This window comes from Candidatus Poriferisodalis sp. (genome assembly GCF_965203655.1).
Taxonomy (GTDB): Bacteria; Actinomycetota; Acidimicrobiia; order Acidimicrobiales; family Poriferisodalaceae; genus Poriferisodalis.
Genome location: NZ_CBDBDD010000005.1, coordinates 1 through 230,686, shown reverse-complemented (window position 1 = coordinate 230,686; position 230,686 = coordinate 1). Strand labels below are relative to the sequence as shown.

Sequence of the window (230,686 nt, the reverse complement as noted above, 5' to 3'; positions counted from 1 at the left end):
GCGCGACGAGGCCTGCAGTGATGATCGCTGCGCTTGGTGTCGCTGCCGCCACGACGCCACCAAGGAGCTCAAGCGCCTGTTCGGCTTCGACGCGTTTCGAGCCGAGCCCACGCTCCCCGAGACGGATCAGCCGATGCAGCAAGCGATCGTCCAAGCCGCCATGGGGGGCGAAGACGCATTGGCGATCCTGCCGACGGGCACCGGAAAGTCCCTGTGTTACCAGCTTCCGGCACTGTCCCGCTACGACAAGACGGGCGCGCTCACCGTGGTGCTCTCTCCGCTGGTGGCGCTCATGGCCGACCAGGTAGCAGGCCTCCAGAAGCTGGGGATCACCTCGTGTGTGACCGTCAACGGGCTGTTGTCGCTGCCCGAGCGCGTTGAAGCACTTGAGCGGGTGCGTCTTGGCGACGCAGCGATCTTGCTGATCTCCCCCGAGCAGCTGCGGAGCGTGTCGGTTCGTAATGCTCTGGCTCAGCGCGAGATCGGGGCCTGGGTGCTCGACGAGGCGCATTGCCTTTCGAAGTGGGGCCACGACTTTCGGCCTGACTACCGGTATGTGGGTCGTTTCATTCGCGAGCGAGCCGAGGATGAACGCACGCCTCCGGTGTTGTGCTTGACCGCGACCGCCAAGCCGGAGGTCAAGACCGAGATCTGTGAGTACTTCCGGGAGCAGCTGGGTGTCGACATGAAGGTGTTCGACGGTGGCAGCCGCCGCACGAACCTTGAGTTCATCGTGATGCCGACGTCAAGCCCCGCCAAGCGGCAAGACATCTTGGCGACGTTGCATCGTCACCTTCCGCAGCGCGCCGCAGGCGGGGCGATCGTGTACTGCGCGACCCGCAGACGAACCGAGGAGGTCGCCGATTTCCTCAAGGACCAAGGAGTCGCCGCCGATCGCTTCCACGCCGGTCTGCCGCCGGAAGAGAAGAAGACCGTTCAACAGCACTTCATCGAAGGCGAGCTTCGGGTCATCGCGGCCACGAACGCGTTCGGGATGGGCATCGACAAGCCCGACGTGCGATTGGTGATCCACGCGGACATCCCGTCGTCTCTGGAGAACTACCTGCAAGAAGCGGGCCGGGCCGGCCGGGACCAGCAAGAGGCCCACTGCGTGCTGCTCTACACCAAAGAAGATGTAGAGCGTCAATTCGGATTGTCGGCGAGGTCTCGACTCACCCGGCGGGAGATTCACGGCGTGCTGCGGGCGCTGCGTGCCTTGAATCGGCGTGGCGGCAAGCGCGGCGAGGTGGTTGCCACGCCGGGCGAGATCCTCATCGAAGACGAAGCGCAGGAGTTCCAGCGCGACTCGGCGACCGACGACACCCGCGTCCGCACAGCGGTTGCATGGCTGGAGGAAGCGGAATTGCTGGCCCGCGAAGAGAACCGAGTGATGGTGTTCCCATCGTCGCTGCGCGTCAGCACGGTGCAAGAAGCCAAGAGAATGCTCTCCGGTGCAGAACTCGACCCGGCCTACCGGCGAGCGCTCTTGTCGGTCGTCGGCAAGTTGATCGACGCGGATCCCGATGAGGGCATCTCCACCGACATGCTGATGGCGACGGCTGGGCTCGGCCCGGACCAGGTGTCGGTTGCACTTCACAACCTCGAACGGTACGGTCTCGCGACCAACGACACGGTCCTCACTGCCTTCGTTCATGTCGGAGTGCGCCGAGCTTCCCGCGGCCGCCTTACCGAAGCTGCAGGAATGGAGCGGCAGCTCATCGAGCAGACGCGCGAAATGGCGCCCGACATGGGGATCGGCGAATCGGCCCCGCTGAATCTGCGCGCCGCTTCCCAACACCTCCAAGATGCCGGGCTCACCGATGCGCGGCCTGAGCACGTGACCCGCATTTTGCAGGGTCTCGCCCGAGACGGGATCGGCCCGGGAGGCTCAGGCGGAAGTATCTCGCTGAGGAAGCACGGCCCCGAGAGTGTGTCAGTGACTCTCAGGCGAAGCTGGCATCAATTGGCTGGCATCGCGGGGCGTCGAAGGACAGCTGCCAGCACGCTGCTGGAACATCTCCTGGAAGAACTGCCTGCCGGAAGCCGGGGCAACGACCTACTCGTCGAGACGACATTGTGCAAGCTGCAGCACGCCATCGACGCAGCACTTCGAGCCGACCCCAGTCTCCAAGTCGGGTCCAAAGACGCCGACCGCAGGCTCATGGAGCGGGCCTCGCTCTGGCTGCACGAGCAGGAGGTGGTCAGGCTCAATCGAGGCTTGACAGTGTTCCGCTCGGCGATGACCATCACGCTCGAACCCGAGACACGTGGATTCTGGCAGTCGGACTTCGCCGAGCTGGCGCACCACTACGGCCGCTCCGTCCGACAGATCCACGTGATGGCCGAATATGCCGAGCAGGGCCTCGCCCGTATGGCCGACGCGGTGCGACTAGCGCTTGACTACTTCAGCTACGGCGACGACGAGTTCGTGAGTCGCTGGCTGTCTGGCCGGCGCGGCGAGATCGACCAGCAGACAACCTCGGAATCGTGGCAGGCGATCGTCGAGAGCCTGTCCAACCCACGGCAGCGGGCGCTGGTGGCAGACAACCGTGAAGCCACGAACGTGCTGGTACTCGCCGGCCCGGGCTCGGGCAAGACCAGAGTTCTGGTGCACCGCATCGCGTACTTGGTTCGAGCAAGGCGCGAGAATCCGCGGGGCATCTTGGCGCTTGCCTACAACCGGCACGCCGCTGCGGACATCCGACGACGCCTGCATGAGCTGATCGGCGACGACGCCAATGGCGTAATGGTGCTGACGTGTCATGCCCTTGCCATGCGACTGGTCGGCACCAGCTTCTCGGGCGCCGCTGCACAGTCCAGCAACAGCAGCTTCGACGAGCTCCTGAGCGAAGTGATGAGGAAGGCCATCGCGTTGCTGCGAGGCGACGAACTTGAACCGGACGAAGCGGAGGACTCACGTGTACGCCTGCTGGCCGGCTTTCGGTGGATTCTTGTGGATGAATACCAGGACATCGGTCACAACGAATACGAGCTGATCTCGGCACTGGCCGGACGGACAGCTCCCGACGCTGACACCCGCCTCACCATCTTCGGTGTCGGCGATGACGATCAGAACATCTACGCGTTCAATGGCACCTCGCCCGAGTTCATCCGCCGTTTCGAGGAGGACTACAGCGCGAGGCCCGCCTACCTGGTCGACAATTATCGCTCCAGCGGCCACATAATCAACGCCTCCAATGCGGTCATCGCACCAGCGGCATTGAGGATGAAGGCCGGTCACGCGATCCGCATCAACCGTGCCCGTCGAGGGGACCCGCCAGGCGGTCACTGGGAATCGCTCGACCCGATCGCGAACGGCAGGGTCCAGGTACTGCACCCGAGTGAGGACTCTTTCACCCAGGCGCAGGCCGCGATAGTCGAGCTGCGGCGCTTGGCAGGGTTGGCACCGGACTGGGACTGGACTCGCTGCGCCGTGATCGCTCGCGAGTGGAGTCACCTCGAGCCGGTCCGCAGCATCTGTGAGCAACTGGGCATCTCGGCGCAACTCGCCAACGAAGGCGATCTGAGTCTGTGGCACCTGCGCGAGACGCAAGCTCTAGTGCGGACGGTTCGGCAGCGCCGAGGCCTCGTCGACGGCTGCGATCTTCGCCGGTGGATCGCCAGCCAACAGAATGGGCCGTGGACCGACTTGCTGGCAGAAGCAATCTAGGAGCATGAGATCGAGACTGGCGGCGCCGACGTGCCAGCAGAGTCGTTCATCGAGTGGCTGGCTGAATGGTGCCGGGGCGCGAGGCGCCAGCAGCGAGGACTGTTGCTGCTGACGGCGCACCGAGCCAAAGGACTGGAATTCGATCACGTGGTCGTGCTCGACGGAGGGTGGAGCCGAATCAGCCAAGCCGAAGATGCCGACGCGCCACGGCGCTTGTACTACGTGGCCATGACCCGAGCCAAGCAAACGCTGACTCTGTGCCGCCTGCGTGGTGAGCGTGGATTCCTCGATGTGCTCGACGGCAGGTCATCCGTGCTGTGGCGCTCGCCGGTCGCACTGCCGCCGCCCACGCCGGAACTGGCCCGCCGATACCGCAGCCTCACACTCCGAGACGTCTACCTCAGCTTCGCTGGCCGCATGCCCGATGCTGACCGCGTGCATCACAGCATTGCGGCGCTGTCACCTGGAGACACCCTGCAGATGCGTCTCCGTAATGACCGATGGGAGATCCTCGACCGCCGCGGACTCGTCATCGGCGTGCTGGCCAGCAGTTTCGAAGCCCCGAGCGGCATGCGTTGCGTTGAAGCGAACGTCTCAGCCATCGCGACATGGGGCAAGGAGCAATCCGATCCGGAATATGCAAGTGAGCTGAAGTGCGACCGCTGGGAAGTCGTGATTCCCGATCTCGTCTTCGAGCCAGACGGCTGATCAGCGTGATCCCATGGCGGGGCGTTGGTGCTCCGGGGGTGGGGCTCGAACCCACGACAAACGGATTAACAGTCCGCTGCTCTGCCAACTGAGCTACCCCGGACCGAACGGGCAGACGAATGCTCGAACATGCCCGAACGTGCGGGGCAACGATACTGAGTGCGCCGGCCTGTCTGGGGTTGCTGTCGGCGTGTGTGGGCCGGGTGGGGATCGAACCCACGACCCAGCGATTATGAGTCGCCTGCTCTGACCACTGAGCTACCGGCCCGGCTGCACCGTACCGGCCCTGAGTACCCGTGCGGGGTAGGTCATCGGAGCGCTCAGGGGCTAGTAGTTTGCGCGCTAAGCGCCGCGGTGGCGCCATTGGGGAGGAGCATCCACGATGCACACAAGTCAATCGCGGCGCCATGCCGATCAACTCATGAGCAGGCGGCGCCGAGGGTCACGGCGCTCGGTCGGCATCAGGATCGGCGTCGTCCTCGCCGCATTCGCGCTCATCGCCGTCGCGTGCGGCGGTACGGATGACGGCGACGGCGACGGCGACGGCGCAGCGCCGGCGGAGCCGGACACCACTGAGGCCGCCGCGGAAGCGCCTTCCACCACGCTGTCCGAGCAGGAAGAAGAGGTCGTCGAGGCACGTGAGGCCGGCGAGGCCACGGGCGAGGACGTCCGCGAAACCGAGACTGGCCCAGTCCACGGCGGCAAGCTCGTGTATGGCATCGAGGCCGACTCGGCCAACCCGTTCGTCCACTACGCCACGTCGTGCGCCATCAGCTGCAGGATGATCTTCCGGGCCATTACCGACTCGCTGTACATCACCGATGCCGACGGCGAGATCGTGCCCTTGCTGGTGGAATCGGAGGAGCACAGCGACGACTACATGGTGTGGACGATCACGATCCGCGACGGCATCAAGTTCCACGACGGGACGCCGCTGACCGGTGAGGCCGTGGCCTACAACATCAACCTGTGCCGCCTCAGCCAGCTCACCGGCCCGGCGCTGCTGGGCATCGACGACGTCGTCGGCGAGGGCCAGACGGTGACCATAACGGCCAGCCCTGGCCAGCCGCTGGCAACTGGCATCGGCCCGGCAGGACGCGCCGAGGTCTGCGGCCAGATGTTCAGCCCAGCGTGGATGGAGACGCTGCCGAACAACCCGCTGTATGTCTCGCCGGCATCTCCGCTGCCTGAGGCAGCTCGCGAGGCGGCCCTCGCGAACGCCACCGGCGATCCCTCCGCTCCGGTCGGGCTGGGCGCCTTCAGGTTCGTGAGCTACACACCGGGCAACGGCAACAGCTTCATCGCCGAGCGCAACCCGGATTACTGGCGTGGCGAGAACGGCATCACGGGCGAGAACCTGCCGTACCTGGACGAGATCGAATTCGTCGTGGCCGTGGATATCCAGGGCCGTTCGAACGGCCTGAAAGCTGGCCAGTTCGACATCATCCACACGGCGAACGCCGATGAGATCGCCAAGTACGAGGGCGATGAAGACTTCGTGCTGCTGCAAGCCAACGACTTCGGCGAGACCAGCCACAACCTCATCAACGTCGCGTCGGGTGTGAACCCGGTGCTTACGTTCGTGAGGGGCGGCTACGACGCCGACGGTGACGGAGCGCCCGACGAGGGGCAGTTCATCCCGATGGACCCGCTGGGGATCAATACCCATCCGACCGATCCGCAGAAGTCCAACCCGCTGGTGCATCTGAGCTGCCGCAAGGCGATGGCCCATGCATTCGACGGCGAGCGCTTCGCCAACGAGCGGCACCAAGGCTTGGTGCAGGTGGCCAACGGTCCGTTCCCGCCGGGCAGCATCGGCTACCTGGAGGACACCGGCTTCCCGACCTACGACCTCGACGCCGCACGGGCAGAGTTCGAGCAGTGCAAGGCCGCCAGCGGCCAGAACCCGGTGACGTTCTCGTTCAACACCACCAACGACGCGTTCAACGTGGAGTCCAACGAGCTGATCGCGTCGATGTGGACCGACGCCTTTGGCGCCGAGCTGGCGGTGACGATCGCACCGATCGAGCAGGGCCAGTACATCGGGCTTGCACTGGCCGGCGTGTTCCAGATGCAAGGCTGGCGCAACCACGGCGGCGTGGACCCCTCCGAGCAGTGGTACTGGTGGAGTTCGGCGACGGCCAGTCCGGTCAACCCCGGAGTGCCCGAGCTTGCGCTGAATTTCGGCCGCTTCCAGGATCCCGAGATCGACGCTGCGTTCCAGGTGATCCGGCACAATCCTGACCCCGCGGCACGCAAAGCCGCGGCGGAGGCCGTCAACCGGGCATTCGGCAAGAACGTCTGGAACCTGTGGACCTACTGGACGCTGTGGGGCGTCATCGCCAACCCGCGGGTGCAGAACATCACCGACCTGCCGATCCCCGACAACGCTGAGGGCACCTTCCCGGTGATCTCGGGTAAGCACCACCTGGCGCAGATCTGGTGCACAGACGGGAACTGCCAAGGCTGAGCACCGCCGAGCAGCCCTCACAGGACCATTGTTGAGACGTGCGCGCACGGCAGCAGCCGTCGCGGCACCGACAGCCTTGGGCTCATTGCCCGATTGGTTGTCGGTGCCGCCGCGGCTGCGTTGCTCGCTGATCGGCACGCTGCAATGAGACTGGATCAGAGTGAAGCCCCCAACAGGGCGCGGCTGGCGTGATGCAGGCTGTCCGCGATCAGCTCGGTCGCATCGTCGCGGCGGCGCTGCTGGCCACGATCGTCTGGGCGTGGTTCTGGCGACCCCCCTTCAGCTGGACCTTCGGGGTGCTTGTGGTCATCGGCACGGTCGGGGCCGCCGTGGCCGACGGGCGCTACGCGCTGCGCCGCATCGCGAGCGTGGTCCCCGTGCTGGTCGGCGTCTCGTTCGTGGTGTTCGCGCTGATGGCCAGCCTGCCCGGCGATCCCGCCATCAACATCCTGGGACCCGCCGCCACCGCCGACCAGATCGCGATCGTCCGCACCGAGCTCGGCCTCGACGAGCCGTTCTTCAATCGCTACGGCACCTGGCTGGGCGGCGTGGTGACCGGCGACCTCGGAACCTCGATCGTGCTGCGCGAAGACATCGCCGACGGCATCTCACGCTCCATGACGCCGACGCTGCAGATCATGGCGTATTCGGTCGTCATCGCCCTGGCCATTGCCATCCCGCTGGGCATCTGGGCCGGCTACCGGCAGGGAACCAAGACCGACCGCTCCATCAACCAGGCGATGCTGGGTTTCCTGGCCACGCCGAACTATGTGCTGGCCGTCATGCTGGTGCTGTTCCTAGCCATCGGCGGTCTCAGCGTGGCCGGCAACGAGATCGGATTCCGAGCGCTGCCCGCAGCGCGCTATGTGCCCTTCGGCGAGAACGTCGTGCTGCACTTCAAGCACTTGCTGCTGCCGTCGCTGTCGCTGGCGATGGGCCAGGCGGCGGTGTTCATGCGCCTGCTCCGCTCGGACATGATCTCCACGCTGCGACTGCCGTTCATCGATCTGGCTCGCAGCAAGGGGCTTCCCACCCGGCGGATCCTGTGGCGGCACGCGCTGCGGCCGTCGAGCTTCACGCTGCTGACCGTGGTCGGGCTGACGGTGGGCCTGCTCATCGGCGGAGCGCTGATCGTGGAGTTCATCTTCACCATTCCCGGCGTGGGCGCCTACATCTTCCTGGGCGTGACCCAGCGCGACTTCATCGCCGTGCAGGGCGGCGTGCTGGTGATCTCGACGCTGTACATCGTGGTGCTCACCATGTCCGACTTCCTGTACCTGGCATTGGACCCGCGGCTGCGCGGCAGGGAGGCGGGCGCCCGTGCGTAAGCGGCTGGGGTTCGTGCTGTGGCCTGTCCGCATGATCGGGATGATGTTCCGGTGGATCGGCGACCTGCGTCGGCGCTTGGGCGTTTTCTTTCTGATAGCGGTGGCGTACCTGGCCGTGCTGGCGTTCGCGGCGGTCTTCGCCGACATCCTTCCCATCAAGGATCCTGCGGAGACCTTCGCCGGAACGTCCAAGCAGGGGCCCAGCCTGACGCACTGGTTCGGCAACGACGGCGTGGGCCGCGACGTATTCAGCCGGGTCATCTACGGAGCGCAGGTGAGCCTGGTGATCTCGACCGTCGGCACCGTGCTGGCGCTCGTGATCGGCGGCCTGCTGGGCATGGTGTCGGGCTACTACAGCGGCCGGGTGGATCGCTGGCTCACGGCCACGATGAACGCCTCGCTGGTGATCCCGCCGCTGATCCTCTTCTTGGCACTGGTGCTGTTCCTCGACGGCGAGGCCCGGCGGCGCATCTTCATCCTGGTGTTCACCTTCGTGCTGCTGTCGATCGCGCCCATCGCCCGGGTGGTGCGCGCCGCCACGCTGTCAGTGGCGAGTCAGGACTTCGTGCTGGCCGCCAAGACACTGGGAGCGCGCGACGGCCGCGTGCTGTTCCGCGAGGTGCTGCCCAACGTCGCCCCCTCGCTGGTCAGCTATTCGCTCATCATCATGGCGGGACTGATCGTGGTGGAGGGCTCGGTGGCGTTCTTGGGACTCAGCGTGCCTCCGCCAACGCCCACCTGGGGCGACATGATCAACAAGGGGCGAACCAACCTCGACGTGGCTGCCCACATCAGCCTGATGCCGGCCATCGTCATGTTCGTCACCGTGCTGGCGCTCAACTTCGTGGGCGACAAGCTCCAGCAGTACTTCGAGCCACGGGAGTCGGTCATATGAGGCTGTGTCGTGCGGACGGGGCTGCGAGGCTGCGGACGAGGGCGGCCCGCTGATGGCCGGCAGCGGCAACGCCCACCTGCGCCCGGACGCCCTGCTGACCGCACGCGACCTGGTGATGGAGTTCCCCGCAGCCGGCGGCCGCACGGTGTACGCCGTGTCGGGCGTGTCGCTCGATCTGGCAGAGGGCGAGACCCTCGGGCTGGTCGGCGAATCGGGCTGCGGCAAGAGCACCACGGGGCGGGCGATCCTGCAGCTGCCGACGCCCACCTCGGGTTCGGTGCAGCTCACCGGCCGGGAGCTGACTGAGCTCGACGAGGACGCCATGCGCGAGGTGCGTCCGCGGCTGCAGATGATCTACCAGGATCCGATCTCGTCGCTGAACCCCCGGCGTCGGGTGCGCGACATCATCGCCGAGCCGCTGTTCATTGCACTGGAGAACGTGGCGAGGCGCACCGCCATGGCGATGTGGCAGGACCGCATCGGCGAGCTGCTGCAGAACTTGCTGAGACGGGCGGCACCGCTGCGGATCGTGGGCCTGCTGGCCTCGGTGGCCTTCGTGCTGTGGATCCTCTCTGAGGCCGTCGAGGAGCGCGCTGCGGAGCCCTGGCTGGGGTGGACGCAGGTGCCCGCTGCGATCATCGGCTTCCCGACGCTTGCGGTGCTGCTGCTGGCCGCTGCGACCGCCCTGCTGCTGGGCCTGACGTGGGTGCTGCTGGCAGTGATGCTGCCCTTCGGCTTGATGTCGCGCCAGTTCGGCGACGTCTCGGGCGCCGTCGGGCTCGCCGGCGTGGCCGTCACCACGGGTGCCAGCGCGTTCATGCTCTGGCGCACCTGGTCGAGCTTCGGCGGCTGGGCCCAGTGGCTCAACTCGGGCGGGCTGAGCCTGCTCACCGTCGTGCTCGTCGTCTGGCTGATCGCATCGATCATGCAGCCGGCGCGCGCCGGCGCCAGCGGCGTCGCCACGACGCTCAGCGCCATGGTGGTCTTGCAGGTCTTCTACGTCGCCGGTCTCGACGACAACGCCAAGCTCATCGTGCTCGTCGCCTCCGTCGTGGTCGACACCCTGCTCCTGCGGTGGGTGCTGCGCCGTCACCGGGCGAACCGCCAAGTCGAGCGCGAGCAAGCCGAGCCACGAGTGCGAGAGGTGCTCAACTACGTCGGCATCAACCCCGACGACGCCTTGGACCGCCGCCCGTGGGAGTTCTCGGGCGGCCAGGCGCAGCGGCTCTCGATCGCCCGGGCACTCGTCAGCGTGCCGCAGGTGATCATCTGCGACGAGCCCGTCTCCTCGCTGGACGTCTCGGTGCAGGCGCAGATTCTCAACCTGCTCGAAGACCTCAAGAAGCAGATGGGCCTGACGCTCGTCTTCATCGCGCACGATCTCGCCGTGGTCAAGAATGTGAGCGACCGGGTGGCGGTGATGTACCTCGGCAAGCTCTGCGAGGTCAGCGAGCCGGACGCGATGTTCTCCCAGCCGGCGCATCCCTATACCGAAGTGCTGCTGGCAGCGATACCTCATCCCGATCCCGAGGCCGAACTCGGCACCGAGCGCATCGGCGGCGAGCTGCCCTCGCCGATGGATCCGCCGTCGGGCTGCCGTTTCCGCACACGCTGCCCGCTCGCGGCCGAGCGCTGCGCTGCCGAGGAGCCCGAGATGCGCGAGATCGCGCCCGGCCGGTTCGTGGCGTGCCACACGCCGCTCTTCGGCGAGGAGGCACCCGTGCGTGTCGATCTGGCGGCGGTCGCCCGGGGCGAGTCATGAGCGAGACCGCCGCGCAGGGCACCTCGCCGTCAGGCGAGCCGTCGCTGCTCGACGTGAGCGAGCTGCGCACCACATTCCACACAGCCGCGGGACCGTTGGTGGCGGTCGACGGGGTCGAGTGGTCGCTGCACCGGGGGGCGCGCCTGGGCGTGGTGGGGGAGTCCGGCTCGGGCAAGTCGGTCATGTCGAGGTCGATCATGCGGCTGCTGCCCAAGTCGCGGGTGACCTCGACCGGCAACGTCACCTTCGACGGCATCGACATGATGTCGCTGGGCCGACGGGACCTGCTCGAGATGTGGGGGCCGCAGCTCGCGATGGTCTTCCAGGACCCGCTCGGCTCGCTCAATCCGGTGATGAAGATCGGCAAGCAGGTGGGCGAGGGCCTGCGGGTGCACCGCGACCTGTCGGCGCGTGCTGCGCGCAGCGCTGCGCTCGATCTGCTCGAAGAGGTGGGCATTCCCGAGCCGCACCGGCGTATCGACGAGTACCCCCACCAGCTCTCGGGCGGCATGCGCCAGCGCATCGTGATCGCCATCGCACTGGCCTGCAGCCCTCGCCTGCTCATCGCGGATGAGCCCACCACGGCGCTGGACGTCACCGTGCAGGCGCAGATCCTGGACCTGCTGGAGGCCGAACGGGCCGAGCGGAACATGTCACTGGTGCTCATCACGCACGACCTCGGCATCGTGGCCGGCCGCACCGATGAGATCATCGTGATGTACGCGGGGCGCATCGTGGAGCGCGCTTCGACCAAGACGCTCTTCGGTGAGATGAAGATGCCCTACACCGAGGCGCTGTTCCGGTCGATTCCCAAGGTCAGCGACGACAGCCATGCCCGCCTCGAGATCATCGGCGGCCAGCCGCCGACCATGACCAGCCTCGATCCGGGCTGCAAGTTCGCCCCGCGCTGCAAGTACGCGCAGGATCTGTGCTTCGCCGAGGAGCCGGCGCTCATCGAGGTGCCTGCCCCGACCCGGTCCCGGTCAGCCGTCACCGGCGGCGGCAGCGATGGCGGCAACGGCGGCGAGCCCGACGTTGCTCACACGTACCGCTGCTTCTACCCGGTGGGCACTGACGATGCCGCCGAGGCGCTCGAGCGCAACATCGCCTCGGGTCGGGTGAGCGAGGCCGGCGTCGTCATCCGCGCCGACTGATCCGACCGCGCCGGCTGGCCGGTCTCAGCGCCTAGGACGGCACCTCGTCGTACCAGTCCTGCGCGTGGTGCAGGAGGTAGTCACAGATCTTGGTGCAGAGGTCGAACGGTTCGCACATGTCGTCCTCGCCCCGCAGCAGCGCTTGGAGCGACAGCTCCCTGCGGGCGACGATCATGAGCGTCCGCTTGGCCGGATCCGTCACCGAGGACAGCGAGTCGATCGCTGACACCTCGACCGGCAATGCCGTGCCGCCCAATCCGGCGAGGTCGGTCGCCAGCACCAGCATGTCGGGACTGTGGTCGAGCGGCGGCAGGGCCCAGGTGAACAGCAGCGGCAGCCAGAATTCGTCGGGCGGGAGATCGTCTTCTGGCGTCGCCCACAGCACATCCTCGAAAGACAGCATCGTCCGCGGATCGACCTCCAGGGTGAGATGCAGATCGAGCGGACCCCCGCAGGCCTCGGCGGGGTGCAGATCGACTTCCCAGGTCTGACGCAGGCTGTATGTCTCGATGAACTGCCGTTCGTCGTGAATGTGAAACCCGTGCGCGTGCGCATGGTCCTTCAGGCTTGTCACGTAACCGGCTATGTCGATCGCTGCCATCAGGACGCTCCCCACGCGGCGCCGAAACGATGCGCGGAGGTTATAGCGCCGGGTGGCAGCATTCGACGAATGAATTCCGAGAGCGATGACTGGATCGAGCTGCTGCGGCGCACTGCCGACTCGGTCGAAGCGGCGCTGGCCGCCTTCGACCGTTGGCGCGACGGCGGCGAGCGCCCCGATCAGTACGCGCTCGATCAGGTCGCAGACGATGCGGCGCTCGGCGTACTGGAGGCCAGCAGCGTCGGCGTGCTGAGCGAGGAATCCGGGCGGCGCGCCGGATCGGGCAGCGAGACCGTCATCGTCGACCCGGTCGACGGTTCCACCAACGCCTCACGCGGCATCCCGCACTACTGCATCAGCCTGTGCGCAGTCGACGGGCTGGTGCCGGTCGCAGGCTTGGTGCGTCACCTTGTCTCGGGTGAGGAGTTCACGGCCGTAGCCGGCGGGGGAGCACAGCGCAACGGGACGCCGATCGGGCCCAGCGGGCAGACGAGTGGTGAGCGGGCTGTGATCGGCGTGTCGGGCCGTCCCGGCGCTGACCTGCCGGTCTGGCAGGTGCGGGTGCTGGGCTCTGCGGCGCTTGACCTGTGTGCGGTCGCTTGCGGTCGGCTCGATGCGTACATCGACCTCAACTCGAACCACGGCGTCTGGGACTACGCCGCCGGCATCCTGATCTGCAACGAGGCAGGCGCGTGGACCGGCGAGACCAGCGGCAGGGAGCTCTTTCACCTCAGCCACGGCGAGCGCCGGGGGCCCATCGCTGCCAGCACGCCCGAACTGGCGGCCCTGCTCAGAGGCTGAGCCGACACGCTCGGCAGCCAGGGTCTGGGTCAGGCGACGGCCGGTAGCCTGCCAATCCCGGCTGCGGGGGCGCTTAGCTCAGCTGGCGAGAGCACCTCCCTTACAAGGAGGGGGTCGCAGGTTCGAGTCCTGCAGCGCCCACCGACGTGCTCATGCTGGCGTGTCGGATTGGCCCGCGAACCGGCTCAGTAGATGCCGGGAACGATGCGGTACGGGACCCGCTCGCGGTACTCGGCCCATTTGGTGGGGCCGTACTTCTGCGCGCAGCGCTTGTCGTCGTCCATCTGCCGGTAGCTGAACAGCGCGAAGACATAGATCAGGTAGAGCCACGCCCACAGGTTGCCGAAGTGACCCCACGCCACGGCGAGGCCCAGCCCGTAGAACACTTCGCCCATGTAGTTGGGATGGCGGGATGCGCCCCAGAAACCGCTGCACAGAATCTTGCGCTCGCCGGCTTCGATGATCTGCGGCTTGATGCCCAGGAAGCTGCGCTCGGGCCAGCGCTTGAACGTGTACTTCTGCATGTTGGCGCCACGGCTGATGCACCAGCCCGCCAGGTACAGCGCCGGTGCGCCGATCAGCCAGAGCGTCCGCCAGCCCCCGCCATGGCCCGGATCGGGATGCGCTGCCATGCCCCACATCGGGATGATGAACATCCAGCCGTAGACGAACAGGCCGCCCCAGAACATCTTGAACCCGAGGCGCTCGTAGATGATGTCGAACGTGTAGAGCTGCACTCGCTCGAAGACGAAGTAGTCGAAGACGTAGAGGGTGAAGAACGCTGCGAAGAGGTACGCGCCCGGATTGGGGTTGTCGACGTTGTCGTAGTGCCAGACCGCGCCGGAGAAGGCATTGAGCGACAGCATCGTGCCGCCGACCACGTAGAAGTACATCTTGAGATCGATGCGGTCATTGAAGAACTGCATCTCCTGGGCGCGGCCGAACCAGCACGCCAGGAATTTGTTCTTGACGTCGCCTTCGGGCTGGCTGAACACGGCGATCAGCGTCATGATGACGGCCAGCACGGTGCCGCCCGCCACGGCGTACAGCGATGAGCGGTAGAACCAGTCGTGTGGCATGCCAGTGAGCTCGAACCACCACAGCACCTGGGCCACGACGAAGACGGCGAGGCCGTTGAGGCGGTAGCTGCGTGGCTGTCCCGTCTCGGTGTCGATGACGTAACCGGGGACGCGTTTTCCGGGAATCACCATCTGCAGCAGCAAGAACGCGGCCATCACGAACAGCGGTGTGAGAAATCCCAGCACCGCCTCGCCCGCTGTCAGCTCTGTCAGGTGACCGATGCCGAGCCGCTCGAACATCGGTGGCCTCCTTTCCGGTACCGGCGCAGCCGGTCGCCGCTAGAAGATGCCGGGGATGATCCGGTATGGAACACGGGCCTGGTATTCGGCCCACTTCTCTGCGCCGTACTTCTCGGCGCAGACCTTGTCGTCCTCGAACTGGCGGGGCACGAAGAAGGTCACGATGAGGATCAGGTAGCTCCAAGCCCACAGATTGGTGAAGTGCCCGAAGACCAGAGCGTTGGACAGCCCGTACAGGGCCTCGCCGGAGTAGCCGAAGTGCCTCGCCTTGCCCCAGAATCCGCTGCAGAGGATCTTGCGGTCGCCGGCCACGATGATCTCCGGCTTGATACCGAGAAAGCTGCGTTCGGGCCAGCGCTTGAACGTGTACTTCTGCATGTTGGAGCCGCGGGAGATCACCCAGCCCGCCACAAACAGCACTGCGCTGCCGATCAGCCAGAGATACAGCCAGCCGCCGGAGAAGCCTGGATCGGGGTGCTTCGCCAAGCCCCACAGCGGCAGCACGAACATCCAGCCCCACACGAACGGCCCGCCCCAGACGAGCTTGAATCCGACGTTCTCGTGGATGAGGTCGTAGGTGTAGAGCTGCACTCGCTCCCATACGAAGTAGTCGAAGACGTAGAAGGAGTTGATGACGACGTAGAGGATCAGGCCTGGGTTGACATCGTCGACAAAGTCGACGTGCCATGCCAACCCGGACCATGCGTTGAGCGACAGCATCGTGCCGCCCACGATGTAGAAGTACATCTTGAGGTCGAAGCGGTTGTTGAAGAACTGCAGCTCCTGCGCACGTCCGAGATAGAACGCAATCAAGGGGTTCTTCTGTTCGCCCTCGGGCTGGGTGAACACCACGAAGACGGTCGCGATGGCGGCGATGATCACGCCGCCTGCGATCGCGTACATGGTCGACCGGTAGAACCATTCCCGTGGCAGCCCGAAGAGCTCGAACGCCCACACGATGTGCGCGAGCGCGAACACCAAGATGCCGTTGAGCCGGTAGCTGCGGGGTTCGCCGGTCTCGCGGTCGGTGGCGTAGCCCGTCACGCGCCGGGCGGGCAGGATCATGTGCGCCACGAAGACAAAGGCGCAGACGAACAGCGGTGTGAGGAATCCCAGCACCGCCTCACCAGCAGTCAACTTGAACAGATGGCCGATGCCGAGCCAGTCGATCATGATGCACGCCCCCTCTCGCGCCCCTCAGCGCAGACTGCCAGTATTGCCGTCAGCGGCGAGGGGTCGTGGGACTCAACGACGCACTCGGCGGTAGCGTCCGCTGGCAGCGGCAGGAAGGCGCGTGAAGCGATGAAGCTCGACAGCGGGGATCGATTCCCCGAACTCACTCTGGCCGACCTTGAAGATCAGCAGGTCACGATCCCCGGCGTCTTCGGCGACGGCTGGGGCGTGGTGCTGGTGTACCGGGGCCACTGGTGACCGTACTGCCGTCAACAGTTGGTTGACTTCGACGGCGCTGGCTCGCTGCTCAAGACGCTCGGCGCCAGCGTCGTGGCGCTCTCCGTGGACGACAAGGAGACCACGCAGGGCCTCTCCGACGGCTTGCAGCTGCGCACGGTGAAGATGCTGCACAGCGCCGACATGGACGAGGTGTCGTCGCTGACCGGTGCCTACACCGAGGAGGGGCGGGGCATTCTGCATGCCACCGGGTTCATCCTGTCCCCGGGCGGCAAGGTCGCCCAAGCGTGCTATTCGACGGGCCCCATCGGGCGGTTCACCGCGCTCGACACGATGCGGATCATCCGCTTCGTGCAGCAGATGAGGCAGCGCCAGGGCTAGCCCATTTCCTCACCCGCCCACGATGAACCGCTGGTGGGTGCCTTGGGAGATCAGCGTGTCGCCGTGGGTGACCTTGATGTCGAACACCAGGCGCCGGCGGTCGATATCGCTGATCTCGCCCGCCACCACGACGTCTTCGCCTGCGGCGACAGCGGCCTCGTGGCTGACGCAGATGTGGATGCCCACGGTCGTCTGGTTCTCGTCGAGGTACGGCTGGACGCCGAACAGGCAGGTGCCCTCGATGAGACGGACCATGTCAGGGGTGGACAGCACCTTGTTGGGCAGGTGCGGCGGGGACATCTCGTCGGTGACCCGGTGCGTTTCGTGGACACCGAATCCGACCTCTAAGGCTGCTCTCATGGCCGCAGACCCTAGAGGCTTGACCGCGGAGAGCTCCCCACTAGGTTGCGGCTATGGCTGAGCTGCACCCGCACTGCGTGCCCCTCGCCCCGCTGCTGGGAACCTGGCAGGGCGGGGGCACGGGCCAGTACCCGACCATCGACGAATTCGCTTACATCGAGGAATTGACGTTCGGCCATGTGGGCAAGCCGTTCGTGTCCATGACCCAGCGCACTCGCAACGCAGTCACCGGCGAGCCGCTGCACTCCGAGGCGGGCTACCTGCGCGCCGTGGGTGACGGCCAGATCGAGCTCACCCTGGCACAACCATCCGGTGTCACCGAGATCTGTCTCGGAAGGGTGCGCACCACGTCCGACGGTTTGGCGATCGAGCTGGCGAGCAAGCATGTGGGCCTGACCCCGACCGCCAAGGAAGTTACCTTGGTGCGGCGGGAGCTGAGCATCGTCGGGACGGGCACCGCCGAGAACCCGACGCTGATCTCCGAGCTGTGGATGGCCGCCGTGGGCCAGGCCGATCTGCTGCACCACCTGCGCGGCGAGCTGACCAAACAGGCCTGACGCGGTTTGATCAGCCGGCACGCGGAAAGATCGCCAGTACGCAGCGGCCGCGGCACACCCGATCCTCTGCGGCGCCACGTCCTACGCTGGCCCTCGGGCCAACAGGGGGAGCGATGTCAGAGATGTCCAGAACCAATGCAGCAAACGGAGCCCATGCGGCCGACTACGGCGCCCCGACGGCCGCGGGTCGCCCCGATGTGGACGATGAGACGCTTGCCGCTGCGGTAGCGGTAGCGAACATCCCGACGCTGCTGATGGTGCTGGTGCAGATGACCGGCGAGCTGCATTGGCTCGACGACCCCTACCGGCCGAAACGCCAGCCGGGACTCGGCGACAACGACACCGGCGGCCTGGCGCCCGAGCATCAGCGGGAGGTTCGGGAGGCCGCGCTCGAGGCCATTGCCGCCTGGCGGGACGGCCGCCCGATGGCGATCGGCGAGCCCGACGACGCCCTCATCACCAGGATGCTCAGCACCGCCATGGGCGAGCACGTGCCCGACGAGTACGGCGCCTTCACCGCTGCCCAACTCGGCCTCGCCAAATTCCTCGACCACGACCCGATCAACGTGCCGCCAGGTTTCAAAGTACTGGTCATCGGCGCGGGAGCCTCGGGGCTGTGCGCTGCCATCAACTTGCAGCAGGCCGGCGTGCCCTACGAGGTGGTCGAGCGCAACGGCACGGTCGGCGGCGTGTGGTGGGAGAACCGCTACCCGGGTGCCGGCGTGGACACACCGAACCACCTGTACTCGTACTCGTTCGCCCCGCACGACTGGAAGATGTACTTCTGCCTGCGCGACGAGCTCCACGGCTACCTCGAGAAGGTGGCCGACGACTTCGACGTGCGGCGCAGCATCCGCTTCAACACCTCGGTGGAGCGCGTCAGCTACGACGCCGAGCGGCAGGTCTGGCAGGCCGAGGTGCGCCATGTGGCCGACAACGAGGGCCGCTGGGAGACCGGGCGGCTCGGCCTCAGCGCCACGCCCGACGAGACCGGCCTGCGGCGCCGCGACGACGGCGCGGCCACGGCGCCGGGTGCCAACGGCCACACTCAGGGAGTCGACGGCCCTGCCGAGATCATCGAGGCAAACGTCATCATCAGCGCTGCGGGCATCTTCAACCCGCCGATCCGCCCCAACATCGACGGCCTCGAGACCTGGAGCGGCGAGACGTGGCACACCGCTCGCTGGCCCGCCGATGCCGATGTCGCCGGCAAGCGCGTGGCAATCGTGGGCAACGGGGCGAGCTGCATGCAAACAGCTCCCGAGATCCAGCACGGAGTGGAGTCGCTGGCGATCTACCAGCGGTCCAACCATTGGGCCGCGCCGTTCGAGCAATTCCGCAAGCCGGTTCCCGACGCCATGCGGACCCTGTTCGAGGCCGTGCCGCTGTACCGGGCCTGGTACCGGGTACGGCTGGGCTGGACATTCAACGACCGGATCCACACTGCGCTGCAGAAGGACCCTGATTGGGAACACCCCGAACGGTCGCTCAATGCCCAGAACGACGCCCACCGCGCCTACTTAACGCGCTACGTCGTCGACGAGCTGGGCGACCGGGCAGACGAACTGCTCGACAAGGTGCTGCCCACGTACCCGCCATTCGGCAAGCGCATGCTGATGGACAACGGCTGGTACCGGATGCTGCGCAATCCGAATGTGGAGCTGGTCGACAATCCGATCGCAGAGATCTCAGGCCAGACCATCCGCACCGCCGACGGCACCGAGCGCGAAGCCGACGTGCTGGTGCTGGCCACGGGCTTCGACGTGCTGCGGTTCATCACCACCTACCAGGCAACCGGCCGCTCGGGTCGCAGCTTGCGGGAATCGTGGGGCGACGACGACGCCAGCGCCTACTTGGGAACGGTCACGCCCGACTTCCCCAACTTCTTCACGCTGTACGGGCCGAACCTGCAGCCCGGCCATGGCGGCAGCCTGATCTTCGTGGTGGAGATGCAGGTGCGCTACGTCATGGACATGATCGCCAAGATGTGCGCTGAGGGGCTCGGGTCGGTGGAGGTGCGGCGAGATGTCCACGACGAGTATCGCGACCGCGTCGACTATGCCCACGAGAACATGGTGTGGATGCATCCCGGCATGACCAGCTACTACCGCAACGAGGCTGGCCGCATCGTGGTCAACTCGCCATGGCGTAACGTCGACTACTTCGCCATGACCTCCGAAGCCAACCTCGACGACTACGTCTGCGAGCCCCGAGCAGCCGACCGGGAACTCATCGCCGACTGACCGGGCCGAAAATTGAAAGCCCGGGATTCGGGCTCCGCCTATAGTTGTGCGGGAGGCCAGCCTCAACCGAGTGTGGTCAGAGCAGGCTTGTTGTAGCCCGCACTCGGAGAGGCTGGTCCTGTTCGTGACCGTAGGTCTGGCATCGCATCCGCGCGAAGCGGATTTCAGGTCGCCAGTTCGGCGGCGATGGCCTCCAGGGCCGTGTCGACGTCGGCCTCGCTGACGTCGAGATGCAGCACCATGCGCGAGCGGCCGAAGCGGCCATGGCCCTGCCGACTGTCGCCGGGCGCGGATTCACGATTGGATCTTTCTTGGTAGGAGCGGGCGAAGCGCCAGTCGGCCCGCACACCCCGAGCCTCGACGCGCTTGCTGAGTGTCGGATCGTCGCGGTCGATGCGCGAGAACACCATGTTGGTGTTGCACCCGGTGACGGTGACGCCGTCGATGGCCGCGAGCCCGGCCGCCAGTCGTTGCGCGTTGGCGTGGTCGTCGGCCAGCCGGTCGATGTGGTGCTGCAGGGCGTACAGGCCGCCCGCGGCGACGACGCCGGCCTGACGCATGCCGCCACCGAGCACCTTGCGCCAGCGCCGAGCTGCCGATACCAGCTCTGAGGAGCCGCACAGCACCGAGCCCACCGGGGCTCCGAGGCCTTTGGACAAGCACACCGAAACAGTGTCGAATGGTGCGGCGACCTCAGCGGGGGACAGGCTCAGCGCTACGGCCGCATTCCACAGCCGGGCGCCGTCGAGGTGCAGTCCGAGGCCGTGATCATCTGCGAAGTCGCGCGCCGCTTGATGCTGGTCGGTCGTCAGCGCTTTGCCGTCGATGGTGTTCTCGAGGCATAGCAGCTTGGTGCGGGCGAAGTGGCTGTTGTTGGGCTTCACTGCCTCCTCGGCTGCCTTGAGGTCGAGCATGCCGGTTTCGTCGGTGGGCACTGGCTGGGGTTGGATGCTGCCCAGCACGGCAGCGCCGCCGCCCTCGTACATGTAGGTGTGGGCGTGATGGCCGACGATGTACTCGTCGCCCCGCTCGCAGTGGGCCAGCAGGCCGCACAGGTTCGACTGGGTGCCGCTGGGCACGTACAGCGCCGCCGCCTTGCCGAGCAGCTCGGCGGTGTAGCGCTCGAGCTCGTTCACCGTGGGATCGTCGCCCCACACGTCGTCTCCGACGTCGGCGGCTGCCATGGCCGCCCGCATTTCGGGCGTCGGCTTGGAAACGGTGTCGGAGCGAAGATCGATCACGGCAGCAAGCCTGCCATGCGGCTTGCGCTATGCAACGAGCGGGCCCGGGTCGGGCCGATCAGGCGGATCCGGTCAGCTCAGCCGCTCAGCCTTTGCCGTTGCGCAGCAGCTTGCCCGGCAGCGGGCCGTGCGGATCGACCGCGTCGGCGCCGTCGCGCCGGATGATCGTGCCGTTTACCACCACTGCGTCGATGCCCTTCGCGTCGGAGATCAGCCGATCAGCGCCGGCGGGCAGGTCGTACACCCGCCGCTTGCCCAAGTGGCCGACCTCGTCGGCGTCGAACACCACCACGTCGGCGGGCTTGCCCTCGGCAAGCGTGCCCCGGTCGGCGATGCCGAACACCTCGGCGGGACGCTGGGTCAGCATGTGGATGGCGGTCTCGAGATCGAAGCTCTGCCGGTCGCGCACGAACGTCTGCAGGAACTCCGTCGAGTACTTGGCGTCGCAGAGCTGGCTGGCGTGCGCTCCGGCGTCAGACAACCCGATCACGGTCGTGGGATCGTGCAGCAGCTCATCGATGTCGTCGGGATCGTGATTGATGACGTCCTGGACGATGCGCATCTCCAGGTCGGCTTCGAGGGCCACGTCGAGCACCCAGTCCACGGGGTCCTGACCGGCCTCGTCGGCCAGTTCTTGGATGTTGCCGCCCTCGAGTGCGGGGTTGTGCGGCAGGTAGCTCACCTCGGTACGAGCCCAGCGGTCGCCGATCTTGCCGCCATTGCCGGCCTTCTCCTTGAACTCGGCCCGCCAGTCGGGGTCGGCGTAGTAGCGCTTGCGGCCTTCCAGATCGCTCTGGGAGACCGGTGTGAAGCAGCGCAGCGCCTCATAGATGAAGGGCGCCTTCCAGCTCATCTCGAACTGGATCGGCTGCACGGCCACCTGGGGGAAGACCGGCAGGCCGCGGTTGGCGATCTCACGGGCCCGCTCCAGCTCGGCGCGGTGGCTGCCCGGGCCGCGTGCCGAGCCCAGCAGCGCCGTCCAGCTGACGTGCGCCCCGGTGGTCTCGGCGATGCGAGCGAACTCGTCGTGGCTGAGACCCCGGCCCACGGTGGCCTGCATCACGCCGCCGGCGTCGCCGAGCGCTTGGGCGATCTCGACGATCTCGTCGGTCGTGGCAGCGCGGCTCGGCACGGGCCGACCCTCGTAGCCGACGTGGGTGGGCGCCTTGGAGGTCGCGAAGCCCAGCGCGCCGGCTCGCAGCGCCTCGGCCACCAGGTCGCGCTGGGCGGCGATCTCTTCGGGGGTGCCTTCACGCTCCGTGGCTTCCTCGCCCATGACGTACATGCGGGCCGCTGTGTGGCCGATGAGCGCCGCCATGTTCACCGCGGCGCCGTTGGACTCAAGAGCATCGAGGTATTGCGGGAAGGTCTCGAAGCCCCAGTCGCCGAGGCCGGCTCGCAGCGCATCGACGCTCATGCCCTCGACGTTCTCAAGCGTGCGCATGATCAGATCGCGGTGCTCGGGCCGCGTGGGCGCTACCGAGAAGCCGCAGTTGCCCATCACGATCGTGGTGACGCCGTGCCACGGCGAACAGCTCACCAGCCGGTCCCACATGATCTGAGCGTCGTAGTGGGTGTGGATGTCCACGAATCCGGGGCACACGATGCGCCCGGTCGCGTCGATGGTCTCGGTGGCTTCCGCCGGGGCCGAACCGAGCGCCACCACCTTGCCGTCCGAGATGCCCACGTCGCCGACGTAGCCGGGCGATCCCGTCCCGTCGATGATCGTCCCGCCCGTGATCTTCAGGTCATACGCCATGTCGCCGTCCCCGCATTCGCCGCGTACGCGCTCGCTGCCTTCGGGCCGGTCAGCCCGAAGCCGTGGCGCCCACGCTAGCCGCGCGCTCTTCGCCAATCCCTGAGTCGAGCCTGCGCTCGTCGAGATGAATCGGTGCCTAGTGTGCTGCCATGACTGCTGCGGAGCTGACGGACGAGCTGGTCAATCGGGTGACGTGGAAGATCCCCAATGCGTTGGCGCTCGTGGGGTCACGATCCGGCGACGAGCGCAACGCGATGACCACGAGCTGGATCACACAGCTCTCGATGGAGCCGGTGATCATCGGCATCGGCGTGGAGAACACGGCCGTCACTCACCGGCTGATCACCGACGGCGGATCGTTCACGGTGAACCTGTGGGACGCCGCCAACACCCGGCCATTCGTGAAGTTCGCTAAGCCGGCGACCTACGAGGCTGCAGCCGGCGGGGATGGCCCGGGCACCGGGACGCTGAACGGCTGGGCGGTGTACGAAGCTGCCACCGGGGCGCCGGTGTTCGTCGATGCGGCCGCCTGGATGGACCTCGAAGTGCGCCACAGCGTCAACCTGGGCACCCACACGCTGTTCATGGGCGAATTGGCGGCGGCGGCCATCAACGACGACGAGGTGCAGATTGCCTCGATGTCGGACACCCGCATGAAGTACGGCGGCGTGAAGCGCCACTGACGGCGTCGCCAGGATCGGGTTTCCTGCCGGAGATGGGGCCCGTGGGCGGATTCAAACCCGCTGGGCTACCATGATGTGTCGCCCCTCACGGGGCCTGCATGTTCACCGCGGTGGGCACGCATGTTCTGCCCGCCGACCAGGGAAACCACGTGCCGAAAGTCAAAGACGACGCAATCTTGCTCGAAGGAAAGACCGTCGAAGCGCTCAAGGGCGGACATTTCCGTATTGAGCTCGACAACGGCCACGAGGTGCTGGGCCACCTGAGCGGCAAGATGCGCAAGCACCACATCCGGATCCTTCCCGGAGATCGGGTGCAAGTCGAAGTCTCGGCATACGACCTCAGTCGCGGTCGTATCACCTATCGCTACAAGTAGCCGTCGCCTTCAGGGCTGACGCAGCCCGGCATCGGAGCTAGCTCGCGCTCTACGCTCGGCGACGCGCCGCGGGCGCAATCGAGTTTGCAGAGGGGTTCATCATGAGCAGTCAGCCGCAGCCGTCGAATGGGACGGTCGACTACAGCGTCGAGCGGGATCCTGTAGGAGACGTGGCCACCGTCACCCTGAACCGCCCCGAGACGCTGAACTCCATGAACGACGAGTTCATGAACGACATCACCGAGGCGTTCGGCATGGTTGCTGCCGACGATGGCGTGCGAGCGGTGATCCTCACCGGCGAAGGCCGCGGTTTCTGCTCAGGCGCTGACCTGCGGAATGCGGCTGCCGGCGACGCCGAGGGATTCGACGCTGACGCTGCCGGCGAGGCCACCACCGACTCGATGGACAACGTGTTCCACCCAGCGATCCGGGCCGTGGCCGAGTGCCCGGTGCCGACAGTGGCTCGCATCAACGGCGTCACCGCAGGCGGCGGCATCGGTTTGGCGCTGTCGTGCGACGTGGCGATTGCGGCGCGCTCGGCGTTCTTCGTGGCCACGTTCGGACCCCGGCTGGGCATCGTTCCCGACTTGGGAACCACCTGGCAGCTGCCGATGCGGGTGGGCCGTGCCCGTGCGCTCGGCATGGCGCTGCTTGGTGAGCGGGTGACTGCCGATCAGGCCGAAGATTGGGGCCTGGTGTGGAAGACCGTGGATGACGAGGAGCTCGACTCGGCCGTCGGGCAGGTGGTGGACGTGCTGCGGCGCAGTTCGCCCGCCGCTATGAGCCGCATCCGGGAAACCGTGGACGGCGCCACGCAGCGTGATCTGACCGACCAACTCGACGTGGAGATGGGACACCAGGCGGTGCTGATCCCGCGGAACATGGCTGACGGAGCGGCGGCCTTCCTGGCCAAGAGCGACCCGTCATTCTCCGGCGACCGCTACTGACCCCGACGCCGCGCTGTACCTGATTATGGGCAGCGCTCGGCACTGCCCTGTGCTTGATGGTGGGCAGCGCTCGGCGCCGCCCACTGCTGGCAGACTGGCGCCATGACCGACACGCTTGACGCCCCGGCTGCCGACGCGGCCGTCGACCCCGCTGCTGCACGGGTTGATACTGCCATCGACGAGTTGCTGGCCTCGCACAACCCCAAGCAGCTCAGCTATGCCGAGTTTCGCGGTGCACAGTTCGACGCCGGCTTGGCGTGGGTGCATTTCGACGAGGGCCATGGGGGCCTGGGAGTGAGCCCGAAGCTGCAGCGACGGGTCGAGGAGCGGCTGCGGGCGGCGGGTGCCCGACCCATGAAGCCGGTGACCTTTTTCATGCACCTGGCCGGGCCGACCATTCACACCCATGGCAGCGAAGAGGTCAAGCAGCGCTTCCTGCGGCCGATGTTCACGGGCGAGGAGCTGTGGTGCCAGCTGTTCAGCGAGCCGGGTGCGGGCAGCGACTTCGCCGGGCTGGCGACCCGGGCGGTTGCCGATGGCGAAGAATGGGTGGTGAACGGCCAGAAGGTCTGGAACACCCTGGCTCATCTCGGTGATTACGGGATGTTGGTGACCCGCACCAATCCCGAGGTGCCCAAGCACCGGGGCCTGACCTACTTCGCACTTGATATGAAGTCGCCGGGCGTGGAGGTGCGCCCCCTGCGCCAGATCACCGGCGAGGCCGAGTTCAACGAGGTCTATATGACCGATGTGCGCGTGCCCGACGCCAGCCGCATCGGCGACGTGGGCGACGGCTGGCGGGTGTCGCTGACCACGCTGATGAACGAGCGCAACGCCATCGGTGCGGGCGGTGCCGGCCCTCCCAAGCGAGGCTCCGGGCCCATCTCGGTGCTGGTGAAGCTGTGGAACCAGCGTGACGATGCCGAGCGCGACGACGTCACCCGTGATCGGCTGACGAAACTGTGGACCCGTGCCGAAGTGCTGCGGCTGACCAACATGCGTGCAGGTGCCAACCGGCGCAAGGGCAACCCCGGGCCGGAGATGTCGATCGCCAAGCTGGCGTTCGCCGAGCTCAACCAGGCCCTCATGACCTGCGCCGTCGACATGATGGGCTCCGACGGCCTCGTCGGCTACGACTACACGTTCCGCCGCCCGGGGGATCTGTCGGTGGACGGTTCCGACGGCGGCGTCCAGCACGGCTTCCTGCGGGTGCGCGCCAACTCCATCGAGGGCGGCACCTCGGAGATCATGCGGAACATCCTGGGCGAGCAGGTGCTCGGCCTGCCGGGCGAGCCCCGCATTGACAAGGACGTGCCCTGGGTGGACGTGCCCCGCAACTGAGGCACGCCCACCCGGTCCGGCGCTCCTCAGCTCGGGCGTTTCTCAGCTTCGGGGCCCGAGGTACGTGAATTCGCGGTCGATGGTGGGTCTAGCGGCCCCGGATCGGCAGCGTCGTCAAGCGTCTCGTCGTCCGCGGGGCGCAGCAGGCCGACAGCGGTCTCCAAGCGAGCCAGCCGGTCGGTGTGATCCAACAGCGTCGCGTTCACCTCGCGGAACCCGGCTTGCATCTCCGCCCGCAGCTCGCCAGTCTTCGTGTCGATCTTGGTGTCGAGCTTGTCGTAAATCGTGTCGATCTTGGCGTCGAGCTTGTCGATGCCGTCTCCCAGCGAGCTCATCTGCCATGTCATGAGGCCGGTCATGGCCCCTAGCGATGTCACAAGCAATGTGCCGAGCAGCGCGATGATCGCGTTCGGCGACACCGACCTCGGCTCGCGTGACCGCGCACCTGCGAGCACCGCTTCGTGCGGGGCTTGGGTGCCAAGCATCGCTCCGGGTGCGGCCTCCGCGCTGGGCGGCGCCTCTGGCGGCGGCTGCGCCGACGGGCGTGGCTCGACGCCGGGGGATGGCGTGTCGTCACTGGTTGCCTGGTCGGTCATCACGGCGATCGATTCATCGGGAGCGGTCATCGGCCCTCGCTGCACGTCACGGCGCTGGAAAGCGCACGGATGGTTCAGAATCGGTCGCCGCTCAACCGGGCAACGATGGCACCCGCCAATCTAGCCCCACCCAGCTCAATGCCACCGACGTACGCAGCGGTGTCCTGCTTGGCCCTTCTGCGGTAGTGGATCCCGCCAAGCTGGCGCTGGGGCTGGCCTGCGCCGCCGAAGCGGCGGGGGTGGAGATCTACGAGCAAACACGCGTAACCGGTTTCGACGGCGGTGCAGTGCAGATTGCCGCAGAGGGCGCTCGTGGTTCGCCGATGAGTCGCGGCCGCCGTGAGGTGCGTGCACCGGTGATCGTGCGCGCCACCGAGGCGTACACGAGAGATCTGCAGGGCTTGCGGCGCGACATCTTGCCCGTCTATTCGCGGATGATCGTCACCGAGCCGCTGCCTGATGAAGTCTTCGACGACATCGGCCTCGCGAACCGGCCGAGCTTCGCCGACGATCGCCGCATGGTCACCTACGGACAGCGCACTGCCGACAACCGGATCGCTTTCGGCGCCACCGGGGAGCCGTACAGCTTCGGCTCCCGGATCGTGCCCGCTGCCGAGACGCATCTGGGTATGCACCGGCGAATCTGGCGGGCGCTTTCCGAGATGCTGCCGCAGGTCGCCGAGGCGCGTGTCACCCACCGCTGGGGCGGGGTGCTCGGCATCCCGCGCAACTGGCTGCTCGGTGTGCGGGCCAGCCGCGCTCTGCTCGGCGCAGCCGATCAGCGCGAGCAGCGTTCAGATCGTCCTGATCGGCTGATGTCAGGCATCGCCAGCTTGCTGCGAGGCGGCCACTGAGGAGCTGCGCGGACAGGCGACCATCACCGCGACCGCTGGCAACCACACTGACCCACCCATCGGCGCAGTCCCTCAGCGGTTCAGCCAATCGTCTCGCGTGTAGCCGGCCTGCTTGAGCAATCGCAGCAGAAAGGGGCCGGCTATCTCGTTGTCGCTGGGAATCACCTGCCGATGGGTCCCTTTGATCATGTACTCGTGATTGCCGCCCGGCCGCGGCCCGACCCAGCCGCGCTCGCTGAGGAACTTGATGACTTCACGGCGGGTGGCCGGGGAGACCCGGCGGCTCATGCAGGGGCAGCGACGATGCCGTCGTGAAATGAGGGGATCTGCTGATCGAGTTGCTGACCGAGTTCAACCCAGCCGATGAGCACCTGTCGAAGTTTGTCGCGGGCTTCGTCGGGTGTGGCACCGAAGGCGGATGCGCCCGTGCACTGCGGGTTCTCGGCCCACCAGCCGACGAGGACTCCGTCGTCGTCTCGGACCTCTTCGGTGGATGCCCCTGCAAGCGCGGCGTCCAACCAGCATTCAAGTGGAAGCTGTGCCGGAAGCTGTGCCATGTCCGTATCGTAGCGCCGGTACTCGATTCGTAGCCGCCCCGCGGGCCGTCGCAGCGTGCCTGACCCGCCTATCGGCGCAGTCTCCAAGGCTGCTGCTCACGGGCCGCTTGAGCGCCCGGGGCTGAGCCTCTGGGCCTCAGTCGCAGTCGAGACGGTAGGCGCCCTTGTGGGGAACCATGATGCCCGCGGTGGGTCCCCCGAAGTGGGTGCCGATTACCAGGGTCTCGCCGTCGGCCCAGTCGCCGAACGCAATGTGGCGGGTGCGGCGAGCCTCGTCAGGGTCGGTGTCGAACATGGAGCTGAGATCGGGGTCGGCGAGCTGCATCGGGGCGTGCGCCATGTCGCCGGTGATGACTGCCCGCTTGCCGCCGCTGTGGATCACCACCGAGAGGTGCCCCGGCGTGTGGCCCGGTGTCGACTGGAACGACACCTCCGAGCAGATGCTGTCGACAGCTTCGACCATGTTGGCGCGGTCCGCTGCGGCGATGGGTGCCACGGAGTCCTCGAACACGGCGTCGCCGAACAGGTCCTCGTGGTTGGCCCAGTAGTCGTATTCGGGCGCGCAGAACAGGTACTCGGCGTTGGGGAATGTGGGCACCCATTCGCCGTCGGCGCTCAGGCAGGTGTTCCAGCCCACATGGTCCACATGCAGGTGCGTGCACACCACATGGGTGATGGATTCAGGCGGGAAGCCCGCCGCGGTCATGTCGTCGAGGAACGGCCCTTGCTGGCGGTGCCACAGCGGGTTGGTGCGCTCTTTGTCATTGCCGACGCAGGTGTCCACGGCGATGCGGTGCTCGCCCGCCGAGATCACGCAGGTGTGGATGCGCTGCAGCAGGTAGCCGTCGTCGCTGACGAAATGTGGGCGCAGCCACGGCGCGGCTTCGGCGCGGGCCAGCACGCCGCCCTTGCTGACCCCGTCGTAGAGGAAGCGGGGCGACGTCGGCGTCGCCGACTCCGAGATGGACGTGATGGACACCTCGCCGATCTGCCAGCGCTGGGGCTCGGCGCGTTCGCTGCCGGCGTCGTCGTCGCCCGTGCTGTCGGCTGCCTGGGAGGACTCGCCTTCAGCGGCGGTGTTCACGGCTGGCGTCCGACGTAGCCGAGGTACCGGTGCGACATCGGCGCATCGTCGGGCACATCGACTGCGTCGGTGATCAGCCTCCACTTGCGGGGAATGTCGCCCAGTGCTTGCACCCGGGCGAGGCTGGCCTCGCACAGGTCGTCGGGCAGGTCGATGGGGTTGCCGCTGGCCTGGGCCAGGTCCCATGCATGGGTCAGCGGGTCCCACTGCACCATGCCCACGAAGTTCTCGAAGCTCATCGGCCCGAACCAGTACTTGTCCTCGGCGGACAGGTCGGCGCCGTCGATTGCGGCGAGCACGCCGTCGCGGGTGGCCTGCCACTGGGCGGCCGGATCGCCGGCATCGTCGGCCATCTGGGGCATGCCCACTTCGCCGGTGCGGGCGATGCCGGCGAGCGCGTCGAGCACGCCGCACTGGTGGCGCAGCAGCTCACTCGCATCCCAGTCGGCGCACGGCGTGTCGTTGTCCCAGGCATCGTCGGGCACGCCGGCCACCACCGAGTCGAAGAGCGCAACGGAGCGCTTGAATTGGTCAACGATCTCGCTCATCGGCAAGAACCTCCCTGTCGTGGCTGCAGCATGGCGGCGGCCTGCGGCTGATGGATGCGCAGCGTCAGCGACGTCGCGCGCTGCTGCGAGCGCCAAGCCCGCAGGCGCCCGATGCTAGGTGAGCATCGCTGCGGGGGTCGCGCGTTCATGGGGTGCTTGCGTGCATGAGCCGTTGTCCGTGGCTTGGTGGTGTGGTGTCGTGGGGTGCGGGTGTGCCCCTAGGATGCTTGGGCCGTGCTGAGCGTGCGGGTTGCTCTGTGGCCTGTGGACTGATGAGGTTTTGTTGATATGAAGCCGTCTCTTTTTTGGGATGGGTCTGGTTCGTTGCTAGTCCCCCCCCCCCCCCCGGTAATGCGCCGTCGGCGTGTGAAGCGGCTTCGGCGTGCGCACGGCTCGCGTCGGAGTCTGTCGCGGGCGCTGGCGGCGTTGTTGGTGCTGGGGGTGTTCGCTGCGCTGCTGGCGCCTGCTGAGCGCCCGGCGGCGGCTCAGTCGACTTCGACGCTGAGGTTTGCCGAGTCCACCGTCATCACCTCTGAGGGCACCGACGTAACGATCACTGTTGATATCAGCCCGGCGCTGGCCTCTGACAGCCGTGTGCTGATCACTCACAGCAGCGACCACGCCATCTCTCCTGAGGACTACACGGTGTCGGGGCTGGACGCCTCGGGCCATCTGGTGTTGCCGGCGGGGGCGGCCGAGGCCTCCTTCACGGTGCATGCGGTGGCGGACTTCGTCAATGACGACGGCGGCTTCGAGGGCCGCAATGAGACTGTCAGGTTCTCGATGACCGCGGTCGCGGGTGAGCCCTACACCGTGGACAGCGCGGCGTCGAGCCAGGATTTATTCATCCTGGACGACTCGATCCTGTGGGAGGCCACGCTGACGCCCAAGAGCATCGTGAACAACTTGGCTTTGGGCTGTGACACCGACGATGCGACTGCGGCCAACAAGTGCAGCGCCGCGGCGACGCTCGACGACAACAACTTCACGCTGGGCAGCACGACGCTGTCGATCACCTACATCGGGGTGCTGAACTCCACCAAGCTTCTGGAGGTCGAGTTCAGCGCCAGTATCCCCGACGCGCTCACGGGCTACACGCTGCACGTGGGCGGCGACAAGTTCCCCCTGGCCGGCGAATCCGGCACTAGCGTCCAGTGGAGCTCCAGCTTGAGTTGGACCGCGGGCACCGCGGTGCAGATGCGCCTGGAGCCCTCCGAGGCGCCCGACAAGCCCAAGGATGTGGGCGTGTCGGCGGGCGACCGGCGGCTCAACGCCTACTGGCAGCCGCCCGACGACCCGGGCGACTCGGAGGTCACCGGCTATGAGGTGCAGTACAAGGAGTCCTCCGCGCCCGACCGCGGGTCTGACGTGTTGTGGGACGCGACGCTGACCGTGGACCGCAGCGCGCAATTTTTCGGCTGCACTGACTTCAGCGTCCTCGATGCCTGTTCTGTCGCCCTCGACGATGCCGGCTTCAGCCTGGGCGGCGTCGAGTACACAGTCATTGAGCTCGATCTCAGTTCGTCGACCGGCGAGTTGGTGATGGGCTTCAGCACCGATATCGGTGCCCTCGCGGACTATTCGCTGGTCGTCGGCGGCTCCCGTTTCTCGCTGTCGCCCTTCCGGGACTTCAGCTCCACCAGCTGGACGAGCTCCGGCGTCACGTGGACCGACGGCCAGCAGGTCCGGCTGTCGCTCGTCACCAGCGACGGCACCCCAGCCGCCAGAGGCCCCGACGACGGCTGGGTGGACGTCCCGCACTCGGGCACGGGGATCCGCGCCGCGATCGGCGAGGCGGTGTGGTCTTCTACGTTGACGGCTGCTGTTGGAACTGCTGGCAGCGTTAACGGGGTTGGATGTGGTGGCGCTTCTGGCGGGGTGTGCAGCACCGGACTCTCGTCCAACAGCTTCGCTTTTGGCGGGACTACCTACAGTGTGAATGCTCTTCGCATCCTCTCTAGCGGCGGCAACCTTGAGTTTGATGTGACTGATGCTATGCCTGCCGAAGCCGATGGTTGGGTGTTGGTTATAGATGGCGAGGCGTTCAGTTTCGGTGATGCCACGTTTTACAACGCTCGAAACACAGTTGGCTGGTCTGGTCATGGTTTGTCGTGGTCGGCGGGCGATGTGCTGAAGATCGAGTTGCGGCGGGCCGCGCTGGTCAACTACCGGGATTATGACGTGCGGGTGCGGGCGGTGAGCTCGGTCGGTGCCGGGCGGTGGAGTTCGGTGGTGTCTGGGGCGCCGGCGCGTCAGCGTGAGGTGTGGTCGGCGACGTTGACTTCCAAGAGGATCACGGCGGGCGAGACGCGGGGCTGTGCTGCTTTGCCCGCGGCGCAGTGCGCGGCGGCGCTGACCGACTCCACGGTCGATGTGGAGGGGGGCTCGCCTGTCGGGGTGGACCTGGTGCATTTGGAGAATGACCTGTCGTGCGGGGACGACGGCATGTCGCCGTGTGACACGCACAACGCTCTGACTATGTCCCTCGCAGCTGATGGTTTCAGGTCCGATTACACGCTGGTGGTGGGCGATGTGCAGTTCTCGTTCGCGGAGGGCCTCGCATCCGCGGCCAGTGCGCAGTGGCTGTCGAGTGGTTTGGTGTGGAGCGAGTGGGCGGCGGGCCAGTCGGTGGAGCTGCGGATTCTGAAGTCGTTGGTGACGCCGGGCGTTCCGTCGGGTTTGGCGGTTGTGGCCGGGGACGGGATGTTGACGGCGTCGTGGTCGGCGCCGGGCGATGTGGGGGGTTCGGCGATCGTCTTCTATCAGGTGTCGTACAAGGAGCGCGCGGCGCCGGATCGGCTGGACAACCCGACCGGCGATCCTGCTGACGGGTGGGTGTCGGCGGGGCGCGTGGCCCCGGCGGGGTCGGGGCTGTCCCATGTGATCGCCGGTCTCGCCAATTTGACGCAGTATGAGGTGCGGGTGCTGGCGGCGAACACGCAGGGCGCGGGCGGCTGGTCTGATGCGGTGCGCGCGATTCCGCTGCCTGAGGGCACTCTGTGGGCGGCGAAGCTCGTGGTGGCCGACAGGGGCGCGGGGAACTTCGGCTGCGATTGGCCGGGCGGCCCGACGTCGCCGTTGTCGTGCCAGAACGTCGGCTCGCCGGTGATCGAGGACAACGACTTCGTGCTCGACGGCGCGACCTACGGCATCACGACGGTGGGGGTCAACGCGGGCACCCTCACTTTCGGGGTTGGCCAGGCCGGGCCGGCGCTTCCCGCCGGGCTGAGGGCCTATGTGCTGCAGGTGGGCGATGCGCAGTTCCCGTTCGCCAGTCCCGACGTCAACGACGACACCCATACCAAGCAGTGGAGCGGCGGCCCCGCGTGGGCGGAGGGGCAGGTGGTGCAGCTGCAGATCAAGCTGGGCACCGTCCCGACGGGGCTGACCTTGGAGACTTCTGAGACGGCTATTGATGTGTCGTGGACCGCGCCGAGCGACCCGGATTTCGCGGTGGTCGGTTATGACGTGGAGTACAGGCGCCACGATGCGCCCGACGAGGCGGCGACCACGGCGGGCGATGCGGCCACCGGCTGGGTGGACACCGGCCATTCGGGCACCGGCACCGCCGAGCGGATCGCCGGGCTGGACACCTATGGCCGCTATGTGGTGCGGGTGCGGGCGTCCGATGCGGAGGGGCCGAGTTTCTGGTCGTCGCCGGCGGCGGTGCGGGTGCTTCCCGCGGGCCAGCGGGTGGTGTGGGAGTCTGCGCTGACGGTGGGGGAGGTGTCGTTCGGGCTGGGCCACGGCCGGTCGGCGTCGGCGTTGGGGTGCGGCGCGCCCTCAGCCGACGTCCGCTCCGGGCCGGTGTGCTCGTCGGCGATGTCGGCGGGCAGGGTCGCCTTTCGGGGCTCGCCCGTGGGTGTGGCCTATGTGAATCTGGGCTCGGGCCATTACGTCCACTTGGGCTCGAGCACTCTGGCCCATCAGGACTCTGGTGCGGGGACGTTGAGCTTCGCGTTGGAGTCGGTGCTGGGCGAGTGGATGTTCCTGTCGCTGGTCGCCGACGGGAAGGTGTTCCCGCTGCTCACCGGCGAGAGCTACAACTACGAGGCCGTCTCGGGCCGCGCCCCCTACCTGTTCGCCTGGCCCGGCGCCGGGCTGGGCTGGTCCGCGGGCGACACGGCGGACCTGGCGTTGGTGTACACGCCGCTGTTGTGGATGGAGTCCACCACGAACCGGCCCGACCGGCTCGGGTCGTTCCCGATGCACGTGCGCGAGACCCCCCCTGCGGGTTCCATCGTGGACGTGCGCGGCAAGGATCCCGACGAGCCCGCCGGGGCCTACTACTCGCTGCCGATCTGGATCAGCGAGCCCGCCCCGCCGGGCGGGCTGCGGGTCAGCCTCGAGGTGGACCCGGCGAGCACGGCGACCGCGGGGGTGGATTATGAGTGGCTGAACTCCTATGACCCGTTCGTGCCGGCCGACCGGCAGGCCAAGGTCACCACGGCGCCGTATGTGTTCTTCGAGGAGGGCGAGACCGGCTACCACCGGGTGTTCCTGCGCATCATCGACGACGCGCACGAGGACAGCGGCGAGACCATCATCGTCAAGCCGACAGCGGAGGGGTTCGAGGGCCGCGGGATGGTCATCACCATCTTGAACCACGACACCGGCGCGCCGCCGGGCGCGGCCGAGGCCGCGCCGACCAGCCTCGCCGCGGAGAAGACCGCGGCGGAAAAGCGCGAGCGCGACAAGCCCAGGCGGCCGATACCGGGCAAGTCCGACAACGCCCGCCTCGCCGGGCTGTCTCTGCGCGACGGCTGGGTGCTGTCTCCCGCGTTCGACCCCGACACGACCGACTACCGGGTCCACCACACCGCCTCCCAGGCCTCCCACATCTCGGTGCTCGCCAAGATCCGCACGGAGCACCCCGAGGCGACGTTCGCCGCCCCCGGCCACGACACCGGCATCGGCTGGTGGTCGCTGGGCACCGGCTACACCTTCCATGAGCCCGTCGCCCTCACCGTGACAGTGACCGCCGCGGACGGCTACACCACCACCACCTACACGCTGACCACCACCACCGACCCCGTCCCATCTCCCGCGGTGACCGTCACACCGGCATCGCTGAGCATCACCGAGGGCGCGGCCGGGGCCTACACCGTCGTGCTGGACACGAAGCCCGCCCACGACGTGACCGTCACCCCCGCAAGCAGCGACCCCGACGCGGCGGGCATCTCGCCCGCGTCGGCGACGTTCACCCCCGCGGACTGGGACATCCCGCGGACCTTCACCGTCACCGGCACGGCCGACGGCGACACCGACGACGAGAATGTCACTGTCAGCCACCGGGCCGCGAGCAGCGACGCCCAATATGACGCCATCACCATCGACTCGGTGACGGTCGCGGTAACCGACACGACTGTGGAGCTGCCCGGGCCGGTCACCGCGCTGACGCTGGCCGCCAAGCCGCGCAACGTGACCGTGTCCTGGCAGGCTCCCGACACCGGCGGCGCTGCGGACCGCTACATCGTGCACATCAAGTGCGGCAGAAACGGCAAACACCGCACCGTCGACGCACCCAAGACGACCACTGTGTTCCGCAACCTCAAACCCGGCACGACCTGCAACATATGGGCACGCGCCCACAACGACGCCGGCAAAGGCCCCCGCACCCACACCACCACCACCCTGCCCCAACAGCAGCCACAACCCGACCAGGAGCCCGAACAGACGGACCCCGAGCAGACGGACCCCGAGCAGACGGACCCCGAGCAGACGGACCCCGAGCAGACGGACCCCGAGCAGACGGACCCCGAGCAGACGGATCCCGAGCAGTCCGAGCCGCAGCAGCCCCAGCATCCCGGCGACGGCAGGCTCGAGCCGTTCAACGTGCAGGTCGTGCCCGGCGATGGCACCCTCACCGTGACCTGGATCGTGTCGCCGCGCGCCGGCGAGGCCGACGACGACATCCACCACGCCCTGCGCTGGAGCCAGACCGCCGGAGTGTGGGCCAACCCCGCCGGACCCAGAGGCCACCACAACGACGGCATCGTCGTGTGGGGCGGCACCGCCACCTACACCATCACCGGCCTCACCAACGGCATCGCCACCGGCGTGTTCGTCCGCTCGTTCACCGGCACCAGAACCGGCGAGGACAGCCCCCACTCCAGCAAATGGATACGCATCAAAGGCGAGAACACCACCCCCAACCCCCCGAACGGCTGACCGGGGCGGCCCCGACCAGGCCCAGAGGCGACTAGCAGTGACAAGAGAAACGTCGGCTTTGTCATTTGTCGGGTACGGCGTATGGCTCCCTGGATGGCAATCGGCACCGTGATTCGTCCTAATTGGGATGTAAATGACAGTGGCAGAGGTACGGTAGCTGTATGGGATCTGCCGCCGAGCTGCTGGGGAATCTGAGGGGTATCCCTGGCACCGCCGCGCCCCCAGCGGACTTGGTGTCGGCGGTAAACCAGCTCTATGAGGCAAACGCCGAGGTTGCGACCCTTGACCAGATCGCTTCGTTCAGCGTCTCCCGAACCCCCCAACAGGCGGCCCGCGCCTTGAGAGAGCGGGGCTGGCTGTTTCCGTTGCCCGTCAACGGTGCATGGGGAGTCACCACCGGATTCCCGGCTCCTCACATGGGGGGGTTCCTTTCCCTGAGGGCGAGGCTTCAGGTCAAGTCCAGCACCCCCGCTTGCATCGGAGGCAGGTCGACCGCAGAGGTGCGAGGCTGGCTGCGCCGACCGACCTCGCCAGCCATCGGATTCCCCGGCGAGGCCCGGTTGCCCCGAAGCCTGGCCGAGTACTCTGTGCTGCGCTGGCAGCCCCGCATCCCGCTGGACGCACTCCACGGCTTGCCTGTGTGGAAGCCCGAGACGCTGCTCGCGTACATGGGTACCCGTCCGGGGCGGTTCCCTTGGACGGACATCGCCGAGTGGCTGTGGGAGGCATGCGAAAACGCCGATCCAGCGCTGGTCGCTGCTGAGCTTGAGGGCCGCCCTGCGGGCACATGGGCACGCACGGCCTACCTGATGCATCGTGGCGAGCAGCCCGATGCAGCCGCTGCCCTCTTGTCGCTGGGACCGCCCCTCGACAACGGCCCCTACTACTTCGGCCGCGGCATTCCGGGCCTGGATGATCCGATGCCCTGGCTGCCCGTCTGGTCCCCTGAATTCAACGTCGTGGACTATGCGCTGGAGCGGCACTGGGCATACGACTGGGACCTGTGAGCTAAATGCCAGAAGCGGCGATAAGACGGGAGGATGTCCTCAGGGCGTACCCAGCGGCCGCGAGATCAAGACAGGTACTGGAAGCCGCTGTTCTTGACGCTGCGTTCGACGTCCTTCTTTCGGAAATGCACAGGCAGAGGCTCTTTGAGGAGTTCCGCATCGTGTTCAAAGGGGGCACCGCCTTGCGGAAACTCCGTTTCGGGCACAAGAGCCGATTCTCGTTCGACCTGGACTTCGATGTCGAAGAAGGGGCTGACGAGATCATCGCTGAAGAGATCACCGGGCACTCGTCTTTGGGCTTCACTTTTGAAGTCAGCGAACGCAGGGGCCACAGCTATCTGCGGATCACTTCGGACCTTCTCCCCAGCGGCGCCTACGACGTGAAGGTGGACTTCTCCCACCGCGGCTGCTGGCTGCCCTCAGAGCAACTCAGGCCTCTTGCGTCGCCAGCCCTGCCCGCAGGCATCTGGCACGGAGGCGCCACGATCCCAACCATGAGACTTGAGGAGCAGATCGCAGAGAAGCTGAGCCGCTGGCAGACGAAGCGATTGGTACGCGATCTCCACGACATCGCAGCCGCTTACCACCTCATAACAGACGAAGCGCTGGTGGCGAGAATGTATGTCTTGAAGTCACACAAGAACTGGTCGGCGATGCTCTCCAGCCGCAGGCCGCAACAAGCGGCCATGCCTCTTGGAGAGGCAACAACAGCCACGCAACCAAATCATTTCGCATTGGACGACCTGGTTCACCCATCGACGCACTCAGAGGCAGACAAGCTCAAGAAGATAGAGGCCGATCTGGCAATCATGGCCTCAGCGTCCAGAGCCCTCGACCAGCACATAGCAGAGAGTCCGCTAGAAGAGATAGCCGCCGATACTGGCAGGCTGGGGTGGAGAGCAGATGCAGAGATCGAAGCCTTGAAGGGCCACTACGCAGGCAGCCCCGCAAGCCCTTCGGAGGTTCTGGGCGATTAGCCCCGAGCCGCAGCAGCCCCAGCATCCCGGCGACGGCAGGCTCGAGCCGTTCAGCGTCCAGGCCGTGCCCGGCGGCGGCACCCTGACGGTCACCTGGAGATAGCGGCGGTCAGTCGACGAGGTTGACCCGCAGGCCGGCGAGCGTCACCTGGCTGTCGTTCACGTAGCAGTCCCGCGCTCGTGCAGCAGCGAGCACGGCGTCACGGTCCACGGTGGTCACGTCGATGCCGCCGAGGCCTTCGCCGCGGCCGTCGGCTTCGGGCACGAAGCGCAGCATGGCATTGTCGATGGGGATGGTGGGGTGACCGTCGGCATCGGTCTCGAGGTCGATCTGCGCGATCTGGCTCCAGCGCTCCGCGAGCCGTTGCGGGTCGGGGCTTTGCAGCTCTGCAGCGGCGATGCCGCTCACCATCTCGGTGCGCACATACGGCTCCCAGTAGCCGCCCGCAGGCCACCACGGTCCGCCCACGGTACCGCCGTCGGGGCCGACCATCTGGTCCATCTCGAACATGGCGCCGCCGGTATCGACGGGGTGCATCTGCATGCCCCGGAAGCCCTCGTCGGGGTAGTCCATGTCGGTGATGATCCTGATGCCGAGCTCGTCGAGGTGCTCACGCCGGGTGGCGAAGTCGTCGATCTCGGTGATCACCATGTAGCCGGTGTCGCCGCCGCGGCGGGCCTGGTAGCGGCCCGCTGTGGTGTTGTCCTGGACAGGCGTGACGCATTCCAGGAATTGTGTGCCCACGGGCCACAGCACGTTCTTCAGGCCGAACACGCCCACGCCAGGATCTGTATGGCAGGGCTCAACACCGAGGACGCACTGGATGTCGGCTGAGGTCTGGGCCAAGTCGGCAGTAGTAACGGCTATCTGACGAAGACGAATCCACATGCGCGCCACCCTAGAGCCTGCCCGCCAAGTGGGTTCTGTGGATGCTCACGGGCGGTTCATGACCCGGTTGACGCTGCACCGCTGCACCGCCCGAATAGAGGCAGGGACGACGTGTCACGCGACTGAGTGCCCCGAGGCCACGATGGCCGTCAGGGGCCGAGTGTGCCGATAGGAGCGACGAACACGCCGTCGGGGCGGCGGTAGCCGTGGCCGGTTGCAGTGATGACGACCAGGTCCGAGGGCGGGCCGATCACGGAGGTGTCGACACGGTCGCGGAGCTTGAGCAGCGCCGCAGCAGCGTGATCGACAGCGGCGCGGGTGCCGAGTTTCACCTCGGCGGCGAGCCATCGGCCGTCGCTGAGTTCGCAGATGATGTCGGCTTCGAGGCCGGTGCTGTCGCGGTAGTGGAACAGCTCGCCGCCGTGGGCCTGGGTGTAGACGCGCAGGTCGCGCACGACAAGTGCTTCGAACAGCAGGCCGAGCAGGCGATGGTCGGCGTCGAGCCGCTCGGGGTTAGCTCGCAGAGCAGCAACCGCGAGTGACGGGTCGGCGAAGAGCCGCTTGGGGCTCTGGCGCAGCCGGGCGCGTGAGCGCAGATCGGCTGACCATGCCGGGAGTTCCTCGACGACGAACAGCCGCCGCAGCACGTCGAGGTAGCTCGACACTGTCGCGCGGTGCAGCGGCTGCTGGCCGCCGGTGTCCGTGGCCAAGGTTCGTTCGGAGGCTTCAGAGGCGACGTTGCGGGCGAGCGATCGCATGAGCCGCATGACTCGGGTCGGGTCGCGAGTCTCGCCGGTGAGTTGAGGAATGTCGGCGCGGCTGACCTCGTTGATGTATCCGAGGCAGTAGCGCTGCGCGGCGGACAGGCTCGCAGAGGTGCTGGCTGGCCATCCGCCGCGGCAGATCGCCTCGATGATGTCGCTGAGGCCGATATCGGTCGGCCCCGCAGACTTGAGGCGGCCCTCGAAGAGTTCGCCCGTGCCGACCTCGCCGCTGGACATTCCCGATTCGTAGAGCGACATCGGCCGCATCTGCACGCGTGTAATGCGCCCGGTGCCTGTGTGGCGCGTGACATCGTCGGCCGGTGAGGCCGAGCCGGTCAGGATGTAGCTGCCCGCCCGGGTGTTGTCATCGACCGCGGCGCGCACCTGGTTCCAGATGCTGGGCACTATCTGCCACTCGTCGAGCAGCCGCGGACGGGGGCCACGCAGAACACGGCGTGGATCCACCTCGGCTGCTGAGCGTGCTGTGGGATCGGCGCCGAACATCACTTCGCTGCGGGCATGGTGGCGCCCGGTGGTGGTCTTGCCGCAGGCACGCGGTCCCTCGATCAGCACAGCCGGCAGGCCCTCCATGCAGTCGGCGATCTCCGCATCGACGACCCTCCGCAAGTAGGCCGCCGTGCCGACGTGGTCGGAATGCTGTTCCACAGTTTCCATTATGCCAAAGAGATGACCGCTAACCAGCCAAAAGCACAATATCTAATGAGCCAAAAGTTAGTGTCTGAACCGACCATTTGCAGCCCCAGCCGCACCGGCGGGCGTTCGACCAAGAGCGGACTGTCGATGGGGCGCGCTTGTGAGGGGTATGGCGTTGCAGAAACCGGGAATAATGCATCTACAAATCTGGGGAGAAATAGGGTGCATCTTGACGGTGCCGGACGATCCGCCCGATGCGCGCGGCCGCTTGCTCGATACCTACGTCGCCGCCCAGCTGCGTGCCGAGGCAGAATCAGCGGACATTCCTGTGTACTTGCATCACCTTCGCAGTCAGCGAAGTGACCACGAAATCGATCTCATCGCCGAATTCGGGTCTCGTGTGGCTGCGTTTGAGATCAATTCCGCCAGTGCGCCATCTGCGAAGGACGCTCGGCATCTGATCTGGCTGCGCGACAGCTTGCCTGCGGAGCAGTTCGCCGGCGGCGTGGTGTTGCACACCGGCCGTCACCGCCGCTGGCTCGACCGAGACATAGAGGCAGTACCCATCGCAGCCCTCTGGGGCTGACGCGGCGGTGCAGTGGCCGAAGACTGCGTACCGGTTTGCACATCAGATAGTTGACAAGATCGACATCAGCTAGCTGGCGAAATGCACATCGGCGAGGCGTCGCACCGCACGTTTGCGCGACGTTCGACGCCATGAATCGGGGCTACCCCGTTGAGGGCTTGCGAGGGCGCCTCGCTGCGGAACGAACAGCCCGAGACGGGTCCGCCTGATCGGCCTCGATCTGCGCCACCAGGTCCGGGTTTCGCAGCAACGCCGCCTCATGCGCCGACATCACGACAGCGGGCGTGAAAGGCGGAGTTTCATCGGCCTCGTCATCCATAGGCCAGATGTTGCCACGCGAGCAGTGACCAAATGCCGCCTGCACATGTGGCGCAGACCCGGACGGCGTGTCGCACCCCCGCAGTAGGTTCGCCATCTATGAACGAGAGCGAATACTGGCTACAACGCCTTGAGGATTTCAAGGACTACGTGCGGGGCCGTTACCGAGAGAGTGGCGGCCAGCGCCAGTACCCGGCATTTGCCAAGCGGTGGATCGAGTTCTGCCTTCGGCGCGGACATGACCCTGCGACGTTCGACCAAGCACTGCTCGATCGGATGCTTGACGAGGGGCGCGACCCCAGCGAAAGCTCGAGGCGCAACTACGCCTCGTACTTGCGTGCCTGGACTCGGTGGGCGTCCGGCGACTCACTGACCCATGATGCACCCGCCGATGCTCAAGTTGAGACTGTTGGAATCGCCGCTTGGATGGCGCGGCTTGAAGCGTATGTGGACGAGGAGTTCCGTGGGCAGGCTGCGAGCACGATCGGCAACAAGCGTCCCAAGCTGGAGAAGTGGATCAAGTTCGCATGTTCGACGCACCGGAATCCGGCGGAATGGGACGAGTCTGCACTTGAAGAGGCGTTCGACAAATGGGAAACAACAGATACGTCGGAGCAACGCGAATTCATCAGTGGCCTGATTCGGGCGTGGTGCGACTACTGGCGGGGCCGTGGCGCTGCCGAGGTAACCAAGTGCTGGGTGGTGCGGGCCGGCCGGGAGGGTGAGGCTGTCGAGCACAACCTCCGCAACGACGTCGTGACCATCGCCTGGGCCGGGTGGGGCGATTGGAGTGGCGTCGAGGGTTGCGGGTCCCGTGATGCGCTCAGGGACTTCATCGACGAGCGGTTTGGGGCTCTGTCCAAGAATGACCGGCAGAGCGCCCTCAGTCAGATCTGGACGTTCGGCGGAAGAATTGCGGCAGGCGATCTCGTCGTGATGCCGATGAAGGGGACGGACGGAAACCCGATCGCTGTGGGCCGGATCAACGGCTCTTTCGAATACGACCCCGGCCAACCGGATCATCTGCAGAAGCGCCGAAGGGTCACTTGGCTAAGGACCGGAATCGAGCGGGATGCCATCGGGCAGGATCTTCTGTACTCGATGGACAGTTCGGGCACTGTTTTTGGCCTGCGCAAGCATGATGCGGCGTACCGAGTCCGTCATCTTGCAGAATACGGTGTCGACCCCGGCCCCAGACAAGCCCGAGTATCGGCCGATGACGATCGACCCGAGGCCGAAGCTGATTCGGCGCGTCGGAGTCTCGCAGTTGCGCTAGGGGAAGCGGCGGAAGACTTGCTGTGTGGCGCGGACTTCCTCTACGACATCGTCGAACTGCTAGATGACAAGGGGCAGGTAATCCTGTACGGACCGCCTGGAACCGGCAAGACCTACCTTGCCCAGCGGCTCGCGCGGGCGCTGGTCGGTAGCGGATCCGCTGCTGGGACCGTTGATGACGACTGGATGCGGCGCCTCGATACGTACTGCTCGCATCTCGAACAGGACCAGAAGGTGCAGTCGGGAACGCACCGCAGCATTGCGAAGCGATGGATCGAGTTCGCATTGGAGCGTGAGCTTGATCCATCGGCGTGGGACGAATCGCTCTACGCGCAGTTTGCTGACCTGAACCCCGACTGGCAGGACATCACTCGGAAGACCCATCGATACGACCTCTTGCGGTGGTGTAGCTGGGCCTCGGACGGCGATAGGTCGCATGAAAGTGGCACCGTCTCTCTCGTGCAGTTCCATCCGGCGTACTCGTACGAGGACTTCTTCGAGGGGTTCCGGCCCGCAGTCGACGATGCCGGAAACATGACCTACCGGTTGACGCCGGGTCCGCTAGTGCGGATCGCAGAGCGCGCGCGAGCCAATCCTGAGCAGCGTTATGTCATGGTGATCGACGAGATCAACCGGGCAAATCTGCCGCGCGTGTTGGGCGAGTTGCTGTTCTTGCTTGAGTACCGCAACCGGGCGGTTCATACCCAGTACCGGCCAGAAGTGCAGTTCTCGCTGCCCAAGAACCTGTGGTTCATCGGGACCATGAACACGGCCGACCGCTCCATTGCCCTGATCGATGCCGCTATGCGCCGTCGGTTTCACTTCGTGCCGTTCTTCCCGAATCATGGCCCGACGAAAGGCCTGCTGCATTGGTGGATGCAGCGGAACTCACAAGGTGACGAATGGGTCGCCCGCTTGGTGGATCGGGTGAACGACGAACTTGTCGAGCAGATGGGCAGCGACCACGCGCTCATCGGGCCGAGTCACTTCATGAAGACGGGTTTGGACAAGCGCGGCCTGCAGCGCATCTGGGAGTACAGCATCGAGCCTCTCATTGAGGATCAGTTCTTCGGCCGGCGGGAGGTGATCGACAGCTATCGGTTTGGCGAGGTCTGGAAGCGACATGGTCCCGGCGCGGCCGCGTCGGCTTCGGAAATGGGAACGTCGGACGAATTCGGTGAGGAAGCTGAGCCCGGTTCCGACCACGATGAGAGCGACGAGAACGACGGCGACCTGTAGATGTCAATCGTCGATGGTGCGGTGAGCCCAGACGCTTCCGAAATGGTCCGCGAGGCGGGCGAGGGTCAGCGGATCCTGCTCCATGAGTGGAGCACCGAGCGCTGGCAGCTTGACGACGAAACGGCTCGTCGCCTTGGGGAGACGCCTTGGGTGTCGGTGGCAACCGACCGGGAGGCCGGCTGGTGGAAGGTGTCGACCCGGCAGTGGGTAGGTGCGTTCTCGCTGGGTGACCTGCGGGTCATCGTTCGGCCGAAGATCAAGCCCGAGAACCTGTTCTTGCTGCTCGAAGTGGGGTTGTCGTCCGAGGCCTGGCAGGCCGAAGCCATCGACTACGCAACCAACGATGAGTTGCTGTCGGCGCTGGTGTCGTTCTTCGCGCGCACTGCAGAGACCACGCTGGCGCGAGGGCTGTTCCATCACTATCGGCACGAGGAGGACGACTTGCTCGCGCTGCGGGGGCGCATCGACTTCGTGCGGCAGTTCCGGCGAGGGGGCGTGCTGGTGCCGATGGCGTGTTCCTGGGACGACTTCACCGCCGATGTCGACGAGAACCGCTGCCTGACCGCGGCAATTCGACTGGCATTGCGTGTGCCTGACGTGCCTCACGACGATCGGCGGCGGCTTCGTCGACTGCTCGCGGCGCTCGACGGCGTGGCCGAACCGACAGCGTCAGTGGCGCTGGATCGCCTCGACCGCATCCAGTACACCCGGCTCAACGAGCACTACCGGCCCGCACTGCGGCTGGCTCGGCTGATCCTGGCCAACTGCACCCTGCAGGACCAGCACGGCGACACGGCTGCGTCGGCGTTCATGCTCGACATGAATCAGCTTTTCGAGGACTTTGTGACCGCACGGCTCCAGCGAGTTCTTCGCGGTCGGCTTGAGGTGCGAGCGCAGACGCGGCCACACCTCGACGACGAACGTCTCGTGCAGATCCAACCCGATCTCGTCTTCGAGTGTCAAGGCAGACGCGTGGGCGTGGCCGATCTCAAGTACAAGCTTGCTGACAGCAACACGGCCACAGCCGACACCGGCGGACCTCTCGCCCGGCACGGCGACTACTACCAACTGCTGGCCTACACCACCGCGCTGGGTCTGCCTGAGGGCACGCTCATCTATTGCGCTGACGTGAACGAGAACGAAGCCGTCGAGCAGGAGTTGCCGAAGGACTCGTTGGCCACGTCAACGATCACCGTTCGACACGCAGGCACCCGACTTCACGTCGTCGCCATCGACCTGTCTGGCAGCCCCAGCGACATTGATGCTCAGATCTCCGCTCTCGCGGGCCACCTAACGAGATCGAGGAAACGCTCAGTCGCCCCCTGAGTTAGCGCCGGGCGAGACGGTGGGGATGTCCAGAGCCGCAGCTGCCCCGAGTTGACGGAGGTCGTAGCTGACGAGGCCAGCGAGGTCGTCGCCGATCTCCAAGGCGGAGGCGAGATAGATGGCGTCGAGAGAACGCAGATGGCGATCAGGTATTCGGCCCGCGGCGTCGAGCACCGATGCCGTCAAGTCGACTAGGTGCGTCTCGGCGAGCAATCTTTCGCAGCGGTGTCGCGTCGCTGCGTCATCATGTGCAAAGGCCCGTCGTGCTTCGGTGCGTAACAACGCGCTTGACGCAAAGAGGCGCTGCTGAACCCAGCGGCGCAGTTCCGCGGACTCGGCTTCCGGCCTGATGAGCTTGACGAAGGCAGATGCGTCAAGAACCCAAAGCTCACCGTTCATCTTGACGCAGCTCAGCGAGTCGCTCGCTCCCTGTCAGCGTTCCTGGAGGGGCTGCGGGCAATGGCGGCAGTTCCTTCAGTGCCGCGGCCAGGCCCCGGGCACCTGGCTGCACGAGACCGCGCTCGACGAGACGCTCCAGCGGGTTGTCGTCATCCGGCAAGGGTCCGAGCAATGCGAGCGGCTTGCCATGACGCGTGACCTCAAATGACTCACCGGCACCCGCCCGGCGGAGCAGCTCTCTGCAATTGTGCCGCAACTGTGAAACGTTGATCCGCTCCATGTGTGCCACGGTAGCGACTGGCGCCTCGATGCTGTGCCCGGTTTTCGATGAACGCCGGCCGCGACGGAGCATGTAACGGTGAGTCATCCCCGCCATCGCAGGCACTGCCGCTGACAGTGCGGGCTCCTCTCGCCCGTCACATTACAGATGTCGGCCCGGCAGTTGACCGAGAGTCCGGTTAGCCTCCAGTCGGTATCGGCATTGTAATGCTGGAGCTAGAGCATCATGATGCTAGATTCTGGGCATGCGAACGACGGTGACGTTGGCGGCGGATGTCGCGGCGGCGGTCGAGGGGATGCGGCGGGCCGAGGGAATCGGGGTCAGCGAGGCGGTCAACCGGTTGGTTCGCGACGGTCTGGCCAAACCGGCGGCGGCAGCGCGCTATGAGCACACCTCGTACGAGTTGGACCAGCGGATCGATGTCACAGACATCGGTGAGGTGCTGAGCCTGCTCGACGGGGACTAGTGACGTGCTGCTCGACGCCAACCTGTTGCTGTACGCCACCGATAGATCCAGTCCTCATCATGAGCGGTCCGCCGCATGGCTCACGTCGGTTCTGCGCGGTGACCGGCGGGTCGGGATCCCCTGGCAGTCGCTCGGGGCATTCCTGCGCATCGGCACCAGCCCCCGTGTGTACGCGAACCCTCTGTCGGCTGAGCGGGCATGGGGATGCATCCGAGCTTGGTTGGACGCGGAGCCGACCTGGATACCTCCGGCGACCGAACGTACCGCTGCCATCCTCGGCGCACTCGTCACCGGTCATCACGTCACAGCCAATCTGGTCCCCGACGCCATGCTGGCGGCTCTCGCCGTTGAGCACGGCCTTACGGTGATGAGTGCCGACACCGACTTCGCCCGCTTCGGAGAGGTTCGCTGGGAAAATCCGCTCGCCGACAGCTAGTGGGCTGCCCGCTGACGCTCGCTGGGGTCGAACTTCCTGCCGGTACCCGGGTCTCATGCCGGAGCAGTGGTTCTTGGGTGAGTCACTCGGTTGAGGAGTGCGGGAGCGGGCGGTGGCGGTCGAGGAGGCTGTTGAGTTCGGCGCCGGCGAGGAGGCCCATGGCGAGCAGGTAGAGCCACAGCAGCAGGCTGAGCGCGCCGCCGAGCAGGCCGAAGACGGCGTTGACGCCGTTGGAGGCGAGCTGAAGGTAGGCACCGAATCCGCCAGATACGGCCAGCCACCACACGGTTGCCAGGAGGGCTCCCGGCACTTCTCGCCGCCAGGTGAGCTTGTGGCGCGGGGCGATGCGGTACACCGTTGCTGCCCACGCCACGACTGCCACGAAGACGACAGGCCAGCGGAGCCAGTCCCACGCCGTGCTGAACGAGCTTCCGGCGCCCAGACGGTCCGCCAGCTCGGAGCCTCCGCCGAACAGCGGCCCGACGACCACCATGGTCGCCACCACGACGGCGACCACCAATGTCAGGAATGTCAGGGCGAAGCCCACGAGACGGGTCGACAGCCAGCTGCGAGCGCCCTGATGGCCCCGTGTCACGTTCAAGGCACGCACCACGGCGATGAAGCCGCGGGACGACGCGTAGGCAGCCACGACGATGCCGACGGTCACCACCCGTGCATCGGAGCGGTCGAAGAGGTCGGCGACGGTGGCATCGAGCGTGTTCTGGTCTCCGAAGGTGTCGCTGATCCGCTGCAGCAGCCAGTCCTCGGTGCCCGATGCCGCGCTCTGGCCGATCAGCACATCGAGCGATCCCAGCAGCGCTGCGAACACGATGACAGCAGGGAAGAGCCCCAAGAGGGCGAAGAAAGCGATCTCTGCGGAGAGCCCGGCAATGCGGTGCTGAGCCCAGTCGTTCCGAGTCTCGTTCGCGAGCCGTGCAGCGCTGTGACACAGCTTGCGGAGCCTCGATGTCGGACTCGCTGGCCCAGGACGTTGCTCTGACGTGTGGGGTGGCGGGGCGTCCTCCGCTGCGCCATCCGCAGTGGTCTGCTCGCTGTTCAGGGGGAGTCAGCCTTCACCAGGTCAGCGGCCCGGGCGACCAGGCCGTTGCGGTCGATCTTCGCGGTCGAGGCCAGCGGGATCTCGTCCACGATCCAGACGTGGCGGGGATGCGCGTACGCGGGACCGTTGGCAAGCGCGTACTGCTTGACATCGTCGACAGTAAGCGTGCGGCCGGGTTCGGCACGCACGAAGGCTGCCGGCAGCTGGCCCTTCAGCTCGTCGGGCACCGGGACCACCACGGCCTGGTGCACCGCGGGGTGCTTTTCGAGCATCTGCTCGACGGCATCGGGGTAGATGTTCTCTCCGGCACAGACGAACATGTCGTCCACGCGGCCCACGAAGTAGAACCAGCCGTCCTCATCGCGAGTCATAAGGTCGCCCGTGTGGTACCAGCCGTCGGTAAGGCGCTCGGCAGTGACGTCGGGCAGGTTGTGGTAACCGGTCATGACACCAGGCGAGCGCACCCACAGCTCGCCGGCGTCGCCGTCCTGGCCCGTGTTGGGGTCGACCAGTCGCAGCTCCACCTTCGGGTGCTGGTGGCCGACGGAGATCTTGGGCCTGGGCTTGCCTTCGGGATGGGGGCCGAACTCGAGCACCGCTTCGGTGGTGCCGTACCCGTTGGAGACAACCGCGTGCGGCAGCAAACGCTGCACGTCGTCGTACAGGGCCTCCGTCAGCGGGGCCGAGCCGATGAAGGCCCGCTGCACCGATGACAGGTCTGGCATCTCTCCGCCGGACGCAACGCGGGAGGCGATCTCAGCAGTGACCAGGGCGAACATCGTGGGCACGCCCGAGCACATGGTGACCCGGTGGGACTCGATGGCCTCGATGTAGCCCGAAGCCGTGAAGCCCGGAAGGAGCACCACTGTGCCGCCATTTGCGAACGCCAGCTTGGACGACATCGAGGCGTTCTTGTGGTACAGCGGAGCCGAGACCAGCATCACCTCGCCCGGCATCGCTGCTCCGTACTCGAGCACGGTGAAGGTGATGTTGCGATGCGTCAGCAAGACGCCCTTGGGCCGCCCGGTAGAGCCCGAGGTGTAGATCTGCACGGCGATGTCGTTGTCGTCGACGGCGGCGGCTGCCCCCAGCGGCTCATGGGCCACTAGGGCATCCCATTCGGCAGTGCCGATGACAATGTGCGGCATGTCCGGCGGCACCAGCGGCGCGTGCTCGGCATCGGAGATCACCAGGCGCACGTCGGCGTCATCGAGGATGTACGCCTGCGTCTCGGCCGGAAGCCGGGTGTTGAGCGGCACGAACACCAGCCCCGCAGCGGGGGCCCCGAACATCACGTCGTAGTACTGGCCACAGTTGGCAGCGAGCAGACCGACGCGGGTGAACGGCGCCAGGCCTCGGCCAGCGAGGCCCGCGCCGCAGCGCAGAGCTCGTTCACGCAGCGCGGACGCAGTGATCTGCTCGGGCGGTGTGGCTGAGCGGTCGATCAGCACGACGGCGTCGTCGTGAGGGAAACGCTCGAGCAGTTGAGCGACGTTCATCGCCATCGCAGGCTACGAGGATGGACCGTTGGCTGTCTGCCGCTCATCGGGGGCAAGTTCCACCTCGACGAGGGTGTCATGGAACCCAGCCGAGCCGACGTCGGGATCGTCGCCGCCGACTGCCGCGTTGGTGAGCACGTTGACCGTGCGTGCGTCGGCGTCGCCCGCCCACCAGCCAAAGGGCATCGTCACCAGACCGGGCTGCAGGCGGTCGGAGATGACGGCGTTGGTGAACAGCTCGCCGCGGCCGTTGTAGACGCGCACCCGGTCGCCTCCGGTGATGCCACGCGCCTCGGCGTCGGCGGCACTGATGTCGAGGCGGGGATGGGGCGGGTCGGGCAGGTGGTGCTCGAAGCCCCCGTAATGGCTGTTGAGGAAGCGCTGGTGCTGCTTGAGCGACATCAGCGCCAGGGGATAGCGCTCGGCGAGATTGGCATCTCCGTCCGCCGACTCAGCAGCAGGCCGGTAGCGGATCGGGCCGAGCCGGAGCGGGCCAAGCGAGCGGGATCGCGCCACGGCACCGCTGCCGGCATCTTGCCCCGACGGCGGGGCCGGGCGGCCCGCGGGCGCAGACTCCAGATCACCAGCGTCCGTCTCGGTGCCCGAGCCTGGAGGGGAAGCGGGTGCCAGGGGAACCTCCCGATCGGTCAGCGCAGACCAGCCCGCTGGCACTGCCAGCCGCGCCCAGCCGTCGCGCTGGAGCCGTTCGTAGGTGATGCCGTCGAGCCAGGGGTGGCCGCTCGCGAGCAGGTCCCGCACCATCTGTTCGTCGCTGTCGGCGAGGCCGGATGCGTCGAGGGTCAGCGCGCTGGCCAGTCGCCGGAAGATCTCTGTGTTCGGCAGGCACTCGCCGAGCGGCTCGATGGCCGGCAGGTTCAGCGACACGTAGAGATGGCCCCACGCGTTCATCAGGTCGAGATGCTCGATCTGGGTGGTGGTGGGCAGCACGATGTCGGCATATCGAGCCGTATCAGTCATGAACTGTTCGATCACCACCGTGAACAGGTCGTCGCGCTCAAGGCCCGCCAGCACTCGGTTCTGGTCGGGCGTGATAGCAGCCGGATTGCAGCCGTAGTTCACAAGCACGGTGACCGGCGGTTGCAGGGTGGCATCTGTGAGCGCCGCACCGAGGGCTGACATGTTGACGGTCCGCTGCGGCCCCGGCGGCGGCACGATGTCGGCAAATGCCGTGTCGAAGTACACCTGCGTGGAGCGCATGTACTCCGAACCCGACACGACCGCCAAGGCGGCCACGGCGCGGTGAATATCCTGGCCGTGCTCACGATGTTCCATGCCGATGAGCGCACGCAGCACAGCGGGTTGCTGGTGTGAGATGCGATGAGCCAGCGAGATGATGTCGGCTTCGGCGAGACCGGTGATCGAGGCCGCACTGTCGAGGCTGAGCGCCCTGGCTTCGGCACGCAGTTCGGGCCAACCCGAAGCGGCAGCCCTCACACGCTCCTCGTCGATGAGACCGTCCCGGTCCAGCACGCCGATGATGCCCAGCACGAGCGCGACATCGGTGCCGGGGCGCGGCTGGACGTGCCAGTCGGAGCGTTGAGCGGTCATCGTGGAGACCGGGTCGACGACGATGACGCTGGCGCCGTTGCCATGAGCCTGCTCCACATACGGCCACAGGTGGCGGTTGGTGAGCAGCGTGTTGGTACCCCACAGTACGATGGTGCGGGCGCTCGCGATCTCGGTGGGATCTGCGCCGAGCGGCACGCCGAGCACGTCCGCAGCACCGTGCCAGGCGGTCACACCGCAGATGTGCCGGTTCAGCTGCGTGGCCCCGAGCGCTGCGAAGAACCGATCGGCCAGCACGCCTTTCTGCACGAGCCCTTGGGTGCCGTCGAGTGAGTACGGCAGCACCGTCTCGCCACCATGCTGCGCGACGGCGGTGCCGATCCGGTCGGCGATCTCGGTGATCGCGGCATCCCAGTCGACCGGCTCGAACCGGCCCTCGCCCTTGGGTCCGACGCGTCGTAGGGGCCGCAGCAGCCGATCCGGGTGATACACGCGATCGAGGAACGGGTTCACCTTGGGGCAGAGCTGGCCGTCAGTGAACGGCTGGCGGGGATCGCCGCGCAGGTTCACGGCCACGCCGTCGCGCACCGTGACTTCCCAAGCGCAGGTATCGGGACAGTCGTGATGGCACGCCCCGCGCACGACAGACGTCGCAGCGTTCATCGCAGCACTCATCGACTGGAAATTCCCCGCAGCGATTCAAGCATCGCCCCTAGCATGGCGCACCGGAACCCGCCCGCCCGCATCGAATTCCGGGCTCAGCGTCAACGAGGCCAGGGCCCCATGTCGCAGACGACGTTCACAGCGGCACCCGCCGCTCCGCCCCTTGGCGAGCCCACGCGCCTGTTCAGCGTTCCGTTCCTGATCCTGAACTTGAGCGCCTTCTGCTCGGCTGTCTCGTTCTCGACACTGCTGCCGCTGATCTCTCTGCTCGTAGTCGAACAGACCGGCGGCGGGGACGTGGCTGTCGGCTTTGCGATCAGCGTGTTCGCTGTCACTGCGATTGCCGCGCGGCCGACCATCGGCATCCTCGGCGACCAGAAGGGTCGACGGTTCCTGGTGGTGTCGGGCTGCCTGCTCACCGCCCTCACGACCTATGGCCACGTGTGGGCAGACACCTACGCCGTGATCTTGCTCATGCGCTTGCTGATCGGGGCATTCCAAGGCGCCTTCTTTGTCGGCAGCGCTGCGATGGTGAGCGACCTTGCACCGGAGCATCGGCGCGGCGAGGCCTTGAGCTGGTTCTCGGTCTCGATCTACGGCGGCATGGCGATCGGCCCAGGCGTCGGGGAGGCTGCGCGAGCGTGGGGCGACGCCTCCACAGCGCTCGACGGCTTCGATGTGGCGTTCGTCGTGTCGGGCACGCTGATGCTGGCTGCCACGGCCATCGGGATGCTGTTGCCCCGGGAGGAATCGCTGTTGATTCCGAGCCCGGCTCCAACTCCGGCGCCGAGCGGCCAGGCAATCTCGTCAGATTCCAGCGGGACGACCTTCGGTGCCCGTCAACTGCCGAGCATCGCTCAGCCCACGGTGTTCGAGGTGAGGAGTGCCGACGAGCCTCCGGGCCCAGCGAGCGTCGCCGCGTCCGGTGACCAGGGGGCCACCGTCATGAGCCGGTTGTTCTACCGGCACGCCGTCTGGCCCGGAGTGATCCTGGCGATGGGAATCATCATCTTCCCGGCGTTGCAGGGCTTCCTGCCGAAACTGGCGGTCGAGAAGGATCTCGGCGATTACGGGACGGTTTTCTTCCTGTACGGGATGCTCGTGCTGGTTCTGAGAGTCCTCGGCCGCAAGCTCCCGGACCGGCTCGGAACCACCAAGACTGCGACGGTGGCGCTGTTCGGGGCGGCGCTCGGCATGGTCATCATGGGCACCTTCGTGACGCCGTTCGGGCTGTATGCGGGAACCGTGGTGCTGGCATTGGGAGGATCACTGCTCTATCCGGCGCTCATGGTCGCCGCAGTAGACGGCGTGCCGCCCAACGAACGTGCGCGAGCCGTCAGCACGTTCACGATGTTCTTCGAGCTCTCTGCGGGAATCGGCGGGCCGATCCTGGGCGTCTCGGCGTGGCTCGTCGGTGCCACAGTCGGCGCCTTCTATGCGTCGGCGGCGTGCTCGCTCATCGGCATCGTGCTGCTGTGGATCTGGCAGCGCTGCACCTCGGGTGAGGGCAGATGAAACCCACCGGACTCGTCGAAGTCAGACGCGCACAGTCAATCAGTCATGCCCTCTCGCAGACCTGATGCATCGCCCGAAGAAAATACAGTGCCCTAGTCGTAGAACACTGAGTACTGTCAGGCGCATGGTGCAGCGCCGACACCCGAAAGGCTCCAAGCGGGGTGGTCAATTCGCCCCAGCTGCACCGCCGGCGCCGAATCCCGTTGCGAAGACTGCCGCCCAGCAAGCAGCTGCGGGCGAAGCTCATGCTGGCCACAGTGACGTCGAAACGGCGCTTGGCACGGAAGACGTGGACGAGAGGCATCCGCTCGAAGTACCGGACGAAGAGCGTCGAGCACTGCTCGCAAAGACCGAAGAGTACTTGGCCGAGTTGCGCTCCGAAGTCGGTGAGCCATCGGAGAAGCACCGGCGACGCTCCCGTGCTTTGGTGGACGGCATCAAGCGGGTCCGCGAAGCGAGCTCCCGCGAGTGAGCGTTCTCGTTCTTGATTCTGGGGCTGTGTCGCACATCGCCCATGGCCGTGAGCAGGCACTGGAGGACATCCAGGCACTTGTTGATAACCAACTCTGGCCGCCCATCGTCCCGACGATCGTGCTTGCCGAGAGTTTCTCGGGAAGGGAACGCAATGATGTGCCTGTCCATCGATTGCTGAATAACTGTGCAGTAGTCGAGGAGATTTCGCGGTCGCAAGCTCATCGGGCGGGAAAGCTGAGGACCGAAGCCGGCTGCGGATCGGCAATTGACGCGATGCTCGTCGCTCTCGCCGAGCCTGGCGGCACCGTGCTCACCGAGGATGTGAAGGATCTCGTGCCGCTGGCGCAGCGCGCTGATCGCGTATCGGTAATGACCGTGAAACCGCGCCGACGATCACGAATGTAGGGGCCGCAGCCTGCTAGCCGGTGCCGAGCAGGATCATGGTGGCGACGTAGATGCCCAGCAGCACGACGCCGTCGATGCGTCCGGCGCGTTTGCCCACCAGGGCGCCCAGGTAGGCCAGCACGACCACGGCCATCATCGCCCCGATGCCTAGGCCCGTCAGCGAGGGATCGTCGATGGCGCCGGCGCCCACGAGCCCCATTGCCCCGCCCACGGCGAGACTGTTGAAGACGTTGGAACCGAACAGGTTGCCCACGATCAGCTCGGTATGGCCCTTGCGAGCCGCCGCCACGACGGTGGCCACCTCCGGCAGGGACGTGCCGAGTGCCACGATCGAGAAGCCGATGAACCCGCCGCTCAGGTTCCAATGCTTGGCAAGGGCAATGGCGCCCTCCACAGCGAGTTGGGCACCGATGATCACCCCGCACAGGCCCAGGACCGCCCGCACCAGATTGCGCCACGCGGCCCCGGCATCGCGTGCCGTCGAGCCGGGAGCGCCATCCGCATCGGGCAGTCGCTCGTCGTCACGCGACGTGCGGATGAGCCACACCAGCGTGATCGCCATCAGCGCTGCCAGCAGCCCGCCTTCGAGCCGGCTGAGGTAGTCGTCCATCACGAGCACCGCGAAGATGGCGGCGGTCGCCACCGACCACGGGACGTCCCTTCGCAGCGCGGTGCGGGAGAACGGGATCGGCATCAGCAGCGCCGCCACGCCGAGGCCGAGACTCAGGTTCGCGACGTTCGAACCCACGATGTTGCCCACGCCCAACGCCGGGTTGTCGTTGATCGACGCCAGCGCCGACACGACCATCTCTGGGGCAGAGGTCCCGAATCCCAAGACCACTGCGCCGATCACGGCCGGTCGCATGCGCAGCGCCGTCGCCAGGCGTGATGCACCTGCCACGAAGTGGTCTCCGGCAACCACCAGCAGGACCAATCCCGCCAGCAGCGCCAGCAGTGCCCAGATCATCGCTGAGACCGTTCTGGCACGCCGGGTGTCGTCATCCGGCCGCTAGTGGTTGTGGCGCGGTGTGCCGTGCGTGCGCGAGGTGTCCCGGTACTTCACTGCCGGGCGCAGCACCATGCCTTCGTCGAACTGGCTGACGATCCCTCGTTGGATCTCCTGCCACGGGGTGTGCGACGGCGGCACCGGGTAACCGCCGGCGTCGTCCAACTCGGCGCGGCGCCGGGCCAGCTCGTCGTCATCCACCAGCATGTCGGCGCTGCCGCGCCGCAAGTCGATCCGGACGCGGTCGCCAGTGCGCAGCAGCGCCAGGCCGCCGCCGACGGCGGCTTCGGGCGCGGCGTTCAGGATCGACGGCGAGCCCGACGTGCCGGACTGGCGACCGTCGCCGATACACGGCAGCGAGTGGACGCCGCGTACCAGCAGCGCTGCCGGCGGCTGCATATTGACCACCTCGGCGCCGCCGGGGTAGCCGACCGGGCCGGTGCCGCGCACGAACAGCATGCAGTGCTCGTCGATCCCGAGTTCGGGATTGTCGATGTTGGCCCGGTAGTCCTCCGGCCCGTCGAACACGATGGCGCGGCCCTCGAAGGCGTCGGGATCGTCGGGGTTCGACAGGTAGCGCTGGCGGAACTCGTCGGAGATGACGCTGGTCTTCATGATGGCGCTGTCGAAGAGATTGCCCGACAGGTTGATGAAACCTGCGTCGGCAAGGAGCGGCTCTGCCGCAGCGCGGATCACATCGGTGTCCATGATCGCGGCGTCTGCGCAGTTCTCGCCGATGCTGCGACCGTTGGCGGTCAGCGCCTCGGGGTGAGGCAGCAGCCCGGCACGCATCAGCTCGCCGACTACCGCGGGCACACCGCCGGCGTGGTGATAGTCCTCGCCGAGGTACTCCCCGGCAGGCATGAGATTCACCAGCAGCGGCACTGCGAAGCCGTGTTTCTGCCAGTCGTCGTTGTCGAGCGGCACGCCGAGGTGAGCGGCGATCGCATTGAGGTGGATCGGGGCGTTGGTGGACCCGCCGATGGCGGAGTTCACCACGATGGCGTTCTCGAACGCTTCGCGGGTCATGATGTCCGCCGGTCGAAGGTCTTCGCGCACCATCTCGACGATGCGCAGACCAGTCCGGTACGCCATCTGCGCCCGCTCGCGATACGGGGCAGGGATCGCCGCGGAGCCCGGCAGCTGCATGCCCAGCGTCTCGGCGAGCGAGTTCATGGTGGTGGCGGTGCCCATCGTGGAGCAGTAGCCGACCGACGGCGCCGAGGACGCCACCAGATCGATGAACCCGGTGTCGTCGATCTCGCCGGCCGCGTAGAGCTCCCGCGCCTTCCACACGACCGTGCCCGAGCCGGTGCGGCGCCCCTCGTGCCAGCCGTTCAGCATCGGACCGACCGACAGTGCGATGGACGGCAGGTTCACGGTTGCGGCCGCCATCAAGCACGCCGGCGTGGTCTTGTCGCAGCCGATGGTGAGCACCACGCCGTCGAGCGGGTAGCCCTGCAGCACTTCGACGAGGCCGAGATATGCCAGGTTGCGGTCGAGCGAAGCGGTGGGCCGCTTGCCGGTCTCCTGGATGGGATGCACGCCGAACTCGAACGCGATGCCTCCCGCCTCGCGGATGCCCTCGCGCACCCGCTTGGCCAGCTCGAGGTGGTGCCGGTTGCACGGCGACAGGTCTGAGCCGGTCTGGGCGATGCCGATGATCGGCTTGCCCGACTGGAGTTCTTCGCGTGTCAATCCATAGTTGGCGTAGCGCTCGAGGTACAGCGCCGACATGAGCGGATCGCCCTCGATGTCGAACCAGGCTGCGGAGCGCAGGCCGCCGCGCCCGATGCCTGGATCGGGCCCGCTGGGATGAATCGAACGGGGTTCGGAAGTCGGAGATGCATCTGGTTCGGGAGCCACCGGGCCACACTACGCGTCGCCTGTGGCAGCGACGGAATCGCTGACTTCGCCGTGGCAAGAGAACGGCCGCGTGCGGCCGTGATCGGCGCACCGGCCCAGAACTAGTGTGAAGCGCGCTGGAGCCGTGCCACGAGGGGGTTCGCATGGATCCGAGTCCAGGGACATTGCTGGATCTGCACCGGCGCATGGTGCGGATCCGCCACTTCGAGGAAGCCGCCGGCCGGCTCGCGGAGCAGAACCGGCTGCCCGGGTTCCTGCACCTGTACGTGGGGGAGGAGGCCGTGGCCGCCGGGGTGTGCGCCAACCTCGACGATGACGACCAGATCAGCTCGACCCACCGAGGGCACGGGCACCTGGTGGCCAAGGGAGGCGACTACGGCGGGATGATGGCCGAGCTGATGGGCAAGGCCACCGGCTACTGCGGGGGCAAGGGCGGCTCCATGCACATCTGCGATCTCGACCTGGGCATGCTCGGTGCGAACGGCATCGTGGGCGGCGGCGTGCCGATCGCCGTAGGCGCCGGCTTCGCCAACAAGTACCGGGGAAGCGACCGGGTCTCGGTGGTGTTCTTCGGCGACGGCGCCTCGAACATCGGCGCATTCCATGAGGCCGCCAACATGGCGGCTGCGCTGTCGCTGCCGGTGCTGTTCGTGTGCGAGAACAACGAGTACGGCGAGTTCACGCCTCGTGACCGCACGATGGCCATCACCGATGTGGTGGACCGCGCCGCCGGCTACGGCATGCCCGGGGCGATCGTGGACGGCATGGACGTGGTCGCCGTGTGGGAAGCGGCCAATGAGGCGGTCGGCCGGGCTCGCCGGGGCGAGGGGCCCTCGTTCATCGAGGCCAAGACCTACCGCTTCTACAACCATCACGGAGTGCAGACCCTCGGCATGAAATACCGGTCCGACGACGAGCTCGAACAGTGGAAGCAGCGAGACCCGATCGAGCTGTTCGAGGATCGGCTGGCAACTGCCGGTGTGCTCGACGCCGACGGCGCCCAAGCAGTGCACGCCGCTGCAGAGGCAGATATCGAAGCTGCGATCGCCTTTGCCGAGGAGAGCCCGCTGCCCGATCCCGACAGCCTGCTGGTCGACGTCTATACACAGGCCGCGTACTCAGGAGCCACCGCATGACACCCCCAATCGACACCGAGGAGCGCCGCATCGCCTATGGAGCTGCCTTCACCGAGGGGCTGGCGCAGATGATGGACGCCGATCCGGACGTCTTCGTGGCGGGCGAGGACGTCGGCCGAGCCGGGGGAGTGTTCGGCTCGTTCCGAGGGCTGAACGAGCGCTTCGGCGACATGAGAGTCGTGGACACGCCGATCAGCGAGCAGGCCATCGTGGGCCTCGGCACTGGGGCGGCAGTGAGCGGCCTTCGCCCGGTCGTCGACGTGATGTTCATGGACTTCATGCTCGTGGCCATGGACCAGATCGTGAACCAGGCGGCAAAGCTGAAGTACATGTTCGGCGGCAAGGCCACGCTGCCGATGACGATCACGACGAGCGCCGGAGCCGGGCTGTCAGCGGCGGCCCAGCACAGCCAGAGCCTCGAGGCGATGCTGTGCCACATTCCGGGGCTCAAGGTGGTCATGCCGTCGAACCCGTACGACGCGAAGGGTCTGCTCATCTCGTGCATTCGCGACGACAACCCGACGGTATTCGTGAAGCACAAGCGCCTGCTGGGACTGAAAGGCGAGGTTCCCGAGGACCTGTATGAGATTCCCTTGGGCACGGCGGAAGTTGTGCGACCGGGCGACGACGTCACCGTGGTGACCTACGGCCGCATGGTGCACGAGGCGACATCGGCGGCAGATGCGCTGGCCGCAGAAGGCATCGAGTGCGATGTCATCGATCTGCGCACCCTCCAGCCGCTGGACATGGACACCGTGATCCAATCGGCGCAGCGAACCAGCCGGGTCGCCGTGGTGCATGAGGCGGTTCGGTTCGGCGGCCTCGGCGGCGAGATCGCTTCCCAGATCGCCGAGGAAGCCTTCGACTACCTGGATGCTCCGATCGAGCGCGTCGGCGCACCATTCAGCCCGGTGCCGTTCAGCCCCGTGCTCGAGAAGGAATGGGTTCCCAACGCCGAGATGATCGGCGAACGGATCCGGGCTCTCGCAGCCGCGTGAGCGACGCTGCCGACTCGGCGGTCGGCCCGGCAGTCGGAATCGTTGCCAACCCGCTGGCCGGCAAAGACATCAGGCGGTTGACCTCAGGGGCAACCCCGATTTCGGACGCCGTCAAGATCGGCGCGATACGGCGCGCCGTGGTGGGTGCGATCGAGGGCGGCGCCGAGCGTGTGCTGATCAGCGGTGACCGGGCACGGCTGGGGGAACGTGCGCTGGCGGGACTGGAAGTGCCCGGATCGGTGGAGGTGGCCGAACCGCACGGCTGGCACACCGGGCGTGACTCGCAGTTGGCAGCTGCACAGTTTCGTGACGAGGGCGTGGGGGCGATCGTTGCGCTCGGCGGCGACGGCACCCAGCGTGATGTCGCAACGGGCTGGCGAGCAGCCCCGCTGGTGCCGCTGGCAGTCGGCACCAACAACGTCTTCCCGTTCCAACTGGAGGCCACCGTCGCTGGCTTCGCCGCAGGCGCCGTGGCGAGCGGCCATGCCGATACGGCCGAGGTGACCACCCAGGCGAAGATCATCGACGTCACGGTGGAGGGGAGCCGCAGCGCCGAGGTCGCGCTGGTCGACGTGTGCCTGGTGCGTGGTGCGTTCGTGGGAGCACGCGCCATTTGGGATCAGGCATCGGTCAGCGAGATCGTGGCTGCCATCGCCGAGCCGGACTCGGTCGGACTCTCGGCCATCGCTGCGGCCGTCGCAGCGGTCGGCAGGAACGAAGCCGGTGGGGTGCATGTCCGCTTGGGGTGTGCGTCCTCGAATGCACGGTACGTACCGAGCGACAGACACATCCGAGCGGCTGTGATGCCCGGCAACTATGCCGACATCGACATTGCGCACTGCGAGCGATTTCGCTTCGGCCAGCCGGTCACGCTGTCGGGTCCGGGCGTGCTGACGCTGGACGGGGAACGCGAGATCGTGCTGGGCCGAGGCGAGCGAGCCGATGTCACTGTCAACCGGGATGGCCCGCACGTGATCGACGTGGGCGCTGCGGTTGCGGCAGCACAACGACGGCGCTACCCCTTCAGTCCTGCGGTTGCGGGTCGCTGAGCAAAGGGACGCCGATGGCCATCGAGTTTGCAATGCCGAAGCTGGGTCTGACGATGGAGTCGGGGACGATCCTGCGCTGGCTCGTGCCTGACGGCGCCGAGGTCACCGCAGGGCAGGCAGTGCTGCTGGTGGAGACCGACAAGGTCGAGACCGAGATCGAGGCCTCGGGCAGTGGTGTGCTTGCTCAGACCGGCGAGACCGGCGTGGAATACCCCTGCGGGGTGCGGATCGGCTGGTTTCTGGAAGCCGGCGAGGAACCTCCGGCGCCGGCCGACGCAGCGCCGGTAGCGGCGCAGGTGCAGGCGGCGGCCGTCCCGGCATCTCAGGCCTCCCCGCAACCTCTCGCTGCCGTGCCGGTGCGCGCACCCGGCGAGCGGATCCTGGCGTCGCCAGCGGCCAAGCGTCTGGCGCGCGAGTTGGGCGTTGAGCTGGCGGTGGTGGCCGGGACCGGGCCCAAGGGCCGCGTCACCGAGCGCGATGTGCGAGCGGCAAACGAAGCGCCTGGTTCTGAGTCGGCTGCGACCGGCCGCCCGGCCACTGCGGCCCCATCTGAGGCGACGCCAGGCGCGCCGACTGCTGCGGATGGGCCAGGGATCGATCCGGCGTCGGCCGGCAGCGCACCGGCAGGGTCTGTCTCGCGCCCGGCGACGCTTGCGGCGCGCCAACTTGCCGACCTGCTCGGCGTCGATCTCCGCCGCGTACCTGCCAGCGCGGGGGATGGGCGCATCTCGCGTGCCGATGTGGCTGCGTATGTCCGTACGTTGCTGGCTGGCCTCAGCTCGCGGTCTGCGGACGAAGGTCCAGCTTCGCCTGCCAGAGCACTACCGGCTCAAGCCGCTGCCGCTGCGACGGCTGCTGCTGCAGACGCATCGGCGAGGTCTCACACGGCAGCGCCGCCCCTGTTGCAAACCCCGACCGAGCAGATTCCCCTGCGGGGGATACGGGGCGTGATCGCCGAGCGCATGAGTGCGTCCCTCCGCTGGATGGCCCAGCTCACCCTCACGATGGATGTCGACATGAGCGCAGTTGTGGCGGAACGGGCAGCGCTCGTCGAGGCTGCTCGCAACGACGACGCTGGCGGCCGCGATACGGACTCAGACACCACCGAGACGGTCGTGCCGGGGTACACCGATTTTGTGATCGCTGCGGCGGCAGCTGCGCTCGGCGAGCACCCGCGGGTGAATTCGCAGGTCACCGACGATGCGGTTGCGCTCTTGGGTGACATTCACGTCGGGCTTGCGGTCGCGCTCGAGGACGGGTTGCTCGTTCCGGTTGTCCGCCACGCCGACCGCCTCAGTCTCGATGCGATCGCTGCGGAGACCACGCGCCTGGCTGCTGGGGCCCGCGACGGCACACTGGGCTACGACGACTACCAGGGCGCCACATTCGCCGTGACGGCGTTGGGCATGTTCGGAGTGGACGCCTTCACGCCGATCATCAACCCGCCCAACACGGCGATCCTGGGTGTGGGCCGCATCCGCGACGAAACCGTGTGGGCAGACGCCGGGCCTCAGCCTCGGCCCGTCCTGACCCTCTCGCTGACGTGGGATCACCGAGCCTTCGACGGCGCGCCGGCTGCGCGCTTCGCGGGTGCCGTACGAGACGGGCTCGAGTCCCGCTAGCCGGCACTGACTACCGCTCACCAGTCATTACACGCTTGCTCTATCGCGAGCCACCCGGACGGGTTGTGGCACGGGTCGCCGAAGTGAACATTGCAACCGCCGATGTCATGACCACCGGCGACGCAGTTCTCCCAGGTACCGCCTCTGGCCTGCCGCTCGGGCTCGGCCTCTCGGTACTCGCGCACGCGCCGCTCGAACGGCGTCTCACCCGGCGGGGGGTCCGCCTGCTGCGTCTGCGGGGGCGACTCGGGGACGGTCGGCGGCTGGTGCTCTTCGGGCTGCCGCGGATCGTCGGGCTCAGCGTCCGGCGTCGGGTCGTCAGCAGGCGGGTTCGGCGACGGCTCGGGTCCGGGCGGGGTCACCGGATCGGGGTCCGCGTCGGCGGGCGGGGGCGGCACGTAGGGCTGCTGTTCGGCAGCAGGCGGGTCAGCGGGAGCCGACTCCGGCTTGACCGGCTGTCCAGCGGACACCTGCACGCGTTCTCGATGCAGGTGCGGCGTGCCGCTGTCACCGTTCGGGCTGCGGCAGTCCATCGCTGATCCCCCGTCTGGTCCGTTGCTGCACGTGAACTTGACATCGATCTCGAATGTGTACGTCTTGCCGCCGTCCACCCACTCGAAGTGGCTGTCGTCGCCGGACCACACCCAACTCACGCCCGAGTGCGTCCGCCCACTGCCCGCTGCGATGGTGTCCGTGTGGATGCGGATGCCGTCGGACAGCACGACGTAGACCGTGTACGAGACTGTCTTGAATATTGGCCTGCCGTTGCGCGGGTTGATGCCGAGCTCTCGGCGACGCTCGTAGGCCGACTGCATGGCGTCGGTGAGATCGACGCGGGCGCACATGACCTCGTCGGCGTCGCGGTTCGCTCCCGGCTCGGGGTCGGCTCGGCCATCACGGACCGGGGGCCGCGAATACGGGGCGCCAGTCTGGCACTGATCGCCGGCCGCGGTGGTGGAGTGCTGCGTCGGCGGGCTGCCCACGCCCGGGTCCGTGCCCGCCCTCACCGGTTCACCCTCGTCAGCGCCTGCGAGATCACCGAACGCGATCACGCTTGCTGCGACAACGGCGGTCACCAGAACCGCACGAGCGGCAACGCGCAGCGCTCCGATGCCTCCGTGAGAGTGAGCACCTCGGGTCATTGGCACGCTCGCTCTATCGCGAGCCACCCGGACGGGTTGAAGCACGGGTCGTTGAATGGCGCCTTGCAGCCGCGTCTCTCCTCAGGGCCGCGGTTGATCACGACCGTGCCGCTGTCGTACCAGCCGGCAGAGAATTCCGCTACCCCCCCCCCCCCCGGGGGACGGTCTGCCATCGCCCTCCTCGACGAAGGCAGCGCTGCTGAATGCGGCACGCTGCGGGGCCGCGATCGACCCCCCGACGATAGCCTCTGCGATGAACCCCTGTGGCACCCCGAGGGGTGGAACTCATGGCGGGATGCTACCACACGCCCGGCAGAGCCTGCTTGATCTTCGGCGGCCAGCGTCTTCGGGCCTCAGCGCCCGGGCCGGCTCAGATGTCGACGTAGCTGCGCTTGGCGACTTCTTCGAGCATGACCTCAGTGGCGCCGCCGCCGATTGGCAGGAGGCGGGCGTCGCGGCACATCCGCTCGATGGTCGACTCACGCATGTAGCCGATGCCGCCATGGAACTGCATGCAGTCGTACATCACCTGATTCACGACCTCGGCACCGAACGCCTTGACCCCAGACATCTCTTTCGTCGCGTCGATGCCCTGCTCCTTGAGCCATGCAGCGTGATACATCGAAGCTCGCGCAGCGTCCACCTTGGCCTGATTCATCGCCATGCGCTGGCGGATGGCCCCGAGATCGTACAGCGTGCTGTCGAAGGCCTTGCGCTGCTGGGTGTACGCGTTGGTCAGATCGATGGCCACCTGCGCTGCGCCGATGCCCATCCCGACGATGACCATCCGCTCGTTTTGGAAGTTCTGCATGGCGGCGTAGAAGCCCCGGTGCACCTCGCCGAGCAGGTGATCGCTGCCCAGCCACACATCGTGCAGCACGAGTTCGGCAGTGTCAGAGCAGCGCCAGCCGTGCTTGTCGAGCTTGTTGGCCACCTCGAACCCGTCCGCGCTGGTCGGAACTAGGAACATGGAGATCCCGTAGCGGTCGTCGGGGTTCGTGCGCGCTGCCAGTGCGATCACATCGCCATACACGGCGCCGGTAATGAACGTCTTGGTGCCGTTGAGACGCCAGCCGTCGCCGTCGGGCACCGCGGTCGTGCGCAATCCCGCCACATCGGATCCCGCGTCAGGCTCGGTGACGCCGATGCACATCATGGTGTCGCCGGTCTGGATCGACGGCAGCCAGCGTTCGAGCTGCTCGTCGGTGCCTGCATTTAGCAGGTGCGGCAACGCCATGTCCGTGTGCACCAAGATGTTCGCCTCGAATCCTGCGTAGGTGGAGGTGCCGAGCGCTTCGGCGAACGTCGCTGAGGCAAGAGGGCCGAGGCCGAGCCCGCCCCACCGCTCGGGCACGCGCAGCGAGAACATCCCCAGCTCGCCCATGCGCTTGTAGATCTCGCGGGGCACCTGGCCGTCTTCTTCCCAGGCGTCACCGACCGGTGTGACCTCATTGGCGACGAAGGTGACCGTCTGGTCGTAGATCGCCTGCAGCTCGTCGGTCATGTAGACGTTGCGATGGACCGTTGTGCTCACCAGATGCCTCCGAGGGGTGTGCAACCTGAGCGGCCGCGAGGCTCGATCTCACGATACGGGAACGGCACACGAACATGCCCTCGGGGGGCACGCTCACATGCGCGTCGGGTGAATCAGCTCGCCGCTACCGGAGCGGACCCTTGCTTGACGAGCTCGGCCAGCGGGTCGCCGCGACGGAATCGCTTGAGCAGCAGATCGGGGTCGAACAGGATTCCGATCGGGTTCTCGGCGAACGTCGGACCCTGGATGAACTCGACGCACTCTTCCATCGTGGCGTAGTTCTCGATCTGGAATTCCACGCCATTGCCGTCGGGGTCGGCGTAGTACAACGACGTCGTCGGCCCGTGGTTGATGCTGCGCACCGGCAGGATGTCCTCGTCCTTCAGCCGCGCATACAGGTCCATGAGGTCGCCGAAGCTGCCCATGGAGTAGGCGATGTGGTCGAGATTCCCCTTGTGGGCGTCGAAGTCGCCGGGCTTGCCTCGCTGGACGAACGCGAGGCGGTGATGCTCGTCGTCGAATGAGATGAACGAGATGAAGCCACCGTCGTGGACGACCTTGGCCTCGAGGACGGTGCACCACCAGTCCTGAACCCGCTTGATGTCATCGGTGCGGAACACCGCGTGAGCCATCTTGATGGGCTTGGCCATGGCGGCCTCCTCGCGCCAGTCGTCCTGATGTGACCCTAGTTGCGATCCCTATGGCAACGTGCGCTGTCGGTCCAGCTCGACGCCGTCGAGTCGTCCCGTGGATCGTTGCCGGTCGAAGATGCAGAAGGCAAGTCTGCGCATGACAGAATCGGCGCTCGTGCAGAGGGTCATCGCATTGGACATGGAGGGCGTGCTGACGCCCGAAATCTGGATCGCGGTGGCCGAGCGCACCGGCATCGATGAACTCCGACGGACCACGCGGGATGAGCCGGACTACGACGCGTTGATGCAGTACCGGTTCGATGTGCTGAACGATCACGATGTGTCGCTCGACCAGATCAGGGAGGTGATCGCCGAGCTGCCGCTGCTGCCGGGTGCGCGTGAGTTCCTCGATGATCTGCGCCGGCGGTGGGTGGTCGTACTGCTGTCGGACACCTTCGAGCAGTTCGACGATCACTTCTTGGAGCTGATGGGCTACCCGCACCTGCTGTGTCACCGGCTCGATGTGGTCGATGGCCGCCTCGCGGGATGGCGTCGCAGGGTCGATGACGCCAAGCGGCGCGCCGTGGAGTCCTATCGGAGCCTCAACTATCACGTGACTGCTGTCGGGGATTCCTACAACGATCTGACAATGTTGCGTGCGGCAGACGCAGCGAGCCTGTTCCGGTGCCCCCCTGCGGTCGCCGAGACGAACCCCGATCTGCCGAGCACCGACGACTACGACGAGCTGCTGGGGTGGATACGCAGTGTCGGACCGCCCGTCGGGGAGCTGAGCCTGCACAACTAGGGAGGTCTGCCGTGGGCACCCCGATCCGCATGCGGCGGTGCCGGTACGCTTCGGGCCACTCTTCGCAAGAACGACCGATATGAACGGAGAAGCGAGATGGCGGTACAGGTTGGCGACCAGATTCCCGAGGTGACTTTGCGAGTGCTGGACGACGGCGGCATGCCGGCGCCGGTGCAGTCCAGCGAGATGCTTGGCAGCGGCAAGGTCGTGCTGTTCGGTGTGCCCGGTGCCTTTACCCCCGGCTGCAGCAATGTCCACCTGCCCGGATATGTCGAAGGTGCTTCCGAGCTTGCCGGCAAGGGCGTCGACAAGATCGTCTGCGTCTCGGTGAACGACGCATGGACGATGGGCGCGTGGGCGCAGGCGCAGGGCGCAGAGGGAATAGAGATGGCCGCCGACGGCAACGGCGAGTTCGCCGAGGCCATGGGTCTGGTCATGGATGGATCGGGCTTCGGGCTGGGTATGCGGTCGCGCCGCTACGCCGCAGTGATCGAGGACGGCACGGTGACGGCACTCGAGGTCGAGGAAGGCGGCGGCGTCGCCGTGTCCAGCTGCGCCTCGATCCTCGGCAAGCTGTAAGTCGCGGGGCCGCACCGTGGCCGGCGACCCACCTCCGAGGCGGGCGTCGCTCGGAACGAGGCGGCACATGTGAGGAGCACGTCGGGCGCCCCCTTGACGCGTCTCGGCTTCGATGTCGGTGGCACGAAGATCCTCGGCGTAGCCACCTCTGACGGCGACGCGGCGGCACAGACGCTGCGCGAAGTCACCCCTGCGGGTGCCGACAACCTGGTGGACACCTTGGTTGCGATGGCGCATGAGCTTGCGCCGGCAACGGAGCCGGTCACGATCGGCGTCGGCATGGCCGGGCTCATCTCCACCGCCGGCGTCGTGACAGTCTCGCCGAACCTCGTGGGGGTGGATGGAGCGACCATCGGAGCCGATCTGAGTGCGGCTCTGGGGATGCCAGTCAGCTTCGACAACGAGGTCAACTGTGCTGCCCGATGGGAGCTCCAGTTCGGCGCGGCGCAGGGCATCCGCCACGGCGTGATGGTGGCGGTCGGCACCGGTATCGGCGGGGCGTTCATGGTTGACGGCGAAGTCTTGCGCGGTGCCAGCGGGCTGGCCGGAGAGCCAGGGCACATGATCGTCGAGGCCGGCGGGCGTGTCTGCCCTTGCGGCAGACGGGGCTGCTGGGAGATGTATGCGTCTGGCTCAGCGCTGGATCGGCTGGCAGTCGAGCGCCTCGGTCCGGGGATCACAGGCCCCGATGTCACAGCGGCGGCTAGCGTGGGCGACGTCGGAGCGCAAGCGGTGTTGCACGAGTTCTCCCATTGGCTGGCGCTCGGCATCTCGAATCTCTGTGTCCTGACCGATCCGGAAATGGTGGTCATCGGCGGCGGTATCAGCGAGGATTGGGACCTGCTCGCCGGACCGGTCGACGAGCACTTGGGAGAGATGCTCATCGGCCGCACAGCCGAGTCGCGGCCGGCGGTTGTCCGATCGGAGGCTGGTGAGCTGTCGGCGGCGCTCGGCGCCGCCCTTGGCGGCGCGGAGGGGGACAGTGCCGCCTTTGGCAACCCTGCCGAGGTGGCGTGAGAGTCCTGCGTACGGCGCTACTGGTGCTGCTGACAGCAGCGGCTGGCTTGCTGCCCACGGTGGCAGCAGTTCGGATGAGCGGAGCCGCGGACGAGGCAGAGGCGCATGCGCTGTCGCTGCGAACGCCCGTGCTGCCTGCACCAAACGAACCCGCAGATGCAGTCGCCGTCGAAGCCGAAGCAGGAGTCGCGATGTTGCCGCTGCTGCGTGCGGAACGGGCACCGCAGGCGCTGTGGCGCGCAATGCAGCGTCACATCATCGGCAGGGAGATGACGGCATTCAGCTCGGATTGGCCTCAGCCGCACTGCCTGGCGATCTGGATCGACGGCGAGGAGGTCTTCTCCAGCGATGTCGAACCGGTGATCCCGGCGTCGGTACAGAAGCTCATCACTGCCGCCGCTGCACTTGCGGTCGCGGATCCCGACGAGCGGATGGTGACCCAGGTCCTCACCGACGCTGAGGTCGCCGACGGCGCGCTGGACGGCACAGTTTGGGTCATCGGCGGTGGCGACCCGCTGATCATGACGCAGTCATACGCGGACTCCCACCGGCGCCAACCGCAGTTGCGCACGCCGATGGAAGATCTCGCGGACCAGATCGTCGGGCTGGGGGTCGAGTCGCTCAGCGGGCGGCTCATTGCGGACGAATCGCGCTACGACACAACACGCTTTCCCGAGACGTGGCCCCAGCGGTACATCAGCCGGCTGCACAGTGGGCCGCTGTCGGCACTGAGCCTCAACGACGGCATCACCGGCTTCACCACTGCGCTCACCGCAGCCGAGCAGCCAGCACGCTGGTTTGTCTCGACGCTCGCTGATCTGCTGCGGGTGCGCGGTGTCGCTGTGGAAGCCGACCTGGTGGTGTCGACGGCCCCGAGCGGCATGACTGAGATTGCGCGCCTGACGTCGCCGCCGATGATCGAGATCATCCAGCAGATGCTGCGCGAGAGCGACAACACCACCGCCGAGCTAGTGCTGCGGGAGATCGGTTTGCGCAGCGCGGGGGAAGGATCGACGCCTGCGGGAGCCGCTGCAGCCGCCCGGATCGTGTCCGAAATGCTGCCTTCGGAGTTGTCGCCCACCGTCATGGACGGGTCGGGGCTGGATCGGGGAAACCTGGTGACCTGCAGCTTCCTGGCCGCCCTGATCGAACGGCTGGGAACCGATTCTGCCGTTCTGGCGGGACTGCCGATCGCAGCGCAAACGGGCACGCTGTCGCACCGATTCGCCGAGCACCCGGTGGCAGGCAGATTGCACGCCAAGACCGGTCTGCTGACCGGGGTCAATTCGTTGGCGGGCTACATCGAGACTGACAGTGGGACGGTCGTCTTCGCCCAGATCCTCAACAACGTGCCGGCTGATTCCCGCCTCGGTCTCGAACTTCAAGAGTCCTTGGCCGGTCAGCTGCTGCGTTACCCCGTCGGCGACCTCGATGCCCTGCGAGGATTGGCGCATGGTTCCTCCTGAGGGCTGTCCCGACCCTGAGCAGACGGCTCCCGGTGCTGCGCGGGAGGCTGAGATGGCCAGCCGCAACGTACGGCCGATGTTCCCGCTGGGTTCGCCGCTGCTGCCTGGGGCAGTGCTGCCGCTGCACATTTTCGAGCCTCGCTACCGTGCATTGGCCCGGCGCTGCACCGACAATGACGAGCCGTTCGGGGTCGTCATGATCGAACGCGGCAGCGAGGTCGGTGGAGGGGATGTGCGTTCCGACGTAGGTTGCCTCGCCACGATCTCCCAGTATCAAGAACTGCCTGACGGTCGCTGGGTGATGCTCGCCACAGGCGGCCAGCGAATCCAGATCCTCGAGTGGCTGCCGGACGATCCGTACCCCCAGGCGCTCGCCGCCGGGTGGCCTGATGAGCCTGCCGACATCGGCGAACCGGAGCGCCGGGTGCTCGTGGCACGGCTGCGACGGCTCCGAGCGCTGGCGTCAGAGATCGGCGCGCTCGGCGTCACGGCGGCCGAGTCGGCGGCGATCGATGATCGCCTTGCGCAGCTCGCGGAAGATGATGCCGATCCAACGGCTTGGTCCTTCCAACTCGCGGCACTGGTGCCGGCTGGGCCCTTCGACCGTCACGCCATGCTGTGCGCGCCCGATCCGGCACGGCGCGTTGAGGTCATGACGGGCGTGCTCGACGGCGTGGAAGAACTGATGGGCGGCCGGTAGCGTCGCCCCGCGGGCCAAGGCGGCCCGCTCGATCCCGGCGGACGGTGCCAGAGCGAACTGTGCCTCGACGAGACGTCGGCCTGAGAGCCGAGCTTTCCGAACTGGTCGCCATGTTGCGGGCGTACGTCGTGCAGGAGACGGTGGGCCCGCTGCGCGGGCTCGGCCGCTACCTGTTCTTCGGTCTGGCTGGAGCGATCGCCGTCAGCGTGTCCATCGTGCTGGCTGCGCTCGCCCTGATGCGAGCCTTGCAGAGCGAGACAAGCATCTTCGGGGCCAACTGGTCATTCGTGCCGCACCTGGCGGGTGCGGCCGTGCTCATTGTGGCGATCATCGTGCTGGCGCGGGCGATCAAGCCGACCCGAGACGCACAGGGCGCCAACGGGATTGCCGGCAGCGCAGCAGATGACGACAGCGAAGAGGGCGACGGTGGCTGACAACGACTTTGGGGAAGCCGAGGACCAGCGCATCACTCAGGCAGACATCACGGCCCGGGTGCGGCAGCTCGTCGGGGGTGCGGGCGACACTGCGGAACAGTTGTCGAGTGCCGCTGTTGCCGTTGCCGCAGCGGTCGGCACCAGTCTGGTGCTGGCGGCGTTCCTGTTCGGGCGTCGTCGCGGGCGCAAGCGAAGCACCATCGTCGAGGTTGTCCGGGCTTGAGAGGGTCAAGGCGGGGGTGAGCATGGCTTCGGTGGCTGGCTTAGGGCGTCTGCGGGATCGAGCCTTCGGGGCCGTGTGGAAGCGAGCACGTTCGGGCAGCGGGATCTGGCTCGGCGTGGCGATCGCCGCCAGCGGGCTGAAGCTGCTGGTGAGGCTGTCGCGACGTGAGCGCGAGGTGGTGTACCGCGGCGAGCTGGCACCCGGCGAGCGTCTCACCATTGAGCACCTACCGCGCGGGGGCGACGAGAAAGATCCGCCGGCGGATCACGTGTGAGCGGCACCGGCGAAGCCCCCCGGCACCCGTCCCTCGAGGCGGACGATGAGACTCCGGCGGGCGAGTTGCGGTCTGGCGAGACAGTGCTCATGATCGACAGTCGGCAACGTCGCTACTTGGTCGCGTTGCAACACGGCGGCGAATTCCACACTCATGCGGGCGTGGTCCGCCACGACGAGATCATCGGGTCCGGTGAGGGCTCGCAGTTCCGCAGTGGCTCAGGAGCACGGTTCGTGGTGGTGAGGCCGACGCTTGCCGATCAGGTGCTGAAGATGCCGCGGGGAGCGCAAGTCATCTACCCGAAAGACCTCGGCGCAATCTGGATGCTCGCTGACGTGCGTGCAGGGATGTCGGTATTCGAGACCGGCGTCGGCTCGGGTGCACTGTCAGCGACTTTGCTGCGCGGCGGCGCGGTGGTCACCGGCTACGAGCTACGACAGGACTTTGCTGAGCGGGCCCAGGCGAACGTGGCGGCTGCGGCGGGGAGCGAGGCGCTCAGTCGCTACGACGTCCAGCTGCGCGATGCGTATGACGCAGTGGATCCTCCCCGTCTCACTGCAGGCGCGGCAACGCCTACAGCGGCGACTGCACACAGTGCTTGCTACGACCGGGCTGTGCTGGACATCCCCGAGCCGTGGCGGGTGGTGGGGCACCTGGTCTCCACGATGCGACGTGGCGGGATCCTGGTTGCCTACAACCCGTCGGTGACCCAGGTACAGCAGCTGCGCAGGGCGCTCGACGACGGTCCATGGGCGCTGATCGAGACCATCGAGGTCCTGCACCGGAGCTGGCATGTGAAGGGGGCCTCGGTGCGGCCGGATCATCGCATGGTCGCCCACACCGGGTTCTTGACGCACGCCCGATTGATCGAGGCGTGAGACGGGCAGTCGCTGCCGTCATCGAGGCCCAGGCTCTGCGTGGGGCGCAATCGACTCGCTTCGTCGCAGTGCTGTGGACGCTGTGTGCAGTGCTGCTGTGCGCTGCGCTGGGAGCCTGTGCGTCGGATCGCGGCGAGGCTGAGCTTGCAGACGCACCGACCGAACCGGTATCACAGATCGAGAGCAGCGACGGTCCGCTGCTGCTGAGCGCGCCGCCGGCAGCGTCGACGATCGATGACGATGTGTTGGATTCCGCAGCGAGGGGAGTCGTCGCCGTGCGGGCGAGAGGCTGTGGTCCGGTGGCCAACGGCACAGCGTTCGCGGTCGCACCGGGGCTGCTGGTGGGAGCGGCTCATGTGGTGGCAGGCGCTCCGAGCGTCGAGATCGAGTGGTCTACCAGCGAATCGACTGAGCCGAGCCGTCACCTGGTTGATGTCGTGGGATATGAGGAAGACAGCGATCTCGCCCTGTTCCGGACCGAGTCTGGCGTGCCTCCCCTCAGCATCGATCAGGCGCAACTCGGAACAAACGGCGCAGTGCTCGGCTTCGAAAGGAGCTCGGAATTCGTCGTGTCACCGGCACGCATCGAGCACTACGTCAGCGCGAGCGGGTTATGGGGGCAGGAGACCACCCGCAGCGTGTATGTCTTGGCGGTGGACATCCGCAAAGGGCAGTCCGGCGGACCGCTGATCGATCAGGACGGCAGCGTTGTCGGCGTGGTGTTCGCTGCGATTCAAGGTCCCCAGGACATCGGCTTTGCGCTCAGCCGCGAAGAACTCGTGCGGTTCCTGATCTCGGCGGGCATCGATGCTCGTGTGAATGACCGCGGCGAGACGGTCATCGCGGCGCAGCCTGCGAGTCTTGAAGAGGTGCCTCACGGCGAGTGCCGCATCGGCTGAGTCGGCTTACGCCTCGATGCTGTGCTGGTCGCTTTATTGAGGCTCACGCCTCAATAAAGATGCACTCCCCGGGGCACTCTTCGGCGGACTCGATCACAGCGTCGAGCTGCGAGTCGGGAAACTCTGCGAGGCCTTCGACCCCACCCGGTTCGGAGAAGATCTTGTCGCCTTCCTTGACGTACGCCAGACCGTCGTCGAGCAGCGTGAAGACATCCGGAGCGATCTCTTCGCAGAGCCCGTCACCGGTGCACAGATCCTGATCGATCCAGACCTTCATCGTGTACCGAACCTTCCTGTGGGACAGCCCGAGGGGGGAAGCGAGCCAACTATGAAATCTACCGACTCGGCGCGCGTCCTGCACGGCACCCACTGCCAACGTACCGCGGACGGGCCCTGCGAGCGGCCGCGCGTCACGCTATCGCGCCAGTGTGCGGGTAGTGTCGGCCGCGCATGGACCAAGACGGCACCGAACCAGAGCGCAGCAGCGCAGCAGATGCGGGCGTGCTCCGCAGCCGCTTGCGCGCGCTCGAGGAAGAGGTCGCACTCTTGCGTCGCAAGCTGGCCGACACTCCGGCACGCGTCAGCACGCTCGAGGAACGTCTGCTCGAAGCCAAGGGGCAGCTCTCCGCGGCAGTGTCGCAGAACGAGAAGCTGACCTACACCCTGCGCGAGGCCCGTGAGCACATCGCGGCGCTGCGCGAAGAGGTCGACAAACTGACCCAGCCGCCGTCCGCGTACGGGACGTTCATAGCCCGCAATGACGACGGGACGGCGGACGTCCACGCCAGCGGGCGCAAGATGCGCGTTGCCTTGCATCCAGACCTGGCCGAGACCGAACTGGTCGAGGGCAGCGAAGTGGTGCTCAACGAGTCCTACAACATCGTGCTCGCGCGCGGACCCGAGACGTCCGGCGAGGTCGTGACGCTCAACGAGGTACTCGCCGACGGATTCCGCGCACTGGTCACCGGGCGGGCCGACGAGGAACGCATCGTCGAGCTGGCCGGCGATCTGCGCGGCGAGCCGCTGCGCTCAGGCGACAACCTGCTGCTCGACGTGCGCTCCAACATCGTGCTCGAGCGACTGCCCCGCCCCGAAGTCGACGATCTGCTGCTCGAGGAGGTGCCCGACGTCACCTACGACGACATCGGCGGCCTCGACACCCAGATCGAGTTGATCACCGATGCGGTCGAGCTGCCGTACCTGCACCAAGACCTCTTCCGCACCTACGACCTGCCTGCCCCCAAGGGCATCCTGCTGTACGGACCACCCGGCTGCGGCAAGACGCTGATCGCGAAGGCGGTGGCTAACTCGCTCGCTGCCAAAGTCGGGGAGGTGTCTGGCCAGCAAGGAGCGCGCAGCTTCTTCATCAACATCAAGGGCCCGGAACTGCTCAACAAGTACGTCGGCGAGACCGAGCGGCAGATCCGCCGCATCTTTGAGCGAGCTCGCGAGAAGGCGTCCGAGGGCTGGCCGGTGATCGTGTTCTTCGACGAGATGGAATCGCTGTTCCGCACACGCGGCAGCGGCATCAGCTCCGACATGGAATCCACCGTCGTGCCGCAGCTGCTCGCCGAGATCGACGGCGTGGAGGGCCTGCGCAACGTCATCGTGATCGGTGCCTCCAACCGTGAAGACCTCATCGACCCGGCGATCCTGCGGCCCGGGCGTCTCGACGTGAAGATCAAGATCAATCGTCCCGACGAGCAGGCGGCGCTGTCAATCTTCAGCACCTATCTCACGCCGAAGCTGCCGATCGACCCGATGGAAGTGACCGATATCGGCGGCGGCGATCCTCACAAGGCCGTGCGGATCATGATCGAGCGAACCGTCGACGAGATGTACCGGCCCGATGACCTCAACCGATTCCTTGAGGTCACCTACCAGAACGGCGACAAGGAAGTCATGTACTTCAAGGACTTCGCCTCTGGTGCAATGATCGAGAACATCGTGCGGCGGGCCAAGAAGAACGCCATCAAGCGCTCGTTGGCGACCGGCAGCAACGGCATCCGGCTGGACGATCTCATGGGTTCGATCCGGCAGGAGTTCCGCGAGCACGAGGATTTGCCGAATACGACGAACCCCGATGACTGGGCGAAGATTTCGGGCAAGAAGGGCGAGCGAATCGTCTTCATCCGCACCCTGGTCGACCCCGACGACAGCGATGCGCTGGGCGGCCGGGCGATCGAGCGGGTGCAGACCAGCCAGTACCTCTAAAGTCTCGCGCGGTGGCGGTTCACAAAGTCGTTGGCATCGAGACGGAGTTCGGCATTCTCCATCGCTGTGACGGCGACTCCAATCCGGTGGCGGCGTCGTCGATGATCATCAACGCCTACGTCAACGGTTTCCTGTGCCAGCGGGTCAGCTGGGACTTCGAGGACGAGCAGCCAGGTACCGATGCGCGGGGATTCAACGAGTTCGACGCGCTCGCTCCCGAGATCGAGACCCACCTTGTCAATGCGGTCTTGACCAACGGCGCCCGCTACTACGTCGACCACGCCCATCCCGAGCTGTCGACACCGGAGTGCTCCGATGCCCGCCAATGCGTGGTGTACGACCGGGCCGCCGAGGAGATCCTGATCCGCTCGATGGAAGCAGCGAACAACCTCCTGCCCGACGGCGAGGAGCTGGTGATCCACAAGAACAACAGCGACGGCAAGGGCAACAGCTACGGCTGTCACGAGAACTACCTGCTCGACCGGGACGTTCCTTTCAGCCGCATCGTGACCTACATCATGCCGTTCTTCGTGACGCGGCAGATCTTCTGCGGGGCAGGGAAGATCGGCATGGAGGTGCCGCTGACGGAACCTGAGCCTGCTGCCTTCTCCGACAGGCCGTTCCAGATCAGCCAGCGAGCCGACTTCTTCGAGGAAGAAGTCGGGCTCGAGACCACGCTGAAGCGTCCGATCGTCAACACCCGCGACGAGCCTCACGCCGATACGCGCAAGTACCGGCGCATGCACGTCATCATCGGCGACGCCAACATGAGCGAGCTTCAGACCTACCTCAAGCTGGGCACGACGTCGCTCGTGCTTGCGATGATCGACGACGACTTCGTGCCCGAGCCTCTGACACCGCTGGTGCCAGTCGCGGCCCTGCGCCAAGTCAGCTGCGACACGAGTCTGTCGACTCTCATCGAGCTCGCTGACGGCCGGCGGCTGCGAGCCACCGAGATCCAGTGGGAATACCTGGAGATGGCCCGCAAATACGCCCAGAGCCATGGGCTGGACGCCGTCGGCGGCGACGACATCGGCAATGACGTCCTGGACCGCTGGGAGGCTGTGCTGGCCGGGTTGGAAGCCGACCCGACGAGCTTGGCGTCGCAATTGGACTGGGTCGCCAAACTGCGCCTGTACGAGGGATTCGCGCAGCGCCACGGTCTTGACTGGGACGACCCCAAACTGGCGGCGCTGGACCTGCAATATCACGATCTGCGCCCGTCCAAGTCGCTCTCACGGCGCATGGGCCTCGAACGCATCACCACCGATGACGAGGTGAACGAAGCAGTCTCGGCGCCGCCGCCGACGACCCGTGCCTACTTCCGGGGCCGTTGCCTCGACAAGTTCGGCGACCAGATCGTGGCTGCCAACTGGGATTCCATGGTGTTCGACATCGGCACCGATCCTCTGCGGCGCGTGCCGATGCTGGAACCGCTGCGAGGAACCCAGACCCACGTGGGTAGCTTGTTGGACGAGTGCCATGACGCGGCCGACCTGCTGCGCCGGCTGGGCAACTAGACGGTCGCCCGCGAGCCAGCCCTGCGCACCGCAGGCGGCGATCGAATTCCACACACAGTCGAGACCCCCAATCCAGACCGGAGGAGGCCCCAGATGGCAGAACGCGAGCAAGTGCGACGGACGGCCCCTCGGGAGACCGAGAGTCCCGCGCCGGTGGGAGCGACAGGCGAGGGCGCGACGGAGCTGAAGGCGGAGTTGGATGACCTGCTCGATGAGATCGACGACGTGCTCGAGACCAACGCCGAGGAGTTCGTGAAGAACTACGTGCAGAAGGGCGGCGAGTGACCGCCATGCCGTTCTTCGCTCCGGGCGACGACCCTGGGGCGAGCTTTACCGAACTCCTGCGTCGCACCGGCAGCGAGCCATTCTCCGGGTTCGCCCAGGCACCGGTCTCACCGAGCAGCAGCGGACCACTCGACGGCTCTCACGCCACCACCGTGCTCGCGGTGCGCAGCGCTGACGGCGTCGTGGTGGCGGGCGATCGACGGGCCACCAGCGGGCACCTCATCAGTCACCGGGACATGCGCAAGGTATTCCCTGCCGACTCGTTTTCTGCGGTTGCCATTGCCGGGGCCGCGGGTCCCGCCGTGCAGATGGTGCGCATCTTCCAGCTGCAGCTCGAGTACTACGAGAAGATCGAAGGCAAGCCGCTCAGCCTGGAAGGCAAGGCCAACCAGCTCGCGGAGATGCTGCGAGCGCACCTGCCGCAGGCGATGATGGGCTTGGCCGTTGTGCCGATCTTCGCCGGGTTCGAGCCCAGCGACGGCCGTGGCCGGCTCTTCCAGTACGACGTGACCGGCGGCCGCTACGAAGAGCAGGACTACGCCACGGCCGGGTCGGGCAGCCTGCACGCGGGAACCGTGCTGAAGCTCGGCTTCCGTGACGATCTGAGCGAACCCGATGCGCTGGCACTGAGCGTTCAAGCACTGTGGCATGCCGCAGACGAGGACAGCGCGACCGGCGGTCCGGATCCGGTGCGGGGCATCTATCCGGTGCTCGCCGCGATCGGTTCGGACGGTTTCCGCCAGCTCAGCGATGCCGAATCGGGCGAGGTGTTCGCTGCGCTGCAAGCCAGCCTGGCGAGCGGTGGCAATGGCGGCACGGCGGCACGCATGGCTCCCCCGGAGGCGTCGCGATGAGCATGCCCGGGCTGTACGTCAGTCCAGAGCAGCTCATGCAGGATCGAGCGGACTACGCCCGCAAGGGCATCGCCCGCGGTCGCTCGTTGGTGACGCTGGAATACGACGGCGGCATCGCCTTGGTCGCTGAGAATGCCAGCGCAACGTTGCGCAAGGTGTCGGAGATCTACGACCGGATCGCTTTCGGCGGCGTCGGGCGCTATATCGAGTTCGACCAGCTGCGCATCGCCGGCGTGCGTCACGCCGAGCTGAAGGGCTACCAATACTCCCGGTCCGATGTGGAGGCGCGCAGCCTGGCCAACCAATACGCGCAGATGCTGGGCCAGTTCTTCACCCACGAGCTCAAGCCCCTCGAGGTGGAGATCGTGGTGGTGGAGGTGGGCATCGGCGGTGAAGCCAACCAGCTCTACCGGATTCAGTACGACGGCACGGTCATGGACGAGGAGGCCTACTGCTGCATCGGCGGCGACGCCGACGCAGTGCGCGAGCGGGTCTCGGACGGCTACGACCCAAGTCTCGACGTCGACGCCGCTATCCGGCTGGCTCGCAGAGCCCTCGCAGGCGACGAGCGCGAGATCTCTGCTGCGGACCTTGAGGTAGCGGTGCTGGAGGCGATCGTGCCGGATGCGTCTCATCGCCGACGCTGCTTCCGCCGTCTCGACGATGCCGAGGTGGAGATCGCCCTCGGCGACGATGCCGCCGCTGCAGCCGACGAAGAGGCCGATCAGGCCGATTCCTAGATCGGAACTACGGTGAGCGCCGTGCAGCGGCGCATCATGGGTCTGGAGAATGAGTACGGCGTCACCTGCACGCTGCGGGGACAGCGCCGGCTCAGTCCCGACGAGGTGGCTCGCTATCTGTTCCGCCGCGTTGTGTCGTGGGGGAGATCCAGCAACGTCTTTCTGGCCAACGGGGCGCGCTTGTACCTCGATGTCGGCAGCCACCCCGAGTACGCGACGCCCGAGTGCGATTCGGTCTACGACGTCGTATGCCACGACCGCGCAGGCGAGCGAATCCTCGAACAGCTCGTCTCCAGCGCGACCGACCGGCTGGCGGAAGAGGCCTTCAACGGCACGATCTTCCTGTTCAAGAACAACACCGACTCCGCGGGCAACAGCTATGGATGTCACGAGAACTACCTGACCAGCCGCGCCGACGACTTCTCGAACTATGCCGAGGTGCTCATTCCATTCCTTGTGACCCGTCAGATCTACGCCGGCGCAGGCAAGGTGCTCAACACAGCCAAGGGTGCCCGCTATTGCATCACCCAACGGGCCGAGCACATCTGGGAGAGCGTGTCGAGCGCCACCACGCGCAGCCGGCCGATCATCAACACCCGCGACGAGCCCCATGCCGACGCGGAGCGATTTCGCAGGCTGCACGTCATCGTGGGCGACTCGAACATGAGCGAATACACGTCATTCCTCAAGGTCGGTGCTGCGGCACTGATGCTGCGGATGCTCGAGGACCCCGCGGTGGTGCTGCGCGACATGACGCTGGAGAACCCGATCCGGGCGATCCGCGAGATCAGCCACGACATCACCTGCCGACGCAGGGTGCGGCTCGCGAACGGCCGGGAAGTCAGCGCGTTCGACATCCAGTCGGAGTACCTCGAGCGAGCGCTGCGCTTTGCCGAGACCAACGAGCTCACTGCTGAGGAATCGCGCGCTTTGCAGATGTGGGAGCACGTCATGACGGTCATCGGCGACGACCCGCTGAAGCTCCACCGCGAGGTGGACTGGGTCATCAAGCACAAGCTGCTCGCCGAGTACGGCGAGCGCAATGGTGTCGGCCTTGACGACCCCCACATCGCGCTGCTCGACCTGCAGTACCACCACGTGCATTCGACGCGAGGCGTGTTCTACCTGATGCAGAGGCGCGGCTTGGTGGAGCGGGTTCTCGATGACGCCGACGTCCGCCGAGCTACCGAAGAAGCCCCCCAGACCACTCGGGCTCGCCTGCGGGGGGCGTTCGTCCGTGAGGCCAAGGCCCGGCGGCGGGACTACACGGTCGACTGGGTGCACCTGAAGCTCAACGACCAGGCTCAGCGAACCGTCCTGTGCAAGGACCCGTTCCGCTCCCACGACGAGCGCGTGGACAAGCTGATCGAGTCGCTGTGATGGGTGCCGTCGCTCGCACGGACCCCCGAGACGCTGCCGGCTGAGGGCAACGGATGCCGCGCTACACGCGCATGCGGGCCGTTGAGGTGCATGACGTCAGGCCAGGCCTGCAGCGCATGACCCTGGATGACGGCAGCGAGGCGTTCGCACTGACCGATCTGTGCGGACCGGCCCAAGCCGGAGACGAACTGCTCGTGAATGTCTCGGCGGTGGAGCTGGGCCTGGGAACCGGGGGGGCTCACGTGGTGCACACCAACCTGAGCTCGCCGTCTGGGGGCGCTCGGGGCGAGGGACGCGTCATGAAGGCGCGCTACCTGGCAGAGCAGCTCCCGGTCGTCACGGCAGAGCAATCCGGCGAGCACGCAGATGGTTGCGTCGAGCCTGGGGAATTGCCGTCGCTGGCGGGCGTCCGGGTGTTACTGTGCGTGCTGCACAGCCATGCGCTGGCGCTGGCTGCAGCAGTGCACGATGCAACCGGCATGGCGCCGGGATATGTCATGACCGACGGGGGTGCGCTGCCATTTGTGCTCAGCGATCTCGCCGCGGAGTGCTTGGAACGCGGCGTGATCGCCACCGCCGTCAGCTCCGGGCAGGCCTTCGGTGCACCCATCGAGTCGGTCACCGTTGCCTCAGGTGTCGCTGCACTGGCATCGCGGCGCGTGACCCGCGTGATCGTGTCGCCCGGGCCCGGACATCTCGGCACTGCGAGCCCGCTGGGATTCTCGGCGCTGGACCTGGGCGGGCACGCTTGGACGCTGGACCGCCTTGGTGCTTCCACGGCGCTCGCGGTACGAGCGTCAGCGGATGATCAGCGAGCGCGCCATCACGGGGTGAGTCACCACACCCGGACGCTGGTCGAGGTGACTTCGCTGAGGACCGCGGTACCAGCACCTGCCGACGTGGCCACCGTGCCGAGCGAGGCCGCATGGATCACCTCGCTGGGCGATCGAGCGATCTCGTGTGAGCCGATCGACATCGCTGGCGTGCTGTCCCGCACCGGCCTGGCGGTCACGTCCATGGGGCGCCCGCTGGAAGCCGACGCCCACGCCTGCGGGTGGCTCGGCGCGGCAGCAGCTTGGCTGGCGGCGAGTTCGTGAACCTTCCCCACGAGCCTGCTGGGCCGGAGCCTGAGGAGCCCGCATGCGATTTCGACGAGCCCGTGAGGCCCGAATCCCGCTGCAGCCTGTCCGGCCGCGAGCGCCCGCCGCGCATCCGGCGGGCCATGAGCCGGCGCACGCGCACCTTGCTGTCGTGGTCGTGGGTGTTGATGGCTGCAGTGGTGCTCGCGCTGCTGATGCGGACGTTTCTCGTCGCGGCGTTCTTCATACCGTCCGAGTCGATGGAGCCGGAGCTTCAGATCGGCGACCGGCTGCTGGTCTCCAAGCTCAGCTACCGCATCGGTGACCCCAGCCCGGGAGACGTCGTCGTTTTCCGCACCCCCGATCAGCTGCGCGATCCGCAGACCGCCGAACTGGTCAAGCGAGTCGTGGCGGTCGGTGGCCAGAGTGTCGGGGCGGTGGACGGTCGGCTCATGATCGACGGAACGCCGGTCAACGAGGACTATCTCTCGACTGAGGTGTATACGAGCGACTTCGGGCCAGTCCCCGTACCCGCCGGCTACGTCTTCGTCATGGGTGACAACCGGTTCTCCAGCCAGGACAGCCGGTACTTCGGTCCGATCCCCGAGAGCGAGATCATCGGTCGGGCCTTCGCGCGCTTCTGGCCCCCAACGCGGCTCGGCGGTCTGTGACGCCGTTCGGCAGATGTGCCCTCGGCGAACACGACCTCCGCCGGGAGCTATCAGACGGACTGAGCCCCGCAGAGGTCGTCGTTGCTGTGGGGCGGGGGCGGATCGCCTCGGGAGGCGATGCCGGCCAGGAGACGGTCGACGTGGTCGCCGTAGAGACCGTCGAGGCCCATGGCGCGGAGTCCTGCCGCCAAGCGGGTGTGCTGGACATCCCACCCGAAGCAGAACCGCTTGAACCGGTGGAAGAGCGCCGCGAGCCCGCCCGTCCAGTCTTTCGCCGGGAGGTTGACCGCGTCGATTCCGCAGTCGGCCATGGCGGCGGCGCGGCGCTCGGGGCCTTCCTTCATGCGACGGACCCGGGTCGAGTCGACGATATGGGCGCTCGTGCGATTCCTCAGATCGGTCAGCAGGCCCCAATCCCGGTGGCAGATCCATAAGTGCTGCTCGGCGCCTGCGTCGCGAGCGGTTTCGATGACGACATCAGCGGCTGCTGGGTCCTTGAGGTCCACCGAGAGTTCGAAGTCGGCGCCGCACGCTTCGTACATGTCCGTCAGCGTGGGAATGCCGGCGCCAATTCGTTCGCGGCGCAGCGAGCTGAAGGCCCGGCGAACACCCCGATGCCAGGCGACCCCGTCGTGATCCAGCATCGGGTGCCCGTCGCTGCTGAGCCATACATCGGTCTCGAGACCGGTCGCGCCTAGCTCCAACGCCGTGGCGAATGTCTCGAGCGCATTGTCGGGGCCGTGGGCGCGCCCGCCTCGATGTGCGAAGGTGATCGGGGGCGTGCGCAGGGACGGCAGCGGCTGCGGGGGCACCCCCCTATCGTGCCAATTCGGGCGCCCTCCCAAGCGGCACGCATCCAGATCCGTTGAAGATCCACGGCAAGCGCCCGATATCTGGGCCGCATCTCGCGCTCTATCGTGAGTGCCGTGGGCCTGATCTGGCTGCTGCCGGCTGTTGCGTTTGCTGTGCTCGTGGTTGTGGCCACGTTGCAGATCCGCCGGCTCGCCGCCCAGATGCGAGCCACGGCCGCATCGCTGGACGTTGTTTCTCATGCGGTCACAACAGTGCGGGCCGATCTCGTGCGCGCTCGCGATGCCATCGACAGTCTCGACGTGCCGTCGCTCCGCCGCGTCGCGGGGGAGCGGGCGCTGGGGATCGTGCTTCGCTGGGCTGCTCGCAGGGTGCTGCCTCTTCGGCTGTGAGAACCGAATCGGCAGGCGCGGGTTCTACCATCGAGCCGTGAGCCTGCAGCCCAACGAGGTGCTGATCATCGTGCTCGTGGCACTGATCGTGCTGGGACCCAAGCGGCTGCCGGGTGCCATCCGGGGCATCGGCCGCGCCTTCCGGCAGGTACGCGACTTCTCCACGTCGGTCCGCCAGGAGATGGACGCCACGCTTGCAACGCCGATCATCGAGCCGGCCGACCCGCCGAAGAACCCGCCGAGCGAGACCGCAACACCAGGCGAGGCTGAGCCAGCAGCAGCGGGCTCATCTGAAGAACCCGCCGCCGACACCGGGGCGGATCGCCCGACGAGCGACGGACCTGCGTGAGGCTCTGGCCACGACGCCGTCAGCGGCCGTCGGTGATGGGTTTCTGGGACCACGTCTCGGAGCTGCGCAACCGGCTCATCTTCAGCATCGTCGCGATCGGCATCGGCATGGTCGTCGGCCTGATCGTCTACGACTGGCTCTTGGAGGCAGTCTTCTTGCCCCCGTACTGCCGGGTGCTGGAAGCCCGCGACGCTCCGGCGAGCGTGCTGGGGGATTCCTGCAGCCTGATCATCACCTCGCCGTTGGAAGGGTTCCGCACCCGCATCAAGGTCTCGATGTACCTAGGCGTCGTGCTGGCCATGCCGGTGCTGTTGTGGCACCTGTGGCGCTTCATCACCCCGGCCTTGGATCGGCGCGAGAAGCGCTGGGCGGTGCCTTTCGTGATCGTCGGATTCGGGCTGTTCGCGTCCGGTGTAGTACTCGCCTACTTCACCTTCGAGCGGGCGTTGGACTTTCTGATCTCCGTCAGCGGGGATGTCGTGGATCCGCTGCTGGGGCCGGGTGCCTACTTGGGCTTGGTGACGTTCATGATGCTGGCATTCGGCATCGGCTTCGAGTTCCCGATCCTGTTGGTGTTCGCACAGCTCGCTGAGATTGTGACCCCGCGGCAGCTCAATCGGGCCCGCCGCTATGCCATCGTCGGCATCGTCGCCGGTGCTGCGATCATCACGCCCTCGGGCGACCCGTTCACGCTCGCTGCGCTGTCGGTGCCGCTGTACGTGTTCTACGAGCTGTCGATCTTGGTCGGTTTCCTGATCCTGCGACGACGCGGCGGTGCCGGGCCGTTTCGCCTGCGTCGACGCCGCGGCCAGGAGCCCCCTGATGATCTCCGGGGCGAACCACAGGACGAGATCGCCAGCGTTGCGGACTCCGGTTCGTGAGCGAGACCCACACACAGAACCAGCCAGCGTTCAGCGTTGAAGGCGGCAACGGTGCCACGCTGCCGCCGCTGCTGGCGGACCATGTGGCGGCGCGGGGCATCACGCCCGACGGCTTCCAGGTCGAGGCGTTCGAGGCTCTCCAGCGCGGGAGTTCGGTGCTGGTCTCCGCGCCGACATCGGGAGGCAAGACGCTGGTGGCGGAGTACGCGATAGCGCGGGCCCTTGAGGCCGGCCAGCGAGCCGCCTACACGACTCCCACCAAAGCCCTGTCGAACCAGAAGCTGCGCGACCTGCGATCGTGGCTGGGCATTGATCGCGTGGGACTGCTCACCGGCGACAACGTCATCCGGCCCAACGCCGATGTGGTGGTCATGACCACCGAGGTGTTGCGCAACATGATGTACGCCTCGTCGCCTCATGTTGCCGAGTTCGGCATCGCAGTGCTGGACGAGATCCACTACCTGCAGGACCCCTACCGGGGGGCCGTCTGGGAAGAGGTCATCATCGGCACGCCGCCGCACATGCGCTTGGTGTGCTTGTCGGCGACAGTCAGCAATGCCGCTGAGCTGGCAGCGTGGATTGACGTGGCTGCCGGGCGTTGCGAAGCGGTCGTGTCAGCGGCGCGCCCGGTGCCGCTTGAGGATCGATTCCTGCTGTACGAGCGGCACAGCCGGCGCGTCATCGATCTTCCGACGCTGCAGGACGGCCGTGCGAACCCAGAGATTGAGCGGTGGGAAGAGCGGGCCCGCTCACGCTCGGGAGGTCACCGGCGCAAGCGTTCGGGGGGCACGCGGCCAGCGCGCCCGCGGCGTTCGGAGATCGTCGAGCATCTCGCAGCCGACGGCAAGCTGCCAGCGATCGTGTTCGTCTTTTCTCGCCAGGGCTGCGACGACGCCGCTCGGACGTTGGTGGCGGACGGAGCGGCATTCCTCGACGCCGCCGAGCAGCATCGGGTTTGCCAGATCGCTGCGGCACACACGGCCGCGTTGGGCAGCGGCGATCTGGATGCTCTGGGCTACGAGGACTGGCTGGATGGCCTGCAGGCGGGCGTTGCGGCCCATCATGCCGGTCTCGTGCCGGCATTCAAGGAGACGATCGAGGACTGCTTCACAGCAGGGCTGCTGGCCGTGGTCTTTGCGACCGAGACGCTGGCGCTGGGCATCAACATGCCGGCCCGCTCGGTGGTGATCAGCCAGCTCAGTCGCTTCCGCGGCGAAGGCTTCACGATGCTGACTCCCGGCGAGTACACACAGCTCACTGGCCGGGCGGGCCGTCGCGGCATCGACGATGTCGGCTACGCCTACACGCTGTGGCACCCGCACACGGCATTCGCAGAGACGGCACGCCTTGCCGCCAGTGACGACTACGAGCTCGAGTCGTCGTTCCGGCCGACCTACAACATGGTGGCCAACCTGATCGCCAGCCGAACCCACTCCGAGGCCATCGAGCTGGTGCGGAGCTCGTTCGCCCAATGGCGTGCCGACCGGCGCATCGACGAATGGCTTGCAGCTCTGGAGGTCGAGCGTCGGGCGCTGCGCGAAGCGCGGGCGCGGGTGCGATCGATGGGCGGCGGCCGATCCCCGAACCGACCGGGGAGCGGCCGGCACCGGGGACCCCCCCACGGAGGCCGGCGGCAACGCGGGCGTCCAGGAGACCGGCGCCCTGACCGGGCGCTCGCCGAGGCAGAGCAGCAGGCCGAGCGCGTCGGGGCCAGGGTCGGCCGGATGAAGGAACGCATCAAGATTGCCAAGGGAGGGTTGGCCCGCCAGCTCGACGCCACCAACCAGGTGCTGAACGAGTTCGGGTGCGCGGACGGCTGGTCTCTCACGCCGTCAGGCGAGTGCCTGCGCTCGGTCTTCCATGAAGCAGATCTGCTGACGGTGCTGGCGTTGCGAGATGGACTCTTCGACGGGCTGACGCCGGCCCAGATGGCCGGCCTGGTTTCGGTGCTGACCTACGAGCACCGCTCCAGCCAGCCGCCGCCCGCACCGCGCTTTCCCGACGATGAGTGCCGGGAACGCACCGGGCTGATCTTCGAACTGGCTGCTGAGATCTCCGAGGCTGAGCGCCGCCACAGTCTCGTGCTCTCTCGCCCGCCCGACGCAGCGTTCTTGGCGACAGCGCATGCTTGGGCTGCGGGTGCGACGTATGTGGAGCTGTGGCGGTCCGACCTCGCAGGCGGCGACGCGCCCGCGGGAGGTGACTTCGTGCGCCAGATGCGACAGCTGATCGACCTCGTGGACCGCATCGCGGATGTAGCGCCAACGGCCGGTACCCGCCGTGCAGCTGCAGCCGCACGCGCTGCGCTCGATCGCGACGTGGTGGCGGCCGCGGCGCGAGTGTCCGACGAACCGCCGGTTGGGCCGGTCGAGGTGCACACGGGCGGGGGATTCTCACCCACAGCGGTGACGACACGTATTCGCAGGCTGCGATGACGATCCGGCGCGGCGAGCCGTGGGGCAAGCCGGCATCGTTGCCGTCGGGGGCGCCGATTGCCTCCAGCAACAGCGAGCTGCGCAGGGAAATCACCTCCCAGCGTGCCGGAACTGGTGATCATGAACCGATTGGCGTCATCGGTGGCGACCTGTGGCAGGTGGTCGGGGCACCCAGCGGCGGCGCGCGACGCGTGCGCTCAGACCAGGCCCACACGGCACCTATCGATCTCATCGCTGTGACAGCCGACGGTGACAGCCTGTGGGCATGCGTCGGGGTGATCACACGCAATTCGTGGTGGCATGGATCCCTTGTCGCCGTCATGAATGCCGATCGCGCCGGAACGTGGCGGCTGGCACCGGCAGCCCATCCCAACGACGGGCGACTGCACGTGCTCGAAACCGGGATCAATGGGCCAAGCTTGGGCTTTGGGGATCGTTTGGCGGCTCGTAGACGCCTGCCTTCGGGGACTCACGTACCGCACCCGGCGATCTCGGTGCGCCGCGTGGCGAGCGCCGAGTTCCGGTTCGAACGGCCGATGGCGCTGTGGCTCGACGGGGAGCGGGTAGGCAGGTGCCGGGAGTTGTCCGTGGAGGTGGTTCCCGACGGCGCCGAAATCGTCTTCTGACATCGCGACCGCAGGCCGCCGATCCGCGGATGCACCCGATTGGGGCCATACCATCGGCGCGGTGCCGCCAAGCAACCTTCCCCGCCGGTGATCCACTACCACGCGGAAACCTTCACTCCTGCCGAACAGGACGTGCTGCGGCGTTATGTCACCAACCTGCGTGAACCGGTCTTTGCGCTCGTGAACCTCCCAGAGGTGGTCAAAGGGGCGCTGTTCGCCCGCTACTCCAGGACGCACAAGAGCCTGCGCCGGCTGCTGCTCGACGAATTCGTGGACGACCTCGACATCTCCGGTGACGAGACCATCGACGCCACCGTGGGCGTCGCACGGGCCGAGCAGCTCTACCAGCGGGTGTTCGTCGAGTACGGCGACGACTCGGTCGCACAGCTCGGGGCCGTGCACCTGGCGTGTGAGCAGGCGTCGAACCTGCTGACCAAGGTGCTCGAGCGTGGACGGCTGATGTCATACCTCGAGCAGTCAACCCGTTATCTCGCCTATGACGAGCGCTTCGGTGGCCGCTACCGGTACTACCGCCCCCCCTCGGTGATGAGCTCGCGTGCCGGGACGCGTTTCGTCGGCGACGTCGACCGCATGTTCGACGCCTACGGCGACATGGTCCGCCGGATGACCGAGTGGCTGACCGAGCATCCCGACGCGACGCCCGGCACGAGTGACCTTGCGCGCCGCCGAGCCATCCGTGCGCAGGCGTTCGACTCGGCACGCGGACTGCTGCCGGCCGCCAGCCTGTCCAATGTCGGCATCTTCGGCACGGGGCAGGCGTACGAGGCGCTGCTGCTGCGGATGCGGGCGCACCCGCTGCCAGAAGCCCGCAGCTACGCCCAGATGATGCTGACCGAGCTGCGCAAGGTCATCCCGTCGTTCCTGAGGCGGGTGGACCAGCCCGATCGGGGGGTGGTGTGGTCCGACTACCTCGAGGCCAACCGCAACTCGATGTCGGAGTTCGCAGCGGACCTGTTCGCGGACGAGGTCGCCGAGCCGGTAGCCGAGGTTGTGCTCACCGACTGGGATCCCGACGGCGAGACCAAGATGCTCGCTGCCATGCTGTACCCGTACACCTCGCTCCCGGAGTCGCAGATCGCGGCCCGCGTGGCCGACATGACCGAAGCCCAGCGCATGGAGCTGGTGCAGCGCTACTGCGGCGAGCGCACGAACCGCCGCCACCGGCCGGGCCGGGGGCTGGAGCGCCTCGACTATCGCTTCGACGTGCTCGGCGATTACGGCAGTTTCCGCGACCTGCAGCGTCACCGCCTGCTGACGATCGAATGGCAGCCGCTGGGACCCCAGCACGGGTATGCCGTTCCCGCACTGGTGGATGCAGCCGGTGGGGGGGAGGCCTACGACGATGTGATCGAGCTGTCGGCGGAGCTCTACGACACCGTGGCCGAGACTGTCGGCGCCTTGGAGGCGTCCTACGCCGTGGCCATGGCCTACCGCGTCCGCTACAGCATGCAGTTCAACGCCCGCGAGGCCATGCACATGATCGAGCTGCGGTCACAGCCCCAGGGACACACCGACTACCGGCGGATCGTGATCGAGATGTACCGGCAGATCTCCGAGGTGGCCGGTCACCACGCAGTCGCAGCGATGCTGTCGCACGTCGATGTGTCCGAGGGGATCCTGGGACGCTTGGGCGCCGAGGAAGCCACTGCTCGGCGGCGTTCTGCCGAACCTGCCTGAGGATTGCGCCGAATGGAGACCGGAATCTTGGGAATGGTCCGGTGGACATAGTTGCCCGCCCTGCCGGGCCCGAGCACTTGGGCGCGCTCGCGCAGATGGCCTCTGAGGCAGTGGTCGAACAGGAAGACGCCCGAGGGGGCTGGGTTTGGTCTCGCCGGGAGGTGCGGGGGCGTCCGTTCGAGGAGAGCCTGGCAGCCGATCTGGGCGATCCCGACTGCGCCGTGTGGATCGGCGTGATCGACGACGCTCCGGTGGGCTACGCCGTGGCGGCGGTCGAGACGCTGCAGACCGGCGAGACGCTGGGTCGCGTCACCGATCTGTATGTCACTCGGGGTGCCCGGGAGGTTGGCGTCGGCGAGGCACTGATCGGTGAAGCGCTGCTGTGGTGCGAGCAGCAGAACTGCGTCGGCGTGGACGCGCTCGCGCTACCCGGCAATCGTGCCACCAAGAACTTTTTTGAGACTTTCGGCTTCACTGCACGGCTGTTGGTGCTGCACCGATCGCTGCAGCCGGATGCTCCGACATCGCTTCGCACAAAATGAGCCGGCCGGTTCCCACGGTGTGCGTCGGCGGCATCGCCGTCCGGGAGCGTTCGGTGTTGCTGGTGCGTCGGGGCCGCCCGCCGGGCGAGGGTTTGTGGGCGTTTCCCGGCGGGCGTGTCGAGCCTGGGGAGCGCCTGAGCGACGCAGTCGAGCGTGAACTGGCTGAGGAAACCGGGCTCGTCGCGAGATGCGGCGAATTGGTCGGCGTGACCGAACACGTCAGCGAGAGCCTGCACTTCGTGATCTTGGATTACGCGGTGGAGTGCGACGCCGATGCCGAGCCGGTGGCCGGGGATGATGCGGCGGAAGCCCGGTTCGTGAGCTTCGCGGAGGTACGGGAGGGTGCTCTGCCACTCTCAGGCGGGATGCGTGAGTTCCTCGACCGCCACGTCCTCAGCGGCTGAGTCGCCGCCCGTCGCGTCGCTCTCGTTCGCTTGGGGCCGTTCGCCTCCAGCGTCGGCATCGTCGTCGTCGGCCTCTGCTGGCACCCTGTCATCGCTCTCGGCGTCGGACTCGTCTGCGGTCGCGGCGGCGGCGTCGACGGACTCGGACTCCTCGGCTTGCTCAGCCGCTTCGGGCTGTTCGGCCGTTTCGGCCTGCTCAGCCTGTTCAGTTGGCTCCGCCTGCTCCGCCTTCGGTCGGCGCCCGCGGCCGCGCCGTGGCTGGCTGCGCTGGCTGGCCTCGGCGGGGTCAATTCCGAGCGCGGTGGCCACTTCGGGCAGGCGAGTGGCGACCTTCCGAGCTACTCCGAGCAGCTCGGGGGTCGGCTCGGCTGGGATGGCGGGCAGAACGACATAGGGACGGACGGGCGAGAAGGCCACCGCTTCGAGCACCACCGCAATCCGGTGCTGTGAGGCGCCGGCTCCGAGTGCCGCATTGGCCTGCGACGTAAGTTCCTGGGCGATCTCGGGCGGCAACGGAGCACCGGCTTTGGGCGGCCGCGAGCTGAGTCGCAGCGCACGCACGACACGACCGTCGGCCAGCGTGGAGCGCAGCTCGTCGTGCCATTCACGCTGGCTCTGCTCGACGCGTTCGTTCAGACCAGCCCTGATCTGCTCGGCCAGTTCCCGAGCCTCGGAATCACGGGCGTAGTCCTCGGCGGCCACCAGAACTGAGCGCAAGTCGCGCAGGTCAGCTCGGTCGATCCCGGCGAGCGCTGCATCGGCACGGTCTCGCCATTCGGCGATCTGCAATGGTCTGACCAGCGATTCCGCCAGGGCAAGCACGCCCTCCGCTGGCACTTCGGGTGTGCCCTCTTCGGTTGCCTTGCGGTTCTGCGCCTCGATCTCGGTCCGCACGGCCGCGAGACCGCCGCGGGCGACCTGCTCAGCCACCACTTGCTGCTCGGCAGGCAGCGCAGCGATCAGCGCTTCACGGTGCTTGCGGCCGGGGCGAAGCTTGCGGGCCTTGGGGCGCGGGGGCCGTTCGGGAGCGGGGGCCTTCTGCTTATCGGATGCATCTTTGGGTGGGCGTCCCTTGGCGTCGCCGTCCCGGCGTTGGCTCCGATCGGGGTCCCGCCTTCGCCGTCGCTTGTCGCCGTCACGCCCGGATGCGGCGGGACGCTCGCCGTCGCGCTCCCGACGGCGTCCGCGCTCGCCACGGTCGCGGCGCTCGCCCGAGCGGCGCTTGGGGCGACCGCCCTCACCGTCCCGCTTGCGTCCCCCGCGGCCGCCGACCCGGGCAGTGGTCGTCCCAGCTCCGCGATCGGGTGGGCCGATCAATTCGATGCGCTCGGCGGGAGGCTTGCCGCTGCGGGCCTTGGGCGGGAGCACCTGGGTAACGAAGATGCCATCGACTTCGAAGTCGGCGTCGACGCGCAGCACATCGCCCTCGCCGGCGCCCGCTGGCAGCAAGTCGCCATTCAGCACGCCTTTCGGCTGCTTCGCGCCTGCAGCACGCCACGTCCACGAGCCGTCGTCACGCCGGCTGGTCAACTCGACCTCGAGGCGACGGCTCACAGCGCCTTCACCAACACCCGCGGCAGGCTAGTGGTGTGCCCCCCGGTGACGGCACGAGTGCCCTCTGTGCCGGATCTCAGAGCCGCGAGAAATAACCGCTACGGGATCGGGCATCAGTCGTACTCTCGGAAGCAGCCGCCGGATCGCCCCGCGCCACAGCGGTTCATTCCGGCGCTGAGGGCGTGTTCGCGCACGCCTGCAGTTCTGCGATACCTCCAGTCCCTGAAAGGGGCTTCGACGATGGCCGGACCGACCGCACCGACGACGATTGCACGCGAGATCCACGAGATCGATGTCGCTGACGAGATGCGTGACTCGTTCATGCCGTACGCGCTGTCGGTCACGACGGCGCGGGCGATTCCCGACGTCCGTGACGGCCTTAAGCCTGTGCAGCGCCGGATCCTGTATGTGATGGACGACTTGGGGTTGCGCCCCGGCACGCCGTTCCGCAAGTCAGCCGGCGTGGTGGGGGAGGTCATGGGCAAGTACCACCCCCACGGCGACGGCGCCATCTACGAGGCGATGGTCCGCATGGGTCAGAACTTCGCCATGTCGGTGCCGCTGGTAGAGCCAAAGGGCAACTTCGGCAGCCTCGACGACCCACCGGCCGCCTACCGCTACACCGAGGCTCGGCTGAGCCCGGCCGCCATGACGATGGTGACTGGTATCGACGAGAACACCGTCGATCTGGTGCCGAACTTCGACGGCGAACGGACCGAGCCGGCGTGCCTGCCGGCGTTGCTGCCGAACCTGCTCGTCAACGGAGCGAGCGGCATCGCAGTGGGCATGGCCACCAACATGGCGCCGCACAACCTGTCCGAGATCTGCTCCGTCCTGAGACTGGTACTGCGCCAGCGCCGTCCTAAGCCCACGATCGCCGAGCTCATGGCCCACGTACCCGGGCCCGACTTTCCTGCCGGTGGGGTCGTCATCGTCGATGATGGGCTCGCAGAGGCCTACGAGACCGGCCGCGGGACCGTTCGCATCCGGGCGAAGGCCCACATCGAGCCGCTGACTGCGCGCCGCGACGGCATCGTGGTGACCGAGCTGCCCTACATGGTCGGCCCCGAACGGGTGCAGGCCAAGATTCGCGAGCTGGTGGCCAGCGGGCGCCTCGAGGGCGTGGCCGCGGTGAACGATCTCTCGGATCGCAACCACGGGCTGCGGCTGCTGATCGAAACCAAGCCGGGCGTGAATGCGCATGCCGTGCTGGAGAGCCTGTGGAGCCTGACGCCAATCGAGGACACATTCGGCATCAACAACGTGGCCTTGGTGGACGGGGTGCCCCGACAGCTCGGTTTGCTGGCACTGTGCGAGCACTACATCGCGCACCGGCTGGATGTGATCGTCCGGCGCACCCAGTACCGGCTGGACCGGGCGACCGAGCGCGAGCACATCCTGGCGGGCCTGCTGGTTGCGCTCGACAACATCGATGCGGTCATCGCGATCATCCGGGGCGCGGAGAACGTGGCGGCTGCACGCGCCGAGCTCATGACGCGCTTGGACCTCACCGAGATCCAGGCCAACCACATCCTGGACATGCAGCTGCGGCGGCTGACGGCGCTCGAGACACAGCGCCTGCGCGATGAGCTGGCCGACGTTCGCGAGGCCATTGACGGCTACCGCAAGATCCTGGCGTCGGACGCTCGGCGGAGAACGATCGTCGAGCGTGAGTTGGACGAACTGGTTGAGCAATTCGCGGTGCCGCGTCGAACCCAGATCAGCCATCGCGATGAGATGGCGAGCTCTGCGCTGGCGGTGGGGGAGGGGAGCGCGGAAGGAACCCTCGACCTGGAGCGCGACATCAACGGTGACGAACGAACCAGCCTCGTGACGCTGTCGACGTCGGGGCTGCTGGGCCGCCGCCACGAGGAGGATCCCCTGAACGCCAAGCCAGGCCGCCACGACGTGCTCCTGGCGACGGCGACCGCCTCGGACTTCGATGTCGTACATCTGGTGACAGACCGGGGCAGGGTCCTGCGCACCGAGGTGCGTTCGGTTCCCGAGATGCTGCGGGGGAGTCGGGGTGCACCCGTGCGCGAGATGTTCTCGCTGGCGCGTGGCGAGCAGCCGGTGGCGCTCTTCGGCCACGCTGGCGCACCGATCGCCTTGGTGACGCGCACCGGGGTCGCGAAGCGCCTCGATGCTGGGTCGCTCGCCTCGGTACGCAGCGGAAACACGGTGATCTCGCTCGGTGACGGTGACCGTGTCGTTGCTGCCTTCGACGCTCCCGACGGTTCCGAGTTGGCACTCGTGTCCACGACGGGTCACGTGCTGCGGTTCGGGGCAGATGCGCTCACCGTGCGAGGTCACGGCGCAGCCGGTGTCGCCGGCATCAAGCTGCGAGCTGACAGCACTGTCGTGGCGGCTGGATCAGTCTCCTTCGGGGCCGTGGTGGTGCTGGTGACCGACGAAGGCGCAGTGAAGGTCACCGAGATCTCCGACATTCCCTCACGAGGACGGGGAACTGCCGGTTCGCCGACCGTGAAACTGGCCGGCTTCGAGACGCAGGTCGCCTACGGATGGGTGGGTCTCAACCGGCAGGTCGCCGCGATCGTGGCACCCCACGACGACATCGGGTCCCCCGACCCGGTGCCGCAGCGCCCCGATCTTTCGCCGACCCGGCGCAACGGGCCGGCCAAGCACATCGCCGAACGCATCCTCGCGCTGGGGGAGTACCGGTTCTGATGGCACCATCGTCACCATCGACCACCAGCGGGGTCCGCACACCGACCATGTCCGGGAAGATGCCCGATTACGACGCAAGCGCCATCGAGGTGCTCGAAGGACTCGAAGCGGTGCGCAAGCGCCCCGGCATGTACATCGGCGGCACCGGCTCGGGCGGCCTGACGCACCTGTTATGGGAGATGATCGACAATGCCGTCGACGAGGCGGCGGCAGGTCACGGCAAGCTGATCGAGATCACGCTGCATGACGGCGGCTCCTACGAGGTGGTCGACCGCGGCCGCGGCATCCCGATCGACGTCAAGCACGACAACATCACTGCCGTCGAGGTGGTGTTCACCGAGCTGCACGCAGGCGGCAAGTTCGGCAACGGGGCCTACGGAGCCTCCGGCGGGCTGCACGGTGTCGGCGCCTCGGTGGTGAATGCGCTGTCCAGCCGCATGGAAGTCGACGTGAACCGCAAGGGCGCCACCCACCGCCTGGAGTTCAAGGACCGCGTCGCCGGCCACACCGACAGCGCCGGTCGCTTCCGAGCGAGCCACAAGCTCAAGCGGGTCGGGCGGGTCTCGGCAGGGCGCACGGGAACCCGCGTGCGCTTCTGGCCCGACACGGGGATCTTCGACCCCGCCGCCACGGTGGACTTCGATGAGGTTCGCGAGCGCATCGAACAGGTCTGCTTCCTGGTGCCCAAGGTCAAGATCACCATTGCTGACCGCCGCCGGGACCCAGCCGTTGTCGAGGAGGTCGTGTCCAGCGGCGGCCTGGGTGACTTCGTCGACAAGCTGTCGGGTGACGAAGAGCCGGTGACCGGGCTGATCCGCCTGACCGGCTCGGAGTCGTTCACCGAGCGAGTTCCGGTGGACGGCAAGCTCACCGACGTCGAACGTCACTGCGATGTCGAGATCGCCATGCGCTGGACTCGCTCGTATCACACTCGCATCGTCGGTTTCGTGAACACGATCCCGACTCCCGAGGGCGGCACACACATCGCCGGGTTCGAGCGGGCGCTCACCGCATCGGTGAACACCGCGTTGACCGAGGCCGATCCTCGCAAGCTGCGACGCCTCAAGGACGATGCCCGGGCTCAGCGCGAAGATGCCCAAGAGGGCCTGGTCGCGGTAGTGCGGGCCACCTTTGCCGAGCCGCAGTTCCGCGGCCAGACCAAGCGGGAACTGGGCACCCCACAGGTGCAGCGGATCGTGGCCAACGTGGTGCGAGAGGGCTTGCGAGCCTGGTTCGACGGCAGCGCTCCCGGTTCGCGCAAGGTGCACGTGCGTGCGCTGATCGACAAGCTGGCAGACGCCGTGCTGAATCGGGTCGAGTCGCGACGGGCGCTCGACCAGCGACGCAAGGCAGCCGCACTGGGCAGCAACGGGATGCCGGACAAACTGGCCGACTGCCGGCTGCATCCCGAAGGGGAGCTGCTGATCGTGGAGGGGGACTCTGCGGCGGGGCCGGCGAAACGTGCCCGCGACAGCGCCTGGCAGGCGGTGCTGCCGCTGCGAGGCAAGGTGGTGAACGCCGGCAAGGGCACGTTGCGCGCCGTGCTCGACAACGCAGAGGCGACAGCGTTGTTCACCGCGCTGGGGGCCGGTTCGGGCCCGGACTTCGACGCAGATGGATGTCGCTACGAGCGTGTGGTGCTGCTGGCCGATGCAGACGTCGATGGCAGCCACATTCGCTGCCTGGTGCTCACCCTCATGTACCACTACATGCGCCCGCTGCTGGAGGCGGGTCGCGTGTACGCGGCCCAGCCGCCGACCCATGCCTTCACGATCGGCGCCGAGAAGCGCTTTGTGTACTCCGAGGCCGAACGGGAGGCACTCGTAGCCGAACTTGACGCCGCCGGCCGCCGCTACCGGCTCACCCGATTCAAGGGACTGGGCGAGATGGATGACGGCGAGCTGTACGAGACCACGCTGAACCCCGAGACACGAGTGCTGCGCAAGATCAGCCTCGGCGAGGCACGCGGATCCCAGGAACAGGCTCGCAAGGCGTTCTCGGTAATGATGGGCGCCGCAGTCGAGCCCCGCCGCGAGTTCATCGTGAAGCACAGTCGCGACTACGGCCAAGCACTCGACATCTAACGCGGCGTGAGCCATCGCTGGAGCTCTCGGGCTGGTTCTGGGCCGGATCGAATACGCCGATAATAGACATTATGTCAAGTTGTCGGAATTCTGCCGCAGAGAGCGCACGGCCCCGCCCACTAGGGGCAGACCGTCCCCCTACAGCGACTCTCCTGCGGCGCGGCAGGCAGGGGTGGCGCGCATCTCGTCGTTGAAGCACCAGGGTCGCCAGCCGTAACGCTCCCATAGTTCGTAGGCGGCAGTGACATTGACAGTGGGATCCAGCCAGGCGTCGCACGGCGACGAGGGCAGATCCCCGGTGTCGTACGCAGCTTCCTTGGCCCGGTAGCACCACTGGGCTGCGGGTGTCGAGAGTGTGCGACCGTCACATCGCAGATTCGCCGGGGCGACAGAATCGGGCAGGCTGTGTATCTCTGGCAATCCGTCGATGGCTGTGCCGGCCCAGCAAGTGGCATTGAGCTGCAGTAGTCCCCAATCGTTAGTGATCGAGACCAGTTGGGCGTCGCATCTTGACTCTCGCCAGGCCATAGCCAGCACGACATCGACATTCCAATCCCTGCCGTTTCCGATCAGCGCGCGAAATTCCTGACACTCGGCCTGCCCGCCCTCGGGTAGCTCGAGTGGCAGTGCGTGCACCGGCTCGACGACGTCGGTCTCGGTCTGGCTTGGCTCGGCGAGCACGTTTGGATGCTCCCCCACCGAATTGGTCGTGCTCCTGGGCTCGCGGTAACGACGTGTGATGACGGGAGGCGCCGGCGCCGGGGCGGCCTCCTCGAGCACACCGGCAACAGCGTCGGTGATCTCGACGGAGGATTCCGGCTGGTGCGGATGCTGGTCGAGACCGTCGATGTCGGCCGCGCCGCCCGCTACGAGGACGGCAACGCTGGCCGCTATGAGGCCCGCGAAGGTGAGCGCCGCAGAGGCGGCGAGGACGTGCTTGCGCTGTGCAGTGAGTTTCATTGCCTGAGAGGGTCGGCAAACGAGGCGGCAGCCTAGGTCTGTGCGGAGCTCACTACGCGGCAACGTCCCGGCAGCGTTCGAACCGGTTGGGTAGCGTGAAGGTTCGGTACTGGCGTGACACAGGCGCCGCCGGTACCGGCTCGGACCGATCGAAGCGAGCACACCGGGGGCATGCCATGAGCGCTGAGTTCGACATTCACATCAAGGGCGGGACAGTCGTCGACGGAACGCGGGTGCCTCGCTACAAGGGCGACGTCTGGATCCGCGACGGCAAAGTGGCCCAGCTCGGCGGCCGCCCGCAGGGCACCTCGAAGCGGGAGATCGACGCCACCGGCAAAATCGTGGCGCCCGGCTTTGTCGACCTGCACACCCACTACGACGCCCAGATCCGCTGGGATCCGTGGTGCACCATCTCGGGCTACCACGGCGTGACCTCGGTGGTGCTCGGCAACTGCGGGTTCGGTTTCGCACCGGTCAAGCCCGAGTTCCGCGACCGCTCCATGCTCACCATGACTCGTACTGAGGCGATCCCCTATGAGTCGATGCGGCTGGGCATGGATTGGGACTGGGAGACCATCCCCGAGTATCTCGACTCGCTGGACCGCGCCCCCAAGGGCGTCAACGTCATCCAGTACATGCCGACGGCGTCGCTCATGACCTACGTCATGGGCCTCGACAAGGCCAAGGCGGGCGAACCGGCATCCGAAGCCGAGCGCAAGGAAATGGCTCGCCTCCTGCACGAGGGCATGGACGCGGGCCTGTGCGGCTTCTCCATCCAGCGCCTCGGCCCAGACAGCGTGCAGGCCGACTTCGACGGCTCCCCCATGGTCACCGACATCATGTGCGACGAGGACATCCTGAACTTGGCGCGCGTGCTGGCCGAGCGCGACGAGGGCTTCATCCAGATCACCCAAGGCACCGGCGACATCCGCGCCGACATCAAGTTCCTCGAAGTGCTCGCTGCAGCAGCACGTCGACCCATCCTGCACAACGTCGTCGCACCGGCCCGCAAGGATCCCGAGGTGCACCGGCGGCCGCTGCGTTGGATCGACAAGTGCTGGAACCAGGAACTGCCGATCTATGCACAGTGCGGCACCGGGCGCGCTGGCTTCGCCTTCACGCTCGAACACTGGAACCTCTACGACGCCTCCCCCGCCTGGCGTGCGGTCACCACGGGCTCCAAGGAGGACAAGATCGAAAAGATGTCCGATCCGGAACTGCGCAAGGCGCTCGTGGACGAGGCCGAGGAAGCCGACCGCCGGCTGCAGGTCATCCAGGCCGGTGTGGGCGGCAACCCCAAGGGCCTGATCGTCCAGGGCGTCAATCGTCAGGCTGACATGCAGCAGTACGTCGGCCGCTCGGTCGGCGATCTCGCCGAAGAACAAGGCAAGCACCCCATCGAGGTCATGCTGGACCTGTCCCTGCAAGGCGATCTCAACGTGGAGTTCCTGGGCCCCGACAAGGGCTCGAACGCCGAATTCATGGGCGAGATGATGCAGTCGCCGTACGCCATCCCCGGCGTCTCCGACGGCGGCGCGCACACCAAGTTCTTCAGCGGCGGCTCCTACACCACCGACTTCTTGACGTGGCTGGTGCGCGACGAAGGCACCGTGACGCTGGAGGAAGCGCACTACCGGCTCTCGGCGTTGGCGGCCCACGCTGCGGGCTTCAAGGACCGCGGCACGCTGCGTGAAGGCGCCGCCGCGGACGTGGTGGTCTACGACATGGAAGAACTCGAGATCGATCCGCCGTGGATCGGCAACGTCGAGCACGACCTGCCGGGCGGCGAATGGCGCCGGGTCCAGCGGGCCAAGGGCTACGACCAGATCATCGTCAACGGCGAGGTCACCTTCGAATCCGGCGAATGCACCGGCGCAACACCTGGCCAGCTGCTGCGTCACGGCCGCGGTTGAGCGGCGCGCAAGACACAGCACGGCTGAATTGGAGACCCCCGCATGACCATCACTCCTGAGACTTACGACGGCCCCACCGAGGTCGACTTCCACTTCGACGTGATGTGCCCCTGGGCATACCAGACCTCCATCTGGATGCGCGACGTGCGCGACCAGTTGGGGCTGACCGTGAACTGGAAGTTCTTCAGCCTCGAAGAGGTGAACCTGCGCGAGGGCAAGAAGCATCCCTGGGAGCGCGACTGGAGCTACGGCTGGTCGATGATGCGCATCGGGGCGATCCTGCGGCGCGAATCGATGGACCTGCTCGACCAGTGGTACGCGGCGTCGGGCGAAGCTCTCCATGTCGACGGCAACCGTCCCCACAATCCCGACGTCGCCCGGCACTTGCTGGAACAGATCGGGGCCGATCCCGGCATTGTGGAGCTCTCCATCGACGACGAGAGCACCCACGACGAGATCAAGGCCGAGCACCAGCGGGTCATCGACTCGGGCGGCTTCGGCGTGCCCACGCTGTACTTCGGCGACACAGCGATCTTCGGACCGGTGCTGCTCGACCCGCCCACTGGCGAAGCGGCGCTGCGCATGTGGGACCTGGTGCTGGGCTGGCTGGAGTTCCCGCACTTGTATGAGATCCAGCACATGCCGCGTGACGAGAAGAAGATCTTCGACACCTTCAGGCCGTACCTCGAGGCACGCGACTGGGTGAGCATCAACCGCGGCAAGGAAGTCGGCTTCGAGCCTGCGGCAGCGGACTGATCCGATGGAACGTGCACGGCACAGCGATGTCGTGGTGCTGGGCGCCGGAGTGTCCGGCATCTACCAGATCAAGCGGCTCGTCGACCTCGGCATCGATGCTGTCGTCCTCGAGGGCGAAGATGATCTCGGCGGCACGTGGTACCGCAATCGCTACCCGGGTTGCCGGTTCGACTCCGAGAGCTACACGTACGGGTACTCCTTCTCGAAGGAGGTACTCGACGAGTGGCACTGGAAGGAGCGCTTCTCGTCCCAGCCGGAGAATCTGCGCTACCTGAACTTCGTGGTCGACAAGTTCGACCTTCGTCGCCATATGCGCTTCGGTTCCAGAGTCGGGCGGATGGCGTGGGACGACAGTGCACGGCACTGGCATCTGCGGCTCAGCGACGGCAGTTCGCATACGGCGCGCTTCGTCATCACCAGCCTCGGCCCCCTGTCGGCACCGACGTTGCCGAGCTATGACGGCATGGACGCATTCGAGGGCGAGGCATTTCACACCTTCTTCTGGCCTGCCGAGCCGGTTGCGCTGGAAGGGCGTCGGATCGGCGTCATCGGCACTGGGGCGACGGGGATCCAGGTGATCGCCGAGCTCGCCGACAAGGTCGGCGAGCTCAAGGTCTTCCAGCGCCGTCCCAACTGGAGCACGCCGCTCAACAACTCGCCGATTTCCGAAGCAGAGATGGGTGACATCCGCGACCGCTACGACGAGATCTTCGCCAACTGCGCAGCCTCGCCCGGCGGCTTCGAGCACGTGCCGCGGTGGGGGTTCTGGGACAAGACGGCGGCCGAGCGCCGCGCCTTTTGGGACGAGCTCTACTCGCAGTCCGGCTTCGCCATCCTGGCCGCGAACTTCGCGGAGATCTTCTTCGATGAGGCTGCCAACCGGGAATTGTCCGATTACATCGCGGATCGCATCCGCAGCCGGGTCGACGATCCTGCCGTGGCGGAGAAGCTGATCCCGACGGACCATGGTTTCGGGCTCCAGCGCCTGCCGCTGGAGACGCACTACTTCGAGGCCTACAACCGTCCCAATGTGGAGTTGGTCGACCTGCGGGAGACACCGATCGAGCACTTCACGCGGACTGGCATTCAGACCAGCGGCGCTCACTATGACCTCGATCTGATCGTCTACGCCACCGGGTTCGACGCCATCACCGGCGCGTACGACCGGGTGGAGATTCGCGGGGTCGACGGCACCTCGCTCGCCGAGCGCTGGCGGGATGGGCCGAGCACGTACCTCGGCGTGCTCTCGCACGGGTTCCCCAACCTGTTCATGGTGGCCGGACCCCAGAGCGTGTCGGGATCGACGAACTTTCCCCGGGCGATCGAAACCGGAGTGGATTGGGTCACCGACTTGGTGACCCATGCACTCGAGAACGGCTACAGCAGGGCCGAGGCCGAGCTCGGGGCCGAGCAGGAATGGGTGGACGAGGTGATCCGTGCCCATGAACGAATGCTGTTCCGTCGAAGCAAGGGCTGGTTCACCGGCTACAACTCCAACGTTGCCGGCCACCAAGAGGGCAGCGTCCGCTACCAGGCCTATTTCGGCGGAGCGCCCCGCTACCGGACCAAGGTCGACGAGATCGCAGCCGCCGGCTACTACGGCATCAAGCTGAGCTGAGCTGAGACGCGGGAAGTCAATCCGGCGCAGCTCAGGACGAGGTGAACGTCTCGTCGGATTCGTCGAGCAGGCTTCCGGCGGCAGCGAGCGCGCCTGCCATCGCGACGGCGCGCTGATACACGGCTTCGAAATAGTGCTCCGCAACCATTTCCCGCCCGACGAGCGGCGGTTTGCCGAGCGAGCGCACCGTAGAGGTCGGGTCGGGTGTCACTGAGATGCGAGGGGTCTCAGCGGACAGCTCGATGTCTGCCGATACCACGATGGCCTCAGCAGACGGTTCACCGCTATCGGCATCTGCAGATTGGCCTGTCTGCTCCCCCGCCGAGGGATCCGAGATGCCGCCATGCCAGAACTTGATGCTGGTCTCTGCGGCCTGCCGCTGCTGCGCTTCGGTGCCGCCCAGACGTCGGGTACGCGATGTCTTGCGGCGCCGGCGGGAGCTCATGACCCGCCTGCCCCTGCAACGCCGGCAGCCACGAGCTCGCCGACCTCAGGACTGTCGGCGTCCAGCCCGTCGAAGTCGTCAGCCAAGAGCGCATCGGGATTGATGCCCAGCGCATGGCGGAGTTGCTCAGCGTCGAGATCTCCAATAGAGCTCGACTTGGGAAGCACCATGTCGGCGATCCGTCGCTTGCCGGCAACCACTTCCTCCACGCGCTCGTCGACCGTGCCAGGGCACACCAAGCGGTGGCAGATGACGGTGCGGGTCTGCCCGATGCGCCACGCCCGGTCGCGCGCCTGGTCCTCGACAGCAGGGTTCCACCAACGGTCGTACAGCACGACGTGGCTGGCAGCGGTCAGGTTCAAGCCAGTGCCGCCCGCCTTGAGCGACAGCACCATTGCCCCGGGGCCCTCCTCGGTCTGGAAGCGCCGCACCATACGGTCGCGCGCAGCGCGCCCCAAACCGCCGTGATAGCAGTCGATGTGCAATCCGGTCCGCCTTGAGAGGTACCCGGCCAGCCGTTCGCCCCAAGTGGCGAAGTGGGTAAAGACCAGCGCCCGCTCCCCCGCCGCGAATACCGCTTCGAGGATCTGGTTGAGCCGGTCCAGCTTGCCGCTGCGACCCTCGATGCGATCGTCGATGTCGTCGGGCCGGTAGTTGAGCGGATGATTGCAGATCTGCTTGAGGGCAGTGATGGCGGCCAGCACTGCTCCCTTGCGTCGCTCCCCCGTCTGCTCGCTCTCAGCGGTGTCCACGATCAGCTGGTCCAGCACGGCCTGGTACAGGCCGATCTGCTCGGGCGTCATGGCGCAATGGGCCATCTCGTCGATCCGGTCAGGCAGCTCGGCTGCGATCTGGGGTTCTGCTTTGGTCCGACGGAACACGAGCACACCATTGAGGGCGTGCAGGGCCGACTCGGCCGCGCCTCGGGCATCACCGGGCCGCTGCAGCTGGGCGATGAACGGTGCCCGCGCGCCGACAAGGTCAGGATTGCAGAAGTCCATAATCGCCCAGAGGTCGCCTAGGCCGTTCTCGATCGGAGTGCCCGTGAGCGCCAGGCGGCTGCGCGCTGTCAATCGCCTGAGCTGTTTCGCCGTCTCGCTCGTGTGGTTCTTGATGACTTGGGCCTCGTCGACGACGATGCGGTCCCAGGTGATCTCCTCCAGCGCCTCGATGTCGCGTACAGCGGTGCCGTAGGTGGTGATCACCATGTCGATCCGGGTGTTTCCGTTTGAACCGGTGGTGTCACGCAGTGCGCTCACCAGCTCGTCAGGATCGCGCCGGGATGGTCCGTGATGGACGATCGCTCGCACGCCGGGCGTGAAGCGAGCTGCTTCGGCTGCCCAATTGCCGACGACTGCGGGCGGAGCGATGACCAGTGCAGGCGCATCTCGCCGATCAACCGCAACCTGCGCCAGGATCGTCGGCGTCTTGCCGAGGCCCATGTCAAGTGCCAGGCATCCGCCCAGCCCAGCGCCGTCCAAGAACTCCAGCCACGCCACTGCCTCGGCCTGGTAGGTGCGCAGCTCGCCGACGAAGCCGTCGGGCCTGCGCGAGGGTGCAGAGGGAATCTCCGCAGCAGCTCGCAGCAGGTCCGCCGCCCAGCCGCTGCCCGAGATGGTGACGCCGCCGCGGACCGACGGTCCTTCGAGCCCCAGCACCTGGCGCAGCATCTGGGAGCCCGTCAGCGAAGTGACATCTGCACGATCGGCGAGGGCCGCTGCTGCCTCGGCGAGGTCGGCATGGTCCAGCGCGATCCACTTGCCCCGGTCACGCACCAGCGGGCGAGCCTGAGAGGCCAGGTCATGGATCTCGTCCGCGGTGAGCTCGACGTCGCCGAAGACTGCGGTCCAACTGACTGCGGTGAGCCGCTGGGCACCGAGTGCGCTGTCCGTTTCCTCGGTGGCGGTGAGGCGCAACGACGGTGCAGGACGCTCGCGTGAGAGGTCCGGGACTTCCACCGCGAAGCCTGCCGACTGCAGGGCGGGACCGGTCACCGACATCAGCTCCCAGGCTTCGTCCTGGCTGAGGATGACCTCACCGCGCCGCTTGCCGCCCGGGCGCATCAGCACCGGCAGCAGCCGCTCCAGCCGGGCGAGCTGGTCTCTCACTTCCGTCCGGTGCGCGCTGACCCCGCTCACCATCGCCACTTCGACGGGCTCGGTCGCGCCCTCGGGGTTCAGCGCCAGAACCTCGAGGTGCCACGCTCCCGCATCATCTGGCTCGTCGAGTCGCACCACCAGCGACTGCTGGGCCGCTGTGGTCACGGGCCGCGACCACAGCTCGATACGCCGGGCGAGATCCGAGCCGTGCGTCGCTGATCCGACGAAACGGGTGCCGTCCAGGTAGGCCAGGAAAGCCTCGGCCATTTCCGCCTTGCTGCGCGGCTCGGGGGAAGCAGCCGGCACGTCGAGACGCTTCGCGGCGCTGGTCATGATCGCGTCGACCATGCCAACAAGCGCCGACTGGGTCACCGTGCGGGGCTCGGCCTTCGGTTCTGGGGCCGTGACGGCGCTGGGAAGGCTGTCGATGAGCGCAGCCAGACGCTGCGCCGGCATCGATGCCGGTTGCCATTGGACCGAGAATTCGGCGGTGTCAGGGCGCTTGCGGTTGCGGCGCTTGCGGGCGCGATGCAGACGAGGCACCGTGCGCCCGTCGGCTACTAGCTCGACAGCGGTGCGGGCCGCTGATCGCAGCCACATCGCACTGGCACCGATCAGCCGGTCGTCGCCCTCGCCGGCGGCCATATCGGTCTGGGTATTGCCGTGCAGCGACTCGTCAATTCCATTGCCGAGCCCATTCGTGGCCTCCGCCCCGTTGTGAGAGTCGCTGAGTGTGCCAGCCGCTGAATTGGGAGTGGCGAGGGTTCCGTCGAGGCCGACCAGCCAGCCCAGCACATCGTCGATGTCGGCCACGAGGGCTTCGGCGGAGCCGCCGGCAGGCAGCTTGACGTTCGTGTTCGGACGCCACACGCTCTCGGGTGCGCCGGTGGCGACGAGCCGATCCATGACGCGTTCGGTGGGCTCGGGCTCGGTGCCTGCTCCTGCAGCCCACGCGACGATCCGCCCCGGTTGCCACGACAGCTGCAGAGCGGGCGGTTCGGGCGCAGGCCCCGCTGCGGCATCGTCACCGTCGGCAGTGGCGCTCGGGCCATCGACGTCGGGCGGCGAAACGGTGGCGTCGATCCCCGTCAGGCGTTCGTAGGCAGCGGCAAGCTCGTTGAAGTCGGATTCGAAATCCCGGACCACCTGACGGCGAATCGGCCGCGGCAGCCGGCGCACTGAGGACAGGGACGCCTCGGTCTCCTCCAGCAGGTCGAGCAGAACTCGCTCCCAGCGCTGGGGATCGGTTCGGAGTGTCTCGATGTCAACCGAGCCCGCACTGCCGAGGGCTTCGGCCCACACAAGCCGAGCGATCTCGTTCCAGCTCTTGGCGGCGAGCGCCGAAGCGGTCTCCCCGTTGCCGGAGCTTGATCGTTCGACTAGGGCCAGACCGCCGCTCGAGGCACCGCTGTGCGTGGGCGCGGTCACGGACGGCGCTAGTGCGCCATGGTTCGGAACCCGTGTCCGTGCGTCTTCGTCGCTCATTGGGTCATAGGAAGGCATCAGCAGGTGAACCGCATCGTCCGTCCGGACCGCGCATTGCGCTCAATCCGAATCTTCGACACAGGACCCGCTGCGGGCAGAAGTGCCGCTGCCGGTACGAGGCCTCGTTCGTGAGGCTTCGGTGGGCGAGCCGAGACTGCACTACCGATGTGCTGACTCCGGCTACGTCCCGTGAGGGTACCGGACGGGCCTCGCATCGCAACGCCGCCGGAATCGGGCACATATTGGCAGCGGACCCGTGAGCGCCTGCACATAGCCTCTGTCGGGTGCGATGGTCCGATTCGTTCATCCCGACGCTGCGTGACGCGCCAGCTGAGGCCGAGGCTGCGAGCCACCGCCTGCTGGTGCGAGCTGGCTTCATCCGGCAGCTGCATTCGGGTCACTACAACCTGCTGCCGCTCGGCCTGCGGGTCCACAACAGGGTGGCCGACATCGTGCGCTCCGAGATGGACGCCATCGGTGCCCAGGAGTTCCTGCTGCCTGCCATGCACCCGGCGGATCTGTGGCGGCGCAGCGGCCGGTGGGACTTGGTCGGCGCGGAGATGTTCCGCCTGAAGGACCGCAACGATGCCGATGTCGTGCTGGGCATGACCCACGAAGAGGTATTCGCAGCACTTGCTGCGGAGATGAGCTCGTACCGCGATCTGCCGCAGATCTGGTACCAGATCCAGACCAAGTTCCGCGATGAACCGCGCCCGCGCAGCGGGCTGCTGCGAGTGCGGGAGTTCATGATGAAGGACTCCTACAGCTTCGATCTCGACGAAGCGGGACTCGATGCTGCGTTCGACGCCCACTGGGAGGCCTACCTGCGGATATTCGAGCGTCTGGATCTCGAGGTGATGGACGTGCAGGCCTCATCGGGTGCGATGGGCGGCGATGCGAGCGTCGAGTTCATGGTGGCGTCGCCGGTCGGCGAGGACGACGTGGCGCGCTGTGATGCCTGCGGCTACCGGGCCAACGTCGAACGGGCCCGCGCATCGGTGCCGCCGATCGACGACCCGCCGTCGCTGCCCGCTCCCGAGCGGTTTCCCACGCCCGGAGTTCGTACGATCGACGGACTGGCCGACTTCGAAGGCGGCGCACCTGCGGACCGCCAGATCAAGACAATGGTGATGGTGTTGGACGGCGAGCTCTCGCTCGCGATCCTGCGCGGCGATCATCAGCTCAATCTCCAGAAGCTGGCTGACGGCAGCGGCGCCGCCGAGATACGGCCGGCGACTGCCACCGAAACCATGGCGCAGCTCGGCGCCAAACCCGGCAGTCTCGGCGCAGTCGGCGTGAGCGACTTGCCGATCTTCGCCGATGAGGCATTGCGCGGGCGACGCTGCATGACCACCGGTGCCAACGAAGACGACTGGCACCTGCGCGGCGTCGACATCGAACGAGATATCAGCAATCCCCGTTGGATGGACCTGCGTGAGGTGGGTGCCGGCGAGCCCTGCATCGTGTGCGGCCAGCCGCTCGGGATCGTGAGATGCATCGAGGCAGGGCACATCTTCAAGCTCGGCCGGAAATACTCCGAGGCGATGGGCGTGTCGGTGCTGGACGCCGATGGCGAGGCCCGCACACCGATCATGGGCAGCTACGGCATCGGCATCGGTCGTGCCATGGCCGCCGTGGCCGAGACCCACCACGACGAAAAGGGCCTGTGCTGGCCCATCTCTGTTGCGCCGTTCGAGGCAGTCGTGGCGATTCTCGATCTTGCTGACGAGTCGCAGTCCCGCGCCGGCGAGGTGCTGTACCAGGAACTGTCCGACTTGGGCGTCGATTGCCTTTGCGACGACCGTGAGCTGCGCCCCGGGGTGAAGCTGGCCGACACCGAGCTGGTGGGCATCCCGTTTCGCATCACGGTCGGGGCACGCAGCCTGGCGCAGGGCAATGTTGAGCTGACTGAGCGCGCAACTGGTGAGACAGTCCTGCTGACTGTGGAGGAAGCCGCGGCGGCGATCGCAGGGAAGATCGCTGCGCAACGCAGCTGAGCGGCCTCGACGCGCATCGCTGCTGCACTCATCCGACTTCTCCGAAATCGGTCCAGAGCACGGCGTCGCATGTCGCTGTCGGAGCGACCTTCGTGGTACCGTACTGCTGTACCATTCTGCGGCACAGTTCCACTATGTGGAACAGGGGTAGGCAGGAGCCTCCCGCCGCAGGATGCCAAGGGCGGATCTGCGACAGGCGACCGGGCCGGGACGCCCGGTACACGTCATGACGATGGCGAGGGGGGCAGGGTATGGCCGACGCGGCAGCCGTCGAGACCGACGATGTCGATGAAGAAATCGACCTGTCTGCGCTCGACGATGACGATCTGATCGCCCAGATGCATGACGATCTCTACGACGGGCTCGGACCCGAAATCGTCGAGGGCACCGAGCTGCTGCTCGGGCGCGGCTGGGGTGCCGACAAAGTCCTCAACGAAGCGCTGGTCGAAGCGATGCGGATCGTCGGGATCGACTTCCGTGACGGGATCCTGTTTGTGCCCGAGGTGCTGCTCGCCGCGAATGCAATGAAGGCCGGCATGGAAGTGTTGAGACCGCTGCTGGCAGAGACCGGTGCCGAGCCCATCGGCAAGATCGTCATCGGCACCGTCAAGGGCGACATCCACGACATCGGCAAGAACCTGGTCGGGATGATGCTGGAGGGCGCCGGCTTCGAGGTCGTGGACTTGGGCATCAACACCGATGTGGACGAGTTCCTCGAAGCGCTCGACGCTCACCACCCCGACATCTTGGGAATGTCGGCGTTGCTGACCACGACGATGCCCTACATGAAGGTGGTCATCGACACGCTCATCGAGCAAGGCTTGCGAGAGGACTATCTCGTCATTGTGGGAGGCGCGCCGCTGAACCAGGAATTCGGCGAGGCCGTTGGTGCCGACGCCTATTGCCGCGACGCTGCCGTCGCGGCGGAGACAGCGACAGACCTCATCAGGGCCCGGCGCGCTGCCGTTGCGTGAGATGACAGCCACCTCCTCTCCGGAATCAACCGCTCGCCGGCGGCGGCGCTCGCGTGAGCGCCGGGTAGCCGAAGCCGCAGCGAAACCGGCGGCCGCGCGGCGCGCGCCGCGGCCGCCGGCCGCCTCAGCAGAAGGCCGATCGCGCCGCGTGCTGGTACTTGGCTGTGGTGCACTCGTCAACGAGCTGCAGGCGATTGTTGGCAGCGGAGGCCTCGAACACATCGATGTGGAGTGCCTGCCGGCGAAGCTGCATAACCGTCCTGCGCTCATTGCGCCGGAAGTGCGCGCACGGCTGGACCGGCTCGCACAGCAGGGGCGAACCTATGAACAGATTCTCCTCGGCTATGGCGACTGCGGCAGCGCTGGCGCGATCGACGACCTGTGCGCCGAGTTCGAGCGAGCTCATGCGGCGGGCGACGGACCCTCGATGACCCGGGTGCCCGGCGCGCACTGCTACGAGTTCTTCGCGACTGCGCCCCGCTTCGAGGAGCTCTCCGAAGCCGAGCCGGCCACCTTCTACCTCACCGACTACCTCGCTCGGCATTTCGAGTTGCTGGTGTGGAAGGGCCTCGGCATCGCCGACCACCCCGAGCTGGCCGAGATGTACTTCGGCAATTACGCGCGTGTCGTGCTGCTCACCCAGACTCCCGACGGTGAGGAACGGGCACGCATCGAGGCGTGTGCGCGTGCGGGAGCAGAGCGGCTCGGGCTGCCGCTGGAGATCGTCGAGACCGGCTACGGCGAGCTCGAGACTGCGGTGACTGCGATCGCCGCGCCGGGACGCAAGAGCGAAGACCGGGTGCTCGCGTGACCGACACCGTCATCAGTTCCGCCACCCGCGAAGTGGTGATCGGCTTCGAACGCCCCTTTGTCATGATCGGCGAACGCATCAATCCCACAGGCCGCAAGATGCTCGCCGAGGAGATGCGCTCGGGCGACTTCAGCCGGGTGGAGGCCGACGCGCTGGCCCAGGTTGCGGCCGGCGCCCACATGCTCGACGTCAACGCCGGAGTCCCGCTGGCCGATGAACCAGCCCTGCTGGCAACGGCGGTCAAGTTGGTCCAGTCGGTCACCGACGTGCCGCTCAGCATCGACTCGTCGGTGATCGAGGCGCTCGAGGCCGGTGTGGATGCCTACGTCGGCAAGCCGCTCATCAACTCGGTCACCGGCGAGCCCGAGGTGATGGAGCGCGTCCTGCCCCTGGTGGCCCGTGCAGGGGCGGCAGTCGTGGCGATCTCCAATGACGAGACCGGCATCAGCGAAGACCCCGATGTCCGCTTCGAGGTGGCCCGCCGCATCGTGAACGCTGCCGCCGATTTCGGCATTCCGAGCCACGATGTCGTCGTCGATCCGCTGGTGATGCCGATCGGCGCGATGAAGACAGCGGGTCGGCAGGTGTTCCAGCTCGTGCGGCGATTGCGCGACGAGCTGGGCGTGAACACCACCTGCGGTGCCTCCAATGTCAGTTTCGGGCTGCCCAACCGCAATTCGATCACCGGCACGTTCCTCTCGATGGCCATCGGGGCAGGGCTGACATCGGCCATCATGAATCCTCTCCACGCGGAGGTGAAGACCGCAGTCATGGCCGGCGATGTGCTGGCGGGCAACGACGAAAACTGTGCAGCGTGGATCTCTGAGCACCGTGATCGCGGCGCTCCAGGAGCGGTCGGGTTGCCAGCAGCCGCAGCAGGGACCGGAACCGGCGAACGTCCACGCCGACGGGGCGGCCGTCGCGCTCGCGTCGGCTAGCGGTTGCGCGATGCCGCCGGGCACGCTCCCGCCCGTCGAGGTGCCTGAGCTGCGCGTCGTGTTCACGCCCGCCGGCCGTACTGGCGCAGTCAGCGAGGGCACGACCGTGCTCGACGCAGCCCGCCAGCTCGGCGTCGATCTCGACAGTGTGTGCGGCGGGCGCGGCATCTGCGGTCGCTGCCAGGTGACCCCCTCGCTGGGCACATTTGACAAGTGGGCGATCACCGCAGGCACCGATGCCCTCAGCCCTCCGGGCGCGACAGAGGCTGCCTACAGCGGACGGCGCCCGCTGGACGCGGGATCCCGCCTCGGATGCCAAGCACGCATCCGCGCCGACGTCGTAGTGGACGTACCGCCCGACAGCCAGCTGCACGGACCGGTGGTGCGCAAGACGGTCGACGTAGGCGACATCGCTTTGGATCCGCTGGCGACGCTGCATGTCGTTACCGTGCCGCCGCCGACGCTGGACGAGCGCCGTGGGCTGGCCCAGGTGATCATCGACTGCGTCGCCGACGAATGGGATGTTCACCTGGCCGGCATCTTGCCGGAGGCCTTGGCCGGACTCCATGCGTCGGTAGCCGCTGGGTCCCCCGACGACGCCGACGGCCGGCTGGTGACGGTTGCGGTTCGCTGGAGCGGATCTGAGCCTCGCGAACGCACCGGAATGGTGACGGCGGTGTGGCCGGGAGTGGTGACAGCGGCGCTCGGTGTCGCGATCGACATCGGCTCGACCACGATTGCGGGCCACCTCACCGACCTGCACAGCGGCGACGTGCTGGCCTCCGCCGGCCGCATGAACCCCCAGATCCGCCTCGGCGAGGACCTGATGAGCCGGGTCTCCTACGTGATGATGAACTCCGGCGGCGCCCGGGAGCTCACTGCGCTCGTCCGAGACTGCCTCGCAACGCTGATCACCGAGTTGTGCTTCGACGCCGGAGCCGAGCCAGGCGCCGTGCTCGAAGTGATGCTCGTCGGCAACCCGATCATGATCCACATCGCCCTCGGCATCGACCCGACCCCGCTCGGGCAGGCACCGTTCACCTTGGCGACCGATGCTGCCATCGAGCTGGACGGGCCGAACATGGACCTGCCGTGCCCATCGGCCCGTGTCTACGTCGGGCCTGCGATCGCCGGTCATGTGGGAGCGGACACGGCGGCGGCCGTGCTTGCCGGAGGCCCCCATCGCGACGACGCCGTCACCCTCCTCGTGGACGTGGGCACCAATGCCGAGATCGTGCTGGGAAGCGCAGGGGGCCTGTGGGCAGCATCCAGCCCGACTGGGCCCGCATTTGAGGGCGCGCAGATCAGCTGCGGTCAGCGTGCGACGTCCGGTGCGATCGAGCGGGTGCGCATCGACCCGGTGACGTGGGCTCCTCGAGTCCGGGTCATCGGCTGCGACCTGTGGTCCGACGAACCTGGTTTCGCGGAGGCAGTCGAGCGACGAGTCGCCGCCGGCACTCGCAGTGCAGCCGCTGGCGTCACTGGAATCTGCGGCTCCGGAATCATCGAGGTGATCGCCGAGATGTACCTCGCCGGGGTGCTGTCGTCCGATGGTGTCATCGCAGCACCGCCGGGCGAGGGCGCGCGGGCGTCTCGCGTGATCTCCGACGGCCGGACCTGGTCATACGTGCTGTACGAGCCTCCCGAAGGCGCCGACGGACCGACCATCACCGTCACCCAGAACGATGTGCGAGCCATCCAGCTGGCGAAAGCGGCGCTGCGCGCCGGCATCGACCTGCTGCGTGAGCACGCCGGCATCGAAGCCCCCGATCGGGTGCAGCTCGCTGGCGCATTCGGAGCGCACATCGATCCGGTGCGAGCGATGGTGCTCGGACTCATCGGCGACTGCGAGCCCGATGAAGTTCGGTCAGTCGGCAACGCAGCAGGCACCGGAGCCGTTCGTGCGCTGCTCTCGGGCAGTCAGCGGGCCGAGATGGAGCAGGTGGTGCGCAGCATCCGCAAGATCGAGACTGCCACCGAGCCTCGCTTTCAGGAGCTGTTCGTGGCGGCCATGGCACTCCCCCATGCCACGGCTGCCAACCCGCTGCTCGCTGCAGTGGTGGACCTGCCCGAGCGAGACGGCATCGTGCCGACTGGCGTCGGTCCGGGCGAAATGCAGCCGCCGACCCGTCGGCGACGCGCCGGGAGGCGACGGTGAGCGAAACCCAGATGTGGCAGTCCGTCGCCCACCCGTTAGACCTTCGGGGCGAAATCGAGACTCCAGATGACAGCGACGACGAAGCGATGAGCAGGCAGCGATGAGCGAGCGACGACGGCGAGGAGGCGGACGGGCGGCCCGTCAAGCCCAGCGAGCGACAGCCGATGTGGCGTTCAAGACCCATGTACAGCGGAAGCTGCCCCCAGTGAACGTGCTGGACGACGAGGGCCTCGCCCAGATCGAGTCCAACGCCGAGACGATCCTGTCCGAAGTAGGCGTCGCCTTTCAGGATTTTCCCCGCGCACTTGATCTGTGGCGCGATGCCGGTGCTGACGTGGATGGCGAGATGGTGCGCTTCCCACGCGGCATGTGCCGTGAAATCGTCCAGGCAACCGCACCGGCGGCCTACATCCAGCACGCCCGCAACCCGGCGCGTTCGGTGCCGATCGGCGGCGACGCGACGGTGTTCGTGCCCAACTACGGGTCGCCGTTCGTCACTGATCTGGACGGCGGGCGACGTTACGCCACCCTCGAGGACTTCGAGCGGGTCGTCAAGCTGACCTGGATGCTCCCCCACCTGCACCACAGCGGCGGCACGGTGTGCGAGCCGGTGGATGTGCCGGTGAACAAGCGACACCTCGACATGGTGTACGCACACCTGCGCTACAGCGACAAGCCGCTGATGGGTTCGGTGACCGCGGCCAAGCGGGCTGGCGATTCGGTCGAGCTGTGCCGGATCGCCTTCGGTGGCGATCTGGGCAACCGCACGGTGCTCACGAGCCTTATCAACGCGTCGTCGCCGCTGCGCTGGGATGCCACCATGCTCGGCGCGGCCGAGGTGTACGCGCAGCACAACCAAGCATGCGTGATCTCGCCGTTCATCCTGGCGGGGGCCATGTCGCCCGTCACCGTGGCGGCGCTTGCGGCCCAGGCGCTGGCCGAGGCGCTGTCGGGCATGGCGTTCTGCCAGCTCGTGCGGCCTGGAGCGCCGGTGATCTTCGGTACCTTCGCGTCGTCGATGTCGATGGCGACGGGCGCGCCCACGTTCGGCACTCCCGAAGCCGGCCTGGCGATCTATGTCATGGCCGAGCTGGCCCGGCGCGTCGGGGTGCCGTTCCGCTCGGGCGGGCAGTTCACGTCATCCAAGGCGCCCGATGCGCAGGCGGCCTACGAGTCCGCGTCGACGCTGCTGCCCACGATGGCTGCCGGGGTGAACTTCGTGCTGCACGCGGCCGGCTGGCTCGAGGGCGGGCTGACTTTGAGCTACGAGAAACTGCTGATGGACGCCGACCAGCTCGGGATGATGGAGGTGTACGCCCGGGGCGTGGACATGTCCGACAACAGCCAGGCGGTCGAGGCGTTCACGACGAACCCCCACGGCGACCACTTCCTCGGACACCCGCACACCCTGGCCAATTTCGAGACTGCCTTCTACCAGTCGTCCATCGCCGACAACAACAGCTTCGAGCAGTGGTCCGATGAAGGCTCGCTCGATGCGGCCCAGCGAGCCAACCGGCTGATGAAGCAGATGCTGGCCGACTACGAACTACCGCCCATGGACGACGCAACCGATGCCGAGCTGCGCGACTACATCGCCCGCCGCAAAGCCGAAGAGCCCGACGCCATCGTCTGAGGGCGCCGACAGCCAGGGTGTGCGGTTCAGGTTGCGACGACTGCGGTGACGCCCGCTACGGCGGCAACGATGCCGATGCTCTGGCGTGTGTTGAGGGAGTCCTGGTAGGCGACTCTGCCGACGATGACACTCATCACCGGGAACATCGACGCGCCAACCACGGTTGCGGGTGGGTCGAACCAGATGCCGACGATGTAGAAGATCGTCGCCGCGGCACTGGCGACTCCGGTCAGCAGTGCGAAGCCCATCACGTCGGGCGGGGGCAGCGCGGGCAGGCCCCGGATTGCGACCACGGCAGCCATGAGCGCCACCGAGGTCAGCCGCTGGCCGAACCCTGGCCATGCCCCCGAACTCTCGGACAGGTCAACCAGAACGCTGAGCCCCACGCCGTAGGCCAGGCCCGACAGGGTCGCCCAGATGGTCCCTGCTGCCATGTGCTTGCCGCGCGTGCCGCCTGCGGTCACCAGCCCCAGCCCGCCGAATGCCACAGCGGCACCGATGATGCCGATAAGCGGTGGGTCGTGGCCTCGCACAGCGGTGTAGGCGAACGGGATGACTGCGGAGAGCGTGGCCACGATCGGTGCGGCGATTGCCGAGCCAGCCCGATCCAGCGACGTGTAGTACAGCGCCAAGCCAGCCCCGAGCCCGAGGCCCGACACCAGACCCCGGCTGAAGTCGTCGCCAGCGAACGTGCCGGGAATGAACGGCAGGATCCCGAGCGACACGAGCGCCGCGGCAGCCTGGAACACGATCATCGCTGAGAGCACGTGGCAGCGGGTCACCACCCGTCGCCCGAACAAGTCACTGGTACCGATGCTCACCGACGTAAGCAGTCCGAACAGCGCTCCCACAGTTCCCGACTCCCCGTCTGGCCTAGCGCCGCCTGCGAAGCAACGCTGCCACCGCGGTCGAGGCTCGGGCGGGAATCGGGTGGAACCGTCCCTGCTGGGACACCGTCGGCCCAGCCACCAGCAGCATCCGCCCGGCCACGAAGACAGCCACCGCCACGTGCGATGCCGCCATGACGAAGTAGAACGCGTTGAGGGTCAGCGACATCCCGATAGCGGCGCAGATCGGCCCCACCGTGGCGCCGACGCCGTTCATGCGCACCAGCACGGCGCTGGCACCTGCCCGCTGGGAATCGCGCAGCCAGTCATTGGTCTGGGCCACTGCCAGCGAGTAGACGGGATAGGCAAACGCACCCATCACGCCCATCACAGCGATGCCTGCGATACCCCGCTCGTCGAGTGCCAGCATTCCCAGGCAGGCGGCCGCTGCGACCGATGCGGCCAGGACCATGACGATGCGCCGGGGCACGCGGTCTGACAGTCGGCCGAGCGGGAGCTGCCCGAACAGGCTGCCGATCATCGGGGCAGCGACGAAGGCCGCGACCTGAACCGGCGAAAGGCCCCGCGCCGCCGCGTACACCGCTCCAATGCCCGAAATCGAGCCCAGTGCGCCGCCCACCAGAAACGCGACCACAACACCGGTCGGTGCAGTCTGCAGGAGCGTACGGAGCCCGACACGCTCGGGTACGACGACAGGGGGGTTGGCCGATGCAGACAGCGACATCGGCACCAGTGCGAGCGACACCAGCACCGACACGACAGCGAAGAGCGTGAAGCTGTTGGTGTCGGCGATGGCCACCATGAACTGGCCCGTAGCGATGGCACCCATCGTGATGACCATGTAGCGGGCCAGCATCCGGCCGCGATTCTCGTTGGTTGCCAGCTCGTTCAGCCAGGTCTCGGCCACCACGATCAACGCGGCGAAACACATGCCCCACAGGAACCGGCCAGTACCCCAGACCAGCGGGTTCACCCACACGGCCTGCACGAGCACCACGCTGCTGCCGGCAGATGCCAGCGCGGCGAAGACCCGGACATGACCGACCTGGCGCAGGAAGTGGGGTGCCATTGCCGATCCCGCCAGGAAGCCCACGAAGTTCATCGCCATGACCAGACCCGAGACCGTCGAGCCGAAGCCCTCCGATTCGGCCCGCACCCCCAGCAGCGTGTTCTGCAGGCCGTTGCCTGCCATGAGCAGCGCTATGCCGACGAAGAGCGCAGTGCTCCGAGCGGCCGTCGAGGCAAGCGCTGGACCGCCGACGAGGGGTTCCGGTGCTGGGGCTCGCGAGATGCGCGGCAGGCGTTCGGCTGCCATGTCGCGGGCGCGCCGCAGAGCGCGGTCCCGGCGAGTAGCTCGTGCCGTATCTGATGCACCGCCTGCGGCGGTCGAGTCTGATGCACCGCCTGCGGCGTTTGTTTCGGGCTCGCCCGCTGTCACCGGTGTCTAGGGCTCCGTGCTGTCTGGAACGGGCGTGTCAGTCGCAGGTGGCTCGAATGCCGGTGCATGCACGTACTGCCAGCCGAACCGACCCTTGATGCAGAGATGGCCGCTCGTCACCGAGTGATCCTCGGGAGAAGTCACTTTCACGATGCGCTCATCTTGCGTGTGGAGCTCGAGATTGCACCCCACACCGCAGTACGAGCACACCGTGCGAGTGACCGTCTGGTCATCGGGTCGCCACTCCCCCACTGCGCGCAGGTCGAACTCGGTGCGGAACTGCAAGGCACCGGTAGGGCACACCGCAACGCAGTTGCCGCAATAGACACAGGCACTCTCCGGCAGCTCGACGTCGTACTCGGTGCGGATACGGGCGTCGAAGCCTCGCCCCGCCACCGCGATGGCAAAGGTGTGCTGGGCGTCGTCGCCGCACGCTTCGACGCACTTGTAGCACAGCACGCAGCGGTCATACGCGCGGATGTAGAGGTCGTCCTGCACACGCACCGGGTCGTCCACCAGCTCGAGCTCTGCCTCGGACTCGTCGCCGAGCGCTGCGACGTAGCGCCCCGCGTCGGCGCCGTAGTGCCGCGACCAACCCGCGATCTCGTCGGCTTGGGACAGGTCGTTGGCAGAGCCCAAGAACTCGAGAACCATACGCCGGCTGTGGCGCACGCGCTCGGAGTCGGTGCTGATCTGCATGCCGTCTTCGGCGGGCCGCGAGCAGGCGGGCACAAGCGTGCGGGAGCCCTCCAGTTCCACCACGCAGACACGGCAGACGTTGACCGGCGTGAGGTTGGGCGCCCAGCAGATTGTGGGGGTCTCGACATCAGCTGCAGTGCACGCAGCCAAGATCGTCTGACCCTCTGGCACCGTCACCTCGCGGCCGTCGATGGTGACCGTGACGTGGGAGTCGACGCTGCCGTTGCCCGAAGTCATGATTGCTCTGCCCCCAGTAATCCCAACCGCATTCCCGAGAGCACCGCCGAGGCTGCCGTGTGGCCGAGACCGCAGATAGATGCATCGCCCATGGCGCCGGCGATGTCGTCGAGCAGGATGCGCTGGGAGCGAGTGGGAGCGTCCGCCCGGCGAATCTGGGCGACGATCTCATGCTGCCGCACCGTGCCGACGCGGCACGGCACGCATTGACCGCACGACTCGTCACGGAAGAACTTCGCCAGACGCTCGATCACCGAGCCCATATCAGCAGATTCGTTGAAGACCATCACCGGACCCGAGCCCAGCGTCGTGCCGGCGCTGCGAGTGTCTTCCAGCGACAGCGGCAGCTCGAGCGCATCGGGCCCGACAAAGCTGCCCGCAGCCCCGCCCAGCAGGACCGCCTGCAAGGCGCCCTGCACGCCGCCCGCCAATGACAGCAACTCGCCCAGCGGCGTCCCGAAGGGCGCCTCGTACAGTCCCGGCCGCCCGACGTGGCCCGACAGGCAGAACAGCTTGGTGCCCGGAGAGCCGTCGGTGCCCACGCTGCGGTACGCCGCTGGGCCGATGCGCAGGATCTCATTCACGTTGAGCAGCGTCTCGGGATTGTTGACCACGGTGGGGCGGCCGAAGAGCCCGTGCGTCGTGGGAAACGGCGGCTTGTTGCGGGGCTCGCCCCGGAAGCCCTCGAGCGAGTTGAACAGGGCGGTCTCTTCGCCGCAGATATAGGCACCGGCACCTCGGCGCAGATCGATGTCAAAGGGCTGACCGGACCCTGCGGCATCGTCGCCCAACCAGCCCTCGACACGGGCCTGGACGATCGCGTGCCGGAGGCGCTGGGTGGCTAGCGGGTACTCGCCACGGATGTAGATCCAGCCCTGGGTGGCGCCGACGACGAGCCCGGCCACGGCGATCGACTCGATGATCGCGAGCGGGTCCCGCTCGCAGAGCAGCCGGTCTTTGAAAGTGCCTGGCTCTGACTCGTCGATATTGGCCACGACGTGCTTGGGGCCATCGCCGTCCGCGACAGCCCGCCACTTGATGCCGGTGGGGAATGCTGCGCCGCCTCGGCCCGACAGCCCTGAACTGCTGATCTGCGAGATGACCTCGTCGGGTCCGAGGCGCAGGGCCGCTTCCAGCGCTGAGCCGCCCCCTCGAGCCTGGTATGCCTCCATCGAGGCAGCTTCGGCTGCGCCCGATGGCTCGACCATGTGACGCAGCAGGCTCGGCGCGTCGGGCGATTCGGCAGTGACGCTCACGAGCAGTGAATCGGGGCCGTGTTCGTCGTCAGGTACACGGTCGGGCTCGCGCCGGCCCTGGATGAACACTGCCGGCGCACGCTCGCACTGACCCAAGCACGGTCCCTCGTGGGTGGCATGCCCTTGGGAGCGAAGATTCTCTGCGAGCCGGGATGCGCCGGCGAGCGCGCAGATCGGGTCGACGCAGACGTGGCGCACGCTGAGTTCGTGCGCCGGGGCTTCGGTGCGGAACATCTCGTAGAACGTGGCAACGCCGTAGGCCTCTGCGGGCGGCACCCCCAAGGTGCGGCCGACAAAGTTCAGCCCGCCTGGCGAGATCCAGCCCGCCTCTCGCTGCAAGGCATGCAGGGCCGGCAGCAGCAGGTGTCGCATCTGCTTGCGGCGACGCGTGCCGCCACGCACCACCCGGGGGTGGTCGACGACGACAGCACCGGAGTCGGCGTCGCTGACGCTGAGCGCCGCCATGACAGCCCGTCGCTCCGATGCGGTCGGGGACGCATCGGAGAAGTGAAGGTCAGCCACCGGCACCACCGGCAGCGGCTGCAGCACTAGGTCGCCCTGTGCCGGATCCCATTGGGCCCGATCTCGCTGAGCTCGATCTCAGGGGATCGATGCGCACGGCTGCTGCTTTGAATTCGGCCGTTCCGCTGCGAGCGTCCCAAGCATCGTTGGTGAGCAGGTTGGTGTCGACCAGTTCCGGGAAATGGAAGGTGGTGAACACCAATCCGGCAGGCAGGCGGTCGGTGATGCTCACTTCCATGTTCACCGAGCCGCGCGGTGAGCTCACCTGCACAGCGTCTCCGTCGGTGATGCCGAGTGCTGCTGCATCGGAGGGGCTCACCTCGATGGCATCGCCGGATCGGATCGGCGAAGAGTAGCCAGCCGTCTGCGCTCCGGTGTTGTACGAGTCGAGAACCCTGCCTGTGGTGAGCCGGAGCGGAAACTGCTCGCTCAGTGCCTCGGCGGGCGGACGATGCACGTTGACCGTGAATGGTGCGGACGCGTGACCGTCGAGGTCATCGGCCCACAGCCACGAGTGCAGGAACTCGGTGCCCGGATGGTCGTCGTGCGGGCACGGCCACTGCAGGCCGCCGTTGTCCTCGAGACGTTCCCAGCTCATGCCGCCATGCAGCGGCGACAGCATCCGCAGCTCATCCCACAGTTCGTGGGCTGTCGCCGCGGTCCAGCTGGCACCCATGTGCTGTGCCAAATCGCCAATGATGCGCACGTCATCCCGGGCGTCGCCTTGGGGCGGCACCGCTGCCCGCACACGCTGCACGCGCCGTTCTGACGAAGTCACTGTTCCCTCGCTGGAGGACCAGCCCGCAGCTGCCGGCAGCACCACGTCGGCCATGCGGGCCGTGTGAGTGAGCGAGATGTCCTGCACGACGAGCAGGTCCAGTCCTTCCAGCAGCTTGCGGGCATGTGCCACATTGGCCTCGGAGTCGGCCGGGTTCTCTCCTATGACATACAGCGCCCGCAGCTCGCCTTCCTCCATGGCTTCGAACATCGCCGTGAGGTGCTTGCCGGGGACCGGATTCAGCTCGCAATCCCACACCTGCTCGAAACGAGCCCGGGCCTCCGCGTCGACGAGCGCCTGGAATCCGGGCAGACGATCGGGCAGCGCCCCCATGTCGCCACCGCCTTGCACGTTGTTCTGGCCTCGCAGCGGCACCAATCCCGAGCCGCGCCGCCCGACGTGGCCGGTGAGCAGCGCGAGGTTGCATAGCGACAGCACGTTCTCGACAGCGGTGTGGTGCTCGGTGATGCCCAGTGTCCACAGGATCTGAGCGGTTGAGGCGGTGGCATAGGTGCGCGCCATCTCCGCTATGGCGTCGGCAGGTACACCGGTCAGCCGCTCGCCCTCGTCCAGCGTGAACGGCTCGACCGAGGCCGCATAGTCCTCGAAGCCGGTGGTGGCACGCTGGATGAACGATTCGTTGTGCCATCCCTGGGCGATGATCTCGCGACCCACCGTGTTGGCAAGCGCGATGTCGGTGCCGACGTCGAGCCCCAGCCAGACGTCGGCGAACTCAGCAGATGAGGTGCGGCGGGGGTCCACCGCGTACATCACGGCGCCGCCCTCGAGCCCTCGCAGCAGGTGATGAAAGAAGATCGGGTGGGCCTCACGGGCGTTCGATCCCCACAGCAGGACCACGTCCGTTTCGGTGATCTCCCGGTAGGAGCACGTTCCGCCCCCGAGTCCGAACACTGTCGCCAGACCGACGACCGACGGAGCGTGTCAGGTGCGATTACAGGAGTCGATGTTGTTGGACTTCAGCACCGTGCGCATGAACTTCTGGGCCGCGTAGTTCATCTCGTTGGTGCTCTTCGAGCACGAGAACATGCCGACGCCGCCGGCGCCGTGTTGCTGGGTGGCCGCCTGCAGGCCTGTGGCTGCGCGGTCGAGAGCGTCGTCCCAGGTTGCGGGCCTCAGCACTCCGCCGTCGCGTACCAATGGAGTCTCGAGTCGCGCGAGGGGTGACTGACGCCCCCTCCTTCGTGCACCATTCCCCCGCGGCATCATCCCTCCAGATTCGCGTACTCGCTGAACGCCGTCGCCCCAAATTGTAACGCCGCTCTTGGTGTCACTACCGTGATTACAACAGTTTCACTCTGACTACAACCCGCACGGCACGCCGCAGCGGAACGCTGTTCCGCATTGCAGAACAGTTCCACAATACGGCACAATTCTGGCCCTGGTTGACGGCTCCGCCCGCGTTGCGGGGTACCGTGGAGCCGGTGCAATCGATCTCGCGTGCGTTCGCCGTCCTGCGGGCTCTGGCGGTGGGACCACAGGGCGTCACCGATGTCGCGGACCACGTCGGACTGCCCAAGAGCACCGTGGCGAGGCTGCTGACATCGCTTGAAGCAGTCGGTGCCGTCGCGCAGGATGATGCGGGAGGCGAGTACCGCATCGGGCAGGGGCTCATCGACATCATCGGAGCCGCAGGAGACGATCGCAGCCTGCTGGCTGCCGCCCGTCCCCATCTGCACAGCTTGGTCAACCAAGTCGGTGAGACCGCCGGCGTGAGCGTCCGGGCCGATCGCACCGTCTACTACCTCGACCAGGTTGAGCCGGAGTCCGAAGTGCAGGTGCGTTCTTGGACTGGCGAGTACTGCCCGCTGCACTTGGTGCCGTCGGGGCTGGTCTACTTGGCGCACCTCAGCCCCGATGACCTCGAGGACTATCTGGCCGGCGGACTCGAAGCCACCACGGCGAACAGCATGGTCGACGCCGAGGCTTTGCGGATCCGGCTGGCGCAGGTGCACAGCGCCGGATACGTCTGGGTGTATGAGGAGTTCGCGATCGGCATCAACTCCGTGGCAGCGCCGGTGCTGGGACCCGATGGCGACGTAGTCGCCGCGCTGCACGTGCATGGTCCGGCGTACAGGTTTCCCGACCCCAACCGCACGCACGACATTGGCCTGGTGCTCATCGAGGCAGCGTCGAATCTGGCCGACCACTTGGCCGGCCGAGCTCCGCTGTCGATCTGAGCCCGGCCGGCTAATTCGCTGGACGGTCCCTGCGACGTCGGATCTCGTCGGAGATAGCCGGCACCACCTCGTGCAGGTCGGCGATCACCGCGTATCCGGCCTTGGTCACCATGTTTGCCTCAGGATCGATGTTGATGGCGAGGATGTTCTTCGAACCCATCGCGCCCACCCAGTGCTGAATGGCTCCCGAGATGCCGCACGCGATGTAGATCTCGGGTGCGATGCGGGTGCCGGTCTGGCCCACCTGATCGGCGTGACTGCGCCAGCCGTTGTTGGTGACCGCACGGGAGCAGCCGACTCGACCGCCGAGCAGTTCTGCCAGCTCTTCGAGCGGCGCGAAGCCCTCCGCGGAGCCCACGCCGCGGCCGCCCGAGACCACCACGGGCGAGGTGGACAGCGTGATGCCCTCGGTAAGGGTCACCCGGTCGCGGACCAAGGTGCGTTCGGCTTCAGAGCCTAGATCCGGTGCGAAATCTGCAACCATCGCTTCGACGGGATCGTCTTCGCATGGCGCGGCCTCCACGGCATGCTGGGCGATGGTCAGCAGCGGCAGGGACGACGTGAGCGTCACGTCTTCGAGCAGCGATCCGCCCCACTGGATGCGGGTGATCTCCCATGGGTCGTTCGCGGGACTCACACTCACGCAGTTGGCCACGAGCGGCAGGTCAGTGCGGGCAGCCAGCTGAGCCATGGCCTCGGCGCCCCGGTCGGTGCCCGCAGCAACAACGGCAGCAGGGTGCACGGCCTCGATGAATGCTGCGAGCGCAGCTCCCCACGCGTCGGGTCCGTAATCGGCCAGCAGCGAGTGGCGGCCCCGATGCACGACGGCGGCACCGTAGGAAGCACAGGAGGCAACGAGACTCGCACCGTGCGTCTCGAACAGCTCACTGTCACCGAGAACGACGGCATCGAGGTCCGCGCCCAGGTCTGCAGCGAGCCTCCGGGCTGCGGTGAGCGCTTCGAGTGCCCCACCTGAGGGAACACCTCGGTCGTGATCGATGAGGACCGCGACGCTGCTCACAGCACTCCCAGCTCATCCAGCAGGTCCACTACGGCCGGTGCGGCGGCGGCACTGTCGCCGAGCATCACCGTCGTGCTGGCCCGCTCGGGTGGCCGGTGCAAGCGCTGGCGGGCCTGGCCGCCGGCGACTGCGTCCCCCGCACAGTCGAAAGCGGCGATCTGTGCCTTGCGTGAGGCCAGACGTCCCTTCATCGTCGGGTAGCGGGGCAGGTTGATGCCCTCCTTGACCCCGAGTGCGCACGGGGTCTCCAACTCGTACACCTCGTAGCCGGCATCGGTCTCGCGGCGGGCCACGATGCCACCCTCGGTGACATCGATGCCCTTGATACCGTTCACGATCGGGCGTCCGAGCGTGTATGCCACCCGGATGCCGACCTGGAAGTTGCCGCCGTCGGCCGACTCGTTGCCGAACAGGATGAGGTCGAACTCCCCGCCGTCCGATTCCAGCTCGCGCACCGCCTTGGCAATCGCCGTCGCCGTGCGCTGGGGGTCCCAGTCCAAGCCGCCCTCGGCGACCACCAGTGCCAGCTCGGTGCCGCCCACGCTGGCGGCGTAGCGCAGCTGCTCGGTGGACTCCTCCGGGCCGAGCGTCAACACCACCACGGTGTGATCGTCGCCGTCGAGCCGCTCGGCGATCTGGGCGGCTTCCTCGACGGCGCATTCCTCGTGCGGGCTGGTGGTGAAGCCCAGATGGGCAGTATCGACCTGCTGGCCGTCGGTGGTCACGTTGATGCGCGACCCCACGGCGGGGACCCGCTTCACGCAGACCAGGATGCGCACGCCCGCTGCCCTCAGGCCTTCATGCGGCTGTCGTCGGGGTCGAACAGCGCAAGGTTCGCACCCGTGGCTGCCACAGTGACCGGGTACATCTCGTTCTGGTACATCACAGCGAGTTCGGTACCCGTCGTGGCCAGCTCAGGCGGCAGGTACGCCATTGCCAGGTAGGCCTCGAGCGACGGGGCATTGCCTGCCGTCGTGAGGCGGCTGACCCTGCCGTGCGAGTCGGTGATCCGCTCGCCCGCGGGGGTCAGCACGGGTTCGTTGCCCGCGCCCATCGGGAAGCGGTCGTAGCCCTCCGCACAGCGCAGGCTGTCGAAGCGCAGCATGCAGAGCTGGGCGGCCAGCGGCGCTTCCCGGGCTGCCAGGTAGGCCTCCTTGCCGATGAAATCAGCCGCCTTGACACGCGGCCGGGCCAGGCCTGCCTCCACCGGGTTGTAGTCGCTCTCGAGCTCGGCGCCCATGAGCCGGTAGCCCTTCTCGAGCCGCCCGGTGGTGCCGTACACCCCGGCGCCGACCGGCCTCAGGTCGAAGTCTCGCCCCGCTTCGGCGATGGCGTCCCACAGAGCCAGCCCCGCGCTCGTGGGGCAGTAGATCTCGAAGCCCGCATCGCCGACGTAGGAGATGCGGAACATCTGGGTCGGGATCCCCGACAGCAGCGCGTCGCGCACTTGGCCGTAGCCGAAAGCCCCTTGGGACAGGTCGGTCTCGGTCAGCGTCTGCAGCAGCGCGATCGCATGGGGACCCCACACGCCGTAGGTGGCCAGTGCCTCGGTGCGGTTCTCGAAGTGCACGCCGTCGGCCGGGAGGTTGTGGCGGAACCAGTACTCGTCGCGCCCGCCGTCGAACGCGCCGGTGGCGATGCGGAAGCGATCCTCGGACAGGCGCACGATGGTGAGGTCCGAGCGGAAGCCGCCGTCGGCGGTGAGCACCGGCGTGTAAATCGAGCGACCGACCGGCAGATCGCACTTGTTGACCACCATCTTCTCGATGTAGGGCACGACGCCGGCGCCTGACACCTCGAACACCTGGAACGGCGAGATGTCCACCAGCCCGCACTGCTCGCGCAGATGCAGGTGCTCCGCATCGGTGATCGGGCTCCACCAGCGAGCGTCCCACTCGTGGGTGCGGCCCTCGATGCCGTAGCGCTCGACGAGGTCGGCATTCGATTCGTACCAGTGCGGCCGCTCCCAGCCGCCGGCCTCGAAGTAGTAGGCGCCGAGGTCATCGGTGCGGGCCTTGGCGGGGCCGCAGGTCAGGTTGCGGCGCGTCGCCCACTGCTCGCGGGGGTGCACGATGCCGTAGGTCTTGTTGAAGTGCTCGTCGGCCCGGGTCTCGATGTGGATGACGTTGCGGTCCTGGGGGTAGAAGCGTGTGACGTCCGAGCCGTGGGGATCGGTCATGCGGGGATAGCCGTAGGTCATCCACTCGGCCATCAACCGCCCTACACCAGGACCTTCCTTCACCCACACAGCCGCGACCGACCACAGGTTGTCGACCTCCGGTGTCGGACCCAGGACCGGGGCGGCATCGGGTGTCAGCGAGAGCAGGCCGTTGATGGCGTACTTGATCTCGCCGTCGCCCAGAAACTCCATCAGCTCGATGGCCTGCTCGAGCTGTTCGTCGAAGTCATCGGGCGTGAAGGGCATCTCGGTGGGGCTGAGCGCTGCCTCATCGTTGGAGGGGATGTCCTCCACCCGGTGCAGGATCGGCCGGTGGGCATAGCTGCCCACCTCCATCGATCCCGCCGACTGACGCTCGTAGCAGAACGTGTCCATGTCCCGCACGATCGGGTAGGCCAGCTCCTGGTTGGTCTCGACCAGCACGTCGAACGGGCCGACATCGACCATCTGGTGGACGGCGGGGGTCAGCGGGATGGTGGCCCCGGCCATCTGGGCAAGCTTCGGGCTCCATACGCCGCAGGCGATCGCGACTGTGTCGCACTCGATGCGCCCCCGGTCGGTCACCACGGCGGAGATGCGGGGGCGGTTGGCGCCCGGAGCGGTCTCGATGTCGAGCACCTCGGTGTTGGCGAAGGTCTGCAGGTGACCGGCTTCAGTTGCCCGACGGCGCATTTGGGTACCCGTTTCGAGCGAATCCACTGCCGACACGCCCGGTGTGTAGAAGCCGCCCAGGATGACGTCGGGATCGATGAACGGCACCAGCTCGATGACTTCGTCGACGCTGAGCAGCCGGGCCTCGATGCCCCAGCAGGTCGCCGAGGTCATGCGCCGGCGGAACTCTTCCATGCGCTCGGGCGAGCGGGCCACTTCGATGCCGCCACAGGTGTTCTGCAGGCCCAGCGCCTCGTACTGGCGTTGGCTGTCGACGGTCAGATCGACGATCTCCTTTGAGTGATCGACCGGGAAGATGAAGTTGGAGGCATGACCGGTGGAGCCGCCAGGGTTGGGCAGCGGCCCCTTGTCCAGCAGGACGATGTCGTTCCATCCGAGGTCGCTGAGATGGCCCACCAGGCAGTTGCCCACGATCCCCGCCCCGATGACGACACAATCTGCCCGCGCCGGAAAGTCGCTCATACCTGTCATCCCCCACTGTTGCCGGATCGCCGCTGTGCCGAATTGCTTCGTTGCTGTTCTGTATGATGGAACAGTTCCACTCAGCGGAACAGCATCTAGGGGAACAGTAGCCGAACGACTCAGCATTCGACGACCAGCACTCGTCGCCGGAACGCCGGTGGCACCGCCATGCGGTGAGGTTCTGGCAGGGTGTTGGGGGCTCTCACCGAGGAGGGTGTACGGCATGACGACGACAGGCGCGATACCCAGCGATCTCGAGATCGCTGCGGCTGCACAAATCCGGCCGCTGACAGACATCGCAGACGAGGCGGGCATCCCGCGCGAGTACTTGGAGCTGTATGGCTCGGGTGTCGCGAAGGTCCAGCTCGAGGCGGCCGAGGCCATGGCCGACCGGCCCCGGGGGCGTTATGTCGTGGTGACCGCTATCACCCCGACCCCGCTGGGCGAGGGCAAGACAACGACGACGGTCGGACTGGGCCAGGCATTCGCGCACATCGGCCGTACGGCGACGATCGCCATACGGCAGCCGTCGATGGGTCCCACGTTCGGCATCAAGGGCGGCGCTGCGGGCGGCGGCTACAGCCAGGTCGTGCCGATGGACCTATTCAACCTCCATCTCACCGGCGACATGCATGCCGTGACGGCCGCCCACAACTTGTGCGCCGCAATGCTGGACGCGCACCTGTACCACGGCAACGAATCGGGTCTCGACATCCACAACATCACCTGGCGGCGGGTGCTGGACGTCAATGACCGGGCGCTGCGCAACATCACCATCGGCCTTGGCGGGCGCCTCGACGGCATCCCCCGCGAGTCCGGCTTCGACATCACGGCCGCATCAGAGGTGATGGCGACGCTGGCGCTGTGCACGTCGATGTCGGACCTGCGTGCCCGGCTCGGCCGCATCGTGCTGGGCTACACCAAGGGCGGCGATCCGGTCACCGCGGAGGAAATCGGTGCTGCGGGTTCGATGGCCGTGCTGCTGCGCGAAGCCATCAAACCGAACCTGATGCAGACGCTGGAGGGCTCGCCTGCGCTGGTGCATACGGGTCCCTTCGGCAACATCGCCACCGGCAACTCCTCGATCGTGGCGGACCGCATCGGCATCGGGACGTCGGACTTCCTGCTGACCGAGGCCGGATTCGGCGCCGACATGGGCGCCGAGCGCTTCTTCAACATCAAGTGCAGGTACTCGGGCGTGGCACCCGATGCCGCGGTGATCGTGGCCACGGTGCGCGGGCTGAAGGCCCATTCGGGCAAGCACCGGATCGTGGCCGGGCGACCCTTGCCCCCGGCGCTGCTCGAGGCCAATCCCGACGAGGTGCACGCCGGCGGCGACAACCTGCGCAAGCAGCTCTCCAACGTGCGAATGCATGGCGTGTCGCCGGTCGTGGCCATCAACACCTTCCCGGGCGACAACGAAGAGGACCTGGCGGCAATCGCCGAGATCGCGTCCGAGTACGGCGCCTTGTCGGCCCGCTGCACCCATTTCGCGAACGGGGGCGCCGGCGCAGCCGAACTCGCCGAGGCGGTGGCCGAAGCGGCCGAAGAACCGACCGACTTCGCCGTGCTGTACCCCGACGACGTAGGGCTGCGCGACAAGATCCATGCAGTCGCCACCAAGGTGTACGGCGCAGACGATGTGAGCTACACCGCCCGCGCCAACCGCGAGATCGACGGCTACGAGCGCAACGGATTCGGCAACCTGCCGGTGTGCATCGCCAAGACGCATCTGTCCATCTCCTCCGACGCATCGCTCAAAGGCGCTCCGACCGGCTGGACGCTGCCAGTGCGCGAGGTGCGCGCGTCGGTGGGAGCCGGGTTCGTGTATCCGATCTGCGGCGACATGCGGACGATGCCAGGACTGGGCCGTGACCCCGCAGCACGCCATATCGACCTCGACGCCGACGGCGAGATCGTCGGCCTGAGCTGACGGAGTTGCAATTGCTCGCGTTCTTCTCGAATCCAAGGAGCAACCGGACACAGAGCTGGACATCTGTCTGGCGGCCGGACTCAGCGCGTCGCCGGTTGGCGAGCAGCCGCAGGCTGTCAGCCGATGACGCTCAGGTGCGTCGCAGGCTGCTGGCCGACGCCCAGTGGGAGCTGATCCCGTTGCGCAACCTGGCTGACCAGCTCCCGCACCTGCCGCCTGAATCGCCGGTCTCTGTCACGGCGTCGGCCTCCAAGACGCTCGAGGACACGCTGGACCTGACTGCTGAGCTGTGCGCTCTGGGGCACCGACCGGTCCCCCACATCGCCGCACGCATGGTGCGCAGCCGCGACCACATCGAAGAGTTGCTAGGACGCGTCAGCACACTTGGCCTCACTGAGATCTTCCTGGTGGGCGGCGACGTGACGTCTCCCGCAGGTCCTTTCGATAGCGCTCAACAACTGCTCGAAGCCCTTCGGGACCTCGAGCACACACTGACGCACATCGGGGTGACCTCGTATCCCGAAGGTCATGCGCTCATCAGCGATGCGGTGCTGCATGAGGCACTGCATGCCAAGCAGGCCCTACTGGCCGATGCGGGCATTGCGGGCCACGCAGCGACGCAGATGTGCTTCCACTCCCGTTCGATCATCGAGTGGCTCTCGTCCGAGCGTGACAGCGGGTTCACGCTTCCCGTGCACCTCGGCATCCCCGGCGCGGTCGACCCGGCGCGCCTGCTGCGCATCGGCACTCGCTTGGGCATCGGCGCCTCGCTGCGCTACCTGCACAAGAACACTGGAGCTGTGGCACGCATGCTGCGACCCGGCGGCTACGACCCCGGCGGCTTGGTGGACGCCCTCGCGCCTCACGCCGACCGGCTCGACATCGCCGGCCTGCACGTGTTCACGTTCAACTCCATCGCTGACACTGTCGCCTGGCGCGACGCCGCCGTGGCGGGCCGCCGGTAGCCCAGTACCGGCAAGCGAGAGGCGCGAGACATTGCCAGCGGGACTGTTGGCGGCGCTGAAGATCGCATTGCTCGCGATCTTGGGCATCGCGCATCGCGTGTACTGGCACGGGGGCATCGACATCACGTTCGTGGTCTTTGCCCTGTTCCTCTCGACCAATCTCGTGATCTGCTTCTGGGAGATCTGCCTCTTCTTCCGGCGGGACTACATCGAGTCTCGGTTTGCCCACTGGCAACAACATCGGCTGCGCACCGGCAGGAGCCCGGCACTCGCGTTCCTCACCACCAAGGTTCCGCTGCGCTCAGCGTTCTCTCCGACTGTCTGGGCCGACGTGTGGGCCGCCTATTCGGTGTACGACGGTTCGTATGCCGATCGCCGCACGTACGGGTTCAACGTGGACGTAGGCAATGGCTTCATCACGGCCATACCCACGCTGATCCTGTACGCAGCGTTCACCACGGAGTTCCTCTCGCCGCTTGCAGCAGGAATTCTCGGAATCATGTTCTTCTGGCAGTGGACCTATGCGACGTCCATCTACTTGGTGAGCTTCTTCATTGCGAAGCGTCACCGGGACATCAGCAGGGGCGAGGTGTACGGCATGATCCTGGCGTTGAACGCCACCTGGATCGTGGTCCCGCTGCTGGGGCTGTACGTCTCCATCCGCCTCGTCGTCGACAGCAGTTACAGCGTCTTAGGCGGCTGAAGACGGAGCTCTGCGTCGATGCTCCGGAAGGGCGGGTGCGGGCTCTTCGGAGATACTGAAGTGCAGCGCTGCGGCCGCTACGCCGAGTGCGGCAGCCACCCACCACCACAGGTCGTATGAACCGGTGAGCTCGCGGATTTCGCCGCCGCCCCAGGAACCGAGGAATGCGCCGACCTGGTGGGACAGGAAGACGAAGCCGAACAGCGTTCCGGCCCGACGCACGCCAAATTGGCCCAGCACGATGCCCGAGGTCAATGGCACGCTGGCGAGCCACACGATCCCCATCACGACGCCGAACCCGAGCGCTACGACGGGGGTCACCGGCAGCAGCACCAGGCCTGCGAAGGCGAGCGCCCGGGTGCTGTACATGATGCTCAGCAGCCGGCTCTTCGCGAACCGCATGCCCAGCGCCCCGGCGGCGAACGCTCCCACGATGTTGAACAGGCCAACGAGCGACCACGACATGTTGGCGACGGCGGTATCGAGGCCGGCATCGGTGAGTGTCTTGGGCAGGTGCACACCGATGAACGTGACGTGGAAGCCGCAGACGAAGAATGTGCAGTTCACCAGCAGGTAATCGCGATGGCGAGCCGCCCTCGCCAACGTCGTCAGTAGCGAATCGTCGTCGTCCGGCACCGTTTCGACGGCTTCGGCGGGCCCAGACTGAGTGCGCAGCGGCCGGACGAACAGCCCGATGGACACCGTCACGACTGCCAGGACGGTCAGCGCACTGCGCCAGCCGAATGCGCTGATGACAGCACCGGTCAGCGGTACCAGCACGAAGTGCCCGAGCGAGCCGCATGCCGTGGCCACGCCCAGTGCCATCGAGCGTCGTTGGGGGTCCACGAGCCGGCTCATCGACGACAGCACCACTGCAAACGACGCTGCAGACATGCCGAGCCCGACGATCACCCCGCCCCCGAGATGTAACCCAGCGGGTCCGTTGGCTGCGCCCATCACCAGCAGGCCGCCCGCATAGGCGACGGCGCCCACAACCAGCGTCCGTGCCGCGCCGAACCGGTCGGCGATGGCACCCGCGAGCGGTTGGCCCAGGCCCCACACGAGGTTCTGCAGGGCAACGGTCAGCCCGACCGTGCCGATGCCCACATCCAGCGCTTGGTCGATGGCGTCCGGGAACAGCCCCATCGTGGCCCGTACGCCCAGCGTCAGCGCAGTGATGATGCTGCCGGTGATCAGGATCGGCGCGATCGACGTCTTGCCGGTCCGGGGGCGCACCGGATCACCCTATGGCGGCAGTCGTGAGGGCGCTCAGCAGGCGTTGATCAACCGCAGACCGTGCACCGCTTCCATCTCGGTGAGTTCTGCCAGCACCTTGCGAGACGGTCGCCGGGACACCCGGATCGTGGCCACGGCAGCGTGATGCTTGGGACCTGCCACGATCTCGTTGCGCATCTGCAGCACATTGATTCCGCTGGCCCGCAGCGCCATGAGGATGCCGGCCAGCACGCCCACCTGGTCCCTGTGGCGGACAACGATGGTGCTCCGGCCCAGCGGCCGCTCGGCCCGGTTGACGCAGTTGAGCACCTCACCGGTCGCGAACGCTTCAAGCACTTCGACGATGCCGTCGGCGATGTCCTCGGACGCCTGCACGGTGGAGGCGCCGATGTGATGGGTGCCAGTGACGCTCGGATGCGACGCCAGCGGAGACTGCCACTCGGGGTCGGCTCCCGTCGGTTCTCCCTGGAACACGTCAAGACCTGCGCGCATGCTCCGCTCGTCGAGCGCCCGCAGCAGCGCGTCCTCGTCCACGATCTCGCCGCGTGAGGTATTGAGCAGGATGGCGCCGTCGGGCATCTTGGCGAGGAATTCGGCATCTACGAGGCCGCAGGTCTCGGCGTTGGCCGGCAGGTGCAGCGACACGATGTGGGCGTCGCGCAGCAGAGTGTCGTAGTCGGGTGCGACCTCGATCTCGAGCCGCCTCATGTCCGCTAGCAGCTCGCGGGAGCGGTCCGAGCGGTACAGCGCAGCTACTTCGATGCCGAATGCCGCGGCGCGGCGCGCCACCTCGATGCCGATCGCTCCCATGCCCACGATTGCCATACGGCGGCCCTTCAGGCCCGAGGCGCCCATGTAGCGGGACTTGTCCCAGCGGCCCGAGCGAAGGTCTGACGAGGCATCGACGATGTGGCGGTCGATTGCCAGCAGCAGCCCCATCGTCAGCTCGGCGACCGCCACGGCGTTACGCCCTGGAACGTTGCACACGTAGATGCCGTACTTGCTGGCGCCGTCACAGTCGATGGTGTCGGTGCCAGCCCCGGCGCGCAGCACCATGGCCAGCTCATCAGCGGCCTTGAACACCTTGCGGGTCACCTCAGTGCTGCGCACCACCAGCACCTCGACGCCCGCGATGTGCTCAGGCAGGTCATCGGCTTCCAATTCGGGCTTGACAACGCACTCGTGGCCCGCAGCTTCGAGCCAGCCCAAGCGGCCGGCGTCGATCTTGTCGGCGAAGAGGATGCGCATCGGACTCAGTGATGCGACCCGGGGCGGCGCCGCGCTGCTGCGAGGCGAGCCACCGGGAGAACTGTCTGCATGTTCAGCCAGTGTGCCAAACACGCGACCCTGCGCGGTGACACGCCGAGTCCCCCGCTCTTGTTCGCTCCGCTCACAGGCCGCTCGGGCCTCGGTCTCCCGCTCGCGTGCGCTCCGCTCAGCTTGGTGCGACGTCGTCTTCGAGGTAGGCGCGGATGATGGCGTCGTAGCTCTCGTCGGGCGTGAAACCCAGATCCAAAGCCCGCTGGGTGTCGAATCGCTCCGGCCATCCGGAGACGATGTGTGCAATCGTCGGGTCAGGCGATTCAACGATCAGCGCCGCCGCTTCGGGACCAGCGACACGAGCGAGGGCTTCGATCTGCTCGCCGACGGTCATCGACACGCCAGGCATGGTGAGGCTGCGCCGTGCTCCCAGCGCCGCACTGTTGAGTTCCGCGGCGTGGAGCATGTATCCGACTGCGGTTCGGGGGCTGGCATGGCTATGGCGCACTTCCCTCGGAACGGGCAGCACCGCCGGGGCACCGCCCAGCGGCTCGCGGATGATGCCGCTGAAGAATCCGGATGCGGCGGCATTGGGCGATCCCGGACGAACGCTGATAGTGGGAAGCCGGATGCCGATGCCATCGAAGAAGCCGCGGCGGCTGTAGTCGGCCAGCAGCGCCTCGGCCACCGTTTTCTCCATGCCATAGGAAGTGAGCGGCGTCAGGTGGAAGTCATCGGGGATCGGATCGGGAAACGGCGCACCGAAGACCGCGATGGATGACGTGAACACGACCCGTGGAATCCCCCCAGCGAGGCGCAGCGCATCGAACAGCGCCCGGGTGCCATCGACGTTGACCGCCATGCCCTTGTCAAAGTCGGCTTCAGCTTCACCGGAGACGACGCCAGCGAGGTGGAACACGACATCGGGCTCTGGCCTCAGCAGCTCGGCGGCGACGCCCGGCTCGCAGATGTCGGCGACGTGCGCGTAACAGATGCCGTCCTCGGTGGATGTCTCGACGATGTCGACGAGATCGATGCGGTCGATGGCGCTCCCATGCAGAGTGCCATCGTCCACCAGTCGCCTGGTCAGCTTCCGGCCCAGCATCCCTGCGGCCCCGGTGATCAGCACGTGCATCCGGCGAACCTCGCTTCGGGTGTGTCTGGGACGCTTCCGCCCGTACCGGATCGCGGCGTGCTACAGCAGCTGTCCGATGTCGAGCACGAGCAGGATCACCAGCAGCACGATGATTCCCGCGTTGAGCACGCTGACCGGCCACTTCCAGCGGTGATCAGAGCGCCAGTGCCGCTTGATGCTGGCGACGTTGGCCCACAGTGCAACCAATGCGATCGGGATTCCGACCGCGGGGCCCACGCCTGGCGCAAGGCGGATGATCGGTGCCGCGAACGGCAGGATCACGTAGGTCAGCGTGCAGCGAATGGCCGAGATCAGGATGGAGAACCGCAGCGTGCGGGCGGATGCTTCGTCGAGCTCCGGAGCTGCAGCGACAGTGTCCGTCACGATCGCCCATTCTCGCAGCCGCAGCTTGCTTTGGTGCACTGCCAAAGGCCCCATAGCGACTCCGGATGTGCTGCGGTTGTGCGGGGGCCTCGGCACTTGCTCAGTACCATCGTCACCGATTGCTGTGACACCACTTGACCAAGGGGAAACCATGGCTGGCGCACTTGATGGAGTACGAGTTCTGGATCTGTCCACGCTGGTACAGGGACCGCAAGCGGGAGCCATGCTGCACGATCTCGGCGCGGAAGTCATCAAGATCGAATTGCCGCAGGTCGGCGACGTCGGCCGGCATGTGGACGTGCTCGAGGATTACGGCCACTCGTCGGTGTACATCGCGTGCAACCGTGGCAAGCGCTCGGTCACGCTCGACTTGCGTGTCGACGCGGGCAAGGAGGCCTTTCTGAAACTGGTCGAGACCTCCGACGTGGTGCTGTCGAATTTCAAGCCCGGCACGCTCGACGAATGGGGCCTGGGCTACGACGATCTCGCGGCCGTGAACCCGGGCATCATCTGGGCGGCGGGCAGCTTCCTAGGTCCCTACGGTCCCGAGGCCGACCGTGAAGGCGCCGACATCGCCGGGCAAGCATCCGGCGGAGTCATCGCCTCGAGCGGATTCGACGGCGGGCCGCTGTCGACGTATGGCGCGCTGGTGGCCGATCATTGCGGCGCGCAGAACCTCCAGACCGCAATCTTGGCGGCGCTCTTCGCCCGCCAGCGCACCGGCAGGGGCCAACGGGTCGATGTGAGCCTGCTCGGCGGGCAGATCTGGCTGCAGGCATTCGAGTACACCCATCTGCTGATGACCGGCGAGGAGGCCGGACGCTCCAACGGCGGCCATCCGCTGGTACACGCGCTGTACGGCGTGTTCCCCACGTCTGACGGTGCGATCGCCATGGCGGGATGTCCCGAACACCTCTGGCCGGGCATGTGCCGGGCCATCGAGCGCCCCGATCTTGAGGATCATCCTGCGTGGAACGCCTACTTCGTGCCGCGCGAGGTGGCGCTCGAGATGCGCGCCTTCTTCCGGGAGGTGTTTGAAACTCGCAGTACCGAGGAGTGGTCCAAGCGGCTCGAGGTCGAAGAGCAGCGGTTCTGCCCGGTGCGCTCCCATTCGGAGGTCGTCGCCAACGAACAGGCCTACGTCAACGGATACCTGGTGCGAGCCAACCACGACGACTGGGGCGAGCAGACCTTCGTGGGCTGCCCGATCACGATGTCCGACACGCCGACTCGTGCCGGCACGACGGTGGCCGAGTTGGGCCAGCACACCGAGGAAGTGCTGCTGGAAGCTGGCGCAGAGTGGGAGCAGCTCGAAGCGTGGCGCGAGGCCGGCGCCTGGTAAGCGATTCCTGCCGCTTTTGCAACTCCGGCATATGAGGCTTGCGGCTTACGTGTTCAGTCCGCTGTTCACCACCACCGGATTCCCTGCCAGAACCGTGTGACGAACCCGGCCGGTCAGTGTGCGGCCGGCCCAGGGCGAGTTGAGGCTGCGCGACTGGAGGTCGGCGGCGCGCACCGTCCATGACTCGGTGGGGTCGAACACGGTGAGGTTGGCGGGCGATCCCGCTGCGATCAGCTGGCCGTGGTCGATGATGCCGGCGATGCGGGCGGGTGTGGTGGAGACCACCTCGACGAAACGCGCTGGTGTCATCTGGCCGGAGGCAACGAGCTCCGACCACACCACTGATGCCATCGTCTCCACACCGATCATTCCTGGAGGGGCATCGGCCAGTGGCCGGTCCTTGAGCGAGGGATGGTGGGGAGCGTGGTCGGTAGCGACGGCGTCGAGCGAGCCGTTGATGATGCCCTGGCGAAGCGCCGCCACGTCGTCGGCCAGCCGCAGCGGCGGGTTCATCTTGCCCGTCGTGCCCAGCCGTTCGACGTCGTCCTCGCTGAGCACCAAGTGTTGAGGCGTGACCTCTGCTGTCACCGCCACGCCATCTCGTTTGGCCTGGGCCACCAGATCCATGGCCGCGGCGACCGAGAGATGCAACACGTGGTAGCGACCTCCTGTCCGCCGGGCGAGCTCGATGTCCCGGCGGACCACCGAGACCTCTGCCTCGGCAGGCCGGCCGCGTAACCCAAGTCGCTCGGCCACAGCGCCGGCGTTGATGACTCCCCCGGCGACCATCGCAGGATCCTCCGCATGCTGGCTGATCACTGCGCCGGGCAGCCGCACGGTCGCGGCCAGGGCGGCTTCCATCACCGCGTCGTCAGCCACGCAGTCGCCGTCGTCGGTGAAGACGCGCACGCCTGCGTCATACAGTGCCGCCAGATCAGCGAGCCGCTCCCCCGCTCGTCCTGCGGTGATTGCAGCCGATGTCCGGATATCGCACGGCACACCGGCGGCCAGAGCGAGCATCTCGTTGACCATGTCGGGTGTGTCGATCGGCGGGTTGGTGTTGGGCATGATCACGCAGGCCGTTACGCCGCCCATCGCTGCACCTGCTGCACCCGAATCCATGTCTTCGCTGTCGGTGGCGCCCGGAGTGCGGAAGTGGACCTGGATGTCGACGAATCCGGGCATGACCCACGCATCCGACGCATCCAGCGTTCGCCGCGCCGCCGGGGCCTGCCCGGCAGGCACTACCGCAGCGATGCGACCGCCCTCGATGACGACATCGACGGGTTCGGCGGCATCAGCTGGAGCAACTAGCCGACCCCCGGCGATCACCAGCTCCACAGCCATCGCCTCACCCTAAGCAACCAGCCGTGACGGCGGGCGTTCCGCGGTCACGCGCTCAGCTCTGCACACAGAATGGCGAGCGGATCGCCCGGTACGGTTTGGGCATGACTCTTGCCGATGTTGCTCCGCCTGCCAGCGAATTCATCTCGGACAGTCAGCGTGCCAGCTACGAGGCGAACGGCTACCTGTGCCTGCCGGGCTTCGTCGGGCCGGAATGGCTCGACGAGCTGCGTGCTGTGACAGCAGAGTTCATCGACGCCAGTCGCACGGAAAGCACCTCAGGCAAGGTCTTCGATCTCGAACCCACGCACACGTCCGATGCGCCACGGCTGCGGCGGCTCATCTCGCCGGTCGATCAGCACCCGACCTATGCGCGGTTCACCTTTGAAGGCCCCCCAGCGCAGCTTGCCTCGGCCCTGCTCGGCGGCCCGGTGCGCTACCACCACTCCAAGCTCAACTTCAAGTGGTCGGGCGGTGGCGAAGAGGTGAAGTGGCACCAAGACATCCAGTTCTGGCCCCACACCGACTTCACCCCGCTCACGATCGGCGTCTATCTCGAAGACGTCGACCCTGAGATGTCCCCGATGGGCGTGCTGCCAGGCAGCCACCGGGGCCCGTTGTTCGACCAGTACGCGCCCGACGGGAGCTGGGCGGGGTCGATGGCCGATGCCGACGTGGCAACCCTGGATCTGGACCAGATGGTGTACCTCGGCGGGCCGGCCGGCTCGGTCACGGTTCACAACTGCTGCATGATCCACGGCTCGCTGCCCAACAATTCGCCGCGGCCCCGGCCGTTGCTGCTGCAGACCTACTCGGCGGTCGACTCCTACCCGATCAGCCATATCGGCGCGAACGGCGTGCTGGGTTCAAGCGGCGGCCGCATCTGTGGCGGCGAGGCGTCCCAGATGCTCACGATCGGCGGTCGCCAGATGCACGGTGCCCCCGACTGGTCCCGCAAGGGTCCGCCGACCATCTTCGGTTCTCAGCAGAAAGACGCTGACGGCTGAGCGGCGGAGTTTGCGCGGGCGAGATCACGAAGCTGGCAATCCGTGACGAATGGCGAGCAACAGCACCCGGTGCCTGAGTTCTACTCGGCGCTCGATACCGCAGTACGTCGGGAGATAGCTGATTGCGCCGGCCTGGTCGAGGCCGAACGGCTCAGTGGTGGGGCCAGCATGGAGACGTACCGGTTGCACTGCCGGCGTGCTTCGGACCCCCATGCGACGTTCGAGATCTGCTTGCGCCGGGGACCTGACGGCGAGGACCGCGAGGGAGACAACGTCACCGGAGTGGCCGCAGAGGCGCAGTGCATGACTGTCGCCCGCGCGGCCGGGGTGCCCGAGCCCGAGGTGCTGTACGTGCTGACGCCCGATGACGGCGTCGGCGCCGGCTTTCTGATGGAGTGGCTGGACGGCGTGACGCTCGGAGCGCGCATCGCCCGGCTGCCCGAATTGGAGAACGCCCGCTCGAAGCTGGCGTTCCAGTGCGGTCAGGAGATGGCGCGCATTCACCGCGTCGACGTGGACGCGGCGGGACTCGCCCCGGTGCTCCGCCGTTTCGATCCGGCCGACTACTTGGCCGAGACATGGGATCGCTGCAAAGAGATGCCCACGCCGCAGCCGATGATCGACTTCGCCGCTCGCTGGCTGTCCGAGCAGCTCGCAGAGCGCGGAGCCGTCGATTTGACCCTGGTGCACAACGACTTCCGCAACGGCAACATCATGGTGGATGCCGATGCCGGCCTGATCGCTGTGCTCGACTGGGAGACCGCTCACATCGGCGACCCCATGCGCGACCTGGGGTGGATGTGCACCAACTCGTGGCGCTTCGGCCAGCGGCACCTGCCGGTCGGCGGCTTCGGGCGCTACGAGGACCTGTTTGCCGGCTATGAGAGCGTGGCCGGCCACCCCGTCGATCGGGATCGTGTGCAGTACTGGGAGGTGTTCGGCTCGTTCTGGTGGGCGGTCGGCTGCTTGGGCATGGCTGATCGCTACCGGATGGGCTCCGACGCCACCGTCGAGCGACCAGGAATCGGTCGCCGCAGCTCGGAATGCCAGCTCGACTGCGTCAACCTGATCATCCCGGGGCCCGTGGAGTTCCAGCCGTCTGTGCATGAACTGGGTCTGTTGGATCCTGACTTCGGCCGGCGGCCTCAAGGACCGTCACCGCTCGGCGGCAGTTTCACCAGTGCACAGGCTCACACTGCGGCGGGTGACATGCCCCGCGTGGACGAATTGCTCGAAAGCGTGCGCGACTTTCTGCATGGCGAAGTCCGCCAGGCCACCGAGGGTCGCACGAACTTCCTGGCGCTCGTGGCAGGCAACTCCATCGACATCGCATTGCGTGAGCGCCTGATCGCGCCGCAACTGCACCGCTTCGAGCTGGAGCGACTCACTGCGCTGGTCGGCGACAGCGATTCGATAACCAGCGGCCGCGCCGCTCCGGATGCACAGATCGCCGAGCAGGTCACGGCGTTGCGGTGGCGTCTCGTGGACGCACTGCGCGACGGCTCCATGCCGCTCGGCGAGCCCGGGCTCGCCGACTACCTGCGCACCTCAGTCGCCCACCAGGTGGCGATCGACCAGCCCAAGTACTCAGCGTTCCGCCACGTCGCCAGTCTGTGACGGCAGAGCGCGACGCCGGCGCTCAGCGCCAGAGGCGACTCCGGTCGCTGCCGCAGTGCTATGACTCGGCGGTTGCCTTGATGGCCGCGAGCGTTGCGGCCATGCCCGCGCGCACGATGTCTGCCCTCGCCGCCAACTGTTCGGCACTCAGCGGCTGAAGCGTAGGCGGCAGGCTGAGGACATCCCAGATTTCAGTCAGTGACGTGCCGCCCGTGCCATTGGGTGCCATGCGGTAGGTCCAGCGCACGTAGGGGCCTTCAGGATCCTGTGGACGGGTCACCCACTCGAAACACTCCGACGGCTGGGCCACGGTGACCGTGCAGGGCACGCTCCAGGTGCGGTCGCCGATTCGGTTGTGCCCTTCGAACGTCGAGCCTTCTGCACCGGGTGTGTCACTCGTCCAGTCCGCGCCGGCATTCTCCGGGCTCCACTCCCCCATCCGGGGTACGTCGGACACCAAGGCATAGACGGCATCGGGTGTGGCCGCGATGTCAACGCTTGCTTCGTGCTGCATTCCATGAACAGTCATGGGCGAAACCGTAGTTTCGCCCATCTGCGCAGGCGCAGCCCCGGCTTCGGTGGCAACAGGCACTGCGGTGCAGCCTGCCGCGCCATACCATTGCGGCGACCGCGGCGGGCCGTGATGCCGCCCGCAGCCGCTGACCCCGAGAGCTACGGGAACGAGGAGCACAGATGGGCGAGATCCCCCGCACCGATGACCGTCGCAGCCCCATCCGCCGCCTGGGACGGACGGTCGAGCCGATTCACACCGTCGCGTACTACTCGCCCGAGATCTACGGCTTCAACGACGACGGGTTCAAGGGCTGGTGGCATGCGTACTTCGCGTACCGCTCGGCCCCCATGGGCAGGGTGAGCGCTGCGACCATCACGGCGGTGTTCTACAACTTCGCCCCACGCATGGTGGAACGGGCGGTGCCGGGCTGCTGGGACATCATGGACCCTGACGCCGTCCGTACCCGCCAGCTCGAGCTCACCACTGCGTCCATGCAACGGGCGCTTGGCGAGTATCCCGATGCCGGCGAGATCGCAGCGGCTGCGTCTGCGCTGCGCAGCTTCGCCGACGATCTGCCCATCGGCGCTCGACCGCTCTATGCAGGATGGGCATCGGAGCCGTGGCCGGGCGACAGCACAGGTGGCGGCGATGTCATGGACCTCTGGCACGGCTGCACGCTGCTGCGAGAGTTCCGTTTCGACGGCCACAACATCGCGCTCGCCGCCGGCGATCTGGATCCCGTTGAATGCCACGTGATGATGACCACCGGCGGCCATGGCAATGGCGCCACGATCCAGAAGATCCGGGGCTGGAGCGCCGACGAATGGGATGCCGCGTGTCAACGACTCATCGATCGGGGCTGGATCACTGCTGACGGTGAGCAGACACCCGAAGGAAATGCGGCACGCCGAGCCGTGGAGCACGACACGGACAGGCTGTCGTTGCCAGCGGCAGACGCACTGCCCGCAGCCGATCTTGAAGCCCTGCTGGGACGGCTCGAGCGCATCATGGGCTACCTCGTCGAAACCGGCATCGTGGCGGGCGTCTGGCCGCCTCCGCACGTCACCGTTGACGCCTGAGGATCTGTGACTGACCGAGTCGGGCCCTCCAGCTCAGCCGCCCCGACCGGCGAGTCCGCGAACGGCGGCAGTCGCGACTTCATTCGAGACCAAGTCGAGGCGGACTTGGGGTCGGAGCGTTTCGCAGGCAGGGTCCAGACCCGCTTCCCGCCGGAACCGAACGGGTATCTCCACGTTGGTCACGCCAAGGCGATCTGCTTGGACTTCACGGTGGCCTCCGAGTTCGGCGGCCGCTGCTTTCTGCGCTTCGACGATACGAATCCCGCAACCGAGAGTCCCGAGTACGTCGAGGCCATCGTCGACGACGTGAAGTGGCTGGGCTTCGAGCCCGACGAGGTTCGCTTTGCCTCGGACTACTTCGAACAGCTCTACGCATGGGCGGAATACCTGATCGAGCGAGGCCTGGCCTATGTCGACGACCAGGACGCGGAAACCATCTCGGCTGGGCGCGGGGGCTTCGGACAGCCAGGCATCGAGAGCCCCTACCGGGATCGGGAAGCCCCCGAGAACCTGCGCCTGTTCCGGGAGATGGCCGCCGGTCAGCATCCCGAAGGCAGCAGGGTGCTGCGAGCCCGTGTCGACATGCAGCACGAGAACATGCAGTTGCGTGACCCGGTGATGTACCGCATCCGCCACGAGCATCACTACCGCAGCGGCGACCGCTGGTGCATCTATCCCACCTACGACTGGGCACACGGCCAGAGTGATGCCATCGAAGGCGTCACACATTCGCTGTGCACGCTGGAATTCAGGGACAACCGGGCGCTGTACGACTGGTACTTGGAGCACCTGCCCCTCGTCGAGCTGGGTCATCGGGGCGACCGCCCGCATCAGACCGAATTCGCCCGCCTCGAGCTGACCCACACGATCACCTCCAAGCGAATCCTTCGCCGTCTCGTGGAAGACAGTCATGTGGACGGCTGGGACGATCCCCGGCTGCCCACGCTGCGGGCCCTGCGCAGGCGCGGCTATCCCCCCTCGGCTATCCGGGACTTCTGCGGCTTCATCGGTGTGGCGCGTACCAACAGCCGGCACGCACCCGAGCTGCTCGAATCATTCGTGCGCACCGAGCTGAACGCCACCGCGCCTCGGCGGATGGCCGTGCTGCGACCGCTGAAGCTGGTGATCACCAACTGGCCAAGCGACGATGACGGGGAGCCGCTCGTCGAGTACCGGGAAGCTGTCAACAATCCCGAGGATCCGCCGGCAGGAACCCGGCAGGTCCCATTCAGTGGGACATTGTGGATCGAGCAGGACGACTTCCGGTTGGAAGCGCCACCCAAGTACTTCCGGCTGACGCCGGGACGCGAGGTGAGGCTGCGCGCCGGCTACTTCGTTCGCTGTACCGACGCAGTCACCGACGCAGACGGGAATGTCATCGAGGTGCGCTGCACCTATGACCCCGAGACTTCCGGCGGGCAAGCCCCAGACGGTCGCAAGGTCAAGGCCACGATCCACTGGGTCAGCGCCGCGCACGCCGTGCCAATCGAAGCGGCGCTGTACGAGCGGCTCTTCGATGCCGAGCTGCCGGGCGAGCGCACCGGTGATCCACTCGACGACCTGCACCCGGACTCACTGGAACTGTGCAGCGGGGTCGCCGAGCCAGCCATCGCTGATATCGCCCCCGGGCAGGTGGTGCAGTTCGAGCGCCTCGGCTACTTCTGCGCCGACAGCTCAGGCTCGGACAGCCCCGGCTCACCGCTCTTCCACCGCACCGTCGGCCTGCGTGACGAGTGGGCGAACATCCAGAAGCGCCAGCAACAGCAAGGAACATGACGATGAACAAGGGCGTGGCAGTCATCACCGGCGGTGGCACGGGCATCGGCAAAGCGAGTGCGCTGGAGCTCTCAGCGGCCGGCTGGAAGGTGGCGGTGTGCGGCCGCCGCCGGGAGCTGCTCGACGAGGTGGTGGATCAGTGCGTCGCTGACGCGCTCGCTGTGACCGCAGATGTGTCGGATCCGTCTGACGTGGACGCCCTGTTCACCGCTGCCGTCGAGCAGTTCGGCCGCGTCGACCTCCTGTTCAACAATGCCGGCATGGGAACGCGCCCTGTGCCGGTCGATGAGTTGCCGATCGCTGACTGGATGGCCACGGTCGGGGTGAACCTCACCGGATCGTGGCTGTGCGCCCGCGCCGCTTTCGCGCAGATGAAGCGCCAGGACCCCTCCGGTGGACGCATCATCAACAACGGATCGGTGTCTGCGCAGACGCCACGGCCGAACTCGTCGCCGTACACCGCCACCAAGCACGCCATCACCGGGCTGACCAAAGCGCTCTCGCTTGAGGGCCGTGACCACGGCATCACCGTCGGCCAGATCGATGTCGGCAACGCCGAGTCACCGCTGACCGCGGCTATGTCGACGGGGGTGCCCCAGGCCGACGGAGCCGTGCGAACTGAGCCCGTGATGGATGTGTCCAACGTTGCGAAGGCGGTGCTGTACATGGCCGAGCTTCCGCCCGACGCCAACGTGCTCACCATGACCGTGATGGCCAACGGGATGCCACTGGTCGGCCGCGGGTGACCGCGGCGCATCAGACACGGCCGCGGGCAACTCCCAGTTCCTAGGCTGCGCGCCATGAAATTCGGGTATCTCACTGGCAATCACTACGGCGGCATCGATCCAGGCGACTTGGCCTGCGAGCTCGAAGAGCGCGGCTACTACTCGGTCTGGTATCCCGAGCACACCCACATCCCGACGTCTCGCGAGAGCCAGTACCCCAACGGCGGGCAGCTGCCCGGCACCTACTTCCACATGATGGACCCCTTCGTCTCGATGGGGGTCGCGGCGGCACGCACGTCGAAGATCAAGCTGGGCACCGGCATCTGCCTGATCCTGCAGCACGACCTCATCGACTTGGCCCAGACGGTGGCCTCGACTGATGTGCTGTCGGACGGGCGCGTCGTGCTCGGGATCGGTGTCGGCTGGAACCAGGAAGAGCTGGCCGATCACCGGCCGGACATGCCGTTCCGCCAGCGGTACGGCGCCATGCGAGAGCGTGTGGCAGCCATGCGGTCCATCTGGGCACATGACCCGGTGCCGGCGTTCGACGGCCGCTGGGACAGCCACAGCGAGTCATGGATCTACCCAAAGCCGGTGAACGGATCAGTGCCGATCTCGCTCGGGAACGCCGGCCCGCTCGGCATCCAACACGCCGCCGAGTACGCGGATGAATGGTGCCCCATTGATGTCGGCGTCATGAACACCACCGGCAAGCCGGACGTGGTCGGCGGCATCGAGCGATTCCGCCGCTTGGCAGCCGAAGCGGGTCGTGACGATGCCGATGACATCCCGATCACGCTCTACATCTGGGGTCGGCCGCGACTGGATCGCTTGGAGTCCTACGCCGAGGCGGGTGTGAGCCAGTTCGTATTCACACCGGTCAACTTCGATCTGCCGTCGGCAGACGAGACGCTGCGGTACCTCGACGAGCTGACCCCCACCCTTGAGGCGTTCAGTACCTGAGTTCGCCTACAGCGCGGAACGCTGGTGCTTGAGGGCCGCGTTCGGGCTACAGCCCGGAACGCTCCAGGATGTGCACGCCGCAGCTGGAGCCGAGGCCGATCACATGGGCGAGACCGACTTTGGCGTCGGGCACCTGGCGGTCGCCAGCTTCGCCGCGGACGTGGGTGGCAACCTCGAACAGGTTGGCCACGCCGGTGGCGCCGATGGGATGTCCCTTCGACAGCAGGCCGCCCGACACGTTGACTGGGATCTCCCCGTCGCGCCACGGACCGCCCTTGTCGATCCACTCGCCAGCGCCGCCGGGTTCGCACAGCCGCAGGTTGTCGTAGTGCCGCAGCTCGGCAGTTGCGAAGCAGTCGTGCAGCTCGACCAGATCGAGATCGGCGGGATCCACGCCCGAAACCTCGTATGCCGCGTCAGCGGCGTTGCGGGTCAGCGTGTTGACATCGGGCTGCACTTGACAGCCCTCGGTCCAAGGATCTGAGGTCAGTACCGAAGCCGAGACCTTGACAGCGCGCCGTTGCTGTTCACGCGGGAGCGTCTTGAGCTTCTCGTTGGAGACCAGCACCACTGCCGCCGAGCCATCGCCGGTCGGGCAGCACATCAGCAGCGTGTTCGGGTAGGCAATCACCTCCGAGCTCATGACCTCGTCGAGGGTGAATGCCTTGCGGTACTGCGCCAGCGGGTTCAGCGTGGAGTGCTCGTGGTTCTTCTGCGCCACCTTGGCGAACTGCTCGAAGCCGACACCGTCGTTCTCGTAGGCGTACTCCATCCCGGCCTGCGCAAAGACGCCGGGCATCATGTTGGTGCCGAGCCGTCCCTCGACGCCGACGACGGAGCCGAAGCGGCCCTTGCGCTCGAACACCTGCTTGTCAGAGCGGGCAGCCCGATCGGCACCGAGCATGCCCATCTTGCCCATCTGCTCGACGCCCACCGCCAGGCCCATCTGCGCTTCGCCGGCCTTGATCGCCATCATCACCGTGCGAACCGCGGTGGCGCCGGTGGCGCAGGCATTGGCCACGTTGTACACGGGAATGCCGGTCTGGCCGAGCTGCTTCTGCAGGCGCTGGCCGACGCCGCCGTTGGCCTCGTACAGGCACCCGGCGGCCAGCACGTCCATCTCTGCCATGGTGACGTCGCCGTCATCGAGTGCGCCGAGCGAGGCCTCTGCGGCCAGGTCGATGAGGTCTTTGTCGGCATAACGGCCGAACTTGGTCATGGAGGTGCCGAGAATCCACACCGGGTCTTGGTTGCTCATGGGTGCTCCCTATGCGTTAGGCAGATCTGTCGCTGATGCAGTTGCTAGTCGGTTCGCAGGGTCGGGCGGATGACGGGGCAGGCTTATGCTGCTTCGGGCTCGTAGCCGAAGGCGACGGCCTCGTTGCCGTCGTCATCGGTGGCGGTCACGTAGGTGGCGAGGCGCACTCGCATGCCGAGGCCGATGTTGGCCGGCGTGGGCTCGATGTTGATGATATTGCTCTTGACGCGGCCGCCCCCGTCCAGATCGACGACTGCGGAGACGTAGGGAGCGGGCACACCCCGCGCGGCACGATGGACGATCGTGAAGGTGCGTACCGCGCCGGTGTTGGCGAGCCGTTCGATGGAGAACTGGCGCGCACCGCATGCGGCACAGGCATTGCGCCGGTCGAAGTAGCTGGCACCGCATGCGTCACAGACATAGGCGACCAAGTGCGGGTCGTCCCCGAGCTTGAGGTATTCCACCATCGCCATCTGCTTCGGCCCGATCTCATCTGGCGCAGTCTCGTCACCCACGTCAGCGTTCCTCCCGGGTCGGGATGGGTGTGGGCCGATCCGTGTTCGGTGGCCGCCCCGCAGCAACTTACCAGCGGCTCACCGGCAGCCGCCTGCTCCTGGGGCTGAGCCGCACGGCGGGGCAGTGCCCCTCAGCGGCCGGTCCAGTGTCCCCAGTGCACCAACGGGCGGTCGGCAGCGGTCGCTGTTTCGCCCGGCCCGTCGGCGAACAGCGGGCGGCGGGGCCGGTCCTGGCTCGCTGCAGGTCCGCTGGACATCTCGGCGGCGCGATCGGGCCAGCCCAGCGCCACGACGCCGACAGGCTCGTGCCCCGGAGGGACACCGAGCGCCGCTGCCACGGCGGCAGCATGATCGAACATGCCGAAGAACAGCACCCCGAGGCCCTCGTCAAGCGCGGCGTACTGCAGTGCGAGCGACGCGAACGCCGCATCCACGGTCCAATACGGCGTTGACCAGGCCTCCGTGCCCGAGCCCAGTCCGGAGCGTTCCTTGTCGGTTTCGCCGTAGCGGTCGATGTACGCCTGCGGATCGGCCCACAATGTGACGAGGACCGGGCAGGCCAGCAACCCATCCCAGCGAAAGCTCTTGCGGCGGTCTGGGGGCAGGGTGGTGTCCCAGTAACGAGCCGTCTCGCTGGGGCCACGGAGCACAACGAAGTCGAAGCCCTGCGCATTGCCGGCCGACGGGACACGGCGGGCGGAGTCGAGGATTCGCTCGAGCAGGCTGTCGTCGACCCGATCCGGCAGGAAGTGCCGGGTCATCCTGCGACGGCGGGCGAGTTCGCTGAATCCGGAGGTCACCAGCGCATGCGCTCCCTGCACGAGCCCATGGGCTGCGAGCGTTACAGCAGCTTGGCGAGGTCTTCCCGGCTGGCCCAGCCGAATGCGATCATCGCATCGCCGTTGGCCGCGTCGTGGTCATCAAACAGCGCATTGAGCTCCGGGGAGGTTTTCTCAGGACGTGCGGCGGTGTGGTTCAGCACGAACGAGGGGCCACCGTCGCCGTACACCTTGAACTCTCGCGCCTTGTACTCGCCCTGCACGTCGAAACGCTTCGCGAGCCGGCGTCCCCAAGCCCGGTCCTCGCCATTGGGCTCGTAGCCGGGCCGCGGCACGACCCGGTCCAACGGTTTGAACGCCACGAATGCGGCGGCATCAGCCATCTGGCAGGCCACCAGTACGTCTTCGTCAGGAAATGCCAAGACCGCCCGGCGGAGCTGATCGGTCACCATCGCGCGCAGGGCGCTGTCACGTCGCGCCGAGCGGCGAGTGGCACCGGCACCCATCAGCACGGTCGGATCACCGCCGACGCGCTCGAGCGTGCAGAAGCCGTATGCGGCGAGCTTGGCGCCATCGCGTACATGTGTGATGAGCACCCAGGCGTCACGCTGCTTGGAGAGATGCCCGACGTCGAAGTGCACCTTCTCGCCGGTGACCAACTCGGCCATCTCGGAGATCTCGGCATCGCTCAGTGCCGTGCAGTCCTTGGTTTCAACCTCGAGGGCCATGTGATCTTCGCTCCCTGCAGTGCTCGCTGGCCGCTCCCCCGACGGCGCGGCCAGGCAGTTCCGTCAGTGCTCCTTCAATGCGCGCCCACGCCCGGGGCTAGGGCAACGCCCGACATGCGGCATCGGCCACCGGTCCACCTCGACCTGCTCACAGATAGACCCCACTCCTATCCGTCGTTCGCGGGGGGCCAGGTTGCGCGCCAGCTTCGAGGGCATTGCCCCGCATGCTGCGCAGCTGCCGCTCCGCCATCATCTGCTGTGCTGATACCGCCGCTTGGATGCCGTGGAAGAGCCCTTCGAGCCATCCCACGAGCTGGGCCTGAGCGATCCGTAGCTCGGGACCTGAAGGAACGTCCTCGTCAAAGGAGAACGCAAGCCGGTTCAGCTCCTCGGCCAGCGGTTCGGACACGGCCGTCGCCAACTCCTCGACCGACAGGTGGTACACATCACGCATTCGGTCGCGTCCCGCTTCGTCGAGTTCGGCATGGCGAACCTCTTCGAGCAGCTTGCGAACCATCCCGCCGATGCGCATCAGTTTCGCCGGCTCCGGAACGAATGATTCGTCGTCGGTGACGTCCTGCGCGTGAAGTCCGCCATCCAGCAGCTCGCCGTGTTCTGGCTGTTGTCCTGGATCGCCAACCATCACCGCGAGGCTATCTGGGAATCGTCGCGCCCCGTCCGGCCAGAAGCCCGCCGAACCCCTTGAACTCCGGGCGGATCAACTGCTACAGCACGAGAAAAGGCACCAGCATTTCTTCCGCCGTCAGCCCGCCATGCCGGCCGATCAGCGGGTGATGCGGCACGTCCTCGTCGGGCATCGTGAAGGCAGTGAGCCCCCGCGGCACGAGCACCACATCGCCAAGCCGACCCAGGGCGGGCGCGGTGACGTGGCGACCCAGCCATCGCTCATCCAGCACCCGGGAGAGCGGAGCGATCTCCGCGGTCGACTCGTAGCGTCCGCAGGCGTCCAGCAGTTCGTCAGCGGCACCGGGACGTGCGCTCAGCCACAGCATCCGGGCCTCGCCCGACCAGCCGCTGGTGAGCGCCACGATGTCAGCATCAACCATGATGGGTGGCTCGATCACCTCAACGAGGCCGTGATCGGCAGTGACAGCCAGCGGTACATCGGCGGGCAGCACGTCACGCAGTGCGCTGGCGAGTTGCTCCACTCCGGCCAGCACAGCTCGATACTCAGGACCGATTCCGAACTCGTGGGCGATCTTGTCGAGATTGTCGTAGTAAGAAAAGACAAGGGGGTAGCGCTGATCAACTGCATCACGCACCGACTCAGCCAAGCCATTGGCATCGTTCCATCCCCAAAACGTCCCACCGCGCAGGTGCGCCGCAGTGAATCCGCTGTGGCGGAACTCCGAGCGCGTCACCACCGCAGCCGCGCGGCCGCAAAACGGCACGACGGGCTGTAGATCCGATGCAGGCACGGCGACGCGGGCGTCCTGGCCGCCCGCTCGCCAGCGCAGCGTGTTCAGCAATCCGAGCCGGGTCGGCAGCCGGTAGCCGACCAGGCCGTGTTCGCCGGGCGTTGCTCCCGTCGTGAGTGATGTCAGTGCCGTCGCGGTGGTGCTCGGCGCGACCGTGGTGACCGGAGCGCTGATGTCGCTGGCCGCGGCGAGCGTCGGGGCCAGCGTGCGATGGCGTCGCAGCTGGTGCCAGCCGAGCCCGTCGACGACGAACACGACCACCGTCGGCGCGCTCGCCAGTTCATCGTCAATGAGAGCGGAATCCATGCCGGCCAGGATTCCGGGTATCACCTCGGTGATGCAGCGGCCGCCGTAGCTGGGCAGCGTGCGCTCGAGCGCGAGTGGCTCGCCCTTCATGGGACGGACCCTAGAGGCCACGTCGTCAGGCGAGGTCGTGGTCCCAGCTCGGCGTGAGCGGAGCGGGCGGGAGCCGGAAACGAGTTCACGAGCGATGCAGGGCTACGCTGCCACCGTGGCAGTCTCGACGCGGGGAGACTACGCGAGCCGGGCGCTGCTGTCTCTGGTCCTCAATGACAACGGCAGGCCGACGTCAGTGCGCGACATCGCAGAGCGCACGGGCCTGCCCCAGCCGTACCTGGAGCAAATCCTGCTGGCGCTCAAGGGCGCCGGGCTGGTCCGATCCAAGCGAGGCGTCGGGGGCGGCTACGTCATGGCTCGGGATCCCGCCGAAGTGACCATTGGGATGATCGTCAGTGCCGTCGATGGCCCGATCGCTCTCGGCGACTTCGGCCAACCGCACCAAGACGGAGCCTGCGATCACGAGGGGCAGTGCGTGCTGCTGGCGATCTGGGACTCGGTAGGCCGCCGCATGCGCGCCGAGCTCGATTCCTACAGCCTCGCCGCCGTGGCCGAAGTGGCTCGCGGGCGGGCGCCGTGGCCCGGATCGCCACCCGAGTGAACAAGCGACGAGCTCAGCTGGTGATGAGCACTTGGGGGTCGGAGCCGAAGGCGCGCAATGCCCCGGCAAAGTCCTCCGGGATCGGTGCCACGAAGCTCATCTCGGTGCCCTCGGATGGATGCCGAAACTCCAGCTCGTACGCGTGCAGCAGCGGTCGTCCGATGCCGAATGGATCCGCGACGCCGTAGGTGAGATCGCCGAGCAGTGGCAGGCCGATGCTGGCGAGATGCACTCGGATCTGATGGGTTCGCCCGGTCTCCAGCCGGCAGCGCAGCAACAACGTCTCCGTGGGGTGCGTGAACGCCTCGACGACGCGGTAGTGAGTCAGCGCCGGCCGGCCATCGGCCCGGATGGCCATCCTCGTTCGGTTGGCCGGGTCGCGGCCGATCGGAGCGTCAATCGTGCCGGTCGGCGAGGAGGCGACGCCACGAGCGAGGGCCGCATAGACCCGACGAACGAGACGCCTCGAAAGCTGGCTGGCAAGGCTCTCGTAGGCCTCCGCGCTGCGGGCGCAGACCAGGACACCGCTCGTTCCGCGATCAAGCCGGTGCACGATGCCGCCCCTTCCGGGTTCGCCTAGGTGGGCCATCTCGGGATAGCGGGACCAGAGTGCGTCGGCCAAGGTGCCATGCGGATGACCTGATCCCGGATGGGTCACGACGCCGGACGGCTTGTTCACCACCACGACCTCGCGGTCGACGTGGAGGACATCAAGAGAGACCTCGCCAGGCGCTCGAACAGCCTGCATCTGGGAGGCATGGCTTGCGACAAGTTCGATCACCGTTCCCGGATGCAGACGCTGCGAGCCAGCGAGGGCACGTTCGCCGTCGACGATCACACTCCCTTCCGACACCATGCGCGCCGTCACCGAACGGGACTCCCCCGTCAGCAACGACAGCGCCCGATCGAGCCGTTCGCCGCCGAGGGATTCCGGGGTCTCTATGCGGCGGTGCGGTTCTGTCACTCGGATGTTCCTTGCGCAGCCACCCGACCGCGTCGCTCGCTCAAGTACAGATGCACCAACACGACGGCAAGCCCCATGGTGATGGAGGCGTCAGCGAGGTTGAAGATCGGCCACCACTGCAGATCGACGAAATCAACGACGGCACCCCGTCCCCAGCCCGCACCGCGAAACACCCGGTCGGCAAGATTTCCCAGAGCGCCGCCGATGATTGCCCCAAGGCCGAGCGCACCCCAAACACCCCCGACGCGCCGCCGTGACGACCACAGGATTGCCACGATCACGATCGCCACCAATGCCAGCACGGGACCCAAGCCACGGCCCGCCGAGAACGCGAACCCCGTGTTGTGCGCGAGCCGCAGGCGCAGCGTCCACACCAGATCGATGATCCGATCGTCGAGAGCTGTGACAGCCCACGCCTTCGTTACTTGATCTGCAGCGAGAACCGTTGCGCAGATCGCGGCAATGCAGCGGCTGTGTGCCAAGCGTTTACGTGCTCCAGCAGATTGTTCAGCGGACACCCATGAACAAGCTAGGGCCGGCGCCATGCCGGTCCGCTGCTCTTCACCTCCACTCGCATGGACGCATGCGGGATGGCTTCGAGGCGCTCCTTCGGAATCGGCTTGCCCGAGACGACACAGATCCCGTAGGTGCCGTTGTCGATGCGGGCGAGAGCAGCATCGATCTCGGCAATTTCCTCTCGCTCGCGCGCCGAGATCTGCAACGCCCTCTCGCGCTCGACAGCGATGGAGTCCCCTTCCCCGGACTCCTCGTCGAACTGCACGTCGCCCGGTTCGCGCTCACTGACGAGCTGCTCGGCCTCGGCCTCATAGCGTTCGGCATGCTCGGTGTAGCGGCGACGTTCGGCGAGCAACGCCTGCCGCTGCTTGTCGAGGAATGCTTCGCCGAAGCGCTGCTTGGCACCGCGCTTGCGAGGCGCAGACTTCTTTGCCGGAGCCTTGCGGGATGCACCCGATTTCTTGGCGCTGGCACCGGACTTCTTTGCCGCGGCTGTGCGAGCCGACGATTTCTTCGCGACGGATTTGCGGGCGGAAGCCTTCTTTGGTGTCGCCATGGCCCCTCCCCCCGGTTCAGCGAAGCGGCAGTCTAGGTCTCCGCCTTCGCCGGATGCGCGGATGAGCGGGCCGCTTGAGCCCCGGGACACAGCCTGCGGGGTGCGGTCGGCAGAGTAGCGGCCCGTCGATGTCGGTGCCGTGGGGATACCCTCACCGGATCGTGAGCCGACCCGCACCGTCGGGAGGCATGAACGGGCCCTGCAGGAGGCGCGGGTGATGGAAGAGCCGAGCGACAGCGTGTACCCGCGCGTCCGGGCACAGGCGAACTTCCCCCAGATCGAAGAACGGGTTCTGGCGCGCTGGCACGACGAGGGGACCTTCGAGGCTTCGGTCGCGAACCGGCCCGCTGATGACGAATTCGTCTTCTATGACGGTCCGCCGTTCGCGAACGGCCTGCCCCACCACGGCCATCTGCTGACGGGATATGTCAAGGATGTCGTCCCCCGGTATCAAACGATGCGGGGCCATCGTGTCAACCGGAGATTCGGCTGGGATTGTCACGGATTGCCTGCTGAGATGGAGACCGAGCGTGAGCTCGGCGTCAGCGGAAGGGCGGCCATTACGGAGTACGGCATCGAGCGCTTCAACGCCCGATGTCGCGACTCGGTGCTGCGGTACACGGCGGAGTGGCGCAAGACCGTCACTCGCCAAGCTCGATGGGTCGACTTCGACAACGACTACAAGACGATGGATCTGCCCTACATGGAATCGGTCATGTGGGCGTTCAAGCAGCTGTGGGATCAGGATCTCGTCTACCAGGCGTTCCGGGTCATGCCCTACTCGTGGGGCGCAGAGACCCCGCTGTCCAACTTCGAGATCAGGCTCGACGATGCCACGAGACCGCGCCAGGATCCCGCGATCACGGTCTGGTTCGAACTTGCCGGCACAGATGAACCCCCCGGCTCCGGCGACGCTGCCAGCACAGCCAGATCAGACGGGCCGCTGCGGCTGCTCGCATGGACGACAACACCGTGGACGCTGCCGTCCAATCTCGCCATCGCCGTCGGTGAGGAGATCTCCTATGCAGTGGTGGAGTCCGACGCGCTCGGTGCTGGCCGTTACGTACTCGCATCAGACTGCCTCGAGCAGTACGAGTCGGATCTCGAGCCCTGCACCGTCATCGGCACGATGAGCGGCGCTGAGCTCGCAGGCCGCCGTTACCTGCCGATGTTCGATTTCTTCGGTCACCGCACCGAAGCGTTCAGGGTGCTCGCCGGTGATTTCGTGGACACATCTGAAGGCACCGGCGTGGTTCACCTGGCGCCCGGTTTCGGCGAGGAAGACCAGTCCCTCTGCGAAGCTCACGGCATCGAGATCGGCGATGCCGTGCCGGTTGACGACCGAGGTTGCTTCACCCAACCGGTAACGCCGTGGACCGACCTCAACGTATTCGAGGCAAACCCCGAGATCATCGCGGAGCTGAAGCAACGCAGCAGGGTGCTGCGCCACGACAGCTACGAGCACAACTACCCGCACTGCTGGCGCACCGACACGCCGATCATCTACAAGGCCATCAGCTCGTGGTACGTGAAGGTCACCGAGATCTCCGGTCTGTTGGCCGAGACCAACCAGCAGATCAACTGGGTGCCCAGCCATGTACGCGATGGCCGGTTCGGCCAATGGCTGGCAGGTGCCCGTGACTGGTCCATCAGTCGCAACCGATTCTGGGGTTCTCCCATCCCGATCTGGATGAGTGACGATCCTGACTACCCCCGGATCGATGTCTACGGCAGTCTCGATGAGCTCGAGGCGGACTTCGGAGTGCGCCCGACGGATCTGCACCGGCCGTTCATCGACGAGCTGACACGCCCCAACCCGGATGACCCCACGGGACGATCGACCATGCGGCGTGTGCCGGAGGTGCTCGACTGCTGGTTCGAGTCGGGATCCATGCCTTTCGCTCAGGTGCACTACCCGTTCGAGAACAAGGAGTGGTTCGAGAAGAACTTCCCGGCCGATTTCATCGTGGAGTACATCAACCAAACCCGCGGCTGGTTCTACACGCTCCACGTTCTGGCGGGGGCACTGTTCTCCCAGCCGGCGTTCCAGAACGTGATCTGCCATGGCGTTCTGCTTGCCGCCGACGGCAACAAGCTGTCCAAACGGCTCCGGAACTACACCGAGCCCACCGACATCTTCGCCAATCAGGGATCCGATGCACTGCGGTGGTACCTCATGGCGACGAACATCGTCCGGGGTGGCGATACGCGCATTTCCGACGACGGCATCGACGATGTCGCCAGGCAAGTGCTGATCCCCATCTGGAACGCGTACTCGTTCTTCACGCTGTACGCCAACGTAGACGGGTACCGGGCCCAGTTCCGCACGGATTCCGGCGATGTGCTCGACCGCTACCTGCTGGCCAAGACCCGGGTGACGCTGGAGTCTGTCACGGCAAGCCTCGACGCGTACGACCTGCCCGGCGCCGCCGCGGAACTTCACGCATTCATAGATGCCCTGAACAACTGGTACATCCGTCGTAGCCGGGAACGCTTCTGGGGGGATTCGAACACCGGCGCGCTTGGGGGGGGCCATCGGGGCGGTGAAGGCGACGCTTTCGACACGCTGTACACGGTGCTGCGAACATTCGTGGCGATGGCGGCACCGCTGCTGCCGATGATCGCCGAGGAGATCTACCGGGGGCTGACCGGCGGGGACAGCGTCCACCTGAGCGATTGGCCCGATCCCAGGCAACTGCCGGCCGATCCGGAGCTGGTTCGCAACATGGACGCCGTGCGAGCGGCGGCCTCCGCAGCCCTGAGAGTGCGCGAGGACGCCGGCTTGCGGGTTCGGCTGCCGTTGCGGCGAGTCACCGTGGCAGGCGCGGGTGCAGAACGGCTGGAGCCGTTCGCAGGCCTGCTGGCTTCCGAGATCAATGTCGCCGAGGTGGTGCTGAGCGACGAGCTCGGCGACGCCGCGACACATGTGCTGCGTCCGAACGGTTCGGTGCTGGGGCCGCGGCTCGGCTCGGCCGCGCAAGGAGTCTTCGCTGCGGCCCGGTCGGGTGACTGGCACGTCACCTCCGAGGGCGGCATCGTTGCAGGCGGCCACGAGCTGCACGAGGGCGACTACCAGCTCGCTCTGCAACCCGCCGATGCGAGCACGACGTCGGTGCTCGAGGCTCAACAACTCGTGGTGATACTGGACACCACGGTGACGCCGGAGTTGGAGGCCGAAGGTGCTGCCCGGGATCTGATCCGCAGCGTTCAGCAGAAGCGCAAAGACCGCGACCTCGATGTCACAGACCGCATCAGTCTGCGAGTGCGATGGAGCCCTGCCGACTTGGGAGCCGTCCGCCAGCATGAATCGCTCATTGCCGCAGCCGTGCTCGCGACGGAGGTCGAGTGGCTCGAAGGCGGCGAGGAGCCCCAGATTGAATTTGACGTGACTGCGGACTCGGTCGGGCGCTAAGCCGAGAGCGGTTCCTTGCGGACGAGTGCGTCCAAGAAGGGGTCGTCCAGCTCCTCCAGCGTGAGCGGGGGTGCGTCCGAGGAGATCTCAACCGCAGCATCGTCAGACTCATCTGCATCGAGATCACTGTCCTCATCGGTCCCGGTATCTCGGATGGCCTCGTAGGCGGAGTCGACTCGTTCAGCGGATCCTGAGGTCATGGGCGCAACGATGGCGGGCATGGCTGCAGATTCCGGGGCAGAACGCACCGGCACGGCAGCGGGTTCGGTGCCAGGCAGCGCGTCGTCGACGGATTCCGCGTCGGCCAGAGGCGCAGGAGCTTCGTTGACTGCCACGTCGTAGCCGGCGTCGGTCAACGTCCGGGAGATCTCAGAGGTGACGAGTTTCGAGAGCGATTCGATCAGATCGTCAGTTGCCGACTTGAACGCGTCGTCGAGGGCCTGACTGCCGGCCGCCTGCAGTGCCGCGAGCGCCTCGGCGATCTGAGCAACGGTGTCGGGTGAAAGCTGGACCTCGACAGGCTGATCGGCACTGCCTGCTTCCACGCTGGACATGCGCGTGTCGATCTCTGCAACGCGCGCGGCAAGGGCCGCAACCTGGTCTCCGAGGGTTTCGAGCAGCCCTGAGCCTTGCGGATCGGCTGATTCATCGTGGGGAGTTGGGCTCGCCATGGCGCGGAATGTACCAGCGGACCAGCTTCCCGGCAGGATCGCGTGCCCTAGCGCCCGCAGCCCAGCAAGTAACCCGCGACCAGTACCTGCAGGGCAATGATCAGCACGATCGGCGAGAGGTCAAGCGCGACCCGGCCCATTCGCACCGCAGGCAGCGCCCGCCGCAGCGGACCCATCACCGGCTCGGTGATCCGGACCAGCCATGTCCGCACCACCGTGACCGGGCTGTCAGGCGACAGTGGGATCCAACTGAAGAGAACCCGAGCGAAGACTGCAAAGGTGTAGATCGACGTGAGCGAGCACAGCAGGCTTCTCATGGCTCACCGCAACTACTCGTGCCGGGGCATTCGGGGAGCAAAGGTCTCAGTGGCCGTCACCCTGTGCAGGCATCGCCTCATGACCACTGCCGCTGACCACGACATTGGCAGGCACCAGCATGTACACAGCGTTCGCGACCTTGCGCATCTCGCCATCACGGGCGTAACACAGGCCGCTGGCAAAGTCCAGCAATCGCCGGGCCGTGTCTCGATCGAGCCCTTGCAGATTCAGGATGATCGGCTGGTCGCGCTTGAAACGATCCCCGATCTGCTGTGCGTCGTCGAACATCCGGGGCATGAGCACAAAGGGCTGCGCCGGTGTTGTCGCGACACGACGGACCGCCGTCGAAGGCGACTGGGGGGTCGCCGGTCTCGCCGTCGTCGTGGTCGGGCGTTCGACCACCGTGACTCCGCTCTGGCCGGCCGGGTCGCTCACCGCATCGGCGATCGGGAGTTCGCCTGGCATAGCGCGCTCGGCCGGTAGCGCGTAGCTGTCATCGGGCCCGAGGCCCAGATAACTCATCGCCTGTTTCATGAACGACGCCATGCCGATCCTCTGAAGGGGAACTCTCGGTTGCCAAGGGTACCGATACGCAAAGATAGGTTCAGTCACCCCGTGATGAGGTGATGCGGGGCGGACGCTCACCGAACAGGGCCGTCCCAAGGCGTACCATCGTCGATCCGGCCCGCACCGCGTGCTCGAGATCCGCGCTCATCCCAATGCAGCGATGCTCGAGATCGTGGCGGTCTGCGAAGCGGACCACCTCAGCGAATGCCGTCTCGATCTCGCCAGGAGAAGCCTGCGGGCCGATCGCCATACAGCCGCGTACCTCGAGGCCCATATCCCTGGCTTGCTCGATCAGGTCCGGTGCATCGTCCAGACCACAACCGCCTTGGGTCGATGCGCCGCTCACATCGAGTTGCACCAGGATCGCGGCGCCCGGAGTGTGGCGTGCGATCTCGCGCACGAGCCGCATCCGGTCCACGCTCTGCCAGAGGTCCACAAGACCCGCAAGCTGCCGGATCTTGTTCGATTGCAGGCGCCCGATGAAATGCACATCGAGACGATCCCGAACTTCCGGATGGAGTTGATCCAACTTGGCGCTCAGCTCTTGGGCGTAGTTCTCCCCGATCATCGTCAAGCCCGTCGTTGCGGCAGCTTCCAGCGCGGAGGCATCGAAGCCTTTGGTGACCGCCACAATGCCGATCCTCGCGGGATCGCCGCCGGCGTCGACGATCCGCTGACGTACTCGGTCCGCGCCGCGAACAACGACATCGGGGTCAATCACCGTCCCTGCCTGCGCTCTGATCATGTTCAAGGCAAACGAGCAGTGCCGTGCGACCCTGCTCGGCCCTGGCTCGGTGCGAGAAGTAACGAGTGTCCGAAGCCGTGCACCGTCCCAATTCGGTGTCGATGACCGCTCCGCCGCGGCGCAGCGCCAGCCGCATCCCTTCAGCGAGATCAAGCGAAGGCGTGTCCCACGCTGTCGTGGCCACGACGCTCGGGCCCCCCCACGTTTTGGCTCGGGCGAGGTCGACAGCTCCGAACTCATAGTGCGACGAGCAGATATGGGGACCGACAACTGCCCGAATGTGGCCTATGCCGTGATTTGCCAGCTCGGCAAGAGTTGCTTCGACGACACCGGCGAGCAAGCCTCGCCAGCCGGCGTGAACGGCTGCCACGGCACTGCGGCCGCTCGAGTCGTGCCCGTACAGCGCCACCGGCACGCAGTCGGCCGTGCGCACGGCGAGTGTGGCCCCGGCGGTTGTCGTCCACGCGGCATCGGCACAAGTGCCGGAGCGGTCTCCAGGTTGATCGACCCGTACGACGTCAGGACCGTGCACTTGGCGCAGCACTGTCATCGGTGCGCCGGAGCATCCGTCGACGGGCGCACAATCGCCGTCGCTGCGTTCGGAGAAGCTGACGCGTGCCGTGCGGCTCCCGGCGCGGCGACGCAACGTCAACATGGCAGCACTGCTGATGACGGTCCCAGCAGCGCAGCGTCGCGCTGTGCTCGTACAGGCTGATGAGTCGGCGCCGTCTGGGCGGATCGGCTCACGATGACCGATAAGCCGGCCGAAGCCTCACCGCAGGAAGCTGGGAACGTCGAATGACTCGTCGTCGTCAAGATCGCCGAACGGGTCGGATAGCTCGTCACCGTCGTCCGTACCGGCGAAGTCGCCGAGCGCTGCGCTGGCCGACGATCGCGGCGCCGTATACCGATCGAACCCCGCGGCGATGACCGTGACACGGATTTCTTCGCCCAGCGAGTCGTCGATCACTGTGCCGAAGATGATGTTGGCCTCGGCGTGCGCGACCTCCCGGATGACCTCTGCAGCCTCGTTGACTTCGAACAGCCCCAGCTCAGGTCCTGCCGCGATGTTCAGCAGGATGCCGCGTGCACCGTCGATGGATTCCTCGAGCAGCGAGGAAGACACGGCCTGCCGTGCCGCGTTCTTCGAACGGTTCTCGCCGTGCGCACGCCCGATGCCCATCAGTGCCGTGCCGGCATTGGACATGATTGCCTTCACATCTGCGAAGTCGGTGTTGATGAGGCCCGGCGTCGTGATCAGGCCGGAGATGCCGGAGACGCCTTCACGCAGCACGTCGTCGGCCATCCTGAACGCGTCGATGATCGACGTGTGCTCGCTCGCCACTGTCAGGAGCCGATCGTTGGGGATGACGATGAGCGTGTCGACGCGCTCCTTCAGCCGTTCGATGCCCTGCTCGGCCTGGATCTGCCGACGCTTGCCCTCGAACGCGAAGGGGCGGGTGACCACGCCGATGGTGAGCGCGCCGACCTCCTTGGAGATCTCAGCGACTACGGGCGCACCGCCAGTTCCCGTGCCACCGCCCTCGCCAGCGGTAATGAACACCATGTCTGCGCCCTGCAGTGCCTCGGCGATCTCGTCGCGGTGTTCCTCGGCCGCCCTCGTACCGATCTCGGGATCGCTCCCGGCTCCGAGCCCGCGGGTCAACTGACGTCCGATGTCCAGCTTGACGTCGGCATCGCTCAACAGCAGTGCCTGGGCGTCGGTGTTGACCGCGATGAACTCGACACCGCCAAGTCCGACATCGATCATCCGGTTGACGGCGTTCGAGCCGCCGCCGCCGACGCCTACCACCTTGATGACTGCCACGTAGTTCTGTGGTGAGGCCACGGGGCTCCTCGCGTTCGTCGACCGGCCACGTCTCGACAACGCCGCAGCCAGCACTTCCTAGGGAAATTAGCGCAAAGCACGACGGTACTGATGCCGCTGTGGTTCGGCAACACCGGACTCAGAACATGATGAGGGTTATCGATCTTCTGCGCGAACGACCGGCAGATGCGGAACAGACACGTCGAGAATTGCGCCCGAAGGTGCGAGGTCGCTGACCACCGCCGCAATTGCCGCCGTCTTCGCCCCGATCGCCGAGTCGTCACCGAGTGCCGCTTCAAACACGGCGCCGTCTGGCTGCCGGCTGATGCGTGCTCGCACGTCGCCTCTCCTGTCACGCCACACTGCGGCAACCGCGAAGCCCGGCTGTCCGTCGGCCGTATCGAGCACATCCAGCAATGCACCAGCTTCTGGGGCCAGGTAGCGGCCTGGCGCGGGCGCGGCAGAGATGCCGGACAAGCGTGGCAGTGACGGCGGGGATGCCAGCGCTGTGGTGAGCACACGTCCCTCAGAGTCGACAAGCACCCAGCTGTCGGGGGCAATGAGTGCAAGGGCCGCAGGGACGCGTTCGACGATGTCGATTTCCACGGTCCTCGGCCAGTGCCGCCCTATCTCAGCAGTACGGACCCAGGGCAGCTCGGAGAGAGCTTCCCGAGCGCCGTCGGCGTCGAGCGTTCCCATGAAGTCACCAGGCCTGATGCCTGCGGCGCGGTAGGCCTCGTCGTAGCTCACCCGGTGCAGACCGCCGAAGTCGACCCGCTCCACATCGAACGCGCCGGCGACGATAGCAATTACACCGCTCAGCAACAGCAGTACGACCGATACCGCCGAGATCACCCACTGATGCACGTGACCGCTCGACTGCGCTCGTGTATCGCCAGACTCCCTCGACACGGCCTCCACCGACACGGCTCAAGCCGGAGTCGGCGAGTCCTCGAAGCCCACCATGCGGACCTCGGGCTGCAGCACGACCCCGGAGTGCTCCGTGACGCGGCGACGGATTTCCTCCATCAGCGCGACCACATCGGCTGCGGTGCCTCCCGGGTCGGACACGATGAAGTTCGCGTGCACACGGGATACCTCGGCGCTGCCTATGCGCAATCCACGCAGTCCCGCCTGGTCAATCTGCGCGCCCGCAGACTCGGAGGGCGGGTTCATGAATACCGAGCCGGCGTTCTGCCCTCCTGGTTGATTCTCGCGGCGCCAGCGGACAATCTCCGCGATCCGGTCCATCGCGACGCGGGGGGAGGTGGGCTGTCCTTGCAGCCGGGCGCGCAGCACCACGTCGCTGTCGGTCAGACCGCTGCGGCGGTAGTCCAAGGCCAACGAATCAACCTGATGGCTGACGATACGGGGAGGCGCGTCCCAGCCGTTGAGATCCACTATGCCAGCATCCAGCAAGCATGACGCCATGTCGCTGCCGTGACCTCCTGCATTCATGCGCACGGCGCCGCCCACGGAGCCCGGCACGCCGACAGCCCACTCGAGCCCGCCGATGCCGGCGCTCGCGCACTGGCGTGCCAGCACAGGCAGCGCCACTGAGGCACCTGCAGTGACGGTGGCATCGGTTTGATCGATCTCGATCTCGCCGTGTGCCTCGCCGAGAAACAGCGCAATGCCCTCGAACCCGCGATCCGCGACCAGCAGGTTGGAGCCGCGTCCGATCACCATGACGCCCAGGCCCGATGCCTTCCTAGCCGTGCGAACGCGTTGCAGATCAGCCGGGCTGTTCGCTTCGAACGCCACTGCGGCGGGGCCACCCACCCGGGAGGTCGTCAGGGCGCCGAGCGGCGCGTCGATCCGCGCTCGAGGTCCCAGCACGGACGCAGCCGTTGAGACTGCCTCAGGATCGGACCATCGATCAGGAGACATGCAGGAGTTCGTCCGCCAGCGTCGTGAGATCGCCCGCTCCCAGCGTCAGGCAGACATCGCCCGATCGCAGGTGCCCGCGCAAGTACGACCGCAGCTCTGCTCGGCCCGGCAGGTAGGCCACTGAGGCGTATGGATGTGCATCGAGCACCGCTCCGAGCACGAGTTCCGTGGAGACCCCAGGACGGGGCACTTCGCCTGCCGGGTAGATGTCGGTCAGCACCAGCTGATCGGCGCCGGCAAACGAGTCCTCGAAGTCTTGCCACAGCGAAGCGAGGCGCGAGTAGCGATGCGGCTGGAATACCGCCACGATGCGTTGCCATCCTCCGCCACGGGCCGCGGCGATTGCGGCCGCCACCTCGGTCGGCAGGTGCGCATAGTCGTCGATGAACGAGATGCCGTCACGCTCGCCGCGGCGTTCGAACCTGCGTGCAACCCCGGCGAAGCGTCCCAGCGCTTCGATCATGGGCTGGGCTGCGGCACCGAGTTCGAGTGCCACGGCGAGCGCTCCGGCGGCGTTCGCCACATTGTGCAGGCCTGGCAGGGGCAGCTCGCATGTGCCGATCGAGGTGCTCCCCCGGATCAACTCGAATCCTGCGCCGGCACGTTCCGTGTGTGCACCGACTATTCGATAGTCCGCATGCGGCGAGATGCCATAGGTCACGCAGCCGCCGATACGGCCAGCCAAAGCGGCCGACTCGCGATCGTCGGCACACAGCACTCGCGGTCCGGTGGTGGCCGTGCAGAACTGCTCGAAAGCTCCGACGAGGGCATCGAAGTCGCCGTAGTGCTCGAGATGATCGGGCTCGACATTGGTGACCAGCACTGCGTCGGCACCCAATTCCAGAAATGTCCCGTCGGATTCGTCGGCTTCGACGACGAACCACTCTCCCGCGCTGTCCCAGACGGCTCCCGAGCCGATCTCGTTCAGCTCGCCGCCGACCAGGAACGAGGGATGCTCCCCGGCGGCGACGAGGCACAGCGACAGCATCGACGAGGTGGTCGTCTTGCCGTGGGTTCCCCCGACCGCCAGCGTTCGCTTGCGCCGGCAGATCAGGCTGAGCAGATCTGCCCGGCTCAGCACCGGTATTCCCTGGTCTCGGGCTTCGACCAGCTCGGGATTGCTGGGCGGCACCGCACTTGAATGCGCCACGATCTCTGCATCGCCGACGTTGGCTGGGTCATGGCCGATCGCGGTGCGTGCGCCCTGGGCGGCGAGGCGGGTCATTCCCGGCCCTGGCCGCAGGTCGCTGCCACTCAGGATGTGCCCCATCTCTGCGAGCACCAAGCCGATGGCGTTCATACCCGAGCCCCCGGCGCCGACGAGATGGATCCTGCGGGATTCGCCGAGGTCGGTCGCGGGATCCGTCATGTTGCACGCTCGGTGGGCCGCGCAACCCCTTCGGGAACGGCGGCGCTGTGCTGGATGACGAGACGGGCAACCCGTTGGGCTGAGTCAGCGCGACCGAAGGTCGCGCCGCTCCCGGTCGACGGGACTGTCCGGTCTGCCTGCATAGACATCGCGTCGATCTCAGCGAGCAGTCGCTCTGCGTCGAGATCGGCATCGGGTACCACGCGTGCCTGACCAGCCGATACCAGCGCTTCGGCATTGAGCCGCTGGTGATCGTCAGTGGCGATAGGCAGCGGCACGAGTACCGCCGGGGTGCCGAGCACCGACAGCTCTGCCACCGTCGAAGCACCGGCGCGGCAGATCACCAGGTCCGCTGCCGCCAGCGCCATCGGAAGGTGCTCGTCGAATGGAACCGCGCAGTACCAGTCGCGCACCTTCGCGGCGCTGTCTCTCCGAGCGGGCGCTAGCGGGCGGTCCTCCCAATCCCTGCGGCCGACGACGTGGTACACGAACACTCCGTCGCGCTCCTGCAGCGACGGAAGGGCCGACCACAGGGCGTTGTTGATGCGCCGCGAGCCAAGCGAACCGCCGAAGACCGCAACCGACGTCGCCTCAGCCGGCCAGCCAAGGCGTTCGCGCGCGTCGCTCGCTTCGCGCGCCGCCTGGGTGACCTCCGGCCGCACCGGATTGCCGGTCACCACCTCTCGCTGCAGTCCGGTGCCATGCGCCGGCACGGCAGCAGCGCGCGCGAATCGGCCGACCAGACGGTTGGTGGCTGAGGCGACGGCATTCTGTTCAGCGATCACCAGCGGCACTCGCCAGAACACCGCGCCCACTGTCGCCGGCAGAGCGGCGTAGCCGCCGAGCGACAGCACCGCTGCGGGACGTCGTTTGCGTACCAGCGCGATACCCCGCAGCGCCGCCCACGCCAGACTCACCGCTGCTGCTGCATTGGTGAGGTTGACCCTTCTCGCCGTGAGACCCCGTCCGCTGAGGGTGGTCAGGCCGAAGCCTGCAGCGGGAACCAACTGCGCGTCCATGCCACGCTTGCTGCCGACGAAGTGGATCTCCTCTGCCGGCCAGCCGTCCTCGGTGAGCGCGTCCGCTACAGCCAAGCCCGGAATGAGATGGCCGGCGGTCCCCCCACCGGCGATGAGGACGCTCGCCGCACCGGGCATTCGGGCTCGCGCCGCCACGACTCAGCCGGACCGCCGTGTCACGTTCAGGAGCAGTCCAGCGGCGGCGGATGTCACGACAAGCGAGGAGCCGCCAAAGGACAGGAACGGCAGGGGCACTCCGGTCACCGGTAGCAATCCAACCACACCGCCGACGTTGACCAGCGTCTGCAGCACAAACCAGATCGCAATCCCTGACGCCAGCAATGAGCCGAACAAGTCCGGTGCCTTCTGGGAGGTCCGGAAGCCACCGATGCCGACGACGCCAAGCAGCGTCAGGAGTCCCAGTGCACCGATCAGCCCCATCTCCTCCCCCACGATCACGAAGATAAAGTCGGTCGGTGCATTCGGCACCCATCCCCACTTGGCTTGGCCAGCGCCGAGCCCGGTGCCGCGCACCCCGCCCTGCGCCAAGCCCACCAGGCTCTGGAACGTCTGGTAACCGCTGTCCGCGCGCTCCGCGATCGGATCCAAGAAGCCGGTCAAGCGCTCGCGCCGGTACGGAGCCGCATACGCCAGCAAGGGAGCCGCAACGCCGACCATCAGCACGATCTTGGTGAGATCGCGGCCTGGCAGGCCTGCGACGAAGAGCATGCCTGCTCCTATGCCGGCGAGGATCAGCGTGGTGCCGAGGTCGGGCTGCAGCAGTACGAGCGAGCAGACGACCGTCAGCATCAGCATCGTTGGACGCAGGATCCGGTCCGGTCGGTGGATCTGGTCTTTGCGTGCGTCGAGGAACGAGGCCAGCGCGACGACCAGAGCGAGTTTGGCGATCTCTGAGGGCTGAAGGCCGAACGGTCCCAGTTCGAGCCATCGACGTGCCCCGCCCGAGCGAGTTCCGATGGCCAGCACGGCGATCAACAGGATGACACTGGCCGCCGCCAATCCCGGCGCGAACCGGCGCCAATGGCGGTAGTCGATGCCCAGAGTGATCAAGAGCACGCCGACGGCGACGCCGACTGACCACAGATGACGGGTGAAGTACCGCAGCGGATGCTCGGACGTATCGACCCCCGTCGCCGAGGTGGCGGACAGCACCAGCACGACGCCGGTGAGCAGCAGCAGAAACACTGCCGACAGGAGTGCGGCGTAACGCACCGAGGGGCCTGATTGAGCCCGTCCCGGCGGCGTGCGCGGAGTCTCCAGCTTGCTCATCGTCTGTCCGCAATCGCAAAACGTGAGCGCACGCGTTCGGCAAGATCGGCCACGGCGGTCGCGAAGTGCTCGCCCCGCTCGGCGTAGCTGGAGTACCAGTCGAACGAAGCGCACCCGGGCGACAGCACGACATCGCGGCCGGGCTGCGCCATCCGGTGGGCGGCCTCCACGGCTTCGCGCATCGAATCGGCACTCGCGAGTTCGATCCGGCCACATGCAGGCTGGCTGAAGCAGTCGACCACCTCGCCGGCGGTTTCGCCGATCGCCACGACACCATGAACATGTCCAGCAACGGCGGCAAGGTCCCCGAGATCGAGGCCTTTGTTGCGGCCGCCCGCGATCAGCACAGCATCGGAGAAGCCCCGCAGTGCTGCCACCGTCGCGTGCGGCGCCGTCGCCTTGCTGTCGTTGTAGAAGCTCACGTCGCCGACGCTCCCGGCGAACGCGAGCCGGTGAGGCAGGCCGTCGAACGAACGCAACTCTGTTGCCACCGCTTCGGCGGATGCACCCATCTCCAGCGCGACCGCTGTTGCAGCGGCAGCATTCGACAAATCATGGGGACGCCGCCGGGGCAAGTCCGCCACCGCCGCGATCCTGTCGCCATGTGCAACCAAGATGCCGCGCACATAGTGCACATCGCAAGGCGCGTTGAGCTGCTGAGGCGTCGCAAAAGTCACACGCCGTGAACGGATCCCGGATGTCCACGGCTCGATATCGGTGTCGCCAAACGGAACCACCGCGACATCGTCGGGACCCTGCGCCGCCCAGATCCGGGCTTTGGAAGCGGCGTAGTCACGCAGGTCGGCATGCCAGTCGAGATGATCGGGTGCCAGATTCAGCCACGCGGCAACTGCAGGAGCAAATCTGCGCGCCCGGTGCAGCCTGAACGACGATGACTCCACGACAAACGTGGAGACGTCCCTGTCGAGCGCGTCCACTAGGGCGATGTCGGTGTTGCCTGCGCCAATGGCAGTGATGCCGCTGCGGTTCAGCATGCGCTCCGTGAGCGTCGTCACGGTCGTTTTGCCGTTGGTGCCCGTAATCGCTGCGAGGGGTCGACTATCCCACTGCGCTGCGAGGTCCAGCTCGCTCACTACCGGGACGCCAGCCGCCGTTGCCAACGTGTAGCTGAGGTGCCGCGGCGGCACTCCCGGTGCTGGCACGACAGCCGCTGCGTCCGAGAGCAGGTTGCGGAGCAGGCCCGCGTCGGTGGAGTCGTGAATCTCGCCGAATTCAGCATCGGCTCCGGCGAGTCTGCGCACCGCATCGCCGGGTCGGTCGTCGGCCGCGATTACCTCGTGACCGCGCGCTGCGAGCGCGGCAGCCACTGCGCACCCTGTGACGCCCATGCCCACGACGACGACCGGCCCGTCGGTGGGCGTCACGTCACCGGATGTCCCCTCATGCGCGGCTAAAGCGCTCATAGCGAACCTGCCGGGATCTCGACGAGGTTCAAACTCAGAAAATCCGCGTAGTACATACCCAACGCCAGCGCGACGAGCAGGCTGTTCACCACCCAGAGTCGGATGAGCACAGTGGTCTCCGGCCACCCGCCCAGTTCGAAGTGATGGTGGACCGGGGCCATCCGGAACAGACGGCGACCGAAGAGCCGGAACGAGCCGACCTGGATGATTACCGACGCAGTCTCAATGACATACAGGCCGCCGATGACGGGGAGCAGGAGATCGACATGCAGCAGCATCGCGAGCCCGGCCATCGCGGTGCCGATCGCCAGCGAGCCGGTGTCGCCCATGAAGATCCGCGCCGGCGGTGCGTTCCACCACAGAAACCCCGCACAAGCGCCGGCCATGGCAGCGGCGACGATGGCGAGATCCAACGGGTGCTTGACGTCGTAGGAGATGGGGTGACGGAAGGCCCAGTAGCCGACCACGACGAATGCCGCGAATGCGACTGAGGCTGCGCCGGCGGCAAGGCCGTCGAGGCCGTCTGTCAGGTTCACCGCGTTGGACGTGCCGAGCACGATGATGACCGCCCACAGCATCCATACGACGGCGGGAATACGCAGCGAGTTGCCCCCGAGCCGGGTGAACCCGATTGCGGTATCGAGGTTCACCCACCACACCGACGCGGCAGCGAAACCGATGCCCACCGCAATCAGCCCGATCAGCTTGGCTCGCTTGTTGAGGCCGAGGTTGCGCTCGCGACTTACCTTGATCCAGTCGTCGGCCAAGCCGACGAGGCCTGCACCACATACGGCTGCGAGCAGAGCGACGCCCGACCGTGTGATGACGGTTTCGGCGCGCAGGTGACTGACGACGTACCCCACGACGGCCGCGGTGACCACCGCAACGCCACCCATCGTCGGCGTGCCCGCCTTGGTGATGTGACCTCGGGGACCGTCGAGGCGGATGGGCTGGCCGACACCGCGCGCTTGCAGCCAGGGAATGAGGTAGCGAGTCCCCATGAGCGACACGAACATCGCTGAACTGGCAGCGATGAGGAGCGCGATCATCGCTGTGCACTCCTGCGCCTGCGCAGGTGCCCCGCAGCGACGACGGCGTCATCGAACGGCACCGAATGCCCTGCGCTCACCTGCGCCGTCTCATGGCCCTTGCCGGCCACTACGACTACGTCACCGGCCTGAGCGTTCCCGACGGCGTATGAGATAGCGCTCGACCTGTCCAACTCGACGTGCAAGCTGTCGCCGGCATCGTGCCGGCCGGCCACGCCTGCGGCGATGTCGGCCGCTATCTGGGCGGGATCCTCGCTGCGAGGGTTATCGGAGGTGAGCACGAGCACATCGGCGTGGCGGTCTGCCGCAGCGCCCATGAGCGCCCGCTTCGACTGATCCCGGTCGCCGCCCGCGCCGAACACCGCCCAAAGACGGCCGTCTGCGGCGCCGAGCTCACGTGCGCTGGCCAGCGCGGCGCCGAGCGCGTCTGGTTTGTGGGCGTAGTCGACCAAGACCCTGATGTCGTCCTCGGGGCCGCTGACCGGCCACAGACGTCCTCGCACCGGTGGCACCGCCGCTATCGCTCCGGCAATCGCGTCATCGTCGTATCCGAGAGCGCTGGCCGTTGCTGCTGCTGCCGCCACGTTCGCGGCATTGAATCGGCCCAGCAGGTCGCAGTGCACTGGCCGGCCGCGCCATCGGCCGCTCAGCCCGTCTGGGGTCACGACGACATCGTCGAAGTCGGAGGGCTGCCATTCGGCTACATCGGCCGTTGTGCCGGCCGCCATCGATGCCAGTCGGCGACCCCACGCATCGGCAACGTTCAGCACCGCGATGTCGCTGCGGCCATCGAAGAGACGCGCTTTAGCGTTGAAATAGTCCTCCATGGTCCCGTGGTAGTCGAGATGCTCGTGGCCCAGGTTGGTGAACACACCAGCCGCAAATCTGGCGCCGTCGACCCTGCCTTGGGCGAGCGCGTGGGACGACACCTCCAGCAGCACTATCTCGACGCCGGCATCGGCAGCGTGGCTGAGACGCCGGCACAGGTCGGGTGCCTCGGGCGTGGTGTGCGTGCCGTCGAGCGTGCCCATGACCTCACAAGTGGTACCGCATGCACGTGCGATGGCAGCGATTGCGTGCGTCACCGTGGTCTTGCCCGCAGTGCCGGTGACCCCCACCACCCGGCAGCGGCGCCACGGATGGCTCCACACCGCAGCCGACGCCGGCCCCAGTGCCGCTCGAACGTCGGGCACCACGATCTGGGGCACATCGACATCGAGGATCTGCGACACCAGCAGCGCTGCAGCACCGCCGCTCAGCGCCTCGGCGGCGAAACGGTGGCCGTCGTGGCGCTGCCCGACGACGCAGCCGAACAGTGCCCCGGGTGTCACCGAGCGGCTGTCGTGGGCGATGCCGCGCACGGGCGTCGAGCGGCCCGCCGCTTGGTCGCCTTGCTGGCCCGAAGGCACTACGCAAGTACCGCCGACCGCCGCAGCCAATTTCTCCAGCGATATCGGCTTCGCCGGCGTGCTGCTGCGCTGCTCAGACATCTGGCGACACTTGGAGCATCCGCAGTGCGTATTCGGCGACTTCCGCGAATACCGGCGCGGCCACGATGGCGGCCCGGTACTCGTCGGGCTCGTCGAGCACGACCACCACGGTGAGCTCGGGACGGTCGGCGGGGAGGAAGCCGGCGAAGGAGCTGGTGTAGGCGTCGGCGGAATAGCCGCCGTCAGGACTGGGTTTCTGCGCAGTGCCGGTCTTGCCCGCCACCTGGTAGCCGTCGATGGCGGCTCGCTTGCCGGTGCCCGAGCGAACGACGTCGGCCAGGATTGCCTGCATCTGGTGAGCGGTCTGCTCAGACAGCACCCGGTGTGTCGGAACCGGGTCGGCAGGCCGCAGTGCGCCATTGCTGCCCACGCTGCCCAGAACGAGGCGAGGCGCGACGTACACGCCGTCATTGGCGATTGCGTTATAGGCAGCGGTGAGCTGGATCGCGGTCATGGCGATGCCTTGGCCGAACGCGATCGTGGCGAGGTCCGTGCCACGCCATTGGTTCGCAGCACGCAGAATGCCGCGGCTCTCACCGGGCAGTGCGGGGGCTTCGTCGGCGCCGGTCAGGCGGCCGAAGCCGAACGATCGCAGCGAGCGCTGCAGCTCGGAGGCACCGATCCGCTCGGCGAGCTTGATCGTGCCGATGTTCGAGGAATGAACGAGGATCTCCGAGGTAGTCATCTGGTCGCTGGGCTTGGAATAGGGCTCGATGAACTCCTTGTCGGCGAAGGTGTACCTGGCTGGCGTGGAGTGCATCTCGGACGGCGTGGTGAGCCCGGCTTCCAGTGCCGTGGCGATGGTGAAACTCTTCGCCACCGATCCCGGTTCGAAGGCGTCGGTGTACGCGGGGTTGTAGGCCACCGGCCTGACCTCCCCGGTTTCGGGGTCGCGCGCGACCGCCGCCAACGCCAGCACGTCGCCGGTGTCGGACTGCATCACCACCACCATGCCGCCCTTGGCGCTGGTGGCCCCAACCGCCTCGCTCACAGATCGCTCGGCAACCCACTGCATTTGAGTGTGCAGCGTCAGCACCACATCGTCGCCATGGCTGACAGGCTCGAACAGCTCAGTCCCCGTCGGCAGCGGCATGCCGCTCTGGGCGATCCGGGCCACCTCACGGCCGTCGGTGCCGCCGAGCACCTCGGCGAACTGCTTCTCGGCGCCGCCCAGCGGGTTCTGGTCGATGTCGGTGGCGCCGAGCAGGCCGCGGGCGAAGTCGTCGCCGTTGGGCCGCAGCCGCGACGACTCCCCGCGTACGCCTACACCGGCAAGCTGAAGCTCCTGCACCGCCAGTCCGTCTTCGGGGCTCACTTGGCGCGCCACGTACACAAAATGCCGGTCGCTCGCGAGCCGTTCGGCGATGACGTCGGAGTCAACATCCAGCACCGACGCCAATATGGCAGCCGTCTGGTACGGGTCGGTGACCTGACGGGGGTCGGCCCAGATCGTGGGCAGGTTGTCCGACACAGCGAGCAGGTTCAGGTTTCGGTCGAGGATCGCCCCGCGCACCGATTCGAGCTCCCACTGTGCCGTGCCCTGACGGTCGCCCAGGGCGGCGTAGGTCTCGCGGTCGAGTACCTGTACCTGCACCAGGCGAGCGCCGAGGGTGGCCAGTGCCACGGCCGACGCGATGATCAGCAGCGCCGCCCGCCGGCGCGGCGGCCCAGCGCGAGCCGTGCGCCGGCGAGGACTCCGCTCGGTCTGCTCTGCCGTGCCTTCTCGCTTGGACTCGCCACGTGACCCGTTCGCTCCCGCTGCGGGGTGCCAGCGGCGCGTGGCCGCCGGATCTGACCGCCAGGTCGCCGGCGCGCCCGTCGCCGAGGCCGAGTGCGCTGCCGGCCGACGCAGCCCCGGCGGAGCACCCCTCGAGGGGTGCCACGGCGTGGCCGTTGGGCTCAGCTTCCTGCGCTGCTCGGCGTGCTCAAGAACGTCGGTCATGCGCTGTGGACGCGTCGGTCAGCAGCGTCTTAATCGAGAGCCAGTCTCCGCCTTCATGGACGCTTCGCTGCGGCGGGTCGACGGCGGCGATATGACGCGGCTCGATCCGCACATCGATCGGGTCTGTCGCGTTCACCAGCCCGAGCGCTCCTACGCCCATCAATTCGATCTCCGCGGGACCGTGCAGGATCTGCAGCTCGTAGCGAAGGTCGATCAGCTGCTCCCGCTGCGTCGCGATCTCCGATTCGAGCTCCGACAGCCGGTACTGCCCCGCTGCGAGCACCGAATGGAACACCGCCAGCCCGGCCAGCACCGCGATGGCAGCCGCCGCCAGCAGAGCGGTGATGCCCACCAGGCGTAGCCCCGCAGCGCGGCGCGCTGGCGACTGCACCCCTCGGGGCACCGCTTCCGCGGCGGGGAAGTGGGCAGTTGCGAGGGCCATGGGACGATGCTCGGCCTTCTCGAGGGGGCCGGATCAGCGAAGGGCCGGCTCGAGGCGCTCCGCCGCGCGCATCACGGCGCTGGCGGCGCGCGGGTTTTGCTCGACCTCGGCGGCGCCGGGTCGCGTCACCTTGCGGCGCAGCAGGCGTACCGCAGGCGCAGCTCCGCAGATGCACGGCAGCGTCGATGGGCACTCGCACACGCCGTCAGCAGCTTCTCGCAGAATGATCTTCACAATGCTGTCTTCTCCTGAGTGATAGGCGAGCGTTGCCAGGCGCCCGCGTGGCCGCAGGCGCGCGAGCGCCGCTCGCATTGCTGGTTCGATGAGGTTCAGTTCGTCGTTCACTTCGATGCGGATCGCCGCGAACGTGCGCATCGCCGGATGGCGCCGGGCACGGCGAGCAGCGGCCGGCACAGCGGCCTTGACAGTGTCGGCCAGCTCGCGGGTGGTGTGCAGCGGCCGGGCCGCCACGATGGCGACGGCGATGCGGTGGGCGTAGCGCTCGCCGGCATGGCGCTTCAGCAGATCGCGCAGCTCGGCAAGCTCGTAGGTGTTCACCACGAAGCCCGCGTCGGGCCCCGAGCGGGCATCCATGCGCATGTCCAGCGGAGCGTCGTGGCGATGCGAGAAACCGCGCTCGCCGGAGTCAAGCTGACGGCTGCTGACGCCGAAGTCGAACAGCACGCCGGCAATCGGGCCCGCGCCGGCCGTGTCCACCAGCTCGCCGAGGAGGTCGAAGCGCTCGCAGCGAAACGTGACACGGTCGCCGAAGGGTGCCAGGCGTTCCTGTGCGGCGGCAATTGCCTCCGGGTCGCGGTCGATGCCGAGCAGGCGCCGCTCGGGATGCTGGCGCAGCAGCATCTCCGCATGGCCACCGCCCCCCAGGGTCGCGTCCACGAACCATCCCCCGCCGACGGGCGCGAACACCTCGGCGATCTCGTCGACCATGACGGGCTCGTGGAACGACCTCGCACCGGCAGTCACGGTCATGCCTGCTCCGGCGCTTCGTCGCCGCTCTCGGGTGCCGCCAGCAGCGATTCGCCTTGGGCGTTCATGTCCTGCCAGCGGCCGGCATCCCAGATCTCCACCTCGTCGATGGCGCCGATCACCACACACTCCCGTTGAAGGCCCGCGAACCGGCGCAGCTCCTCGGGAACCGCTATGCGGCCCTGCTTGTCGGGCATCACCCGGGCGGCGCCCGCTCCGAATGCGCGCTTGGCTGCACGCCCGGGCGGCCCGCCCGACTGCGACCGCTGCGACATCTGGCCCGCGATGTCGCCGAACCGCTCCGGCGTCATGAGCGCCAGGCAGCCCTCGCTGTGTTTGGTGAGGAAGCCGGATGGCTCGAAAGCGCTGCGGAAGCTCGCAGGGAGCACGATGCGGCCCTTGGCATCGAGCGCATGCTCGTGCTGGCCGACAAACAGACTCTCCACCGCAGGTCCCTCCGCAGCGATTGAACAGGCTCAGTGGGCAATCGTCCCGCTCTGAACCACTTCGTACCACTTTATGGGTTAATCACCCACAATGTCCACCCCCATGTGCCCGAACTCTCGAGTTCCAGCCACGGCAGGGCACACAACCGCCACCGTGGGGGCTGTGCGGTCGGGAGGGTCAGCTCCCAGGTGCCGTAATGAACTCCGTGACCAGCTCAGTCAGATCCGACGAACTCAGGCCCCCGCACAGCTCCCCCCAGCCAGTCGCGCGGTTCCGAACCTGGTCCGCTGTGCGATCGTCCAGCAGCGACACCAGCGGCCCGAGACTGAACCGCTCGTAGGTCAGGCACTGGAATCTGCTGCCCACGCGCGTACGGCGTTGCGAGATTCCGACGAGCTTGCGGCCTGCAACGGTGACTTCACCTGGTCCGCGTGATGCGAAGCACACCAAGCCGTCACCGGGACCTCCGTCATACGGGCCGCGGCACGTGCTCGCTCTCACGCCGAGGGATGCGAACGCGGCGCTCAGGCAGCTGCCGAGCCAGTCGAATGCCTCACCGATATCTGCCCGCCAGAGCGGATCGCCCGTCGGGACAAAGACGTCGATCCAAGTGCACAGGTCGGGATCAAGCCACACGGCTCCCCCGCCGCTGCGCCGTCGCACCACGTCAGAACGAGTTCCCTCGAAGGGATCAGGACCGGTCGATCCGAGGACCACTGCCGTCGCAGTCGGTCGAAGCCACGAGATCCGTCGACGGCCATCAAGCGGCATCGGACGGTCATGCAGAAGCCCGGCTGCGCCCCGCCATTGTTCACGCACCCACAGCGCCACCTGTCCACCATGGCAGACCGGACCTGCCGCTACTGGGCGGCGATGCAGACCGGGGCCCGGTGTCAGGCGGGCTGAGGGCGCAGTCGGGGCAAGTAGTCGGTCCACTCCATGGGAGCGTCGGGACGCATGGCGGCAACGATCGCCAGCGGCTCAGGGGCGTACGGCGTGCGATGCAGGCGGTAACGCCCTTCCGACAGCAGCGAGTCGCCCTTGCCCACGTTGCACGCCCGGCAGCAGGCGACCACGTTCTCCCACGTGTGCTCTCCGCCACGGCTGCGTGGGTGAACGTGGTCGATGCACTCGGCCCGGTTCCCGCAGTACTGGCAGCGATGAGCATCGCGCGCAAACACCGCTCGCCGGTGCAACGGCGCCCGGCGCCTGTATGGCGCCCGGGCGTGATAGGTCAGCCGGACGACTGAGGGCGCCGGCACCGACATGCGGGACGACCGTATGGCACCTGGGCGAGTGTGCACGACATCGGCCTTGCCGGACAGCACCAGCAGCAGGGCGCGCCGAACAGTCGTGATCGACAGCGGCTGGTAGGTGACATTGAGCACCAGGGTCCGTTCGGTCAGAATCGAAGGCGCCTGGGTCGTCGTTCCATCGACGTGCCCCCGGTGTCCGTTGAGGTGCACGTGCCCGTTGGTCCCCGCACCGGTCCGCCGAGGCGCGTAGGCAACAGCTCCGCGAACGGTCATGTCATCTTCACGCAGCAGTCGCGCGCGGCCAGCGTCGGCACCATTCCAACCATTGGATCAGATCATCGGGCTCCGCGGGCAGGCTGCCGTCGCCGCCGAGTGCTGTCACATGCCGGAATCGCACGTAGTCACGGTGCGGCACGGGCAGGAACGGTGGTCGCAGCCACCACCGTCGGGGCACCAAACGCCTCGCGGCCGAGACCGCTGTCGGCCACAGACGTGGACACGCCGCGAGCGCACGCAGCGAACGACCCGTACCGGCGATGCGGGACATCGGGCGTCGGCGATCTCGGCGCACCGTGCCACTCTAAAGCCCACCGTCATGGGCGGCAGTGACTCACGGAAGGCCATGAGTAGCCTCAGAGCCGCCGGAGACACGAGAGTTGAACGCAGTGCGCAACCACATGCCGCAACAAGTGCAGGCAGCCGACGCCGAGACATTCCGGCAGACGTTCGAACGGATTACCGAGAATGTGGAGCGTGTCATCCGAGGCAAGCCCGATGCGATCGGGCTCGCGCTGCTGTGCCTGATGTGCGATGGGCACCTGCTGATCGAAGACGTTCCCGGGGTCGGCAAGACGAGCTTGGCGAAGTCGCTCGCGGCCTCGATCGATGTGCCGTTCGGTCGCATCCAGTTCACGCCCGATGTCCTGCCCTCCGACGTGATCGGTGTGAATGTCTGGGACGAACGCGAGCGTGTCTTCGAGTTCCGGCCCGGTGCCCTGTTCTCGAACATCGTGCTCGTCGACGAGATCAATCGGGCATCGCCCAAAACACAGGCCGCCTTGCTCGAGGCGATGCAGGAACGACAGGTCACGACCGACCGCACCACGCGCCCCCTCAGCCAGCCGTTCATGGTGATCGCCACACAGAACCCGATTGAGCACGAGGGCACCTACCCGCTGCCCGAATCGCAGCTCGACCGGTTTCTGATGCGTATCGGCATCGGGTACCCCGACGCCGACTCAGCAGTCGAGGTCCTCGACCTGCATGACGGAACCACCGAGATCAATGTCGGGCCCGTCGCGGCGGCCGACGAAGTCAAATCGATGACCCGCACGGTCACCGAGGTTCACGTCGCTCCGGTCCTGCGCCGGTACATCGTGGCTGTGGCAGATGCATCCAGAAGGCGTGGCACCATCACCCTCGGCATCAGCCCGCGCGCCACGCTGGATCTCCAGCGTGTAGCACAAGCCCGCGCGCTCGCAGCCGGCAGGAACTACGTCGTGCCAGATGACGTGAAAGCCGTGGCCGAACCCGTGCTCGGTCACCGCATCCGGTTGAGCCCCGACGCACAGCTCCAAGGCCTGACACCCCAAACTGCGCTGCGGGAGGTCTTCGAGGCGGTTGCCGTCCCGACCAACGCCGGCTGAGGTCGCTGCCATGAACGCCCGGCTCGCATGCTGACGAGACGGGGCTGGATCGCCGGCATCGGCTCAATCCTCGCCGCCGGAGCCGGCCGATTCTTCGGCATCGGCGAGTTCTTGGTGCTGGCGGTTGCCGGGCTGCTGCTGATCGGCACCGCCGTCGTCTGGACCCGAACCCGACGAGTCCGCCTGCGGATCGAGCGATCAACGCAACCTGTACGCGTTCACGCTGGCGGAACGGCCCGCGTCACCCTGACCGTCACCAACCTCGGAGGTCCGGCGCCGGTGCTGCAATTGACCGACCCGGTGACGGGAACGCTCGGCGCCCGCCTGCGGATCGGACCGCTGCTGTCGGCAGAACGAGTGCAGGCGACATACCTGCTGCCGACCGAGCGCCGCGGGCGTCTTGACATCGGGCCGGCCGACATCGCAGTAGCTGACCCGCTGGGCTTGGCCCGAATGTCGATCGGCACCGGGCCCCGCACAACGCTCGTGGTGTACCCGGCTACCCAGACGCTGGTGCCACCGCGCTTAGCCCGAGGACCCGAGCCGCTCGGCGTGGCCGCCGACGTGCACACCTTGCAGCGAATCGGCGAGGACTTTTACGCCCTGCGCGACTACACCGTCGGCGACGATGTCCGGCGGATTCACTGGCCGTCCACAGCACGACTCGGTCGGCCAATGGTTCGTGAGGACGAGGTTCCGCGTCGTAGCCGGGTCACGGTGGTGCTCGACACGCGAAGCGCAACCCTCGACCCAGATCGATTCGAGCTCGCTGTGTCAGCGGCTGCCAGCGTCGTGCTGGCCTGCGCATCACGTCACGATCCCCTGAGGCTGTTGACGGTGGCCGGGGCCGACACCGGATTCGTCACCTCAGGCGAAGGCTTGGCCCAGGTGTTCGATCACCTGGCGGAAGTCTCCACGTCGGGAACGGGAACCCTGCGAGGAACGCTGGCCGCGGCCGCCTCCGCGTCCACTGGGGCTGTCGTGGTGGTGCTCGGCGGAGCCTCCCTCGAAGCGGCGCGGGACGCGGAGTCAATATCCGCAGCCGAGTCGCGGAGCTCCGCTCTGACGGTCATCCGCGTCCGAGCGCCCGACACCAGGCTCCCAGCGGGCGGACGGCGCTGGGTCGACATCACGCTCGCTGCCGACCTGACAGCCAGGTGGGCCGCCGCGCAGGCAGAAGCGGTGCCTGCATGACGCGCCGAACCTTGTGGCAGGTCGAGGCCTCCCTGTGGGCATTGACGCTTGTCTCGGTGCTCATGGCGCGCCGGCTGTTCGACTCCTGGGAGTATGTACCGCTGTGGCTAGTCCTGGCCGCCGGCGGTCACGCCACCGCGGCGGTGACCAGGCGACAGCGCTGGCCGCTGGCGCTGTCGATCACCGCGTCCATGGTGGTGTTGATCATCGTCCAAGGTGTCGCGCTGTACTCCGGGACGCTGTGGTTGGGACTGCTGCCCACTGCGGAGACCTTGCGGCAAGCAGCATCCGACATCGGATCGGCATGGAGCGCGTTCGGCATCGTGGAGGCACCGACGCCGGCCACCGCGGGGTTCCTGCTGGTCGGAGGCGCCGTCGTGTGGCTTGCGGCGTTCTGCGCGGATGCCGTCGCTCTGCGGGCAAGGATCGCCCCCGAGGCGCTGCTGCCCAGCTTTGGAGTGCTCGCCTTCGTCGGCGCTCTCGGCACTGACGATTGGCGCATCCGCAGCGCTGCAGCGATGGTGCTGCTCGCCGTCGTGTTTGTTGCCGCACATGGCATCCACCACACGGCGGACCGGGTGCCCCTCGGGGCGACGGACCGCCGGCGTGCGAACGTGCCCATGCGGACAGCTCTCCGATTCGGCACCGCTGCGGCAGTCATCGCAGCGCTGGCGGTACCGCTGCTGCCCGGCAGCGACGCTCCAGCGATCGTTTCGTGGAAAGACCTCGACGGCACCGCTCCCGCATCGCGAGTGACGGTCAGCCCGCTGGTCAATGCGCAAGGGCGCCTCGTGGGTACATCAGGCGCCGAGTTGTTCCGGGTGGAAGCCGATGCACCCGCGTACTGGCGCATGTCCGGATTGAGCCAGTTCGACGGTGAGTTCTGGGGTTCTGAGCAGATCTACGCCAACACGGCCCAGGTGCTCAGCGGTCCTGTCAGCCCCGATGTGTTCACCCAGACATTCACGATCAGCGCGCTCGACAGCATCTGGCTGCCCGCCGCATTCGAGCCGGTCACCTATGACGGCCCCGATGCGCTCTACGACGCGCAATCCGGCACACTCGTCACCACCCACAGCACCACGTTGGAGCCCGGATTCAGCTACACCGTGAGCTCGGAAACCGACATTCCCTCGCTCGCGGGCTTGGTGGCCGCCGATGGCGACGTACCGCCCGACATCGCCGAGAACTACCTGCTCTTGCCTGACAACTTCAACCCTCGGGTTGCCGGCCTCGCCGCCGACATCACTGCTGACGCATCTGGCCCATATGCCAAGGCACTGGTGCTGCAGAATTTCTTTCTCGAGAACTTTGTCTACTCGCTGCGAGTTCCGAGCGGTCACGACACTGAACGCATGGAGCAGTTCCTGTTCGAGGACCGCCGCGGATACTGCGAGCAGTTCGCAGGGACCTACGCCGCGATGGCCCGCTCCATCGGACTGCCCGCCCGGGTTGCCGTCGGCTTCACGCCAGGCGAGCTCGTCGACGGTGTGTACGTCGTCACCGGCTCGCATTACCACGCATGGCCGGAGGTTTGGATCGGCGGGCGCTGGGTGTATTTCGAGCCGACGCCGGGCCGGGGCGCTCCCGGCGCGGTCGTCTACACAGGTGTGCCCCCGCAACAAGTCGTGCCGGGCGATCCGGAGGCAGCGGGCGAAGCGGGCTCAGGGTTCATCGGTCAACTGGGCATCGAGGATCTGGAGGGTCTCTCGGACGATTTGGGGGGGTTCGTGGACGTCCTCGGCGCCGACGGCTCCGGAGAGGAAACCGGAGTCTGGTCCGAATGGCTCGTCGTGCCTTTCTACGCCGTTGTCGCCGTCGGCGTGCTGTGGCTCATCGCGATTCCCGCCGCGGTGAGACTCCGGCGAGTGCTGCACCACCGGCGCGCCCGCCACGATGCTCGCGCCGCAGTCGCGGCTGCCTGGGACGACGTGGCCGAGACGCTGTTCAGCCTCGGCATCGATCGCCGCCCCACCGAGACACACATCGAGTTCGCGAACCGCGTGCGCAGTCGACTGCGCATCGAGACGGGTGATCTGCAGACGCTTGCCGTCGCGGCACAAGAGGCCAGTTACGCCGCAGATCCGCCGTCGACGCAGACCGTGGCAGGGGCACGCTCGAGCGCTGAGCACCTTGAGACTCGCATCCGAGCGGCGCGCAGCCGCTGGGATCGGATCGGCACCGCGTGCCGGCCTACGGTGCTCGTATCCGGACCTCGATCGCGTCGCCGGGATCGGGAAAGCCGCAACGGCGTGCTGGTGCGCGACCGGTAGGCGTCGACGCGATCAGCTCGACCCCGGACTCAGCTGGGATCGTTGCGAAAGCGGCGTCGCATACGATCGCCGAACGAGTCGGCGCTGCGAGGCCGTGTGCGCTTCGCTATCGAATCCGACACCTTTTCGAGACCCAGCCGGCCCATCTTGCGAACGTTCCGCTCGATCACGACGGCACTTGCGAACACGACCAGAAATGCCACGAACGACAACGCGAAGTGCACCTGCAGACCGAGGCCGATGCCGACCAGGCCCAATACGCCGCCCAGCACTGCCCACCTGATATTGCGCAGGGCGTGCCTCGTCAGGGTGGTCTCCGACACCTCCCGGGCGAATTCGGGATCGTTGTCGTAGAAGTCCTTCTCGATCTCGAGCAGGATGCGTTGTTCGTCTTCCGAGAGCGGCACGCACAGGCTCCACATGCTGGATTGCCGATGTTGCTGCCAGTGTAGGACTGCGCCCGGCATCACTTCCACGCGCCATGGTGCGTGGTTCAGCCTCTTAGCGTCCCCAGCGGCGCTCGCCTGGCGCACCGTCACGCAGACCGGCTGCACCGTGACTGATGACGGCACGGCCAAAACGACCCCTGATGGAGTCCAGCGCATCGGCCAGCCTGCGGTCCAGCTCGGCATCGCCGGTCGGACCGGACTCGACATCCCGGGCTGAACCGGACGCTCCGTCGAGCGGCCGTCCGACGTCCAGCTCAAGCTGGAGCTGGCACTCAGGAACAGTCGCCGCCTCGACACTGGCTTCTGCAGGGCTGCGCCCCGACGGTGCGGATGTCTCGCTGATGTTCGTTACGGCCACACCCAGCAGCCGGATCCCGGAACCCAGGTCGAGTCTGGCAATGAGCTCATGCGCCACGTTGGCCAGCAACCGAGGCGTCTGGATCGGTTCGGCCAGGGTGCGCGCCCGCGTCCGCAGTGAGAAATCCGGATACTTGACCTTGACCATGACGGTCCGGCCCCCAAGGCCGTTCGCTCGCAGGCGCGACGCGACAGCGTCGGCCAGGCGCACGATCTCGCCTCGCAGTCGATCGGGGTCGCGAACATCGGTGTCGAAGGTTTCCTCGTGGCTGACCGAACGGGGGATGCCGCCCGGGTGTACCGGCCGGTCGTCGACTCCCCTGGCCAGCGCCGCGAGCTGGGTGCCGTGTGCGGTGCCGATGGTGGCGACCAGCCGTTCGATCGGCACCGCAGCCAAGTCGCCTACGGAGAAGACCCCGATGTCATTGAGCCGCCTGAGCGTGACAGGACCCACGCCCCACAGTGCCTCCACCCGATGAGCCCACAAGAAGGCGAGCTGTTCCGCGCGCTCGACCACCCGGACGCCCAGCCCCGGTTCTGGTCCCGAGGGCCCCACGGTCGGCTTCGCAGCGACGGAAGCGAGCTTGGCCAAGGTCTTGTTCGACGCGACGCCGACTGAACAGTCGAGATCGGTGGCCTGGCGTACAGCGCCTCGCAGATGCCACGCGATCTCAGGCGAAGAGCCGAAGAGACGGTGAGCGCCTGAGACATCCAGGAACGCCTCGTCGAGGGCGATCGGCTCGACGAGCGGCGTGACCGATTCGAAGACTTCGGCGATGGCCTCCGAGGCTTCTGCGTAGCCGGAGAAGTCCGATGTGACCACTACCGCAGCCGGGCACAATCGCCGAGCCCAAGCCGTCGGCATTGCGGCATGCACGCCTGCCGCTCGCGCCTCGTAGCTGGCAGACGCCACAACGCCTCGCCGTCCCGACCCGCCCACGATCACCGGTCGGCCGACTAGGGAGGGGTCGCGCTTGCGCTCGACTTCGACATAGAAGGCATCCATGTCGACATGCAGGATTGACAGCTCGTCGGGGTCCGCAATGGCGAGCTGGTCGTACTGATCGCCGGTCACAGGTCCTCAGCGTGCCGCAGGCTTCACCACCAGGCCAGTGCGATGGTCGCCAGTCACCGTGTAGCGGAACACATGGCCGCGGCCGGCATCGCCCCTGAGGTACGCCAGCAGCGGTTCAGCCATCCAGGCGTATTGGCCGGCAAGCAGGGCCTCCAGCTCTCCATTGGGTACCCACTTGGCGTCGAACACGATGCCGTCGGGATCGTCGACATCCAGTTCGCCCGTCCACGCCTCCGCCTCGTGTACCTCGACTCGCAAGAACCAGCCCGGTCCGTCGCTGCCGTCGGCCTCGACGGAGTAGAGCGGACCGTTCCAGGACGACACCATCAGACCGGTCTCTTCGGCGACTTCGCGCGTGAGCGCCCCGAGCACCGTTTCGCCCGGATCCACGACGCCGCCTGGTGTGCTCCAGTCGGTGGTGCCGTTGCGACGCAGGTTGTTGACCATGAGCACAGCGCAGTCACGTCGCAGAATGCCGCCCGCGACTGCCCATCGGTGCAACTGTTGGGGCACCCAGGCAGTCTGCCATGGGAGGTCGACGGCCGAACGAGCCGGGCTTGACCCCCAACTCGCTGGCTGGTCGTACCATGGCGCACGTGAGCGAGCGAGGCGACAGCGAGCAGCATGATCGCTTGCCCACATCGAGCGCTCCGGCGGGAATTGGAGGTGCCGTGCTCACCCCTGCGCCGACGGCGCTGCCGTCGGTAATCGCACGCGTCATCGCGTTCAGCGCCATCGTGGTCTCCGCTGTCTGCGGAGGCCTCGTGGGCTATGCGATCAGCGCACTCGAATGCAGCCGGGGCTGCGTCGGTCCATCGCTTGCAGGCGCAGCGATCGGTGCGCTCGCCGCTGCCGCCGGTGTCGCCGCAATCGCCGCGCTCGTCTTGCGATCCATGAGCGAGTGGGCTGATCAGGCCTCGGTGACGCGCCGGCGGCGGGACCGTCGTCGCCGACGCAGCCCAGCCGCCTCGTCGGGAGATGACCGGGCGGCACGGCAATGACCACCAACGTTCTCGCAGTCGAAGACGACGAGCGGATTCGCACGGCGCTGCGGCTGGCGCTCGAAGACGAGGGCTGGAACGTCAGCGAGGCTGAGTCGTGCGAGGAGGCGCTGGAGCGGTTCGCTCCCGACAGCACCGACGTGGTGCTGGTGGACATCATGCTGCCCGGACTCGATGGCTTCGAGCTGTGCCGATCCATCCGGCGGATCAGCCATGTGCCGATCATCATGGTGACGGCTCGTGACGACACCCATGACGTGGTTGCGGGGCTCGAAGCCGGAGCTGATGACTATCTCACCAAGCCGTTTGCCCCCAAAGAGCTCTCGGCACGGATCAGGGCGCTGCTGCGGCGGAGCCGAACCGTGGACGGCAGCGGGCTGCCGCGCACAATCGGCGATCTCGAGATCTATCCCGACGAGGGCGTGGTGCGCAAGAACGACGAAGAACTGCACCTCACCAAGACGGAGTTCCGCCTGCTCTGCGAGTTGTCCGACAACCCCGGCAAGGTGATGAGCCGCGAGCAACTCCTCGAACGGGTTTGGGGCTACGACTATTTCGGTGACGGCCGGCTCGTCGATGTGCATGTGCGCCGGCTGCGCCTCAAGATCGAGGATGATCCTGCCAACCCGCGTTACGTGGCGACGGCACGCGGCATGGGCTACAAGCTGCGAGCCTGAAGTGAACCTGCGCTGGCCGCGACCGTTGCGGCGGCTGCTGAGTCCGATGGCGGCAGCCGAGCGCAGGCTGAGACGATGAGGGTTCGCTGGCCGCGGCCGTTGCGGCGGCTGCCGCTACGCGCCCGAGTCGTGGGGGCCTTCACGCTCGGTGCGTGCCTGGCGGCATTCCTGCTTGTCGTGCTGACGTACAGCCTCTCGCGAGGCTCGATGCTGGGTTCGCGTCAGAATTCCTCCGAAGCCCAGTTCTTCGCCAATGCCACACAGGTACAGGGCTCTCTGCGCGCCGAGAGTCCCGACTTTGCGGTGCTGCTCGAGTCGCTGCCGAGCCTCAGCGGCAGCCGCTCCATCGTGCGAACCGGGCCGGATGTCTGGCGGTCGCCGTCGCTCGTTCCCAGCGACCTGCCCGACCAGCTGGTGGCTGCCATCGAGCAATCTGACCAAGCACACGCGATGCGTTACCGGCTGGACGGCGTTCCCCAACTTGCCCTCGGGCTGCGCCTGCGCCCCGCAGCGGTGTCCCAGCTCAGCGAAACGCTGTACTTCGAGGTCGTGCCGCTCGCGGAGATCGAGGCGACGCTGGCGAGCCTGCGGTTGATCCTGGGCGTCGGAGCTGCCCTCACCGTCTTGCTCGGCGTCGCAATCGGCGCGTGGGCCGGCGGGCGGCTGCTGCGGCCGCTGGCCACCGTCTCCGACGCCGCCAACTCGATCGCGCACGGCAGATTCGACACTCGTGTCGAGCGCAGCGACGATCCCGATCTCGCCGTCATCGTCGAGTCGTTCAACGACATGGCCGATGCCATGGAACGCCGGATTGCCCGAGACGCTCGCTTCGCGTCCGATGTCAGCCACGAACTGCGATCTCCCCTGCAAACCCTGCGGAGTTCCATCGACTACCTGAACGGCCACCGCGATGAGCTGTCGGCCCAGGGAGCTACCGCTCTCGACCTGCTGGCATCGGAAGCAGACCGGTTTCAGCAGCTCGTGCAAGACCTGCTCGAGATCTCCCGGCCCGACGCCGATGGATCTGTCTTCGAGCGGGGCCTGGTCAATGTGACGGAACTGGTGCAGCACCGGGTGCGGACGCTCGGCGACGGCGTGAACCTCGTGATCAGTCCAGCAGCCACCGATGCCGTGGTGATCGGCGACAAGCGCGGGCTGGCTCAAGTCTTCGACAACCTGCTGCGCAACGCCGACAAGCACGGCGGCGGCGTCACTCGCGTGCAGATCACACGGCCCGGCTACTCCGTCCGTGTCGCCGTGGAGGACAACGGTCCAGGCGTCGCCCCCTCCGAGCGAGATCTGGTGTTCGAGCGCTTTACGCGGGGGGCAGCGGCGCGCAAGCGGGGTGCGGGATCGGGTGCCGGCCTGGGCCTCGCGCTCGTGTACGAGCACACACGGCGCCATGGCGGCTCGGTGCGCGTCGAGTCCCGCACCGACGGCGAGCGCGGCGCACGGTTCGTGGTGGAGCTGCCGATCGCGGGACACCGATGAGCGCGAGTGCCAGATGGCTGAGCGTGCCGCTGGCATGCCTCTTGGCGCTGGCAGGGTGCGGCCTGCCGACTGACGAGACCCCGAGCGGCATCGACGTGCCCGCCGGCGTCTTCCCCGAGCGTGACGATCAGCCAGTCGTCGGCGTGGCGCCGGACACCCCGACGACGTCGTTGCACGCCGTCTACTTCCTGCGAGACGGCCTCCTCGTGGAGCTGCAGCGACCCTTGGCAGCGCCGGTCTTCCTCGATGCACCCCTCAACAACCTGCTGGCGGGTCCGACGCCTGCGGAAGCCGAGAACGGGCTCGAGTCCGCGATCCCGGCGGGCACCGAAGTGGTGGACGTGCAGCTCTTGCGCAACAACGTCGTGTCGATCCACCTCAATGAGGTGTTCTTCGAGGTGGAGGGCGCACAGCGAATCCGTGCCGTGGCCCAACTGGTGCTGACGGCGTCTGCGCTGGCACGGGACAGCCAGGGCGTGCTGTTCTACCTCGACGGGGTGGCGCAGTCGCTCCCTGACGGCGCCGGCACGATCGCCCAGGCCCAACCGGGTCAGCTTCCGCGGGCGCTGCGAGTGGACGACTTCGGCGAGCTGATGCCGCTCACGCCGCTGCGCTCGGTCTCCTGATCGGAGGCGTGAGCCGACGGCCGGCCGAGTCGAGCGGTCCGTCGCCTCCGGGGCTGCGCGGGCTGGCGCACAGAGCGCGAACGTGTGCCGGCTCGCACCGCCGCCACGAACATCAGCATCGTGGGAAACACCTCGAGCCGGCCGAACAGCATGAGCACCATCATCACCGGCCGCGATGCACGTTCGAATGCCAGTGCCGAGTTTGTCGGCCCCGCGTCGCCCAGCGCCGGGCCGACGGTGCCGATGGCCGAGACCGCGCCGGAGAAACCTGTTTCGAGATCGTTGCCCAGCGCGGTCATCAGCACCCCGCCCGCCAACGCGAGGCCCAGATACAGCAGCACGAAGCCCAGCGCCCGGGCCGCGACGTCCTCGGCCACGGTGGTGTCGCCGAGGCGCATCGGCAGCACAGCCCTGCGGTGGCGAGCACGGATGACCTCCCTGACCGCGTAGCGGGCCACGATCTGCAGCCGCAGCACTTTGATCCCGCCCGCTGTCGAACCCGTCATGCCGCCGATCACGAACAGCGCCAGCAGCACGAGCTGCGCGGAAGGCGTCCAGAGTTGCTCGTGCGCGTAATCGGTGAGGCCATAGCCGGTGTTGGAGCCCAGCGAAGCCGCATAAAACGCCGCCTCTCGGACGTTGTCGCCGAAACCGAGCTTGCCCGAATTCAGTACCAACAGGGCTACCGCGGCACCGCCGATGAGCCCCAGGTACCAGCGGAGCTCCGAGTAGCTCCGTCGTTGCGAGCGCGTGCGCGTGATCAGGTGCCAATGGATCGAGAAGCTCGCGCCGCACGTGATCATGCCTGCGATCAACACCAGCTCGACGGCTACCGAATCGAATTCGGCAATCGATCTCGAGTAGGTCGAGAAGCCCCCGGTTGCCACCGTCGTGAAGGCATGCGCCACCGCATCGAACAGGCTCGTTCCCGCAGCCAGCAGGGCCAGCGTCACCGCCAGCGTGAACGCCCCGTACAGCATCCACAACCGCCGCGCCGTGGCGGCGATACGCGGTGTGAAGCGATCAGCCGTCGGGCCGGGCGCCTCGTTGGCGATGAGTTCCAAGCCGCCCACCTTCAGCGCGGGCAGCACGCTCACCGCGAGCACGATCAAGCCCATGCCGCCGAACCATTGGGTCATGCTGCGGAAGAAGAGGATCCCGTGGGCTACTCCGTCGATGTCGGCCAGGATCGTGGCGCCCGTGCAGGTGAAGCCCGAGATGGACTCGAACAGCGCGTTGTCGGCCTCGCTCCAAGCGATCACGCCGCTGAACAGGTACGGCATTGTTCCGGCAATCGATACCGCCAGCCATGCCCATGCCACCGCGGCGAACGCCAGCGGGGAATCTGCCCGGTCCGACGCCGTCGTGCTTCGGTACATGGTGCTGCCCACGCCTGCGCTTATGGCTGCGGAGGCCCCCAGCGCGGCTGCACCTCCGCCGCCGTCGATGAGCGCTACGACAGCGGAGATCGCCATGCCGATCCCCACGAACATCAGTGCCACCCCGCTGATGTGCACCGGCGTGGACTCGTAGCGCCGTACTTCGGGCAGCGAGCGCAGGCCGACGGAATCGCTCATCGCACTCTCACTCCGTGAGGTCGGCGCCGACGCCACTGCCCGTGCCGGACTGCCGCCACCGCCGGATAGGCCGCAACGCTCAGCGCCACAGCCGCCGCTGTCACCGACATCCGCCCGCACATCATGAGCAGTCCGGCAGTGATGCGACCTAGCCAATTGGCCGCGTCGAGGTGGCCGGTCGAGCCCTCGACAGCCAAGTGCTCGGTCGAGTCCGCGGCGGCCATGGCAGGCCCGACGTTCGACAGCGTGGACACGGCGTAGGTCAGTGCGTCGACGATGTTCAGCCCGCTGGCGCCGAGAACGATGGAGGCGGGGATGATCAGCAGTGCTGCCAGCAGCAGCTCGCCGGTAATGCGGCTGATCGTCGTTTCGGAGATGGTGGAGCGGCCTAGGCGCAGCCGCTCGGCGAGCGACGGGTAGATGGCGCGACGCAGTTCCCGTCCGATGAAGGACGCCAGTGTCAGCAGCCGCACCACCTTGAAGCCGCCGGCCATCGACGCGCTCATGCCGCCGATCAGCATGAGCACCATCAGCAGCGCCTGGCTGCCGATCGACAGGTCAACAAGCGATGTGGTCTCGAAGCCAGTTGTCGAGATCACCGACACCACCGCAAACAGCGATTCTCGGATGTGTTCGGCACCGAAGATGTGCGGCCAGCCGACACCGTCGCGTGGCAACAGCGCCACCGCCACCGTGGCGAAGATGATCAGCGTGATGTACAGCCGGAATTCGTAACTGCGGATGAAACGGGCCGGGTCACGGCGCCGGATCGCCAGGAACATGAGCGGCAGGCTCACGCCTCCAGCCGCCATGCCGAAGACCGCCACCCACTCAATGGCTGCCGAGTCGAATGCGCCCAACGAAGCCGCCTGCGTGGAGAAGCCGCCTGTCGAGGCCGTGGTCAGCGCATGCAGCCCGCTCTGCAGCAACGGCATGCCGGCCAACCCGTAACCGACCGCAACCAGCACCGTGAGCGCGCCGTACAGCAGCAGGAGGCGACCCATCGTGCCGGCACTGCGGGGTGCCAGCCTGCGAGCCGACCGGGTCGCCACTCCCCCGTCCGTGTCCAGGCCGCCCACGCCCAGATGGGGCAGCACGCGGACGAGCACGACGATGAATGCTGCCCCGCCCAGCCACTGCCCCACTGCTCGAAGTGCCAGCATCCCGCCGCCGAGATCCAGCATCCCGCTGCCAGGGTCGGCTTCTGGGATCGTCGTGCTGTTGGTACCGGTGACCGTCGCAGCCGCTTCGGCGAATGCCGTCGCGAACGCGGTGGGTTCCACTGCACCGGTTGCGAGGTGAGCGATCGCGATGGCGGCGACCGCCGCGAACGATCCGAGCACCAACGCCGTCAGCGTCTGGCGCTCGGTGATGCGCCGCTCAAACCGGCACAGTCGCAGGAGGCCCAGGGCCATGAGCGCGACAGCAGCTCCCGCGAGCAGCAGCGGGACTGAGTCAGTCCCGAACTCTCCGCTCGCAGCAACCCGTCCGCCGAACAGCCAGTCGAACACGGCGCAGGCCGCGAACACGGGCGCGGCGGCGGCCAGCACGACCAGCGCCGTGATGGCAAGCGTCGATTCGTACGGTCCGCGTGCCCACCTGTGCAGCAGGCCGTCGGCGGCCCGCACCGCTCGCACCACCAGACGGCGAAGCCTCTCGCGCTCTCGAGCCCGGCGAGCCGGACGGGGTGTCACCGAAAGGCCTGCTTGACCTCGTCCACGCAGTCAGGCGTCACGAAGGCGACCACGTGGTCCCGCGCCCTTAGCTCGCTCCGGCCCCGCGCAATGCGGGCCTTGCCATCCCGCACGATCGCGGCGAGCAGCATCTGGCCAGGCAGATGAAGTTCCCGCACGAACGAGCCATCGGCACTCGAACCCGCACCCACTTCGAATTCGAGTACTTCGACATCGCCTTCGAGGAAGGTCGCCACGGCCGTGACATCGCCCCGGACCATCCGCAGGACCATGTTGGCGCTGGCTGTGCGAGGCGACAGCGCCGCGTCGATGCCCACCTGCTCCAGCAACGGCAGCAAGGACAGGCGATGCACGACAGCGATGGTCTCGGTAGCCCCTTCAGACTTGGCATACAGGCAGGCCAAGACGTTGGCATCGTCTTCCCCGGTCACCGCCACTACAGAGTCGAAGGTGCCGACGCCCTCGCGTGCGAGCACGTCGATGTCGGTGATGTCGCCATGCAGCACGAGCGCGCCTGCGTGACGCTCGCTCAGCTCGAGGCAGCGGTCATGGTGCTGCTCGATAATGACGACTTCAATGTGACGTTCGAGCAGCCGACCAGCCAGCAAGCCGGCCGTACGCCCCCCGCCCAGGATCATGACGCGGCGGAAATCTGAGCGGCTCAGCCCCATGATCTCCATGAGCTCACGTCGCCCCTGGCGCCGGCACACGACTCTGAGCAGGTCGTGTGGCTGCAGCGTCGTCTCGCGACGCATGACGGTGACATCGCCACCTCGCGACAGCGCGCCGAAGATGAAGTCCCATTCCGGCTCGTAGTATGCGCCGATCTCGGCCATGGTCTTGCCGACCAGCGGGGCATCTTCAGCCAGGCGGGCGCCCACGACGAGTACCTCGCCGTTCGCGAGCTCGTTGATGTCCGACACACCGTGGTACACCAGCAAGTCCATGATGGCGTCGGCGGTCTGCTCATCGGGGTCGAGCACCAGGTCGACGCCGATCGCGTTGCGCAGGCTGCGACCCGGCGCGCCGCGCAAGTCGCCGTCCTGCAGGCGTGCAACGGTCGCGGGTACGCCGTTCTGCTTGGCCTGCATGCACGCCAAGAGGTTCACCTCGTCGGAATCGGTGACCGCGACGAGTACCTCTGCTCGCTCGAGCCCCGCCTCGCTGAGCACGGCGGGATTGGTACCGCTGCCGTTCACCGTGAGCAGATCGACCTCGGACGCGAGCGCATCCAGACGACCGGAGTGCTGATCGATGACAACGACATCGTTGCCTTCACGGCTGAGGCGTTCGGCGATGTAGCTGCCGACCTCGCCGGCCCCCACCACGAGAATCCTCACAGTTTGCGACCCTACTGCGAGGCATCCTCGCGGCCTGTCATCCTGCGTGGTTGCAACCTGCTAGCCCATCACACCACAGGAGGTCGGCATGGCACTCGTGGTGGCAATCGACGCCGGCACGACCGGCGTTCGCTCCATGGCAGTGGACGAGACCGGCGCGGAGGTGGCGTACGCCTACCGCCCCTTCCCCCAGCACTACCCCGGACCTGGCCTCGTCGAGCACGATGCGGACGAGATCTGGGAGGCCACGGCTGCCACGCTGGCCGAACTCTGCGGCAGCCTGCAGGATTGCACTGGCCCCCAGGCGCCGGTGATCGCAGCGATCGGCATCACCAACCAGCGCGAGACCCTCGTCGCTTGGGATCGCCGATCCTCCGAGCCCCTTGCGAGAGCCCTGGTCTGGCAGGACGTGCGCACGGCAACCCGCTGTGCCGAGCTGGAAGCCGCGGGACACCTCGAGGAGGTGCGCCGGTTGACGGGACTCGTGCTCAGCCCCTACTTCAGCGGCACCAAGGCTGAGTGGCTGCTGCGCGACGGGGGCGTGCCTCGAACTGCAGATTTGGCTTTGGGCACCGTTGACAGCTGGCTGATGTGGAAGCTCAGCGACGGCGCCGCTTTCGTCACCGATCCGACGAATGCTTCGCGCACGCTCCTGTACGACCTCAACGCGGGCGAGTGGTCTGAGCCGATATGCGATCTGCTGTCGGTGCCGATGGCCGCGCTGGCCGAGGTGCGCCCGTCATCGGGCCGGTTCTGCCTGACTGCCGACACGACTGCACTGGGGCCGGGAATCGCCGTGAGCGGTGTCGCCGGCGACCAGCAAGCAGCATTGTTCGGCCAGGGCTGCCATCAGGTCGGGATGGCCAAGAACACCTACGGGACAGGCTCGTTCGTGCTGATGAATGTCGGCGACTCCTGCCCCTCCCCGGTCAAGGGGCTGCTCACAACGGTGGCTTGGGATCTCGGCCGCGGGCCCGTCTACGCCCTCGAGGGCTCGATCTTCGCGACGGGAGCCGCCGTGGGATGGCTGACTGGCATTCTCGATGGCGCAGCAGATCCCGCAGCAGTCGAGACGCTCGCCCGCAGCGTGGATGACAGCGGCGGGGTGATCGTGGTGCCGGCGCTCGCCGGGCTGGGCAGTCCCTGGTGGGATCCGACCGCACGCGGCGCCATCATGGGCCTCACCTTCGCGACGCAGCCGGCGCACATCGCGCGCGCGACGATCGAATCGATGGCTTTGCAGACCCGTGACGTCATCGAGGCCATGATCGACGGCGCCGGCCGTGACATCGCGGAGCTGCGCATCGACGGCGGCGCGGCGACGAACGACCTGCTGTGCGCCATCCAAGCCGACCAACTCGGTGTCGCAGTCAGCCGACCTGTGGTGACCGAGACCACCGCCCTCGGCGCGGCGATGCTGGCAGGTCTGGCCGAAGGGGTGTGGTCCTCCCCCGCCGAAGCGGCGTCGCTGTGGCAGCTTGAGCGACGCTTCGAACCCGAGCCGCAGCGCGCGGACGCTGACGAGCTGCACGGGAGATGGCGCGAAGCGCTACGGCGCTCTCTGCAGTGGCCGGGGGGCTGAGATCCCGTCAGCCTCGGAGCCTGCCGCCGGCCGCTGTCAGGTCGGCGGCGGCAGCGCGTCGAGAACTGTGCGCAATTGGGCCACTGCTTGACGGATGCGGTGCTCGTTCTCGACGAGCGCGAACCTCACGTGGCCCTCACCCCCTGGTCCGAACCCCACTCCAGGCGACAGGGCCACATTGGCCTCGTTCACAAGCAGCTTGCAGAACTCGACTGACCCCATGTGCCGGTACGGCTCGGGGATCTTGGCCCAGGCGAACATCGTCCCTTTCGGCGGGGGCAGATCCCAGCCGATGCGTCCGAGACCGCGCACCAGGACATCCCGGCGGTTGCGGTAGGTCTCGCGCACTTCGGAGGGAAAGTCGCTGTCCTCGTTCATGACGACGGTGGCCGCTATCTGGATCGGCTGGAAGGTGCCGTAATCGAGGTAGCTCTTGAGCTTGGCCAGCGCCGCGATCACCTCGGCGTTGCCTGCGCAGAAGGCCACCCGCCACCCTGCCATCGAATAGGACTTGGTGAGGCTGTAGAACTCGACCGCGACCTCCTTGGCGCCCTCGGCCTGCAGGATCGAAGGCGGCTCGTAGCCGTCGAACCCCAGATCTGCATATGCAAAATCGTGCACGAGCAGCACCTCGCGCTCACGCGCGAAATCCACGATTCGTTGCATGAACTCGAGATCAACACAGGCCGTGGTGGGGTTGTGGGGGAACGACAGCACGATCACCCGAGGCCTGGGCCACGAGTACTCGAATCGCTCCACGAGTCGCTCGAAGAACGTCTCACCGACATCGAGCGGCACCTCTCGCACACTGGCACCGGTGAACAGGGGCCCGAAGATGTGAATCGGGTACGAGGGTGCTGGCACGAGGCAGGCGTCTCCCGGCGCGAGCAGGGTCCACATGAGGTGGGAGAAACCCTCCTTGGCGCCGATCGTGTTGATGATCTCGCTGTCGGGGTCGAGCTCGACCCCCCACTGGCGTCGGTACAGGTCCGCGGCGGCTTCGCGCAGCTTGGGAATGCCGCGGCTGGCCGAATAACGATGGTTTCGCGCATTGAGTGCGGCTTCTGCCAGCTTCTTGACAGCGCGTTCGGGCGATGCCAGATCGGGATTGCCGAAACCCAGATCGATGACATCGGCACCGGCGCGTCGACGTTCGATCTTCAGCGTGTCGATGATCGTGAAGACGTAGGGCGGCAAGCCCTCGATACGGCGGAATTCCATGGCCCAGGCGGACTCCCGGTTGTCCTAGCTCTCTGGGCCGGCTTCGAGGCGAGCAGCGAAATCGGCCAGCGCGGTGTGGGCGATCCTGCGTTCGGCTCGGCGCTTGACAAAGCCCGGCAGCGGCACGGCAAGCTCCAAGGCGAGCTGGTAGAGCACCTCGGTACGCCCAGGCTCGGTCGTCGGATTGAATTCGTACCGACCGTCGAGCTGCTTGACGACATCGCCGTCGACGAGCTTCCACGCCAGCCGGTGCGGTGCTCCGCCGTGGTCATACGCGAGCGTGTACCTGGCCGTGCGCCCGAGGGCCTCGACGCGGAACGCCGCCTGTTCGACGCGGCCGTCGAGATCGCGCTCGATGACCGAAGCGGACGAGATGTCGGTAGCCCATTCGGGGTAGCGCTCGATATCTGCGATCAGCGCATAGCACTCTTGGGGTGACGCGGCCACAACCGTGGTCATTGTCATCTCGTCGATCATGGACAGATCCCCCCTTCGGCACCGTGTTCACTCCATTGTCTCAGGATGAGGCGCTCGACGGGCTGCTTTTGTGCGGCGATTTGTTGACAGTCACCCAACGCGTCGCAATTTGGGTCGCCAACGATCCCGCCGCTGCTCGGGTCAGGCCAATGCTGCGGCCAAACCCTGCGCGAGGGTGTCGTAGGCGAAATGCTCGGTCGCTGCGGCACGTGCGGCGGTGCCCATCTCGAATCGCCGAGCTCGGTCTGACAGCAGTTGTGAGATCGCACCCGCAACCTCGGTCGCCTTGTCCGGTCGGTCGACGACCAGTCCCGTCTGGCCATGCCAGACGGCCTCGTGACTCCCCCCGGAACGTCCCGCCACCGCAGCGACACCGCAGGCGGCCGCCTCGGCGAACACGATGCCGAAACCCTCCTGCTCCAGCCCCGCCCAGCGGCTGCGGCACGGTGCTGCAAAGACATCACCCATGGCCATGAACTGCGGCAGCTCTTCGGCGTCGACTCGACCCACGAAGCGAACCGTTGCTGCGCTGTCGCGCGCCAATCGCTCCAATCGGGCTCGATCCCGGCCGGCCCCTCCAATGGCCAGGGCCAGCCCGGGATGGCACCGGGCGAGGTCCGAGACCGCGGAGATCACCGTGTCGAAGCCCTTGCGCGGCACCAGCCTGCTCAGGCTCACTACGAGCGGTCCGTCATCGAATCCGTAGCTCGTCCGGGTCGATTGACGTTCGCCGTCGTCCCGTGGGACGAAACGCTCGGTGTCGACGCCGGGCGGCACCTCCACGATCGGCAACGCCGTGCCCGCACAGCGCTCGGCTTCTGCGGCTGCATACCCGCCTGCGGAGATGATCAGCGACGCCGACCGCAGCACGCGAGCCATCAGCGTGGTGAGCCCCGCCAGCCGCGCGGGGATCGCCACCTCGGCACCGTGCAAGACAACGCCATAGCTGAGGCCTAACCGCGGCCCCAGCGCCCCGAGCGGCAATGCGGGGTCGAGCAGGACCATCTCGGCGCCAACCTCGCTCGCCAGCGATCTGATCCTCCGGATGAGGCCGCTATGCGGCAACAGAACCGGTTCGCGGGTCCGCACGATGCGCATCGGCGCAGCCGCATCGAACGTTGCTGCACCTCGGTAGGGCGTGGTCAGCACCGTGACGCCATCAGGCGGCAGCCGTCGCCACAACTCCCACAGGTAGTTCTGGATCCCGCCGATCTTGGGCGGAAAGTCGTTCGTGACAAGCAGGTGGGGTCGCATCAGTGGCTGCTGGTGCGAGGTCCGGTTGACCTGGCAAGTTCGGCGGCGATCAACCCGTCAGGGTCGTCCGCGACGATGCCGGCTGCCTCTGCCTCGTCGACCAAGTCAACTCGACCGAGTCGGCGGGCAGCCCACACAGCATGGCTGGCAACCACGGCTGAGGGCGACGCGAGCGCTTGGCGAAGCACATCGATGATTTCGGGTTCCGCAGGGTCGCCGACGTTGCCGAGGACGACAAGCGCGTTGCGACGCAAGTACTCAGGCCTGCGACGAGGGATGTACCAGTGCCCGAAAGCAGCCATGAGATCGTCGTCAGTCATGCGCAGCAGACCAGCGATGTCGATTGAGTTGCTGCGCATCTCGCGGCCTCTGCTGAGCTCCACCGGCTGGGGCTGTGCACGGTGTCGGACGCGGGACGGCACGCTCACCGGGTCGTTGTACGGACAGACGACCTGGCAGTCGTCGCAACCGTAAATCCGGTCGCCAAGTGCCTCCCGGTATTCCGGCGGGAATGCGCCGGGAGCCTGGACCAGCCATGCCAGGCACCGGTTGGCATCGAGCACACCCGATTCGTCCAGGGCGCCGGTAGGACATGCGGACTGGCAAAGATGGCATGTGCCGCAGCCGTCGAGTTGGATTTCGGTGGCGACGGGAAGTGCCGCAGTCGTGACCACCGAGCCGAGCACAGTCCATGAGCCGAGCTCACGCGACAGCAGCATCGTGTTGCGGCCCAGCCAGCCGAGCCCCGCGCGCGCCGCTGCCGCTCGATCCACAAGGCGATTGTCGTCAGAGACGACACGCGATTCGAATCCGTGGCAGCGAAGCACCTCGCTGATCGCCTCCAGCCCTGCGCGCAGCTCTCCGTAGGCATCAGTCGCGACATACGCAGCCACGGCGGCGCTGTTGGCGCGGTGCACGGGACCCGCACCACCGATGTGCTCTGCGGGTGGGGAGTAGGCGCGTGCACAGGTCACGATGCTGCGTGCCCCCGGCAAGATCGCCGCCGGGGTGGTCGAGCGCTCGGGTCTCCCGTAGGTGAACCACATCCCGGCATGCAGTCCAGCGGCCTTGCGCTCGACGATGGCTCGGCGCTCGTCTCCGAATGGCGCCACGTCTGTCACGCCGAGTGCGTCGAGCCCGGAGTCGGAGGCAGCTTGCCGGATCTTCCCCAGCAGCGCTCGGTCGCGCTCGGCAGACATGGCTCAAGTGTGCCGCGGGACTCCCTGGTGGCACTGCGGACCGGGGAGGCGGCTCCATCGAGGCGGGCTCTCTTATATTGGATGTGACCGCAAGCCGCGGCCGGTGCGATGTTCGAAGACCAAATTGACGTTTGGGTCGGCCGCCAGTACGGCCCGTACAAGATCACCGGTGTGCTGGGGCGTGGCACGGTGGCGCACTGTTACCGGGCGACCACGCTGAGGGGCGACGAGGTGGGCCTGAAGGTTCTGACACCGTTCGCCGAGGCCCGGGCGGAGGTGCGCTCGCTCTTCGAGCAGGAATACGAGCTCATGGCCCGCTTGGACCATCCCAATGTGCTCGCGGTGCACGGGGCTGGTGTGATCGGCGGGGCGCACTACATCGAGATGGAGATCGTCGAGGGCGAGACCTTGGCAGACAGGTGTGCCAGCCGCCACCCGCCGTCACTGGCTGAAGCCATCGCTGCGATCCAGCAGATCTGCGCTGCGCTCGACCACGTCCACGCGCACCGGATCGTGCATCGTGATGTCAAGCCGTCGAACATCATGCTCGACCCCCAACCCGAAGGCGGCGATCGGGCGGTTCTGTTTGATTTCGGCCTCGCTCATGACCTCGACGGTCCTCCCTCGCCGCCGGGTCGGGTGTACGGCTCGCCGATGTACCTCTCCCCCGAGCAGGCCTTGGCGAATCCTGTTGATGCTCGTACCGACATCTACGGCCTCGGGTCGACGCTGTATGTCTTGGCAGTGGGCTCAGCCCCGTTCTACGGCGAGCGCAACGACCTGCTGCACGCACACGTCCGGATCCCGCCGCCCGATCCCGCTGAACGTGGAGTGTCGGCAGAGCTGTCCGAGGTCATCTTGACTGCCATGGCGAAGGCTCCCGACGACCGCTTCGCGAGCGGTGCCGATCTCGCTGCGGCATTGGCCTCCCTCGAGATTCCCGCACACGAGAGCGAACGCCGTCGGGGGCTTCTGCGCCGGCTGACAAGCCGGGCATAGCACACAGCGCCGGCTGACAAGCCGGGCATAAGGCACAGCGCCGGCTGACAAGCCGGGCTTGTCAACAGCTTCAGCTCACGCCGTGCCGGTAGCGCTCGACGATCTCCGCTTCGTCGATGCCGTACACCAAGACCGTTTCGGGCGCGGCGCCGTCGAATGCGACGATCGCCATGACCCGCCGATCGCCGGGGCGAACCGCGACGACGGTGCCTGTCTGCCCCACCAATTCGGAACGGCGCTCGTCCGACGTGCTGGCCAAGCGGACGATGTCACCGACTCCAAACGGCAGGGAGAGCCCGACGACCACGTCAACTGGCGTTCGCGGCCAACGCGTTCGTGAGCTGCACAGCCGCTTCAAGTTTCGCGGCGGCGCGCCCATCGACGACAGTCTGCCGGGCCATCTCGTATCCCTCGGCGAAGTCCCCGGCCAAGCCCGCGACCACCAGGCCGGCCCCCGCGTTGAGCTGCACGATCTGCGCCCGAGGGCCGGTCTCGTGGCCGGCAACAATTGCTCGCAGGATGTCGGCATTCTGCTGCGGGCTTCCACCCCACAGGGCGGCTCGGTTGACTCGTTCCAACCCGATCGAGGGCGGATCGAAGAAGAACTCATCGGCGATCTCGCCGTCACGGACTTCATAGATTCGCGTGACGTCGGTCAGCGTGATTTCGTCGAGACGGTCAGCACCATGGACGACGAGACAATGCTCGGCTCCTCGGGCGGCAAGCACCCCGGCGACGCGCGGCGCCATCACCGGGTCGCTCACGCCCAGCACCTGCCGCGAGACCTTGGCGGGATTCGCCAGCGGTCCGAGAAAATTGAAGGTGGTCGGAACGCCGAGTTCGGTGCGGACGGGCCCGGCAAATCGCATCGCCGGGTGGAACAGCTTGGCGAACGCAAAGCCGAGCCCGATCTCCGAAATGCACCGCTCGACCGCGGGTCCGTCGAGTTCGGTCGCGAGTCCGAGTGCTCCCAGCGTGTCAAAAGAGCCCGACGACGATGTCGCCGCGACCGAGCCGTGCTTGCAGACAACTGCTCCGGCGGCCGAAGCCACGAAGACTGCCATGGTGGACACGCTCAAGGCGTGCTGCTGACGTCCCGGAGCCCCGCCGCTTCCGACGATGTCGATCGCGCCTGCGGGAGCTGTCAGCGGCACCGCCGCGTCGTGCATGGCGTCGACGAGTCCGGTGAGCTCGGGAACGGAGCCGCCTTTCATCCCCAGAGCGATGATGAATCCGGCTAGCTGGGCGTCGGTGGCCCGTTCACCCAGAATGCTGCCGAGCGCGGCACGCGCGACCTCTGGAGATAGGTCGATGCCTGCAACCAGGTCGGTGAGCACTGCCTTCCAGCCGCCGAAGTGTTCGAGCGGATGTGATTCGGCCTCGTCGGATTCGTCCATGTCTGCACCGCCACTGCTCGAAATGCCGGCTAGCACGTGCCAGCGTGTACGGGCCGGAGACTAGCGAGGTGCCAAAGTGCGCTCGGCACGCACCTGGACGCGCGTCATTCAGGCACGACGTGCCCCTCGGATCGCTCAGTTGGATGCGGCTGCCGCTTGGGCATTGCGAGCGCGAGCGGCTGCACGGCGCCGGCGGCGGATGATGCGTACGCGCTCAGCGGCCGTTTGCCCGCCCCAGACGCCCTCCTTCTCCCGAACCGCGATCGCATATTCCAAGCACTCGCCCGATACCGCGCACGCTGCGCAGACTGCTTTCGCTTCGAACGCAGTCTCGTCGTCCTCGGAGGGGTAGAAGATCTCTGCTTCCAAGCCTCGACAGGCGGCGTGGCGTTGCCACGCGAGCATGTCGGCGACGAGGCTGTCCTGGTGGGCGGCCACGACTCGAACCGATTCCGTGCTCGATGTTCTCTGGCCCACGGTGGGGGGATTGACGCGTGCTGTTGCAGTGGCAGTGGTCATCTCACGCGCAATCTTGCCGATGGGCTGCCGCTTGTCAAGTCCTTATTGAGCGTTCAGTAGCCAACGAAATGTTCAAGTAGTGACGCATATCTCGGTAGCGCAGACTGTTCGCACACGCGAGGGACACATCAGACCGCACAACATCGACCCCTCGCCGCTGGGTGGTGAGAAGACCTATGCGCAGCCTGTTGAGAGTCTTCGGCCGAACCGTCGAGCGCCGGGCCTTCCTGCCAGGCGCGATCGTGTCCACCGGCACTGCACTGGTCGTGGGCGTCGCGGGCGGCAGCCTGATAGCTGAGCAGACCCCGGCGGCCTATGCCGTGAATGGTCTGTTGTTCGGGAGTCTGATCATGGGCGGTGCGGTCGCCGCCTTCCGGGCGCGCGAGAACCACCTGCTGTGTGCGATCCTGACCTCCGGTCCGGTGATGGTCCTCGCCGTGGTGGTGCAGATCATTCGCCGATTCGGCCCCGGTGAGGCTGTCGGGGCGCTCGGCCTGCCCCTCGTGATGCTGCTGTCTGCGTCACTGGCATCGCTGGGCGGTGTGCTCGGAGCCATGGGTCGACAGCGGCGACGGTCGCTTCTCGACCCGCGGCAGACCCGTCGCCGAGGCACAAGCGGGTCAGGCTGACCGGGGTCGCAAGTAACCTTGCAATTTGCGGTGAGTCGGCCGGGTGGCCGCGGACTGAGCTGGGATGGCAACCCGCCACGTGCGGAGCGGCCTGAACGGCGCAGTTCGAGGAAGGTCGGGACTCCACAGGGCAGGGAGCTGGCTCGCAACCAGGCGCCGCGAGGCGACGGAAAGTGCAACAGAGAGCAGACCGCCGATGGGCCGGGTCGAACCCGGTCACAGGCAAGGGTGAAACGGTGCGGTAAGGGCGCACCATCGTCGGGGGCGACTCCGGCGGATCGGCAAACCCCTCCCGGAGCAAGGCCAAGCAGGGATCAGGCGGCCCGTCTCATGATCCCGGGTAGGCCGCTCAGATGGATGGCCACCCCGACGGCATCAGCCGACGGACAGAATCCCGCCTACAGGCCGGCTCACCGCCCGGGGGGGGGATCCGTCGGGGCCGCGGCGTTGCCGACTGGTTCAACCCCTCAGCCATCCAGATGGGTCGTCTCGTTAAACGACGTGAGTCGTGGCGCCGTTCCGCGGAAACCGATCCGGGTGATCTGCGCCTGCGACACGTGCAGGTGCCACGAGATCTCATCGGAAGCACCAAGCGCCCATCGGACGGCCGACTTGATCGGCGAGACGTGGGTAAAGACGGCGACGTTCCGGTCTGCGGCCTCCGCGACGAGGTCGTTACAGGCCGCGTTGACGCGGCTGTTGAGCTGTGCCAGGGATTCGCCTTCGGGCGGTGCAAAATCGGTGTCGGCCCGCCAGCGCTGCCAGTCGGAGGCTCGGACTTCGGTGATGGGGATTCCGTCCCATTCGCCGTAGTCCAGCTCGGCCCAGCGCTCGTCGATGGAGACCTCCAGGCCCGTCAGCTCAGCTGTGGCCTGCGCCGTCTGGCGTGCCCGCAGCAGCGGTGAGGAAATGATGCGATCCGGCCGCTCGTTGACCCGGGACAGCGCAGCCGCGATCTGATCTGCCTGCCTCGCGCCGACCGCGTCCAGTTCATTGTCGACGCGACCTTGCAGCAGCCCCGCTGCGTTGGCACTCGTGCGCCCGTGGCGCACGAGAATCAGCATGGGCGTCCGTGAATCAGCATGGGTACCGATGACGCACGAGAGTCTGCATCAGTCTTCGGGGTCCCGACGCTGCGGTCCCACCGAGTAACGCAAGCGTCCCGCACGCCAGAAGTCTGCCCGGCGGACAAGGTCCTGCGCGAGGCCGGCGGAGCGCCACACCCACCAGCAGCCGGCGAGGCCTGCCAGCTCCATCGCAACGATCAGCCATACCGGCCGGGACGCGAGCGGCAGTGTCGTGGCGGTGCTCACGCCCCCAAAGGGCCACCAGAACAGATTGGGCTGCAGCCATGCGCCGTCGAAGAGCTGGTGCCAGAACACCCCGATCGGCAGCGTCAGCCAGCGGCGCCGAGCCCGCCGGCGCCCGATCGTTGCCAGCATCACCACAGCCAGACCAGCCGACGGCAATATCAGCGAGTGCGTCAACGGCGCTCCGCCGCTCGCCGCATACGCCACGTCGGGCAGCAGTGCTCCGGCGACAACGAGGCGATGATCGATCGCCGGGTCGCCGAACGACCATCGCATCGCCAGCAGCGACGTTGCCACAAACCACAGCAGCATCAGTCAGGCTCCCGACGAGGCTGAGCCGCGGGACTCAGCGCACCAGCAAGGCGCCGCAATGGGGACACTCGGCCAGTTCGTCGGGCTCGAGGCGGGCGATTCGCTCAAAATCGACCGAGGGAATCTCCAAGTGACACGCGCTGCAGGTCGTGCCCACGAGACGGCCCACGACTGGCTCCCCACGTGCCGCGGCTCGCCGCTGCTCGTACACCGAGATCAATTCCGAGATCGATTCTGCGTCTGCCGCCGCGACGAGTGCCGCCCGCTCGCCGAGCACCCCGTCTCGCTCGGCCTGCGCCTCGCGTTCGGAGGAGGCGATCACGGTATCCACCTCGTGCCGGCGTGCCTCGGCCCCCGACCGGCGATCCGCCAGCGAGTCATGCTCATGGCTCAGGGGCTCGAGCTGTTCCATCAGTTCGAGGATCTGGTCCTCGATCTCGAGCTGACGCCGCCCGAGTGCCTCTGCCTCGGCCGTGAGCGCTTCGGCTTCCTTGGGCGAGGTCATGTGACTCTCGTAAAGACGCTCGGAATTCTGCGCCCGCTTGGATTCGATGCGCGCGACCTCGTCCTCGTGACGGCGCTGCTGTCGCTCCAAGTCTCCGATCCGCACCTCGAGCGCACTCATCTCGGACCCCAGCGCCGTCAACTCGGCATCGATGCCGGTGCGGATCTCACGTTCGGGCAGGTGAACGACTCGATGATCGATCTGTTCGAGCCGCACGTCGAGATCTTGCAGTTGTGCGAGGATCCCGAGGCGGCTCGCCGGAGGCGCTGGCTCGGAGGCGTCTGATGTCATCGCTTTGTGGTGATGGAGGCAACGAGCTTGGGCTCAGGCCTGATTGTCTTCGGTCTCGTCAACGCTAGAGGTTCCCTCGGGAGGCGAAGGCGTGGCCCGGGCCGCCAGCTCGGTGGCGATCCGGGTGCAGCGGATCCACTCGAATCTCGTCTCGCCGTCTGGTGCGGGCACCGCGACCCTGCACAACGCGTCAGGCAGCGGCTCGAACTCGTTGTCGGCCGTCGGGCGGACCATGCTGCATGGCAGGTCGAATCTGAGCGGCGGTTCCGACGGTGTCACCGTTACGGCGATGGTGCAGGTGTCGCCGGGCACGAACAGGTATTGGCTGGCCCGGGGCGGGGGCGGTGCCGGACTGAAGTCGGCCAGCGCAGCGTCGTGCAGTGCCTGACCCATGTAGGCAGACCAGATGCGGGCCGGGATCCAGCCTCCCGTCGCCCGTCGTTCCTGGATTTCACCCATCGGAATCTGCTCGTCGGGATGACCCATCCACACTGCGGTCGACATGTGGGGTGTGAATCCCACGAACCATGCGTCATGGAAGGCCTGTGTCGTACCGGTCTTTCCGGCTGATACCTGCCCGCTGTCGAGCTGTGAGCGTGTCCCGGTTCCGGATTCCACGTTTGCCTCGAGCACTGCTGTGACCCAGTCGGCCGCCGATTCAGACACGACCCTGCGGCCGTGCGGCACATGCTCGTAGATCACCTCACCGAAGTTGTTCTCGATCCGGGTGACGTAGAACGGCTCCATGCGGATGCCGCCGTTGGCGAATGTGCCGTATCCCACTGCTTGTTCGAGCGGTGTGACTTCTTGGGCTCCCAGCGAGATTGACGGATAGGGCAGGAAGCTGTCCGCTTCTGACCGGCCGATGAGGCGATTCGCCATCTCGACGACCTCGTCGAGACCGGTGACCAGGCCCAGCCGGACGAACGCGCAATTGGAGCTGGCGGTCGCTTGATCCTCCAGGGTGGCCAGACGCCCGGGGCTATTGGCAAAGTTGGATACCTCGTAATTCTCAAGCGGTGGATTGGGGAACACGCAGGGTCCCTGCCCGCTGATGGTGTCGAAGGGGTAAAAGCCGGCTTGCTCGATGGCGGCTGCCAGGACATAGGTCTTGAACGAGGAGCCCGGCTGCCGGAGTCCCTGTGTTGCGAGGTTGAATTCGGAATCGCTGAAGGCAAGCCCGCCGATGAAGGCAAGCACAGCTCCCGTCGTCGGGTCGACGCTGACGATCGACACTTCGAACTCTCCGGTGCCCTCGGGAAGCACCTCGGACACCGATGAGCGCATCGCCTCCTGCAGGTCAGGGCGCAGCGTCGTCCACACTCGCAGCCCGCCGCCGAAGACTTGACTGAAACGGGCCTGATACGTGTCGCCCAGGGCGGGGTTGGCCAGCAGCGCTTTGCGCACCTCGACCAGGAAGTAGTCGCGGCGAAGAGCGACATCAGTACGGCGCGGTGACAGGTTGCGGGTCGGCAATGGTCGCCGCTCGAAGGCCGCCTGCTCGGTCTCGGTGATGATGCCGGCATCCACGGCCTGCTGAAGGGACTGGCTGCGTCGTCGCGTCATCGTCGCGATGTTCTGGTCAAAGCCGTCGAAGAGCCCCGGGCTGCGGATGAGGCTCGCGAGGAACGCTGCATCACCGACATCGAGTTGGGAGACCTCCTTGCCGAAGTAGGTCTCTGCACCGGCTTGCAGTCCGTATGCACCGTTGCCGAGGTACATCTCGTTGACGTAGAACTCGAGGATCTCCTCCTTGGAGAAGTCCTCCTCCAACCGCGCTGCGATGACAGCTTCGCGGATCTTGCGATTGAAGCTGCGTTCGTCACCCACGACTCGCAACTTGACGATCTGTTGCGTGATCGTGGAGCCACCGGAGGTGATGCCGCCTGCGGAGACGCCCGAGACCAAGGCCCGGGCAGTTGCGCGCAGATCGACGCCGTTGTGCAGCCAGAACTTGGCGTCCTCGACGGCCACGATCGTGGCAAGCACGTCGGCAGGCACCTGGTCGAGCGTGATGATCTCGCGATCGACGTCGTTGACGAGGATTCCGATCGGGTTGCCGACCGAGTCGAATACCTGCGTGCGCTGCGCCCCGGGACGCAAGTCGATCGTGATGTGGTCGCGGTCACGTTCGACTGCATCAAGTGTGCGGGCCACGTGCGGTGCCGAAGCACGGGCGCCGAACGTCACGAGGGCCGCGCAAACCGCGATCATCACGGCGAGCAGGGGCAGCCGAGCGAAACGGCGGATGACATCCACGTTGGACTGCAAGGTACCGGGGGGAACCCGAGGGTTCGGCGCGGCGGCGCGAGCGACCATCGCGCCAGATCCACTCCTTGGCCGATCACACTGGTGTCATGACGGGAGCTGTGTCGGACGAGTCGTCATCGGAGACGGCGCATCTCGATGCCCGCTGCATCTGGATCATCGACGGCGGACCCAACGCCCCGCGGCGGCTGCCGCCAAACGAGCCGTCGTGCGTCATCGCCGTCGACCGGGGACTGGCCCATGCACTGCGATCGGGGCTGCGGCCGCACGTGGTCGTGGGGGACTTCGACTCAGTCGATCCCGGGATGCTGGCCAGGGCCGGTGAGCAGTGGCCAGACCTGATTCTCCGGCGTCATCCGCCGGATAAGGCACACAGCGATCTGGATCTCGCTTTGAGCTTCGCTTGGGGCCTTGATCCAGACCAGATCGCCGTCGTGAGCGGTGCCGGGGGGCGAATCGACCACCTGCTGACGTCCGTGGGCTTGCTGGCGCGGCCCTGCTACGCGGCGCTGCGGCTCGTTGCCTATGTCTCCGACAGCGTGGTGCGAGCGGCCACCGCCGCTATGGCCATGGAGCTGAACGCCAACGACGGCAACCTGTTGACCCTGCTCGCAGTCGGCGGCACGGCTCGCGTGCAGACCACCGGCTTGCGGTGGAACCTGTCGGCTGCAATGCCGCTGCGCAGCGCTGCATCGCTCGGGTTGAGCAACGAGTTCATCGAGCCCACCGCCGAGGTGCGCGTCGCTGCGGGCACCGTTCTGGCAGTGCAGACACATGGCAAGTCGCTTTCTTAGGCGCCGGACCGTGGGCTCAGCGAGGGTGCGAGCCGCGCGCCGCCTCGCAGTGTTGGCGTGCGCCGGCGGGATATTCGCTGCGGCCTGTGCAGACACGAGCGAGGGTTCTGCCGCGGTGCGAGTGATCACCCATCGCGACTTCCACCTGCCTGCCGACGCGCTCGAAGCGTTCACCGAATCCACCGGCATCGAGGTCGTGGTCTTTCGCGAGGACACCCCTGACGACGTGATCGAGCTGCTTGACCGAAGCCGCGCTCATCCGGTGGCCGATGTCGTGGTGGGCATCGACACGCTGGATGTGCTGTTCGTCGTCGAGAATGGTCTGACGCAGTCCTATGTTCCCTTGGCGCCTGGACCGCTGACCGAGGGCCTGGCCGTCGAGGACCACGCACTGACGCCACTCAGCTACATCGATGCCTGCCTGAACTACCTTCCGTCGTTTTATGTCGTGCCGGATCGGCCTATCGACGAGCTGCCCGACCTCGACGTGCTGCCGCCGCCGGTGCCTCGGGGTCTCGATGCGCTGTACGACCCGGCGCACGCTGGCACTGCAGTGATTCCGGATGCCGCGACGAGCCGCATGGGGGTGTACTTGCTGGCGGCGCTGGAGCGCCTGCACCCCGAACGCGACGGCGACGAGGTGACTCCGTGGCCACAGATTCTCGACCAGATGCTGCGGTGGGGTGTTGAGCTGGAGCCAAGCTGGGAGGCGTCGGTCTTCGAACGATTCGCAGGCGGGGAACCTCCGCCGCAGCGGCCGGTCAGCCAGGATGCTCCTGATCCCGTCACGCTGTCGGATCTCGGCGGCCGCCTGCCGCTGGCGTGGGGCACCTCCGGACTCCCGGCCGTGTATGCCACCTATCAGCCGGGCCTGCCCGAAGCGCTGGACATCGCCGTGGTGACCGACGATTGCGTTCGCATCGGGTTCTATGCAGGTGTCGTGGCCGGTGCCCCGAATGAATCCCTTGGCGGGCGCTTGATCGACTTCATGGGCGAGCCGCTCTTCCAGTTTGGCGTGAGCGATCGTTTCGGATCCAGACCGGCCCGCAGCGACATCGTGAGCACCCCCGAATGGCGCGAGTTCGGGGTGACCGTGATCCCGTACCGGCCCGATCCGGCGTACGTCGGGGCCAACTGGAAGGAATGGCAGCTCACCTGGAGCCAAGTAGTCCGCAACTTTGAGACCGCTCCCCCGCCGCCTGAGCCCGAGGTGACAGTCACGCTGCCCTAGCGCCCACGTGCCTACTGCTCGGCCTAGCGGCCCCGTGCTGACTCGTCGGGCCAACGCCCCCGTGCTTGATTGTCGGCCTAGCGGCCACGTGCCAATTGCTCGGGCTAACGCCCGACGAGCGTCGGGTCGTACAGCACGGTGCGGGCGAGGCCGTCGCGTCCGACCAAAGTGCATGCGTAGACATCCTTGGCGCGCAGCACGTTTGTTGCGGCGTCGTCGAGGCGTTCGAGGCTGAGGCGGTTCTCCGAGACCGCTGTCTCAATCTCGGCAAAGGCAGCAGCAGCATCCGTGAGATCGCCGACAAGCGCGAGATCTGCACCAGCCGTGATCGCCAAGAGCGCTGCTTCGCTCACCGGCCAGCGGCTCCGAATGGCACCCATCACCAGCGAGTCGGTCACGACTAACCCGCTGTGGCCCAGCTCGTCTCGCAGCAGACCGCCGATGGCCGCAGGTGACAGCGATGCCGGCAAGCCGCCCGTCAATCCCGGCACCTCGAGGTGCCCGATCATCACGGCTGCATCGGTGCTTCCCACCACCGCTGCGAACGGGATCAGGTCACGTGCGCGTAGCTGCGCCAAGGGCGCCGTCGAGGCGAGGGCATCGTGAGTGTCGACGCTCGCCCCGCCGTGCCCGGGAAAGTGCTTGACGACCGGCACCACGCCTCCGGCGCTGAGACCTTCCACAGTCGCCATGCCGTACTCGGTCACGATGGCAGGATCGTCACCGAATGACCGGTCGCCGATGCCTTCGCCTGCCCCGACATCGACCACGGGGGCGAAGTTCATCGTGAAGCCGAGCTCGACCATCTTGCGAGCGTGATCGGCTGCCTGCTCGCTGATCTCGGCCGGTGACTTCTGTGCCTGGGACGCTGCCGCCGGCAGCCGCCCGATGACCCCAGCGAGCCGCTGCACGCGGCCGCCCTCCTCATCCACAGCAATGATCAGCGGGATGCGTCCGGCGAAGTCCTGCAGCTCAGCAATGCGGCGCCACACGTGCTCTGTCACCGGGCCCAGCAGCAGGATCCCGCCGATGCGGCGGTCCCGCGCTTCCTCCACCGCAAAACCCAGCGAGCGCTCGCCCAGTGCCGTCATGATGGTCTGACCGATCCGGACCCCCACGGACAGTTCCGAAGTGCACCAGCGGTCCACCTCGGTCCACCACGCTCCCGCCAGCAATTGTCGAATGGCGACACCCGACAGCCAACCGACGGGACGCTCCTCGCCGGTCAGCACCGTCGGACCGGGATCACCCACCGGGACCTCCGAACCGTCGGCCAGCTGCAGCCACACTCCAAGTGTCCCGGGGGCGCCGAGCCGTGCTCCGATGACGTCGGTATGGATCTCGGGCGGTTCGCCGATGATCGGCAGGATGGTTGTGCCGATCGGCTCGATGGACCCGTCGACGCCGATCACCCAGTAGCCCACGCCGCCGGGACCGCTGAGCACTGCCGCAATCCGCGGCGCATCGGATGCCCCGTCGGCGCTGCCGTCCGCCTGTTCGGGGGCCACCGTGATCAATGGCCCCGAATCGGAGTCCCCGGTCGACTGGGCTGCCGCTGACGGCAGCAGCGCCAGCGAGCCGGCGACCCCCAGCGAGAGTGCACTGATCAGCAGACGTGCACGACTCCTCCGACCCCCAGCAGGCGGTCGAAGCTGCGCGCCTGTGCCGAACGTCCTCACCCTGGCGCCAGGCGTCGGTCCAATTCCTCCGCAGACAGCAGTTGATGCGGCAGCTGGATGCTGCTCGCACCCGCAGGATCCACCTCGATCGGCGCAGTGAAGTTCACGTCGCGGATGAGGCAGAACGTCTCGTCCACCGCCGGGCAGTAGAACACGACCGCTGTGGCGGTCAGTACCGCGGAGCCGCCGTCAGCAGTGATGGTGCCGACGAGTCGCAGCGGCATCTCTGGACCGCGGGCCTCATACCGGGCCGATCCCTGCGGGCTCAGCAACGTGCCCTCCGCAGACCATTCGAACTCGAACAACCCGTCGGTATTGAACTTGTAGCCCTCCGGCACCCGCAGGTCGAGCACGATCTCGACCGGTCCTGGGGCAACTTGCTGGGGCAAGAGCACCACGTCGTCTTCGATCACGCCGGCCATCGTCACCGTGGCGATCTCCAGATTCGACAGCGCCAACGTGGACAGTTCTCCGGTCGCCAAGTCGAGCATCCGGATGCGGTGATTGTTGGTGTCAGCGACATAGAGCGTGTCGGACGTGGCGCTCAGGCCGCTGGGCTCGGCCAACCGCGCATCGGCACCGAAGCCGTCCCGCAGCCCCGGCGTGCCGCCGCCGACCAGCACCGATGACGTCTGCGTGTCGAGGTCGAGCACCTTGATCTTGTGGTTGTAGGTGTCCGCGACATACAGCAGCCCGGCACCCTGCGCACCCGGCACGAACTCGATGCCGATGGCGTGCTGCAGCAGCGTGTCGTCGAAGCTGCCCACTTCATCGCCCCACACGAACAGGTGCTTGCCCACCAGCGTGTCGAGCCGGCCGTCGAGGCCGAGCGAGACCTGCCGCACCGCGCTGGCCTCCGGATCGGTGAAGTAGAGCACGCCGTAGCCAGCAGCAAGCCCGGAGGGCTGCGACAGGGTGGAGTCAAGGCGGGCGCCGTCGTCGAGGCCTTCCGCGCCGGTGCCCGCGAAGACGTCGATCACCCCGGTCCCGAGATGCATCAGCCAAAGCTGATGGCGCCCCGCCCCTGCGATGTACAGCACGTCGCCTTCGAGATGCAGATCCCACGGCGAAGCGATAGCCGTCTGCGCTGCGCGACCGGCGCGGAAGAACGTGACCGGCTCTCCCGTGCCCGCGATCGTGCGCACGGTGCGAAAGCGCAGATCGGCGGACCGGATGAGATGGTTCTCACGGTCTGCGATGTACAGAATGCTGCCGTCGGGAGACAGGGCCATGCCCTGCGGTCTTCGAAACGAAGCTTCGTCGAACGCGCCGTCGTCGCTCCCTTCGGCACCGCTGCCGATCACGTCGATGAGCTCACCGTCGAGTGTCGCGACGAGCACCCGGTGACGACCCGTGTCAGCGATGAAGAGCCGATCGCCCCTCTCGTCGGCAAGCACCTTGCCGGGAAAGCTCAGCACGGTCGGCAGCGCCGGCTCGATCTCGAGGAGCTCACCGAGCGGCGTCGGATCGATGAGGCCGTTGTGGCCGTACTCATCGGCCATGACCCCGATTGCGGGTGCCAGCCGTTCGTATACGCCCTCGCCGGCAATAGGGCCCAGCACCCGGCCCAACGGGTCGATGGCGACAACGGTCGGCCAGGCGTTGATGCCGTACGCCCGGCGCAGCAGTTCTTGATCGTCGTTCACGATCGGGTGCTGGCGGCCGTACCGAATCGATGCCTCTCGCACCGCTTCGGACTCGCGCTCACTGGGGAACTTGGCCCAGTGCACCGCGATCACCACCACCTCCTCGGGATACTCGGCTTCCAGGCGGTGGAGGTCGGGAATGATGTGGATGCAGTTGATGCAGCCTTGGGTCCAGAAGTCGAGCAGGACGATCTTGCCGCGCAGGTCGCCGCTCATCGACAGCGGCCGGCTGACGTTGAACCAGTCGTAGCCGGCGGGGAACTCGGGCGCAGCGACGCTGCCTTCGAAGGTCAGCTCGACCGGCTCGGCGGCAGCGCCCGCGCTGTCTGCAGCGCCATCACTTGTCGCAACTTGGTCGTCGTCGGCCGTGGCCGCGACCGCCGCTGCAGGATCAGCGTCGGCCACAGCGGACTCACTCGACGCGGTCGCCGGCTCGCTCACCTCGGGCGAAGAGCAGGCGGCCGCTAGCAGGAGTGCCGCGAGCAGGCCGAAGCCGCGTCTCCGCCGCCGGTCGGTGCCCCGCTGACGGCCTTGCATCGGCCCCGGCATGACGTCCGCCGTGCCGGCTAGTGACTGCGCACGGATCGGCGCGAGTCCACGACACCGGTGTCAAAGCCAGCCAGGTGCAACCCGCCATGGAAGCGGGCGTGCTCGATCTTGAGACAGCGGTCCATCACGACGTCAAGGCCGGCGTCGTTCGCAAGCTGTGCGGCGTCAGCGCTCCACAAACCGAGCTGCACCCAGAACGCCTTGGCGCCGATCTCGACGACTTCCTCGGCGACGCCGGGCAGGTCTGCTGGTCGACGAAAGACATCCACCAGATCGGGCACCAGCGGGAGATCTGCCAAGCTGGCGTAGCACGGCCTGCCCAGGATCTCGTCGGCCACCGGGTTCACGAAGTACACATCGAAATCGGTGCTCGAGCTGAGCAGGTAGGTGGCGACGAAGTTGGACGGTCGGGCCGGATTGGCCGAGACCCCCACCATCGCCACCGTGTTGGTGCGCTGGATGAGCGCCAGCCGGTCGGCTGCGCTGGGCTCGGTCCAGCCGTCGACTGGTTCGTGAACGATGGTCATGATGGCACCGCTTTCGCAAGGGCTTGATCCAGATCCCAGACGATGTCGTCGAGGTCTTCGAGGCCGACCGAGAGCCGGATCATGTCGGCGCTCACGCCGCCCGCAGCCAGCGCTTCGTCGGACAGCTGCTGGTGTGTCGTCGAGGCCGGGTGGATGACGAGCGTGCGGGCATCCCCCACGTTCGCGAGGTGGCTGATCATCTGGAGGGCCTCGATGAAGTCGGCGCCGGCCTGCCGGCCGCCCTTGACGCCGAACGTGAAGATGGCGCCGGGGCCCTGGGGCATGTAGGTGCGGGCGAGCTCCCGGTAGGGGGACGACTCGAGGCCCGCATAGCTGATCCAGCTCACGGACGGATGGGCTTCGAGATGCTCGGCCACGGCCTGCGCGTTGGCGACGTGTTCGTCCATGCGCTGGGGCAGCGTCTCGAGGCCTTGCAGCAGCAGGAAGGCGTTGAGCGGCGACATGGCGGCCCCGATGTCCCTGAGCTGCTCGACGCGCAGCTTGGTGCAGAAGGCGTACTCGCCGAAGTTCTCCCAGAACCGAAGGTCGTTGTAGCTGGCCACGGGCTCGGTCATGTTCGGGAAACGCCCGCTGCCCCAGTCGAAGCGGCCCGACTCGCTCACGACCCCGCCGATGGAGTTGCCGTGCCCGCCGATGAACTTTGTCGCGGAGTGGATCACGATGTCCGCGCCATGCTCAATGGGGCGGCACAAATATGGCGTGGCGAATGTCGAATCGACGACCAGCGGGAGTCCGTGAGCGTGCGCCACCTCGGCAATGCCGGCCAGATCGGGGATGGACCCGGACGGGTTGCCGACAATCTCCGTGTAGCAGAACTTGGTGCGGCCATCGATGGCGGCGGCATATGCGTCGACGCTGTCACCGTCGACAAAGCGGGCCTCGATGCCGAACCGTCCAAGGGTCACGTCGAACATGGTGTGTGTGCCGCCGTACAGCGCCGAGGACGTGACCAAGTTGTCGCCGGATTCGCACAGCGCCGCGGCAGTAAGAAACTCAGCAGCCATTCCTGAAGCAGCTGCGACCGCTCCGATCGCGCCTTCCAGGCTTGCCACCCGCTCCTCGAAGGCGTTGACGGTGGGATTGGAGATGCGGGTGTAGATGGTTCCGTACTTCTGCAGGGCGAAGAGATCGGCCGCATCCGCCGCGTCCTCGAAGACGAAGCTCGTGGACTGGTACACCGGGACCGCACGAGCCCCCGTCGTGGCGTCGGGCCGGCCGCCCGCGTGCAGTGCGCGGGTGCGGAAGCCGAACTGGTGGTCGCTCATCGTGAGCAGCCTACGACGGGCGCCTCCCGCATCAGAGTCGGCCGCTGAGCGAGCGCCGAGAAGCGTCTCAGCCGGCCCGTTTGGAGACGTACTGACGAGCGCGTTCGAGGGCCTCCGCCGGGTCCACGCCGGCGACTCCGGCCATCCAGCAGGCAATGGGAGCTGCGATCCGTTCGGAGTCGTGCGCGGCCGCGCCTGCCAGGTTCAGCAGCGCCTCATTGGTGTCCTCGTCGGGCGCCGGCGCGCCGATCACTGCCGCAAAGCCCGCCAGCCACTCCTGCGCAGTCGTGCTCGGCGGTCCGGAGCCCGTCTCATCGCTCATCGCCACAGCGTACGTTTGGCCGGCCGCGTCGTTGCGGGCAATTCACGCTCTCCCGCTCCCGCCGGATCGCTACGGTGCAGACCCGGCAGGCGCCACTCACAGCCGAAAGGACACCGATGAGCGACGACGCGGGCATTTTCGGACCCGAGCTGTTCGAGTTCCTCGAAGAGCTCGAAGCGAACAACAACCGTGAGTGGTTCAACGAGAACCGTGAGCGCTACGAGGAGGAAGTGCGCGAGCCTGCGTTCGACTTCATCCGTGCCATGGGCGCATTGCTGGGCGAGATTTCGCCGCACATGACGGCACGGGACACGAAGGTCGGCGGCTCGCTGATGCGTGTCTTTCGCGACACGCGCTTCTCCGCCGACAAGACGCCGTACAAGACCAACGTGGGCATCCAGTTCCGCCATGTGCGGGGCGGCGATGTGCATGCACCCGGCTACTACGTGCACCTGTCCACCGAGAGCTGCTTCTTCGGCGCCGGCAGCTGGATGCCGGATCGGGACGCGCTGGCGGCCTACCGGGTCGCCATCGACGAGCACCCCCAAGCGTGGATCGGGGCCCGGGACACCTGCCAGACCGGCGGCTGGCGCATGGAAGGCGAGCGGCTCAAGCGCTCGCCCCGGGATTGGTTCGCGGACCACCCGATGATCGAGGATCTCAAACGCAAGAGCTTCATCGCAGTGCGCGACTTCGACCACGACGTGGCCCTCAAGCCGGAGTTCCCGTCGGTCATCACCGCATGGTGCAACGAGAGCTGTCCGCTCATGGCATTCCTCTGCGGCGCCGTGGGGCTGGACTTCTAGATCAGCGGTCTGCCGCTCGGGGCTGAGGCGGCGCCCCGAGAGGCGTGCGCTTCTTCCGCGTGTGACGGAACGTGATGCTCATGCGCGGCGGCGCCAGCACAGTCTTTGGAACCGAGTGCTCCCACGACCGCTGGCATGCGCCGCCCATCACGAGCAGGTCACCCGAGGCCAGTGTGTACGAGCGGCTGCGCCCTCCGCATTTGGGCCGGAGCAGGAACTTTCGCGGGCCTCCCAGTGAGACGATGGCCACCAGCGAATCGTCGGGATGGATGCCGATGCGGTCGCTGTGCCACGCCACCGAGTCTTGCCCGTTGCGGTAGTAATTCACCCACACTGAATCGAGTCGCTGGCCGTATGGCTCACCGAGCGAGCGGGCCATCTCGGTCACGATGGCGGGCGCGTCAGCGGTGGGGCACCTCAACTGAGCGCCGAGACGCGGCTCATCCACCATCTGGCCGTACATCTCCCGCCGTGCCGCGGTCCAGCGGAGGCCTTGGGCCAGCTGGACCAGCAGCTCATCGGCACCATGGAGCCAACGCACGCCGACATCGAGCCAGCTGTGCTCGTCGCGGACGTGACGGTTGATGCGAGCATCACGACGGAGTGCAGGGGCTCCGAGAGCGAACAGATCGGTTTGGTACTGCTCCATCGGGGTTGAATCGGATGCAACTGCAGTCCGGTTCCAAGTCATTGACAGGGACTCTATCAAACGCACGTTCGTAGTGGACGAATGTTCGCTGCCGCTGGGGCACACCGAATGCGCGCCCGTTTCAGCTCTGAGTGAGCGGGATGATCTCCGGCGGCGAATACGATTCCACCGGGGGCGGCTCGCCGTCGTACCGTTCGACCTCGACGAGACACGTGTGCGCCGACGGCCCCTGCGCCAGGCGGCTGGTTCCGACGTCGGCGGTCAGCGTGTTGGGATTGCCGGCACGGCACGTGCCGTCGGCTGCAGGGTCGTACCAAGCGCCCGTCGACAGCTGGACCGCCTCAGGCATGACGGAGTCGTCGACAACAGCGCCTGCCAGGCACGCGCCACGATCGTTGTAGAGCCGCACCACGTCACCGTCAGCGATGCCGCGGGCCGCGGCGGTCGCCGGGTGCATGCGCACCGGCTCGCGGCCCGCCACCTTGGTCGCCTGGCTGGGAGCGGCATGGTCGTACTGGCTGTGCAGGCGGGCCCGAGGCTGGTTCGACACCAAGTGCAATGGCCAACGATCGCTCCCCGCGCCGCCCAGCCGCTCGAAGGGCTCCATCCAGGCCGGATGCGGCGGGCAGTCGTCGTAGCCGTAGCCGGCGATCGTCTCGCTCCACAGCTCGATCCGCCCGCTCGGCGTGCGCAGCGGCTTGCCCTCGGGATCGGCGCGGAACGCATCGAGATAGACCTGCGTGGGCTCCCCCATCAGCGCCTTGCCGGGGGCCATCGCGTAACCCTCGGCGCGGAACTCCTCATACGTCGGGGCCTGCGGATCAGCGGCACGGTGAATCTCGTAGATGACCTCGACCCACTCGTCGGCCGTGCGCCCCTCGGTGAACTGCTCCCCGAACCCCAGGCGTTCGGCCAAATGAGCGAAGATCCAGTAGTCGTCGCGCGACTCCCCCACCGGTTCGGCCACCGCCGCCATGGCGATCAGCATCGTCTCCGCACCGCCGATGTCATTGCGCTCCAACGGCGTCGTTGCCGACAGCACGATGTCGGCCCTCCGGGCAACCGGCGACCAGAACGGCTCCTGCACCACGATGGTCTCAGGCCGTCGCCACGCCCGCATCAAGCGGTTCAGGTCCTGGTGATGATGGAAGGGGTTCCCGCCCGACCAGTACACGAGCCGGATGTCGGGAAAGCGGCCCCTGCGGCCATCGAAGTCGTACGGCTCGAGCGGTCGTTCCAGCATTTCGGTGATGCGCGAGACGGCAATGGTGGGAGGCCCCGGCTGGCGCATCGGCACCGGCAGGCCGGGAATGCGCGCCCGCGTCTGCCCGGCACCGGTATTGCCCTGGGTGCCGAAGCTGAAGGCATATCCCCCGCCGGGCAGCCCGACCTGGCCGAGCACGCACGCCAGTGCGAGCGCCATCCAGTACGGCTGCTCGCCGTGGTGCGCCCGCTGGGTGGACAGGGACAGGTTGACGAGCGTGCGTTTGGCGGCCATCTCGTGTGCCAGCGAGACGATGTCATCGGCCTCGATGCCGGTCACCTCCGCCGCCCACTGTGCCGATTTGGGCGTGTCGTAGTCGACTGCGCTCGCCCATGGCGCCGGGCCGCGCCAGTCGCCACATGCGGCGGCGAAGCCCTCGCCCAGAAGATGAGCGCGCAGCCGGTCCCAGCCGTGGCAGCGGCTTGCCAGGAAGTCCTCATCGGCGAGCCCATCGGTGACGAGCGTGTGAATGATTCCCGCCATGAGCGCGACGTCGGTGCCAGGCCGGATGGGGAGCCAGCGAGCATCTGCCGACTTGTCGAAGTCGTCACGCAGCGGTCCGACGTTGACGAACTGCACACCCGTCTTGCTGGCGCGGGCGACCCAGTCGTTGTGGTGGTGCGGCCCCTGACCGCCGTAGGTCACATGGCTGTTGCTGGCACGCATGCCGCCGAAGCACACGAACAGCTCCGTGTGCTCGCAGATCACCGACCACGAGGTCTGCCGTGCCAGCCCGCCGTGATAGCTCGTGCCGACCATGTAGGGGAAGATCGCCTCGGCAGCGGCCGAGGAGTACGTGCCCTTCTGGTCGGTGCAGCCGCCGAAGAAGCGCATGAAGCGGTGCTGCTGGCTCGATGCCAGACCGAATCGTCCTGCGGAACCCCACCCGTAGGAACCGCCGAAGATAGACGAATTGCCGTGGTCGTCACGTACCCGGGTCAGCTCGGCGGCCACAAGGTCGAGTGCCGTGTCCCAGTCGATCTCGACGAATGGATCGTCACCGCGCAGGTGAGTGGCCGCGCCGGGCCCGTCGGCCAGCCAGGACTGCCGCACGGCGGGCCGCATCACCCGGTTCTCCGCGAAGTGGCGCAGCGACTCCCCCAGGTGGGACGGCTCAGGGTCGGTGGGATGGCCGCGCACGGCCACCACTTCGCCGTCGCGCGAGTCGACCAGGAACGATCCGAAGTGCGTCCCCATGGCCGTCGTACGCACGTCGGGCGCCGTCGCGCCGTCCGGCGCGCTCATGGGGCCGAGACCGAGACGTCGGAGGTGGCGGGCTCGGCCGCTTCCACGGGCCCCGTTGTGTCAACTGCCCGCCGCTGCCATGCCTGCATCGTCAGTTCGAGGCTCTCGATGCGCTCGGGCAGACCGAAGGTGGTGGTGTGCACCATTAGCTCGGCAGCACCGGTCTCGGCAGCGAGCTGCTCCAACCCGGCAACCGCATCGTCGGGATCGCCGACCACGGAGTTGCCGGGCATGGCGGCCGCGCGCTCCCATTCGGGATGAGCCTGAGCCTCCGCGGGCGAGTACAGCGGCCAGAAGCGGCCGGTGCGGATGCCCCAGCGTCGCAGCCGTCCCGGTGCCGACAGATGGCGGGCTCGCTGCGCGTCTTCAGCCACCACCGTCGCCACGCTCACGATGATGTACGGCTCGTCGAGCACGGCCGACGGTTCGAATCGCTGCCGGTACTGCTCGACGGCTTGGGCCGTTCCGCCGCCGCCGAAGTGATTCGCGAAGGCGAACGGCAATCCGAGGTACCCGGCGAGCTGCGCCGAATAGCCGCTCGAACCCAGCAACACCACCTGGGGCATGGTCTCAGCGGCCGGCGTGGCGGCGAAGTCGGACCACGGGCCGTCAGTAGTACGCACATCGCCGAGATAGCCCATCAGGTCGATGAGATTGGACGGGAAGTCATCAACCTGCCACGGGTCAGCCACGGCCCCGTGCGCGGGCGAGCCGCCAGAGCGCACGGCGGCCGCGCTGAGCCTGTCACTGCCCGGAGCCCGGCCGATGCCGAGGTCGATGCGGCCCGGATGCAGTGCCTCGAGCATGGCGAACTGCTCAGCAATGACCGCCGGGCTGTGATTGGGCAGCATCACCCCGCCCGAGCCGAGCTTGATCTGGGCGGTCTGCGCGGCCAGGTGCGCGATCAGCACAGCCGGAGACGTGCTCGCCACCGTGTCCATGTTGTGATGCTCTGCTACCCAGAACCGCCGGTACCCCAGCCGGTCTGCAGCCCGAGCCAGTTCAGCGGTCTCTGCCAGCGCCTGCGCACTGGTCGCCCCGTGCGACACCGTCGCCAGATCCAGCACCCCCAGCGGCAGGGGCTCCGCAGCACTCACGGCGTCAGGCTAAAGAGCCGTGCAGGCGGGTGCGCCCGCTGAGTCGAGGTGTCAGCCCAGCGCGCCGGCTGCAGCGGCTTCGGCGATCTCGTCATCGCTGAGGCCCAGTTCGCCGCTGAGCACGTCGTAGGTGTGCTGTCCGATCATGGGCGCCGCAAACCTCGGTCCATGGTCGTACCCGGCGATCTTGTACTGGTGGCCCGAATAGGGCACTTTCCCCATCCGGGGATGTTCCAGCCACCGATGGAAGCCGCGGTGCGCATACTGCGGGTCGGCGAGCAGGTCGCTGCTGCGCTGCACCATGCCTGCTGCGATCCCGGCATCAAGGAGTTGCCGTTCCAGCGAGGCTGCATCCTGATCGGCGGTCCACGCCGCGATCTCGTCGTCGATCGCATCGTGGGCTGCGAGGCGCCCTTCCACCGTCGACAGCTCGGGCGCTAGGGCCCACTGCGGAGCATCCATGAGCTTCACCAGCGTCGCCCATTGCTCATCGTCGGCGATGGTGATCGCGCACCACCGGTCCTCCCCCGCACACGGGTACACCCCCTGCGGGGCCATCTCGGGGTCGCGGTTGCCCATGCGGGTGGCCACGGTGCCGCTCTCGCCGTAGTCCGCCAGCTCGGGAGCCAGGAACTGCAATCCGCACTCGAGCTGCGCTGCTTCGATGACGCAGCCCTCGCCGGTTCGGCGACGGCGATCCAGCGCCGCCAGCAGTGTGGTGGTGATGATCCGCGGGGAGATGGTGTCGGTGTAGGCGAGGTAGGGGCCGTCGGGCGGCAGATCGGGCCAGCCCACGACCGGGTAGAAGCCCGCTATGGCGGCCGCGTGATAGCCGAATCCGCCGAGCGCCGACATCGGTCCGCCGCTGGCCAGCAGTGATGTGTGCACCACGATTGCCTTCGGGTTCAGCTCGGCGATCAGTTCATCGCTGGCGATGGTGCGCGCAAAGGTGCCCGGTGTCCAGGCTTCCACCACCACATCTGCCCACGCGATCATCCGACGGGCGATGTCGACGCCAGCAGCCGTCTTGAGATCGATGTCAATGCTCAGCTTCGACGTGTTGAACGTGCCGAAGAAGTGGGCCATATCGATATCGATGACGTCGTCTTTGAACGGCGGGTTGGCGCGCAGGCCGTCGAGTCGCGAGCTGGATTCGATCCGCACCACGGTCGCGCCGTGATCGGCGAGCGCCTTCGCCGTGATGGGCCCCACGCCGATCCAGCTGAAGTCCGCTACGCGCAGGCCGGCGAAAGGCAGATCGGCATCACCCACGCTCCACGCTGTCGGTTGAGCGGGCGCCTCGGCCGGCGGCACGGGATTGGCGCTGACCTCAGCGAGTTGCCACCTGATATCTGCGCCGTGCTCGTCGAGGCGTGGCGGCTGCCGCTTCGTGCCGACACGGACACCGTCGATGGTCGCAGGGCCGCCGGGAAGCTCGACTCCCGCCGCATCGCCCTCTTGCATTGACCGCCAAAAGTCGCGCACGCGCAGGTGCTCGAACTGGACAAGGTCGGCCACGGTGTGGACTGGCGCAATCGTCTCCTTCAGCACCATCGAACGCTGCAGGAGTGCGCCGTTCGTGTGCCGTTCGCACAGCCCCACCATCGCCTGGTACAGCTCGTCGAACGTCCGGCTGATCGGTTCGCCGGCTGCGGCACGCAGGTCGTAGGTGTCCCACTCCTCGGCTCGCCAGCTCTCGTCTGCGAGGCCTTCTTCGATGTACCAGTCGAGCAGCCGACCCGTCGCCACGCCCCGGGCGACACCGATCGCCCAGCCGTCCTGGGTGCGGTAGCGCATCTCGAGCGGCACGGCCAACTGCGCGACCGTGCCCGAGCGCTTGAAGTCGCGCCCGCAGATCGCGTGGGTCTCCATGGCATTGAGGAGCGTCCAGGTCATCGCCGCCTGAGCTGACACGCCGACGTGCTGTGCCGAGCCGGTGACGCGCATGCGGGCGTGGGCCATGAGCCCTGCCGCAGCGGCTTCCGCTCCCGCATGGCGCCACGCCTGAGCGATCGATGCCTTCACGGGCGCCCGCTCGAAGATGCCCTGCATGTTTGCCGGCCCACCGAGCGCCGCCAGCGACAGCTCCGAGGCCGGATCACCGCTGCGAGGCCCGTCGAGGCCGAACGGCGTGACCTGTACGTGAACGATGCTCTCGTTCAGTGCTGCGAGGTCGTCGTGGGCGTATCCGGCTGCAGCCAACGCCCCTGGCACACCCGACTCGTAGACAAAATCGCCGAGCTTGACCAGGGCCTCGAACACCTGCCGGTCGTCGGTGTCATCCAGATCCAGCACGATGGAGCGCTTGTTGGAGTTGTACGCGCAGAATTGCCAACTGCGCAGGTCGCCCGTCGGTCCCTGCTGCGGCCTCGGCGGCAGCGCCGCACGACCCGGAGTGCCGCCGGGCGGTTCCACCTTGATCACGTCTGCACCGAGCTCGCCCAGCATCCACGGCCCGAACTCGCCGCGGTGATCAGTGAGATCCAGAACGGTCATGCCCGCAAGCGGCGCAGATGCCGTGTGCTGGGTGGCTTCGGATGCCTTCATGTGGTGCCTGAACTCACGCTCGTGATGTGTCTGGTTCTGCGCCGGACGGAATGCCGCGCCGTGTGGGCCGGTACGACGATACGCAGGCGCTTGCCGTTGCGCGGCGGTTAGCTTGCCCGGATGGCCGACAGCCCGTCGCCGTGGCAGCACCCGCCCCCGCCGGAACTGACCGACGAGCTGCTGGCGCGGGTTCGTGCCGGCGGCGAGCACAGCGACGCAGTACGCAACCCTGACCTCGAGATCGTCGCCGAACTGGGGCGGCTCGGCCTCATGCGACTGCTCGTGCCGTCCGAGCTCGGCGGCGGTGGGCGCCACCCGGCCGAGTTCATCGAGTTCAGCCGGCGAGTTGCCTATGAGCACCCGTCAGCGGGCTGGGTCGCCATGACCTGCAACGAGGAAGCGGAGATCTTCGCCGCCTACCTCGAACCCGCCACAGTGGCAGAGTTCTACGCAGCGCAGCCAGATGCGGTCATCGCCGGCTCCGGCGTGCCCAAGGGAGTGGCCCGGCCTGCCGACGGCGGCTGGATCGTCGACGGCCGGTGGCCATTCGTGAGCGGCTGCACCGCAGCCGACTGGTGGGTCCTGGCCAACATCGTCGACGGCACCCGTCCGAGGCAACTGTGCTTCGTGCTTGTTCCGGCCGACACCAGCCTGATCGACGACACCTGGCACACCGTGGGCCTGCGGGGCACCGGCAGCCACGACGTTGTGCTGGATGAGCACTTCGTGCCCGACCAGCGGGCCTCGGTGGTCGAGAACTTCTCGCTGCCCAAGCCCAACGAGCACCCCTACTACCGCCTGCCGTCGGGATTGCGATTCCCCTTCCCCAAGACCGGTGTGGCATCGGGTATAGCGGACCGCGCCATCGACGAGTTCGCAGCCTTGGCCGACGCCAAGACCCCGCTGTACAACCGCTCGGCCCTGGCCCACCGGCCCGACGCCCAGGCAGCGATGGCCCGCGCCACCGCACTCGCCGGTGCCGGTCGCGCCTTCGTCGCCGAACTGCTGTCGGAGATATGGGAGACCGCTTCAGCCTGCGGCGATGTGACGCCGGCGCAGCATGCTCGGGCGCGCTTGGCGTGTTCGTGGAGCGTGCAGAACTGCATCGCTGCAGTGGAAACGCTGGTGACGGCCACCGGCAGCACTGCCAACTACACATCGTCACCGCTCGGCACCCTGCTGAACGATGTGAGGGCCGTCGCCGGCCACTTCATGGTCGGCAGCTACCAGATGGACACTGCAGGACGCATGCTGCTGGGCCTGGACCCAGACGATCCCAACTTCTGAGCGCCAGAACGGGCGATTCCTTGTCGCTGCGGCATAGATCCGTTCATTGCACCGACACATGGAGGCGCCAATGCCGGACGTTGTTGCACCGGTTCGTTAGTTTGCGATCCATGCGTGTTCGGCCGACTGGCTGCCGGGGCAGGTACTGCGGTGGCTGAAACAACAAGCGGCCCCGGTTTTGATCCGGCCGTCGATCCGATCATCTGCTCGCCTTACGCCGAGCCCGATCTGCATTGGCAGCTAGATGAAGCCGGCCGTGCCCTGGCCGGTCAGGCACCACTCACCGGGCGTCGCCCGTCCGCTTTGCTCCGGCCGGTACCCGACGACGCGAAGACCGGGATGCTGGCGATGGACTTCGACGCGATGTCGACGTCGAACAAGCTGATCAATGAGATCCGAAACCATGTCCGAACGTGGCGGCTCAGCGGATACGAAGGCACCACGTCAGTCACGCGAAGGCTCTTGGTGCACTGGGCGGAGGATTCCGCGCACCGCCAGCTTCGCCCGTTCTTCGCCCAACGCGAAGCCATCGAAACGCTGATCTGGTTGCGAGAGGTCGCCCGAAGGGACACACCTGAGCGCCGCGATATCGAGGCAGCAGCGCGCGACCACAACGACGGCATTGTCCGCTACTGCGCCAAGATGGCAACCGGTACCGGCAAGACCGCTGTCATGGGAATGCTCATCGCGTGGCAGACGCTCAACGCGGTGCGCTCACGCCGCAGACGCAACCTCCAGCACTCGTCGCGGTTCCTCGTGCTCACCCCCGGCCTGACGGTGCGTGACCGCCTTGCCGTCCTGCGGCCCTCGCACCCAGGAAACGTGTACGAAGAGTTCAGCCTCGTGCCGAAGGATCTTTGGCGCGACTTGCACGCTGCCCGGGTCGAGATCGTGAACTTTCAGGCGTTTCGCCGTCGCGATCCCACCGAATCCACCGGCGCCCAGAAGGCCGTTCTCGGCGCGGTTCGGGCCGATCAAACCGAGACGCCCGCCGCGATGGTGCGTCGCGTAGTCGGCGACTTGCTCAAGCGTCGTCGCACCCACGGCGACCTCGTCGTCATGAACGATGAGGCGCACCACTGCTACCTGCCTGCCACGGACGGACGAGCGAAGCAATCTGCAGAGGAAAGGAACGAGAACAAGATCGCCGCAGTGTGGTTCAGCGCCATTCGCACGCTGCGTGACATGGGAGCGCTGGGCGAACTGGACCGGTTCGGCGGCCAAGCGTCGCCGGTCTACGACTTCTCGGCGACACCGATGTGGATCGCCCGAGCCAATCGCGGCGAATCGCCGATGTTCGAATGGGTCACTTCCGACTTCGGCTTGATGGACGCCATCGAGTCGGGCTTGGTCAAGGTGCCGCGGGTGCCCATCGACGACGACACGGAGCAGGCGCGAACTGCGTGGCGCCGGCTCTACGACGCCACTCCGACCAAGAAGCTCCCCAAGCGCAGTGCCGATCCCGCCGTAACGCTGCCGCAACCGCTCGAAGACGCCCTCAGTGCCTCGGTCAACGAATGGCGCCGCACACACGAGGACACGCAGGATCGCCAGCCCACGCCCCCGGTGATGATCGTGGTGGCGAACACCATCGACAACGCGGTGGCGCTGTACGAGCACATAGCCGGTTGCGAGACCGCGGACGGGGCGCTGGTGGCGGGGCGGTTCGCGGAGTTCTCCAATGTGGTCGACGGAGCAGATGGTGCTGTGCCTCGCTGGAGAGCCGATCCGCGGACGCTGCTGGTCCATTCCCGGCCCGATGACGATGACGCCATCACCACGCGTTTCGCCAAGCTGATGCGCGAGCAGGCAGCCCACATGGGCGAGGACGTACCACCCGATGCAGTACGCGAGGCGCTCAACACTGTGGGCAAGCCAGGCCGGCTCGGGGCGGGAGTGCGCTGCGTCATCTCGGTGTCGATGCTCACCGAAGGCTGGGATGCCCGCACCGTCAATCAGATCGTGGGCTTCCGTGCGTTCTCGTCGCAGTTGCTGTGCGAGCAGGTGACCGGTAGGGCGCTGCGCCGCACGTCCTACGAATCGTTCCGCGACGAGCCCGGCAAGGAGCACCTCCTCTCCCCCGAGTACGCCGAGGTGCTTGGCATCCCATTCGAATTCATGCCTGCGCGGGGATCGCACCGCGGAACGCCGCCGCCAGATCGCACGGAAGTCCGTACGGTGCGGGGACGTGGCAACCACAGGATCACCTGGCCCCACGTGATCGAGTATCGAACAGTGGCGCCGCCCGCCGGGTTCGTTCTGGATCCCGCAGCGGTGCACCTAGCCGTGCTGAGCGAGGATGCCTCTGCCGAGTTGGTCGAGGTGGCAGGTGTAACCGGCGAGACAAACCTCCTGTCGCCCGACGATTGGCGTCGAGACAAGACGGCTCGCGTCCGCTGTGCCGCCGAGATCGCGAACCTGCTCACGGTTGCAGACAATGCGGCATCGCTCCAGGCGCCCGGCGAATCCGCCGACAGCTTGCATGGCGTCGGGCGATGCTCACTGTTCGCGTCGGCCTACCGCGCACTGGATGACTGGCTCGCTCATCCCGATGTGAAATGCGCAAGCGCGTCGGTGCTGTTGCGCCACAGGAACAAGCGCGAGTTCTACAACGGGCTCATCGCGGCATGCCGCTTCGCGGTGACCCCCCCCCCCCCCCACTTCGGATGTGGGAGAGGACGGCAGCCCCAACATGCCCGCGGCGCACTTGCGCCGAGCGGTGCTGGGACAACCATCGCTGGGCGATACGGCCGACGTCAGCTTCGAGACGACGCTGCGCCACATTCACGCGGCCCGCAACAGCGAGCTGTCGCATGCAGCGTGCCACTCGCGTCTTGAGCGTGACTCAGCACGCATCCTCGACAAGCATCCCGCAGTAGCCGCCTGGGCCCGCAACTTCAGCCTCGGCTGGTCTCTGCCGTACCACTTCGACGGTGCTTGGCGGAACTATGAACCGGACTTCGTCGCCCGACTGGCCAACGGGCTGAATGTCGTCATCGAGTGCAAGGGCATCGTCGACGACAAGGCGATTGCGGCCGAGCGATGGACGCGTGAGCACTGGATTCCCGCTGTTGAGGGCACTCCGGAGCTGCCCGCTGAGTTGCGCCGCTGGGCCTATGAGGTCATTACCGACGCCGCCCATCTGCCCGGACGTATCAACGACTTGGCGCAGGCGTCGCCATGAGAGTTTGCGCCCGCATGCAGCGGTCAGGCGTCGTTGGGCATCCCGGCTCTACGCGCGGCGATAGCCGGCCTGCACGCACGAACGCCACACCAGCCGGCCGCACTTGTGCACTTCGACGAGGAGACCATCATGGCGAAAACGCCGAACGAGTCTGAACCCGGCGCGTACGAACACGCTTCCGCGTCTCGCGTCAATCAGCCCACGGCCGAGACGGCGCCGCTAATGGGCGATGACGACCGAGCGCCAGCGCCGTTCAGCGCGTCGCGTCGGCTGCCCGAGGCCATAGCGCGGGCATACGAGGCGGCGGTCGACCGTGCCGATGTGAAGCTCGACCGTGATCTGAGCACGCACCCCGTGCTGGCCTGGGATCGTCAAGGCCCTACTTCGACAATCGATGGCGGGGAGCAGGCCGACGCCGAGCACGAGTTCTCCGGTGCGCCGCTGTACACCCGCGAGAAGGTCACACCGGCGTCGCTCGTGGAGCAATTGCGCCGGCCCGATGCCGCCCGTTCGTTGCAGCTCGACTTCGACGGCTTGGCCGACGACGCGGTCGAATGGGAGTGGTACCAGCACGCAGGTCACTGGCAGAACCGGTTGATTCACGGCGACTCGTCAGCGGTGATGCAGTCACTCATCGCCAAGGACGGCTTGCGCGGACAGGTGCAGATGATCTACTTCGACCCGCCCTACGGGCAGAACTTCAAGTCCAACTTCCAGACCTCAACCGGCAAGCTTGAGACCCCCGAAAAGCTCGACGGGCTGCCCGCGGGCGACACCGCCCCGCTACGGGCGTTTCGCGACAGCTACCGCAACGGCATCCACTCCTACCTCGACGGCATCCACGAACGCGCCGTACTCGCACGCGAATTGCTCACGGACATTGGTTCACTGTTTTGCCAGATCGGAGACATCAACGTCCACCGTCTAGCGCTGGTACTCGACGAGGTCTTCGGCCCGGAAAACCGGGTTGCGACCATCACTTGGCGACCAACCGGAGGCTCCTCGGCAAGGACGCTGCCAGAGAGCGCTTCGTACCTTCTCTGGTACGCCAAGGACAAGTCTCGGTGCAGATACCGGCAGCTATACGAGCCTCTCGACCGCAAAGGCGTCGCTGACCTGTTTGGGGGATTCTCGACGCCGATGGTCGAAGAAGTAGATCGCCGTAGCCGAGGAATGACGGCGCGGGAGCGAGAACGGCCAGAGGCTGAACTTCCGGCGGGTGCAGTGATCTGGAACCGAGAAAATCTCACTTCGATGGGCGCATCCACTACCGGTCGTACACGCTGGGTTGAGTACGATGGTCATAGGTACCACTGCGGGGACGGACGACAATGGCGCGTCTCCGTCCATGCCGGAGACGCACCAGTGTGTACCCCGCCGGACGACAATGGCGCGCGCACGGAGGCTTCGCCTCCGTGTCCCGATTCCGAGCCATGCGGCTTGTGCTGGCTCGGATGGACCAACCGTCTATACGGCACGAAGCGCGCGCTGTATTGGAAGCAATTGGAGTCCGAGACCGCCGGACGTCGGATTGACAATGTCTGGCACAACTCAGTGACGGTGCGAGGCCAAAAGCGTTATGTCGTTCAGACGGCTAGTTCAATCGTCGAGCGGTGCGTGCTGATGACTACCGATCCGGGCGATTTGGTGCTTGACCCGACGTGCGGGTCCGGGGTCACCGCGGATGTGGCCGAGGAGTGGGGGCGGCGCTGGATCACGATGGATGTCAGCCGCGTCGCCATCGCCGTCGCCCGTCAGAAGTTCATGACCTCCACCTACACGTGGCATCGCACCACAGATGGCGGCACCGACCCGGCTGCCGACTTCATCTGCAAGACGATGCGCAAAGTGTCCGCCGGTCGCCTCGCCGATCCGAATACCGACTGGAGCCATCCCGACAACATCATCAAGCTCGTCGACCAGACTGAGACCGAGGCCAAACGCGTCCGGCTCGCCAGCCCATTCACCGTCGAATCGCACTCCCCCTACTCGTACCTGCCCTTCGACGGCGCCTCGAATCGAACATCACCAAGCACAGGGGCAGACGAGGTCACCGATCTCGACGGCAGCGAAACGCCCATCGTCGACTTCGGCCTTGCCTCGGGAGATACCGAGAAGACGATCGTCGATGCGCTGTACCGATCGCCAATCTGCGATTCAACCGGCACTGTGCTGCTGCAAGTCATCGACCACGAGCGTTGGCCTGACACCCACCTCGCCTCCCACGGCGTGACATGCACACGGCCCGGCCGGGACACCGAGATTGCCGCCGCGCTGATGATCGCTGCGCCAGATGCCACCGTGACCATGGCACAGGCACAGCGAGCAGTTATCGAAGCGCGCCAGAACGCCGCCGATTGCGAGAACCTCATCGCGGTCGGTTTCGCGTTCGAGCCTGACGTGCCTGCACGCATCGGCGCATGCTCGGTTCACCGGGTCGTGGCGTCAAAAGATCTGCAGATACCCGAACTGGCTCGCAAGGATGCCGACGGCGGAACGTTCACACTGCTCGGGGAACCGGACTGCGAGGTGCGTCGCACATCGGACGGCACCTCGCTCACGGTGCGCCTGCTGGGCTGTGACGCATATGACCCGTCGAGCGGCATGGTGCGCGAGACCGACGAAGACGGCATCGATTGCTGGATGGTCGATACAGACCACGACCAGATGCAGTTCCTTGCCCGCCTCACCTACTTCCCCAACGGTGTCCGTAACAGTGCCGGACTCAAGGCAGCCATGAAATCGCTTGCCGGTGACCTTGCATCCGACGCCGAGGCGCAGATCATCTCGTTTCGGTCGCAGCCGTTTCCGATCCCGCCGGATGGACGGCCCATCGCTGTCAAGGTCATCACTCACACCGGTGCTGAGATGAACACCGTCATCCATCCCGACGCCTGGCTCGACCCTCTCATCGTCTGAAGCTGTATACGCCGTCGAAATTCGCTTGCAGCGAGCACGTCGCCGTTCTTACCGTGCCGCGCAGATGGGCAATGACGAGGATCCAGCGGCTATCACGCCGTCAGCGCGTCGCCACGGCGTGCCCGATGCCGACATCTTGCATGCCCTTCGTAACCCTCACCAGATCGACTTCGGAGACGACGGGCGCATCTTCGCCATCGGCTCCCGACGCGACGGCGCATTCCTCGAGCTCGTGATCGTGGATGACGGTGCCGGCGGGAAGCTCCGGATCATCCACGCGATGCCAGCGAGAACGACACGCCTAAGGTGAAGACATGCCTCTGAATCTCGACTTCTCGGGAATGACCGAAGAGGAAATCGACAGCTACTGCGAAGCGCATGCCGATGAGATCTGCGCGTATGCGCATTCACTGGACCCCAACCACACGACTCCGATGACCACAGCGGAACAGGAACTCTGGCGCTGTGCTCTGCGCGCCGCGAACGACGGCCAGCGCGTATGCGACCTAGTCGAGGAGGCACGCCGTACTGGCAGTTCACCGGAGCGCATCGCCAAGCTGCTCAGGCTGCCCGTCGATGAAGTGCAGGCTCTCTATAGCAGTACGGGTTGATGAGACAGTTCGAGAGCCGCATCGATACCGGCAGCAGCGAGTTCTCCAAGAACGCTGCTGCCTATGCCGACTTGCTCGTGACGTTGCGTGATCGCCAGCAGTTCGCCATCTCCGGCGGTGCGGGCCGCGAGCGCTCCATCGAGCGCCATCACAACCGGGGAAAGATCCTGCCTCGCGACCGGATCGATCTGGTGTGCGACGCCGACACGCCGTTCATGGAGCTGTCCACGCTGGCCGGCTGGGACATGTATGACAACAGCGCCCCGGGCGCCGGCATCGTCACCGGCATCGGCGTGGTCCATGGCGTGCCGTGGATGTTCATCGCCAACGACGCCACCGTGAAGGGCGGCTCGCTGCTGCCGATCAGCATCAAGAAGCACGTGCGAGCCCAGGACATCGCCGCCGAGAACGGCCTCGGCGTCATCTACTTGGTGGATTCCGGCGGGGCGTTCCTGCCGCTGCAGGACGACATCTTCCCCGACAAGGACCATTTCGGCGGCAGCTTCTACCGCCAAGCCCGGCTGTCAGCCCAGGGCTTGCCGCAGATCTCGGTGGTGCTCGGCGGCTGCACCGCCGGCGGGGCGTACGTGCCCGCGCTCAGCGACGAAGTCATCATGGTGTCGGGCATCGGGCGCATCTACCTGGGCGGTCCCCCGATCGTGAAGGCGGCCCTCGGCGAGATCATCGAGCCCGACGACCTCGGCGGGGCGGCGCTGCACACGCGCATCTCGGGCGTGTCCGACTACATGGCACCCGACGAGCGATCCGCCTACGGCAAGCTGCGCGAGCTCTGCGCCGCCGCCAACCAACGGCTGGTCGACCACCGGGAGGGCTGGCTGTCGTGGTCCGAGCCGGAAGTCCCGCATTTCGACCCGGCCGAGATCTACGGCGTGATCTCCGCCGACGACCGCATCGGCTTCGATGCCCGCGAGATCATCGCCCGGCTCGTCGACGGCTCCCGCTACGGCGAGTTCAAGCCCGAATGGGGTGAGCACATCACCTGCGGCTTCGCCCGCATCTGGGGCTTCCAGGTGGGCATCATCGCCAACAACGGGATCATCTTCTCCTCCGACGCTCTGAAGGCCACACACTTCATCGAGCTCTGCGAGCAGCGCCGGGTGCCGCTGCTGTTCCTGCAGAACACCACGGGCTACATGGTCGGCAGCGACTCGGAGGCAGCGGGCATTGCCAAGCACGGGGCGAAGATGGTTTCCGCTGTGGCCAACGCCACCGTGCCCCGCTACACGGTGCTCATCGGGGGCTCCTACGGCGCCGGCAACTACGGCATGTGCGGGCGGGGCTTCAACCCCAGACTCCTGTTTGCATGGCCGAACAGCCGCATCGCCACCATGTCGGCCGAGACTGCTCAGACAGTGCTGGTGGACATCCGCCTGGCCGGCATGCGCGGCACCGAGACCACCGACGAAGAGATCGCTGCCATGCGGGCCGAGGTGGCCGACCAGTATGAGCGCCAGAGCGACCCCTACTACGCCACTGCGCGCCTGTGGGACGACGGACTCATCGACCCCACCGACACCCGCGACACGCTTGGGCTCTGCCTCGCGCTAGCGGCACGCCAGGACGCCCCCGCTCCCGGCAGCGGCCTCGTCTACAGGATGTAGCTGGCTGTGTCTGTCACGTTCGACCCGCTTCGCTCCTCGCGCGCTCTACGGCAACGGCACCGCCGACCGCAAGCTCTACGCGTGTCTGTCACGTTCGACCCGCTTCGCTCCTCGCGCGTCTGCGGGCCGACGCACGTCGAGGCGGTGCTCGCGCCACACCGGCAGCGATGCCGCGCATCGGCGTCTGGCAAGGCAGGTCCGTCGTGAAGCTGCTGGTGGCAAACCGGGGCGAGATCGCGAGCCGTGTGTTCGCCACTGCTCGGCGGCTGGGCTGGCAGACCGTCGCGGTGTATGCCGAACCCGACCGCGATGCGCCTTTCCTGCGCGACGCCGATGAGGCAATCTGCATCGGGCCGGCGGCACTCGATCGTTCGTACCTGGACATGAGCGCCATCGTTGCCGCGGGGTGTGACAACCATGCCGATGCCGTGCATCCCGGCTACGGGTTCCTGTCCGAGAACGCGGCCTTCGCCCAGGCGGTCATCGATGCGGGCCTGGTCTGGGTGGGGCCGCATCCAGAGGCCATCGCTCAGATGGGAGCCAAGATCGAAGCACGTGCCTTGGCCGAGGCAGCCGGAGTGCCGACGATTCCGGGCGCGAGCGATGGCGACCTAGCCGCTGCTGCCGATCAGATCGGCTTCCCGGTGCTGGTCAAGGCGTCGGCCGGTGGCGGCGGCAAGGGCATCCGGATCGTGCGCTCGGCCGGCGAGTTCGACACTGCGCTGAGTGAAGCGCGCACTGAGGCGACGCGCTCGTTCGGCGATGACCGGGTGATCATGGAGCGCTACATCTCCCAGCCGCGGCACGTCGAGGTACAGCTGATCGGCGACCGGCACGGCAACGTCGTCCATCTCGGCACCCGCGACTGCTCGTCGCAGCGCCGCTACCAGAAGCTGATCGAGGAAGCCCCGGCGCCGAATCTGCCTGCAGCCACCCGCGACGGCCTGCATGATGCCGCGGTGGCGCTCGCCCGGCACATCGGGTACGACAATGCGGGCACGGTGGAGTTCATCGTCGATGCGGCATCCGGCGAGTTCTTCTTCTTGGAGATGAACACTCGCCTGCAGGTGGAGCATCCGGTGACCGAGGCGGTCACCGGCCTGGACCTGGTGGAACTCCAGTTGCGGGCGGCGACTGGCCAGCCGTTGGGCCTCGGCCAATCTGATGTGACGTTCACAGGGCACAGCATCGAGGCTCGCATCAACGCCGAGGATCCCTACGACGACTTCAGCCCGCGGGCAGGCCCGGTGCGCCACCTGTCGGTGCCTGCCGGCGTGCGTTGGGATGCCTCGGTCGCCGAAGGGTCCGAGGTCACTCCCTACTACGACCCGCTCATCGCCAAGCTGATCGTCACGCGCCCCGACCGGGCATCGGCGCTGGATGCGCTGCGCGATGCGCTCGATGGGCTCGTCGTGGGGCCCGTGCCTACCAATGCCGGTTTCCTGCGCTGGCTGACGGACATGCCCGCGCTGCGAAGCGGCGGGATGACCACCAACGTCATCGACGCACTGCAGCCCGACAGTCCCACCAGCGCACCCGGCCTCGGCGAGAAGTCTGGCGATGCGACAGAGCCACCCGGATCGGGAGCGATGCCAGCGCCACCGTTGGTGGACGATGCTGCACCAGTAGCGGCAGCGGCATGGCTGACCCGGCTGCGGTGCCAGCGGGCCGCCCAGCCAGCCGGCCCCTGGTCGGCGCTCGGGTCGTTCCGCCTGACTGAGCACCGTGCCGAGGCAGCAGTTCTGCTGCGTGACAGCGCAGGCCTGCTGCACGAGGTCAGCGCCGAAGCCATGAACGGCACCGGCAGTGACGCGCCGACCGGCCCGACGGCGAACGACCCGCGGCAAGCGCCCCCCAACCTCGCCACGGCCAGCAGCGCCAATGCCGGTTCCGTGGCGGTCAACATCGCCGGGCACACCGTCACCTTCGAGGTGCCCGACCGGTCCGACGCGTGGGCACCCACCGCAACCGACGACACCGGCTCGGTCGACGCTGTTGCAGCGCCCTTCCCCGCCGTGGTTGTCCAAGTTCCCGTCGTCATTGGCGACGTGGTGGCCGCCGGCGACGTGGTCGTGGTGGTGGAGGCGATGAAGATGCTCCACTCGTTGACAGCGCACGGGGCCGGAACGGTCGCCGAGATCCGCTGCAGCGCCGGCGACGCCGTCGAAGCCAACCAAATCCTCGTCAGCTTCGAACAGCACGGGCACGACCTGCCGCCCGATCCTGCTTGACAGCGCCGAGCACGCCTGACTCGACGGGTCCAGCCGTCTAGACGAGCCCGAGCGGGAGGGTCGTCAGCACCTCATTGCCGGTCTCGGTGATCAGCACCTGCTCTTCCAGCTTCACGCCCTCGCCGCCGGACCGCGCACCGATGAAGGCTTCGACACACATCACCATGCCCGGTTCGAGCACGCCGTCGTAGCCACCGGCGTCCCACTTGTGACGGTGGTAGATGGCCGGGTACTCGTCGCACAGCCCGACCCCGTGTGAGATGACCGTGTAGCCGCGGTAGCAGTCGGGGTCGGGGTACCACGCCTTGTCAGTGATCTCGCGCAGCGTGGCTCCGGGCTGATGCAGTTCGGAATTGCGATGGATCTGCTCGACGGCGAGCGACCAGCAGTCCTGTTGTGCCGCCGTCGGGGCGCCGCCCCCGCACCGCCATGTGCGCGACATATCGACGCACATTCCGTACGCGCCCACCAGATCAGTATCGAAACCCATGAGCTCCCAGACTGGACCCGACGGCTGCTGGCCTCGTGATACCAGGGGTTCGTTCTGGGCCCCGATGACAGCAGCCTCGTCTCGATCCACTCCCCGTAACGGCGCAGGCTCCCGGCCCACAGTTCCGCCCACAGATCGAACTCGCTCACCCCCGGTTCGAACATGGCTTGCATCTCGTCGATGGCAGATTCGCATGCGTGGATAGCGCAGCGCATGGCGGCGAGGTCGTCGGGACCCTTCACCGCACGCGCCAGTTCCATGATCGGACCTGCGCTCACCAGTTCGACGCCGTGGGATTCCAGAGCGCGATACCCCGTCAGATCAAGCTGGTCCACCGCCAGCCGCCGTGTTCCTCGGGT

The 230,686-nt window shown here is 66.9% G+C and carries 201 protein-coding genes, 3 tRNA genes, 1 other RNA gene and 3 pseudogenes (1 of these 208 cut by a window edge); 105 read left to right on the top strand and 103 right to left on the bottom strand.

What is annotated here, in order from left to right:
- Both ACOGW9_RS05380 and ACOGW9_RS05375 read left to right on the top strand, forming a co-directional pair.
- Window positions 1-3,670: the 3' portion of a RecQ family ATP-dependent DNA helicase gene (locus ACOGW9_RS05380; RefSeq protein ID WP_419909098.1), read on the top strand. The gene continues 830 nt to the left of window position 1, outside the view; the window shows 3,670 of its 4,500 coding nt (coding positions 831-4,500); its start codon lies beyond the left edge, outside the window; its stop codon occupies window positions 3,668-3,670.
- Between the two features lie 30 nt (window positions 3,671-3,700).
- Window positions 3,701-4,378, top strand: a complete 678-nt coding sequence (locus ACOGW9_RS05375) for a 3'-5' exonuclease (protein ID WP_419909096.1) — start codon at window positions 3,701-3,703, stop codon at window positions 4,376-4,378.
- Window positions 4,379-4,408: 30 nt separating this feature from the next.
- Here the strand turns inward: ACOGW9_RS05375 and ACOGW9_RS05370 are convergent.
- Window positions 4,409-4,481 (bottom strand) — tRNA-Asn (locus ACOGW9_RS05370).
- A gap of 92 nt (window positions 4,482-4,573) precedes the next feature.
- Window positions 4,574-4,646: transfer RNA gene (locus tag ACOGW9_RS05365), tRNA-Ile, on the bottom strand.
- 153 nt (window positions 4,647-4,799) lie between these two features.
- Here ACOGW9_RS05365 and ACOGW9_RS05360 point away from each other — a divergent pair.
- The 6 genes and pseudogenes from ACOGW9_RS05360 to ACOGW9_RS05335 all read left to right on the top strand — a co-directional run bounded on the left by ACOGW9_RS05360 (window position 4,800) and on the right by ACOGW9_RS05335 (window position 11,987).
- A complete protein-coding gene (locus ACOGW9_RS05360; RefSeq protein WP_419909094.1) occupies window positions 4,800-6,848 on the top strand; it encodes an ABC transporter substrate-binding protein in 2,049 nt (682 codons plus the stop codon).
- Window positions 6,849-7,039: 191 nt separating this feature from the next.
- Window positions 7,040-8,176: an ABC transporter permease gene (locus tag ACOGW9_RS05355; protein ID WP_419909093.1), complete on the top strand. Its 1,137-nt coding sequence runs from the start codon at window positions 7,040-7,042 to the stop codon at window positions 8,174-8,176.
- A complete protein-coding gene (locus ACOGW9_RS05350; RefSeq protein WP_419909091.1) occupies window positions 8,169-9,071 on the top strand; it encodes an ABC transporter permease in 903 nt (300 codons plus the stop codon). The genes ACOGW9_RS05355 and ACOGW9_RS05350 overlap by 8 nt, the downstream gene beginning before the upstream one ends.
- A gap of 52 nt (window positions 9,072-9,123) precedes the next feature.
- Window positions 9,124-9,516 (top strand): annotated as a pseudogene (locus tag ACOGW9_RS05345) (ATP-binding cassette domain-containing protein); the annotation flags it as partial.
- A gap of 669 nt (window positions 9,517-10,185) precedes the next feature.
- A pseudogene (locus tag ACOGW9_RS05340) lies at window positions 10,186-10,833 on the top strand (oligopeptide/dipeptide ABC transporter ATP-binding protein); the annotation flags it as partial.
- Window positions 10,830-11,987, top strand: a complete 1,158-nt coding sequence (locus ACOGW9_RS05335; RefSeq protein ID WP_419909089.1) for an ABC transporter ATP-binding protein — start codon at window positions 10,830-10,832, stop codon at window positions 11,985-11,987. The pseudogene ACOGW9_RS05340 and the gene ACOGW9_RS05335, both read left to right, overlap by 4 nt.
- Before the next feature lie 31 nt (window positions 11,988-12,018).
- On the opposite strand, the gene ACOGW9_RS05330 is transcribed toward ACOGW9_RS05335, so the two are convergent.
- Complete coding sequence (locus ACOGW9_RS05330; protein WP_419909087.1) at window positions 12,019-12,588, bottom strand: hypothetical protein; 570 nt, start codon at window positions 12,586-12,588, stop codon at window positions 12,019-12,021.
- Window positions 12,589-12,657: 69 nt separating this feature from the next.
- On the opposite strand from ACOGW9_RS05330, the gene ACOGW9_RS05325 reads away from it, so the two are divergent.
- Window positions 12,658-13,389 carry an inositol monophosphatase family protein gene (locus tag ACOGW9_RS05325; RefSeq protein WP_419909085.1) on the top strand — a complete coding sequence of 244 codons (732 nt, stop codon included), beginning with the start codon at window positions 12,658-12,660 and terminating at the stop codon, window positions 13,387-13,389.
- Window positions 13,390-13,456: 67 nt separating this feature from the next.
- A tRNA-Val gene (locus ACOGW9_RS05320) sits at window positions 13,457-13,530 on the top strand.
- Window positions 13,531-13,574: 44 nt separating this feature from the next.
- Here ACOGW9_RS05320 and ACOGW9_RS05315 read toward each other — a convergent pair.
- Both ACOGW9_RS05315 and ACOGW9_RS05310 read right to left on the bottom strand, forming a co-directional pair.
- Entirely contained in the window at window positions 13,575-14,708 is a 1,134-nt protein-coding gene (locus tag ACOGW9_RS05315) for a DUF1295 domain-containing protein (RefSeq protein ID WP_419909083.1), read from the bottom strand.
- Between the two features lie 39 nt (window positions 14,709-14,747).
- The gene (locus ACOGW9_RS05310) at window positions 14,748-15,881 is read right to left on the bottom strand and encodes an ergosterol biosynthesis protein (RefSeq protein WP_419909081.1); all 1,134 of its coding nucleotides are present in this window, start codon (window positions 15,879-15,881) and stop codon (window positions 14,748-14,750) included.
- A 129-nt stretch (window positions 15,882-16,010) separates the two neighbouring features.
- On the opposite strand from ACOGW9_RS05310, the gene ACOGW9_RS05305 reads away from it, so the two are divergent.
- Entirely contained in the window at window positions 16,011-16,139 is a 129-nt protein-coding gene (locus ACOGW9_RS05305) for a hypothetical protein (RefSeq protein WP_419909079.1), read from the top strand.
- Window positions 16,140-16,157: 18 nt separating this feature from the next.
- Window positions 16,158-16,499 carry a peroxiredoxin gene (locus ACOGW9_RS05300; RefSeq protein WP_419909077.1) on the top strand — a complete coding sequence of 114 codons (342 nt, stop codon included), beginning with the start codon at window positions 16,158-16,160 and terminating at the stop codon, window positions 16,497-16,499.
- Between the two features lie 9 nt (window positions 16,500-16,508).
- Here the strand turns inward: ACOGW9_RS05300 and ACOGW9_RS05295 are convergent, their stop codons facing one another.
- A complete protein-coding gene (locus tag ACOGW9_RS05295; protein ID WP_419909075.1) occupies window positions 16,509-16,859 on the bottom strand; it encodes a thioesterase family protein in 351 nt (116 codons plus the stop codon).
- 53 nt (window positions 16,860-16,912) lie between these two features.
- Between ACOGW9_RS05295 and ACOGW9_RS05290 the strand changes: the two genes are divergently transcribed.
- On the top strand, window positions 16,913-17,416 hold the full coding sequence (locus ACOGW9_RS05290) for an FABP family protein (protein ID WP_419909073.1): 504 nt from the start codon (window positions 16,913-16,915) through the stop codon (window positions 17,414-17,416).
- A 122-nt stretch (window positions 17,417-17,538) separates the two neighbouring features.
- On the top strand, window positions 17,539-19,659 hold the full coding sequence (locus ACOGW9_RS05285) for a flavin-containing monooxygenase (protein WP_419909071.1): 2,121 nt from the start codon (window positions 17,539-17,541) through the stop codon (window positions 19,657-19,659).
- 164 nt (window positions 19,660-19,823) lie between these two features.
- On the opposite strand, the gene ltaE is transcribed toward ACOGW9_RS05285, so the two are convergent.
- Complete coding sequence (gene ltaE, locus ACOGW9_RS05280; protein ID WP_419909069.1) at window positions 19,824-20,900, bottom strand: low-specificity L-threonine aldolase; 1,077 nt, start codon at window positions 20,898-20,900, stop codon at window positions 19,824-19,826.
- An 85-nt stretch (window positions 20,901-20,985) separates the two neighbouring features.
- Window positions 20,986-22,659 (bottom strand): N-acyl-D-amino-acid deacylase family protein, encoded by a 1,674-nt coding sequence (locus tag ACOGW9_RS05275; protein WP_419909067.1) that lies wholly within the window; start codon window positions 22,657-22,659, stop codon window positions 20,986-20,988.
- 149 nt (window positions 22,660-22,808) lie between these two features.
- Here ACOGW9_RS05275 and ACOGW9_RS05270 point away from each other — a divergent pair, with 149 nt between their 5' ends.
- From ACOGW9_RS05270 to ACOGW9_RS05255, 4 genes are all read left to right on the top strand, one after another.
- Window positions 22,809-23,342 carry a flavin reductase family protein gene (locus ACOGW9_RS05270; RefSeq protein WP_419909065.1) on the top strand — a complete coding sequence of 178 codons (534 nt, stop codon included), beginning with the start codon at window positions 22,809-22,811 and terminating at the stop codon, window positions 23,340-23,342.
- Window positions 23,343-23,491: 149 nt separating this feature from the next.
- Complete coding sequence (gene infA / locus ACOGW9_RS05265) at window positions 23,492-23,716, top strand: translation initiation factor IF-1 (RefSeq protein WP_323672860.1); 225 nt, start codon at window positions 23,492-23,494, stop codon at window positions 23,714-23,716.
- A gap of 101 nt (window positions 23,717-23,817) precedes the next feature.
- Window positions 23,818-24,663 carry an enoyl-CoA hydratase/isomerase family protein gene (locus tag ACOGW9_RS05260; RefSeq protein WP_419909063.1) on the top strand — a complete coding sequence of 282 codons (846 nt, stop codon included), beginning with the start codon at window positions 23,818-23,820 and terminating at the stop codon, window positions 24,661-24,663.
- A 102-nt stretch (window positions 24,664-24,765) separates the two neighbouring features.
- Complete coding sequence (locus ACOGW9_RS05255; protein ID WP_419909061.1) at window positions 24,766-26,004, top strand: acyl-CoA dehydrogenase family protein; 1,239 nt, start codon at window positions 24,766-24,768, stop codon at window positions 26,002-26,004.
- 26 nt (window positions 26,005-26,030) lie between these two features.
- Here the strand turns inward: ACOGW9_RS05255 and ACOGW9_RS05250 are convergent, their stop codons facing one another.
- Window positions 26,031-26,630, bottom strand: coding sequence for a hypothetical protein (locus tag ACOGW9_RS05250; RefSeq protein ID WP_419909333.1), 600 nt, complete (start codon window positions 26,628-26,630; stop codon window positions 26,031-26,033).
- Between ACOGW9_RS05250 and ACOGW9_RS05245 the strand changes: the two genes are divergently transcribed.
- On the top strand, window positions 26,567-27,454 hold the full coding sequence (locus ACOGW9_RS05245; RefSeq protein WP_419909059.1) for an NAD(P)/FAD-dependent oxidoreductase: 888 nt from the start codon (window positions 26,567-26,569) through the stop codon (window positions 27,452-27,454). The genes ACOGW9_RS05250 and ACOGW9_RS05245 overlap by 64 nt on opposite strands.
- Before the next feature lie 72 nt (window positions 27,455-27,526).
- Here the strand turns inward: ACOGW9_RS05245 and ACOGW9_RS05240 are convergent, their stop codons facing one another.
- From ACOGW9_RS05240 to ACOGW9_RS05225, 4 genes are all read right to left on the bottom strand, one after another.
- On the bottom strand, window positions 27,527-27,742 hold the full coding sequence (locus ACOGW9_RS05240) for a type II toxin-antitoxin system HicA family toxin (protein ID WP_419909057.1): 216 nt from the start codon (window positions 27,740-27,742) through the stop codon (window positions 27,527-27,529).
- Window positions 27,739-28,011, bottom strand: a complete 273-nt coding sequence (locus ACOGW9_RS05235; protein ID WP_419909055.1) for a type II toxin-antitoxin system HicB family antitoxin — start codon at window positions 28,009-28,011, stop codon at window positions 27,739-27,741. Before ACOGW9_RS05235 ends, ACOGW9_RS05240 begins: the two co-directional genes overlap by 4 nt.
- 136 nt (window positions 28,012-28,147) lie before the next feature.
- Window positions 28,148-29,095: an MBL fold metallo-hydrolase gene (locus ACOGW9_RS05230; protein WP_419909053.1), complete on the bottom strand. Its 948-nt coding sequence runs from the start codon at window positions 29,093-29,095 to the stop codon at window positions 28,148-28,150.
- The gene (locus ACOGW9_RS05225; protein WP_419853387.1) at window positions 29,092-29,643 is read right to left on the bottom strand and encodes a TIGR03086 family metal-binding protein; all 552 of its coding nucleotides are present in this window, start codon (window positions 29,641-29,643) and stop codon (window positions 29,092-29,094) included. The genes ACOGW9_RS05230 and ACOGW9_RS05225 overlap by 4 nt, the downstream gene beginning before the upstream one ends.
- A 366-nt stretch (window positions 29,644-30,009) precedes the next feature.
- On the opposite strand from ACOGW9_RS05225, the gene ACOGW9_RS05220 reads away from it, so the two are divergent.
- The 3 genes from ACOGW9_RS05220 to ACOGW9_RS05210 all read left to right on the top strand — a co-directional run bounded on the left by ACOGW9_RS05220 (window position 30,010) and on the right by ACOGW9_RS05210 (window position 37,798).
- Complete coding sequence (locus tag ACOGW9_RS05220; RefSeq protein WP_419909051.1) at window positions 30,010-35,814, top strand: fibronectin type III domain-containing protein; 5,805 nt, start codon at window positions 30,010-30,012, stop codon at window positions 35,812-35,814.
- 161 nt (window positions 35,815-35,975) lie between these two features.
- Window positions 35,976-36,821 (top strand): type IV toxin-antitoxin system AbiEi family antitoxin, encoded by an 846-nt coding sequence (locus ACOGW9_RS05215; protein ID WP_419909049.1) that lies wholly within the window; start codon window positions 35,976-35,978, stop codon window positions 36,819-36,821.
- A gap of 5 nt (window positions 36,822-36,826) precedes the next feature.
- Complete coding sequence (locus ACOGW9_RS05210) at window positions 36,827-37,798, top strand: nucleotidyl transferase AbiEii/AbiGii toxin family protein (protein WP_419909047.1); 972 nt, start codon at window positions 36,827-36,829, stop codon at window positions 37,796-37,798.
- A 109-nt stretch (window positions 37,799-37,907) separates the two neighbouring features.
- Here ACOGW9_RS05210 and ACOGW9_RS05205 read toward each other — a convergent pair whose 3' ends face one another.
- Both ACOGW9_RS05205 and ACOGW9_RS05200 read right to left on the bottom strand, forming a co-directional pair.
- Window positions 37,908-38,687 carry a hypothetical protein gene (locus ACOGW9_RS05205; protein ID WP_419909045.1) on the bottom strand — a complete coding sequence of 260 codons (780 nt, stop codon included), beginning with the start codon at window positions 38,685-38,687 and terminating at the stop codon, window positions 37,908-37,910.
- Window positions 38,688-38,836: 149 nt separating this feature from the next.
- Window positions 38,837-40,117, bottom strand: a complete 1,281-nt coding sequence (locus tag ACOGW9_RS05200) for an ATP-binding protein (protein ID WP_419909043.1) — start codon at window positions 40,115-40,117, stop codon at window positions 38,837-38,839.
- A gap of 157 nt (window positions 40,118-40,274) precedes the next feature.
- Between ACOGW9_RS05200 and ACOGW9_RS05195 the strand changes: the two genes are divergently transcribed.
- From ACOGW9_RS05195 to ACOGW9_RS05185, 3 genes are all read left to right on the top strand, one after another.
- On the top strand, window positions 40,275-40,691 hold the full coding sequence (locus ACOGW9_RS05195) for a DUF4143 domain-containing protein (protein ID WP_419909041.1): 417 nt from the start codon (window positions 40,275-40,277) through the stop codon (window positions 40,689-40,691).
- 417 nt (window positions 40,692-41,108) lie between these two features.
- Window positions 41,109-43,523, top strand: coding sequence for an AAA family ATPase (locus ACOGW9_RS05190; protein ID WP_419909039.1), 2,415 nt, complete (start codon window positions 41,109-41,111; stop codon window positions 43,521-43,523).
- A gap of 42 nt (window positions 43,524-43,565) precedes the next feature.
- Window positions 43,566-44,849: an McrC family protein gene (locus ACOGW9_RS05185; RefSeq protein WP_419909037.1), complete on the top strand. Its 1,284-nt coding sequence runs from the start codon at window positions 43,566-43,568 to the stop codon at window positions 44,847-44,849.
- Here ACOGW9_RS05185 and ACOGW9_RS05180 read toward each other — a convergent pair.
- Window positions 44,835-45,248 carry a type II toxin-antitoxin system VapC family toxin gene (locus ACOGW9_RS05180; protein ID WP_419909035.1) on the bottom strand — a complete coding sequence of 138 codons (414 nt, stop codon included), beginning with the start codon at window positions 45,246-45,248 and terminating at the stop codon, window positions 44,835-44,837. The genes ACOGW9_RS05185 and ACOGW9_RS05180 overlap by 15 nt on opposite strands.
- On the bottom strand, window positions 45,238-45,528 hold the full coding sequence (locus tag ACOGW9_RS05175; protein ID WP_419909033.1) for a type II toxin-antitoxin system Phd/YefM family antitoxin: 291 nt from the start codon (window positions 45,526-45,528) through the stop codon (window positions 45,238-45,240). Before ACOGW9_RS05175 ends, ACOGW9_RS05180 begins: the two co-directional genes overlap by 11 nt.
- Window positions 45,529-45,772: 244 nt before the next feature.
- Between ACOGW9_RS05175 and ACOGW9_RS05170 the strand changes: the two genes are divergently transcribed.
- Window positions 45,773-45,994 (top strand): ribbon-helix-helix protein, CopG family, encoded by a 222-nt coding sequence (locus ACOGW9_RS05170; protein ID WP_419909031.1) that lies wholly within the window; start codon window positions 45,773-45,775, stop codon window positions 45,992-45,994.
- A gap of 4 nt (window positions 45,995-45,998) precedes the next feature.
- Entirely contained in the window at window positions 45,999-46,430 is a 432-nt protein-coding gene (locus tag ACOGW9_RS05165) for a TA system VapC family ribonuclease toxin (protein WP_419909029.1), read from the top strand.
- An 82-nt stretch (window positions 46,431-46,512) separates the two neighbouring features.
- On the opposite strand, the gene ACOGW9_RS05160 is transcribed toward ACOGW9_RS05165, so the two are convergent.
- The 3 genes from ACOGW9_RS05160 to ACOGW9_RS05150 form a co-directional block, all read right to left on the bottom strand.
- Window positions 46,513-47,382 (bottom strand): YihY/virulence factor BrkB family protein, encoded by an 870-nt coding sequence (locus ACOGW9_RS05160; protein WP_419909323.1) that lies wholly within the window; start codon window positions 47,380-47,382, stop codon window positions 46,513-46,515.
- Between the two features lie 104 nt (window positions 47,383-47,486).
- Entirely contained in the window at window positions 47,487-48,989 is a 1,503-nt protein-coding gene (locus ACOGW9_RS05155) for a class I adenylate-forming enzyme family protein (protein ID WP_419909027.1), read from the bottom strand.
- Window positions 48,990-49,001: 12 nt separating this feature from the next.
- Entirely contained in the window at window positions 49,002-51,179 is a 2,178-nt protein-coding gene (locus ACOGW9_RS05150) for a molybdopterin-containing oxidoreductase family protein (RefSeq protein ID WP_419909025.1), read from the bottom strand.
- A gap of 54 nt (window positions 51,180-51,233) precedes the next feature.
- On the opposite strand from ACOGW9_RS05150, the gene ACOGW9_RS05145 reads away from it, so the two are divergent.
- The 3 genes from ACOGW9_RS05145 (at window position 51,234) to ACOGW9_RS05135 (ending at window position 53,573) form a co-directional block, all read left to right on the top strand.
- A complete protein-coding gene (locus ACOGW9_RS05145) occupies window positions 51,234-52,694 on the top strand; it encodes an MFS transporter (RefSeq protein ID WP_419909023.1) in 1,461 nt (486 codons plus the stop codon).
- Between the two features lie 289 nt (window positions 52,695-52,983).
- A complete protein-coding gene (locus ACOGW9_RS05140) occupies window positions 52,984-53,166 on the top strand; it encodes a hypothetical protein (RefSeq protein WP_419909021.1) in 183 nt (60 codons plus the stop codon).
- Complete coding sequence (locus tag ACOGW9_RS05135) at window positions 53,163-53,573, top strand: PIN domain-containing protein (protein ID WP_419909019.1); 411 nt, start codon at window positions 53,163-53,165, stop codon at window positions 53,571-53,573. Before ACOGW9_RS05140 ends, ACOGW9_RS05135 begins: the two co-directional genes overlap by 4 nt.
- Before the next feature lie 13 nt (window positions 53,574-53,586).
- On the opposite strand, the gene ACOGW9_RS05130 is transcribed toward ACOGW9_RS05135, so the two are convergent.
- The gene (locus ACOGW9_RS05130) at window positions 53,587-54,540 is read right to left on the bottom strand and encodes a calcium/sodium antiporter (RefSeq protein ID WP_419909017.1); all 954 of its coding nucleotides are present in this window, start codon (window positions 54,538-54,540) and stop codon (window positions 53,587-53,589) included.
- A 42-nt stretch (window positions 54,541-54,582) separates the two neighbouring features.
- Window positions 54,583-56,373: an IlvD/Edd family dehydratase gene (locus ACOGW9_RS05125; RefSeq protein WP_419909321.1), complete on the bottom strand. Its 1,791-nt coding sequence runs from the start codon at window positions 56,371-56,373 to the stop codon at window positions 54,583-54,585.
- A 215-nt stretch (window positions 56,374-56,588) separates the two neighbouring features.
- Between ACOGW9_RS05125 and ACOGW9_RS05120 the strand changes: the two genes are divergently transcribed.
- From ACOGW9_RS05120 to ACOGW9_RS05105, 4 genes are read left to right on the top strand one after another with little or no spacing between them, the layout of a single operon-like run.
- Window positions 56,589-57,581: a thiamine pyrophosphate-dependent dehydrogenase E1 component subunit alpha gene (locus tag ACOGW9_RS05120; protein ID WP_419909015.1), complete on the top strand. Its 993-nt coding sequence runs from the start codon at window positions 56,589-56,591 to the stop codon at window positions 57,579-57,581.
- Window positions 57,578-58,579, top strand: a complete 1,002-nt coding sequence (locus ACOGW9_RS05115; RefSeq protein ID WP_419909013.1) for an alpha-ketoacid dehydrogenase subunit beta — start codon at window positions 57,578-57,580, stop codon at window positions 58,577-58,579. Before ACOGW9_RS05120 ends, ACOGW9_RS05115 begins: the two co-directional genes overlap by 4 nt.
- Window positions 58,576-59,628 carry an NAD(+)/NADH kinase gene (locus tag ACOGW9_RS05110; protein WP_419909011.1) on the top strand — a complete coding sequence of 351 codons (1,053 nt, stop codon included), beginning with the start codon at window positions 58,576-58,578 and terminating at the stop codon, window positions 59,626-59,628. Before ACOGW9_RS05115 ends, ACOGW9_RS05110 begins: the two co-directional genes overlap by 4 nt.
- Before the next feature lie 14 nt (window positions 59,629-59,642).
- Entirely contained in the window at window positions 59,643-61,250 is a 1,608-nt protein-coding gene (locus ACOGW9_RS05105; protein WP_419909009.1) for a 2-oxo acid dehydrogenase subunit E2, read from the top strand.
- Between the two features lie 17 nt (window positions 61,251-61,267).
- On the opposite strand, the gene ACOGW9_RS05100 is transcribed toward ACOGW9_RS05105, so the two are convergent.
- The 3 genes from ACOGW9_RS05100 to ACOGW9_RS05090 form a co-directional block, all read right to left on the bottom strand.
- On the bottom strand, window positions 61,268-62,257 hold the full coding sequence (locus tag ACOGW9_RS05100) for a hypothetical protein (protein WP_419853409.1): 990 nt from the start codon (window positions 62,255-62,257) through the stop codon (window positions 61,268-61,270).
- 505 nt (window positions 62,258-62,762) lie between these two features.
- Window positions 62,763-63,926 (bottom strand): acyl-CoA dehydrogenase family protein, encoded by a 1,164-nt coding sequence (locus ACOGW9_RS05095; RefSeq protein ID WP_419909007.1) that lies wholly within the window; start codon window positions 63,924-63,926, stop codon window positions 62,763-62,765.
- A gap of 113 nt (window positions 63,927-64,039) precedes the next feature.
- Window positions 64,040-64,576: a VOC family protein gene (locus tag ACOGW9_RS05090; protein WP_419909005.1), complete on the bottom strand. Its 537-nt coding sequence runs from the start codon at window positions 64,574-64,576 to the stop codon at window positions 64,040-64,042.
- A 139-nt stretch (window positions 64,577-64,715) separates the two neighbouring features.
- Between ACOGW9_RS05090 and thrH the strand changes: the two genes are divergently transcribed.
- From thrH to ACOGW9_RS05040, 10 genes are all read left to right on the top strand, one after another.
- Window positions 64,716-65,363 carry a bifunctional phosphoserine phosphatase/homoserine phosphotransferase ThrH gene (thrH, locus tag ACOGW9_RS05085; RefSeq protein ID WP_419909003.1) on the top strand — a complete coding sequence of 216 codons (648 nt, stop codon included), beginning with the start codon at window positions 64,716-64,718 and terminating at the stop codon, window positions 65,361-65,363.
- 96 nt (window positions 65,364-65,459) lie between these two features.
- On the top strand, window positions 65,460-65,942 hold the full coding sequence (locus ACOGW9_RS05080; protein ID WP_419909001.1) for a peroxiredoxin: 483 nt from the start codon (window positions 65,460-65,462) through the stop codon (window positions 65,940-65,942).
- Between the two features lie 69 nt (window positions 65,943-66,011).
- Complete coding sequence (locus tag ACOGW9_RS05075) at window positions 66,012-66,959, top strand: ROK family protein (RefSeq protein ID WP_419908999.1); 948 nt, start codon at window positions 66,012-66,014, stop codon at window positions 66,957-66,959.
- Between the two features lie 74 nt (window positions 66,960-67,033).
- Window positions 67,034-68,425, top strand: coding sequence for a D-alanyl-D-alanine carboxypeptidase/D-alanyl-D-alanine-endopeptidase (gene dacB / locus ACOGW9_RS05070; RefSeq protein WP_419908997.1), 1,392 nt, complete (start codon window positions 67,034-67,036; stop codon window positions 68,423-68,425).
- A complete protein-coding gene (locus ACOGW9_RS05065) occupies window positions 68,412-69,125 on the top strand; it encodes an LON peptidase substrate-binding domain-containing protein (protein ID WP_419908995.1) in 714 nt (237 codons plus the stop codon). Before dacB ends, ACOGW9_RS05065 begins: the two co-directional genes overlap by 14 nt.
- A 44-nt stretch (window positions 69,126-69,169) precedes the next feature.
- Window positions 69,170-69,559 carry a hypothetical protein gene (locus tag ACOGW9_RS05060; RefSeq protein WP_419908993.1) on the top strand — a complete coding sequence of 130 codons (390 nt, stop codon included), beginning with the start codon at window positions 69,170-69,172 and terminating at the stop codon, window positions 69,557-69,559.
- Entirely contained in the window at window positions 69,552-69,782 is a 231-nt protein-coding gene (locus ACOGW9_RS05055; RefSeq protein ID WP_419908991.1) for a hypothetical protein, read from the top strand. Before ACOGW9_RS05060 ends, ACOGW9_RS05055 begins: the two co-directional genes overlap by 8 nt.
- A 31-nt stretch (window positions 69,783-69,813) precedes the next feature.
- A complete protein-coding gene (locus ACOGW9_RS05050; protein ID WP_419908989.1) occupies window positions 69,814-70,056 on the top strand; it encodes a hypothetical protein in 243 nt (80 codons plus the stop codon).
- On the top strand, window positions 70,053-70,934 hold the full coding sequence (locus ACOGW9_RS05045; RefSeq protein ID WP_419908987.1) for a tRNA (adenine-N1)-methyltransferase: 882 nt from the start codon (window positions 70,053-70,055) through the stop codon (window positions 70,932-70,934). The genes ACOGW9_RS05050 and ACOGW9_RS05045 overlap by 4 nt, the downstream gene beginning before the upstream one ends.
- The gene (locus tag ACOGW9_RS05040; protein ID WP_419908985.1) at window positions 70,931-71,833 is read left to right on the top strand and encodes a trypsin-like peptidase domain-containing protein; all 903 of its coding nucleotides are present in this window, start codon (window positions 70,931-70,933) and stop codon (window positions 71,831-71,833) included. The genes ACOGW9_RS05045 and ACOGW9_RS05040 overlap by 4 nt, the downstream gene beginning before the upstream one ends.
- Before the next feature lie 43 nt (window positions 71,834-71,876).
- On the opposite strand, the gene ACOGW9_RS05035 is transcribed toward ACOGW9_RS05040, so the two are convergent.
- Window positions 71,877-72,110 (bottom strand): ferredoxin, encoded by a 234-nt coding sequence (locus ACOGW9_RS05035; protein ID WP_419853422.1) that lies wholly within the window; start codon window positions 72,108-72,110, stop codon window positions 71,877-71,879.
- A 173-nt stretch (window positions 72,111-72,283) separates the two neighbouring features.
- On the opposite strand from ACOGW9_RS05035, the gene arc reads away from it, so the two are divergent.
- From arc to lepB, 8 genes are all read left to right on the top strand, one after another.
- Window positions 72,284-74,047 carry a proteasome ATPase gene (arc, locus tag ACOGW9_RS05030; RefSeq protein ID WP_419908983.1) on the top strand — a complete coding sequence of 588 codons (1,764 nt, stop codon included), beginning with the start codon at window positions 72,284-72,286 and terminating at the stop codon, window positions 74,045-74,047.
- Window positions 74,048-74,058: 11 nt separating this feature from the next.
- Window positions 74,059-75,567, top strand: coding sequence for a depupylase/deamidase Dop (gene dop, locus ACOGW9_RS05025; protein WP_419908981.1), 1,509 nt, complete (start codon window positions 74,059-74,061; stop codon window positions 75,565-75,567).
- Between the two features lie 93 nt (window positions 75,568-75,660).
- Window positions 75,661-75,852, top strand: coding sequence for a ubiquitin-like protein Pup (locus tag ACOGW9_RS05020; protein WP_419908979.1), 192 nt, complete (start codon window positions 75,661-75,663; stop codon window positions 75,850-75,852).
- A 5-nt stretch (window positions 75,853-75,857) separates the two neighbouring features.
- Window positions 75,858-76,706 (top strand): proteasome subunit beta, encoded by an 849-nt coding sequence (gene prcB / locus ACOGW9_RS05015; RefSeq protein WP_419909319.1) that lies wholly within the window; start codon window positions 75,858-75,860, stop codon window positions 76,704-76,706.
- Window positions 76,703-77,446: a proteasome subunit alpha gene (gene prcA, locus ACOGW9_RS05010; protein ID WP_419908977.1), complete on the top strand. Its 744-nt coding sequence runs from the start codon at window positions 76,703-76,705 to the stop codon at window positions 77,444-77,446. The genes prcB and prcA overlap by 4 nt, the downstream gene beginning before the upstream one ends.
- Before the next feature lie 21 nt (window positions 77,447-77,467).
- Window positions 77,468-78,826: a Pup--protein ligase gene (gene pafA, locus ACOGW9_RS05005; protein WP_419909317.1), complete on the top strand. Its 1,359-nt coding sequence runs from the start codon at window positions 77,468-77,470 to the stop codon at window positions 78,824-78,826.
- A gap of 53 nt (window positions 78,827-78,879) precedes the next feature.
- Window positions 78,880-79,923 carry a DUF3866 family protein gene (locus ACOGW9_RS05000; RefSeq protein WP_419908975.1) on the top strand — a complete coding sequence of 348 codons (1,044 nt, stop codon included), beginning with the start codon at window positions 78,880-78,882 and terminating at the stop codon, window positions 79,921-79,923.
- Between the two features lie 125 nt (window positions 79,924-80,048).
- Entirely contained in the window at window positions 80,049-80,576 is a 528-nt protein-coding gene (lepB, locus tag ACOGW9_RS04995; RefSeq protein ID WP_419908973.1) for a signal peptidase I, read from the top strand.
- Between the two features lie 50 nt (window positions 80,577-80,626).
- Here lepB and ACOGW9_RS04990 read toward each other — a convergent pair whose 3' ends face one another.
- Entirely contained in the window at window positions 80,627-81,388 is a 762-nt protein-coding gene (locus ACOGW9_RS04990; protein WP_419908971.1) for a glycerophosphodiester phosphodiesterase, read from the bottom strand.
- 114 nt (window positions 81,389-81,502) lie between these two features.
- On the opposite strand from ACOGW9_RS04990, the gene ACOGW9_RS04985 reads away from it, so the two are divergent.
- The 8 genes from ACOGW9_RS04985 to ACOGW9_RS04950 all read left to right on the top strand — a co-directional run bounded on the left by ACOGW9_RS04985 (window position 81,503) and on the right by ACOGW9_RS04950 (window position 88,713).
- Complete coding sequence (locus tag ACOGW9_RS04985) at window positions 81,503-81,778, top strand: hypothetical protein (protein ID WP_419908969.1); 276 nt, start codon at window positions 81,503-81,505, stop codon at window positions 81,776-81,778.
- Between the two features lie 37 nt (window positions 81,779-81,815).
- On the top strand, window positions 81,816-82,127 hold the full coding sequence (locus tag ACOGW9_RS04980; protein ID WP_419908967.1) for a Sec-independent protein translocase subunit TatA/TatB: 312 nt from the start codon (window positions 81,816-81,818) through the stop codon (window positions 82,125-82,127).
- A complete protein-coding gene (tatC, locus tag ACOGW9_RS04975; RefSeq protein WP_419908965.1) occupies window positions 82,124-83,008 on the top strand; it encodes a twin-arginine translocase subunit TatC in 885 nt (294 codons plus the stop codon). The genes ACOGW9_RS04980 and tatC overlap by 4 nt, the downstream gene beginning before the upstream one ends.
- Entirely contained in the window at window positions 83,005-85,443 is a 2,439-nt protein-coding gene (locus ACOGW9_RS04970; RefSeq protein WP_419908963.1) for a DEAD/DEAH box helicase, read from the top strand. Before tatC ends, ACOGW9_RS04970 begins: the two co-directional genes overlap by 4 nt.
- On the top strand, window positions 85,440-86,069 hold the full coding sequence (locus tag ACOGW9_RS04965; RefSeq protein WP_419908961.1) for a hypothetical protein: 630 nt from the start codon (window positions 85,440-85,442) through the stop codon (window positions 86,067-86,069). The genes ACOGW9_RS04970 and ACOGW9_RS04965 overlap by 4 nt, the downstream gene beginning before the upstream one ends.
- Window positions 86,070-86,156: 87 nt before the next feature.
- Complete coding sequence (locus ACOGW9_RS04960) at window positions 86,157-87,767, top strand: FAD-dependent thymidylate synthase (RefSeq protein WP_419908959.1); 1,611 nt, start codon at window positions 86,157-86,159, stop codon at window positions 87,765-87,767.
- Between the two features lie 41 nt (window positions 87,768-87,808).
- Entirely contained in the window at window positions 87,809-88,309 is a 501-nt protein-coding gene (locus ACOGW9_RS04955; protein ID WP_419908957.1) for an N-acetyltransferase family protein, read from the top strand.
- The gene (locus ACOGW9_RS04950; protein WP_419908955.1) at window positions 88,306-88,713 is read left to right on the top strand and encodes an NUDIX hydrolase; all 408 of its coding nucleotides are present in this window, start codon (window positions 88,306-88,308) and stop codon (window positions 88,711-88,713) included. Before ACOGW9_RS04955 ends, ACOGW9_RS04950 begins: the two co-directional genes overlap by 4 nt.
- On the opposite strand, the gene ACOGW9_RS04945 is transcribed toward ACOGW9_RS04950, so the two are convergent.
- Entirely contained in the window at window positions 88,666-90,267 is a 1,602-nt protein-coding gene (locus ACOGW9_RS04945; RefSeq protein WP_419908953.1) for a hypothetical protein, read from the bottom strand. The two genes, ACOGW9_RS04950 and ACOGW9_RS04945, sit on opposite strands and share 48 nt — an antisense overlap.
- A gap of 240 nt (window positions 90,268-90,507) precedes the next feature.
- On the opposite strand from ACOGW9_RS04945, the gene ACOGW9_RS04940 reads away from it, so the two are divergent.
- Both ACOGW9_RS04940 and ACOGW9_RS04935 read left to right on the top strand, forming a co-directional pair.
- A complete protein-coding gene (locus ACOGW9_RS04940) occupies window positions 90,508-92,955 on the top strand; it encodes a DNA gyrase/topoisomerase IV subunit A (RefSeq protein WP_419908951.1) in 2,448 nt (815 codons plus the stop codon).
- 59 nt (window positions 92,956-93,014) lie between these two features.
- The gene (locus ACOGW9_RS04935) at window positions 93,015-95,039 is read left to right on the top strand and encodes a DNA gyrase/topoisomerase IV subunit B (protein ID WP_419908949.1); all 2,025 of its coding nucleotides are present in this window, start codon (window positions 93,015-93,017) and stop codon (window positions 95,037-95,039) included.
- A gap of 138 nt (window positions 95,040-95,177) precedes the next feature.
- On the opposite strand, the gene ACOGW9_RS04930 is transcribed toward ACOGW9_RS04935, so the two are convergent.
- Window positions 95,178-95,999, bottom strand: coding sequence for a hypothetical protein (locus tag ACOGW9_RS04930; RefSeq protein ID WP_419908947.1), 822 nt, complete (start codon window positions 95,997-95,999; stop codon window positions 95,178-95,180).
- Window positions 96,000-96,175: 176 nt separating this feature from the next.
- Between ACOGW9_RS04930 and ACOGW9_RS04925 the strand changes: the two genes are divergently transcribed.
- From ACOGW9_RS04925 to ACOGW9_RS04915, 3 genes are read left to right on the top strand one after another with little or no spacing between them, the layout of a single operon-like run.
- Window positions 96,176-97,912, top strand: a complete 1,737-nt coding sequence (locus ACOGW9_RS04925) for an N-acyl-D-amino-acid deacylase family protein (protein WP_419908945.1) — start codon at window positions 96,176-96,178, stop codon at window positions 97,910-97,912.
- A gap of 42 nt (window positions 97,913-97,954) precedes the next feature.
- Window positions 97,955-98,668: a DsbA family protein gene (locus ACOGW9_RS04920; protein ID WP_419908943.1), complete on the top strand. Its 714-nt coding sequence runs from the start codon at window positions 97,955-97,957 to the stop codon at window positions 98,666-98,668.
- Window positions 98,669-98,672: 4 nt separating this feature from the next.
- Window positions 98,673-100,286 (top strand): flavin-containing monooxygenase, encoded by a 1,614-nt coding sequence (locus tag ACOGW9_RS04915; protein ID WP_419908941.1) that lies wholly within the window; start codon window positions 98,673-98,675, stop codon window positions 100,284-100,286.
- 31 nt (window positions 100,287-100,317) lie between these two features.
- On the opposite strand, the gene ACOGW9_RS04910 is transcribed toward ACOGW9_RS04915, so the two are convergent.
- Together ACOGW9_RS04910 and ACOGW9_RS04905 are read right to left on the bottom strand one after the other, a co-directional pair.
- Entirely contained in the window at window positions 100,318-100,731 is a 414-nt protein-coding gene (locus ACOGW9_RS04910; protein ID WP_419908939.1) for a hypothetical protein, read from the bottom strand.
- A complete protein-coding gene (locus ACOGW9_RS04905) occupies window positions 100,728-104,258 on the bottom strand; it encodes an SNF2-related protein (RefSeq protein ID WP_419908937.1) in 3,531 nt (1,176 codons plus the stop codon). Before ACOGW9_RS04905 ends, ACOGW9_RS04910 begins: the two co-directional genes overlap by 4 nt.
- Window positions 104,259-104,599: 341 nt before the next feature.
- On the opposite strand from ACOGW9_RS04905, the gene ACOGW9_RS04900 reads away from it, so the two are divergent.
- The 6 genes from ACOGW9_RS04900 (at window position 104,600) to ACOGW9_RS04875 (ending at window position 112,826) form a co-directional block, all read left to right on the top strand.
- Window positions 104,600-106,312, top strand: coding sequence for a proline--tRNA ligase (locus ACOGW9_RS04900; RefSeq protein ID WP_419908935.1), 1,713 nt, complete (start codon window positions 104,600-104,602; stop codon window positions 106,310-106,312).
- A 251-nt stretch (window positions 106,313-106,563) separates the two neighbouring features.
- The gene (locus ACOGW9_RS04895) at window positions 106,564-107,286 is read left to right on the top strand and encodes a corrinoid protein (RefSeq protein ID WP_419908933.1); all 723 of its coding nucleotides are present in this window, start codon (window positions 106,564-106,566) and stop codon (window positions 107,284-107,286) included.
- A gap of 148 nt (window positions 107,287-107,434) precedes the next feature.
- Window positions 107,435-108,097 carry a DUF1638 domain-containing protein gene (locus ACOGW9_RS04890; protein ID WP_419908931.1) on the top strand — a complete coding sequence of 221 codons (663 nt, stop codon included), beginning with the start codon at window positions 107,435-107,437 and terminating at the stop codon, window positions 108,095-108,097.
- On the top strand, window positions 108,094-109,035 hold the full coding sequence (locus ACOGW9_RS04885; RefSeq protein WP_419908929.1) for a dihydropteroate synthase: 942 nt from the start codon (window positions 108,094-108,096) through the stop codon (window positions 109,033-109,035). The genes ACOGW9_RS04890 and ACOGW9_RS04885 overlap by 4 nt, the downstream gene beginning before the upstream one ends.
- 10 nt (window positions 109,036-109,045) lie before the next feature.
- On the top strand, window positions 109,046-111,193 hold the full coding sequence (locus ACOGW9_RS04880; RefSeq protein WP_419908927.1) for an ASKHA domain-containing protein: 2,148 nt from the start codon (window positions 109,046-109,048) through the stop codon (window positions 111,191-111,193).
- Between the two features lie 100 nt (window positions 111,194-111,293).
- Window positions 111,294-112,826 carry a trimethylamine methyltransferase family protein gene (locus ACOGW9_RS04875; RefSeq protein ID WP_419908925.1) on the top strand — a complete coding sequence of 511 codons (1,533 nt, stop codon included), beginning with the start codon at window positions 111,294-111,296 and terminating at the stop codon, window positions 112,824-112,826.
- A 26-nt stretch (window positions 112,827-112,852) separates the two neighbouring features.
- Here ACOGW9_RS04875 and ACOGW9_RS04870 read toward each other — a convergent pair whose 3' ends face one another.
- The 5 genes from ACOGW9_RS04870 to ACOGW9_RS04850 form a co-directional block, all read right to left on the bottom strand.
- Window positions 112,853-113,677, bottom strand: coding sequence for an EamA family transporter (locus tag ACOGW9_RS04870; protein WP_419908923.1), 825 nt, complete (start codon window positions 113,675-113,677; stop codon window positions 112,853-112,855).
- A gap of 22 nt (window positions 113,678-113,699) precedes the next feature.
- On the bottom strand, window positions 113,700-114,989 hold the full coding sequence (locus tag ACOGW9_RS04865) for an MFS transporter (protein WP_419908921.1): 1,290 nt from the start codon (window positions 114,987-114,989) through the stop codon (window positions 113,700-113,702).
- Window positions 114,990-115,118: 129 nt separating this feature from the next.
- On the bottom strand, window positions 115,119-116,048 hold the full coding sequence (locus ACOGW9_RS04860; protein WP_419908919.1) for a 2Fe-2S iron-sulfur cluster-binding protein: 930 nt from the start codon (window positions 116,046-116,048) through the stop codon (window positions 115,119-115,121).
- Window positions 116,045-117,769 carry an NAD(P)H-dependent oxidoreductase subunit E gene (locus tag ACOGW9_RS04855; protein ID WP_419909315.1) on the bottom strand — a complete coding sequence of 575 codons (1,725 nt, stop codon included), beginning with the start codon at window positions 117,767-117,769 and terminating at the stop codon, window positions 116,045-116,047. The genes ACOGW9_RS04860 and ACOGW9_RS04855 overlap by 4 nt, the downstream gene beginning before the upstream one ends.
- A gap of 49 nt (window positions 117,770-117,818) precedes the next feature.
- Window positions 117,819-119,828 carry a molybdopterin oxidoreductase family protein gene (locus ACOGW9_RS04850; protein WP_419908917.1) on the bottom strand — a complete coding sequence of 670 codons (2,010 nt, stop codon included), beginning with the start codon at window positions 119,826-119,828 and terminating at the stop codon, window positions 117,819-117,821.
- Between the two features lie 218 nt (window positions 119,829-120,046).
- Here ACOGW9_RS04850 and ACOGW9_RS04845 point away from each other — a divergent pair, with 218 nt between their 5' ends.
- Window positions 120,047-120,802 carry an IclR family transcriptional regulator gene (locus tag ACOGW9_RS04845; protein ID WP_419908915.1) on the top strand — a complete coding sequence of 252 codons (756 nt, stop codon included), beginning with the start codon at window positions 120,047-120,049 and terminating at the stop codon, window positions 120,800-120,802.
- A 10-nt stretch (window positions 120,803-120,812) separates the two neighbouring features.
- Here the strand turns inward: ACOGW9_RS04845 and ACOGW9_RS04840 are convergent, their stop codons facing one another.
- From ACOGW9_RS04840 to ACOGW9_RS04830, 3 genes are read right to left on the bottom strand one after another with little or no spacing between them, the layout of a single operon-like run.
- Entirely contained in the window at window positions 120,813-121,823 is a 1,011-nt protein-coding gene (locus ACOGW9_RS04840) for an electron transfer flavoprotein subunit alpha/FixB family protein (protein WP_419908913.1), read from the bottom strand.
- The gene (locus ACOGW9_RS04835) at window positions 121,820-122,584 is read right to left on the bottom strand and encodes an electron transfer flavoprotein subunit beta/FixA family protein (protein ID WP_419908911.1); all 765 of its coding nucleotides are present in this window, start codon (window positions 122,582-122,584) and stop codon (window positions 121,820-121,822) included. Before ACOGW9_RS04835 ends, ACOGW9_RS04840 begins: the two co-directional genes overlap by 4 nt.
- A 29-nt stretch (window positions 122,585-122,613) precedes the next feature.
- On the bottom strand, window positions 122,614-125,136 hold the full coding sequence (locus tag ACOGW9_RS04830; RefSeq protein WP_419908909.1) for an FAD-dependent oxidoreductase: 2,523 nt from the start codon (window positions 125,134-125,136) through the stop codon (window positions 122,614-122,616).
- A 223-nt stretch (window positions 125,137-125,359) separates the two neighbouring features.
- Between ACOGW9_RS04830 and ACOGW9_RS04825 the strand changes: the two genes are divergently transcribed.
- From ACOGW9_RS04825 to ACOGW9_RS04815, 3 genes are all read left to right on the top strand, one after another.
- Window positions 125,360-127,069: a formate--tetrahydrofolate ligase gene (locus ACOGW9_RS04825; RefSeq protein ID WP_419908907.1), complete on the top strand. Its 1,710-nt coding sequence runs from the start codon at window positions 125,360-125,362 to the stop codon at window positions 127,067-127,069.
- Between the two features lie 134 nt (window positions 127,070-127,203).
- Entirely contained in the window at window positions 127,204-128,034 is an 831-nt protein-coding gene (locus ACOGW9_RS04820; RefSeq protein ID WP_419908905.1) for a methylenetetrahydrofolate reductase, read from the top strand.
- 31 nt (window positions 128,035-128,065) lie between these two features.
- Complete coding sequence (locus ACOGW9_RS04815; RefSeq protein WP_419908903.1) at window positions 128,066-128,737, top strand: hypothetical protein; 672 nt, start codon at window positions 128,066-128,068, stop codon at window positions 128,735-128,737.
- On the opposite strand, the gene ACOGW9_RS04810 is transcribed toward ACOGW9_RS04815, so the two are convergent.
- The 4 genes from ACOGW9_RS04810 to ACOGW9_RS04795 all read right to left on the bottom strand — a co-directional run bounded on the left by ACOGW9_RS04810 (window position 128,726) and on the right by ACOGW9_RS04795 (window position 132,752).
- Window positions 128,726-129,973, bottom strand: a complete 1,248-nt coding sequence (locus tag ACOGW9_RS04810) for an MFS transporter (protein ID WP_419908901.1) — start codon at window positions 129,971-129,973, stop codon at window positions 128,726-128,728. The two genes, ACOGW9_RS04815 and ACOGW9_RS04810, sit on opposite strands and share 12 nt — an antisense overlap.
- Before the next feature lie 33 nt (window positions 129,974-130,006).
- Window positions 130,007-131,221 carry an NAD(P)-dependent oxidoreductase gene (locus ACOGW9_RS04805; protein WP_419908899.1) on the bottom strand — a complete coding sequence of 405 codons (1,215 nt, stop codon included), beginning with the start codon at window positions 131,219-131,221 and terminating at the stop codon, window positions 130,007-130,009.
- Between the two features lie 187 nt (window positions 131,222-131,408).
- On the bottom strand, window positions 131,409-132,368 hold the full coding sequence (gene denD / locus ACOGW9_RS04800; protein ID WP_419908897.1) for a D-erythronate dehydrogenase: 960 nt from the start codon (window positions 132,366-132,368) through the stop codon (window positions 131,409-131,411).
- A gap of 60 nt (window positions 132,369-132,428) precedes the next feature.
- Window positions 132,429-132,752 carry a hypothetical protein gene (locus ACOGW9_RS04795; RefSeq protein ID WP_419908895.1) on the bottom strand — a complete coding sequence of 108 codons (324 nt, stop codon included), beginning with the start codon at window positions 132,750-132,752 and terminating at the stop codon, window positions 132,429-132,431.
- 151 nt (window positions 132,753-132,903) lie between these two features.
- Here ACOGW9_RS04795 and ACOGW9_RS04790 point away from each other — a divergent pair, with 151 nt between their 5' ends.
- Entirely contained in the window at window positions 132,904-134,094 is a 1,191-nt protein-coding gene (locus ACOGW9_RS04790) for a CaiB/BaiF CoA transferase family protein (protein WP_419908893.1), read from the top strand.
- Between the two features lie 45 nt (window positions 134,095-134,139).
- Here ACOGW9_RS04790 and ACOGW9_RS04785 read toward each other — a convergent pair whose 3' ends face one another.
- Window positions 134,140-135,441: a dihydroorotase gene (locus tag ACOGW9_RS04785; protein ID WP_419908891.1), complete on the bottom strand. Its 1,302-nt coding sequence runs from the start codon at window positions 135,439-135,441 to the stop codon at window positions 134,140-134,142.
- A gap of 101 nt (window positions 135,442-135,542) precedes the next feature.
- On the opposite strand from ACOGW9_RS04785, the gene ACOGW9_RS04780 reads away from it, so the two are divergent.
- Window positions 135,543-136,445: a phytanoyl-CoA dioxygenase family protein gene (locus tag ACOGW9_RS04780; protein WP_419908889.1), complete on the top strand. Its 903-nt coding sequence runs from the start codon at window positions 135,543-135,545 to the stop codon at window positions 136,443-136,445.
- Between the two features lie 42 nt (window positions 136,446-136,487).
- On the top strand, window positions 136,488-138,062 hold the full coding sequence (locus ACOGW9_RS04775) for a phosphotransferase family protein (RefSeq protein ID WP_419908887.1): 1,575 nt from the start codon (window positions 136,488-136,490) through the stop codon (window positions 138,060-138,062).
- Window positions 138,063-138,120: 58 nt separating this feature from the next.
- On the opposite strand, the gene ACOGW9_RS04770 is transcribed toward ACOGW9_RS04775, so the two are convergent.
- Window positions 138,121-138,591, bottom strand: coding sequence for an SRPBCC family protein (locus tag ACOGW9_RS04770; RefSeq protein ID WP_419908885.1), 471 nt, complete (start codon window positions 138,589-138,591; stop codon window positions 138,121-138,123).
- A 164-nt stretch (window positions 138,592-138,755) separates the two neighbouring features.
- Here ACOGW9_RS04770 and ACOGW9_RS04765 point away from each other — a divergent pair, with 164 nt between their 5' ends.
- Genes ACOGW9_RS04765 through ACOGW9_RS04750 form a run of 4 tightly spaced genes read left to right on the top strand, consistent with a single transcriptional unit; the run spans window position 138,756 to window position 143,119 of the window.
- Window positions 138,756-139,655 carry an SCO6745 family protein gene (locus ACOGW9_RS04765; RefSeq protein WP_419908883.1) on the top strand — a complete coding sequence of 300 codons (900 nt, stop codon included), beginning with the start codon at window positions 138,756-138,758 and terminating at the stop codon, window positions 139,653-139,655.
- A 6-nt stretch (window positions 139,656-139,661) separates the two neighbouring features.
- Complete coding sequence (locus ACOGW9_RS04760; protein WP_419908881.1) at window positions 139,662-141,431, top strand: glutamine--tRNA ligase/YqeY domain fusion protein; 1,770 nt, start codon at window positions 139,662-139,664, stop codon at window positions 141,429-141,431.
- Window positions 141,428-142,177: an SDR family oxidoreductase gene (locus tag ACOGW9_RS04755; protein WP_419908879.1), complete on the top strand. Its 750-nt coding sequence runs from the start codon at window positions 141,428-141,430 to the stop codon at window positions 142,175-142,177. Before ACOGW9_RS04760 ends, ACOGW9_RS04755 begins: the two co-directional genes overlap by 4 nt.
- A 54-nt stretch (window positions 142,178-142,231) precedes the next feature.
- Entirely contained in the window at window positions 142,232-143,119 is an 888-nt protein-coding gene (locus ACOGW9_RS04750; RefSeq protein ID WP_419908877.1) for a TIGR03619 family F420-dependent LLM class oxidoreductase, read from the top strand.
- Between the two features lie 46 nt (window positions 143,120-143,165).
- Here the strand turns inward: ACOGW9_RS04750 and ACOGW9_RS04745 are convergent, their stop codons facing one another.
- The 6 genes from ACOGW9_RS04745 to ACOGW9_RS04720 all read right to left on the bottom strand — a co-directional run bounded on the left by ACOGW9_RS04745 (window position 143,166) and on the right by ACOGW9_RS04720 (window position 148,234).
- Window positions 143,166-144,377 carry a thiolase family protein gene (locus ACOGW9_RS04745; RefSeq protein WP_419908875.1) on the bottom strand — a complete coding sequence of 404 codons (1,212 nt, stop codon included), beginning with the start codon at window positions 144,375-144,377 and terminating at the stop codon, window positions 143,166-143,168.
- Between the two features lie 83 nt (window positions 144,378-144,460).
- Window positions 144,461-144,892 (bottom strand): Zn-ribbon domain-containing OB-fold protein, encoded by a 432-nt coding sequence (locus ACOGW9_RS04740; protein WP_419908873.1) that lies wholly within the window; start codon window positions 144,890-144,892, stop codon window positions 144,461-144,463.
- 131 nt (window positions 144,893-145,023) lie between these two features.
- Complete coding sequence (locus ACOGW9_RS04735; RefSeq protein ID WP_419908871.1) at window positions 145,024-145,692, bottom strand: nitroreductase family protein; 669 nt, start codon at window positions 145,690-145,692, stop codon at window positions 145,024-145,026.
- A gap of 41 nt (window positions 145,693-145,733) precedes the next feature.
- The gene (locus ACOGW9_RS04730) at window positions 145,734-146,399 is read right to left on the bottom strand and encodes a hypothetical protein (RefSeq protein WP_419908869.1); all 666 of its coding nucleotides are present in this window, start codon (window positions 146,397-146,399) and stop codon (window positions 145,734-145,736) included.
- A 148-nt stretch (window positions 146,400-146,547) separates the two neighbouring features.
- On the bottom strand, window positions 146,548-147,042 hold the full coding sequence (locus tag ACOGW9_RS04725) for a proteasome activator (RefSeq protein WP_419908867.1): 495 nt from the start codon (window positions 147,040-147,042) through the stop codon (window positions 146,548-146,550).
- 82 nt (window positions 147,043-147,124) lie between these two features.
- A complete protein-coding gene (locus ACOGW9_RS04720) occupies window positions 147,125-148,234 on the bottom strand; it encodes an alkaline phosphatase family protein (protein ID WP_419908865.1) in 1,110 nt (369 codons plus the stop codon).
- A gap of 115 nt (window positions 148,235-148,349) precedes the next feature.
- On the opposite strand from ACOGW9_RS04720, the gene ACOGW9_RS04715 reads away from it, so the two are divergent.
- Window positions 148,350-148,796 (top strand): RrF2 family transcriptional regulator, encoded by a 447-nt coding sequence (locus tag ACOGW9_RS04715; protein ID WP_419908863.1) that lies wholly within the window; start codon window positions 148,350-148,352, stop codon window positions 148,794-148,796.
- Window positions 148,797-148,809: 13 nt separating this feature from the next.
- Here ACOGW9_RS04715 and ACOGW9_RS04710 read toward each other — a convergent pair whose 3' ends face one another.
- From ACOGW9_RS04710 to ACOGW9_RS04700, 3 genes are read right to left on the bottom strand one after another with little or no spacing between them, the layout of a single operon-like run.
- A complete protein-coding gene (locus ACOGW9_RS04710; RefSeq protein WP_419908861.1) occupies window positions 148,810-149,760 on the bottom strand; it encodes an RluA family pseudouridine synthase in 951 nt (316 codons plus the stop codon).
- The gene (lspA, locus tag ACOGW9_RS04705) at window positions 149,757-150,278 is read right to left on the bottom strand and encodes a signal peptidase II (RefSeq protein ID WP_419908859.1); all 522 of its coding nucleotides are present in this window, start codon (window positions 150,276-150,278) and stop codon (window positions 149,757-149,759) included. Before lspA ends, ACOGW9_RS04710 begins: the two co-directional genes overlap by 4 nt.
- Window positions 150,279-150,289: 11 nt before the next feature.
- The gene (locus tag ACOGW9_RS04700; RefSeq protein ID WP_419908857.1) at window positions 150,290-150,832 is read right to left on the bottom strand and encodes a TraR/DksA family transcriptional regulator; all 543 of its coding nucleotides are present in this window, start codon (window positions 150,830-150,832) and stop codon (window positions 150,290-150,292) included.
- A 217-nt stretch (window positions 150,833-151,049) separates the two neighbouring features.
- On the opposite strand from ACOGW9_RS04700, the gene ileS reads away from it, so the two are divergent.
- Window positions 151,050-154,244 carry an isoleucine--tRNA ligase gene (ileS, locus tag ACOGW9_RS04695; RefSeq protein WP_419908855.1) on the top strand — a complete coding sequence of 1,065 codons (3,195 nt, stop codon included), beginning with the start codon at window positions 151,050-151,052 and terminating at the stop codon, window positions 154,242-154,244.
- Here ileS and ACOGW9_RS04690 read toward each other — a convergent pair.
- The 20 genes from ACOGW9_RS04690 to ACOGW9_RS04595 form a co-directional block, all read right to left on the bottom strand.
- A complete protein-coding gene (locus tag ACOGW9_RS04690; RefSeq protein ID WP_419908853.1) occupies window positions 154,241-154,915 on the bottom strand; it encodes a hypothetical protein in 675 nt (224 codons plus the stop codon). The genes ileS and ACOGW9_RS04690 overlap by 4 nt on opposite strands.
- Window positions 154,916-154,962: 47 nt before the next feature.
- Window positions 154,963-155,232, bottom strand: coding sequence for a YggT family protein (locus ACOGW9_RS04685; RefSeq protein ID WP_419908851.1), 270 nt, complete (start codon window positions 155,230-155,232; stop codon window positions 154,963-154,965).
- Between the two features lie 46 nt (window positions 155,233-155,278).
- Window positions 155,279-155,755, bottom strand: coding sequence for a cell division protein SepF (locus tag ACOGW9_RS04680; RefSeq protein WP_419908850.1), 477 nt, complete (start codon window positions 155,753-155,755; stop codon window positions 155,279-155,281).
- Window positions 155,756-155,837: 82 nt separating this feature from the next.
- Window positions 155,838-156,545: a YggS family pyridoxal phosphate-dependent enzyme gene (locus ACOGW9_RS04675; protein ID WP_419908848.1), complete on the bottom strand. Its 708-nt coding sequence runs from the start codon at window positions 156,543-156,545 to the stop codon at window positions 155,838-155,840.
- Complete coding sequence (locus ACOGW9_RS04670; protein WP_419908846.1) at window positions 156,514-157,200, bottom strand: polyphenol oxidase family protein; 687 nt, start codon at window positions 157,198-157,200, stop codon at window positions 156,514-156,516. The genes ACOGW9_RS04675 and ACOGW9_RS04670 overlap by 32 nt, the downstream gene beginning before the upstream one ends.
- A 117-nt stretch (window positions 157,201-157,317) precedes the next feature.
- Window positions 157,318-158,394 carry a cell division protein FtsZ gene (gene ftsZ, locus ACOGW9_RS04665; RefSeq protein WP_419908844.1) on the bottom strand — a complete coding sequence of 359 codons (1,077 nt, stop codon included), beginning with the start codon at window positions 158,392-158,394 and terminating at the stop codon, window positions 157,318-157,320.
- Window positions 158,395-158,529: 135 nt separating this feature from the next.
- Window positions 158,530-159,285, bottom strand: coding sequence for a cell division protein FtsQ/DivIB (locus ACOGW9_RS04660; RefSeq protein ID WP_419908842.1), 756 nt, complete (start codon window positions 159,283-159,285; stop codon window positions 158,530-158,532).
- 18 nt (window positions 159,286-159,303) lie between these two features.
- Entirely contained in the window at window positions 159,304-160,263 is a 960-nt protein-coding gene (gene murB, locus ACOGW9_RS04655; protein ID WP_419908840.1) for a UDP-N-acetylmuramate dehydrogenase, read from the bottom strand.
- A complete protein-coding gene (murC, locus tag ACOGW9_RS04650) occupies window positions 160,253-161,632 on the bottom strand; it encodes a UDP-N-acetylmuramate--L-alanine ligase (protein ID WP_419908838.1) in 1,380 nt (459 codons plus the stop codon). Before murC ends, murB begins: the two co-directional genes overlap by 11 nt.
- Window positions 161,629-162,789, bottom strand: coding sequence for a UDP-N-acetylglucosamine--N-acetylmuramyl-(pentapeptide) pyrophosphoryl-undecaprenol N-acetylglucosamine transferase (locus tag ACOGW9_RS04645; protein WP_419908836.1), 1,161 nt, complete (start codon window positions 162,787-162,789; stop codon window positions 161,629-161,631). The genes murC and ACOGW9_RS04645 overlap by 4 nt, the downstream gene beginning before the upstream one ends.
- A gap of 21 nt (window positions 162,790-162,810) precedes the next feature.
- Entirely contained in the window at window positions 162,811-163,941 is a 1,131-nt protein-coding gene (ftsW, locus tag ACOGW9_RS04640) for a putative lipid II flippase FtsW (protein ID WP_419908834.1), read from the bottom strand.
- Window positions 163,938-165,365, bottom strand: coding sequence for a UDP-N-acetylmuramoyl-L-alanine--D-glutamate ligase (gene murD / locus ACOGW9_RS04635; protein WP_419908832.1), 1,428 nt, complete (start codon window positions 165,363-165,365; stop codon window positions 163,938-163,940). The genes ftsW and murD overlap by 4 nt, the downstream gene beginning before the upstream one ends.
- The gene (mraY, locus tag ACOGW9_RS04630) at window positions 165,362-166,414 is read right to left on the bottom strand and encodes a phospho-N-acetylmuramoyl-pentapeptide-transferase (protein ID WP_419908830.1); all 1,053 of its coding nucleotides are present in this window, start codon (window positions 166,412-166,414) and stop codon (window positions 165,362-165,364) included. The genes murD and mraY overlap by 4 nt, the downstream gene beginning before the upstream one ends.
- Entirely contained in the window at window positions 166,411-167,904 is a 1,494-nt protein-coding gene (locus ACOGW9_RS04625; protein WP_419908828.1) for a UDP-N-acetylmuramoyl-L-alanyl-D-glutamate--2,6-diaminopimelate ligase, read from the bottom strand. The genes mraY and ACOGW9_RS04625 overlap by 4 nt, the downstream gene beginning before the upstream one ends.
- Window positions 167,897-169,846 (bottom strand): peptidoglycan D,D-transpeptidase FtsI family protein, encoded by a 1,950-nt coding sequence (locus ACOGW9_RS04620; RefSeq protein WP_419908826.1) that lies wholly within the window; start codon window positions 169,844-169,846, stop codon window positions 167,897-167,899. The genes ACOGW9_RS04625 and ACOGW9_RS04620 overlap by 8 nt, the downstream gene beginning before the upstream one ends.
- Window positions 169,830-170,288: a hypothetical protein gene (locus ACOGW9_RS04615; RefSeq protein WP_419908824.1), complete on the bottom strand. Its 459-nt coding sequence runs from the start codon at window positions 170,286-170,288 to the stop codon at window positions 169,830-169,832. The genes ACOGW9_RS04620 and ACOGW9_RS04615 overlap by 17 nt, the downstream gene beginning before the upstream one ends.
- A gap of 33 nt (window positions 170,289-170,321) precedes the next feature.
- Complete coding sequence (gene rsmH, locus ACOGW9_RS04610; RefSeq protein WP_419908822.1) at window positions 170,322-171,278, bottom strand: 16S rRNA (cytosine(1402)-N(4))-methyltransferase RsmH; 957 nt, start codon at window positions 171,276-171,278, stop codon at window positions 170,322-170,324.
- A complete protein-coding gene (locus tag ACOGW9_RS04605) occupies window positions 171,275-171,721 on the bottom strand; it encodes a division/cell wall cluster transcriptional repressor MraZ (protein WP_419908820.1) in 447 nt (148 codons plus the stop codon). Before ACOGW9_RS04605 ends, rsmH begins: the two co-directional genes overlap by 4 nt.
- A 178-nt stretch (window positions 171,722-171,899) precedes the next feature.
- Entirely contained in the window at window positions 171,900-172,439 is a 540-nt protein-coding gene (locus ACOGW9_RS04600) for a lipoyl protein ligase domain-containing protein (RefSeq protein ID WP_419908818.1), read from the bottom strand.
- A 176-nt stretch (window positions 172,440-172,615) separates the two neighbouring features.
- Window positions 172,616-173,251 (bottom strand): HNH endonuclease, encoded by a 636-nt coding sequence (locus tag ACOGW9_RS04595; RefSeq protein WP_419908816.1) that lies wholly within the window; start codon window positions 173,249-173,251, stop codon window positions 172,616-172,618.
- A gap of 392 nt (window positions 173,252-173,643) precedes the next feature.
- Between ACOGW9_RS04595 and ACOGW9_RS04590 the strand changes: the two genes are divergently transcribed.
- The 3 genes from ACOGW9_RS04590 to ACOGW9_RS04580 are packed head-to-tail and all read left to right on the top strand — an operon-like array spanning window position 173,644 to window position 178,091.
- Complete coding sequence (locus ACOGW9_RS04590; protein ID WP_419909313.1) at window positions 173,644-174,624, top strand: AAA family ATPase; 981 nt, start codon at window positions 173,644-173,646, stop codon at window positions 174,622-174,624.
- Window positions 174,625-174,651: 27 nt separating this feature from the next.
- Window positions 174,652-175,818 carry a DUF58 domain-containing protein gene (locus tag ACOGW9_RS04585; RefSeq protein ID WP_419908814.1) on the top strand — a complete coding sequence of 389 codons (1,167 nt, stop codon included), beginning with the start codon at window positions 174,652-174,654 and terminating at the stop codon, window positions 175,816-175,818.
- Window positions 175,815-178,091, top strand: a complete 2,277-nt coding sequence (locus tag ACOGW9_RS04580) for a transglutaminase TgpA family protein (RefSeq protein ID WP_419908812.1) — start codon at window positions 175,815-175,817, stop codon at window positions 178,089-178,091. The genes ACOGW9_RS04585 and ACOGW9_RS04580 overlap by 4 nt, the downstream gene beginning before the upstream one ends.
- Before the next feature lie 29 nt (window positions 178,092-178,120).
- Here ACOGW9_RS04580 and ACOGW9_RS04575 read toward each other — a convergent pair whose 3' ends face one another.
- The 3 genes from ACOGW9_RS04575 to ACOGW9_RS04565 all read right to left on the bottom strand — a co-directional run bounded on the left by ACOGW9_RS04575 (window position 178,121) and on the right by ACOGW9_RS04565 (window position 180,485).
- Window positions 178,121-178,498 carry a DUF3040 domain-containing protein gene (locus tag ACOGW9_RS04575; protein ID WP_419908810.1) on the bottom strand — a complete coding sequence of 126 codons (378 nt, stop codon included), beginning with the start codon at window positions 178,496-178,498 and terminating at the stop codon, window positions 178,121-178,123.
- A 94-nt stretch (window positions 178,499-178,592) separates the two neighbouring features.
- Window positions 178,593-179,972 carry a DNA polymerase IV gene (gene dinB / locus ACOGW9_RS04570; RefSeq protein ID WP_419908808.1) on the bottom strand — a complete coding sequence of 460 codons (1,380 nt, stop codon included), beginning with the start codon at window positions 179,970-179,972 and terminating at the stop codon, window positions 178,593-178,595.
- Between the two features lie 6 nt (window positions 179,973-179,978).
- On the bottom strand, window positions 179,979-180,485 hold the full coding sequence (locus tag ACOGW9_RS04565; protein ID WP_419908806.1) for an NUDIX hydrolase: 507 nt from the start codon (window positions 180,483-180,485) through the stop codon (window positions 179,979-179,981).
- 83 nt (window positions 180,486-180,568) lie between these two features.
- Between ACOGW9_RS04565 and ACOGW9_RS04560 the strand changes: the two genes are divergently transcribed.
- The 4 genes from ACOGW9_RS04560 (at window position 180,569) to ACOGW9_RS04545 (ending at window position 183,767) form a co-directional block, all read left to right on the top strand.
- A complete protein-coding gene (locus ACOGW9_RS04560) occupies window positions 180,569-180,973 on the top strand; it encodes a hypothetical protein (protein WP_419908804.1) in 405 nt (134 codons plus the stop codon).
- The gene (locus tag ACOGW9_RS04555; protein ID WP_419908802.1) at window positions 180,970-181,650 is read left to right on the top strand and encodes a response regulator; all 681 of its coding nucleotides are present in this window, start codon (window positions 180,970-180,972) and stop codon (window positions 181,648-181,650) included. The genes ACOGW9_RS04560 and ACOGW9_RS04555 overlap by 4 nt, the downstream gene beginning before the upstream one ends.
- 75 nt (window positions 181,651-181,725) lie before the next feature.
- Window positions 181,726-183,141 carry a sensor histidine kinase gene (locus ACOGW9_RS04550; RefSeq protein WP_419908800.1) on the top strand — a complete coding sequence of 472 codons (1,416 nt, stop codon included), beginning with the start codon at window positions 181,726-181,728 and terminating at the stop codon, window positions 183,139-183,141.
- Window positions 183,138-183,767, top strand: coding sequence for a GerMN domain-containing protein (locus tag ACOGW9_RS04545; RefSeq protein WP_419908798.1), 630 nt, complete (start codon window positions 183,138-183,140; stop codon window positions 183,765-183,767). Before ACOGW9_RS04550 ends, ACOGW9_RS04545 begins: the two co-directional genes overlap by 4 nt.
- On the opposite strand, the gene ACOGW9_RS04540 is transcribed toward ACOGW9_RS04545, so the two are convergent.
- Genes ACOGW9_RS04540 through trkA form a run of 3 tightly spaced genes read right to left on the bottom strand, consistent with a single transcriptional unit; the run spans window position 183,692 to window position 188,378 of the window.
- Window positions 183,692-185,344: a TrkH family potassium uptake protein gene (locus ACOGW9_RS04540; RefSeq protein WP_419908796.1), complete on the bottom strand. Its 1,653-nt coding sequence runs from the start codon at window positions 185,342-185,344 to the stop codon at window positions 183,692-183,694. The two genes, ACOGW9_RS04545 and ACOGW9_RS04540, sit on opposite strands and share 76 nt — an antisense overlap.
- Window positions 185,341-187,038 carry a TrkH family potassium uptake protein gene (locus ACOGW9_RS04535; protein ID WP_419908794.1) on the bottom strand — a complete coding sequence of 566 codons (1,698 nt, stop codon included), beginning with the start codon at window positions 187,036-187,038 and terminating at the stop codon, window positions 185,341-185,343. The genes ACOGW9_RS04540 and ACOGW9_RS04535 overlap by 4 nt, the downstream gene beginning before the upstream one ends.
- Window positions 187,035-188,378, bottom strand: a complete 1,344-nt coding sequence (gene trkA / locus ACOGW9_RS04530; protein ID WP_419908792.1) for a Trk system potassium transporter TrkA — start codon at window positions 188,376-188,378, stop codon at window positions 187,035-187,037. Before trkA ends, ACOGW9_RS04535 begins: the two co-directional genes overlap by 4 nt.
- Window positions 188,379-188,466: 88 nt before the next feature.
- Here trkA and ACOGW9_RS04525 point away from each other — a divergent pair, with 88 nt between their 5' ends.
- Window positions 188,467-189,960 (top strand): FGGY family carbohydrate kinase, encoded by a 1,494-nt coding sequence (locus ACOGW9_RS04525; protein ID WP_419908790.1) that lies wholly within the window; start codon window positions 188,467-188,469, stop codon window positions 189,958-189,960.
- Window positions 189,961-189,996: 36 nt separating this feature from the next.
- Here ACOGW9_RS04525 and ACOGW9_RS04520 read toward each other — a convergent pair whose 3' ends face one another.
- From ACOGW9_RS04520 to queG, 4 genes are all read right to left on the bottom strand, one after another.
- Entirely contained in the window at window positions 189,997-191,181 is a 1,185-nt protein-coding gene (locus tag ACOGW9_RS04520; RefSeq protein WP_419908788.1) for an aminotransferase class I/II-fold pyridoxal phosphate-dependent enzyme, read from the bottom strand.
- Window positions 191,182-191,205: 24 nt separating this feature from the next.
- Complete coding sequence (locus ACOGW9_RS04515) at window positions 191,206-191,658, bottom strand: SRPBCC family protein (RefSeq protein ID WP_419908786.1); 453 nt, start codon at window positions 191,656-191,658, stop codon at window positions 191,206-191,208.
- Between the two features lie 141 nt (window positions 191,659-191,799).
- Window positions 191,800-192,912, bottom strand: a complete 1,113-nt coding sequence (locus tag ACOGW9_RS04510; RefSeq protein WP_419908784.1) for a glycosyltransferase family 4 protein — start codon at window positions 192,910-192,912, stop codon at window positions 191,800-191,802.
- On the bottom strand, window positions 192,912-194,111 hold the full coding sequence (gene queG, locus ACOGW9_RS04505) for a tRNA epoxyqueuosine(34) reductase QueG (protein WP_419908782.1): 1,200 nt from the start codon (window positions 194,109-194,111) through the stop codon (window positions 192,912-192,914). Before queG ends, ACOGW9_RS04510 begins: the two co-directional genes overlap by 1 nt.
- Window positions 194,112-194,219: 108 nt before the next feature.
- On the opposite strand from queG, the gene ACOGW9_RS04500 reads away from it, so the two are divergent.
- Window positions 194,220-195,110: a serine/threonine-protein kinase gene (locus tag ACOGW9_RS04500; protein ID WP_419908780.1), complete on the top strand. Its 891-nt coding sequence runs from the start codon at window positions 194,220-194,222 to the stop codon at window positions 195,108-195,110.
- Window positions 195,111-195,180: 70 nt separating this feature from the next.
- On the opposite strand, the gene ACOGW9_RS04495 is transcribed toward ACOGW9_RS04500, so the two are convergent.
- From ACOGW9_RS04495 to ACOGW9_RS04485, 3 genes are all read right to left on the bottom strand, one after another.
- Complete coding sequence (locus ACOGW9_RS04495) at window positions 195,181-195,369, bottom strand: hypothetical protein (RefSeq protein ID WP_419908778.1); 189 nt, start codon at window positions 195,367-195,369, stop codon at window positions 195,181-195,183.
- 49 nt (window positions 195,370-195,418) lie between these two features.
- Window positions 195,419-196,507, bottom strand: a complete 1,089-nt coding sequence (trpD, locus tag ACOGW9_RS04490; protein ID WP_419908776.1) for an anthranilate phosphoribosyltransferase — start codon at window positions 196,505-196,507, stop codon at window positions 195,419-195,421.
- 135 nt (window positions 196,508-196,642) lie between these two features.
- Complete coding sequence (locus ACOGW9_RS04485) at window positions 196,643-197,026, bottom strand: WhiB family transcriptional regulator (RefSeq protein WP_419908774.1); 384 nt, start codon at window positions 197,024-197,026, stop codon at window positions 196,643-196,645.
- 176 nt (window positions 197,027-197,202) lie between these two features.
- Here ACOGW9_RS04485 and ACOGW9_RS04480 point away from each other — a divergent pair, with 176 nt between their 5' ends.
- Window positions 197,203-197,655 carry a hypothetical protein gene (locus ACOGW9_RS04480; protein ID WP_419908772.1) on the top strand — a complete coding sequence of 151 codons (453 nt, stop codon included), beginning with the start codon at window positions 197,203-197,205 and terminating at the stop codon, window positions 197,653-197,655.
- A 31-nt stretch (window positions 197,656-197,686) separates the two neighbouring features.
- Window positions 197,687-198,072, top strand: an RNA gene (gene rnpB, locus ACOGW9_RS04475) — RNase P RNA component class A.
- 50 nt (window positions 198,073-198,122) lie between these two features.
- Here the strand turns inward: rnpB and ACOGW9_RS04470 are convergent.
- Genes ACOGW9_RS04470 through ACOGW9_RS04455 form a run of 4 tightly spaced genes read right to left on the bottom strand, consistent with a single transcriptional unit; the run spans window position 198,123 to window position 202,332 of the window.
- A complete protein-coding gene (locus tag ACOGW9_RS04470) occupies window positions 198,123-198,719 on the bottom strand; it encodes a histidine phosphatase family protein (RefSeq protein ID WP_419908770.1) in 597 nt (198 codons plus the stop codon).
- Window positions 198,720-198,767: 48 nt separating this feature from the next.
- Window positions 198,768-199,277 carry a hypothetical protein gene (locus ACOGW9_RS04465; RefSeq protein ID WP_419908768.1) on the bottom strand — a complete coding sequence of 170 codons (510 nt, stop codon included), beginning with the start codon at window positions 199,275-199,277 and terminating at the stop codon, window positions 198,768-198,770.
- 34 nt (window positions 199,278-199,311) lie between these two features.
- Window positions 199,312-200,073, bottom strand: a complete 762-nt coding sequence (locus ACOGW9_RS04460; RefSeq protein WP_419908766.1) for a zinc ribbon domain-containing protein — start codon at window positions 200,071-200,073, stop codon at window positions 199,312-199,314.
- Window positions 200,074-200,106: 33 nt separating this feature from the next.
- Window positions 200,107-202,332: a transglycosylase domain-containing protein gene (locus ACOGW9_RS04455; protein ID WP_419908764.1), complete on the bottom strand. Its 2,226-nt coding sequence runs from the start codon at window positions 202,330-202,332 to the stop codon at window positions 200,107-200,109.
- Window positions 202,333-202,430: 98 nt separating this feature from the next.
- Between ACOGW9_RS04455 and ACOGW9_RS04450 the strand changes: the two genes are divergently transcribed.
- Both ACOGW9_RS04450 and ACOGW9_RS04445 read left to right on the top strand, forming a co-directional pair.
- Entirely contained in the window at window positions 202,431-203,135 is a 705-nt protein-coding gene (locus ACOGW9_RS04450) for a thiamine diphosphokinase (RefSeq protein WP_419908762.1), read from the top strand.
- Between the two features lie 115 nt (window positions 203,136-203,250).
- Window positions 203,251-204,366: a hypothetical protein gene (locus ACOGW9_RS04445; RefSeq protein ID WP_419908760.1), complete on the top strand. Its 1,116-nt coding sequence runs from the start codon at window positions 203,251-203,253 to the stop codon at window positions 204,364-204,366.
- A gap of 104 nt (window positions 204,367-204,470) precedes the next feature.
- Here the strand turns inward: ACOGW9_RS04445 and ACOGW9_RS04440 are convergent, their stop codons facing one another.
- The 5 genes from ACOGW9_RS04440 to ACOGW9_RS04420 all read right to left on the bottom strand — a co-directional run bounded on the left by ACOGW9_RS04440 (window position 204,471) and on the right by ACOGW9_RS04420 (window position 210,375).
- Window positions 204,471-205,874, bottom strand: a complete 1,404-nt coding sequence (locus ACOGW9_RS04440; protein WP_419908758.1) for a glycoside hydrolase family 3 N-terminal domain-containing protein — start codon at window positions 205,872-205,874, stop codon at window positions 204,471-204,473.
- Between the two features lie 167 nt (window positions 205,875-206,041).
- On the bottom strand, window positions 206,042-208,132 hold the full coding sequence (locus ACOGW9_RS04435) for a thioredoxin-like domain-containing protein (RefSeq protein ID WP_419908756.1): 2,091 nt from the start codon (window positions 208,130-208,132) through the stop codon (window positions 206,042-206,044).
- A 125-nt stretch (window positions 208,133-208,257) separates the two neighbouring features.
- Complete coding sequence (locus tag ACOGW9_RS04430; RefSeq protein WP_419908754.1) at window positions 208,258-208,767, bottom strand: CoA-binding protein; 510 nt, start codon at window positions 208,765-208,767, stop codon at window positions 208,258-208,260.
- Window positions 208,764-210,053 carry an O-acetylhomoserine aminocarboxypropyltransferase/cysteine synthase family protein gene (locus ACOGW9_RS04425; RefSeq protein ID WP_419908752.1) on the bottom strand — a complete coding sequence of 430 codons (1,290 nt, stop codon included), beginning with the start codon at window positions 210,051-210,053 and terminating at the stop codon, window positions 208,764-208,766. The genes ACOGW9_RS04430 and ACOGW9_RS04425 overlap by 4 nt, the downstream gene beginning before the upstream one ends.
- Window positions 210,054-210,120: 67 nt before the next feature.
- Window positions 210,121-210,375, bottom strand: a complete 255-nt coding sequence (locus tag ACOGW9_RS04420; protein WP_419908750.1) for a DUF6457 domain-containing protein — start codon at window positions 210,373-210,375, stop codon at window positions 210,121-210,123.
- Window positions 210,376-210,491: 116 nt separating this feature from the next.
- Between ACOGW9_RS04420 and ACOGW9_RS04415 the strand changes: the two genes are divergently transcribed.
- Window positions 210,492-211,181: a TIGR02453 family protein gene (locus ACOGW9_RS04415; protein WP_419908748.1), complete on the top strand. Its 690-nt coding sequence runs from the start codon at window positions 210,492-210,494 to the stop codon at window positions 211,179-211,181.
- A 1-nt stretch (window position 211,182) separates the two neighbouring features.
- Here the strand turns inward: ACOGW9_RS04415 and ACOGW9_RS04410 are convergent, their stop codons facing one another.
- From ACOGW9_RS04410 to ACOGW9_RS04395, 4 genes are all read right to left on the bottom strand, one after another.
- Window positions 211,183-211,830 (bottom strand): alpha-ketoglutarate-dependent dioxygenase AlkB, encoded by a 648-nt coding sequence (locus ACOGW9_RS04410; protein WP_419908746.1) that lies wholly within the window; start codon window positions 211,828-211,830, stop codon window positions 211,183-211,185.
- Between the two features lie 121 nt (window positions 211,831-211,951).
- Window positions 211,952-214,339 (bottom strand): molybdopterin-dependent oxidoreductase, encoded by a 2,388-nt coding sequence (locus ACOGW9_RS04405; protein WP_419908744.1) that lies wholly within the window; start codon window positions 214,337-214,339, stop codon window positions 211,952-211,954.
- Window positions 214,336-215,436, bottom strand: coding sequence for an LLM class flavin-dependent oxidoreductase (locus tag ACOGW9_RS04400; protein WP_419853560.1), 1,101 nt, complete (start codon window positions 215,434-215,436; stop codon window positions 214,336-214,338). The genes ACOGW9_RS04405 and ACOGW9_RS04400 overlap by 4 nt, the downstream gene beginning before the upstream one ends.
- A 51-nt stretch (window positions 215,437-215,487) precedes the next feature.
- A complete protein-coding gene (locus ACOGW9_RS04395) occupies window positions 215,488-217,983 on the bottom strand; it encodes a CoA transferase (RefSeq protein WP_419853561.1) in 2,496 nt (831 codons plus the stop codon).
- Window positions 217,984-218,103: 120 nt separating this feature from the next.
- Here ACOGW9_RS04395 and ACOGW9_RS04390 point away from each other — a divergent pair, with 120 nt between their 5' ends.
- From ACOGW9_RS04390 to ACOGW9_RS04375, 4 genes are all read left to right on the top strand, one after another.
- A complete protein-coding gene (locus ACOGW9_RS04390) occupies window positions 218,104-219,270 on the top strand; it encodes a hypothetical protein (protein WP_419853562.1) in 1,167 nt (388 codons plus the stop codon).
- A gap of 150 nt (window positions 219,271-219,420) precedes the next feature.
- The gene (locus ACOGW9_RS04385; RefSeq protein WP_419853563.1) at window positions 219,421-222,108 is read left to right on the top strand and encodes a DEAD/DEAH box helicase; all 2,688 of its coding nucleotides are present in this window, start codon (window positions 219,421-219,423) and stop codon (window positions 222,106-222,108) included.
- Window positions 221,990-222,454: a hypothetical protein gene (locus tag ACOGW9_RS04380; protein WP_419853564.1), complete on the top strand. Its 465-nt coding sequence runs from the start codon at window positions 221,990-221,992 to the stop codon at window positions 222,452-222,454. The genes ACOGW9_RS04385 and ACOGW9_RS04380 overlap by 119 nt, the downstream gene beginning before the upstream one ends.
- 129 nt (window positions 222,455-222,583) lie before the next feature.
- Complete coding sequence (locus ACOGW9_RS04375) at window positions 222,584-225,373, top strand: DNA methyltransferase (protein ID WP_419908719.1); 2,790 nt, start codon at window positions 222,584-222,586, stop codon at window positions 225,371-225,373.
- 100 nt (window positions 225,374-225,473) lie between these two features.
- Here ACOGW9_RS04375 and ACOGW9_RS04370 read toward each other — a convergent pair whose 3' ends face one another.
- Window positions 225,474-225,650, bottom strand: coding sequence for a hypothetical protein (locus tag ACOGW9_RS04370; protein WP_419908717.1), 177 nt, complete (start codon window positions 225,648-225,650; stop codon window positions 225,474-225,476).
- Window positions 225,651-225,687: 37 nt separating this feature from the next.
- On the opposite strand from ACOGW9_RS04370, the gene ACOGW9_RS04365 reads away from it, so the two are divergent.
- The 3 genes from ACOGW9_RS04365 to ACOGW9_RS04355 all read left to right on the top strand — a co-directional run bounded on the left by ACOGW9_RS04365 (window position 225,688) and on the right by ACOGW9_RS04355 (window position 229,837).
- Window positions 225,688-225,984, top strand: a complete 297-nt coding sequence (locus tag ACOGW9_RS04365; protein ID WP_419908715.1) for a hypothetical protein — start codon at window positions 225,688-225,690, stop codon at window positions 225,982-225,984.
- Complete coding sequence (locus ACOGW9_RS04360; RefSeq protein ID WP_419853568.1) at window positions 225,984-227,606, top strand: carboxyl transferase domain-containing protein; 1,623 nt, start codon at window positions 225,984-225,986, stop codon at window positions 227,604-227,606. The genes ACOGW9_RS04365 and ACOGW9_RS04360 overlap by 1 nt, the downstream gene beginning before the upstream one ends.
- Window positions 227,607-227,809: 203 nt before the next feature.
- The gene (locus ACOGW9_RS04355) at window positions 227,810-229,837 is read left to right on the top strand and encodes an acetyl/propionyl/methylcrotonyl-CoA carboxylase subunit alpha (RefSeq protein WP_419853569.1); all 2,028 of its coding nucleotides are present in this window, start codon (window positions 227,810-227,812) and stop codon (window positions 229,835-229,837) included.
- A gap of 37 nt (window positions 229,838-229,874) precedes the next feature.
- On the opposite strand, the gene ACOGW9_RS04350 is transcribed toward ACOGW9_RS04355, so the two are convergent.
- Window positions 229,875-230,327, bottom strand: a complete 453-nt coding sequence (locus tag ACOGW9_RS04350) for a M24 family metallopeptidase (protein WP_419908741.1) — start codon at window positions 230,325-230,327, stop codon at window positions 229,875-229,877.
- A 14-nt stretch (window positions 230,328-230,341) separates the two neighbouring features.
- Window positions 230,342-230,542: pseudogene (locus tag ACOGW9_RS04345) on the bottom strand (M24 family metallopeptidase); the annotation flags it as partial.
- Between the last annotated feature and the right edge of the window lie 144 nt (window positions 230,543-230,686).

Coding starts and splice junctions, on each gene's coding strand:
- ACOGW9_RS05360 (WP_419909094.1), top strand. CDS start 4,800: ATGAGCAGGCGGCGCCGAGGGTCACGGCGCTCGGTCGGCATCAGGATC.
- ACOGW9_RS05355 (WP_419909093.1), top strand. CDS start 7,040: ATGCAGGCTGTCCGCGATCAGCTCGGTCGCATCGTCGCGGCGGCGCTG.
- ACOGW9_RS05335 (WP_419909089.1), top strand. CDS start 10,830: ATGAGCGAGACCGCCGCGCAGGGCACCTCGCCGTCAGGCGAGCCGTCG.
- ACOGW9_RS05330 (WP_419909087.1), bottom strand. CDS start 12,588: ATGGCAGCGATCGACATAGCCGGTTACGTGACAAGCCTGAAGGACCAT.
- ACOGW9_RS05325 (WP_419909085.1), top strand. CDS start 12,658: ATGAATTCCGAGAGCGATGACTGGATCGAGCTGCTGCGGCGCACTGCC.
- ACOGW9_RS05315 (WP_419909083.1), bottom strand. CDS start 14,708: ATGTTCGAGCGGCTCGGCATCGGTCACCTGACAGAGCTGACAGCGGGC.
- ACOGW9_RS05310 (WP_419909081.1), bottom strand. CDS start 15,881: ATGATCGACTGGCTCGGCATCGGCCATCTGTTCAAGTTGACTGCTGGT.
- ACOGW9_RS05305 (WP_419909079.1), top strand. CDS start 16,011: ATGAAGCTCGACAGCGGGGATCGATTCCCCGAACTCACTCTGGCCGAC.
- ACOGW9_RS05295 (WP_419909075.1), bottom strand. CDS start 16,859: ATGAGAGCAGCCTTAGAGGTCGGATTCGGTGTCCACGAAACGCACCGG.
- ACOGW9_RS05290 (WP_419909073.1), top strand. CDS start 16,913: ATGGCTGAGCTGCACCCGCACTGCGTGCCCCTCGCCCCGCTGCTGGGA.
- ACOGW9_RS05285 (WP_419909071.1), top strand. CDS start 17,539: ATGTCCAGAACCAATGCAGCAAACGGAGCCCATGCGGCCGACTACGGC.
- ACOGW9_RS05275 (WP_419909067.1), bottom strand. CDS start 22,659: ATGGCGTATGACCTGAAGATCACGGGCGGGACGATCATCGACGGGACG.
- ACOGW9_RS05270 (WP_419909065.1), top strand. CDS start 22,809: ATGACTGCTGCGGAGCTGACGGACGAGCTGGTCAATCGGGTGACGTGG.
- ACOGW9_RS05260 (WP_419909063.1), top strand. CDS start 23,818: ATGAGCAGTCAGCCGCAGCCGTCGAATGGGACGGTCGACTACAGCGTC.
- ACOGW9_RS05255 (WP_419909061.1), top strand. CDS start 24,766: ATGACCGACACGCTTGACGCCCCGGCTGCCGACGCGGCCGTCGACCCC.
- ACOGW9_RS05245 (WP_419909059.1), top strand. CDS start 26,567: ATGGCGTGTCGTCACTGGTTGCCTGGTCGGTCATCACGGCGATCGATT.
- ACOGW9_RS05250 (WP_419909333.1), bottom strand. CDS start 26,630: ATGACCGCTCCCGATGAATCGATCGCCGTGATGACCGACCAGGCAACC.
- ACOGW9_RS05240 (WP_419909057.1), bottom strand. CDS start 27,742: ATGAGCCGCCGGGTCTCCCCGGCCACCCGCCGTGAAGTCATCAAGTTC.
- ACOGW9_RS05235 (WP_419909055.1), bottom strand. CDS start 28,011: ATGGCACAGCTTCCGGCACAGCTTCCACTTGAATGCTGGTTGGACGCC.
- ACOGW9_RS05225 (WP_419853387.1), bottom strand. CDS start 29,643: ATGAGCGAGATCGTTGACCAATTCAAGCGCTCCGTTGCGCTCTTCGAC.
- ACOGW9_RS05215 (WP_419909049.1), top strand. CDS start 35,976: ATGGGATCTGCCGCCGAGCTGCTGGGGAATCTGAGGGGTATCCCTGGC.
- ACOGW9_RS05210 (WP_419909047.1), top strand. CDS start 36,827: ATGCCAGAAGCGGCGATAAGACGGGAGGATGTCCTCAGGGCGTACCCA.
- ACOGW9_RS05205 (WP_419909045.1), bottom strand. CDS start 38,687: ATGTGGATTCGTCTTCGTCAGATAGCCGTTACTACTGCCGACTTGGCC.
- ACOGW9_RS05195 (WP_419909041.1), top strand. CDS start 40,275: ATGGCGTTGCAGAAACCGGGAATAATGCATCTACAAATCTGGGGAGAA.
- ACOGW9_RS05190 (WP_419909039.1), top strand. CDS start 41,109: ATGAACGAGAGCGAATACTGGCTACAACGCCTTGAGGATTTCAAGGAC.
- ACOGW9_RS05185 (WP_419909037.1), top strand. CDS start 43,566: ATGGTCCGCGAGGCGGGCGAGGGTCAGCGGATCCTGCTCCATGAGTGG.
- ACOGW9_RS05180 (WP_419909035.1), bottom strand. CDS start 45,248: ATGAACGGTGAGCTTTGGGTTCTTGACGCATCTGCCTTCGTCAAGCTC.
- ACOGW9_RS05175 (WP_419909033.1), bottom strand. CDS start 45,528: ATGGAGCGGATCAACGTTTCACAGTTGCGGCACAATTGCAGAGAGCTG.
- ACOGW9_RS05170 (WP_419909031.1), top strand. CDS start 45,773: ATGCGAACGACGGTGACGTTGGCGGCGGATGTCGCGGCGGCGGTCGAG.
- ACOGW9_RS05155 (WP_419909027.1), bottom strand. CDS start 48,989: ATGAACGTCGCTCAACTGCTCGAGCGTTTCCCTCACGACGACGCCGTC.
- ACOGW9_RS05150 (WP_419909025.1), bottom strand. CDS start 51,179: ATGAACGCTGCGACGTCTGTCGTGCGCGGGGCGTGCCATCACGACTGT.
- ACOGW9_RS05145 (WP_419909023.1), top strand. CDS start 51,234: ATGGCGCACCGGAACCCGCCCGCCCGCATCGAATTCCGGGCTCAGCGT.
- ACOGW9_RS05130 (WP_419909017.1), bottom strand. CDS start 54,540: ATGATCTGGGCACTGCTGGCGCTGCTGGCGGGATTGGTCCTGCTGGTG.
- ACOGW9_RS05120 (WP_419909015.1), top strand. CDS start 56,589: ATGGATCCGAGTCCAGGGACATTGCTGGATCTGCACCGGCGCATGGTG.
- ACOGW9_RS05115 (WP_419909013.1), top strand. CDS start 57,578: ATGACACCCCCAATCGACACCGAGGAGCGCCGCATCGCCTATGGAGCT.
- ACOGW9_RS05105 (WP_419909009.1), top strand. CDS start 59,643: ATGGCCATCGAGTTTGCAATGCCGAAGCTGGGTCTGACGATGGAGTCG.
- ACOGW9_RS05090 (WP_419909005.1), bottom strand. CDS start 64,576: ATGGCCAAGCCCATCAAGATGGCTCACGCGGTGTTCCGCACCGATGAC.
- thrH (WP_419909003.1), top strand. CDS start 64,716: ATGACAGAATCGGCGCTCGTGCAGAGGGTCATCGCATTGGACATGGAG.
- ACOGW9_RS05080 (WP_419909001.1), top strand. CDS start 65,460: ATGGCGGTACAGGTTGGCGACCAGATTCCCGAGGTGACTTTGCGAGTG.
- dacB (WP_419908997.1), top strand. CDS start 67,034: ATGAGCGGAGCCGCGGACGAGGCAGAGGCGCATGCGCTGTCGCTGCGA.
- ACOGW9_RS05065 (WP_419908995.1), top strand. CDS start 68,412: ATGGTTCCTCCTGAGGGCTGTCCCGACCCTGAGCAGACGGCTCCCGGT.
- ACOGW9_RS05035 (WP_419853422.1), bottom strand. CDS start 72,110: ATGAAGGTCTGGATCGATCAGGATCTGTGCACCGGTGACGGGCTCTGC.
- arc (WP_419908983.1), top strand. CDS start 72,284: ATGGACCAAGACGGCACCGAACCAGAGCGCAGCAGCGCAGCAGATGCG.
- ACOGW9_RS05020 (WP_419908979.1), top strand. CDS start 75,661: ATGGCAGAACGCGAGCAAGTGCGACGGACGGCCCCTCGGGAGACCGAG.
- prcB (WP_419909319.1), top strand. CDS start 75,858: ATGCCGTTCTTCGCTCCGGGCGACGACCCTGGGGCGAGCTTTACCGAA.
- prcA (WP_419908977.1), top strand. CDS start 76,703: ATGAGCATGCCCGGGCTGTACGTCAGTCCAGAGCAGCTCATGCAGGAT.
- ACOGW9_RS05000 (WP_419908975.1), top strand. CDS start 78,880: ATGCCGCGCTACACGCGCATGCGGGCCGTTGAGGTGCATGACGTCAGG.
- lepB (WP_419908973.1), top strand. CDS start 80,049: ATGAGCCGGCGCACGCGCACCTTGCTGTCGTGGTCGTGGGTGTTGATG.
- ACOGW9_RS04965 (WP_419908961.1), top strand. CDS start 85,440: ATGACGATCCGGCGCGGCGAGCCGTGGGGCAAGCCGGCATCGTTGCCG.
- ACOGW9_RS04950 (WP_419908955.1), top strand. CDS start 88,306: ATGAGCCGGCCGGTTCCCACGGTGTGCGTCGGCGGCATCGCCGTCCGG.
- ACOGW9_RS04940 (WP_419908951.1), top strand. CDS start 90,508: ATGGCCGGACCGACCGCACCGACGACGATTGCACGCGAGATCCACGAG.
- ACOGW9_RS04935 (WP_419908949.1), top strand. CDS start 93,015: ATGCCCGATTACGACGCAAGCGCCATCGAGGTGCTCGAAGGACTCGAA.
- ACOGW9_RS04930 (WP_419908947.1), bottom strand. CDS start 95,999: ATGAAACTCACTGCACAGCGCAAGCACGTCCTCGCCGCCTCTGCGGCG.
- ACOGW9_RS04925 (WP_419908945.1), top strand. CDS start 96,176: ATGAGCGCTGAGTTCGACATTCACATCAAGGGCGGGACAGTCGTCGAC.
- ACOGW9_RS04920 (WP_419908943.1), top strand. CDS start 97,955: ATGACCATCACTCCTGAGACTTACGACGGCCCCACCGAGGTCGACTTC.
- ACOGW9_RS04915 (WP_419908941.1), top strand. CDS start 98,673: ATGGAACGTGCACGGCACAGCGATGTCGTGGTGCTGGGCGCCGGAGTG.
- ACOGW9_RS04910 (WP_419908939.1), bottom strand. CDS start 100,731: ATGAGCTCCCGCCGGCGCCGCAAGACATCGCGTACCCGACGTCTGGGC.
- ACOGW9_RS04895 (WP_419908933.1), top strand. CDS start 106,564: ATGGCCGACGCGGCAGCCGTCGAGACCGACGATGTCGATGAAGAAATC.
- ACOGW9_RS04880 (WP_419908927.1), top strand. CDS start 109,046: ATGCCGCCGGGCACGCTCCCGCCCGTCGAGGTGCCTGAGCTGCGCGTC.
- ACOGW9_RS04875 (WP_419908925.1), top strand. CDS start 111,294: ATGAGCGAGCGACGACGGCGAGGAGGCGGACGGGCGGCCCGTCAAGCC.
- ACOGW9_RS04865 (WP_419908921.1), bottom strand. CDS start 114,989: ATGGCAGCCGAACGCCTGCCGCGCATCTCGCGAGCCCCAGCACCGGAA.
- ACOGW9_RS04860 (WP_419908919.1), bottom strand. CDS start 116,048: ATGACTTCGGGCAACGGCAGCGTCGACTCCCACGTCACGGTCACCATC.
- ACOGW9_RS04855 (WP_419909315.1), bottom strand. CDS start 117,769: ATGGCGGCGCTCAGCGTCAGCGACGCCGACTCCGGTGCTGTCGTCGTC.
- ACOGW9_RS04830 (WP_419908909.1), bottom strand. CDS start 125,136: ATGAGCGACTTTCCGGCGCGGGCAGATTGTGTCGTCATCGGGGCGGGG.
- ACOGW9_RS04825 (WP_419908907.1), top strand. CDS start 125,360: ATGACGACGACAGGCGCGATACCCAGCGATCTCGAGATCGCTGCGGCT.
- ACOGW9_RS04805 (WP_419908899.1), bottom strand. CDS start 131,221: ATGCGCATCCTCTTCGCCGACAAGATCGACGCCGGCCGCTTGGGCTGG.
- denD (WP_419908897.1), bottom strand. CDS start 132,368: ATGCACGTGCTGATCACCGGGGCCGCAGGGATGCTGGGCCGGAAGCTG.
- ACOGW9_RS04790 (WP_419908893.1), top strand. CDS start 132,904: ATGGCTGGCGCACTTGATGGAGTACGAGTTCTGGATCTGTCCACGCTG.
- ACOGW9_RS04785 (WP_419908891.1), bottom strand. CDS start 135,441: ATGGCTGTGGAGCTGGTGATCGCCGGGGGTCGGCTAGTTGCTCCAGCT.
- ACOGW9_RS04780 (WP_419908889.1), top strand. CDS start 135,543: ATGACTCTTGCCGATGTTGCTCCGCCTGCCAGCGAATTCATCTCGGAC.
- ACOGW9_RS04770 (WP_419908885.1), bottom strand. CDS start 138,591: ATGACTGTTCATGGAATGCAGCACGAAGCAAGCGTTGACATCGCGGCC.
- ACOGW9_RS04765 (WP_419908883.1), top strand. CDS start 138,756: ATGGGCGAGATCCCCCGCACCGATGACCGTCGCAGCCCCATCCGCCGC.
- ACOGW9_RS04755 (WP_419908879.1), top strand. CDS start 141,428: ATGACGATGAACAAGGGCGTGGCAGTCATCACCGGCGGTGGCACGGGC.
- ACOGW9_RS04750 (WP_419908877.1), top strand. CDS start 142,232: ATGAAATTCGGGTATCTCACTGGCAATCACTACGGCGGCATCGATCCA.
- ACOGW9_RS04745 (WP_419908875.1), bottom strand. CDS start 144,377: ATGAGCAACCAAGACCCGGTGTGGATTCTCGGCACCTCCATGACCAAG.
- ACOGW9_RS04730 (WP_419908869.1), bottom strand. CDS start 146,399: ATGGCCCTCGAGGTTGAAACCAAGGACTGCACGGCACTGAGCGATGCC.
- ACOGW9_RS04725 (WP_419908867.1), bottom strand. CDS start 147,042: ATGGTTGGCGATCCAGGACAACAGCCAGAACACGGCGAGCTGCTGGAT.
- ACOGW9_RS04720 (WP_419908865.1), bottom strand. CDS start 148,234: ATGAAGGGCGAGCCACTCGCGCTCGAGCGCACGCTGCCCAGCTACGGC.
- ACOGW9_RS04700 (WP_419908857.1), bottom strand. CDS start 150,832: ATGGCGACACCAAAGAAGGCTTCCGCCCGCAAATCCGTCGCGAAGAAA.
- ileS (WP_419908855.1), top strand. CDS start 151,050: ATGGAAGAGCCGAGCGACAGCGTGTACCCGCGCGTCCGGGCACAGGCG.
- ACOGW9_RS04690 (WP_419908853.1), bottom strand. CDS start 154,915: ATGGCGAGCCCAACTCCCCACGATGAATCAGCCGATCCGCAAGGCTCA.
- ACOGW9_RS04685 (WP_419908851.1), bottom strand. CDS start 155,232: ATGAGAAGCCTGCTGTGCTCGCTCACGTCGATCTACACCTTTGCAGTC.
- ACOGW9_RS04680 (WP_419908850.1), bottom strand. CDS start 155,755: ATGAGTTATCTGGGCCTCGGGCCCGATGACAGCTACGCGCTACCGGCC.
- ACOGW9_RS04675 (WP_419908848.1), bottom strand. CDS start 156,545: ATGATCAGAGCGCAGGCAGGGACGGTGATTGACCCCGATGTCGTTGTT.
- ACOGW9_RS04670 (WP_419908846.1), bottom strand. CDS start 157,200: ATGTTGACGTTGCGTCGCCGCGCCGGGAGCCGCACGGCACGCGTCAGC.
- murB (WP_419908840.1), bottom strand. CDS start 160,263: ATGTCTCCTGATCGATGGTCCGATCCTGAGGCAGTCTCAACGGCTGCG.
- murC (WP_419908838.1), bottom strand. CDS start 161,632: ATGACGGATCCCGCGACCGACCTCGGCGAATCCCGCAGGATCCATCTC.
- ACOGW9_RS04645 (WP_419908836.1), bottom strand. CDS start 162,789: ATGCCCGGTGCGGCGAGCGTCCTCATCGCCGGTGGGGGGACCGCCGGC.
- ftsW (WP_419908834.1), bottom strand. CDS start 163,941: ATGAGCAAGCTGGAGACTCCGCGCACGCCGCCGGGACGGGCTCAATCA.
- murD (WP_419908832.1), bottom strand. CDS start 165,365: ATGAGCGCTTTAGCCGCGCATGAGGGGACATCCGGTGACGTGACGCCC.
- mraY (WP_419908830.1), bottom strand. CDS start 166,414: ATGATCGCGCTCCTCATCGCTGCCAGTTCAGCGATGTTCGTGTCGCTC.
- ACOGW9_RS04625 (WP_419908828.1), bottom strand. CDS start 167,904: ATGTCTGAGCAGCGCAGCAGCACGCCGGCGAAGCCGATATCGCTGGAG.
- ACOGW9_RS04620 (WP_419908826.1), bottom strand. CDS start 169,846: ATGACCGACGTTCTTGAGCACGCCGAGCAGCGCAGGAAGCTGAGCCCA.
- ACOGW9_RS04615 (WP_419908824.1), bottom strand. CDS start 170,288: ATGGCCCTCGCAACTGCCCACTTCCCCGCCGCGGAAGCGGTGCCCCGA.
- rsmH (WP_419908822.1), bottom strand. CDS start 171,278: ATGACCGTGACTGCCGGTGCGAGGTCGTTCCACGAGCCCGTCATGGTC.
- ACOGW9_RS04595 (WP_419908816.1), bottom strand. CDS start 173,251: ATGACCGTTCGCGGAGCTGTTGCCTACGCGCCTCGGCGGACCGGTGCG.
- ACOGW9_RS04585 (WP_419908814.1), top strand. CDS start 174,652: ATGCTGACGAGACGGGGCTGGATCGCCGGCATCGGCTCAATCCTCGCC.
- ACOGW9_RS04580 (WP_419908812.1), top strand. CDS start 175,815: ATGACGCGCCGAACCTTGTGGCAGGTCGAGGCCTCCCTGTGGGCATTG.
- ACOGW9_RS04555 (WP_419908802.1), top strand. CDS start 180,970: ATGACCACCAACGTTCTCGCAGTCGAAGACGACGAGCGGATTCGCACG.
- ACOGW9_RS04550 (WP_419908800.1), top strand. CDS start 181,726: ATGAGGGTTCGCTGGCCGCGGCCGTTGCGGCGGCTGCCGCTACGCGCC.
- ACOGW9_RS04545 (WP_419908798.1), top strand. CDS start 183,138: ATGAGCGCGAGTGCCAGATGGCTGAGCGTGCCGCTGGCATGCCTCTTG.
- ACOGW9_RS04540 (WP_419908796.1), bottom strand. CDS start 185,344: ATGAGCGATTCCGTCGGCCTGCGCTCGCTGCCCGAAGTACGGCGCTAC.
- ACOGW9_RS04525 (WP_419908790.1), top strand. CDS start 188,467: ATGGCACTCGTGGTGGCAATCGACGCCGGCACGACCGGCGTTCGCTCC.
- ACOGW9_RS04520 (WP_419908788.1), bottom strand. CDS start 191,181: ATGGAATTCCGCCGTATCGAGGGCTTGCCGCCCTACGTCTTCACGATC.
- ACOGW9_RS04515 (WP_419908786.1), bottom strand. CDS start 191,658: ATGATCGACGAGATGACAATGACCACGGTTGTGGCCGCGTCACCCCAA.
- ACOGW9_RS04510 (WP_419908784.1), bottom strand. CDS start 192,912: ATGCGACCCCACCTGCTTGTCACGAACGACTTTCCGCCCAAGATCGGC.
- queG (WP_419908782.1), bottom strand. CDS start 194,111: ATGTCTGCCGAGCGCGACCGAGCGCTGCTGGGGAAGATCCGGCAAGCT.
- ACOGW9_RS04500 (WP_419908780.1), top strand. CDS start 194,220: ATGTTCGAAGACCAAATTGACGTTTGGGTCGGCCGCCAGTACGGCCCG.
- trpD (WP_419908776.1), bottom strand. CDS start 196,507: ATGGACGAATCCGACGAGGCCGAATCACATCCGCTCGAACACTTCGGC.
- ACOGW9_RS04485 (WP_419908774.1), bottom strand. CDS start 197,026: ATGACCACTGCCACTGCAACAGCACGCGTCAATCCCCCCACCGTGGGC.
- ACOGW9_RS04480 (WP_419908772.1), top strand. CDS start 197,203: ATGCGCAGCCTGTTGAGAGTCTTCGGCCGAACCGTCGAGCGCCGGGCC.
- ACOGW9_RS04470 (WP_419908770.1), bottom strand. CDS start 198,719: ATGCTGATTCTCGTGCGCCACGGGCGCACGAGTGCCAACGCAGCGGGG.
- ACOGW9_RS04465 (WP_419908768.1), bottom strand. CDS start 199,277: ATGCTGCTGTGGTTTGTGGCAACGTCGCTGCTGGCGATGCGATGGTCG.
- ACOGW9_RS04460 (WP_419908766.1), bottom strand. CDS start 200,073: ATGACATCAGACGCCTCCGAGCCAGCGCCTCCGGCGAGCCGCCTCGGG.
- ACOGW9_RS04450 (WP_419908762.1), top strand. CDS start 202,431: ATGACGGGAGCTGTGTCGGACGAGTCGTCATCGGAGACGGCGCATCTC.
- ACOGW9_RS04430 (WP_419908754.1), bottom strand. CDS start 208,767: ATGACCATCGTTCACGAACCAGTCGACGGCTGGACCGAGCCCAGCGCA.
- ACOGW9_RS04425 (WP_419908752.1), bottom strand. CDS start 210,053: ATGAGCGACCACCAGTTCGGCTTCCGCACCCGCGCACTGCACGCGGGC.
- ACOGW9_RS04420 (WP_419908750.1), bottom strand. CDS start 210,375: ATGAGCGATGAGACGGGCTCCGGACCGCCGAGCACGACTGCGCAGGAG.
- ACOGW9_RS04415 (WP_419908748.1), top strand. CDS start 210,492: ATGAGCGACGACGCGGGCATTTTCGGACCCGAGCTGTTCGAGTTCCTC.
- ACOGW9_RS04410 (WP_419908746.1), bottom strand. CDS start 211,830: ATGGAGCAGTACCAAACCGATCTGTTCGCTCTCGGAGCCCCTGCACTC.
- ACOGW9_RS04405 (WP_419908744.1), bottom strand. CDS start 214,339: ATGAGCGCGCCGGACGGCGCGACGGCGCCCGACGTGCGTACGACGGCC.
- ACOGW9_RS04395 (WP_419853561.1), bottom strand. CDS start 217,983: ATGAAGGCATCCGAAGCCACCCAGCACACGGCATCTGCGCCGCTTGCG.
- ACOGW9_RS04390 (WP_419853562.1), top strand. CDS start 218,104: ATGGCCGACAGCCCGTCGCCGTGGCAGCACCCGCCCCCGCCGGAACTG.
- ACOGW9_RS04375 (WP_419908719.1), top strand. CDS start 222,584: ATGGCGAAAACGCCGAACGAGTCTGAACCCGGCGCGTACGAACACGCT.
- ACOGW9_RS04365 (WP_419908715.1), top strand. CDS start 225,688: ATGCCTCTGAATCTCGACTTCTCGGGAATGACCGAAGAGGAAATCGAC.
- ACOGW9_RS04360 (WP_419853568.1), top strand. CDS start 225,984: ATGAGACAGTTCGAGAGCCGCATCGATACCGGCAGCAGCGAGTTCTCC.
- ACOGW9_RS04350 (WP_419908741.1), bottom strand. CDS start 230,327: ATGGGTTTCGATACTGATCTGGTGGGCGCGTACGGAATGTGCGTCGAT.